We start from the raw sequence: 224,735 nt of genomic DNA on the forward strand, positions 1-224,735 counted from the left end.
TTCCTAGCAGTGATAGACAACTGCACTATGGCGCATTGCGACGCCGGGGGAGCAGGAGCTATCCACCCCATCCGCTTTACGAGAAAATATCGATGAGCTTTTGAACGCGATCAATGACTGCAATGGGCCGGTGTTTTCTCCGTATGTTGTCATCCTAGTCAGATAGGCCGCCACTAATGGGCGTGTGTTCGTCGAACGACAGATGACGAGTCTTTTCCGGATTGCGAACAACGTAAACAGCGGTAATCACGTCGTATTCGATCTCCAACGACATCGTTTGCAAAAGGCCGCTCGCTTCATGGCTGAGGATCGATGGCAGATTGTTCAGGCGGCAGAATTGCCATTGCTGGACAGGTTGATCGGAGTATTTACGCGCCAGCCCAGACAATAGCCGCATCACCTTGTCTCGTCCCAAAATCGGATTGAGTGTCGCCAGCACTTTGCCGCCGCCATCCGAAACAAATCTTACGTCTTGCGCAAGCAATTTGGTAAGAATGTTGGTATCGCCGCTTTTGGCGGCCATGAAAAATGCCTTGGCGATGGCTTCGCCTTGTTGCGGCTCAACCTGTGTTCGAGGTTTGTTGCGCTGCACATGTTTCCGGGCACGACTAACAAGCTGGCGGCAGGATTCAGGTGTGCGTTCTAGTGCCTGTGCCAGCTCGTCATATGACTGCTCGAACAAATCGTGGAGTAGAAAAGCTGCCCGCTCGAGAGGCGTTAGCCGCTCCAGCGCCAGTAGGAGTGCCACCGAGACGTCCCGATCCAATCGCTCCGTAGCATCATCTGTGATCAGTGGTTCGGGCAACCACTCACCGGGATATGCTTCGCGTCGAGTATGCGCGGCCCGCATGTGATCGAGACATAACCGCGTGACCGTCCGGATCAGAAACCCCGTCGCGTCCCGCACACTGGTATGATCAACCTTCTGCCAACGCAAAAATGCGTCCTGTACTACATCCTCTGCGTCACTAACGGTGCCCAGCATTCGATAGGCGACCGCGAACAAGCGCGGTCGCAGATCGACAAATGTCTGGTCGTTGACGCGTGAAGTCATATGACTCATGCAGCCGAGGCCTCCTTGGCGGCAGGATGTGGCGTTGCAAAGCCAATAGCAATGCGGTTCCAGGCGTTGATCGTTGTCACCACCAACGTCAGGGCGATCTTTTCCTGGTCTGAAAACTGAGCGGCCATCTCTTCATAAATGTGATCCGGTGCACCTTTCTGTTCGATACGAGTCAGCGTTTCGGCCCAAGCAAGAGCGGCGGATTCACGCTCGGAATAAAGAGACGACTCGCGCCAAGCATTCAGCAAGTGAAGCCTGTCTTCACTCTCCCCATGCGCACGTGCGTCATGGGTGTGCATGTGGATGCAGAAAGCGCAGCCGTTGATCTGTGACACGCGCAATTTTACCAGTTCGATTAGACCGTGCTCAAGGCCGGATGTTTTGAGGCATTCCTCCATGTCGAGCATTGGCTGCAGCAGTTGCGGGGCAACGGCGAAATAGTTGAGACGGGATTGCATATGGTGCTCCTGTTTTCGGTGAGTACAGAAACAGGACGCGGCAGGCGTGGAGTTTGTGACACGGGTGCGCAACAAATCAGTTTTTATTACGTAGTATGGGCAGTTGAGTTCCGATTGAGCTGCGAGATGTTCACTGGCATTTCGTGCAAGTTTTGCTCGGGTGCGGGTGCCCTGTTTCCAAGGTGCGCCATGTTCTGAAAGTGTGATGGTTTCTTGGGAAGCGCTTAATTTATCAGTGTTTATTTCGTATCTTCGTCAACCGCATCGCCCAGTGCCTTAAGCAATCCATTCAAGTTATCGCGTTGCTCGGGTGATAAACCGCTCATAAGCCGATGTTGTGTTTTAACGTGATCTGAGACGGCATTTTCGATTTTTGAGAACCCGTTACTCGTCAATCGGATCAAGAAGCCGCGTTTGTCTTCCGGATTTGGTACGCGCTCGACCAAGCCTGCCTTGACGAGCTGGTCAATCCGGTTGGTCATTGTCCCCGACGTCACCATGGTCAGGTCAAGCAATTCCCCGGGCGACAAGCCTTCTGGCTTTCCGGACCTGCGCAGAGTAGCCAGTACATCAAAGCTGGCGAGGTTGAGCCCGTAAAGCTTCCAGGTTTTGTCCATCTCTTTTCTGAGCTGAGCCGTCAGGCGGGAGAGACGCCCAATCGTTTCCATCGGTCCGACATCGAGGTCGGGGCGGGCTTTGTTCCATTGCGAAATGATACGATCGATGTGGTCCATGGAAGCATATTGCGAAGATTTATCTTGACGTCAAGAGAGTGCAATATATCTTGACGTCAAGATGTATGGAGATCCCTCATGAAACATCATGTCGACATCGCGCTTACTGCCATCGCGCCGCTGGTCTGGGGCAGCACGTATTACGTTACGACTGAATTCCTTCCTGCTGGGTATCCAATCACAATGGCTGCCCTGCGTGCGCTGCCTGCTGGCCTGCTATTGCTCGTTCTGGCCCGGCAACTGCCGCAGGGTATCTGGTGGATACGCGCTTTCGTTCTTGGTGCGCTCAATTTCACCGTGTTCTGGACATTGCTATTTGTGGCGGCGTACCGGCTGCCTGGTGGTGTAGCCGCAACAGTTGGGGCGGTTCAGCCTTTGATTGTCGTATTCCTGGCTGCGATGCTGATTGGTACGACGGTCAAGGTATCTGCGGTGATCGCGGCTCTGATCGGTATCTTTGGGGTTGGACTTCTTGTTCTTGGTTCGGGGGTTTCGCTTGATCCGATTGGGTTACTCGCAGGTATCGGCGGCGCAGTCTCCATGGGAGCTGGCACAGTTCTGACCCGGAAGTGGCAAGCCCCCGTGCCCCTTTTAACCTTGGCGGCCTGGCAGCTTTCGGCAGGGGGGCTGTTGCTTATGCCGCTGGCATATCTGTTTGAGCCTGCGCTTCCGCCGTTGAATTCGCAAAATATCACCGGAATCGCCTATCTCACTCTGATCGGGGCAGCGCTTACATACATCTTATGGTTCCGAGGTGTTTCCCGGATCGAGCCCGGCGCTGTTTCAGCCCTTGGTTTTCTTAGCCCGCTTTCCGCAGTCGTTATTGGTTGGATGCTTCTTGGCCAGGCTCTGACATTCACCCAGATCGCCGGAGCCGGAGTGGTGCTCACAGCAATCTGGCTTGGGCAACGTGCCGGGCGTATCAGCCCTCCCGTTCTTTCAGAAGCTGTCCATTCACATCTCAATCCAAAAGGAGAGTGCTCATGAAACTTGTCGTATTTGGTGCAACTGGTGACGTCGGTTCTCGCGTCGTGACCGAGGCGATCTCGCGTGGCCATGACGTTACCGCGTCTGTTCGAAACGAGGCAGGGATCAAAAACCTGCCCAAAGGCGCCAAGCCAGTAGTTGCGGATGTTGCGGACCCTGCGGCTTTGGCCGCGGCCATGGCCGGTCAGGATCTGGCCGTAAGCGCTGTGCGCACACCAGCCGGGCGTGAGGGCGAAGTCGTTGCTCTGACCCGTTCCATTCTGGACGCCGCATCGCTTTCTAATCTTCGGGTGATCATTGTCGGCGGTGCCGCGCGTCTGCATCTACCCGATGGTAGCCCTCACACCGTCTTGACAGATCCCGACTTTCTGCCCGAGAGCATTGTTCCAACCGCGCGTGCATCCATGGCACAGTGGGAACTCTGTTCATCCGATGCCTCGGCAAACTGGACCTATGCCAGCCCATCCGCATTATTGCAGCCCGGTGAGCGCCTGGGTATCTTCAGAACCGACACAGATAACCTGATTGTTGATGACGCCGGCAACTCAAAAATTTCCATGGAAGATTTTGCTGTGGCAATTGTTGATGAGGCTCAATCGGCCAAGTTTTTACGCGCCTCCTTTACCGTAGGCTATTGAAACACCATTACTGAGTCGTTTTGTTAATGCGCCCCGTCTGCAGTTTGCAAGCGGGGTGTTTTTTTGAATGCAGTCTCGTCACGCGACCTTACGAAAACGAACAACCCGAGCGACATTTTGTCGAATACGCTCTCCACTTTACAGCGTGCTTATCCCCGACGATTTGACCAAGTGAAAGGTTTGCCAGCGAGGCTCATCCTTGGCGGCGTAAGTTTCGCGCCACGTTGCCAACATTCATTCAAGCTGTCGCGGACGTATTGCACTGCCTACAAGCTTGACGTTCGTCTCATTCTGGCACCAAATTATGATCGAAGGCATTGGAGGTGTCCGTATGAAATGGCGCCGAGTTCTTCCAACGATCCGCTTTGGCACCGAACGCTATACAGAGAAGGTCGCGCGGAGGCTCCGTGTGGTGAACGCGACCGCATTTGCGCTCGTGGCGATTTCTTTGGGATTTGTCGTCGCCCATTTGATCAACCCCAATCCCGACCTGTGGTCGCCGTCGCTCGTCCATCTCGGCGCCGCGCTCGGTTTTAGCGCCGTCCCGTTTATGCATCGGTGGGGGCCGACGCTGGGAGCGTCCCTGCTTATCGCGGTCGGCTTGGCCGATATTTCAGGACTATGTCTGATCTTTGGAACCGGGTCGGGTTTGCACTTCTGGGCCCTGCTGGTTCCGGCGCTTCTCATTCCGTTATACGGAGAGATACGCCTGCCAGTTGCAGTCGCGCTGGTCGTGTTGGCCGCTACGGTCACGATCATTCTGGAGGCCGTAGCTCCGGTGAACACAGGACTGCGGTCACCGCACCTGGTTTTCGTGGCGAATTTCATTCCGTCTGTCGTACTGAGCTTCACGATCCTGTTTTCGATCGTACTCTATGCGATGCGTCAGATCGCGCACGCCGAGGCGGCGGCTGAGCATGAGTTCGAGCGTTCCGAGGCATTGATCGCGAACATCCTACCTGTCAGTGTGGCTGCACGTCTCAAGGAGAGTGTCGGCGAAGTAGTTGCCGACCGATACGATAAGGCCTCTGTCCTTTTTGCCGACATGGAAGGGTTCACCGCACGGGCAAGCGACACGGAGCCGGAGGATCTCGTTCGATTCCTCAACGACGTCTTCAGTGATCTTGACACGCTCGTCGAAAAGCATGGCCTAGAGAAGATCAAAACCACCGGCGATGCTTACATGGTTGTGAGTGGCGTGCCCGAGCCGCGGCCAGACCAAGTTGAGGCGCTCTCAGATCTCGCACTGGAGATGCGCGACGCGCTTGCTGACCTAGTTGATCCGAAAGGACGTGCGGTACCGTTTCGCATCGGTATCGCCAGCGGTCCGGTCGTCGCTGGAGTCGTAGGCAGGCAAAAGTTCTTCTACGACGTTTGGGGCGACGCGGTTAACATGGCGGCGCGAATGGAGCAAACCGGCGAGCCTGGTCAAATCCAGGTGACATCGGACGTTCATGAACGCCTCAAGAACCGATTCATCTTCGTCGAACGCGGTTTGATAGAAGTTCGAGGCAAAGGCATGATGCGCACCTGGTTGCTGAACGGGAGGATGATTGGATGAAAGGACAGGATGAGCGAGCTATTCCAGCATCGTTCTTTGTCTAAAGACCAAACTGTCATTGTGTCCGCTCCTAGTATGAGGCCAAGTTAGCCCCAAAGGCGACAATAGGGCTGGACCTGACCTTCGGGATATTATGCTAACGGCGGGCTTGTCCGCGATCTGTGAAGTCGTATGATGGTTCGTTTTGCTCGTGCAGCGAATGGCCGGTTTGACGGGCCGCGTTGCAGCATCCTCAAAGTCCGTCGAAGGTCTGGATTGGGCCGCGAGTTACAACACACTCTGGAGCTGGCGATGTACCAGAAATCGGACAATGCTGTCACTCTGTCGCAAGTTGAAATTTGAGGAAGGTCGCCCCGTCATAGTCGACTTCGCCAACCCGCCAAGCACCAAGTCTGTCGAGTGCCCGCAGGTTCGTGCGTGACGGTGGTAAAAGGAAGGTCACATACGGGATGCGTTCATCGGAAATTGCAAAGTCGATCGCCTTTCGCGAGATGCGCGGCCCGAGGCCAAACGTGTCGGGCCGCAAGACCAGTCCGAAATCCCACTCGGCTCCTTCTTTTTGAAATCCACCCCAGCCGACATATCGGTCATCGGACAAGAATGCCCAATGTCCAAGTCCGTCACGGTGCCAACACTCTTCCTTTTTGGCGACAAACCGCGCCACTGTCTCGGCATTCCAAGTAAATCTCAGAAGCGGCATATGCTCGGCGACACGAGGGTCGGACATGTGCGCTAAGATTTCGGTTGGGTCGATTTCCGACAATCGGACGAATTTTATTTCAGATCTCATTGCGGCGTCTTTCGATGTGCTCGTCTCTCATTGTCCGCTGGACGCGATATTTCAACAGCCAACTCTTTGCCTGCTGTCACGCTGGGACATACGCATTCAGTTTGTTGCCATCCAGATCCCGGAAATACCCTCCGTAGAAACCATGATCTCCGCGTGTGCCGGGGGGTCCCTCATCTGTTCCGCCAAGTTCGAGGCACTTGGCGTGAAGCGTATCGGCGGCTTTTCTGTTGGTCATTTTCAAAGCGACCATCACCCCGTTTCCAACGCTTGCCGGTGCCCCATTGAATGGACAAGCAAGGCATAACGCAGGCTCGGCCCTTGAGCGGCCCCATGCGGCCATATCGCCGTGTTTCCAAAGACGGTTTGCGCCCACGCTCGAAAACAAGGCGTCGTAGAATTTCAGCGCGGCCTCGAAGTTGTTGGTTCCGAGGGTAACATATCCGATCATGCTTGATCTCCGTAGTTCTGTGGTCGTCATTTTCAACTTTAAGCCCGGCTACAAAGACCCCTGGGTTGCTGCGCCAGACCGCCTAGCAAGTAAGGTCGAGGCCGGACCATGGCTCGGAATTGCCCGCACTTCAAAATTTTCGAAACGCTCGATTGCCTGCATCAATCGGGAGCGGGACATAAATCGGCCGGTCCCGCGAAACAAAAGCGCCTGGCGCATGAGGCTGCCGGCAAGACCACGGGCAGGCTCATCCGCGCAAAACGCGAGACAAAGCGCGCCGCCGGCTCGAACAACCCTGCAAAGCTCACTCAAAGCCAGGTGGGGATCGGGGACGGTTTCCAAAGCCCAAGCACACGTCACAAGATCGAACGTGCCATCTTCAAACGGCAGGGACTCCAACCGTCCTTGTATCTTCGGCACAGGAATGTCGGCGCAGCGTGCAAGCATCGCTGCGGACGGGTCGAGAAGGGTCATCAAATTCGGCGGCATGCCCTCGGCGATCAGTCTACGTGCCAGGTTGCCGGTGCCGCAGCCAGCATCCAAAAGCCTCGAATTCGGCGTCGCAAGTGCACGCACCAGACCTTCCAGGGCGGCCTGCGCCTCGCCGCCTGCATGACGCAGCCATCGATGATGAAGTTTGTCGTAGCGAGGTGCGAGCTTGTCATAAAGATCAAACGCATCGTCTAAAGGCGTTTCTTCCAACATCTATTTGGTCCTATTATTCATTCATCGTGTCCGCGGTGCGCGCACGTTTTTTACGGAGAACTTGCGTCGGATTGCGGCGCGGTGTGTTCGTTCTCGGGCCACGTCCATGCGGTCCAGAGAATTGCGATTAGAGCCACGATCTCGATGACGAGGTGGAAGGTGTCATCCATGTCGGTGGGGGCCGAGGAAAGGAGCGTACCGGTTGTGACGATCGCTGCAAGAAAGGTGACAGGGCGACCAATCCTGCGGGTTAGCAGGAGCGAAAAGAGCACCATCGCAATCGGCACTTGGACGAGGAAACCGCCCAAAAGCATCAGCCCTTCGGTGATCTCGATGCCGTTGTAATGGCCTGTCAGCAGCATCTCGATATGGGACGCGAGGACAAACTGGTGAATATCGCGAAAGATGATGTTGAGCAGTATGAACAGCCACAGGGCCGACAGAAGAATACGGGGATCGAGCCGTCTCATTTTGGTGTCTTCTTTCTGTGTTTCTGGAGTTTGCCGGTATCAGGTCGAGAGCACGACCGGGTTCAGATCACCGCGCCGGATGTACGCGTCGCAAAGGCGCGGCGGATAAGGAGTTCCGCAATCGCAAGGTTGATGGCCCACGCCCCAACAATCAGGAGGTCTCGCGAAAACCCCTGCAGTTCGGTGTCAAAGAGGGCCATTGCGACCAGAAAGAGCGCGGTTTGCGTTGAGGCCCCTTGGCCGATGGCATAGGCGCGCAGCATCGCGGCGCGGTGCGCGGCGACGTTTCGCGACCGGATCGCGACGATGGCCCATGCGATGAGGGTGACCATCGCGAGGCCGAGCGTGACCCTTGCCCCGTAAAGTACTGGTCCCTGCAGGGCATCGGGAAATGCGTAGAACACGGTCATCCAGAGCCCGGTTAGTGCGCTGATGCATCCCGCTGCCGCCACAATCCGCCCGAGGGTCCTGTGCAGGGCCGAGCGGTAGCGCCTCAGGCTCGGCAGGAATTGCACAGCCCCCACAAGGCAGAAAACTGAACTGCCGAGGATATGCAATGTGATCGGGAGGGGATCGAACACCGCACGCGGGTTCGGCGGGATGATCGCCCGAGCGCCGAGAAGTTCCGGAAGCCGGACCAGCCCTACGACTGCCGGAATGAAAGAGTAGAGGAACACGAGGGCAAGGAACGCCCATTCGCGACGGCTGATAAAGTGCATGCTTCGGTCTCTCAGAATAAGGCGTCGGTCTGCCTCAGGCGGGCTTGCGCGCGACGATAAAGGGGCTCAGTCGGTTCTTTCCGAAGTACTGCGTCTGCTCGATTTCGAACCCGGCGCGGATCAGGTGTCGGGTCAATTCAGCGCGACTCAAGATGATCACATTAGGCGCGATCCGCACGGCCATGAGCACGCGAACCATGGCTCGCATCCAGCGCGGCGCGTCCTTCAGACAAACCGTCTTTGATATGAAGTGACCGCCGGGTTTCATTTGGTGGAATGCTGCATCCAGTACGGTGGGTATGTCGTCCACCAGGTGAAGCAAGCTGAACGCGCAAATGGCGTCGAACGGTTGGCTAGGAATGTGTTGCGCCGCCTCCGCCTGAAGAAATTCTGGTGTTCCCGCGGCATCGCCACCTGATCGTGACCGGGCGATCCGGATCATCTCGGCAGAGAGGTCGGTTGCGGTCACATGAGCGACGACAGGCGCGATCTTCCTGGCTGTGCCGCCTGTGCCGCAGCCGATTTCAAGAACGCGATCGGTCGATCGAAGAAGCGCAGTAACGCATTCCAGCTTTTCTTCGTAGGCGGTGACATCGGCAATAGGTTTCTTGGCGTACTTGGGCGCATGCCGGTCCCAGAAGGCTTGGGCAGTCATGTCGGTTTCCTTTGCGCGTTGCACTTCAGGTTTGAAGCGGCGCGGATGCGCCAGTCGTAAGAAACTGCGGAATGCATTGTGTCGCTTTCGATTGCAGAGACCGGGCCGATCTCGTTTCGCATCCGGTATCATCCATGCGCTCATAAAAGGTCGATTGCTTAAATTCGTCCACCTGCTATACGCTCATGAATGAACTGGCAGGCCGTTTCCTTCGATTGGAACCAGGTACGCGCCTTCCTCGCGACAGCGGAGGAAGGCTCGTTCAGCGGTGCGGCGCGCGTGCTGAAGACAACGCAGCCGACGATAGGGCGGCAGATCGGTGCGTTGGAGGAGGCACTTGGCGTCACGTTGGTAGAACGCAGCGTCCGTGGTCTTACCTTGACGGAAGCAGGGCGCGACCTGATTGATCACATGCGCACGATGGGCGAGGCTGCGACGCTCATCTCGATGGTGGCCGACGGTAAATCTCAGGATGTCACCGGAGAGGTCACGGTCACGGGAACGGACCTCTTGTCAGCAGCGATTCTGCCGGGCGTGCTCAAGCCGTTGAGACAGATGGCGCCGGGCATCCGCGTCCGCATTCTCGCGTCGAGTGAGATGCAGAATTTGACGCAGCGCGAGGCAGACATCGCGATACGCCACGTCCGCCCAGATCAGCCGGACCTGATCGCACGGCACTTGGGCGACTTTCGCGCCACCCTCTATGCCGCGACCGACTATCTCGATCGTGCAAGCCGCCCACGGACACCGCGCGATGTGGCTGCACTCGATTTCGTCGGCAATGCCGACCCCGAGAGGCTAATGGCCCCACTGCACAACATGGGCGTGCCCGTTCGCGCAGAGAGCTTCGTGATGTCGAGCGAGAGCGGTGTCGTCGCATGGGAATTGGTGAAAGCGGGCTACGGCGTCTCTATGCAGCCCGAAACGTTGGGCGAGGCTGAATCTGGCATAGAGAAGGTCTTGCCGGATTTCCCTTCGCTTGAGTTTCCAATCTGGCTGGTCACCCATCGGGAGTTACAGACCAGCCGTCGTATCCGGATCGTATTCGACCTGCTGGCCCGGGGTCTGTCAGACGTTGCGAAGCGCCGAAGTGGTGGCGATTAACAGGTGCAAAAGCGCCGAACCCGGAGCAAGTAAGGTCGCGTGGCAATAGTTGAAGCTGCGCTTGCACGAGTTCGTTTTGTCCGATGAGTGTACGTTAATGTTGGAAATGCTGCGCAATCGATCAACTTCCGCTTTGGGGAAGCTGCAATGCGGCAACTTATCTCGCGGTGAAAGGCCGGTATGGGCCGCCCGTGAAGGCGACCCTACTGCACTAGATTTCAATTGCTTCCGCAATGGCCAAAGCATCCTCAAGTTCGACGCCGAGGTATCTGACCGTACTGTCCATCTTGGTGTGACCTAGAAGGAGCTGGACAGCACGAAGGTTGCCCGTCTTCTTGTAGATCTGAGTAACCTTTGTACGGCGCATTGAATGGGTGCCATAGGCGCTTGCTTCCAGTCCTATTGACGTAACCCAATCGCGTACGATCCTCGCGTACTGGCGGGTCGATATGTGCAGGCGCTCGTGAAATCGACCTGGCCAAAGATACTCCGAGCCGACCATGAGCCCGTCCTCCATCCATTTCTCGACAGAAGCACGCGTACCCTCGGAAATCTCAAAGCGAACAGGTTTCTGCGTTTTGCTTTGAAGGACTGAGGCACGCTCTTTAATCTGACCAGAGGCAATCACATCCACGACTTTCATCTTCACCAGGTCACAGCCGCGCAGCTTACTGTCAATCGCCATGTTGAAGAGTGCAAGGTCGCGATGGTTTCCTGCCAATTCAAGTCGTACGCGGATTGCCCAGACATGCTTTGGCTTCAGCGGCCGTTTCTGACCGACGATGCGGCCTTTGTTCCATGCAGGGCGAAGTGCTCGAATGGCTGGTAAGTTTGGTGTTTCCATGACTGATCCTCCGATCCTCCATGCCCTCCCACAACGACAACCCGACGTTGACGAGGAACCATATCACGGGATTGCTGCGCTGCCTCCGAGGTCGGAAGTGAGCCCAACCTGTACCCTGGATTTTATTGCTGCATGCGCTTGTAGCAGTAACAACATTGCAACTGCCGAATACCTTGTGCGGCCAAGCAGCGGAAAAACTGTCATTTATGCAAATAGCAGCGATGCTCGCGGCGGCAGCTCACAGTTCGCTCAACAAAACCGTCCTTCACTTCATCCGCAACAGCTATCGCCTAGCTGAATTGGTGGACACGGGACCGTGGCATATGAACAGTATACACAACAGTCGCCGTCCAACGGCTTCAAAACTGTTTTGCACGACTTGCATTCATAGAACCACTGGCAAGCATCCGTTGGCATTTGCTCGGTTTCGCTGTGGCCGCACTTCGGGCAAATCAGGGTGCTTTCTAGGACTACAGTTTGTTTTGTCATAGTCTCACATCTGCATGATCAGGTAATCGTTAATCCGTGCCTCGTTAAACACAACGACCCAAGCCACGCCGGTGATTAGAGTCGTTCCTGCAAGCCACCATTTCAACGTCGGCAAGGAACCGCGCCGATAAGATACCATCCATGATATCACGACGAGCGCCGTTGACATCGTCAGCACATAGTAACTCGCTGCGGCAACCTTCCCAAAGATTGCCAACCAACTACCACCCAGCCCCAGTAACATCATCGTCATGGGCAAAACGCAGCAAGTCGCGACGCCAAGCGCTGATAGCGATCCCAAATAGCTGAGGCTAAGGTACTTCTGCATTCTGTTTCCCTGATGGACTACGTTGCGCGGAGTTGTAGAGACAACAACCTCTCGTTTAACTTCTGTAGCCACTACAGGATCAAGACAGGAAATCTCACATGTTTGCGATTGGGGAGGCATCCCGGCAAAGCGGTGTCGGAATTGAAACTATCCGCTACTACGAACGCGAAGGGATCGTGCCGAAACCAGAAAGGGCATCGAATAATCGACGCATGTACTCTGCGTACGATGTGGGACGGCTTCGTTTTCTAAGGAAGTGCCGAGACTTGGGTTTTTCGCTTGCCGATGCAAAGGTGCTTCTCAACCTGTCCGAAGGTGATAGCGAGGATTGCCAATCCGTTAAGGAAATGGCCGAGCTTCATATCTCCAATGTGCGTTTGAAGATAAACGAACTTAAGCGATTGGAGACCGCCCTGAATGAACTTACGGCCAACTGTAACATCGGGAACGTTTCTTGCCCGATGCTTGCGCAGATACGGACCTACTAATGGTACTTTGAGGCTCGCAGTCGCCCTATGCAACGCAGCATGACCCAAGATTCGGGCCGCGTAAAATCTGCCGTTCGTAAGAGAGGCCAACTCGTTGATTTAGCACTGTTTCCATCAGTCAACGAACATTCGTGCGTCGCCGCGGTGTTCTTGTAGCGCGCAGTGAATTCGGACAGTCAGCCCAACCTGCCGTGTCTGAGAAATCAATTTGCTACATACGCACTCGGCAGGTTTGTCAGAAGCCGACCTCTGATTTCCGAACTACAGAACAATGGTTCTGCTTATCCTTGTCCTAACTTGGGCTAGGCGGATTCAGATATTCTGTGGTCCTCCATTGTATCAAGGCTTGTATCGTGCGTACCCGAAGTCCATATATTCAAGGCTTACGTTTTTCTTTTTCGACCTGCTGTCTCCCCAATTCGGCGTTCAGTCTTTCGATTCAGACCGACCACGCCGAGTCGCCGCAATGATGCGGGCGGCAAGTATTTGGAGACTTCCACCATGGCAAATGGCACAGTAAAATGGTTCAACTCGACCAAAGGTTTTGGCTTTATCGAACCTGAAGATGGCAAGCGCGACGTGTTCGTGCATATTTCAGCACTTGAACGTTCCGGCATTAGCGAATTGAAGGACGGCCAGAAGGTTACCTTCGACGTCGAAGCTGGCCGTGACGGACGCGACAGCGCCGCCAATCTGGCACTGGCCTGACCTTTTACGGGCACCCTTATGGGGTGCTCGTTTGCACAACGGGCTGCTAAAAGCCCTTGGAGAACAAGTCAGTTGCAACAGCAGGAATTGACCCGGGCGCTCGCGCAATACCGTGTGCCCGATACGAAGCGTAGCGTTTTTGAACTGACAATCACTGTCATCCCCTTTTTCGCGCTATGGGGCGCAGCGTGGTTTGCGCTATCCCTTAGTATCTGGTTCACTGTTCTACTGGCCATCCTGAACGCCGCATTTCTGGTGCGTATCTTCATCATCATGCATGATTGTGGTCACGGATCTTTCTTTAGAAGCCGCAATGTTTGCAATTGGACTGGCCGGGTTCTGGGTGTTCTCGCCCTGACACCCTATGACGTCTGGCGGCAAAGCCATGCGATTCACCATGCCTCAACCGGTAACCTTGATCGGCGTGGTATGGGTGACATTCCTACATTGACCATTGAGGAATACCTGAAACGGAATTGGTTCGGGCGTGCCGCTTACAGGTTAATCCGGAACCCCTTCATCCTGTTCTGTATCGTACCGGTCTACACGTTCGTTTTTCAAAATCGCTTGCCCTTTGGTTTCATGCGGTCAGGCTGGCTTTATTGGGCAAGTGCAATGGGAACAAATGCCGCGATTGCGGTGGTCCTGGCTCTGATTTTTTGGACCGGAGGCCTGGATGTACTGGTTTTTGTATTCCTTCCAACCATGATCGTCGCCGCGTCGATTGGTATTTGGCTATTCTATATTCAACACCAGTTTGAACACACGACTTGGGAGCGGGAAGAAGTGTGGAATCTTCAGAACGCCGCATTCTATGGAAGTTCTCACTATGCCCTGCCAGGCATCCTGCGGTGGTTCTCTGCCAATATCGGTGTGCACCATGTTCACCACCTTGCCAGCCGCATACCGTATTATCGGCTAAACGAGGTATTGCGTGACCATTCCGAGTTGGAAGATTGCCAGCGTATTACTTTATTTGAGAGCCTTCATTGCGCACGATTGCATCTTTGGGACGAAGAAAGACAGCGCTTACTGACATTTTCCGAGGCTTTGTCAAAGGCCAATCCCAACAAAAGTTTAGTGTAGTCTGGCGCGGACCAAATAGGCTTCGACAGTATCACCTCCGAGGGCGCGGATGGCTTCTAGTCGGTGAAGGCCTTCAATCAGCACGAACCTCTTGTTGTCCGGGCGTATCTGGATCGGGGTCTTCTGGCCGTTCTTCAGGATATCTTCGGCCAGCGTCAGAACTTTTTGTTGATCAAGCGTTTTCGCCCGTTTCACAGGTACATAGATCAGGTCGAGCGGATATGGTCTTTTCTCCAACATAAGCTACGTGAGCAACCTTTCGTGCATTTGTTCCGGTTCGAAGTTCGCTACAAGAGCTGGGGCTGGAACGTACGTCATAGACCCGAACGAACAGCGTCGCGCAGTTCCTGATGCATAATCCAAGTTGCTGGCTCATCGTCACTTTCGATGTGAGAAAATGCCAGGACCTGCGCGGCTCCATCATTCTGTGCCGAACCAGCTTCGGGAAGTTCGAGCTCCAGATATTCTGCGATCAATAGTCCGATTTTCTTGAAAACCTTGATGGACGCCTCGCGCGATTTGTGACCGGCTGCCTGAGACAAGTGACCAATGGTCAGACCGTCCTTGCCTGCGATTGTAAGTGCTTTGAGCATTGTGACCTGCGCAGGGGTGAGCCTGATCTGGCGCAATGCCTCGGCATATTCTCTTTCACTGGGAACGAAGGTGCCGGAGTTTCCCTCCAAACGGCGTTGACCGCTACGCTTCCTGTCTCGTTCTTCAAGAATTTCTTTTAAGGCCTCAATGGCCAATGCTGGTGTTTCGCCGACTGCGTCGGCAATCATTGCTTGCGTTTTAGCCGGTGGCTTGGGGAATGCGCGCGCAACGCTGTTACCGCTCAGAATGCCAGCCTTAATCAAGTACTTTCCAAATTCTACTTCAATCACTCCAGATACGTCAGCGTTCCGCGTCTTACGGACACTGCGGTCCTGAAATGCTCTTTGTTCCAGACCATGAGCTGACATCTTTGAACCGGGAAGGGTTACTTGAGGGGCATTTTTACGCATCAGAGAAACACCACCACAATTATGGCCGCAACAAGCACCGCCGACGCCACAGATATTTTAATCCCGTAGGACCGGCGACGCGCCTTTTCAGCTTTGAGGCTTTTACCCAAGTTTTCGTCAATCGAGTTATGGTTCACGGCTTGGTCCTTCCGGATATGTCAGGCGATATTGATTTCCAGCAACCTATTTTCGCGGCATATTTTCAGCGCACTTATCGTTCTGTCTTGTGAACGGCCGATTACATTCCCAACCATCACTTCTTCGATTCAAATGAGCGTTGGAAGGGACAAGGATCGCAACGCACCTGTCCTGGTTTGCGCGAAAGCCACGTTCACATTTCCATCCAGAGTAGGTTTCAGGTGCAAGGTATGCATGCTGTGGAATTGCCACCGGTTCGCAACCGCTCTCCGTTGCTCTGAAACCTCTGAGGCACACCCAACCATCCGCGCTGTTTTTGTCAGTCAGGCGGCCGTTGCTTGGGACACTAATAGCAACACAATCCTGGTCTTCCTTACGAAATCCCCAGTCACAGTGTACTTCCTGTGCGCCAAACCGGGTTTCGACGTACCCATTTTGAGGTGAAATCACCTCTTCACACTCGTCCCCGATACGCTGGAACAACCGGTTGCATTCCCACCGATCTCCGGTTGAGACAAGATAGGCATTTTCTGGAACTCTTATTTCCTCACAGAGTTCTCCAACGTTTTGAAAACCATGATTGCATTCCCAGCCGCTGCCATAGGAGCTACCCGTCAAATATGCGTTTTTTGGTACCTCTGTTCTTTGACACGATCCGTTCTTGTTTTCGAATCCTTCGTCACAGACCGATCCATCGGCATTGCCTGCGACTTGGGCAGGAAGCTGCGTTCCTGAGAGCAACACCAAGAGTGTCGGGATTAAACAAAGAATGCAGCGCGTAAACACGATGAATGACTGATTGAAACGGAGCCTGAGACCTGATCTATCGGGCATCAAGCACGCAATTTTTAAGCCATGTGCTGTTCATACGGCGCCTTCTTTCATGGGTCACGCGATAACTGGTGCATGGCGGGTGACAGTTGCGAATGCTTGCGAGGAACGAGCTCATAGCGAAGACCCCAGCGAAACCCGTTCCTATGCTGGGGCACATGCTACAGTTAATCTGAAGGCTATTGGATTATCGTAACCGGCAGCATCGCGGCGACGAGTAAATTTCACCAATACACTTTTGTGGTTCTTAGCCAGCATAGAGTCAAGGAAGTTTCCCTCGTCGCAATGGGAGCACCGCTACGGCTAGTAGTATTTGAAACTGCCGGTGACCAAGGTTCCTGGTGAACTACCGAAAGAAATTGTCTGGTATTAGTTTTTCGTTGTGTCGATTTGGGGCCAGGCTATCAGCGGGTGGCAGTTTAAGTCGGCGTTTCAGTTGCCGGGCCTGAGTGCGGCGAAAGAGGAGTATGTGATCAAGGCTTCCTCGTAACTAGGAATGACTGGCCGGACGACATTGGCTGCCAGGCGGGGATGTTCGCGCCGCTTCTGCACAAGTACCCGCGGCGCGATCAAATGGCCGCTCGGTCCCGTACCCTGTAAATTGCGCCTGTGCCGAGAAATCTGTGCTGCGAGCGCACGCAACAAGATTTTGACACTTCCGCTCAGGGCTCGCTACGTCCCCCCCTGCGTAAAAGAACTAGAACCGCTATGGATTGGCGACCGACAGCACCGATCGCCAAACTGTCTCAGATGTCTATGCGCTCTGCAATGCTTAGCGCGTCTTCCAATTCAACGCCCAAGTATCGCACGGTGCTATCGACTTTTGTGTGCCCGAGCAGAAGTTGGACCGCGCGGAGATTTCCTGTCTTGCGGTAGATCTCAGCTACTTTGGTTCGGCGAAGCGAATGCGTGCCATATCCGCTCGGTTCCAATCCGATTGCGGTCACCCAACCTCGAACCAGCCTGCCATACTGGCGCGTCGAGATGTGTGGTCGATCATGGAATCGGCTTGGAAACATGAACCGGCTAGCAAACATTTCCGGCGATTTTACCCATAACAATACAGTTTCTCGCGTGTTTTCCGTCAGTTCGAATTGAACAGATCGCTTAGTTTTGCTCTGGATCACCGAAACACGCTCACGGACGCGATCGTCTTTGACAAGATCGGTCACAGCGAGTTTGACCAGATCGCAGCCGCGTAGCTTGCTATCAATCGCGACGTTGAACATTGTGAGATCACGCAGATTTCCAGCAAGTTCGAGCCGTGCACGGATCGCCCAGACCTGTTTTGGGAGTAGCGGTCGTTTCTGACCGATGATCCGCCCCTTGTTCCAAGCTCTGGGTTTTGGGGTGACTGCAGGTAGTTGGACTCTTGGCATATTTTGCACTCCGATCCACCCTCCGCACCCAAGCAACAGCACCGCGCTGACCACCGAATAGTACAAGCGGCGTGAATGCCTGCTGTCCGATTATGAATACTGGCATGGTTTAAGTGTGTGCATTCGGCAGCTTGAGCCCGTATCGCCACACAGAAAAACGGTTCGAATCCAAACCGCGCATGCGCTTCGTCTTCAGCACCGATTACCGATCGGGTTCCAGGTTAAAAGGCCCGGGTCAGCGGGCTGGGTCAGCACCAATAAGATAAAATGAGATTTGATCAGAAAAGCTGGTAAGACCGTCGTCAGGTTATCAGCGACGCCGAGCTAGCCCGGGGCTTACCGATACGCCATTTCGCCACGCGTTCAACCCCTTGCAGCGTCGACAAATCCGCTCTCCAAACCCTTCGCTCCAGAATGGAGTTCTGCAACGAAGACATGGGCGTTCTTGCGGCACGTCATTGTGGGCGCGAGCCATGATCGTATCTGCTTCGTTGTCGGGGTCTTCCATCAGTTCTTAGCCTCGATTTCTGTTTTGGTTTATACAGCGGCTGGAAAAGAAAGTTTCGAGCCCTAAGCCTTGAGATTGAAGGAGCTGCCTGGTTCAGACTGTCCGATGGGACGGCCTGTAATCCGAGGGGTTTTATTAGGACGAACCGGCATTCCTTCGTTCTCAGCAGCTTGGACAGCGAAAGCATACCGAGAACCGCTTCCGCATCCTCGCGGTATGGCTCGTTGATCTGATGATCCGTCGTCTGCCTCAGAAATGAGCGACTCCGAGTAGAGGTGCCGAAGTTGAGTCTCAGACACACCATCTGCTTCCATGATCAATTGCACCATCGGATCGGCCAAAAGCTGGTCGAGCAAGAACTGCGACAACTGCTTTGAAGACAGTTTATCCTTTGCGCGGGCTCTCTCCAAATCAGTAAGAGAAACGGTCAAGGTACGCGCCAGACCGGGGTGAGATTTCCGTGGATGCAGACAGATTAACACCGATGCTTTCCAGGCTTCTGGGTCCGAATAATCTGGTGGTGCGGAAAGCTCAGTTTCTATGTCGTATTCGCCTGCCGGGAGTAATTCGTCGAAGCCAGGGAAAGAAAACGGCCTGGAAAAGACTGCGATTGTCTTGCTGATTATCTGGTTCATTTGGGTAGTTCTCCTTTGCTGATACTGCTCGCTCGGAGATGCAGACAAGAACAAGCCACCCACTCCCGGCAGGGTATTATCAGTTTTGAGGTTTAGGCTTTGATTTTTCGGGGACGACGTCAGGCGCTTCAGACGTAACTTCTTTTTTCGGTACGCTCGCATCGTTTTCCTTTAGCGCGGCAGCCGCTCTGGTCGTCAGGTCTTTGAAAGACATCATTTTGATCCTTTGATTGTCCGCAACACCCACGAGCCCAGATGGGGTGTGAAAAGTGAATGCGGCTACGTCCAATATAGGGATTGGGTGCCTCATTTACTACGTAGAGCCGTAGAATATGACGGATGGCTGAAGCAGAACCGAGGCGGCGGCACCTTGGCGCGCTACCTTCGATTCGAGTATGGGCGATCAGTGTTCGCTGCGTTGCAGTCAACCAAAGCGCTATCACCATGGAAGACCTTTGCTACATCGGGCGCAGCCATGCAGCGCGAGAGCGCGCAATAGTTCAATTTCAGCTTCACCTCGCCACCAGGGCGAAGCAGAAAATTGGTGTTTTCAACAACGATATGATCACTGGTGGCTCCGACGAACGTGACGCCAGCAGGGAATATTAGACCCGCCGCATCAGTGTCCTGGAGTCCGATCGCAAGGATCGACCGAGTATTCGAAGGACTGTCTAAAGTCACACACTGCATTGAAGGTATAGGATAATTCAATTGCAAGGGATTTGGATTTGATTTGGTCTTCGTTTCGATCACTTCCGCCCAAAGCGTGAAAACATCTGTGTAAAGCCCGTCGATCGCGTACCCCGAAACGGGATCGGTACCCAGCAGGATGGCCTCACCCAGACGCAGGTTGTTGATTTTTCCAGTCGCCCCCTTGCCAAGCGCCCATGGCAAACTGGCTGAGCCGCCGCCTGACACTGTTTCCAGAGCGGGTCCATTTGCAAGTTCGGTGCCGACGGCAAGCGACGAAAGCAATTCCATTGCTCCTGCAGAGGGTGCCACATGACCCAGACAGGCAAAATTTGCACCAATCCCCTTCAGAGAAATCCCTTCCATTCTAAGAATTTGAGACACAGTGCTTTCAATGTGTTCAGGCAAGATGCCTTCCCGCATATCCCCCATTTCCACCATCAGGATAATATTGTGAATAATGTTCTTTCCCAGCGCACTCATGGCCAGGCTTGCGATAATGTCCATCTCAGTGTTGAAGCTGACATCGCAGTTATCAAGGACTTGCGCGACCTGGCTCAGCATGGGCGTTCGGATCAAGGATATAGAGCACGAGATTCCAGCATCGCGCATACGCATGATATTGCTGATCCGCGCGTCCGCCAGCCCTGTCGCGCCACCTTCAAGCATAGCATTCGCAATCTCAGGATGACCGCACACGGCTTTTGTCACACCTGTCACCGTAATGCCGCGGGGTCTAAGGTGGTCGACCAGGAACCGTGTGTTGTACCGAATTTTGTCCAGATCAACGTCGATACGCAGCTTACTCATTCAATCGTCGTAGCACGTACGGGTTGCAAGCGCGGAAAGGCAGATAGAACCATAGTCACCAAGTTTTTTGGAGGACGGTTCAATGCGTCAGTGACCGGGAGATACAATTTGCAGTTGTAGTCTGTGATGGCCTTTGAAATCTCGACTTCATTCATTCCTTCATGGTTGATCGTCATGCCAATCACTTCTGTGTCTGCAAAAGACTCGATCAGGGTGATTTCATCGCAAGGGTCGGGCATAGTCATGTTGGGGAAATCACATCGACGTTTTCGTTTAGGCGCGTGTTGAAGAATAACTGCATGTGGCTGACTGCCTCGCAGAATGAAGGCTGATGTGCAAAAGGCCGGATGGCTTAGCGCGCCCTGGCCCTCGATCACTATGACATCCGGGTGTTCATCTTCAGATGCTGCAACAACAGCGCGCTCAAGCTCGCCACAGCAAAATTGCGGCGGCACCGAATCCATCGCGACACCATACTTGGCGCCCTGCATCAATCCTGTCTGGCCGGTACCGACCAAAACTGTTTTGATCCCATGCGCGTTAAGGGCACTTGTCAGGATTGTCGCGGTTGTACGCTTTCCAATTGCACAATCGGTGCCGAACACCGCGATGCGGATCGCCTGGACGTCTCCAACACTGCCATCTAACAGGCGCAGGTCGCGATTAGGCCGCGGCTTGCGAATGTCGCGTATCGTGACATCGTGAATTTTGGCAAATCCAGCGAGCTCTTTGTCATCGCAAAGAAATTCATGCAGCCCACTGACGATGTTCATTCCGAGCGTTATCGCATCCACAACAGCTTCGCGATCTTCAAGGGACATTCTGCCGCTGGCCGGCGCCATTCCGTAAATAAACGTGTCGGGGATCGTAGCTTCATTAGCGACGGCGGCATCAAGATCATCGAAGATGGGAACCTGATTTGCGACATTATCAAGCACTTTGCCACTGTCACAACCGCCATACGTGCTGTCGATCACCGAAAGAACGCGATAGGCCTGTGAATGTCGAACGAGACCATTAGCCGTCTTGCCATCGATCTTTGCGAAGTTTCCTTCGCAATACACAATTGCAGTCGGTGTATCTGTCACAAGTGTCTTGCGGTGAAGCTCTGGAAAAACTGCTTGTTCAGGCGGCAGCTTTTGCTCATTGCTGGCAATGAACTTCCTGTCATCCGACGCAATGGGTAGGGGTTTCATATCTGTTCCTTTTGGGAGTGTGAAACGCGCCGTCCTTGGTAAGAACGGGCACAAATTGTGAAGTTTGGAAAAATGGACTCTCTGCCTGAAACCTCACTTGTTCAGAACACACTGACCTTCTGACTGATGATAATTTCTGTGGCATTCCCACCTATTACCGGATCGGTCGATATGGGCATTTTCTGGTAACTCGATTGCATTGCAGCGATCACCGGACGCCTCGTAACCACGTTCGCATTTCCATCCAACTCCATGGATCGCGTCATCGTAGAAAGCACTTTCAGGCACAAAAACGGTATCGCACCTTCCGTCGCGCTCAAAATATCCACGCTCGCACGTCCACGGACGCCCGCTGGTTGATGCGTTCAGAAAAGCATTTTCCGGAACTGCTACTGCCACGCATGCTTCTCCGTCGATTTCGTAGCCACGGTTGCAACGCCATGTAGATCCATAAGTGCTGTTCGTCAGATAAGCATTTTCCGGCACCACGATTTTTTGGCAGCTATCGTCTACTTTTGTGTACCCCCGCAGGCACCGCCACCTCTCACCTGATGGATCGAGATATCCACCCTCAGGCACAATCACTTCAGTGCATGAGGTGCCGCCAACTTCAACAAAGCCATGCATACATGCCCACCCTGAGCCATAGGTTCTGTTTGTAGGGTAGGCATTTCCCGGCACGACAATGGCCACGCATTCTTCGCCTTTCAACCGATAGGACAAATCGCATTCCCAACCGTCGCCATACTTTTTGGGATGCGCGTTATCCGGGATCGAATTTGTTTCGGCCGAGGCGGGACTTGATGAGATAAAGGAGCCCGTCAAGCAACTGAAAACGCCAACAAACAGCGCCGTCATAAAGTGAGAGTAAAACCAGTGCTGATTTTTTCGATTTGTCCTGGTGCAAACGGCGTTGTCCGAATGTTGAGTGATTGAGTTACGATCCATCCAGGTTCAGCCCCTCAATGCAGGCCTGTGCCAGATCTTTATTGGGGGTTTGGGATCCCGGTACCGTTGCCCAGCCTGCCTCCATGACGGCATCCTTCCGCTTGAAAGAAGAAGCCTCTTTGATTGTCGTTATTTTTTCGGCGCGTTGGGCGTCAGTTCTCGCCATGTCGACGCAGACCGGAACCAACGCAGCGATTACATTGTCGCGGGACATGGCGTTGGCCATTTTGTCCGCACTACCGCCGGTCATCCATCCACCCCAAGAAAATCCAACGACGCCTACGAAAACCCCTCCGATCAGGGCGCCGTAGATTCCGGGTTTAAGCCATTCGGGCGTGTTCATAATCTATTCCTCCTGCGGGGAAAGCGCCGCATCGCTGTCATTGTTAGATGTGGCCAAGGTCTGGTCTTGCTTGAGCGCCCGTTCAAAATCTTCTGGGTCAATTGGGCGCATTTCCGTGCGGCCTGGCTTGCTGCCTTTGCCCTGAACTGTCAGGTAGGTTCCGGTTCTTCGATATGCTTCGAAACTCAGGCCCTGTAGTAGTTCTTCTTCAACAACTACTTCATACTCGCCTGCAGGAAGTTCATCTGGATAGCCGGACAAAGAGAACGGATTTGAAAACGTCACCAAAGAACTGGACGATCTCGTGCTCACCTTAGTCCTCCATATAGTTTGTTGGATCTTCCCCGCGCAATCTGCCGCGGATTACGCTCGTAAGCGCCACGGTAGTACCGGCGTTGTAATTTAGAATAATGTGCAAATGGCAGACGCGCGCTGATCGATGTTAGTCTGCGGCCAATGACCTGAGATTTTATTGGAATCTCAAATGCATTTGGTGCCCGAGGATCAGGTACCGCCAAAAATTGACTAACCTGCGTCAGTGCAACGATGTTTGGATTCCGGCAACGTGATGTGTGTTGGCGGGATATTTGCTGGCGTGTTCTTAACGAGTAATTAAGAAGCGCAGGAAATCCAGTACCATAATCGGACTGCATTTATCTTGCGCTTCTTTTTGAGTGAAACGCCAAATCTGCCGAAGCGACTTCCGTCTCTAACCAGGCAACTATCGTCAAAATCCCGGCATCGCCGAAGGGGTGAACCTATTGCTTCAACAGTGGCCCGACCTGATTCAGATAAGCGGGGTCAAAACCGGCCAACGTCACCAATCCGTCATAATCATCAAATGCCACTTGCCCGGATTGAAAAGTAACCAGCCCCTTCTCCCGCAGTTGCCGTAGGACACGATTAACATGTACAGCACTCAGTCCCAGCGCATCGGCAAGATGGTATTGTGTCAGTGGGCAGGCATATCCCAACTTGGTTGCCATCCCGACCTGAGTCAGCCTCACACCAAGTTCCAGAAGAAAATGCGCCATGCGCTCACCCGCATCTCGCCGTCCGATGTTGACCAAGTGCTCAACCACCATCGCTTCATCTCGAGAGACCGCCCAAAGAACTGCTGTCGCCAGCCGGGGCGTTTGCGCAAATGCTTCCAGAAGATCATCCACTGCCACCTCAATGGCTTGGATTTCCATGATTGGTTCTATGCTGTGATCCGAGGTGTGCAGCAGAACGCTTCGCAAGCCCAGAAAGTCACCCGGTATTTGGAAATCGACTATCTGACGCGACCCGTCTGTCTGGGTTTTGTAGGAGCAAACCCAGCCCGAGGCCAGAATGTAGGCCGCCTGCTCTGATTGCCCTTGATGCACAAGGTCACGTCCGGCTTCAAAGGTTCTGCGACGCTTGTGCAGGCGTGCCAATACCGCAAGTTCAACCTCAGTCAGAGCGACGAAGTTTGAAAGCTTTCGGGTGAGTGGACTATTTTTGATAGTGCGCAAGTGTTCTTCCTTCATCGATGAGCAGCCCGCGAAACTATCCGACGCCAAGACTGCTTTCGATCAGTTAAGTATACAGCAATCTATGCCAGTATGGTGCAATTCATCGTGGCGCTTCCATGCTTGGACGCCTGTTAGAAAAGGACGTCTACCATGGCTGACCGGCAAGACCATTCAGGAATGGCCGCACTCTCAATTTGTGAAGCGCTTTTGCTTGCAATTAAAGATCGTGAGCTTCTGCCCGAACATGAAATTGTGGGAGTTCTGCATGACGCAGCTGCTGTCCACGAAACAGCGGTCGGCAATAACGATGAAAAGGACATGCACCAGGCCGCCGCTGTTCTGATAAACAAGATCATTGCTTCCGGCTATCGCGTTCGGCAGTAACGTTAATTTCCTGTCAGAAAAACAAGATTACGCTCGTCAAAAAAGCATAACAACAAATAGAAGCACGATTGGTGCTTCATTCCCGATCAATTCAAACACGAAGCAAGAACCAAAGATCCAATCTCTGCAATATCTCATCTTAATGAAAAATTCCACGACCGCGAATTACTCCCTCTTCCCCGCCACCTGCATGAGCCACAACGAGAATTTGCTTACTGGCTGAAGGCCCGCATGGCCTGTCCTGCTGCACTGCCTGCGACAACGCAAACGTTGGCTTTGTTCGGCGTCTAAGTTGCTGATGCTATGTGCCTCGAAACTACAGTTTGATAGTATCGCATCATCATAGCTTTGAATGACCGGTCTGGCGACACAGCTGCAACGCAGCGATGAATGTGCTGCGACAGCAAATCAATGCTGCGTCAGCAATTGCCGCAATCGCACAAGTCCGGTTTGTCCGCAGACTGTGAGTTCGACCTTCACGCGGCTTTGCGGGTGCAGCGAATGGCGGCAATGCGGGCTGCGAACGCAGCATTGCGATACCTTCGCGGACGGCAGCTCAGGGCCGTCCTCGCCGGTCCTTCCTGCCTAGCCCTCGCAGATGCTGCGCCGCCTCCGAGGTCCGGAACGAGCCCAAATTACTGGATGCTGCGGAGTGCACCAATGTCCGCTCTTGGAGCTGCGGCCAAAACCGTGACAAAATCAAATCGAGTTTTGCCAAGGGTTTGTGGCAAAAATTTTTCAATGCTTGCGGGTGCGTAGCAGCCACTGACAAAAACAACCGTGTTTGGCGAAGAAGCCTTATCTTGGGTGTTCGCGTTTGGAGATTGTGTTGGGACGTGCAATAGTTGGCAAGGACCGCTCGTCCTTACTCAGAGTGATGCCCTTGAGTGAGATGCAGCTCGCTCAAGGGCGCTACTTAAATGATCAACCCTGCAGCTATGCCGATGAGCATTATCAAAAGCACAAGGTAACGGTACGTCTGCTCGTCCAAGTCTATCACCTCCTTCGCGTTTTCAAGCCTTTTGACCAGGTCCAACACTGGCACAGCTCGTGAATGAGACCTGTCAAACTGACGGATAGAAAAACCTGACAGATTGGCTATGAGTGAAGCATGGCGATCCCATTAGACACCGATGTTTTTCGAGAAATTCTCCGCCGTCGCGGCCAGTCGATATCGGCCTTTGCTGACGAATGGGAAGGTGGCCGCTCACGTCAAACGGTGCAGAGCTGGTTGAAAAACGGTGTTCCTGAGGTCCCAGAGAACGTATATTCGCTTTGCCGCGAACTCGATGTTGATCCATACGCGTTGCTTAATCTGAATGACCGAGAATATGTGTTGCAACAGTTTTCTGTTGAGCGGTTTCGTCATCTTAGGGGTATTTCACGCGATAGCTCATTGCGTGCCTTGTGGGATCTAACTGCTGCTAAGGAAGATTGGCCTCTGCACGCGGAAGCTAAGAAGGCATTCGGCAGAGATTGGACAATCCTCGATTTGGATCATCGGCCTCAAGAGTATGCCCTACCCTCTCCCGAAGGTGGCTATGCAAGACTTCACATCGTTGCGGATGGAAAATGCTATCCACAGGTGTTCCATTTTGCATGGAAGCGCGAAGGAGCTCCTGATGTGGCTTGGTGGCCTTACGGGCACATCATAAGACGCGAGCGAGAAGCAATTCGGGTGGACAATAGTGATGTGCAATTCTCTGAGACCAAGCCGATTGGTTCCACTACGTATGTCGAGACATGGTTTGGTGGTGGTGGCGCAGATTTCAGGATTGCAAGCCTACATCCATTTCATCTCACCGAGTGGGAGTGGGCTGAGGAAGATGCCGGGCATCTCCGCTTTCCGCTACATTAAGGAATTGTCCTGACACGTCTGCCAAGCTGTCGTTTGCCAAAACCCATGAGTTTTGTCACTGTCCCGAACGACCGTTTTTGACGGCTTCACTTTCCGGAAGCGGCCATTGGCGGACCTGCAGCAAAAGGCGGCTGTGTCCCGCGACCTGTGAGTTCGACCCTTTCGCGATTTTGCGATTGCAGCGAATGACCGGAAAGCGGGCTGCAGCCGCAGAAACTTGATGGCACGGTGAAAGGCAGCAATGGGCCGTCCTAACGTGAACAACGTGGGCCTGAAGGAAAGGTGTTGACCTGATCAAAGCTCACTGTGATGTTCGCCGCTCCATCGAATGAAGTCTGCCAGCTCGCGTGTGAGCTGCCCATCGACGTTCGACCCCACTGTACATTCCCAGGATCTTGGAAAATGACCAAATGTCAAGCTAAGGATGGTGCTGAACCATCTAGACGGCAGAAGGAGCTTAGAGCGGCGTAGGGAAAAGGTGGAAGTATACGGGCCATCGGTCGGGAGCACTCCTCCCGACGATCTCTGTTCACACATCTCTGGAAATCACCAAGCCTTTTAGGGCGCCCCTGCATTCTTGCCTCCTCACGGGAAAGCCTAAGCCGTCGAGAATATTCTTTTTTCCCGGCACGATTTTTTACTTCTTGAGTGTTCGCAGGTTTCTCATCTCGGAACGTCAAAAGGTCTACTTGGCTTGTTCGGGCGCGTAAGCTCTCTATATGGCTCGTGCTGAGCCTAGCTGTACGCTGGCCAGAGTTGAATAAGTGTTATTCTCTATGTCAGGTGTGACCCAACATGTGTTTCGTCGCTCAGAGAGCTTTTTTAGCTTGCGTTCGGTTGCGTTTTTTCCAGAGAGTCATGTTTTATTGTGTTTGTGCGCTTAATAGGTTTACATTTTGGTCTGAAAAACCTGATTTCGGGCCGGATCTGTCAACTTAATGTAAACTTAGTGTAAACCTTTTGGCCTGAAATCGGCTGTTTTGAGAGGTATAAGGTTTACATTCCGTCGATCCCGGGAAGGCGAATGTAAACCTTTGTCAACCTTGTGCAACCTCAATTCAATCAGCGAGGGACCCGGCGAGGCAGGGTTCACCAGCCATTCCTCGCCGCAATCTCGAAAACCCATTCCATTTTTCTTTGTGAGATCGACAAAGGCGCCTCAATAGTTGCACTCTCCGTAAGGTAGGCTCAGGATCACTTCCGTTGCTCACGTCACGCAGAAACCGCAACCAGGCGCGCTCATTCAATGTCAGGACGTCGTTCTGGTCACACATGGCTCCTACCTCCCAAAGATAGTCTTGATCGCCGTTTCTGACCGGCTGGTCAGCCGAGGATCGGTGTTGTTGGAGGCCTTGCGAATTGCTTTTAGCCAGCCAAGTTCATTCGACGTGACAGGTTCTCCGAATACCTCGACAACTGCCTCAGCTGCAGTCAGGCCGATCGATTGCTCAATTGCGAGGCGCATAAGGTAGGCGGCGTCGCATTCCAAAGCTTTCGCCAAAGCCGGGACACGATCTAACGCCACCTTGGAACTACCCTGCTTGATCATCGTGATCATGTTCGGGTTGACGTATCCCACCTGCGCTGCGATCTCGGCCTGGTTCTTGGTCGGTTTCAGTTCGAGCACCCTCCGTTCGACATACTTCGCCATCCGGGAATCTTCATACGGTTTTTTGGTCATCGCTATCCTCTCAGAAGTGATGCAGCACACGCTACATGTCTTCGATATAGCGACGGTGAGAATGGGAATGCGTCGCAGGATTTGCTCGCAATGAAACCGCAACGCTATTGCAGCGCTATCTGCCACTTAAGTGCAATGACTGGCTTCCAATGCCTTTGTTTTGTTGACTTGCACCCAGGCAACTCGCCTTCGGGAGGCAGGGGTCGGAGGTTCGAATCCTCTCACTCCGACCAATAAATCAAGGCGCCCATGGGCGCCTTTGTTGTTTTCAGGACAGTGATCCGAGGTTCGTTGAACCTGAGCATTAGGCTCTAGACTCATTGATTTACAACCAGAACAAGACGGTAGCTGCGAGTGCGATGGCCGAGAGGAAGACCTTGGGGCATCGAGTGGCGACACGGCGCCAGTCCTTCAGGTGTCCGAATATGATCTCTATCCTGTTGCGGCGTTTGTAGCGGCGCTTGTCGTAGCGGACAGGTTTGTCGCGCGATTTTCGACCTGGAATGCAGGGCTTTATTCCCTTGTCTGTCAGGGCTTCGCGGAACCAATCCGCGTCGTAGCCGCGATCACCCAGTAACCACTCAGCTGATGGAAGGCTGTTCACCAGGGCCCCGGCACCCGTGTAATCGCTAACCTGCCCAGCGGATAGGAAGAAGCGTATCGGGCGTCCGAGACTATCGGTAACGGCATGCAACTTCGTGTTCATGCCGCCCTTGGTTCGCCCGATCAGCCTGCCGCGCCCCCCTTTTTTCAACCGCAGGCTGGAGGCCGTGCGGTGCGCTTTGAGATAGGTTGCGTCAATCATGATGGTTTGTGATCGGTCCCCCCCGCAGCCAGCCCGGCCATAATCCGAGCGAACACACCCATTTCGCTCCACCGCTTCCACCGGTTGTAGAGTGTCTTCGGCGGCCCATACTCTCGAGTTGCATCAGACCACCGCAACCCATTACGGTTAATGAAAATAATGCCGCTCAACACACGCCGATCATCAACCTGCGGCTTGCCATGGCTCTTCGGAAAGCAAGGCTGAAGACGCTCCATCTGTTCGTCCGTCAGCCAGAAAATATTGCTCATCATCGCCCCCTGAAACTAAGGGGCTTGAAGCACGCAGCCGAGATGGTGGCAATCAAATTAATGGGTCCAGAGCCTAAGGGGTAAACCCTTTCGGCACACCGAATATCGGAGAGTCTACGCTGCGACCTGTCAACGAATGCAGAAACGCAATCAGGTTTTCTATTTCCAGTTCCGCAAGCTGGATCGGATCAATATCGATTTTCTTGCGTTGACGTTCCATTTCATAGTGGTCCTGCCAAACCAGGAAATCCGTTTCTTGCAACCATGGCACCTGGGGTAAAGCAGCCATTTGTGGGGTCCATTTGTCCAGGCTTGCCTGCGGGTCCAAATGATGGCGAATGACGCTTTCAAGATCGGGGAACGCGCCATTGTGCCCGTAAGGCGCGGTCAGGGCAACGTTGCGCAGCATCGGGGTGCGGAATCTGTAAGCATCCTCAAGGCGGTTGCTTTCACCCATGCGGCCCACATCCCGGACGAAGGGGTCCCATTGTCGTGTGCGACCCGGCCCAAAGGGCGGCAAACCCAACGCATGGAACTTCTGATCTGACATGAGCGGCCCAGTGTGGCAGGTCGAGCAGCGGGCTTTGCCGTAGAAAAGCTTCATCCCCTCGATTTGTACTGTTGAAAGGGCATTCGAGTCGCCCGCAAGATAGTGGTCAAACGGGCTGTCGGTGCTGCGCCACTCGATCGCCATGAAAGCGGCCAGAGCGTTGGCGACTTGCGTGATCGTGATGTCCTCGGTCGTCTCGACCTCATCAAAGGCGGCGACGATGGCCGGACCATAGCGCGGATCGGTGCGGACGCGTTTCGCCAGAATGGGCCAGCCCTTGTCGATACGATCATGCACCGCGCCCGTGACCTCATTTTCGGCCACATTGCCCGCCATCTCGAATTGGGAGGTCAGGGGAAACAGAGCCTGTGCCGCAAGCAGAGAATTCAGGCCCTCGGGCAGCCACTCCTGCGCAGGGGAATTGAAGCCGTTGCCGTAGACGTCGGAAATGCTCAGCCTGCCGTCATGAAAGACGGTATGTATGTCCTTGGCCCCAAGGTTCCATAGGCCCGGTGAGTTGCGGGGGATGCGTTTGCGTATTCTGTCGGCCCCGGTGCCGGGTGTGCGGTCCGGTCCCAGCCCCTGCCCGCCTTCTCCTATGCCAAGTGACAACCCGTCCGAGGTGCCGAAATCCGGGTGGTGACACTGGGCGCAGGCGATGTTGCGGTTGCCTGAAAGGATCGGGTCGTAAAACAGTTGATGACCGATGGCGGCCTGTTCCATATCAAAGGGGATAAAGTCATCATCGGTCAGCGGGCGCGGCAAATCCTGTGCCGCAGCGGCCCCGACCCAGAAGAAAGCAACGATCCCATGCGCCAGCTTGTTTTTGCCCTTTGCGTATTTGCTTCTCCGGCTCTGGCTGAACTGGAGCAAGCGCGCGATATGATGGAAGCCGGACAGTTTGCAGCCGCACGCAAGGAACTTCTTCCAGCCGCGCGCTCGGGCAACGCCGAGGCCGAGGAGTTGATCGGCGTGATGTACGGGCTGGGTCTCGGGGTCGAGCAGGATTACGAACGGGCCTTTGAATGGTATCTGCGCGCCTCGATGAAGGGGCATCCGGGGGCGCAGTCGGGCGTTGGCTGGTATTATGAATTGGGTCTGGGCATGCCCGCGCCCGATCTGGTGCGTGCGTATATGTGGTACACGCTCAGCGCCATTGGCGGCGACCCCGACGCGGCGATCAGCCTTGAGGAAGTGGTCAAGAAAATGTCGCCGGAGCAAATCGAAAAGGCGCATGTTCTGGTCAACGACTACAAAGGGTGGATGTACCCGTTTCGGTGAGGGCCAGGCCGCAAAGCCCGGCCCAACCGTTCACTTCAGATCTGCATCGCGAGCGGCGTTGACGTCCGCTTCAGCCGCCGCGACCGCTTCGGTCAGTGCAGCAAAGATTTCATCGCCACGCGCAACGTTGGACTGGAACCAATCATACACTGGCGTTGCGGCCTCTTTGAACGCAGCCTTCTGGTCGGGTGTCAGCACATAGAGGTCTCCGCCGCCGGCGACGAAATCCTCATAGGCTTGGATCGACTTGCGCTTGGGGGATGCAAAAGTGGCCTGTTGCAACGCATAGAACCCGTCGACCACGACGCGGCGCATATCCTCGGGCATCTCTTGGAACTTGGCGTTGTTCATCCACCACAGTGCGCCCATATAGGCATGGCCGTCCAGCGTTACATATTGCAGACCCGCATCCGGGAATTTCATACCCATGATGTCGGTGATGCCGTTCTTGGATCCTTCAACGACACCGGTCTGGAAGCTGGTGAACAGTTCCGGCCATGGGATCGGGGTGGGCGACGCACCCAGCGCCTTGACCAGTTCCTGCGGCAGGTCGGCGACGACGGTGCGGATTTTCAGACCTTCCATATCCGCAGGCTCGGCAATGCGGCGCTGGGTGTTGGCAAAGTTGCGCCAGCCGCCGGTGTTGCCGATGGTCATCAGACGGATCGCGCCGCCCGAGTCCTCAAGCGCCATGTCACGCATGGTACGGGTGAAGTCGCCCGACAGGACATGCTCGGCAATGCGGTCATCGGCCATCAGATAGGGCAGGTCCAGAACCTGCACGTAGGGAAAGATGCCTGAGGCACCGCCCGAGGTCGAGATGTAGATGTCGATGGTGCCGTCTGCCACGCCCTGCAAACATTCGGCCCCGTTCGAGCAGAGCTGTGTGCCGATGAAAAGCTCGACCTCGATCGCGCCGTTCGAGGCAGATTCGACATAGTTCTTGAAGACGATCAGCCCATCATAATCCTCATCGTTTTCGTTCGAATTTGCGGTTGCGCGCAGCGTATAATCGGCGGCTGTCGCAGCCATGGCGGACGCCGCCACCAGCGATGTGGCCACCGCTGCGGTTTTGATGAATTCTCTGAGCATGCGTTTCCTCCCTGTGAAACTCAGTTAGTTGGCAAATCCCGTTATCCTCGGGATCGTCATGGATAGTGCGGGGATGTATGTGATCAGGAAGATCACGATGATTTCGACCGCCAGGAACGGCAGGATCGCCTTGGCGATGGTTTCAACCCGTTCGCGCGATACGGCGGCAGCCACGAATAGCACCAAACCCATCGGTGGTGTGGCGAGGCCGACCGTCAGGTTGACGCTCATGATGATGGCGAAATGGATCGGGTCGACACCGAGGCTGGTGAAGATCGGGCCAAGGATTGGTCCAAGGATGATGATCGCGGGGCCTGCGTCCAGGAACATGCCGACGATGAACAGCAGCAGGTTGATCAGGAACAGAAGGATCAGCGGGTTTTCTGACAGGCTGAGGATCAGCGAGGCCAGTTGTTCCGGCGCATGGCTGAGGCTGACAACCGTCTTGAACGCCATTGCCGCGCCGACCAGCAGAAGAACAACGGCTGAGGTCATGCCTGCATTGCTGAGCACCTCGGGAACTTCTTTCCATGTCAGTGTGCGCAGGACGAAGAAACCGATGATGAAGGCATAGCCCACAGCGACTGCCGCAGCCTCGGTCGGCGTAAAGATACCACCCAGAATACCGCCCAGAATGATGACCGGTGTCAAAAGTGGGAAGAAGGCCTTCAAACTGGCCTGACGCCTCTCGGACCATGTGTATTTGCGGCTGGCGACGGGGAAGTCGTAGCGGTCGGCCATCAGTTTGATCATCAGCATCAGACCGACACCGACCATCACGCCCGGAACGATACCCGCAAGGAACAACGCGGCCACGCTTTCGCCCATCACATAGGCATAGATGATCATGATGCCTGAGGGCGGAATGATCGGCCCGATCACCGAACTCGCCGCCGTGATCGCGGCGGCGAATTTGCGGGTATAGCCCTGTTTCTCCATCGCCGGGATCAGCATCGACCCTAGCGCCGAGGTGTCCGCCACGGCGGACCCGGACAGGCCTGCGAACAGAATCGAACTGAGGACGTTCACATGCGCCAGACCACCGCGCAGATGGCCCATCAGAGCTTGGGAAAACTCGACAAGGCGGATGGTTATGCCGCCGCGGTTCATGAGCTCTCCGGCCAGCATGAAGAAGGGGATCGCCATCAGAGGGAAGCTGTCCATGCCGTTATAGACATTGCGATAGAGCAGCGTGATGTCGTTTGTCTGGCCGTTCAGCCACAGCAGGATTCCGGGCGCCGCGAGCAAAGCGAAAAAGACCGGCAGGCCGATCAGCAGGAAAATCAGGAAGGTGGGCAGGAACCAGATCAGCATTTATTCGGCCCCCACTGCCGCATCGGGAATTTCGGGCAACAGGTGGCCGCCGCCCAGCAGAATAATGAAGGATCTCAGGATCAGCTCGATATTCACCGAGATCAGCAGGATGATCCCCACCAGCAGCGATGCCATCATCCAACTGCGCGGAATGCGATACCATTCGTCGAACCCGAAAGAGGTGGGCAGATACAGCGCGGCGGTGGCGAATCTGCCGCCAAAGCCGGTAACCTCGGACCAGCCGATGTTGACCGCGACCAGCAGGACGACGAGCGCGATCAAAAGCAGGAACAGATTCAGCGTTTGACCGATGATACGGGGAAGGAAGCGTTCCAGCATGTCTATGGCCACAAAGCCGCCGCGCCGAAAGGCGGTGGGCGCCATAAGACCGGTCATCCACAACATGCAGAACCGCGCGGCCTCATCCGGCCACGGCAGCGCATTGCCCAGAACGTATCGGAAAAACACCTGGATCAGGATTGCGATCACCATGAGCGCAATCGCAACAACACCAACCGCGCGGCCCAGACGCAGCACGGTTTCGTTCACGAATGCAATCGGCGCAAGCACCGATGCCAGTCCGCCCATGCGGATCCTCCCTTGTTCAGCCGCGGGTGTCCCCCACGGTCATCAAATCGCGCTTAGGTTTTCGCGAATTGGCCGAGTTTCCCGGCATAAAAGGTCAGCGCGTCTCCATCCGACATGCTGGCCCTGAGAACCTTTCCAACTACAATAACGTGATCGCCTGCATCGTGATACGCGTGCTGTTCGCATTCGAATCGCGCCAGGCAGTCCGCCAACACCGGTGTCCCGTTCTCACAGCGCTCGTGGCGGATGTCCCGCAGTGCAAAGGCGTCTTTCGAGCAGCCGAAACACAGCTCGGCCTGTTCCGCGGACAGCACGTGGACGCTGAAATGGCGCGCCTTGTGGAAATAGGGGAAGCGGCGCGAGTTGCGGTCTCCGGCCCACATGATCAGCGGTGGGTCGAGCGACAGGGACGAAAAGCTGTTGGCGGTGATGCAGACCGGCCCGTCCGCGCTGTCGCAAGTCACGATCGTGACGCCGGTGGCAAAGCGGCCGAAGGCGTCGCGCAGGGTGCGTGTGTCGTCCTTATGCGGAATGAAGGTGCGGGTCATGTCCTTTGAGATTGCGTTCATCATGGTACCTCATGCCCCAGTGCCGCCTCGTACAGGCGGAACCAGCTTTCGCGATCCAGTTTGACTTTCAATGCGTCCGAGGCGCGTTTGATCCGGTCCAGATTGTTGGTGCCCAGAACCGGCAGGATGTTGGCCGGGTGGGCCAGCAGGAACGCCACTGCGACGGCGGCGCGATCCACGCCGAACCTGGCTGCGATTTCGTCGGCGACGACCCCAACCGGTGGGTTTCCGGCCATCAACAGGCCTCCACCCAGCGGCGACCATGCCATCACCGGATGGCCATGCTGTTGGTGAAACGCCAGGTCCCCGTTGGTGAAGGGGCTGATCTCACCCAGAGAAATTTCGATCTGGTTGGTGACCAACTGCGTTTTCATCGCCGATTGCAGCAACGACCAATCCCACGGGCGGAAGTTGGATACGCCCACCGCGCCGACCTTGCCGCTGGCGACAACCTCATCCAGGGCGGCTCCGGTTTCATGGTGGTCCATCATCGGATCTGGACGGTGGATCAACAGCAGATCGATGTGGTCAATCGCCATTTCCGACAGCGACGTTTCGACCGATTTCAGTATGTGGGCGCGCGAGGTGTCGTAGTATTTTACCTTCGCATCCGCGTAACGGCCAACCGGCGCGACGATGTCGCACTTGGTGACGATCTCCATCTTCTGACGCAGGCTTGGATTGGCGCGCAGGGCCGCGCCCAGCACGGCCTCGGCCTGATAGCCGCCATAGATGTCGGCCTGATCGAAGGTGGTGATACCCTGATCCAGACAGGCCTGAATCTTGGCCTCGACATGGCCCGCGGACGTGTCACTGTCATCGCCCAACCGCCACATGCCATAGACAAGGCGGCTCATTTCCAGCGAGTCAGATAGTTTCACACGTTGCATCAGCGGCGTTCTCCTTTGCCCAGCGGTGTGGCCGGGGTCGTATCTGGAACCCTTCCGTAAGCTTCGGGAAGGGAGCAGGTTTTCAGGTTTGGCAACACGCGGGCGCCGAAATGGCGGGCTTCGTCCAGATGCGGGTAGCCCGAGAAGATGAAAGCGCGGATGCCCATCTTCTGGTATTCCTCGATCTTCGACATAACCTGATCGGTTGATCCGACCAGAGCGGCACCGCAGCCAGACCGCGCCCGGCCAACACCGGTCCAGAGACCGGGTTCGACATAGCCGTACTGATCCGCCAGATCGCGGTTCCTGGCCTGGTGCGCCACGCCCAGCGAGGTCGAATCCAGCGCCCGTTCGCGGATGGCACGACCGTATTCGTCGTCCAGCTTCGAGACGATGTAATCCGCGTATTCCTGTGCCTCAGCCTCGGTATCGCGAACGATCATATGGACACGCAACCCGTAATCCAGCGTGCGGTCGTAGTTTTCAGCGACGGCGTGAACAGCCTTCATCCGTTCAGCCAGTTGGTCCTTGGTTTCAGGCCACATCAGATAGACATCGCAGTGCTCGCCACACAGGTTCAAAGCGGAAGGAGAATAGCCGCCGAAATAAAGCAGCGGGCCGCCGGTCTGGTATGGCTTGGCCGGGTCAGTAGTCAGGCCCGAGAAGTTATAGACCTCGCCTGCATGATTGATCTCATCCTGCGTCCAGGCCTGTTTCAGAATCTCCACCACTTCGCGCGAGCGCTGATAGCGGAACGCGCTGTCGGCCTTCTCACCGGGAAAGTCGGATGAGATGATGTTGACCGTCAACCGCCCCTTCAGCATGTGATCTAGCGTTGCGATGGTGCGGGCCAGCATGATCGGTTGCATCTCACCACAGCGCACGGCGGCCAGCAGGTTGATCCGGTCGGTGATCGAGGCGCAGCCGGCGACAAAGCTCAACGTGTCTTGACCGACCTGATAGGAGGACGGGCAGAGGATGTTGCGGAATCCCTGCGCTTCGGCCTCTTTCACAATGCTCGAGCAATGCTCCCAACTCGACCGCAGGTCGCCATCAGGGACGCCAAGGAACTGGTAATCATCTGAACACAGCGCGGCAAACCACGAAACTTCGGCCGCATCCAGATCGGGGGATGTGATGGGGACGATGCTCATTTGATTCACGCTCCGTACATCTTTGACTTTCCTCTTGCGTAGCAATCGCTTTGATGTAGATCAATAGTGTATCAATTTTTCCTGCGACCGAGTGAAGCGTCTGCCGTGCCTGCATCCAACCGAAACCCTAATGCCCTGCCGGTTTTTATTCAGATCGCGGAACTTCTGATCCGTGACATCGCGGCTGGTCGCCTTATTGAAGGTGAGCGCTTGCCACCCGAGCGCGAAATGGCCGCAGAGCTGAATGTCTCGGTTGGAACTCTGCGAAAATCGCTCTCTGAGCTAGAAAAAAAGGGAATGTTGGAGCGTATCCAAGGCTCGGGCAACTACATCCGCGAGACCGGCACACAAAACAGCGTCTATGCAATGTTCAGGCTGGAACTGCCTGAAGGGGGTGGCCTGCCACGTGCTGATATCCTGTCGGTTGACCATCTGAATAAGCCGGTCGACCTGCCGAAATTCGGTGCTTCTGACGCCGGTTCGCGTGTCCGGCGGATGCGCTACCTGAATGATACAATCATCGCTGTCGAAGAAATCTGGCTGGACGAATCAGCGGGCCTGATCGACCAGAGCCTGCTGTCCGACTCGCTCTATCGCTATTATCAGCGCCAGTTGGGCTTTTGGATCGCAAGAGCCGAAGACAGGGTTTCGGTCCGGCCCCTACCGGACTGGACGCCTTCTGACTTCACCAAGCCAGCAGGCCAAGCAGTCGGTTATATCGAGCGGTTCAGCTGGTCGGAAAACGCCGAACCCGTTGAATTCTCAAAAACATGGTTCGACCCGGATCGGGCCAACTACGTCCAACGTCTGAAGTAAAAGGAATCGCACATGACCCGGACCATCAATTACGGGCTGATTGGATGCGGAATGATGGGGCAAGAGCACCTGCACAACATCGGGTTGCTGGAAGGTACCAGTGTGGCTGCGATCTATGAACCCGATCTGGAAATGGCAAAAGCCGCCAAGGCAATTGCGCCAACTGCAACCATGGCAGGTTCCGTCCAAGATCTTCTGGCGGTAGAAGAACTGGACTGCGTCGTCATTGTCAGCCCAAACCATCTTCATGTGGACCAGATCTGCGAAATCGCTGAAACACGCCCTCTGCCGCTTCTGGTAGAAAAACCATTATTCACCGACCCGCAAGACGCGCCCCGACTCGAACAGTTGCAGCGCGACTACCCCTGCCCGATTTGGGTTGCGATGGAATACCGGTACATGCCCCCTATTGCTGCTTTGATCGACAAAGCCGAGGCAACGGGTGGGGTAAAAATGCTGTCGATCCGAGAGCATCGTTTTCCATTCCTGGACAAGGTCGGCAACTGGAACCGGTTCAACCGAAATACTGGTGGCACTTTTGTCGAGAAATGCTGCCACTTCTTCGACCTGATGCGTCTGATATTGCAATCCGATCCGGTGCGTATCACGGCAAGCGGTGGGCAGGCGGTGAACCATCTGGACGAGCGTTACGACGGTCAAACCCCGGATATTCTGGATCACGGCTATGTTCTGGTCGACTTTGCTTCGGGTGCACGCGCGATGTTGGAGCTTTGCATGTTTGCCGAAGGCTCACGCTATCAGGAAGAAATATCGGCCGTCGGACCGGACGCCAAGATCGAGGCGTTTGTTCCCGGGCCCGGACGATTCTGGCCCGATCATTTGGGAACTCCGCCACTGCCGCAGGTGATCCTGAGCCCGCGCAGTCCCAAAGGTCCGGTATCAATGGACGTTCCGGTGGACCCCACCCTTTTGGCGGCAGGGGATCACAATGGGTCGACCTACTATCAGCACAAAGGATTCCTGGCCGTTCTTCGTGGCGAAAAGGCAAAACCGGATGTGAGTTTGAAGGACGGCCTCTGGGCTGTCAGGATGGGGCAAGCGGCGCAACAGGCAATTGAAACCGGTGAAACGGTTTACTTGGTCTGACATACACCCGCGGGTTCCTGGTCGGCTGGCCGGTCTGCCTTTCCCCTGCGCTCATGAACGAGTGCTGGTAACCGACCGTGAACGCAGCCCGCCGGAAATTGGCTGATTGTGCCTCGTGACCCAGCGCAACGGCAAAGTCTTCCATCGCTAACTGCGATTTGCCCGGTTCATCGTCCAGCAGGGTGTTGGTACCGGTTCTGTACGTGCCCAGGCGTGGGCCGGGCTGCAAGAGGGCTGGCGGGTTGGCGTAAGTCCAGTTTGCCGATGTTTCAGAGGCGCAGAGTTCCCATTGCGCCATCGATGCGCGGGCTGTTGGAACGATGTTGTCAGGCAAGAAGTACGGATCTGACATAACCGTATGTGGACTGCCGTTTGGCAGATGCAGACGCGCGGCGCCGCCAACGACGATCAGAGCCGTACCCACGCCATTTGTCGTGGAAGCGGTTGAACGAAAACACTTCGGACGCTGTGTCTTACCTTGGCACGCGTCCGTTCGCAGATGAAATCTACGGTCTGGGCGTTTGTCAGGGCGGTTCGATCATCGCGTCGGCTGCCGTGACCGATCACCGGATCAAGAAGATTGCCATGGTGTCCGGCATGATGGCAGCGGACGTGACCTGCCTCCGAAACTTCCCTCGATCTGATGTAGAGTTTGCTCAACCTCTTGAAGAAGCAAACGAATGCGAAAGAGCCGTTTCGCGGAAGCCCAGATTTTTGGGATGACCAAAGAACAGGAAGCCGGGATGCCGTCACCCCAATATGCGTGTTGAAGAACTCGACCATCGTTTCGGGGTGCTCGCCAAGAGAGTAAAAGCCGATGAAGCGACGCGTATCGCCGTCCTTGATCCAGTGTAGTTTCTTGTCATCACCCGGGTTCAGATCGTAGGTTGTCTGAACGTCTTTCCCAACGTTTTTGGCGTGGAACGCGACAAGAAACGAAGGCGGCAAGGTTGCGCCTTGCAGGGTCTTCGCAACAGCCAGGCCGATATCATCACCTCCAGTGTTTGAAGCCCATCCCACAATGCAAATAGTTGTCTTGTGCTCATGCGCGGCTGGCGAAATCACGCTTTGGGGCGGCTTGGCCTCGCGCAACACAGCCGCTGGACCAAACAACAAGCTTCCAAGTGCGTTTCACAAAGTGTCTGACGTCCTTATCTGTAAAACACACGACTTGATCTGACATTTCTGCTCTTTTGGAGCGCAAGTAAGGAGTGTCGATCAATGACAAGCATTCAGGAAAACATCATCAAACCGAAGCTGGGGCTGCTGGAACTGGCCAAACAGCTCGGCAGCGTTTCGCAAGCCTGCAAGGTAATGGGATACAGCCGGGACAGCTTCTACCGGTTCAAGGAATTGTATGAGCAGGGAGGCGAGCAGGCGCTGGTGGGGGCTGCGTTGGAAATCACTGACTGCATCGAGCACTTGTTGAGCCTTCGCCAAAACCGCAGTGTCGTCATGAGTGATCTGCAACCCGGTTGCTGTTTCGGTTGAACAAGGTAAGCCCCTTTTCTTCGGCAAGACGCTTGAATTGATGGCTGATGGCCGGCTGTGTCAGGTTCAACACCTCGGCTGCGCGTGAAACACTGCCTTCACGGGCCACCGTCACGAAGATCAGGATGGTGATAAGGATCGAAAACCGGTCTATGTAGGACTTACTCATATGGCATTATGCAAATTGTCATTAGCTTTTTGCCTGCCGCTCCCGCAGAGATCGGTAGAACCAGCGTTGTGTGGTGGTGGGTGAACCGCCCCACCCTCGGAGGTGAATCAAAAGGGCCTCGTACCAGTAAACAGGAATCCGTTTCCTTTCCGGTGCGCAAATGGCGAAGCAACGACAGAACAGGTGGAAGACAAAGATGTCTGACGGCGCAAACAGGTTCGACTATATCGTGATTGGCGGCGGCTCGGCCGGGTGCCTGCTGGCCAACAGGCTGAGCGCCGATCCCGGGAACCGGGTTTTGCTGCTTGAGGCGGGCAAGCCCGACACCTATCCTTGGATACACATTCCGGTTGGCTATCTCTATTGCATCGGCAACCCGCGCGCAGACTGGATGTACACAACCGAACCCGCCAAGGGGCTGAACGGGCGAAGCCTGCTTTACCCGCGCGGGAAGGCGCTCGGCGGGTGCTCCTCGATCAACGGGATGATCTATATGCGGGGCCAAGCCCGCGACTATGACAACTGGGCCAAGCTCACCGGTGAAGAGGCATGGAACTGGGAAAACGCGCTGGCCGACTTCAAGGCTCATGAGAACCACTACCGGTTGGATGACGGTGCCGACCCACGCACCGGCGACAACAGCCGGTTTTCCGATCTGCACGGGCATGGCGGCGAATGGCGGGTGGAAAAACAGCGACTGCGCTGGGATGTTCTGGACAGTTTTGCCGAAGCCGCTGTCGAAAACGGCATCCCCAAGACCGATGATTTCAACACCGGCGACAATGCCGGGGTTGGCTACTTCGACGTCAACCAGCGTTCTGGCTGGCGTTGGAATACCTCCAAGGCGTTTCTGCGCCCCGCCAAGTCGCGCCCGAACCTGTCGATCTGGACACAGGCGCAGGTCGAGAAGTTGACCTTCGAAACAGGCGAGACTGGTCGGTTGCATTGTACCGGCGCAGTTGTCCATCACAAAGGACAGCCCATTGCGGTCGAGGCCACAAAGGAGGTGGTTTTGTCTGCTGGCGCCGTGAACTCGCCGCAAATCCTGCAACTGTCGGGGATCGGCCCGGCGGCGCTTCTGAAAAAGCACGGAATTGATGTCGTCATGGATGCGCCCTATGTGGGTGAAAACCTACAGGATCACCTGCAAATTCGTGCGGTCTACAAGGTCAAGGGCACCAAGACGCTGAACACCTTGGCCAATTCGTTGATAGGCAAGGCCAAGATCGGACTGGAATATGTGCTGAAGCGCTCTGGCCCGATGAGCATGTCGCCCAGCCAATTGGGGGCTTTCACCCGGTCTGATCCGGCAAGACCGCACGCCAACCTCGAATACCACGTTCAGCCGTTGAGCCTTGAGGCGTTTGGCGAAGACCTGCATGATTTCCCCGCCATCACCGTCAGTGTTTGCAACCTGAATCCGACCAGCCGCGGGCATGTCCGCATCGCGTCTTCGGATTTCCGTCACCCGCCCCGGATTAAGCCCAATTATCTCGATACAGACGAAGATCGCAGGGTTGCCGCTCTAAGCTTGCGGCAGGTGCGCGAAATCATGGCTCAGCCGGCGATGGAAGCCTATGAGCCGGAAGAGTTCAAGCCGGGCATTCAGTATCAATCCGACGAGGAACTGGCCCGTTTGGCAGGCGATATCGCCAGCACGATCTTTCACCCAGTTGGTACGATCAAAATGGGCCGAGAGGATGATGAAACCGCCGTTCTCGATCCGCATTTGCGCATGAAGGGAGTGATTGGGCTGCGCGTGGTCGATGCTTCGATCATGCCAGAGATCACCAGTGGCAACACCAATTCACCCACGATCATGATCGCGGAAAAGGCCGCGGGCTGGATGCTGGCGGGTCAATAAGTCCTGTAGGCATCCGGGTGAAAGAACTTCCCGGAGGATCCATGTGCAAGCCATTCTCCGATCTTCCGGTGACCGGCGTGAAAGTCGCCGGCCTTGGCAGGTGTATCGCCGGTCCTGCTGTCGCAATGTTGCTTGGCGATCCGGGCGCGGCATCAACGGCGTTCCAATCGCGTCGCAGACCTTCTCTCCGGCGCCCGGGCAGCGGGCGATCTCCGTTGCCGAGTTTACATACGTTGCCCGCAAGGTCGCGGTTCAGCTGCCCCGGACCGAGGGCGTCAGCCTGACCCACCTGGTGGGCGCCGCGGACGAGGCCCTGCGCGATACGCCCGTTTCGGAACATCCGACGCCGTACGGCATCAGGCATCAGCAGCTTGCGGCCAGGGCAGCGCGCCTATTCGACCGCACCAGCCGGTCTTATCTGCCACGGCGGTGCGCAGATCCCACTGACGAACGGTGACTCCTTGTCGACTCCCGCCGAAATCGCCAATCTCAAGCTGACCGCCCGCGACGGTCGCGCGATCTATATGCGCGATGTGACCTTTGTATCGGATCTGGACAAACGGCATGTCGCCACGCTGCGGCGCGACATCCACATCCCGCTGTCTTTGTCCGATCAACCGGCATTTGGTGCGGCACGCATGACCTTGCTGTGCGCAAAAAAATTCAGGCCCGGGGGAATAAACCCGATCGCCTGCGTGTAAGTGTCATGTCTGCGATGGTGCAGACGCCCGACACGGAGGAACACCCGAATGACCCGTACTTCTTTTGCGCTGACCACATCCACCCTGATGGCATGCGCCCTTGCAACCGCCGCCGCCGCTGGCAATGCCCCGGTCCTGACCGGGAAACTGGGTGATCAGACCATTTTGATGGATGCCAACAAGATGACCCTTTACACGTTCGACAAGGACGAAACGGGCAAATCCAACTGCTATGATCAATGCGCGGTGAACTGGCCGCCCCTGACCGCAGCCGCAGGAACCGACCTGCCCAAGAATTATTCGTTGATCCAGCGCGACGATGGCACGATGCAGGTCGCCTACAAGGGACAACCGCTGTACCTGTGGATCAAGGACAAACAACCCGGAGACATGACCGGCGACGGCATCAAGGGCGTGTGGCATACCGCGCGGCCCTGATTGCGGCGCAAGGGGGCGGTCCGACCGGGCCGCCTTTGACTTAGACGATGACACGGACGTTCGACCAGCAACTGGAAGACGCCCTGCCCGATCTGTGGCGATTTGCGTTTTCACTGACCCGGAATCGCGACCAGGCCGACGATCTGGTGCAGGATGCGGTTTTGCGCGCGATCCGGAAAAAGGGGCTCAGATGGCCGGGCCACCCGGTCAAGCCCTGGGCGATGAAAATCCTGCTCAATTGCCATCGCAATGACCGGAGGCGCGCCGCGACCCGTCCCGAAACCGATCCTCGGGCGTTGGATCAACTGGTCTCGCCCGAGGCCACCTCCGAAGAGCGATTGGAACTGCGCTGGCTTTGGCGCCGGATCGACGCCTTGCCGGAGGATCAGAAGCTTGTTCTGCTGGCTGTCACCATCGCGGGGCTGACCTATGCCGAGACCGCCCGATTGCTGGGTGTCCCGCAGGGCACCGTCATGTCTCGGTTGTCCCGGGCCAGGACAAGGCTGCAAGCCCCGGAAGAACAGGCGGGCAAATCACGATTGCGGAGCGTGAAATGACGACCGAACCGACCATTGAAACCCTGATGCAGGCCGCTGTCGACGGCCAGTTGACGCCATCTCAGCAGGACCGCCTGGACCGGCACCTGGTCGCGCATCCCGCCGACCGCGCGCGGCTGGCGGAGATGATCCGGCAGGCGGAGATGGTGCGCGCCTCGGTGCCGCAGCCCGATCCCGCGCAACTGGACCGGCTGATGCGCGGGGCGCGCGGGGGCACCAGTCACGCGGGGTTCGGACGGCTGGCCGCAGCGGTGGCGATCTTTGCCTTGGGTCTGGGCAGTGGCCTGTTCCTGTCGCGGGATTCTGCCACGCCCATGACATTGATGGCGCAAGCACCGGTTCAGGCGGCGGCGGCACACGCTCTGTATTCACCCGAGGTTCTGCACCCGGTCGAGGTGTTCGCCGATCAGCGCGATCATCTGCAAACCTGGCTCAGCAACCGGCTGGGCGCGCCGGTGATCGCACCGGAACTGGGGGACACCGGTTACCGGCTGATCGGCGGGCGGCTGCTGCCGCTGGGCCACGGCCCGGCGGCGTTCTTCCTGTATGAAAACGAATCCGGCGACCGCCTCAGCCTGTTCGCCAATTTGACCACGGACCCGGCTCAAACCTCGTTTCAATACCGGCGCGACGGCGATTTGGGCATCGTGTTCTGGCAGGACGGGCGATGGGAATACTCCATGGTGGGCCGCTCCGGTCGCCAGGTCATCGAAACCATCGCACGGAAGGCCCATGAAGAACTGATCTGACAGGACTATTCCGCCACGCACACCCGTTCGTGTTCGGTCAGTGTTTTCCACGCGTCATATTGTGACAGGAAGACCTGTCCGTTCAGGTCGTCGAGGAAATGGGACTGTTTCAGCCGGTCCATGACCGGGCCTTTGACCTCGCTCAGATGCAGGCCGACGCCCATGTCGCGTAGGCGATGATTGATCGCCTCGAGGCTTTCGAGCGCCGAGAAGTCGACCTCGTTCACCGCCGAGAACATCAGCACCACGTTGCGGATCTCGCAGCCCTCGGTCACGCGCGACTGGATCAGGTCTTCGAGGAAGCGGGCGTTCACGAAATACAGGCTTTCATCCACCCGCAGCGTCACCAGCGTGGGGTCGGTCTCGACCTTGTGGCGCTTGATGTTGCGGAAGTGCTGGGTGCCCGGCACCAGCCCCACCTCGGCCACATGCGGGCGCGAGGTCTTGTACAGATGCAGCAGGATCGAGATCGCCACGCCGCTGGCCACGCCGGTCTCGACCCCGGCTAGCAGGGTCAGGGCGATGGTGGCGGCGACGGCGGTGAAATCCGCGCGCGAATAGCCCCAGGTCTTTTTCAGGATCGACAGGTCCACCAGGCTCAGCACCGCCACGATGATCGTCGCGGCCAGCGTCGCCTTGGGCAGGAAGTAAACCAGCGGGGTCAGGAACAGCGCCGCAATCGCCAACCCGATGGCAGTGAAGGCACCGGCCGCGGGGGTTTCGGCGCCTGCATCGAAATTGACTACCGATCGTGCGAAACCCCCCGTGACGGGGTATCCCCCGGTGAATGCGGCGCCCAGATTGGCCGCGCCCAGGCCAATCAGTTCCTGATCGGGGTCGATACGCTGGCGTTTCTTGGCGGCCAGCGTCTGCGCCACCGAGATGCTTTCGACGAAGCCGATGATCGAGATCAGTATGGCGGGAACCAACAGCGCGCCGATCAGGTCCGAGGACAGCCCCGGCAGGGTCAGCGGCGGCAGGCTCTGGGGCACCTCGCCCACGATCTTGACGCCGCGCGCGTCCAGCCCGAAGGCCCAGACGGACAAGGTGGTCGCCACCACCGCCGCCACCGGCCCGGCCTTCGTCAGCACATCCGCCAGCAGCGGCGGCACCCCCATGCGCCGCAGCGCCGGCTTGAGGTTCTTGCGCACCCAGAACAGGAACGCCGTAGCCAGCACGCCGATCACCACCGTGATCGGGTTGGTCTGATCCAGATGCGCCAGGATCGAACCCAGCATTTCCGGCAGGGTATGCCCATGCGCGCTGACCCCCAGAATGTGTTTCAGCTGGCTGGTCGCGATCAGGATGCCCGAGGCGGTGATGAAGCCCGCGATCACAGGATGGCTGAGAAAGTTGGCCAGAAAGCCCAGCCGGAACACGCCCAGCAGAACAAGAAAGCCGCCCGACAGGAAGGCCAGCGTCAGCGCCGCAACCGCATAGCCGGCGGTGCCCTGCTCGGCCACCTGCCCCACGGCCGATGCGGTCAGCAGCGACACCACCGCCACCGGACCCACCGCCAGCGCCCGGCTGGTGCCGAAGATCGCATAGAGGATGATCGGCACGATCGAGGCATAGATCCCCGCCTCGGGCGGCAGCCCCGCCAGCAGCGCATAGGCCAGCGATTGCGGGATCAGCATGATCGTCACGATCACCGCCGCGACCAGGTCATTCGACAGCGCATTGCGGTCGTATCGGCGACCCCAATCAAGAATCGGGAAGTAATTCAGTAGGCTCTGCATGGGTCCATGTCCTGAAAAGGCGGCGGTCAGAGCGAGGAGGCTCTGACCGCCAGATCATGGCCTGACATCCGGGAGAGACAGGCCAGAACTTGCGCCGGTGTCACCGGCGTCGGTTTCGAGGAGGTCAGGTTTCTTATTCGGCTGCCACCTTCAGTGCCTCGGGCTTGGCCATCCATTCCTTGCCCTTCAGCATCGCCGACCAATAGACCGGCGGCAGCAGCTTTTCTTTCAGGAACCAGGCCGCGCGGCTGGGTCTGGTGCCGTCGATCAGGAATTTCGGAAAACTGGGCTTCAGGACACCGCCATACCCGAATTCGGCCAGCACGATCTTGCCGCGTTCCACCGTCAAAGGGCACGAGCCATAGCCGTCATAAGCAGCGACCGGCGAGCGCCCTTCGATATCCGCCACGATGTTGTCGGCCACGGTCGGCGCCTGCTTGCGCGCGGCGGCCGCGGTTTTCGCGTTCGGGGCGTTCATCACATCGCCCAGCGACCAGATGTTGTCATAGCTCTTGTGCCGCAGCGTCGTCTGATCGACATCGACCCACCCCGCCGCATCCGCCAGCGGCGAGACCCGGACGAAGTCCGGCGCCACCTGCGGCGGGCAGACATGCATCATGTCGAACTCGACCGTCACCTGCTCGGGCTCGGCGTCGGGCTTGGTCACCCGGAACGTGGAAGTTTTCGCGGGCCCGTCCACCGAAACCAGATTGTGGAAGAAGTTCAACGTGGCGTCGTACTTCTTGACGTAGTCCATCAGCGCCGGGACATAGTCCTTGACCCCGAACAGCACGCCACCCGCGTTCATGAACTGGATGTCGACATCCTTCAGAACGCCCCGCCGAACCCACGCATCGCCCGACAGATACATCGCCTTCTGCGGCGCGCCGGCGCATTTGATCGGCATCGGCGGCTGGGTGAACAGCGCCCGGCCTTCCTTCAGGTCCTGGACAAGCTGCCAGGTATAAGGTGCCAGGTCATAGCGATAATTCGAGGTCACGCCGTTGCGGCCCAGCGTTTCCTCCAGCCCCTCGACCGCGCCCCAGTCCAGCTTGAGCCCCGGAGACACCACCAGACGGTCGTATTTGACCACCCGGCAGCCATCCAGGATCACCGCGTTGTTCTGCGGCTCGAACGCGGCCACGGCGGCCTTGATCCACTTTACCCCGCGCGGGATCAGCGAGCCCATCGTCTTGGCCGTCTGCTCGGGCGTGAACACGCCGCCGCCCACAAGGGTCCAGCCGGGCTGATAATAATGCACGTCGGACGGGTCGATGATGGCGATCGACAAGTCGGATTTGCGCGCATGGAGGCTGGCCGCAGTGGCGATGCCGCCGGCCCCGCCGCCCACGATCACCACGTCAAAGGACGCATCCCCCGTGTCGGTCGGGGTCTTGCCGCCATTGGCGATACGGCGGGCCACGCCGCTCATGTCATATCCGGCGGCCTTGGTCGCGGCCAGGATCTCGGGCAGAGGGCGGCCCTGCGCCGCCTCGTGCAGCGACCACAACGTGGCCGACCGCGTCCCCGTACGGCAATAGGCCAAAACCGGGCCCGGCAACTCGGTCAGGGCACCGCCAAAGGCCTGCGCGTCATCATCCTTGACCATCCCACTCTGCACCGGGACATAGCGTGCCTCAAGGCCATGTTTTCGGGCCGCTGCTTCGATCTCGTCAAAGCTGGGCTGGTCGGCCCCTTCGCCATCGGGCCGGTTGCAGATGATGGCCCAGAACCCCGCCGCCTTGATGGCGGCAAGGTCGTCCAGCGTGATCTGCGGCGAGACCGACAGTGCGTCTGATATCTTCCTGATTTCCATTGTCGCCTCCCGCGATCAGAGCTTGTTGACCGGAACCTTCAGCATCTGGTTGCCGTCCTGATCCGTCGGGATGTCTCCGGCGCGGATGTTGACCTGGATCGACGGGATGATCAGCGTCGGCATCGCCAGCGTCGCATCACGCTCCGTGCGCATCTTGATGAACTCGTCCCGCGACTTGCCGCCGCCCACGTGGATGTTGTGTGCCTTCTCCTCGGCCACGGTGGTTTCCCAGCGGATGTCGCGACCGTTGGGGCCATAGTCGTGGCACATGAACAGGCGGGTTTCGTCCGGCAGGCTCAGCACCTTCTGGATCGAGTCATAAAGTGTCCCCGCATCCCCGCCCGGAAAGTCGGCCCGGGCCGAACCGCCATCGGGCATGAACAGCGTGTCACCCACGAAAGCCGCATTGCCCATCACATGCACCATGCAGGCCGGCGTATGGCCCGGCGTGTGCATGGCAAAGGCGGTCATGTTGCCGATCTTGTAGGTCATGCCGTCGGTGAACAGCGCATCGAACTGGCTGCCGTCGCGCTGGAACTCGGTGCCTTCGTTGAAGATCTTGCCGAACACCTCCTGCACGATCTTGATGTTCTCGCCGATGCCGATCTTGCCGCCCAGCTTTTGCTGGATGTAGGGCGCCGCCGACAAATGATCCGCATGCGCATGGGTTTCGATGATCCATTCCAGCTTCAGACCCTGCTTTTCGATCTCGGCGATCAGCAGGTCGGCATGGTCGAACGTGATCCGGCCGGCCGCATAGTCGATGTCCATCACGCTGTCGATGATCGCGCAGGCGTTCGACGTCGGGTCCTTGACGATATAGCTGATCGTCGCCGTCGCCTCGTCATAGAACCCCTGAACCTCGGGCTTGACGCTCTGGTCAACAGGATAGTTCGCTATCGGCGTCGCAATCGCGTCCGCCATCTTCTGGTTGTGCGTGTCAATGGTCTTCTGATCGTTCATATTCGTGCCTCCTCTTGGGCGCGGGTCCAGCCTTTGTCAGCCGCGCGTCATCATCATTTCGTGAACGGCCTCCATGACCCGAGGATCAGATGACCGCGTGACGGTACAGATGCCGTCCGACAGGTTTCCGACCTTCCGCGTGATGGAATCGAAGTTGCGGTCCCTCGCCGCCGGTTCGGCGCTTTCCTCGGGCGTCGCATACCGGCCGCGCAATCCCGGCTTGTTCACGTCGTCATGGCCTTTCTCATCCGCTCCGTGGCGACGCTGCGTCGACGCGCCGGCCTTTCCAGGCTTGTGGCCGTATGCATGGGGCCACAGGAAACAGGCGCCGAGCGTACCGACCGCCGCAACGGCAACACCGCCGAGCTTCGGGACGTTTTTGCGGTCATCCATTTCACTCTCCTGGGTTTTGGTCCGTCCGCAACCGAGCTTCTGTTCAGGGCTTCGGCGCCTCGGGCGCGAATCTAAAGTTGAAGAGCAGATATAACTTTCATGACAATAGTTCAGTGACAAAGTCACGAAACCCGCAACCCTTTGGAAATTTTCAGGCGCTCTGCGCCTGTTTTTCCAATGCAGACTTGTCGGTCAAAGTGATCCGTCCGCGCGATTGGGTGATCATCTCGCGCTTCTGGAAATCCTGCAAAACCCGCGTGATGACTTCGCGCGCGGTACCCAGTTCGCTGGCAAGCTGTTGGTGGGTGGCCTGGATTTCATCGCCCCCCTCGGCCAAATCAAGAAGACGCTCGGCCAGGCGCACGTCCAGATGCCCGAAGGCCACATCATCCACCACCCGCAACAGATCGATCAATCGGCGCGAATAGGCCTCGAAGACAAACTGGCGAAAGGCATCCTCTTCCGAGGCCAGACGATCAAACGAGAGCTTCGGCAGAACCACGGCAACGACATCGGTCTCGGCGATACCTTCTGCATTGTAAGCTTCTTCGGCCAAAATGCAGGCCGTGGTCAGCACACAGCTTTCACCGGCCTCGACCCGATACAGCACAATCTCGCGCCCGGAATCCGACCTTTGAGAGACCCGGACCCGGCCGTCATACAGAAAAAGCAGGCTGTCGGGCACATTGTCGGGCCCGAATACCTGGGTGCCCTTGGGGAAACGCAGGATTCGGGCGGCTGCCCGCAACCTTTCCCGTACCGGTTTGGGAAGACGGCTGGTGCCGTGGAAACGCTCGGTCCAGTCGGTGATCGTCATCTTGCCTTGCGCATGGGTGCCACGATGCCCTCCTCGATCGGCGCGATGCGGTTCAGCAACTCAGACCGGTTTGCGGCGATGTCAGCCAACGTCAGATCATCGAGCACCGCCATGAACGCCCGGGTCGCTTTTTGAATCGCTTGGGACAGCTTGCATATTCCGATCAGCGGGCACGTGTTTTTTTCTGGATTGAAACACTCGACCACGTCCAGTGGCCCTTCGGTCAGGCGAATGACATCGCCGATGACGATGTCCTCGGCCGGTTTGGCCAGCCGGAACCCACCACCCCGACCCCGCGTGGTTTCCAGATAACCGGCACGGCCCAGTTCGTGCACGATCTTCACGATATGTGGTCGGGCCAGCCCGTGCACGCGCACGACATCGTCTACGCGGATGCGATTCGGCGCCTTGAGCGCCGCCAACTGCAACGAACGCAGGGCAAAATTGGAATAGGATGTGAGTTTCATGCACGTCTCTTTCGAAAAACTCTATTCAAGATGTAAGTTTTTTGCAAGTTCGGTGGTTTTATCACTGACCGGGATGCGGCGCGGAACGACCTGAGCCGATGAAACAGAACCCGAAAGACCGAAAGGAAGACCAATGACCCTGCTTCTTGGAGACGTTGTTCCCGATTTCCAAGCCGACACCACGACCGGCCCAATTTCCTTCCATCACTGGATCGGCGAGGACTGGGCGTTCTTTTTCAGCCATCCTGCCGACTTTACCCCGGTCTGCACCACCGAAATGGGCCGCACTGTGCAGCTGGCCGACGAGTTTGCCGAACGTGGCGTGAAACCCATCGGTCTGAGCACCGACACCGTCACCGAACACCCGCGCTGGATCGAAGACGTCAACGACACGCAGCACACGAACCTGACCTTTCCCATCGTGGCCGACCCTGATCTGAAGATCGCCAAACTGTCCGAGATGATCCACCCAGCGGAATCCGAAACCGCCGCGGTACGGTCGGCGTTCATCATCGACCCCGACAAGAAGCTGCGCCTGACCAAGACCTATCCCATGAGCGTTGGCCGCAGCCCAGCCTGCACGGTGATGTATTGGCCCGGCTCGGTGATATCTTCCATGAACCCGGCATAGCGCCATGTTCTGAAAAAGATGTCCCGCTGTTCACGATCAAACCAGCCCTGACGGGTGTAAGCTTCGGCCGGCAACAGATGGAGCATGTTTGCCATTGGGTGCATTCCTCCTCAGGGAAGTTAGGCCAACGATGGAAAGAAGTCGCCCAGCAGCAGGAAAAAACCCAACACAATCCAGGTGACCTGGATACACCAGAACAGGACCGGCTCAGTCGCCCGGTAGACATCGGTCAACAAGAAAGCTTGTCCAGACGAAATGCCAATGACGGTCCAGTACAGAAACAACAGACCCCAGAGAAATTGATAGCCCAGCAGAATTGAAATCATCAGCAAGGCGAACATGGTGTAGTTTGCGATTTGGATGCGTTTCATGCTGGGTCTGCCAGATTTTCACATAGTGAAACTGCCATCGCCTTCGACCGGTTCACCCACTCTGTCGGCATTTCCAAAGCAGCAAGCGATGCCGTGTTGAAGTAAAGCGCCACTATGCCATGCGCTGCCTGTTGGGTGTCCATCTGTGGGGCCTCGGGATAGTTCCGCTGCAAAACCTCAGCAACCTGCGCTTCAAATCCAAGGATCGAAGCCCGGCAGTTTGCCCTGAGCTCGCCATCCTCACTGGCTCGAGCCGTGAGGGCCGCAAACGCCAGGACCAGATCAGGTGACGAGTCTGACTGATCGGAGAATAGGTGGTTCACCAAGACATGCGCGGGATCTGAGTCCGGCAAGGCTGCAACCAATTCGTTCGCGGCACTGTTGAACTGGTCCAACACGTAATCCTGCAAGGCCACGATCATCTCATCCCGGTTGCCAAGATGGTGACGGATCAGTGGGCGGGTCAGCCCCGCCTCTTTTGCAATCGCACTCAAGGTGGCACCATCCAGGCCCATCCGTGCGACACAGCGCACAAACGCCTCCATGACCTGACCATAGCGCTTATCGCGGTTTGAAGGGCGTCCCATTGTCCTAGTCCCAATACTTCAGCCGCAATGACGACTGAGCGGTGCCACCGGCTGAGACAGCAGCATCCTTGAATTCCGGAGGTCGGCCGTCGCGGCCCATGGCCGCAAAGGCATAGCCCTCGGTCGGGACCTGGCCTTTCATGTCCAGGTCACCATCCATGTCCTTATCGTAAACAGCGGCAAAAGCGTCGTCTCCCGGTGGCAAATCATGAAACGTGACGGCGGCCTGTGAGCTGGATGCCGGTATCTGAGCCATCGCTGCCGCATTGGTTGCGCCCATTGCCTCAAATGCGTCAGCTTTACTGAAGCCGGCCACAATGACCGCTCCGTTTTCGTTTCGCAGGCCTTCAACGGCAACGTGAAATGGAGCGTTATCCGAGGATTGGGCAAAAGAGCTGTTTGCAATAGCAAAACAAGCTGTCATCGACGTGTACTTCAACAACCGCATCCGATCACCATGAGCTGTGATGTTTATGGAGATGTAAGCGGACGGAGTTTTATTGTCAATAATGACAATAATAAGTTGATCTCTGCCAAACCAAATGCGAAGCCCGCGGAATGACACTTTGAGCGCTTCTCGCCTGTGCCGCCATACAAAGAGCGTCATCCAGTGTTCAACTTGCGCTCTCAGCTACCTCATTGAAGTTTCTGTTCCATCCGGTCTTCGTTGACCCTCAATTCAGACAACATCCGCTTTGCCCATGACAAAGCGCCGGACGACAACAAAAACACCTCCGGGACGACAAGCCATTCGCCAACCCAGACACCGCCAGAGCGCTCATGTTGATGCAAGGTCAGTTCTCCGATCTGCTCCGATCTTTGGCGCCCAAGCCTTGCGACGGCTTCGGCAAATTCACTGGCCCGCTGGTTACGCTTGTGATGCATTGAAGATGACGCACCCTTGCCGTTTTCATGGCATTCGTACACCTCACCGATGTCGCTGGACGAAAGCAGATTGATGTTGTGGGCTATTTTGCAGATCGTCGCACACAGCGCGCCAAGTGCAGCAACGATATCGGCCACGCCGTCACGCGCGTTTTGCCAATGTGGTTCTGCAATACCCAGATCAAGCGCCTCTGCCATACGCATCTTGACCTCTGCTTCCGTTCCAACATCGTAGTTGGACAGATCGCCCAGAGGTCCTCCTACCTGTACCAAAAGTCCACGCTGTCCTGCTTCGCTTATCAGATCGTGGCTCTGCTTGGTTCCGGTCATGCGCCACGTTTGATCCTCTGGATCAAACGCTTAACGCTTTGACCTATCTCATCTTATGGAATGGACGCCCCTTGCACCCAAGCCGATGGTCTTGGGCGGATGTAGCAAGCAGAAGGAGTTCACAGATTGCAGTTACTTGCGATTGATTTAGGCAAACGTCTGATCTTTTTTGGTTAAGTGACGCCCAGATGCCGCGTCATCTGCGCATCGGTCAGCCAAAACAAATCACTCATGTCACCGCTCCCTTTTGGGCGGCAGTGATTCAGAACTTCAATCCTAAATCAATGGGTCCTGACCCTAGAGCTTATCTTTTGGCCAATGATCTTGCAGCAGTTTTATAGCAGTGCGTCCTGCCTCCAGCGCTCGGTCCGCCTCCTTTTCGTTTTCCGTCAAACGGGCCAGGATAATCGTACCCATCAAGAGCGCCATTGCGGCTATGCCTTGATCCGAGCCGGTTTCCGGCGTGTCCTGCAAAAGGGCTGCCATGCGATCAGACGCCTGCGCACCCGCGTGCCGGGCAGCGCCCTTGGTACGGGCAAGCTCGGTTCCCATTGCCGCAAGCGGGCATCCATGTCGACTGTCCTGCACATGAGATTGGGATAGGTACTTGGCTATGTAGTCCTGACGTTCCTTCCCTCGCCCTTCGCTGGATTCCTCGCGTTCCATTCCCGAAACGACATCATCGACTGCGTGCCGGAAGGATGCCGCGATCAAATCCTCTTTCGACTCGAAGTGCCGGTAGAAACCGCCATGTGTCATTCCGGCTGCCTTCATGACGTCAGCGACGCTTGTCGCTTCGACCCCGCGTTCGCGGAACAACTGTGCAGCAGCATCCAGTATCCTGTTGTGACTGCGCCTTTTTTCCGCTTCCGACATTCTCGGCATTTTCGCGCTCCCAGACAGGGTTGACAATTAAGATTATATGTATCATCTAATTTATAGATTGCAAGCATCATCTAAAGGAGTATGCCCGTGCCTGCCAAGCCCAAGATCCTCGTCACCAGCGCAAGCGGCAAGACAGGGCTGCAAGTCGCGCTTCAGCTCAGAGCCAAAGCCTATCCTGTCCGTGCGTTCATACGGCAGAGGGATCATCGCTCTGAAATTCTCGAACGCGCGGGCGCTGAACTATTCGTGGGCGACCAGTATTCCCTGAGCGACATGCGCTCGGCGATGAAAGGCGTGCAGCGGGCCTATCAATGCGCTCCGACGGCACCCAATGGGCTCCACTTCAACGCGGTCTTCACAGCTGCAGCTTACGAAGCAAAGGTCGAGCACGTCGTTACGCTAAGCCAATGGCTTTCGAGTGCAGATCACCCATCACTGTTTACACGCGAAGTCTACCTGGGCGACATCCTGATCGGCATGCGCCCGGAGATGTCGGTGACAACGGTCAATGTCGGCTGGTTTGCTGAAAACTACCTGATGATGCTGGGCATGGCGGCCCATCTTGGGCAGTTCTCAATGCCGCTTGGCGACGGCGGTCTGAAGAAGAATGCTGCCCCCTCGAACGAAGACATTGCCCGTGTGGCGGTCGGTGCCTTGACGGACCCGGCACACCATGCAGGCAAAACCTACCGTCCCACGGGTCCAACGCTGCTGTCGCCCAACGAAATCGCCGAAGCAATGGGCCGCGCGCTGGGGCGGCGGGTACGCTATGTCGATATTTCCGAACGAATGATGGTCAAAGCCCTGAAGGCCCTGCGCCCAGCAAACTATTCGGAAGCGGCAGTCACCCAACTTGCAATCTATTCAGAGGAGTACAGGCGAGGCGCCTTCGCGGTAAACGCCCCGACCGAGGACGTGTTTCAAGTCTGCGGGCACGAGCCTGAAGCTTTTGAAAGCATCGTACGGCGCAAGATAGCAGATCAACCGGGCCTGGCACGCAGCCTGTCCGGCAGCATTGGTGCGATCGGCAGCTTTCTGAAGATCCTCACGACACGCGCCTTCGATCTTGATCACGCTCAGAAGCAGCGAGACTACGTGCAGCTCTCATCCGCTTCGTACTGCCAGGACGATGCGGACTGGACGGAAAAACACCAACCCAAGGACGTACAAGCCGCGCCGATGCGCGTTGCCTAACGCAGCATAAGACGAAGGTTTACCCTCCAAGACGAAAGGACCTTTTTATGAACGTTCAAGACGAACTCATCACTCGAAACAAAGAATTCTCTGCGGGCTTTGACAGTGCCGGCCTGCCGATCCTGCCAAAACTGCGAACAGTTGTTCTAACCTGCGGCGATGCCCGAGTCGATCCCGCGCACATCCTCGGACTGGAGCTTGGCGACGCGGTTGTGATCCGAAACAATGGCGGACGGGTTACACGCGCCGCAATCGAAGAAATCGCCACCCTCGCCTTTCTGGTGAGCGCTATGACGGAGGGCCGCGAACAGGGGTTCAACGTCATCCTGATGCAGCACACACAATGTGGAGCCGAGCGGCTGTCCAATCCGGACCTTCAGGACGCGCTGCAAAAAAAGCTTGGGATCGACGTATCCGAAAACGCAATCACGAACCACGAAAGCGACCTTTCGGCAGACATCAAGCGCCTGGCGGCAGCACCGGAGGTGCCTGACGCAATCACAGTCTCGGCCTTGCTTTATGATGTCGCCACTGGAACAGCCCACGAGATTGCTCCGGCCGTTTCGCTAGGGGCAATGCGGGCTGAGGCGAGCGTAAAACGAATTGCTGGTCGAGGGTGAACGTCTGCCCCCGAATTCACGTCAACAGACATATGTCGAAAGGACCGATCAGATGACCCCCACAGTGATATTCCTTCTTCAGTTCGCGATGAGTCTCTTTGTCGTTGCCCTCATTGCGGCGTGGTACGTTGCACCCTGGCTTGCACGGCTGCCGGCGGCGGCGGCGCTCTCAATCCTGCTGCTGCCGCATGCTTTCCGACACATCGGAATGAGCTTCATGGTACCAAATCTCAACAACGGAGGGTTGCCCGAGGCGTTTGCAACCAGCGCCAGCTACGGCGATTTGCTCTCGGCGTTTCTGGCAATCGCGGCGCTTATCGCTTTGCGATGGAGATCAATGGCCACCCTTCCGTTGGTGTGGGGTTTCAACATCCTTGGAACTGTCGATCTGGTGAACGCCTTGCGCCAAGCCGAGGCAATTGACCACTTTGGCCCCACTTGGTTCATTCCCACATTCTTTGTGCCCGTACTTTTGGTCACGCATGTGATGATCTTTGCACGGCTGTTGAAGGCCGAATGGCCCAATACGGCGTCGGCATGACAGAACAAATGTGCTTCTCACAAACGGCCCAAAGGCTTATTACACAAGGCTCCGCCTTAACAGGGTTCGCAGCCTGCTTGCAGAGCAAGGTAATGAAATGTCAATTTCTGACGCTGCAAACCGACATGGCTTATGGCATATCGGGCAGTTCTCACAAGATTACAGAAAGTGTTTCGGCGAATTGCCATCGGCCACTGTCGATTGAAAACCATAGGCTTTGTGCTGTTTGTAACCTTGGTCTTTCATGGAAGAAAACCCGAAACGGCGCAAAAGCTCAGCTGGCCAGGTTCGGGCCGTATGCCTTTTCAGGCACATGCGACGTCATGATCCACAATGTCTTGCTCAACTCTCGCGACTTTGCCGCGGTTCAAAACCCGCTGACGCGTTCAATCAGCCAGTACATTGACACTGACCCGATCCCATACGCGGTCAAGACCGTGGCATTTCTACCTGCTGGAAGTGCAACCAGCCGCCAGGTCGCCAGAAGCAAAGTCAAAGCAGCAATAAAGCTCAACTGCCCGGCTTCAACACCGAGGTTGAAGGCCAGCAATGCCGCGGGAATGTCGTCAGATGGCAATCCAATGTCAGCCAAAGCCCCAGCAAATCCAAGGCCATGCAAAAGCCCGAACCCGAAACAGACGATCCAGGGTTTCTGCCTTGAAAGCCGGAACCGTCCTTCACCGCCTTTGACAATCTCCATCGCCAGAAACACGATGGACAGTGCGATAACGGCCTCGACCGGTGGTCCGGGAACATTCAAAACGCCAATCGTTGCCAGCGCCAGTGTTATTGAATGCGCAAGTGTAAACGCTGTTACGGCTCCGACAAGTTTCCACGGATCACGGACCAGAACAAACAGCGCAAAGACAAACAGAAGGTGATCCCAGCCTTCCAGTATGTGCTCGAAACCCAACTGGGAATACGCGGCAAACACTGACCATGTCGACTGTTCAGAAGGTAAGATTTGGACACTGGCGTCCGGGGTAAAACGAAGCGTTGCAGGTTGGGCATCGAGGGGATGCACACGCGCCAGCACGTCATTTCTCTGAGTCTCAAGGCCTTCAATGGCAATGGGTTGACCCGTGATATCCGCGTCGCACTCGACGATCCAAGACGAAACCCACCCTCGACCGTCGGAAACGGCATCAGGGCCACGCGCAGGTGTGCAGCCATCTGGCAATATGGCGTCAATCGCCATCGGTTGGCCATTCACATCCGGCTTTCGCCAATGAACGCTCCAGGTGTCAGAGGCGATTTGACGAATTTCCAGATATCCCGGATCAAGCGCGTGCGCAGTGGCGAAATTTGCAGGCCACAGGAACAGCAGCGCAAACAGGAAGCAGACCAAAACTCTCATTTGGCAGGGCCTGAAAGATCGGGGGCCACAATCTCGTAGTTTTCGGCAAGCGTGTCGTATTGCGCTTGCGCCAGAGCTTCACTCATTTCCCGACGCCAATCCCGCAGCACCGCGTCGTGGATTTCAGCCAAAGGAGGTGTTCGACTGGGCTCGATAGCGACGACCTGAACAAGGTGGATACCGTAACCCGACTGGATCGGCCCCGTCCACCGACCTGTTTCGACCTCTGTGATGCCTTTAGAAAACCCTCCTCCGAAGACCGACTCGATAACCCGCGTCGCGGACAAGGGCATTGACGCCGGCAGCAAGGTTGAACCGCCCAGATCGGAAACGTCTTGCTTGGCGCGCAGGGTGGCCAGCGCATTCTCGATTTCGGCCTCTCCGGGCTTTTCTCCAAGAAAGACCTGATGGAAGGCCACCATGACAGGCGTTGCATAGCGTTCCGCGTTTTCCTGAAGAAATGCCTCCAGGTCTTCGTCCTCCGGAACGATGGAAGTGGCAATGGCTTCGGTCAGAAAGTCCATTTTTTGGCTCAGCCGGGTCCTTATCAAGGGATCTCCGCGATCCAGACCAAGCTTTCTTGCCTCCCTGACCAGAACCTCTTCACGAATGGATGCATCGACCAACGCCTTCAGTTCCGCGTCGCTTGGCGGGCGTTTCCACTGTGTTTCGAACCGAGCAGACAATAATGCGACGTCATTTTCGTCGATTGTTATCACCTCAAGATCTTCAACGGTCTCGTTGCCCGGCGCAACAATATGGAACCAAATAAAAATAGCCGCTCCAATCAAGAAAAAATGGAACAGAGGTTCTTTCAGTATTCGCATGGAGTCTCCTGCGTAAAACGTGCTCAGGTTCTACATACAGATGCTGTCATCAACCGGTTGGGTTTTGCAAGAAAACGAGCAGTCCGGGTGTTCCGGAAACGTGGTGAATTCGCCGAGGTGGAAATCACCGCCCCGGCGCTCAATTCGTGGGTCGAGCGGATCACTCTGCCGGGGTGTACCAGATCGGGGACGAATAGGCGCGTTCCTGATGCGTAAGCACTGCATCCTCGGGCAATTCGATACCATACCTCAGCTTGTCGTACAGGATCCAACGCGGCGTTGGGATCTCGATGGCGCGGACGTAGTAAAACGCGCGTGCATTCGGATCGAAATCCGGGTCTGACCATACGGTGACAAGTTCGGCCGTTCCGATTGTGTTGGTCCAGCTGGCGGTGTCCACGTCCACAGTGTTCCCGACCGCAGGGACCTTGCCGTTTTGATCGACCTCACGGTTATCCGACCATGCCACGTCGTAGACCTTTTCCTGCAATTCACCTTCTGGGTCGAGCCATCCCTTTATCACTTGAACGCGGTCCAGATTGGCACCAACCGGGTCGCGCAGAGCGGCGATCAGGAAACTTGGCGCAGCCTCACCCTCGCGCGGGCGCAGGTCCGAACCCATTGGCACCCCTTTGGTATAGCCAACATTGGCCAGAAAACGGGTTTCAACATCGGCGTCACTGAAATCCCATCCGCCAAAGAACCGCAGACCAATCCTTGGCCCGGTCGTTGCATAGGTTTCGCGGCGCTTGAACGCATCAAAGATCGCCGCGCGCGTATTCTCGGTGGCCCAGACCGCCGTGTATCCGGAGGCGACAAGCAAATCGCCGGGAATTTCACCAAGGTCATTTGCGATGAACGGATGCTTGATACGCGAGGCAGAGGGTTCGACGCTGACAGATTTTCCAAAGAAATTGTCTTCTTCGGCGGTGGTCAAAGACGTATGGCTGTCCGTCGCACCCCCCATGCCGAATTTATAGGGGTTCACGCCAAACTTTTCTTCCAGCATCAATCCGCGTTTCAATGCCTCTCGGGCGTATTCTCCGGCCAGCATGTCATCGGTTTTCAACTCGGTAATATCCAGATTGCCGACGTCCCAGTTCTCATAGTCCGCAAATTCGTCATTCGGGCTCAGGAAAGGGTGCGCTTCGCCGTCACCCTTGATCTGCGTGACCTCATAGTGGGGCTCCCATTTCGCGCGGGCAGCGACATATTCCTCGTCAACCTTGCCGCCGTGATACGTGTCTTCGGTTGGGAACATCCACCCATTTGACAGGTTTCCGTTATGGGCAAAGGCAACTGCTCGCCCCCCCGTTTTTTCCTGATATTCTTCAAGCCAGGCGTATAGCGCCTTTGGATCCGTATCACCGTAGGGCGGCTGCGTGACCGGCGGCACCATCTGAAGCGCCCTGATTGGCCCATCGCGCAGCATGACATTGCGGTGCAAGTTGAACCCTTTCGGCACCGAGGTCCATTCAAAGCCGATGAAAGCGGTAAAGGTGCCGGGATCATTGTGCTGCTCGGCCGCCAGAACAATGCTTTCCCAGGTGAAGGCAAAAGCATCGGCACCGGGGCTGTACGACTCCAACAGGACTTCTGGCAGAGTCATTTGCGAAAAATTGGTAATGATGTCGAAAGCTGCTTTACCGGCTTCTTCCCCGCCGGCTTTGTACCCCTCGTACCACTCCAGCCCTTTCGGATCGGAAAGAACGCCCGGCTTGCCGGCCTGCAAATCCGGAGCAAACCCCATCAGGTCCGTGTGATCCGTGAGAACCATCCAATCCAACGGTCGTGACAGTCTTACTGGTTGACCCGTCGAAGAAATGACCTGCTCACCCTTTGCGAATCGCCACGCTTCGTCCGGTAGCAAGGTGTTGCCAAAAGCGCCCGCGTCCAACGAAAGTCCAGTGTGGAGGTGAGTGTCACCCCAAAGCGGACGCTCAGGAAATGTGCGTTGGGCATAAGGGGAATACGGTTGATCAGAAAACAATCCCTCGGCAGCTTCTTCGCTGGGTACGGCGTCGGCGACAGCAGCAGCAGGGACCAATACGAGTGAAATCAAACAAGAAGATATCCGAAACAAAGTGACCTCCCAAATCAGGTATACTCAGAGGTGTCGGCGGTTTCATCGCGCCAACATAATATTCACTTTTTCTTATATCACATTCTTTCGACCAAAGAGTTTTTTTTTATGAAAGCTGCAAACCCGCGCAATCCGGAAACTCGGCGAAAGCCTCTGGGGCGATCGCAAATCGTGTCCTACAGGCAAGACCCGTCGGATCATCTTATCTGATAGTAGAAGGAAAGCTTCCGGCTGACGCCCCCCGGCGGGCGCGGGAAAGGTGCGGCGGTTCGAACCTGTTCCTTAGCTGCGCGCTCTATTTCCGGCGAGCCGGAGCTTTCGACGACATCAACCCAGGCCAACGAACCATCCGGGTCAATCTGAAAAAACACACGCGCATAGCCACGACCGGCAACGTAAACGACCGGCGCCCGGTTCAGATGAACAAGAACCTGACCTGCATAGTTCGTGCTGTCCGAATTTCCCGGCCCCCGCCCGCCTGAACGGGTGCCGCCCCGGTTTTGCCGGAAGGCGTCGACACCCTCTCTTTGATACGTCGTCAGAGGTGATTCAATCGTCTGTTCCGGAAATCTCAGAGCGTCAAAGTTGCTTGACGGATCCAACGCACCCCGCAGGGTGGGTTGTGGACGTCGGTCTGGAAGGCGAGGCCGCAATGACGTGGCTACGGCCTGTTCGGATCCGTCCACGTTTGCATCGGGTACGGTCAGTTCGGTTTCTTCATCCAGGGGTTCCGACGCTTCTTCCGGTATCACAGGTTCAAGTGGCGGCGTGACTTCCGGAACAACCGGAGCCACCTCGACTGGTAACGCCGCAACCTGTTGCTGTTCCTCGGACGCCGGTTCCGCGGCAGAAGAAGGCTCAACCGGAGCAACCGGCTCTTGCTTCGGCAACTCAGGTGTTTCGGCCAACGCTTCGGGCCTTGCAGACGCAGCGCCTTCAGCTTCGGCGGCTTCGCCTTCGTCCTCCAGGTTCCGGTCGACAGGGTCCACGACAACCTCCTCCGGCGCCCTCGGTTGGATAATCGTTGAATCCCCGGTGTCGGGCGTGAACGTCTCTTGCGGGTTCGGCGAGGCAACGCGGGCATCACTTGTCGGAACCTCTGCCTCCTGCGGCTGGGTTGGCGGCTCCACCGGAGGGGTTGGCGGTTCATCCGGCGTGGGCGGTACGGGTTCAATCCTGGTATCGGCCAACTCTTCAAACGCGTTGCTGAGTTCGATTGTGTCGGTACCGGTTTCCCCGGAAGCCGGATCCGACAACTCTGGCACCGTGACAATCAGGCCGATCAAATGCACCAGTACGGAAATCGAAATTGCAATGATTGCAACAAAAACGGACCGCCTGATCATTCGAGGGCCTGTTCGGTCACCAGAAAAACGGTTGGCGCACCCAACCGGCGCAGACTGCTGGTGACTTCCATCAATCGAGAGGCCGACGCATCCCTGTCAGGTACGATCCGCACGGGCCCCGAGTCATGCGCGGCCATGAAAGCTTCGGCCTCGATCGGATTGCCCCGAAAACTCAGCGTTCCGTCCCGATGAAGAACAAGCGCATCCGGCGGCTCGCGGCCTTCAAGATCCGCAGTATTCACCAAATCCAGATCGGGATCCAACCGCGGTGCAATCGTACCCGCAATCAGAAAAAAGATCAGGATCAGAAAGACGACGTTGATCAGCGGAATGGTGGAATCACGATTTCGACCGGGCCGGATATAGCGGATCATTGCCTCACTCTAACACCCTGACCGTCAAACCTTCGCGCCCGCGCAACGGGACAAGCAGGTCCACAAGACGTTGCGCAGTTGTCCCGGGATCAAGGCTTACCAGCACCTGACCGGCTTTGACCTGGTTGAACAATTCCTCAAGCGACAGGGGTTGGCCATTCAGGGCAACACGTGAGGGGCCAAGTTGCACGAAAAGGCGCTCGGGCGGCGTAGCATCAGCATTCCCGCCTGTGGCGGCGCTGCTCAACTCGATCTCGCTGAATCGCGAAAACGTTGAGGACAGCATGAAAAACAGCAAAAGCAGAAAGATCACGTCGATCAGGGGCGTCATCGACATGCGCCGCCGCACAAAAGGCGCAGTGTTACGCATGTTCTGGGGCGACCGGGACCTGTGCGGCCGCCTCTGTGCTTTGGATGGAATGACCGGGAACCAGAACCGTACGCAAAGCCTTGTCTGCAAAAACACGCTCGCGCGCGGTTCGACTTTCAAGCCAGGACAAAACCATCGATGTTGGCATTGCAACAGCCAGACCCACAGCGGTGGTGATCAGGGCCACCCAGATACCGCCGGCCAAAAGTGACGGATCAACCGATGATCCAGCGGTTTGCAAGCTTTGGAAAGCGCTGATCATTCCCAGAACCGTACCGAAAAGACCCAGCAACGGCGCCAGCTGCGCCACGGTGTCCAGCAAGCGAAAACCACGTTCCAGCCCGGCGAGTGCCAGACCCGCTTCGGCATCCAGCCGGTCATCGGCCCCGGGAACACCAGATGCGTTCATCGCCGCGCCCACAATAGGGGCAAGATAGCTGCTGCTGTCCGCCAGCCTGGCGCGTGCCGTACTGTGATCTCCTGCGTCCCAGGCTGCCAGAGCTTCAGACAGCACCCTGTGCCGCCCGACGCCGCAGGCGGCAAATTGCCAGAGCTTGTAGAGAGTGACAGCCAGCGTCAAAACCGACATGGCGATCAATATCGCCACCACCGGCCCGCCGAGTTCAAATATTTCACGTAGTGCGGCTAGAGGATTCATCCCAACAACCCCATTTCCACCCTGCTGCTCAGCGTCAGGGTGCTGTCGCATATGTCACTTTCGGAACCATCCACGACGCAGGAGTTCGCGCCGTTGATCAAGGCTTGCCCAACTGTGTCACATGTTCTGTTGGGAAGGTCGAACTGGCGCACCCGGGGCCGGTCGGCGGGCAAATCGCGAAAATCGAACAGAGAAAGGTTCAACACACCCCCTTCGGTGTCGAAAATGACGGTTTCGAACACGGCGCCGTCGATCGGCTGCCCGGTTTCATTCTTGACCAGAAACGTCAACCTGCACGCGCTGGCAACATCCTCGGCCGAGTTCAGTTCCACGAAGAGCCGGGCAGAGGATTCGGCCTGGGATTGTGCAGACGCTGTGGACAGCAAACAGCCAGAAAACATGGCCGCGACCATAATGCGACGAAACAGCATGAACAGACTCCGTGTTGCAGCGCTGGAACAATCGGGCAGCGACCGTCAGCTTGCCCAACTGCGTTTCTACCCGAGGGACATGTCACATTAAAGAGCCGCGTAGGGTGGCAAAGCAAAACGGCCTTCAGCGCGGATTGATATACGTACGTTCATGGCAAGACATACGTTGCGCAATTGGAATTTCAACTGCGCCCAAGGTTGCACTGCGCATCAGGACAACCAGCAAGTTGATGTCGGTTCAGTTTTGAAAAGTCGCTCTTTTTCCAAACAGATGCTTAACCCGCAGTAAACGTGCGAAACTGCGCCCGATCAAGCCTTCACAGAAGCGCGCCCAAAGCGACTTTTGAACGTCGTTTTCACATAATTCTTGCTAAGAGCGCGAAAAGTAAGCATATTTGTCTACGTTTTTAATGCATATAAAAGATAATAATACGTTTTTTGAGAGGCAAGCGTCGAGCACAGCGCGGTTTCCGCGCGTCAAAACCCATTGGGGGAAGGGGTTCGAGTTTGTCGTTGTTAAAGATTGTAATGGTTCTTTGCGTTGCCGTGGCCATACCGTCGCAGACCATCGCCGACATTGGAAAAATCATCAGCGTCCAACAAGGCGCCCAAGTCGTTCGCGCGGGAAAAGCACAACCTGTTTATTCAGGAATGGAGGTTGCGTCCGGCGACGCGCTCAGCACGGATCGGACCGGCGTAATTCAAATCGTTTTTGTGGATGACACCAAGATTGCCATCGGCCCCAACGCACGCATGGTGCTGGATGTGTCCATGCTGCGAAACAACCGCAAAGCCAAGAGCTTTGCCGTTCAGGCCTTGGGTGGCAGTTTTCGGTTTATTTCCGGGAAAAGCCGAAAGAGAGCTTACTCGATCAGGACTCCGTCGGCGACAATGGCCGTGCGCGGCACCACCTTCGACATGTGGATCGTGTCGGAAAAACAAAGCGCGATGCTTGTCCTGCAAGGTACGGTCCGCATGTGTGGCAGTCAGGGCGCGTGCAGATCCTCGGGACGTCAATGCAGCATGTTCGCAACAAGCGGAGACGGAGGTGTCGGACGGCCTGCCGATCAGGCCCAATACGATCAAGCGCTGAAAAGCGGGTTTCCATTCGTTCAGTCCCAGGACGGGCTGCTGCCCCCTTTGCAGGTACGGGTTGAAGGGTGTTCAGGTGATGGAGCGCCCATACGGCGTGTCGAGGTGGACCGGTCGGAAGCCGGTAGAGCGCCTCCTCAGCAACGCGAAGCGCAGAATACGGTCACTGAACCTTCGCCTTCGGCGAACAATGACCCGGAAAGAGAAGAGCCGGACCATGCAGAACCCGAACGGGAAGAACCAGAGCAGGAGGAGCCCGACAGAGAAGAACCAGAGCAGGAAGAACCTGAACGGGAAGAACCCGAACAAGAGGAACCCGAACGGGAAGAACCGGAACCTGAGGAACCCGAACGGGACGAACCAGAGCGGGAAGAAACTGATCCGTAATTGCTCGGGAATTGCTGCTGAACACGCAGTTCCAGTTCCATTTGTCTGGAGGATGGTGTGAGCGACAAGCTGCGGAAATCCAGGAACGGGCGATGGGCCTTCCGCCTCGTGGGGCTGGGTCTGATCCTTTTGGGTTGCTTCATCCGGGCGTGGGATCCGTACCCCGTTCGAATGACGCGTCTGATCTATTTCGACGTTTTGCAAAGACTGTCTCCGCGGGAGTTCAATCCCGAACTCCCCGTGCGTGTCGTGGATATCGATGAGGCTTCGCTTGCCAGCTTTGGACAATGGCCATGGCCCCGCACTTTGGTTGCGCAGTTGGTTCAAAATCTGGGTGGCCATGGCGCCGCGACGATTGCGTTCGACATGCTGTTTGCCGAACCCGACCGGTATTCGCCATCTCGCCTTCTGAACGATCCATCGCTGGCGGGCGTACTGACTGTGGAACGCCACGCCGAAAAGCTGGACAACGATGTCGTGCTTGGGATGGAAATGGCCAACTGGCCCGTGGTTCTGGGCGTGGCCGCGCGATTGTCAGCTGAAGGGGAACCCGTTACGGCCAAGGCCGGGCTCATTGAATTCGGGGAAAGCCCCGCCGAGGGGCTGATCTCGGTCCCGCATTGGACGCCAATCGCGCCACCGTTGGATCTGGTGGCGGCAGGTGTCGGCGGGGTCAATGTCTCGCCCATCGGTGGGACCGGCATCGTAAGACGTGCGCCGGTTCTATGGAACGGTCCGGACGGTCCGCTGCCAAGCCTTGCAGTTGAAGCCCTCAGAGTCGCCCTGGGTGAGACCAGTATTTTCGTGGAAGGCGCGCCTGACGAGGCTGGCATCATGCTGGCGGTCGAAATCGCCGGATACCGTTTGCCGACAACCGAGAATGGCGAGCTTTGGCTGAAATACCGACGGGACAGCCCCGACCTTTACATTTCAGCCAGGGATGTTCTGGAAGATTCCGAAAACCCCGGGCTGCGATCCGAAATCGAAGGCAGAATAATCCTGATCGGAACCTCCGCTGCCGGTTTGTTCGATATTCATCAGACGGCACTGGGCGAAAGCGTCCCCGGTGTTTCAATTCATGCCCAGATGATCGAACAGATTCTGACCGGTGATATGCTCAGCCGGTCTGACGTGACTGCGGCGCAGGAACTGCTTGCCTTTGCGTTTCTGGGGCTTGTGGTGATTGCCGTCATGTCCAGCTTTGGTGCCATCGCATCCTTCATCGCCGGTGGCATTGCCGCCGCAGCCGTTCTGGCCATCAGCTGGCTGGTTTTTCAGAACCAATCCATCCTGTTCGACGCCACTTTTCCCCTGATTGGAGGCATCGCAAATTTCGGTCTGCTGGCGGGGTATCTTTTCGTATCGACCGAGCGCGAAAAGCGCCAAATTCGAAAAGTCTTTTCGCATTACGTGGCCCCGGAAATCCTTGATGAAATGGAGAATTCGGGTCACCAGCTTCAATTGGGCGGTGAAAGTCAGGAAATCACCGTGATGTTTTCGGATATCCGGGGATTTACCGCTCTGTCCGAGTCCGCGTCGGCAACGGAACTTGTATCCTTGCTGAATGCGCTGTTTTCCAAGCTTGGGGATCAGATCCTGCATGAGCGTGGTACGATCGACAAGTTCATAGGTGACGCCATCATGGCCTTCTGGAACGCACCTTTGCCCGTTGCCGACCATCCATGCCGCGCAGCGCTTGCCGCGCTCAGGATGCGAGGTGCTTTGGCACAATTCAACGCATCCGACATCATGCGGAACCGAAAGCCGATAGCGCTGGCAACCGGAATCGCCACGGGGCAGGCCTGCGTCGGCAACATAGGATCGCAAAAACGGTTCAACTATACGGTTATCGGAGATGTCGTGAATGTTTCGGCTCGGATCGAACAATGCTGTCGAACGGTCGAGTATGACATTGTCGTCTCAGACGGGGTGTATCAAGCCGGTCGAGATGACCTGGCATTTTTGCAGGCCGGCCATGTTGACCTGAAAGGCAAAACCAACCCAGAGCCCGTTTTTGTTCTGGTGGGAGATTCCACTTTGCGGAAGACCGACGCGTTCCAGGAGCTCGTTGCACGGCATGGTGAGTTGATCGCAGCGTTGAGAACCCGAAAACCTCAGGGCGACATCGTGCGCATGTGTCAGCATTGCGAAAAACTTGCCGCAGATATCGAACCGGGATTGCGCCAGTTCTATCGCGCTTTGGCGGGTCGCGCGGCCGATTTCCGCGCGGTCTCGTCATCCGGGCCGGTCATGTTCACCCGAAACACAAGAATAGCCGGTGGTGTTTAGGCGGCACTGCATGGAAAAGTCGGCTGACTTAGGCCCCCAAAGCCCTGCGTCAGTGAGTGTCACGCGAGACGCGCACCCTGGGCGTCGAAGCGATAGACCCTGCCTGGAGAATATCCAAATCGGATGCTCTGACCGGCTTCAACCTGATGCTGCCCGAACAGGCGCGCGGTGATCTGGTGATCCTGCATCATGGCAATTACGTTGGTGTCACCGCCCAAATGTTCGACATGGGTGACGTTTGCGACAACCGGACCGTCGTCAGACAAAAACAGGTCTTCCGGCCGGATTCCCGTTGTAATGTCTGCGCTTTCGCCGATCATGCTGGCGGGAAAGAAATTCATCGACGGCGCCCCAAGGAAACCGGCCACGAACTGGTTGGCGGGATTGTTGTAAAGCTCCATCGGGCTGCCGACCTGTTCCACACGCCCGTCGCGCAGGACGACGATCTTGTCGGCAAGAGTCATTGCCTCGGTCTGGTCGTGGGTCACGTAGATCATCGAAGCGTCAAGCTGCCGGTGCAGGTTCGCGATTTCCAACCGTGTATTCATACGCAGGGCCGCATCGAGATTGGACAGAGGCTCGTCGAACAGGAACAGCTTCGGCTCCCGCACGATGGCACGACCGATGGCGACGCGCTGGCGCTGACCACCGGACAATTCGGAAGGATACCGGTCAAGGTAAGGTTCGAGGTTCAGCATCTTGCTGGCCCTGGCAACACGCTCTTCGATGACCTGCCTGCTCTGGCCTTCCTGTTTCAGCGCCAATGACATGTTCTTGCGCACGTTCAGGTGGGGGTAGAGAGCATAGCTCTGGAACACCATTGCGATACCGCGTTTTGAGGGCGGTGTGAGGTTCATGAGCTCACCGCCGATGCGTACCTCGCCCGACGTCACATCCTCGAGCCCCGCGATGACACGCAGAAGGGTGGATTTACCGCACCCCGAAGGGCCGACGAAGACGACGAATTCGCCCTCGTCAACGTCGATGTTGATATCCCTGAGGACCTCGACGGTGCCGAAGGACTTGTTCACGTTTTGCAGCGTCAGGGCGGTCATGTGCGTGCCTCTTTCAGCGAAATGGGTTGGCCGGTACGGATGCCTTCATCAGCGGCCAGGCAGATGGCCAGCGATTGCACCGCGTCGTTCATGTGGCGGGACAGATCGATATCTTCGGCGATGGCGCGCAGCATATAGGCTTGCTCGGCGTCGCAGAGTTGCTGATGGCCGGGTTCATCGGGCAGGTCGATCGTCTGATCACCTTCGGGGCGGTGAACCAGAAGACCGCCAACCTTAGTGTGACCGTCGATATCGGCCGATGCGCCCTTGTTCCCATCAGTGATCGAGACCGAGCCGTTGGGTGAGATGATATCTTTCACGAAGAACGCGGTTTCGGACATCATCGGGCCCCAGCCGGCTTCGTACCAACCGATCGAGCCGTCTTCGAAGATCACCTGGAACTGGCCGTAGTTATACATGTCTTCGGCAATCTCATCACTCAGGCGCAGGCCCATGCCATGCACGCGGACGGGATCGGAATCGGTGATCTGGCACATCACATCGACGTAATGCACACCGCAATCGACGATAGGGGACGTCGTCTGCATCAAGGCCTTGTGCGTTTCCCATTCGGCCCCGCTGCTTTGCTGGTTCAGGTTCAGACGGAAGACATACGGCCCGCCGAGTTCGCGCGCCTCCGCGATCAGGCGCATCCATGACGGGTGGTGCCGCAGAATATATCCGATCACCAGTTTCCGGCCGGTTTCCACTGCTTTTGCGACCACGCGTCTGGCGTCCGCAACCGTCGTGGCCAGTGGCTTTTCAACAAAGACATGCGCTCCTGCTTCCATTGCGGCGCAGGCGAAGTCTGCGTGGCTGTCGGAATAGGTTGCGACGACGACCAGATCGGGGTTTGTCTCGGCCAGTGCCGCCTGAAAATCCGTATAGGCCGGATAGCCTGACAGGTCGGGATGGTCCACTCGACCAGATCGGTTGACCAGTCCCACGATCCGTGCGTCGGGGTGACGATGATGGGCCAAGGCATGGCTCAGACCCATGTTGCCAAGACCAGCGATCAGAACCCGGGTCATTTGACAGCTCCTGAGGTGATACCGCGGATCAGCTGGCGCGAGAAGATCACGTAGAGCACCAGAACCGGCAGGATCGCCATGCTGAGCGCGGAAAGAACCGCGTTCCAATCGGTCACAAACTGGCCGATGAAGACCTGGCTGCCCAGCGTCAGGGTTTTGGTCTCTTCCGCGGGCGCCAGGATCAGCGGGAACCAGAGATCGTTCCAGATCGGGATCATGTTGAAAACAGCGACGGTCGCCATGGCGGGCCGGACCAGAGGCAGCACCAACCGAAAAAAGATCGTGTATTCCGAAAGCCCATCGATGCGCCCGGCATTCTTCAGGTCATCACTGACCTGGCGCATGAACTCGGACAGGATGAACACGGCCAACGGCAAGCCCTGTGCCGTGTAGACGAAGATCAGGGCCCAAAGCGTGTTCACAAGCCCCGTTGCGACCATCATCTCCAGGATCGCCACTGTGCCGATGCGGATCGGGATCATGATCCCAAGTGCCAGATAGAGCCCCATCAACATGTTGCCCTTGAACCGGTATTCGCTGAGGGCAAAAGCCGCCATGGCACCGAACAGCAGGATAAAGGTCAGTGAAACCACAGTGACGATCAGTGAGTTCTGAAAGTAGAGAAAGAAATCCCCCTGCTTCATCACCGTCTGGTAGCCGATCAGGGAAAAGCTTTCGGCATCAGGCAAGGCAAGCGGTTCGCGAAAGATGGCACGGCGCGTTTTGAAGCTGTTGATGATGATCACGAAAACCGGGAACAGGGCGATCAGAGTGTAAAGGATCAACGCTCCATGCATTGCGGCGGTATTCAGCGGATTCGTGCGCGCTTTGTTCATTGTAGAGCCCTCACAGCTGATACCGGCGCATCCGGGTCTGGATGCCGAAAAGGTAAATGCAAACACCTACAAGGATGATGGCGAACATGGCACCGGCAATGGCGGACCCCATGTACGGATCACCCAATTGCAGTTGGAAGCCGAAGAATGTGCGGTACATGAAAGTGCCCAGGATGTCGGTCGAAAAATCCGGTCCCGCCAGCGCGCCCTGAGAGACATAGATCAGATCGAATGCGTTGAAATTGCCCACGAATGTGAGGATCGAGATGATCCCGATCGAGGGCAGGATCAGCGGCAGTTTTATTTTCCAGAAAGCCGAAGCTCCTGTGATCCCGTCAATCTCGCCGGCTTCAAGAATTTCTTCAGGGATCGACAGCAGGGCCGCATAGATCAGCATCATCGGGATGCCGACGAATTGCCAGACCGAGACAAGCGCCAGAGTCGTCAGCGCGTATTCCTCCTTGCCCAGCCACGGAGCAAACAGGGATTTCAGGCCAACAGCGTCCAGCATCGAGGGCGCAATACCCCAAAGCGGAGACAGGATCAGTTTCCAGGCAAAACCCACAATCACGAAGCTCAGGATCGTCGGAATGAAAATGGCCGACCGGTACAGTGCGGCAAAGCGCAGCCTCGGGTGTGACAGGATCGCGGCCAGGGCGATTCCGATGGGGTTCTGCACCAGCATGTGGATCAGGAAGAACCAGAAGTTGTTGCCCAGCGCATTCCAGAATTGCTCGGACCACAGCGGATCAAAGAACAAGGTTCGGAAATTCTCCAACCCCACATACACACGCGCCTGATCGACTTCGGTGAACAGCGCAAGGCGGAGCGTGTTGAACAAGGGCAGGATCATCACCGCCGTGTAGACCAGCACCGCAGGTGCAAGGAAAACAGCGATGTGCCAGCGTATGCGGCGCGTCTGCATGGGATTCTCCGGGGAAAAGTGCCGGGCGCGGCGCGATGGGCCGCACCCGGAGTGAGTGGTTCAGGTGTTACTGATGCGGTGCGTACCAGTTGGCCAAACCATCTTGCAGTTTCTTGCCCAAAGCCTCGGGGCTTTCGGTGCCCTTGATGGCTGCAACGGATGCACCCCAGGTCTCGTTTTCAAGATTGGGTGTGCCGCGTGACAGGATCTGATAGGTCGAACGGATGGTGCTCTCGCACTCATCCCGCCACCCGACGATTTCCTTGGCAAGGGGATCTTCCAATTCAACCGGAGTGTTGGAAAGAGGGAAGAAACCGGGAACAGCATTGCCGAAGATGCTGGCGAATTCCGGGCTTGCGACCCAGGCCAGGAACGTACGGGCAGCCTCCTGGTTTTCGCTGGCAGCGTTCAAGCCGATGCCGATATCGGTATGGTCCGAGATATAGCAGGTGTCACCGGCATTCTGGACCGGCGGCTTGAAGGCGCCCATCTCAAAATCAGCCTGCGTGTTGAAACCTGCAATCTCCCAGCTGCCCGCCGGGTAAATTGCAGCGCGGCCCAATGTGAACAGGTTCTGGCTGTCGGGATAGGTCTGCGCCTCGTATCCGTCACCCAGATAATCGGCCCATTTCGCCAAAGTGGCAAAGGGCGCGACCCACTGAGGGTCGGTCAGTTTCTGTTCGCCTTTGATCAGAGCCAGGCGGCCTTCTTCACCTTTCCAGTAGTTCGGGCCGATGTTGTTGTAACCCATCGTTGCGGCTTCCCACTGGTCATTGGTGCCCATCGCCATCGGTATATAGGTGCCGTCTTCCTTGATCTTGTCCAACACTTCAAAGAATTCCGCCTCGGTGGTCGGAACCTCCAGACCCAATTCGTTGAACGCATCCTTGTTGTAGATGAAACCGTGGATCACCGATGCCATCGGAACACAAAAGCTGGCCGACCCGTCGTCTGTCTGCCACGCGGATTTGGCAACGTCCGAGAAGTTGTTCATCGCATCCAGATCGGACAGGTCGGTCAGATGGCCCGCTTCGTAAAGCGCCAGAGAAGCATCAAACGGGCGGCAGGTGATCAGATCACCGGCGGATCCGGCTTCCAGCTTCGAGTTCAGAACCGCGTTGTACTCCGCCGGGGCTGAAGGCGAGAAAACAACTTTGATACCTGGATTGGCAGCCTCGAATGCAGGGATGATCTTTTCCTGCCAGAGAGCGAGGTCATCGTTGCGCCAGCTTTCGATTGTCAGCGTAGCATCTTGCGCATAGGCACTTGTGACCAGCGCCGTGCTCATCAGAGCCAGGCTCAGAACTTTGCGTTTCATTTGGTTTCTCCCAGGTTGCTATGTTCGTTTTCTTCATTCAGCCGGTTCATCGCATGACGCAGACGGCCATTCGTTTCAGCCAGTCGCTTTTGTGCATCCTCTGCCGATACGGCACCTGCGGCGACAAGTGCCGCGCATTTCAGGTTCCCATCCGCGGCCCTCAGGGCATCATCGGCACGTTCAGGTGATACGCCGGTTAGCTGGCAAACGATTCCGTTGGCGCGCGCGCGCAATTTGTCATTGTCCGCCCGCAGATTGATCATCATACCGTCCTGAATATGCCCAAGTTCGATGGCCATCAGCGTCGACAACGTATTGAGGGCTATTTTCTGCGCAGTGCCGGCCCCCATCCGGGTGGAGCCCGAGATCAACTCCGGAGGGGTCGCAAGCAGAACGGCATGGTCCGCCAGTTGCAACAATTGCGAGCCCGCGTTGTTTGCAATCCCGATCACGGGCGTCCCCCTGTCGCGCGCCAGTTTTGCGGCGGCAACGGTATATGGCGTGGTGCCGCTGGCCGAGACCGCGATGAGCGTATCGTTGGCAACCATATCCGACACCTCTTGCGCCAGCCCATCAACAGCGTCCTCTACATCCCCCGGCATGTCTGCCGTGGTCGGCATTCCACCTGCCATGTGAATGCGGATCTGCTGCGACGGAATTGAGAACGTTCCGCCAAGCTCCAGCGCGTCCGAGGCCGCCATGAGGCCGGAAGACCCCGCCGCAAGATACCGAAGCGTGCCGCCCGACCGGATCGTTTGGGCCATGGCCGTCGCCCCGCTGCAAATCGGGCCAAGCGCATCAAACACTGCCGTCGCCGCTGATACCTGCGACCGCGCCAGCAGGCCGGCCACCTCTGCCAGCGGACGGGTATCAAGCCCATGCGCATCCTGATGCAATTGTTCTGTCGCCGGCGTAATCAAGTGATTCTCCCCCAAGAACTCTCGATATCATACCTTTTAAATACCATTAGTCTACCATTTATTTTTTCTCATAATTTTGGCTATTATAGCATAATATTCGCCACTTTGGTCACAATTAGGACTTCAAAACGCATGAAAGGTATTATAAAGGTCTTTATATGGTAAAGTCATCAAAACCCATGTTTCTGGCCGCCGACGGGGGTGGAACGCGCTGCCGCGTCGCCGCATTTGTTGATGGCGAAACACACCGGGTCGAAGTCGGCGCGGCAAACGTGTCCACGGATTTCGAGGCCGCCTGCATCGAGTTGCGGCACGGCCTGGAAGCTCTGGCTGTTCAGACGGGCCGTTCGCCCGAGGAGCTTGTGCAAGCGCCCGCCTATCTGGGCCTGGCCGGGATAACAGGTGGTGCGATTGCCCGGAAGCTTGCGGCGGCATTGCCATTTCGGCACGTCCGGATCGAAGATGATCGCGCAGCAGCTTTGCGCGGCGCATTGGGGGGCAATGACGGGTTTGTCGCACATTGCGGCACCGGTTCTTTTGTCGCAATGCAAAGGGTTGGCACGATGAAGTTTGCCGGCGGATGGGGCCCTGTTCTGGGCGATCAGGCTTCCGCGCAATGGGTTGGCAAACGGGCGCTGGCCAAGACGCTGGAACACACGGATGGTATGACCGGCCCTTCAGCATTGGCGCAGGATCTGCTGTCTCGATTCGGCGATGCCGCAGGAATTGTACGGGCCGCCGCTGACATGACGCCATCTGACTTTGGCGCCCTCGCCCCGCTTGTGACCGAGCTTTCCAATCGCGGGGACGACTTGGCCAGTTCCATCCTTCGGGACGGTGCGGACTATCTGATCGACGTGATGAAGAAAATGGGCTGGCACGTTGACCTGCCCGTTTGTCTGACCGGGGGCATCGGCCCTCTTTATGCGCCATACCTGCCTGCGGACATGCAACCCGCTCTGGTCCAGCCTGCGGGCGATCCACTGTCCGGCGCACTTGCATTGGCACAGGCCTATCTGGAGGAAATCGAACATGAACATAGCTGATTTCCTGCGGCCCGAAGGATGGTTGGGGCAAAGCTCGGGCCCGCGCTATGTACAGCTCCGTCAGCGCCTCGAACAAGGGATCAAGGACGGTATCCTGCCCCCCAACAGTTCGCTGCCCCCTGAAAGAGAAATCGCCGAGATCACCGACCTGTCGCGTGTGACCGTGCGCAAGGCCATTCATGAATTGGTGCGCAAAGGTGCAATCGAACAACGGCAGGGATCTGGTTCTTTTGTTCGCGAACCCGTGGCGAAGGTTGAACAGTCGCTGTCCCATCTGACGTCTTTCACCGAAGACATGGAGCGGCGCGGGCTCAAGACGACCTCGACATGGCTGGAACGGGGGGTTTTCCTGCCATCTCCGGAAGAAATGATGGCATTGGGCTTGTCGGCTAATGAACAGGTCGCACGTATCTACCGCCTGCGAGAGGCAGGAGGACGCCCGATGGCGTTGGAAAAAGCGGCCCTTCCGCTGGATATCCTGCCGAACCCCACCGAAGTGACGGGGTCGCTTTACTCTGTTCTTGAACAATCTGGCCTGCGACCGGTGCGCGCGATCCAGAAAATCTCGGCCATCAACCTAGAACCACCCGAGGCAGAGCTTCTGGATGTTGCGGAAGGTACGGCCGGGCTTCGGATTCAACGCACTTCGTATCTGCAAAGCGGGCGGGTCGCTGAATTGACCCGCTCGATCTACCGCGGTGATGCCTATGACTTCGTGGCCGAGCTGCGCCTGTCAAATTGAAAGCCTGGGAAAATGTCTGACACAACCACTCAAATGCGGCGCGAGATCGACGAGATTCCCGACGCCGTCGACCGCCTTCTGACCGAGGGCGCGGAATTGATCATGCAAACCGCCACCGAGATCCGGGCCCGTGACCCGCGGTTCCTGATTTCGGTTGCGCGCGGATCCTCGGATCATGCATGCAGCTTCTTGAAATACGCCTCGGAACTGCTGCTTGGTTTGCCGATGGCCTCGGTCGGACCTTCGGTCAAGTCTATCTACGGTATCGACATGCGCTGCGAGGATGCCATCTGCATCTCTGTCTCACAATCCGGTCAGAGCCCCGATATCGTGCAACTCACGCAGTCGCTCACATCCGGCGGAGCTTACTCGGTTGCGATCACGAACAACCCTGCCTCTGCCCTGGCCGAGGCGGCTGCGGCAACACTGCCCATTCACGCAGGCCCCGAGCTGAGCGTGGCGGCGACAAAGACATTCGTGACGTCTCTGGTCGCCGGGTTGTGGCTGATTGCGCAGGTGAAGCGCGATGATCACCTGCTACGCGCAATCCATGGTCTGCCCGAAAGCTTGTCGACCGCAATCGCCTGCGACTGGAGCGCCGTGGCAGACGCGGTTGATGGTCGCTCTTTGTTTACTTTGGGGCGCGGCCTGTCTTTGGCCATTTCCAACGAGGCCGCGTTGAAATTCAAGGAAACCTGCCAGATCCACGCAGAAAGCTATTCGGCGGCCGAGGTTCTGCACGGCCCGGTTTCCATCGTGGATCAGGGCTTTCCCGTGCTTGCTTTGTCGTCCGGGGATGCAGCAGAGGACAATCTGGCCGAAGTTGCAGACGCACTTGCGTCCAAAGGCGCTGTGGTTTTCGCCACAACTGTCCGCGTGAAACACGCGACAGAACTGCCGCATGTCCGGACGTCCCATTGGATGACGGACCCGATACCGACAATCGCCGCGTTTTACGGAATGGTGGAGAAGGTGGCCACACAACGCGGGATCGACCCGGACACACCACGCCATCTGAAAAAAGTGACGGAAACGGTATGACCAGTTCTACCATCACCTTTGCCGGCGGCCCGATCTTCGATGGCACTGAATTGCGTGACGGATATGCCGCACGGTTCAGAAACGGTGTGCTGGACGCGTTGGCCCCCTTGGATCAGATCGCGCAGGACGACCAGATCGAGGACCTGCATGGCGACATCCTCAGCCCCGGCTACGCTGATTTGCAGGTGAACGGCGGCGGGGGCGTGATGTTCAACGATGATCCATCGGTTCACACGCTGACCGAAATCGCCCGTGCTCATCGCGCGCTGGGTGCCACTCGCATCCTACCAACCCTGATCACGGACACGGCCGAGAAAACCCGGGCCGCGATTGATGCCGCCATCAAGGCCGTTCAGACGGGTGTTTCCGGTATTGCGGGCCTGCATCTGGAAGGTCCGCACCTGTCTGAGCGGCGCAAGGGCGCACATGATGCTGCGTTGATCCGCCCGATGCAGCAAACCGATCTGGAAATTCTGATCGACGCTGCAAAACACCTGCCTGCTTTGATGGTCACGCTGGCCCCCGAAAGCACAACCCTGCAACAGGTTGAAGCACTGAAGCGCGCGGGGGTGATTGTTTCTCTGGGGCATACGGACGCGCCTTTTGAGACCTGCCTCGCATTCTCAAAGGCCGGGGCGCAGTGCGCAACGCATTTGTTCAATGCGATGAGCCAGCTTGGCAGCCGTGAACCGGGACTGGTCGGCGCGGCGCTATCCTGCGGATCGCTATCGGCGGGTTTGATCGCGGATGGTATCCACGTTCATCCCGATACGATGCGGATTGCCTGGGCTGCCAAGCGCGGACCAGGGCGGATTTTCCTTGTCAGCGATGCGATGGCGGTCGCCGGCACGTCACTGACGGAATTTCAGTTGGAAGGACGCCGCATCCGGCGGGAAAACGGCAGGCTGACGTTAGAGGATGGCACTCTGGCCGGGGCCGACTTGTGCCTGACAAACGCGGTGCGGGTTCTGACGGAACAAGCGGAAATCCCCTTTCAGGATGCACTCGCCGCAGCAACAAGCGTTCCGCTCGGGATGATTTCCGGGAAAAGCAAAGGACTGAAACCAGACCTGTCGCAGATGATACGGATTGCCCCGGATCTGTCCCGGGTCAGACCGGTGCAACCCTGACCCAAACGTCGTTGATCCGACTGGCTGCGCAGCGCGCGCGATGACAACGCTGCGTGCGTTTTCTGGCGGCCAAATTCTGATTTTTCAAATCTTCGCGAATAGAGCTGTCACCTTTTTGCGGGTGGTCCGCACCGATCCTTCGGCGCATATTTCAGGCATATGACATTTTTCAGGAGCATGCATGACCGCCAAGTATTATTCGCCACACGGTGGGCATCCTGGTCAGGAGCAATTGCTGACTGACCGCGCCGTATTTACTGACGCTTATGCAGTGATCCCAAAGGGAACGATGCGGGATATCGTGACCAGTTTTCTGCCGTTTTGGGACGACACCCGCTTATGGGTGATATCACGCCCGCTAAGCGGCTTTGCAGAAACCTTTTCGCAATACATCATGGAAGTTCAGCCCGGCGGTGGCTCTGACCGGCCCGAGACCGATCCCGAAGCCGAAGGCGTTTTGTTCGTGGTCGAAGGCACAGCGACCTTGACGGCCGACGGCACGACCTATGAGCTGACGCCCGGCGGCTATGCCTACCTGCCCGCTGAATGCAACTGGACCTTACGAAACCGAGGCGGCGAAATCCTGCGGTTCCATTGGATTCGAAAGGCTTATGAAGCGGTGGAAGGGCTTGACCGCCCGGACGTTCTGGTTCTCAACGAAAATGAGATCACGCCGACGCCGATGCCCGGAACGGACGGCAAATGGGCCACGACCCGATTTGTCGATCCAAGTGACTTGCGGCACGATATGCACGTGACCGTGGTGACTTTCGAGCCCGGCGCCGTCATTCCTTTCCTTGAAACACATGTGATGGAACATGGTCTGTATGTTCTTGAGGGAAAGGCCGTCTACAGGCTGAACAATGATTGGGTAGAGGTCGAGGCCGGCGATTACATGTGGTTGCGCGCATTCTGCCCGCAGGCCTGCTATGCAGGCGGGCCGGGTAAGTTCCGTTACCTGCTGTACAAAGACGTGAACCGACATATGGCATTGCGGCCGGGGCCAGCGGCTTATCCGCAGCACCGGCGCCTCAGGACAGCGGCGCAGAAATAGTCCCGCCGATGGCCAGAGTTAACTGATGCGCCGCCTCGATGACGGGGCGGCTTAGGCGCACGATTTCGGCTTCGCTGACGCGGCTTGTCGGTCCGGATACTGAAATCCCGGCAACCGCCTCTCGGTTGGTATCGAAAACCGGCGCAGCGATACAGCGCATTCCCGCATTCTTTTCTTCATTGTCTATCGAGAAGCCCTGTGCCCTGACCTTGGCAAGATCTTCTTTCAGCGCGGTCGGGCTTGTAATCGACCGGTCCGTGAAGGCCCGCAGTTCCGTCTTGGCCAACAGCCGGTCCAGCCGATCTTCATCCATATATGCCAGCAGAGCTTTCCCGATGCCCGATGCGTGCATCGGAGACAGCGTGCCCGGAGGGAAAAACGCCCGGATGCTGGCATGGGTTTCCACCTGGCTCAGGAACAATACCATTCCTTCTTTCTCGACCCCCAGGTTTGCGGTCTCGCCGGTGGCCTCCATCAGCTTTCGCATCACGGGTCGGGCCCGGTCCACAAGGCTGGTGCGACGCAGGAAGCGCGAGCCGATCACGAACGCACGAGGACCGATGTGCCAGACCTGCTCGTCATGATCGAACTCGACAAGGCCCCTGCCCTCTAGTGTAACGAGAATTCGGTAAACTGTGGCGGGCGACTGGCCCATTTCGTCGGACAGCGCGGTCAACGCCTTGCCCTGCGCTTCACTCAGATACTCAAAAACTTCCATCGCACGGTCGAGAGATTTGATCGTGTTTTGCGCTGTCTTGTCGTCCCATCCCCGTGGTCTTCCACGGGCTCTTCTGCGGACTTCGCGAGTATTGTCTTGAGAATCCATAAAAACCCTTTGATCATTCGTGAAAGCCTAATTCATCATATGAAAAATTTAAGGCACTGACAATTATAAATTAAATCCAAATTACCGAATTTTGAAAAGCATTTTCAAAAATGTATCGGGCTGAGCGAGGGACGCTTATTGTGTGGTCAACGACGGAAGGAGACCATCCATGAGCTTTCAAAACCCCGTTTTCATCCCGGGCCCGACCAACATCCCGGAAAGCCTGCGCAAGGCTTGCGACATGCCCACCATCGACCATCGCTCGCCGCTGTTCGGGCAAATCCTGCACCCCGCGCGCGCGGGTGTTCAGAAAGTCCTGAAAAGCAACAGCGCCGAAGTCTTCATCTTTCCGTCGACCGGAACAGGAGGCTGGGAGACCGCGCTGACCAACACCCTGTCGGCTGGTGACAAGGTTCTGGCGGCGCGCAACGGCATGTTCAGCCATCGCTGGATCGATATGTGCCAGCGTCACGGTCTGAATGTCGAGATCGTCGAAACCCCTTGGGGCGACGGGCTGCCAGCCGATCGTTTCGAAGAGATTCTGACCGCCGACACAAGCCACGAAATCAAGGCTGTTCTTGCCACGCATAACGAGACGGCAACCGGTGTGAAATCGGATATTGCCGCTATACGCAAGGCGCTGAATGCCGCCCGTCACCCTGCCATGCTGTTCGTCGATGGTGTTTCATCGATCGGGTCCATGGATTTCCGTTTTGACGAATGGGGTGTTGATGTGGCCGTCACGGGCTCGCAGAAAGGATTCATGTTGCCTGCGGGCCTTGCCATCGTCGGGTTCAGCCAGCGGGCAATGGGTGCGACCAGCACAGGCACCCTGCCCCGCACCTTCTTTGACGTGCACGACATGGCGAAGGGTTATGCCAACAACGCCTATCCTTATACCCCTGCTGTTGGCTTGATGAATGGCCTCAACCAGGCCTGTGATATGTTGCTGAGTGAAGGTTTGGAAAACGTCTTTGCCCGGCATCACCGTATTGCCGAAGGAGTACGTGCCGCGGTGGGCGCGTGGGGGCTGGAGCTTTGCGCAGCGAACCCGTCGGTATATTCTGACACCGTCAGCGCGATCCGCACGCCAAACGATTTCAACGCCACCGACATTGTAACACACGCGGCCGAAAAATACGGCGTTGCCTTCGGTGTCGGCCTTGGCGAAGTCGCGGGCAAGGTATTCCGCATCGGACATCTGGGAAGCCTGACGGATGTCATGGCCCTGTCCGGGATTGCCACCGCTGAAATGTGCATGGTCGACCTGGGCCTGAACATCCAGCTGGGCTCCGGCGTGGCGGCTGCGCAGGAATACTATCGCGGTCATCCAGGTGCAGTTCAGAAGGACGCTGCATGATGAAGGACTTCAACATGTACATCCCGACCTACGAGGACATGCTGGCGGCACATGATCGGATCGAGCCCTTTATCCGCCGCACCCCGGTCCGCACATCAGACTATCTGAACGAGCTGAGCGGTGCACAGCTGTTCTTCAAATGTGAAAACTTCCAGGAACCGGGTGCCTTCAAGGTGCGCGGGGCAGCAAACGCCGTGTTTGGCCTTGACGACGAACAGGCCAGGAAAGGCGTTGCAACCCATTCTTCGGGCAACCACGCCTCGTGCCTGTCCTATGCGGCGATGAAGCGGGGCATACCGTGCAACGTCGTCATGCCGCGCACAGCGCCGCAGGCCAAGAAAGACACAGTGCGGCGCTATGGTGGGAAGATCACGGAATGTGAGCCCTCCACCTCGTCGCGCGAAGCGACCTTTGCCGAGGTTCAGGCCTCCACGGGCGGGGATTTTGTCCACCCCTACAATGATCCGCGCGTGATAGCCGGACAAGGCACCTGCTCGCGCGAGTTCATCGAGCAGACCGACGGTCTGGACGCGGTGGTCGCCCCCATCGGCGGCGGCGGCATGGTGTCCGGCACCTGTCTGACCCTGTCGACGCTCGCCCCGGAAACCGCGATCATCGCGGCGGAACCGGAACAGGCCGACGATGCCTATCGCAGCTTCAAGGCCGGCCACATCATAGCGGATGACGCACCCAAGACGATTGCCGACGGGCTGCTGGTTCCGCTGAAGGAGCTGACCTGGCATTTCGTGTCGAACCATGTCTCCGCGATCTACACGGCTTCCGAGCAAGAGATCATCGACGCGATGAAACTGACGTGGAAACACCTTCGGATCGTGATGGAACCATCTTCGGCCGTCCCGCTGGCTACGATCCTGAAAAACCCGGACGCTTTCAAAGGCAAGCGGGTCGGCGTGATCATAACCGGGGGCAATGTCGATCTGGACAGGCTGCCCTGGCTGAACGCGTAACATCAATCCCGACATAGGAATACGGAAATGAAAGATATGACCAATCTCGACAATTTCGAAGTAGGCTTTGACATTCCGGCCAAGCCCGGAATGGATGAAGCAGATATCCAGACCCCCTCTCTTGTGCTCGATCTCGACGCGCTTGAACGCAACATCAAGAAGATGGGCGACTATGCCAAGGCGCACGGCATGCGCCACCGCGTGCATGGAAAAATGCACAAATCTGTAGACGTGGCCAAGTTGCAGGAGAAAATCGGAGGCGCCGTTGGCGTTTGCTGCCAGAAAGTTTCAGAGGCCGAAGTGTTCGTGCGCGGCGGTATCAAGGACGTTCTGGTGTCGAACCAGGTGCGCGACCCCGCCAAGATCGACCGTCTTGCCAGCCTGCCAAAGCTGGGCAGCCGCATCATCGTTTGCGTTGACGATCTGGACAATGTCGCGGATCTTTCCGGCGCGGCGGTGGATCATGGGACACAGCTGGAAGTCTTCATCGAGATCGACTGCGGCGCTGGCCGTTGCGGCGTGACAACGACCCCGGAAGTGATCGAGATTGCCAAAGCGGTCAAAGCGGCTGACAACCTGAAATTCACCGGCATACAGGCCTATCAGGGGGCCATGCAGCACCTCGACAGCTATGAAGCGCGCAAGGAAAAGCTCGATACCGCCATTGCCATGGTAAAAGACGCCGTCGAGGGCCTCAAAGCCGAAGGCATCGAGTGCGAATTGGTCTCGGGCGGTGGCACCGGTTCATACTACTTCGAGTCCAACTCGGGCGTGTACAACGAACTGCAATGCGGGTCCTACGCGTTCATGGATGCCGATTACGGCCGGATCCTGGACAAGGACGGCAACCGGATCGATCAGGGCGAGTGGGAAAACGCCTTCTTCATCCTGACCAGCGTCATGAGCCACGCCAAGGTGGACAAGGCGATTGTCGATGCGGGCCTCAAGGCGCAGTCGGTGGACAGCGGCCTGCCGGTAGTCTTTGGCCGCGACGATGTCGAATACATCAAGTGTTCGGACGAACACGGCGTCGTCATGGATACGAAAGGTGTGCTGAAGGTCAACGACAAGCTCAGGCTGGTTCCGGGACACTGCGACCCAACCGCAAATGTACACGATTGGTATGTCGGTGTTCGCAACGGCAAGGTCGAGACCGTCTGGCCCGTATCCGCCCGCGGACGCGCTTATTGATCTGAACTTGCTCTGTTTGGGAGGGCTGGCTCGGAAGCAGCCAGACAGCCGCCCGCGTGTATGCTCTCCTTCCGGCGGTGGCACGCGGGCGCACGAATTTTTGATTGGAGAATGAAATGCTGATCGTACCCGAGCGTGAGATCGCTGACCTTATGACCCGACAAGCGGCTTTTGACGCGGTCGAACAGGTCTTTGCTGCAATGGCGTCCGGTGACGCCTACAACTTCCCTGTCGTGCGTGAAGCCATCGGGCATGAAGATGCACTTTATGGGTTCAAGGGCGGATTTGACCGCGCCGGCCTGACGCTTGGACTGAAGGCGGGCGGCTATTGGCCAAACAATCTGGAAAAACGCGGGCTGATCAACCACCAGTCCACCGTTTTTCTTTTTGACCCCGACACTGGCAAGCCATCTGCGATGGTCGGTGGCAACCTTCTGACGGCCCTTCGAACGGCGGCAGCATCTTCGGTATCGATCAAGCATCTCGCACGCAGGGACGCCAGGGTCATAGGCATGATAGGCGCTGGCCACCAGGCAGCTTTTCAGCTTCGCGCGGCATTGGAGCAACGCGATTTTGAAAAGGTCATAGGCTGGAACTATCACCCGGAAATGCTGCCGAATATCGAAAAAGTCGCCAATGAAGCCGGCGTTCCGTTCCAGGCGGTCGAGCTTGACGAAATGACTGAAGCGGATGTGATTATTTCGATCACGTCGGCCTTTGCGCCCTCGCTGATGGCGAACCATGTCAGCCCCGGAACTCATATCGCCTGCATGGGCACGGACACAAAAGGTAAACAGGAAGTTGAAGCGTCCCTTCTGGCCAAGGCGAGCGTGTTCACGGACGAAGTCGCGCAATCCGTCAGCATCGGCGAAGCGCAGCACGCGGTGGCCGAAGGCCTGATCCAAGAAAGCGACGTGGCGCAGCTTGGCGCGGTCATCAACGGCACCGATCCGGGCCGGATATCGGACAACCAGATCACGCTGTTCGATGGCACGGGGGTGGGCCTGCAAGATCTTGCGGTCGCCGCGTCCGTGGTTGACCTCGCCGTTCGGAACGGGGTCGCGATCGAGGTCGATTTCTGAAAACAGACGGCAATACCCCTGGGCGTTGTCGTCGGTGGTTCTTTTGGGCGGAGAGCTTTTGACAGCAGATCTCCATTTGAATAGTGAGAAAACAATGAAAAGCGGCGCGCCAAGGCACGCCGCTTTCGTTTTTCCCAGGACGATCAGTCTATCTGGTCGAACGCATCAGACGTGGTCGTCTTGCTCGATGGAGCCAAGGCCATGACCGGCCATGCCGCCCGAGACCTCTTCCGTCGCTTCGTCCGAAAGCTCTTCGGGAAGCACCAGATTCAATACGATGGCGATGACGGCGGCAGGCAGGATTCCCGATGTCGCCAGAACCTTCAATGTGCCGGGCAAGTATTGCAACGCGTTGGGTTCCAGCTGCAAACCCAGCCCAAGACTCAGGGCGATTGCAAAAATCACCATGTTGCGCCGGTTCCAGTTCACGTCCGACAGCATCGAGACCCCTGCCGCAACAACCATGCCGAACATCACGATCACGCCGCCGCCAAGAACCTCAATCGGAATGGACGAGATTATCGCCCCGATCTTGGGAATAAGCCCGCAAACGATCAGGAAAACCGCGCCGATGGTCACGACCATGCGGCTCATGACGCCGGTCATGGCAATCAATCCGACATTCTGGCTGAATGACGTGTTCGGCAACGCTCCAAACAGGCCAGAGATCGCAGTACCAAGACCATCGGCAAAGGTCGCCCCCTGTATTTCCCTGTCGGTTGCTTCTCGCCCAGCGCCGCCTTTGGTGATACCGGATACGTCCCCAACGGTTTCAACAGCGGAAACAAAGGACATTGCACAGAAACCGATGATGGCCGCGACCGAGAATTCAAGGCCAAAATGCAGGGGGTTCGGCAGCGCGAAGGAGGCCGCGTTGCCGACATTGCCCAGGTTCACCTGGCCAAGCAGAAAGGCCACGGCGTATCCGACCAGCAGACCGATGAGAACAGCCGACACGGACAGCATGCCCCGTGCAAAGAATTTCAGGCCAAGCGTGACCACGATAACGGTTCCCGCCATGAACCAGTTCAGACCCGAGCCATATTCCTCGGTGCCTATGGCGGGCACACCGCCGGCGGCATATTGAATGCCGACTTTGACAAGGGCCAGGCCGATCATGGTTACCACAAGGCCCGTAACCAGTGGCGGAAGAGCAAAGCGAATGCGCCCAATGAACAACCCGAGGCAGGCGTGGAACAAGCCACCGACAACAACACCGCCCATCAGGACGGCAATGGCGTCAACGCCCTTTCCAACTACCAGCGGAATCATGATCGGGATGAAGGCAAACGATGTTCCCTGCACGATGGGCAACCGGGCACCAACAGGCCCCACACCAATAGACTGAAACAACGTGGCGACGCCCGCAAAGAACATCGACATCTGGATCATATAGATCATCTGCGGGAAATCGGGGCTGTTCGAGCCAAAGCCGAAACCAGCCGCGCCGCAAACGATAATGGCTGGCGTGACGTTGGACACGAACATCGCCAGCACATGCTGAATTCCCAGCGGCACCGCCTTCAGCAGCGGCGGAGTGTAATTCGGATCGCGGAGTTGCTCCGGCGTTCCGATGGATGCATCTGACATTTTGTTTTTCCTCCCTTGAGGTTCGCAGCCGGCTCCTCTTCCGGCAACGCGCCTCATTCTGTGATTTCAAAAGCCTCCTCGAACCAATGCTCTTCGAGGTTGGGCCCGGCTCCAATTCGGTCGACCACCGCAAAAAGCCCGGGCGCATGAAGCGGGGTCAGAACGCCATGCCAGGTGTTGCGATGGTAATTCACACCCTGTCCGGGCGCTGTTTTGAAGGCGATGGGCTGTCCCGGCGTGCCGTTCTCATCCGGGGCCACAACCACGACAAATGGTTTGTCCGACAAAGGCAAAAAGGCCTGGCTGCCATCAGGATGGCGTTCAACCATTTCCAATTTGATCGGCAGGCTGAAGGCTTCGGACTGAAACACGCTGATACCCGCGCGCCCATCGTGGAAATCCAACACGGCCCGGTCGTGATAGCGCGCGCATTTACCCTGATTGATAAGCTTGTCCACCTGGCCCGTCGCCTCGATGACATCGCCGAAAGGTGCAAATGCCTCTGACGTCAAGGGGCGGAGCTTCAAGGCAGCCGTCATTGTGCGAACTTCTCGATCAGGCGCAATTCGGCAATACGCTCAACCTGACGGCAGGCTTCGGCAAACTCGCTGTCGCGGTCATTGTCGATGCGACGGCGAAAGGCTTCCAGAATGCTGGCCTTGGTGTTGTCTTTGACGGCAATGATGAAAGGAAAGCCGAACTTGGTCGTGTAGGCTTCGTTCAACGCCGTGAACGTTGCGCGTTCTTCATCGGTCAGCATGTCCAGACCCGCACCGGCCTGTTCCGCAGTGCTTTCCTTGGTCAGGCGGCCGGCGGCGGCCAGCTTGCCCGCCAGGTCCGGGTGGGCTGTCAGAACGCCGAGGCGCTGCTCGGGCGAGGCGGAACGGAATACACGCGCCAGCGCGTTGTGGACGCCAGCGGCATTGTCATGCGTCGGGCCCAGTTCCAGTTCATACGCACCTTCGGCAATCCACGGGCTGTGCTCGAACACGCCACCGAATTCCGACACAAAGGTTGGTCGATCCATTTCGGACGGGGTCAGACCTTGCACCGGCGGGTGTTCCCTGGCCCAGTGATCGGCAATCTGCTCGCGCGTTGCGAACCAGACACCGTCGTGTTTCCTAAAGTAATCAAGGGCGCGTTTCAGCGCCATGGCACGACCCGGGCGACCGATCAGACGGCAGTGCAGCCCGATCGAGAGCATCTTGGGCGCGCCCGCCTCACCCTCGGCATAGAGCATGTCAAAGCTGTCTTTCAGATAGCTTTCGAATTGTTCCCCATTGGTGAACCCAGCCTGGATTGCAAAGCGCATATCGTTGCAATCAAGTGTATAGGGCATGATCAGCTGATCCTTGCCCCCTGCCTTGGTCCAGTATGGCAGATCGTCGGCATAACTGTCGGCGATATAGGCAAAGTCGCCTTCCTTGGCGGCCAGTTCGACCGTATTCATCGAACAGCGGCCCGTATACCAACCCCGAGGCGGCTGACCCGTAACCTCTGTGTGCAGGCGGATTGCTTCGCGGATCTGGGCGCGCTCTTCTTCTGCGCCCATGTCCTTGTGTTCAATCCACTTCAAACCGTGGCTGGCGATCTCCCATCCGGCATGCTTCATCGCCGCGACCTGTGCAGGTGCACGGGCCAAGGCGGTTGCAACGCCATAGACTGTAACAGGCAGATCTTGCAGAAGATGATGCACGCGCCAGAACCCCGCGCGGCTGCCGTATTCATAGATCGATTCCATGTTCCAGTGCCGTTGCCCCGGCCAAGGGGCGGCTCCGGTGATCTCGGACAGAAACGCTTCGGATGCGGCATCGCCGTGCAGAACGTTGTTTTCACCGCCCTCTTCGTAATTTAGCACGATCTGAATTGCGATTTTGGCGTCGTTCGGCCAGTTTGCTTTGGGAACTTGCCCACCGTAACCGGTCATGTCTCGTGGATAAGGCTTCACATCGGTTTCCTTCTTCTTGAATTGATCAATACCCCAGATAATCAAAGATGTTTTTCAAAAAATGCAGAAAGCAGCTTCCCACAGACTGCCTTTGCCCCTGGATGCGAAAACAGACTAGTAACTGTATAACTTGAGGAGTAGCGCAAATGACCGGTTACCTTACAACACATGTTCTGGATACGGCGCGGGGGTGTCCCGCCGAAGGATTGAAGATCGAACTGTTCCGCATTGAAGGTGCAGACCGCCAGTTGCTGAAAACTCTGGTCACCAATGACGACGGCCGGACCAACGAACAAATTCTGCCCGAAGCAGAGTTTTCAACAGGCGACTACGAACTGATCTTCCACGCCGGAGATTACCTTGATGCCTCCGGCACACCACCTGAAAACCCACGCTTTCTGAACGTCATCCCGATCCGCTTTGGAATGTCCGAGCATTCGCATTACCACGTGCCTCTGCTGCTTTCACCCTTCGGGTACTCGACCTATCGCGGCAGCTGAGCGACCTACCGGGCCGTATTCGCCGCCGCAATCGACGACCCGATGCGTTCGATTATGAATTCCATGAAAAGCCGCGTTTTGGGGTCCTGCATGCGGCGGTGCGTAAACAGACATGCCATCTGAATCGGTTCTGGCGGCGTCTTTTCTGCCACCGGAACCAGAGTTCCGGCCTTGAGATGCTGAGCAATCTCAAAAATAGGTTTCAACGCGATGCCATGTCCGCCAAGGGCCCAGTCTGTCAGCACGTCGCCATCGTCTGACTCGTAGCGCCCGGAAACCCGGAACCGTTTTGGCCCCGTATCGGTCCTCAAAAGCCATTGAAACTCGGTCGCGCCCGGGAACCGCAAATTGAGACATTCGTGCTCATCAGCGATCAACGCGTCGCCGCTTTCGGGCATCCCACGTTTTTTGATGTATGTCGGAGACGCACAAAGGACTCTTTCGACATCAGCGATCTTGCGTATACGCAGGTTGCTGTCTTCTGGCTGACCAAGAAAAAAGGCCAGGTCCAGACCTTCGGTTGTCAGATCAACCTTTCGGTCCGTCAGCCTCAGCCTGACGTTCACCTCGGGGTACTCGGCAAGAAACTTCGGGACCTGCGGCGCTATCAACCGACGCCCAACCCCCAAGGGTGCAGCGACATAGAGTGACCCTTTCAGGTTCTCGGTAAGATTGACGATCTGAGCTTCGGCACTTTCGACTGCTTCAAGGATCTCTGCCGCACCACGATAGAAAGACTTTCCCTGCTCGGTGGGCGTCAGGCTGCGTGTCGTGCGTTGGAACAAGCGCACGCCAAGATGCTCTTCCAATTGCGATATACGCGCCGACGTAACAGCTGGCGAAACCCTCAGATCACGGCCCGCAGCAGACATGCTGCCCAGTTCGTAGACCCGGACAAAGGTTCTGATGTTATCAAGGTAGGACATTTTTTTGCATTTTTTGATACTGCTTGGTCTTTACCAGCAATACCAGAACAAAACACACTCGCATAGAGTAACCGGAAGCAAAGAATCTTAGGAGCAAAGCCATGTATGACTTGGCCGTAATGTGGGAGTGGATTGCCTTTTCCGTCCGCTGGCTGCATGTGATCACCGCGATGGCGTGGATTGGGGCGTCATTCTACTTTATCGCGCTGGATCTCATGTTAAAGCCAAACCCTGCCTTGCCGGACGGGGCCTACGGCGAAGAATGGGAAGTACACGGAGGCGGTTTCTACCACACCGTCAAATACCTGGTTGCGCCCTCGCGCATGCCCGAGCACCTGACCTGGCACAAATGGCAAAGTTATGCGACCTGGCTGTCGGGCGCGGCGTTGCTCATGATCATATACTGGGTCGGGGGCGAATTGTTCCTGCTTGATCCGACCAAAGTGGACCTGGCGCTGTGGCAGGGGATTCTGATTTCCGGCGGGTCGCTGACCATCGGTTGGCTGCTCTACGACCAGATGTGCAAATCGAAGCTGAGCGATCACCCGACCGTTCTGATGCTGCTGTTGTTTGTAATCCTCGTGATCATGTCCTGGGGTTACAACCAGATCTTCACCGGTCGTGCCGCGCTTTTGCATCTTGGCGCCTTCACTGCGACGATCATGACGGCCAACGTGTTCTTCCAGATCATGCCGAACCAACGGATCGTGGTCGAAGACCTCAAGGCCGGTCGGACGCCCGATGCCAAATACGGCAAGATTGCCAAGGTACGATCCACGCATAACAACTATCTGACTTTGCCGGTCGTGTTCCTGATGTTGTCGAACCACTATCCGCTTGCTTTCGGCACCCAGTATTCCTGGATCATCGCCAGCCTGATCTTTCTGACCGGTGTCACCATCCGCCACTACTTCAACACGATGCATGCAACTGGGAAAGGCCCGCACTGGACATGGGGCGTGACGGTTCTGCTAATGGTCGTGATCGCCTGGTTGTCTTCGGTGAGAAACACCGAGACATGGGAGGACGCCGAAGCGCGCGACCTGACGCCATACGAGCAGAAATATGCCTCAGCCGCGGGCTTCGAAGACGCCTATGACACGGTCCTGGGCAATTGCTCGATGTGCCACGCCCGCGAGCCGGTGTACGGCACCATGAAATGGGCCCCGAAAAAGGTTTATCTTGAGACACCCGGCGATGTCGCCCGCAACGCCGACCAGATCTATCTGCAAGCCGGCATCAGCCACGCTATGCCACCACCATCAGCAGTGCAAATGGATGAAGAAGCACGCCAAACCATCATCGCGTGGGTGCGTGAAGTCAGAGACCAATAGACGCCTGCGCGCAAAACGAAGATAGTTAACCGGGTCGTGATGCCCGGTTTTTCTTTATGCGAAAAAGCGTTTGCTGTGCTGCGCGACGTGTTCGACAAACAGTCGCACCTTGGGGTCTTGCAGCTTTTTGTGCGGATAAAGACACCCGAAAATCGTTGGCAACGGGGGCGTCTCGGGCAGGACCTCGACCAGTCGTCTATCCTCGAGAAACTCCCGCACGTCAAAGCGCGGCTTGTTGACGATCCCACGACCGGCCAAGGCCCAGTCCGTCAGCACATCACCATCATCCGCGTCGTATTTGCCGCCAACTTCAAACTTTCGCGGCCCCATGTCAGTGCGGAGCGTCCAGTAGTATTCCGGAGACCTTGGATAACGCAGCAACAGGCAGTTATGGGGCATGTGCAACAAATCATCCGGTGTTTTGGGCGTCCCAAACCGCGACAGGTAATCAGGTGAGGCGCATAGAACACGATCACAATCCGCGAACTTCCGCAGTTTCATTGTTGAATCGCCGGGTTCACCAATGAAAAAGGCGATATCCAGACCGTCGGCCAGAATGTCCACCTTGCGATCGGACAGACGCATGCGAATCTCTATTTCCGGGTAGCGATCAGAAAACTCCGGCACCAGCGGCGCAACGATTCTGCGCCCGACACCCAAAGGCGCGGTGATGCGGATCGCCCCCCGAGGCGCGTCGGAAAAGCTGGCGACACGCGCTTCGGCGTGATCAAGCGCCAGCAGGACCGCCTTGGCTTCATCGTAGAAGACCGTCCCCACTTCGGTTGGTGTCATCGACCGGGTGGTTCGGTTGAACAGCCGTACACCCAGATGGTTTTCAAGCTCTTTCAACCGTTTGCTGGCCACCGCCGGGGTCAGCCGAAGATCACGCCCACCAGAGGTGATGCTGCCCAGCTCCATCACTCGGACAAAAACACGCAGACTTTCGATGTAAGACATGGATCCTCCCGGTAGCGAAAGAATGCGACATGGCCTCAACTTTTTCAACGATCTGTTGAAAGTATTTGCCGTTTGCGGCGATTTTCCGACTCAATCTTTACACCTATGGTTCCACTGACCACCCTCCGGAAGGCAGGGCAGAGGGAGAATTCCATGACGCATCGCACCCACATCCAATTTGTCCTCAATGGCAAGGATGTCTCCGTCCCAGACGTGTCGGCAAGCCAGACACTTCTTGATTTCCTGCGCCTGGAACGTCGACTGACAGGAACGAAGGAAGGCTGCGCCGAAGGCGACTGCGGCGCGTGCACCGTGCTTGTCGGACGGCTTGGGCGCACGGGCCTGCGCTATGCTCCGGTCAATGCCTGCATCCGGTTTCTTGCCTCTGTCGACGGCTGTCATGTCGTGACGGTTGAACATTTGTCCGGACCTCAAGGCCGGCTGCACCCGGTGCAACAAGCCATGGTCGATCACCATGGCAGCCAGTGCGGGTTCTGCACACCCGGCTTCGTCATGGCCCTCTATGCGCTTTGGATGCAAACTCCGGAACCGACCGAGGTTCAGGTTGAAACCGCATTGCAGGGGAATCTGTGCCGCTGCACAGGGTATGAGCCAATCATCCGAGCGGCCATTGCCGTCAGCCGCTACGGCACCCCGGCATCTGATCATCTGAACACCGAACGCGAAACCATGACCGCGCGCCTGGCGGCCCTGAAGGACGGGCGGCGCGTGGTGTCCGGACCCGACAACAACCTGAGCATTCTCCCGTCCAGCGTCGATGATCTTGCCGAATGCCTGCAAGCTTATCCAAACGCAACGATCGTGGCGGGGGCCACCGATGTTGGCCTTTGGGTCACCAAGTTCCTGCGCGACATTGGCCCCGCCATCTTCACCGGTCATCTCGAAGACCTGAAAACAGTAGAAAGACAGGGGTCTCTCCTCCTGATCGGTGCCGGCGCCAGCTACACCGATTGCCAGGACCTCCTGTCTGAACACCTGCCACACCTGTCCTCCTACTGGGATCGCATCGCAGGGTGGCAGGTGCGGAATATGGGAACCGTCGGTGGGAACATCGCCAATGGCTCTCCCATCGGGGACACGCCACCGGTTCTTATTGCGCTTGGCGCGGAAATCACTCTGCGGCGCGGTTCCGAACGCCGAACGCTGCCTCTGGCTGACTTCTTCATCGGTTATGGTAAGCAGGACCGGCGGCCAGACGAATTCGTCGAAAGCATCCGCGTGCCGCTGACCGGACCCAATGATCTGGACGCGGCCTACAAGATTTCCAAGCGCCGTGACGAGGATATCTCTTCCGTGGCCGCCGGACTGCACATGAGCGTCACAGACGGGATCATCAGCAATGTGCGCATCGCATTCGGGGGCATGGCCGCCACGCCTAAACGCGCATCGACGGCCGAGGCGGCGCTGAACGGTCAGCCATGGGCACGCGAAAGTTTCGAAGCCGCTGCTGAAGCGCTGGCCGAAGACTTCTCGCCTCTCACAGATTGGCGCGCATCGTCGGACTATCGAATGCTGACCGCCCAAAACCTGCTGCGCCGGTTCTTCCTTGAAAACGACCGCGAAACCGACAACCCCGTTCAACTGGCTTGTGCCTGATCAGGAGACGACAACATGAAAGACAACGTTTCCATCATTGGATCGGCCCATACCAACGTAAACCACGACAGCGCGGTCAAGCACGTCACCGGGCAGGCCGACTACACCGACGACATTGCGTTACCGGAAGGCGCGCTGCACGCGTATCTCGGCGTGTCAGACGTCGCACACGCCAAGCTTCTGGGTATCGATTTCAGCGAAGTTCTGGCAATGCCCGGCGTGGTCGGCGTGCTGACCGCTGATGACGTGCCTGGCGCTAATGATATCAGCCCGACCCACCTGAACGATGAACCTGTTTTCCCGACCGACGCCATTCAATTCCACGGCCAGCCGTTGTTTGCCGTGATCGCCGAGACCCGCGACATCGCGCGCCGCGCTGCGGAACGGGCAAAGATCGACTACGAAACCCTGCCCCATGCGCTGGATCCGATTGCCGCGCAGAAAGCAGGATACCCGCATGTCACAGCGCCCCTCAAGCTGGAGCGCGGAGATGTCGCCCCAACGCAGGCGGCCGCGCCCAACCGGATCAAAGGCCGCATGAGCGTTGGCGGTCAAGATCACATGTACCTTGAAGGTCACATCGCCTTTGCGTTTCCGGGCGAAGACGACGATGTGGTGGTGCATTGCTCGACCCAGCACCCGTCCGAGGCGCAGCACATGGTGGCGCATGTCCTTGGGGTGCCGTCCAATGCCGTCGTGGTCAACGTCCGTCGCATGGGTGGGGGGTTTGGCGGCAAGGAAAGCCAGATGAACCTGTTCTGCGCAGTCGCGGCCATGGCTGCCAAAAAGTGGAACCGCGCCGTCAAAATCCGCCCCGACCGGGATCAGGACATGACGGCAACCGGCAAACGCCATGACTTCGTGATCGACTATGATGTCGCATTTGACGACGAGGGCCGCATTCAGGCGGTGGAAGGCAGCTTTGCCGCGCGCTGTGGCTTTTCGGCAGACCTGTCGGGCCCTGTCACCGACCGGGCGCTATTTCACGCCGACAACGCTTATTTCTATCCGAATGTGCGCCTGAACAGCCACCCGATGAAAACCAACACCGTGTCGAATACCGCGTTTCGCGGGTTCGGCGGCCCGCAGGGCGTGATCGCGGCGGAACGGATGATCGAAGAGATCGCCTATGCCACGGGGCAGGACCCGTTGGATGTGCGCAAGGCGAATTTCTACGGCACCACGGACCGCAACGTGACCCCGTACCACCAGGAAGTCGAAGACAGCATTCTCGACCGGCTGGTCGGAGAGCTGGAAGAGACCTCGGAATACCGCCAGCGCCGACAGGACATCATCGCGTTCAACAAGACATCACCGATCCTGAAAAAAGGCATTGCGCTGACGCCGGTCAAGTTCGGCATTTCCTTCACCGCGACCTGGTACAATCAGGCCGGCGCGCTGGTGCATGTCTACAATGACGGGTCGATCCACCTGAACCACGGTGGCACTGAAATGGGCCAGGGCCTGAATACCAAGGTTGCTCAGGTCGTGGCCGAGGCCTTCCAGGTCGATTTCAACCGGATCAAGATCACCAGGACGACGACTGAAAAAGTTCCCAACACCTCGGCCACTGCTGCGTCCAGCGGGACCGACCTGAATGGCATGGCGGCCTTGAACGCGGTCGATCAGATCAAGGAACGTCTGGTGAAGTTCGCAGCCGAGACCTGGAGCGTCTCGCCAGAGGAAGTGACCTTCCACGCCAATCAGGTTCATATCGGCCAAGACGTTCTGGCCTTCGATGCATTCATCAAACAGGCCTATCTGGCGCGCGTACAGCTTTCGGCGGCCGGGTTCTACAAGACACCAAAAATCCACTGGGACCGGGCCAAGGGGCAAGGCCGCCCGTTCTATTACTTCGCCTATGGCGCGTCCTGTTCAGAAGTCACGATTGACACACTGACCGGTGAATACCGCGTGGATCGCACGGATGTTCTGCATGACGTCGGGCGTTCGTTGAACCCAATGTTGGACAAAGGTCAGGTCGAAGGCGCCTTTATTCAGGGCATGGGATGGCTGACCACTGAAGAGCTTTGGTGGGACGATACCGGCCGCCTGCGTACCCATGCCCCATCAACATACAAAATCCCACTCGCGTCAGACCGCCCGCGCATCTTCAATGTGAACCTTGCCGATTGGTCGGAAAACCGGGAACTGACCATCAAACGCTCCAAGGCTGTTGGCGAGCCGCCGTTCATGCTGGGAATTTCGGTGTTCGAGGCCCTGTCGATGGCCGTGGCCTCGGTCGCGGATTACCGGGAATGCCCGCGCCTCGACGCACCGGCCACGCCCGAACGTGTCCTGATGGCGGTCGCGCGGCTGCAAGCCGGGCCCTGAGCCATGGTTGCCCCGGGTTCCCTGAACGAATTTCTGTCCGCGCAGCATTGCGTTATCCGCGTTGCGTTGACGCGTGTCCGCGGGTCTTCGCCGCGCAATGAGGGAACAGAGATGTTCGTGGCACCCGGATCATTGTGGGGAACCATTGGCGGTGGACAGTTGGAATTCCTCGCCATCAACGCCGCGCGGGACATGCTGCGTGATGGAGCGTTGCATCAGGACATGGATGTGCCTCTGGGCCCGGAAATCGGGCAATGCTGCGGCGGCAGGGTCGAACTGAACCTGACCCGCATGCGTGCGTCAGACAAATGGGCAGCAAAAGAGCGCGCCGCCCAGCGCGAAGACGTTCTGCCCCATGTCTATGTCATGGGCGCGGGACACGTGGGGCGTGCCTTGGCCAATCTGTTTCAGCATCTGCCGGTGCGCTGCATCCTCGTCGACACCCGGCCGGAAGAGATCGCGCTTTGCGCCGCAAATGTCGAAACAAGGGTCAGCGCGATTCCCGAAGCCGAAATCTGGAGCGCACCCGAAGGCAGCGCCTTTATCGTTTTGACCCATGATCACGGGTTGGATTTCCTGCTGACATCCGCAGCGCTGGAACGTCAGGACGCGGCTTACGTAGGGATGATCGGATCCGCTACCAAGCGGGTTAAACTCAGAAACTGGGCGCACAAATACTGTGACGGACAGTCTATCGAACACTTGAAATGCCCCATTGGGGCCAGCGGTAGCCGCGACAAGCGGCCCAGCGTCATCGCCGCCTTCGTGGCGGCCGAAGTGATGGCTGAATTGACCTCTGAAACTGCCGCGACCGCCCTGACCGGGGCAAACCAGGCGCCCCTGCGGGCCCACCATCACGACCGGAAAGGGAGATCGGCCTGACACCCGTCGGGCCAGCCCGGTCACATCAGAGGAGGAGACCGTCATGGACGGGAGGACCTATGAATACAAGCTGTTTACCCGCAGCGATTTCAGCGCTTTCTGGGCGCTGTTCACGGACAACCTTGTAAACCTGCTGATCCTGTCCGGGGTTTGCCAGTTCGTGTTCCAAATGCCAGCGGAAATCGTCTTTGGCCGCATCGTACCCGGTGCCGCCATTGCGATTTTGGCCGGTGTCGCTGTCTACACATACCTCGCCAAATGGGCGGCAAACGCTCAGGGCAAAGACGTTACAGCGTTGCCCTACGGCATCTCGACCCCGGTTATGTTCGTCTACCTGTTCGGTGTGATCGGTCCCATCTATTGGGCGACCAACGACCCGATGCTGGCTTGGCAAGTCGGAATCGGAGCCGGATTCATGGGCGGCATTGTTGCGGCGTTGGGCGCAATCGTGGGGCCATACCTCAAGAAGATCACGCCCCGCGCAGGAATGCTGGGAACGCTTTGCGGGATAGCTCTGGTTTTCATCGGCTCCGTCCCTCTGGCCGAAGTGTTCGAGAACCCCGTCATCGGCTTTACGTCGCTGCTGTTTATCCTTTGGGGCCTGATCGGGCGCTTCCGTCTTCCCGGCAACGTTCCGGCCGGTCTGGTTGCAATTGCCGCTGGTACGGTGATTGCCATCATCCTTGGTGAGTCAAGGATTGATGTCAGCGGCATCGGGTTCTATCCGCCAATCCCTTACATCGGGGACCTTATTGCCGGCGTGCAGTACCTTTTTGCCAACCCCGAGCTGTTCCTGGTGCTGATCCCCGTGCAGATCTACAACTTCATCGAAACCATGAACAACGTGGAATCGGCCGAGGCCGCGGGGGATCACTACCCGGTTGGGCTGTGCCAGGTCACGGACGGCGCGGGCACGATGCTGGGCGCACTTTTTGGTTCGCCATTCCCGACAACCGTGTACATCGGCCATCCGGCCTATAAACGGCTTGATGCGCATGCGGGGTATATTGTCGGTGTGGCCGTTGTAATTGCTGCCGCCGCCTTCCTTGGGTTCCTGTCATTCCTTGCTGGCCTGATCCCGATCGCCGCAGCCGCACCGGTACTGGTCTTTGTCTCGGTCAGCCTGATCACCAACACGGCATGGGCTGTCAAACCGATGCACATGGCTGCGGTATCCTTCGCGATCCTGCCCCATATCTCGGCCTTCCTGATGGTCAAATGGGGATCGTTGATGAACGCGCTGCGCAGCAGCGGTGTCGAAGGACTGCCATCCTTGGGAGATCCCAATCTGACCTCGGCCCTTCTCATGGAGGGGGCCCATTACGAGGGGCACCTTGCCCTGAGCCAGGGGGCGATCATCACCGGACTGGTCTGGGGCGCCATCGTGGCCGATGTGATTGACGGACGCTTCCGGATGGCCGGCGCGTTTGCCGTCGCAGGTGGGCTGATGTCTTCGATCGGCATCATCCATTCCTACACGCTACAGATGCCTCAGTTCGACGGGATAACCATCGGCTATCTGATCATCGGCGCGTTCCTCTATGTCTACCCGATGTTCGCCCCGAAAGAGGATCTCGAACATCGTATCATCGTACCGGACGAACCCGATCTCATCGATGACGATTCACCCGCCCAACAGGCCTGATCGACAGCGGGGCAGTCGCATGGCTGCCCCGAAAACCTTCCCTTCCCGTTCAGTCGTGTTCGTTCATGAGGCAAAGTTTGCTCTGCGACCGCTTGCTGATCTTTCTCTCGCCTATCTCCCGGTGACGGCATGTGGTTCGCAAGGGTCTTGCAGCGGATCACCCTTGCGAACCACAGGGCTGCGCCGCCTGGGCATCCTCCATCACGAATACGGTCGCAGCATCGGCTGGGGTTACACTAAATAGACGACCACAGGTGATGTGCGCGGGGTCAAGACCCTCACCCGCAAGCCCCGCAATCGGCCGTCAACCGATCAGGCGTGACGTATTTTGTCGTTTGCAGGCATTTTTGTCGCTTTCCGGCTTGTTGCGGCATGCTGGTGTGAACAAGAATACCTGCTTATGAAGAGTTGTTTTCCAAATCCTATGGACCGCCGTGCCACCGGCTGTGACCTTGTGATCCCAGCCTGATCTCAGGGCCCCTGGCCCATGTGCTTTACGCTGTGACTACGGATATTCGGACAACCTCATGACAACTCAAGCGCTGCGCCTGGCCATCGATATTGGCGGCACGTTCACGGATACGGTTCTTGTCTCTGGGGAAGAGACGATTCTTGCCTCGACCAAAACCCTGACCACGCATCACAACCCCGCCGACGGCGCCATGCAAGGCGCAGCGCGCGTAATGCAGCAGACAGGTCACCATCTGAGCGAAGTCACCGGTTTCATTCACGGCACCACGCTGGCCACCAACGCGCTGATCGAAAAACGCGGTGCGGTCGTGGCAACCGTGACCACCGAAGGGTTCAGGGACATTCTGGAAATCGCCTACGAGCGGCGCTACTCGCAATACGACATCAATCTGGAAAAACCTGATCTGCTGGTGCCGCGTGAGCGCGCGCTGACGGTCCGTGAACGCGTTTCGGTTGATGGCAAGGTATTGATTTCGCTGGAAGACGCAGCCGTCAACGCGCTGCTGAAGGACATCGACGCCAGCGGAGCGGAAGCCGTCGCCATCTGCCTGATGCACGCATATGCAAACCCGGCGCACGAGCGCAGGCTGCGCGATACGCTGGCGGACAGGCGCCCCGATCTGACCGTCTCGATTTCGTCGGACGTCAGCCCCGAGGCGCGCGAATTCGACCGGCTGTGCACGACAGTCGCCAACGCCTATATCCAGCCTCTGATTGCAACGTATCTGGCCCGGTTTGTCGAACAATTCGAGGCCCGGGGCGTCACCTGTCCGATCCTGATGATGACAGCGGGTGGTGGAATGTGCACCATGCGAACCGCCGCACGGTTTCCGATCCGGCTGGTGGAATCCGGCCCTGCCGGCGGTGCCATTCTGGCCGCCCGCGTCGCCGCCCGCGCCGGTCTGGATCAGGTACTGTCCTTTGACGTCGGCGGCACCACCGCCAAACTGTGCCTGATCGACAACGCCCGTCCGCAGACCTCACGCCAGTTCGAGATTGCCCGCGCCGCCCGGTTTATCAAAGGATCCGGCATGCCGGTGCGTATACCGGTCATCGAAATGATCGAGATCGGCGCCGGAGGCGGTTCGATTGCCGGGGTTGACCGGTTAGGACGGCTGACCGTGGGGCCAAAATCAGCGGGATCCGAGCCCGGCCCCGTCGCCTTCATGCGCGGCGGAACCGAACCCACGGTAACGGACAGTGATATTGCACTGGGATATATCGTACCGGACACGTTTGCCGAGGGGCATATTCAGCTTGATCCCGAAGGCTCGAAACAGGCGCTGAGCCGGTTGATCGGGTCAAAGCTGGATCTGGATGCCGTAGGCGCCGCCGATGGCGTCAGCCGCATCGTCGACGAAAGCATGGCCAGCGCGGGTCGGATGCATGCGGTGGAATCCGGCAAGGACTTAGGCCCACGAACAATGATTGCGTTTGGGGGCAACGGGCCATTGCACGCCAGCCGGGTGGCGCGGTCCGCCGGGGTCAGCCGCATCGTGATCCCGCCCGATCCCGGTGTCGGATCGGCTGTCGGTTTCCTGTTCGCTCCGGTGTCTTTCGAGATCGTCCGCTCGCGCTATTCGTTGCTGGGCAGCATGGAGCTGAACGGGATCAACACGCTGTTCGAAGCCATGATTTCCGAGGCAAGAGAGGTCGTCTTGCAAGGGGCCGGCGATGTCCCGACCCAGACGCTGCGCACTGCCTTCATGCGCTACCACGGACAGGGACACGAGATCGAGATCTCCCTTCCTGACCGCCCCCTGACCGCCGAAGATATCGTGCCGCTGACCGCTGCATTCGAACAGGAATACCGCAAGCAATTCTCGCGCCCGGTGCCGGGAATGCAGATCGAGATTCTCAACTGGGCAGTACGTGTCGCGACCTGTGACAGCGTCGTGCCCGCGGTTCCTGAAACGCCCCGGTTGAAGACAATCTCGGTGCCGGAAACCCGTCCGATCACGTGTGACGTGGACGGAGTATCAAAGCCAGCGGCCTTCGTTGCCCGGTCGGATCTGAAGCCCGGCGACCACCTTCACGGCCCCGCATTGATCACCGAGCCGCAGACAACCACGCTCGTGTCCGCCGACTTCTCGGCACATGTGGATGCCCTTGGAAACCTCGTCCTCGTTCAGGACCAGAAAGGAGGCGCATGATGTCGTCCGATCTTTCGCCCGCCCGAATGCAGGTGATGTGGAATCGTCTGCTGGCCGTGGTCGAAGAACAGGGCCAAACCCTGATCCGCGCCGCCTTCAGCCCGATTGTCCGCGAATGTGGTGACATCTCTGCCGGGATTTTTGATGCCGATGGCCGGATGCTGGCGCAGGCCGTGACCGGCACGCCGGGGCACATCAACACCATGGCCGAGGCGGTGCAGCACCTGCGCCGGGCTTTCCCGGTTCAGACCATGAAGCCGGGCGACATCTACATGACGAATGACCCATGGCTGGCCTCGGGGCACCTGAACGATTTTCTGCTGATGATGCCCGCGTTCAAGGATGGCAAGGTGGTGGGCTTCACCTCCTGCACCTCGCATCTCGTTGATCTGGGTGGGTTGGGCATGGGTCCCGAAGGATCCGACATTTATGACGAGGGCCTGCTGATCCCACCCTGCAAGATGGTTGAAGAGGGCACTCCCAACGCTTTGCTGCTGGACATCATCCGCGCCAACAGCCGCGAACCCATCGCCAATGATGGCGACATCTATGCACTGATCGCCTGCTGCGAAGCCGGGGTTGCAAGGCTGCTGTCGATGATGGAGGAATTTGGCCTCGACGATCTGGACACGCTCGGCGCCTACATCATCGACACGTCGCGCCGCGGTACACTGGAGGCCATCGCCGACGTGCCCGAAGGTGTCTACAAGAATGTTCTGAAGATGGACGGTTATGAGAATGAGCTGGAATTGCACGCCACCCTGACCGTCAGGAAGGATGGCATGCATGTGGATTTCTCGGGCACCTCGGGCTGTTCACGCAAGGGCATCAACGTGCCGCTGAACTATGCCACCGCCTACACGGTGTTTGCTTTGCGCTGCATTGTCGGCGCGGACATTCCCAACAATGCCGGATCACTGGAGCCATTTACCGTTGACGGGCCCAAAGGCTGCATCCTGAATGCGCAGCGCCCGGTGCCAGTTGCGATGCGGCACACGCTGGGTCAGGTCACGCCCGATCTGGTTCTGGGCTGCCTGCATCAGGCCCTGCCCAATGCGGTCCCGGCCGAAGGCGCAAGCTGCATGTTCGACCTGCCCATGCGCCATGCCCCTGAAGTCGCACGAGAAGGCGGTCGCGAATTCGCTGTGGAACCCGTGCACAATGGCGGAACCGGTGCGCGGCCTCATGCCGACGGCCTGTCGGCCACGGCCTACCCGTCCGGCGTGTTCGGCAGTCAGGTCGAAATCACCGAAAGCGTCGCACCAGTGACGATCTGGCGCCGCGAACTGCGCCCCGATTCCGGCGGCGCGGGCAAGTATCGCGGCGGTCTGGGGCAAAGGATCGAGATGACCTCGTCCAACGGTGCACCCTTTATCGTCTTCCTGTCGGTCGAACGGCTGAAATACCCTGCGCTTGGTCGTATGGGCGGCAAACCCGGCGCGCCCGGTCGCATCCGGTTCAGGGACGGTGCAAGCGATATTCCGGGCAAGGGCGAATTGCGGGTTGAACCAGGTGATTACCTGATCTTCGATACGCCGGGTGGTGGCGGCTTTGGCGACCCCACCGAACGCGACCCGGATGCGCTGGCGCTGGACATCAAACGCGGGTTGGTAAGTGCGCAAGGCGCCAGGATTTACAGAGGTGACGCATGATCCGACCGGTTCCTTACGTTCACGCCATGGGCGCTTATGCGCTGGCTGATCCGAGCAGCGCAGGCACGATTTCACTGGCTCAGAACGAAAGCGCCTTTCCCGCAAGCCCCGCCGCCGTTGCGGTTGGGCAGGCGGCACTGGCGGATCTGGCCCTTTATCCCGATCCGGAATGGTCCGAAATGCGCTCGGCCATTGCCGAGGTGCACAAGCTTGACCCGGCGCGCATATTATGTGGCGCAGGCTCTATGGAACTGATTGGCTGTTTGATCCGCGCCTTTGCCGGGCCGGGCGATCAGGTGCTGGGCACACAATATGGCTATGCCTTTGTTGCCTCGGCTACAGCACAGGCGCAGGCCGAATATGTGATGGCGCCCGAGGTCGATTTGACCGTATCGGTCGACGCGCTTCTGGCTGCTGTCACACCTGCCACCCGCATCATGTTCGTCTGCAATCCGGGCAACCCCACCGGCACGCTGATCCCGAATGACGAAATTGTTCGCCTCCGATCGGATCTGCCCGGCGAGACACTGCTGGTGGTGGACCAGGCCTATGCGGAATTTGCCGATGCCACGAACGATCCCGCGCAAATCTTTGCGATGGTGGATCGGGGCGACACGGTGATCACGCGTACATTTTCCAAAGCCTACGGGCTGGCTGGGGCGCGGGCCGGCTGGGGCTGTTTCCCAAGCGAAATCTCGGGCGAGGTCCGCAAGCTTTTGAATCCCAACAATATCTCGATTGCCTCGCAGGCAGCGGCGGCGGCGGCGATGCGCGATCAGGCCCATATGCGCAACGTGGTCGCACGGACAGCCGAAATTCGGGACCGGTTTGCGCAGGAATGCCGCGAACTGGGCCTGAGCGTGCCGGAAAGCCACACCAATTTCGTGCTGATCCGCTTTGCCTCGACCGCGCAGGCACAACGCGCCGACACGGCCCTGCGGGCGGAAGGTCTGATGATGCGCGGCATGGGCGGCTATGGTTTGTCGGACTGTTTGCGCGCCACGATCTGTGCGCCCGAGGTGATGGACAAGGCCCGCGACGTCTTGAAAGGAACGCTGACATGACCGAGACCCGCACAGCCGCAAAGATCGGTGTTCTGGTGCCCTTCACCAACACCAATCTGGAACCGGATATGGAGATGCTGCGACCACCAAACACCACCATCCATTTCCAGCGCATCGGCGGTTATGACGTGGATGAAATTCCCGGCTCGGATCAAATGGCAGGTTTGGGCGCTTCGGATATCTCCCACGATCTGCGGATGATCTCGGGGGTGCGGCCCGATGTGGTGCTGTACGGCTGCACCTCGGCCACCCTGACCCATGGGCCGTCTTTCGACGCTGAGCTGGCGCAACAGATCAAATCGGAATCCGGTGCGCTATCGCTGACCGCGGCCGGATCATTGATCGCCGCAATCAAAACGCTGGAGGCCACAAAGGTCGGCTTTTCCTCGCCCTATCTGGGCGAAATAAACGTACAGGCGATGGATTTCATGGCCCAGAACGGAATCGAGACCGTTCGATACGCCGATGTGGGCCGCAAGCTGGGCAATTACGGTCAGGGCGAGCTGACACCGGACGACGTCTGTGATCTGGCCTGTCAGGCCGATCACCCGCAGGCGCAGGCCATAGTTCTCAGCTGTACCGACATGCGCGCGGTCGAGGCGATCGACCGGATAGAAGCAACGTTGGGCAAGCCGGTGGTCACCTCGAATCAAGCGATGATGTTTTGCCTTATGCGGGCGCTGAGCCTGCCGCGTCACGACGCGCTGCCGGGGCGATTGTTCGACCTGCTCTGACCGGATCAGGGCGCAAGGCGACAATGTAAAAAAGAAAGGTCACCTCGAACGGGTCTTGGATCACCCAGACTTGTTCGCAGCTCCAATTCAACCTGTGCAGCGGGCAGCAAGACCGGCGTCATCGCCGCCAACAGGATCAAGGGTGTCGACGCGCTGGTCGGAATGCGTTTCAACGGCATCTTCAGCAGGTTTTACGGCTGGTCGGCGGGGGCGTAGGTCAACGCGCCAAGGTCTGAGAATTTCGAGCCTGGCGCGCCCAGCCCCAGAACCGCATCACGAATGGCGGCAGCACGGGATGCACCCAGTGATGGCGTCGCAAATTCCATGAATTTGTCGATCACTTCTAACTCATCCATTGGTGCCTCGGGTCCGCCGCGTGCGTGTACGTCGCCCGACTCAAGTATCCGCCCATCGGCCAGGGTGATGCTGACATCGGCAAACCGGCTTTCCGGGAACCGGTCGGAATGGCGTGCGGCCTCTGCAACCGAGATACGTTCGACGATCGAGGCGACCAGCGGGTCGGCCAGGCCCGCACCGGTGATGTTCTCGACCCCGATCCGGCCATGCGCAACCATTGTTGCGACGGCAAATGGCAGCGAATACTGCGCCTTGGACGTATCATCCGGCATGCCCTGGAAAAGGCAGGCGCTTTCCCGAAACGTGTTTACCTGGATCGCCGCAATTTCCTGGTGCGTCAGGTCGTTTTCACGCATCAGCGCCCGGGTGGCATCAATTGCCGCATGAGCCCAGCGGCAAATCGGATAGGGTTTCACATATTGATGTTCCATCTGCCAGAAATGGCCCAGATCTTGCCAATGCGGGGCAACGTCTGCCGCTTCGATGGTGATGGCCGGTGCCCCGGTAAAGCCTTTCTCGGCCAAAACCGCTGAAGAAATGCCAACCAACGCGCCCCAGCCCGAACCATCATGCAGCATGGTGGGATTGGCGATCTCGCGCATCATCTGGCTGCGCGGGCCGTGATATTCGGCAATCCCCATGGCCTGCCGCATCTGTTCAGCCGTCAAACCGCGCAAGCGCGCCGCCACGGCCACCACGCCAAGCGCGTTCCAAGCTCCGGATGTGTGATAATCGCTGACAGTGTCATGCAAAGAAATTCCCGCGCGTCCCGCGACCTCGTATCCAACGATCACCGCCGCCAGCGCTTCGGGGCCTGAAAAATCTTGAACGGTTTCAGCCAGTGCCGCCAGTGCAGGAACAACGACAACCCCGATGTGGCCTTTGGTCGGATTGTATCCATCATGGCCGTCCAGATTGTCGGTCTGCGTGGCTGCTGCATAGGCCGCGCCCGCGACGCTGACGCGACGGCCGTCGAAAAGCATACGCGCGCTCAGCCCCGGGTCACCCGCGCCAAACAGCGCTGCCGCACTCTCGCGCGCAATCCGTCCGGCCTGCATCGGCCCCGATCCTATGGTGATCCCCAGCGTATCCAGCAGCATCAACGCCGCTGCCTTGCGCGCGGTGTCGGGAAAATCCTGCGCGGCACGCTTCAACGCAAAATCTGCAACGGTCTGAAAGGTATCTGTCACGGTGTCCAGTCGAGGTTTTTCTTTCGGGTTCCGGTTACAGGAAAAAGCCTATGTGAGTTTGCGCAAAGCGGCACGAAAACAATCATGGGGCAATGGCCCCGGATTATTTGTGACTATGACCAGATCACATTTCGAGTCAGAACCATTCTTGTGAGTCGCTCATGGGCAAGACAGCAAGCCCTGGGCTTTTTAGTTCTTTGCGATGTGTCCTGCCTGAGAAACCTCCGTCATGATGAATCTTCCACACCTGACCTTTCTGCGTTCGTTCGAAGCGGCGGCACGGCACCTGAGCTTCACCGCTGCGGCCGAAGAGTTGAACTGCACCCAATCTGCCGTCAGCAATCATGTCCGCTCGTTGGAAGAGTTTTTGCAGCGCCCCCTGTTCGTGCGCCATCCCCGGTCCCTTTCGCTGACAGATGTAGGAGAGGCCTATCTGCCGTCAGTGCGCCATGCCCTACAGGAAATCAACGCCGCCACCCAATCGGTCATCGTGCGGTCGCATACCCGCAAGGTGGTGGTATCCTGCCCGGTCAGTCTGGCCGAGAACTGGTTGCCGGATGTGATCCGTGGTTTCAACGCGGTGCATCCCGACATAGATCTGACGGTTCATGGCACTGTCTGGGCTGATGTCGAACCAAATGTTTCGGACATCTCGCTGACGATCAACCATGTCGACGATGTTTCGCCAGACGCCCAACGTTTGTGGGTCGAAAAGCTGGCCTTGGTCTGTGCGCCCGGTTTTCTGGTCGAAGGCGCGCCGCTGACCGACCCCAAGCAATTGCAGAATGCACCGCTGATCCATATCCTGGGCCGCCCCTCCTATTGGGAGCACGCGGCGCGGCATTTCGGGTTGTCCGACCTGAGCCAGAAGGGCGGGTTGCGGACGAATGTCTCGAATCTGGCAATGGAAATGGCAGCCAAGTCACTGGGATGCGTCGCCCTGCCCCGGTCGCTGGCCCGGTCCTATGTCGAGCGGGGGCTGCTGATCGAGCCGTTCCGGTTTGATCTGAACTGCCCCTGGACCTATTTCATGCGTCTCAAGGAAAAACCCGTTTCGCCACCGGTCCGGCTGTTTCAGAACTGGCTGTTGCAAGCCGCCGCTGAAATGGACGGCTGATCGACCGGTGATTTGCCGGGCCATGTCACGCAGCCCCTTTTATCCCTTACGCCAGCATGTCGGTGGCGAGAACACGCGATCATCCCGCGCCTCCTCAGTACTAAAAAATGAAAGCGGCGGCAGGGGCTGTTCCAGCCATCAACGGCACCCTCTGTTCAATCGAATTTCGACACCAACCGGTTCTTCGTGGTCCTCGGTTCCACTGAACAAAGCGGACATGATCGCGATTTCGAAGGGCTTAACACCGTCTGCGTTCTTATTGCCTCAAAATCCGCAAGAATCTATGGGATGCATCACGCAAATGCTGGCAGCCATTGAAACCGGCGTCAGTTTCTTTGATTGTGCCCACGCCGTCCGTGGTAATTGGTAAGAAGGATTTTTGGATGCGTATTGCAATGATCGGCACCGGTTATGTCGGCTTGGTGTCCGGTGTGTGCTTTTCGGACTTCGGTCATGACGTGATTTGCGTCGACAAGGCTGAGCAAAAGATCGACATGCTCAAGGCCGGGGACGTGCCGATCTATGAACCGGGCCTGGATGTGCTGATGGCAAAAAACGTTGCTGCCGGTCGCCTGAGTTTTTCAACCGATCTGAAGACGGCAGTTGATGGTGCCGATGCGGTTTTCATCGCGGTCGGAACCCCGACCCGGCGAGGGGACGGCCACGCGGATTTGACCTATGTGATGGCGGCGGCAGAGGAAATCGCCCAGGCCATAACCGGATACACGGTCATCGTCACCAAATCGACCGTGCCGGTGGGAACAAACAGAAAAGTTCAGGAGGTCGTTGCGGCAGCCAACCCCACAGCCGAATTCGACGTCGCCTCGAACCCTGAATTTCTGCGCGAAGGCGCTGCGATCGATGACTTCATGCGTCCGGATCGCGTCGTGGTCGGTGTGGAAAACGATCGCGCCGCCGAAGTGATGGCCGAGATTTACCGACCGCTTTATCTGCGTGACTTCCCGATCCTGACCACCGATCTGGAAAGCGCCGAGATGATCAAATACGCCGCCAACGCGTTTCTGGCGACCAAGATCACCTTCATCAATGAAATCGCAGGCCTGTGTGAAAAGGTCGGCGCGGATGTCAAGGAAGTTTCACGCGGCATCGGTCTGGACGGGCGAATTGGCAACAAATTCCTGCACGCGGGGCCGGGCTATGGTGGCTCTTGTTTTCCCAAGGATACCGCCGCGCTGGCGCGGATCGGGCAGGATCATGCCTATCCGATGCAGATCACGGAAACCGTCATTCGGGTGAATGACGAGGTCAAGAAGCGGATGATCGAGAAAATCCGCGACGCCTGCGACGACCGCCTCAATGGCAAGACGGTGGCGGTTCTGGGTGTCACCTTCAAACCCAACACGGACGACATGCGCGACGCGCCATCACTGTCCATCATTCCCGCCTTGATCGGCGGAGGAGCCAAAGTGCGCGTCGTCGATCCGCAGGGCAGAGCGGAAGGCGATGCACTGTTGCCCGGAGTCGAATGGTGCGACGACCCCTATGCAGCGGTTCAAGGGGCTGACGTTGTGGTGTTGCTGACAGAGTGGAACGAGTTCCGCGCATTGAACCTGACCGAGCTGGCCGGTTCCATGAACTCTGCCCGAATGGTGGATCTGCGCAATATCTATTCAAAGTCACAGGCGCTGAAATCCGGCTTTGAAACCTATGTCGGTGTTGGACGCTGAACGCACACCACCTGTTGGATCAGACGCGCCCACCGGACCCGCTTGGGTCCGGCAGGGATCTGCCTTCACGGGCTATTCGGTGGCCCAGATCTTGCGGCGGCGTTCCTTGACCATGTCATTGCCTTCATCGGTGCCGTCGTGGAACGTGTTGAACCATTCATCCCAAGGGGTTTCCCAAGTGCCGTAGTTGCAGTCGAAAAACCGATGATGCAGCTGATGAAAGAAATCCCCGACCTGAAACTTGGCCTTGTTGCCGAACTTCACGTGCTCGAACCCGGCATGAGAAGTCGGAGCGCCGATGCCGTGATGGAACAGCAGGAAAACGGCGTGGATCGGATGCGACGGCAGCAGAAAAAAGATCATCGTATCGAACATCAAGAAAAAGCTCTCGACCGGATGCATCGCAAGCCCCGACCAAGGGCCGGTGTTGATGTTGCGGTGATGCCAAGCGTGGACTTTTGTATAAAGCACACCTACGTGCAGCAGCCTGTGCAGCCAGTAGAAATGGAACCCGGCCCAGATCGGCACAAAGACGGTCATGGCGATGAACCAGATCGGGTTGCCGTCAAATGTGATCATCGTGATCCAGCCATTGGCATAGGAATACAAGATCAGACATTCCCAGAACGTCCAGAACGTCAACGCCGGGCCCAAGGTCCAGAACATGTTGTCCCAGACCTGATTTTTGAAGGTGAACACCTTGGCGCCCTTCATCATCGGGCGCATGTCATAGCGGTATTCGTCTTGCTGCGTGCGGATCCTCCAAAGGGCCAGGTGCAAGCCGCCTGCAACCACCATCAGGATACAGAAATTGCGGAACCAGATTTCCGCAACCCAATCCCAGCCGAAGGTCTCGATCCTGCTCAGTGAAGGCGTCAGGCAGGGCCAGGTGATGACCGCAAAGACCAGCAGCAGCGCCCGCAATGCAAGTGGGTTCCAGCTTTGCAACAGGTATTTCAACGCGGCCAGAGGTTTCATCGGCCAATCCCAGTAGGGCGCGGTCTGAATCGGCAGCTGGGGCGTGTAGTTCCAGATCTTGCGCTTGGTTCGTGGCGGCAGGGCGGGGTCTGACATAGTGGTCTCATTTCATCTGTTCACTGACCACAAGCCTAAGGCCGGGGATCAAAAGCTCAGACCCAATTGTCTTGCCGGTGAGGCTAAGTTCTGCTTAGCCTGCTGGAATGAACACCCGTGTTCCTTCCCTCAACTGGCTGCGCGTATTCGAGGCTGCGGCCCGAACCGAAAGCTTTGCCCGTGCCGCGACCCAGTTGAACATGACGCCTGCCGCCGTCAGCCAGCAGGTCAAAGCGTTGGAAACACGGCTGGGCACACCCTTGTTCCACCGCCACGCGCACGCGGTCACTTTGACCGAGACCGGGCGCGCCTATCTGCCGTCGGTACAGCAATCCTTGCTCATGCTGGAAACGGCAACCGCGGGTCTGTTTGGTGAAACCCGCGAGCAAAGGCTTTACGTGCAGTCGGTGCTGCTGTTTGCACATGGCATTCTGGCCGGGGGTGTTCCCGGATTTCAGGAAGCGCATCCTCAGATCAACCTTTCGCTTGCGACCGGCAATGTCGTGTCGGATTTTGCCAATCGGTTCACTGACCTTCAGATCGTTTTCGGAAACCCCGCGCTGTTTGGCTCGGAAAGTGACGAGTTGATGCGCGAACATCTCTATCCCATCGCCCCACCCGCGATTGCTGCCCGGGTCGAGACGGCAAAAGACTTGTTCGACTTCACCTTGATCGAAGTTTCGACCCATCGGGCAAGCTGGCCGCATTGGTTCGAACACCAGCGGCTGCCAGCGGGCCGGGCACGGTACTTTTTTGCCGACAATTCGGTGATGGCGGCCGAGCTCTGCGCCAGCGGATGCGGCATTGCCTTGGCGCGCGCGCCCGCGTCAGATCGGATTATGAAGCTGTCGGGTTTGGTTCCCTGCCTGCCAGACATCTCATGTCCGGGGCAGGAAGCCTATCATCTGGTCTACCCTTCCCGAACGGCGCTGCGCCCGGCCGCGCGTACGTTTCGCGATTGGCTGATGGATTACAGCGCCGCCGTCCAGACGCGGTAACGCCCCTGCCCGGTGACCTCGCGAACCAGGCCCCGCTGCGCGAACAGGTCGAAATTGCGCTGTACCGCCGCGCGGGAAGCCTTGGTCAGGTCTTCGGCCAAGGGTGCGGATACCATGGGCCAGGCCGTCAATGCATTGATCAGCCGCGGCGGGGTGCGGCCGCTCAGATCCTGCGTGACGTCTTTGGCTTTCGCCTCCCACGCGCTGATCCGATCCAGATGCAGCAACGCCGCAAGGGCAGCCTGCCCTGCGCCGCCGATCCATGCGCTCAGTTTCTCCGACGGGTCCCCCGAGCCGCGCAGCGCGCGCGGCCCGGACAAGGCCAAGGGCATGAACAGCGCACCGCCACGCCCCATGGAGGCCGCATGACGCGCGGCCATGACGGCGGCTTCCGTGTCCTGTCCGATACCTTGTGACACCGCCCGCCACGCATGAAACGCAATTGCCGACTGCGTGACAGGATGCAACCCTTCGGCATTTTGCATGACCTCGGCCAGATCAATGATGGATTCCGGGGTCGCGTCGGCCCCCTGAGCCAACCGGTCAAGAAACGCGGTCAGACCCCGTTCCCAACCGCCGGCGGCAGGCGGCGCGCCCGAACTCAGGCGTCGCACCGCCCATCCGGCCCGAAACAGGGCCTGCACGTCATCATGAGTCGCGCCGATGCGCAAGCCGGTCCACAAAGCCAATCGATCCACGCTGATCCGGTCTCCGGTCCACCACCCCAGATCGGACGTCTCCATCAATGCCAAGCGGTGCGTCCAGCCCTCGGGGCCCGCTCGCAACCGTTCGTCCAGCGCACCAAAAGTCAGGGCCAGATCCGCAAGTTCCGCAGAAAGGTCGGACTGCGCAGCCCGCCAATCGCGCGGATCGAACAGCAGGCGCTGCTCGCGTCGCGGCCCGGGCATGAAAAAACCCTCGTCTTCCTCGACTTCATCCGGCGGCAAGAACCACAGGTCGTCCTCTTCGGACGGATCGCCGTCATAGATGCTGGCGGGGCCAAGATCTTCGGCCTCGTCTTCAGGAAGGGGCAAGGGTTTCTTCGACGTCATACCCCGCATTCTTCGGACATTCCCGTTGGTTCACAAGGGGTATTCCGTCAGCCCGCAAAGGTTCGGGTCAGAACATCCAGTTCGCTGCTCAAATCGGTCTGCGGAGAGCTGCCCAGCAGCATGTAACCATAACCATCCTGCGCCCAGGTCGCTGTTGCCAAACCACTCAGAACGGCCCGCTTGACCTCTGCCTTCGGGGCGTTCGGCCCCTGGCGGATAACACAGAAGGCAAAGGGTTGACCCTGCTCATCGGCGAAAACGACCTGAACCAAGGGCTTTCCTTTGAACGACAGAACCTGTGCTCGCTTCAACTCCAGCCCTGGCAAGGAGTCCAGCGTTTCACGGTTCAGAGACCTGCCAAGTGCTGCCTCGGCCATCGCGAATTGTTTGTCCAGCGATGCCTCGGAACTGTCCAGCGAGACTATCGTCTCGGGCACATAAAGCGACTGATAGATCGCTGCCTGCTGCGCCCAGCCCAGTTCTGCCGGGCGCGTTGCCCAGAACGTCAGCGCGACGGCTGCGACCCCGACGCCCGCGGCCACGGCCAGAAGGCGCAGAAATCCGCCATTGGCGTGATGCGCCACGGGTTCCGGCAAATTGACCTTCGGCGCCTCGGTGGGCAGTTTCTCAAAAACGTCCTGAACGACAGGCGCGAACGGATCCAGCGCCATCAGGCGGCGTTCAAGCTCGGCATCATCCTCAACCGCGGCCTCGATGGCGCGGCTCTGAACCTCATCCAGCGTGCCTTCCAGATACGCCAACAGCGTCTCGTCGGAAAACGTCATTTGCCACTCCGTCGCGCGGCGTCCGCCGCATCAAACTGCATCACGGTTTTCAGTTTCTGCCGGGCATTCGATAGCCGGCTCATGATTGTGCCGATGGGAACGTCCAGCAATGCAGCGGCTTCGCGGTAGCTGTACCCTTCGACGAATACAAGCATGACCGTTTCCCGCTGCGCTTCTGGCAGCTGCATCACTTGAGTAAACACTTCAGCCGCAAAAATATTCGTTTCTGAATCCGGCCCGATTGCGACCAGTTCCGCTTCCGGGGTCACCGACAGCGCCTGTGCCCGCCGGACGGAACGAGACCGCACCTCGTTCAACCAGATAGACCGGCAGATCGTCATCAGCCAACTGTCCAGACGATCATGCGACGTCACTTGATGATGCCGCTCGAGCGCACGCAGGCATGTGGCCTGCACCAGATCGTCCGCCACATCCGATGCCCCCGACAATGCCAGAGCAAACCGCCAGACGCGTCTTGAGTGCATCTGTACGGCGTCACGAACGGCCTGTTCGGAAGTCATCTCGGCACTCATCGAATAAAACGCGACCTGTGTGTGTTTGTCAGTAACGGACCCGGCCCGCAGGGCCAAAACTGACATACACCGCGGAGGAAAGAAATGAAACTTCTGTTGAAGGCAGTCACGTTTGCGTCGGCAATTGTTGCAACACCCATTTGGGCCGCAGGGTGATGCGACGGCCGGTAAAAAGGTGTTTCGCAAATGCAGCGCCTGCCACAAATTGAAAGAAGGCAGCCATGGTGTTGGCCCGTCCCTGCACGGCATTCTCGGCACAAGGGCCGGTCAGGCAGAGGGATTCAAATACTCGACGGCGCTGAAAGGTTCCGGCATCGTCTGGACGCATGAGACCCTGAGCGCGTTCCTGACGAATCCCAAAGGGTTTCTTCAGGGCAATCGAATGCAGTTTCGCGGCCTGAAAAAGAGCGAGGATATTGTTAACCTTCTCGCGTATTTGCAGGAAGAGGGGTAACGGCACCACCCAAGAGACTTGGCCGCTGTGCTGAATTTCGATTTCACGCAAACGGGCCGCCGGACAGGATCGGATACGACGCTTGTGCCCGTCCCCTGTCTGGTTTCGGATAAACACCTGTTCACAGTCAGGAAATACTGCCCTCTGTCGGCGGGTTCATGCCGGACATACGACTCGTCTGTGGCCAGGCAGCCCGAATTTTGCGGCGTTTTTTTATTGATCCTGCCACGCCATCAACCCTGCCTGCACCTGTACAAAGGGGCAGATCGCGGTTGTCCGTGCGCTTTCCAACTCTTGTCCGATCGTAAACGAGCCATTATTTAGCGGGCGTACAGCTCAGACGGTCGGGATGGGCCGCTCTGCCGCAGCTTGGCATCTGTCCTTTAGGCCCGACAAAATATAGGTTAACTGAGCGTGCGCACAGTTTCACGATTTGGAGAACGCAATGATAAAGCGCGCCTGGAACAAGTGGCGATCAGGCTATATGGGCCGCCTTGTAGGTGAAAGCTTTTACGCGCAAGGCAAGCTGTATGGTATTGCGGTTCTGGCAATGATTGCCGTGGCCGTCACTACGGCCGGCTCCGCATATATGATGGAATACATCGTCGATGCCATGACCAGCCCCGAGTTGCAGGGTTGGGCACATGTCATTGCGCTGGGGGTTGTCCTTCTGTTTCTGGTCAAGGCGGTCGCATCCTATATTCAGGCAATCTACCTTGCCCGCGCAGGCAATCGGATCGTGGCGGAACAGCAGGACAAGGTTTACCGAAAACTGCTCAGACATGGGGTCGCGTTCTTTTCGAACAATGAATCATCGGACCTTCTGATGCGCACCACCCATGGCGCGCAGGCGGCCAGAACCCTGATCGATGTGCTGGTCACCGGGTTTGTGCGCGACTCCCTGACTCTGGTCGGGCTGGTTGCGGTCATGGTGTATCAACAACCCGTTTTGTCCGTCTTGTTCTTTGTCGTAGGTCCGATTGCCCTGTTGGGTGTTCGCTATCTATTGAAGAGCGTGCGCACGATCATGCAGGCCGAGTTCAAGTCGCTGGCGGAAATCATTCGGGTGCTGCAAGAGACCTCGGCAGGGATCAAGGTCATCAAGGTGTTCTCGCTCGAAGACCGGATGATCAACCGTATGGACACGGCCATCCGAAAAGTTGAACAGCGGTCGAATGACATCGCCAAGTTGCAGTCCATTGCCAGCCCTCTCATGGAGTTTCTGGCCGGGCTCGCCGTGGCAGGTGTGCTTGTGGTCAGCACGTTGGGCATCGCAGGCACCGAACAACCCAGCGCAGGCCAATTGATGTCCTTTATCACGGCGTTGCTGATGGCCTATGAACCGGCCAAGCGGCTGTCGAAAATGCGTGTTCAGATCGAAACCTGCATGGTTGGTGTCGGCATGTTGTTTGGCCTGCTGGATCAGGACGACACGATGGTGGAAAGCCCCGAAGCCCATGACCTGATCGAAGGCCCCGGCCAGATCACGCTGCGCGATTTGACTTTCGGCTATCAGGGTGCCGTACCTGTGATCGAAAACATGAATGTCACGTTCGAGGCCGGCAAGACCACGGCGCTCGTCGGTCAGTCCGGCGGTGGCAAGTCTACGTTGTTCGGGCTGATCATGCGGTTCTACGATCCAGATGGGGGCAGCGTCGAGATCGATGGCCAGGATCTGCGCGAGGTCAGCTTTGCGTCCCTGCGAAAAAAAATCTCTTATGTCGGTCAGGATACGTTCCTGTTTTCGACGTCGATCATGGACAACCTGCGCTGCTCGGCCCCTGACGCAACCGAGGAAGAGGTCATTGCTGCCGCCAAAGCCGCACATGCGCACGAGTTCATCATGGAACTGCCGGAAGGGTACGAAACGCAAGTCGGTGAAAACGGAACCTTCCTGTCAGGTGGTCAGAAACAGCGAATTGCGATTGCGCGCGCTATTCTGAGAAAGTCCGAGATCCTGCTTTTGGATGAGGCCACAAGCGCGCTGGACGCTGAATCGGAATCGCTGGTCAAAAAGGCGCTGGACACCCTGACGAAGGATGTGACCGTCGTTGTCATTGCGCACCGGCTGTCAACTGTTCTGGAAGCGGACAAGATTATCGTGGTTCAGGATGGCTCGATCGTGGAACAGGGAAATCTGGACGAGCTGATGAAAAAGAACGGAAGCTTCCGCAACCTGTTCGATCAGCAATTCAAAAAACACGAACCCTCGGCGGAAGTGGCCGAGTAACCCCTGCATTCGGTCTGGCACGCACCTCCCTTCCATGGGGGGAAACCTGATCGAAAGAGGGGTGGTTTGTCTTGGTTTCGCGCGCCCGCGCAACGAAACCGTCAGGCCCAAGCCGCCCAAGGGATACGGGCCGCTTGGGCCGCATCTGGGAAAATGAACGGTGCTGTCTTGCGCGCGGATTCGCAGATGGCGATCTTGGTCGGTAGCCACTCAAACATGTGGCTTGGTCGCCCACAAGAAGTTACCGTCGCTTTTGTCGAGACCGCCCTGCTTGCCACCGCCTCAAACCAACACGGAATCCCCCTGCTTTACAAAGGGTACAGACACGCGACCTGATGCGTTTCTCCGGCCAGTTCAGGCATTGTTGCCCTGCACTTTTCGGTTGCCAGCCAGCATCGTTGCGCAAAGGCGCAACCTTTTGGAATATTCATTGGCGACGGCAGTTCGCCCTCAAGCTTGATCCGTTCTTTTCGGGCCGTGGGGTCGGCCCGGGGCGTCGTGGACAGCAACGCCTTGGAATAGGGGTGACGCGGCGCGGCGAACAGCTGTTCTTTGGGCGCCTTTTCAACAGCGCGCCCCAGATACATGACGATCACGTCGTCGGCAAAATGCCGAACCACCGAAAGATCGTGCGAAATGAACAGATAGGCGAGGTCAAGCCGTTCCTGCAAATCCACAAGCAGGTTCAGGATCTGCGACTGGATCGAGACGTCCAGTGCCGAAACCGGCTCATCCAGAACCAGGACCCTGGGATTCAACATAAGCGCGCGTGCAATGGCGATCCGCTGACGTTGCCCGCCAGAGAACATATGTGGATAGCGGTCATAATGCTCGGGGCGCAAGCCGACCATCTCGATCATGTCGCGCGCTTGTGTTTCGCGGTCTGCGGCGGACATGTCCGGACGATTGATGATCAGCGGCTCCTGCAAGATCTGGCCGATGCGCTGACGTGGATTCAGCGATCCATACGGATCCTGGAACACGATTTGCACCGTTTCCCGCATCTTGCTCCATTGCGACGGGGTAATGTCGACACCGTCAATCGTCAGCCTTCCCGACGTCGGCTCTTCAATCATCGTGACCAATCGCGCCAGTGTTGACTTGCCACAGCCGGACTCTCCGACGATGGCCAGAGTCTTTCCCGGTTTCAGTTCGAAATCCACCCCCGAAAGGGCTTTTACCGTCGCTGACTTGGACAGCAACCCGCCCTTCACCGTGTAAAACCTGGTCAGATCTTTCGCCTGAACGATGGGGTCGGTCATGCCAATTCTCCGGCCGCGATTTTTTCTACGTGGTGGCAACGTGCCTTGCCGAAGGCTTCGGCATGGGGGGTCGGTGGTATTTCAGCGCAAGTTGCATCAGCAAACCGGCATCGCGGGCTGAACAGGCACCCTGCGGGGCGATCGAATTGGCCCGGCACAACGCCGGGAATCGTCGGGAGGATCTTGGAGGTCGCGCGCTCGGGCAAGGCGCTCAGCAGGGCCGATGTATAGGGATGACGCGGCGTGCGGAACAAATCACGCACGGGCTGCTCTTCGACTTTTTGTCCGGCGTATTGCACCTGAACCCGTTCGGCGGTTTCGGCCACCACCCCCATGTCATGGGTGATCAGCACAAGGCCCATATCGTGTTCGTCCCGCAATCGAACCAGCAGGTCGAGTATCTGCGCCTGAATGGTGACGTCCAGCGCAGTGGTAGGTTCGTCTGCAATCAGCAGCTTGGGCTTGCAGGCGATGGCCATCGCGATCATGACGCGCTGATTCATGCCCCCTGACATCTGGTGTGGAAAGGTGCTCAGGCGGCTTTCCGGGGCCGGGATGCCAACCTGGTCGAACAGCTCAATCGCGCGCTGGTGGCGGTCCTTGCGGTTCAATCCCAGATGGATGCGCAGGGCCTCTTTGATCTGGAATCCCACCGTGAAACAGGGGTTCAGCGACGACATCGGCTCCTGAAAGATCATCGCCATATCCTTACCGATGATCCTGCGGCGTTCACGGGCCGAAAGGCCGGCAAGATCGAGCCCCTCAAATCGCATCTCGTCAGCGGTGATCGTCGCGGTCCAGGGCAACAACCCCATCAGCGCCAACATCGACACCGATTTACCCGAGCCGCTTTCACCCACGATGGCCAGCAACTCCCCCTTGTCCACCGACAGATCTACGCCATCCACGGCGCGGAACCTGCCCGAGGCTGTGGCGAATTCAACAGTCAGGTTGCGGATCTGCAAAAGGCTCATGCGATCAGCTCCGTTTCAGTTTCGGGTCCAGCGCATCGCGCAGGCCGTCGCCCATCAGGTTGATGGCAAGTACGGTGACAAGGATTGCCAGACCAGGGAAGGTAACCACCCACCAGGCGCGCAGTATGAATTCGCGCGCTTCGGCCAGCATGGTGCCCCATTCCGGCGTGGGCGGCTGCGCGCCCATGCCCAGAAAGCCCAAGGCGGCTGCGTCCAGAATCGCTGTCGAGAAGGACAGCGCCGCTTGTACGATGATGGGTGCCAGGCAATTGGGCAGCACGGTGATGAACATCAGTCGTGACCGGCCAGCACCGGCCACGCGCGCCGAAGTGACATAGTCTTTCTGGCGTTCCGCCAGAACCGATGCGCGGGTCAGCCGCACGTAGTGGGGCTGGAAAACGATGGCGATGGCAATCATCGCGTTGGTCAGCGACGGGCCAAGGATGGCCACCAGCACCAGTGCCAACAGCAGCGACGGAAAGGCCAGAACGATATCCATCACCCGCATGATCAGCGTATCGACCCATTTGGGGGCAAAGCCCGACAGCAGGCCAATCATCACGCCGCCCGACACGGCCACACAGACGACGACGATTCCGACAAAGAAGGAATAGCGCGAGCCCATGATCAGGCGCGACAGCATGTCCCGACCCAGCGGATCGGTACCCAACGGGAAAGCCCAGCTTCCGCCCTCCTGCCATGCAGGCGGTTGCAGGATATGGTCGCGGAATTGTTCCGTCGGGTCGTAAGGGGCCAGAAGGGGCGCAAAAGTGGCGCAGAATACAAAGGCGGCAAAAACCCACAGCCCGATGACAGCACCGCGGTTTTCGCTGAAGTAGTACCAGAACTCGCGCAGGGCGCTGGGGCGGTCTTCCGTTTTGGGCGGGGTTGCGGATAGTTCGGCCATTACCGCCTCCGAATTTTGGGGTTGATGATGCCGTAAAGGACATCGACCAGCAGGTTCACCAGCATCACGATCACCGCGATCATCAGCAATCCGCCCTGAACAACCGGGTAATCTCGGCGGAAAATGCTGTCGACCATCCACTTGCCTATGCCCGGCCAGCTGAAGATGGTTTCGGTCAGGATGGCTCCTGCCAGCAACGTGCCCACCGACAGGCCGATCACCGTGACAACCGGAATCAGCGCGTTACGCAGCGCGTGCACCCCGTTGATCCGCGTTGGCGACAAACCCTTGGCACGCGCGGTGCGGATGTAGTCTTCGCCCAGAACTTCCAGCATCGCCGACCGGGTCTGGCGTGCGATGACCGCCAGCGGAATCGTTCCCAGCACAATCGTCGGCAGGATCAGATGGCGCACGGCTGATCCGAATGCTCCTTCCTGACCCGACAACAGGCTGTCGATCAGCATGAAGCCGGTGACGCTGGGAAAGTAATACAACAGGTCGATCCGTCCAGAGACCGGCGTCCAGCCCAGATTGCCTGAGAATATGATGATCAACAGCAGCGCCCACCAGAAGATGGGCATCGAGTACCCGACCAGCGCCGAGGACATCAGCGCCCGGTCAAAGAACTTCCCTCGGTTCACCGCCGCGATCACACCTGCGGGCAGACCCAGCGCAATGGCAAAGATCATGGCGCACAGGGACAACTCCAGCGTTGCGGGGAACAGCGAAAAGAACTCGTCCCACACAGGTTTCCTGGTGACAAAGCTTTCGCCCAGATCACCTTGAAGCACTCCGGTGAGGTAATCCCAATACTGCTGCAACACCGGTTTGTCGAAACCCAGCTTTTCGACCATTTCCTGATAACGTTCTTCCGTCATGCCGCGTTCACCGGCCATCACGATGATCGGATCGCCGGGCAGCACCCGGATGAACATGAACGAAATCAGCGTCACGCCCAGGAATGTCGGAACAAACAGGCCAAGACGGGTGAGGAAATAGCCAAGCATCAGCGACCTATGATCGTAAGTTCTTTGGGAAAGCGGGTCAGCGACCGACAGCCATCCCCGGTGACAAGAACGTCATCTTCGATGCGAACGCCGAACTTGTCCAATTCATACAGACCGGGTTCGTTGGTCCAGACCATGCCCGGCAGGATTATCTGACTGTTACCACGCATGATATACGGTGCCTCATGCACATCCCGACCCAGACCGTGACCTGTCTTGGTCCGGATACGATCGGCAAAAGGCGAGGCCTCAAGCACGCTTGTCACCGCGTCGTCGATGTCATGTGCCGTCACGCCGGGGCGGCAGGCTTCGAACCCGGCTTTGTTGGCGCGCAAAACCGTGTCGTAGACATCCCTGCCTTCGTCCGGGACGTCCTGAACGAAAAAAGTTCGCGTGATGTCGGCCGCAAAGCCATGTTTTCGAGCGCCAAAGTCGAACAACAGCGCGTCGCCTGCTCTGATCCGGTAGTCGGCGCGCGCCTTTCCGTGCGGTCGCGCTGAATTGTCGCCCGCAGCCACGATGGGGGAAAAGGCCAGCGACTCCGCTCCTTCTGCGAAGAGGGCCTGTATCAGCGCCTGCTCGACCTGTTTTTCGGTCTGACCTGCACGTACATCAGCAATCACACGCTCCAACGCGCGTTCCGAGATATCGATGGCCGCTTGCAACGCGGCGATATCGTCGTCAGTTTTGATGGCACGAAGGCCCGAGATTTCGCGTTCACCGTCCACAATCCGCAGATCCGGAATTGCGCGGGTAAACGCCGCAGACACGAAAACCCGCATCACCTGACCTTCGACAGCCAGCGATTTGATCGGAATATGTTCTGCCAGCGCGGAAAAGGCGCCGTCATAGCCGGTCTGATCGCGCCAGTCGAACACGGCACCCTCAAATCCGACCAGATCCCATGAGGCGAGCTCCAGGTTGGGCACGATCGCCGCCGGGTCCCCTTGGGCCGGAATTACCACGACAAAAGGGCGTTCGTGGCTCATGAAGGTTTTGCCCAATGCGCGGGTGAAATTCGGACCGGGCACCAGGGCCACTGCGTCCACTGACATATCCATTGCCAATTGGCGGTATTCGGACAAATCCGGCATTCAGCCCGACCTCCTCAATAAGAAAGCCGGAGCCACCAATCTGGCGGCTCCGGTTTGTGAGTGGTGGTTTATTCGACGCTCACACCATAGAAGATGTGACCGCCCAGTGGGTGCACTTTGTAGCCTTGCACCTTCTTGCTCATCGGCATGTAAACGACCGAATGCGCGATGGTCGCCCACGGAGCCTGCTCTTTGAACACGACCTGCGCTTCTTCATACAGTTTGGTCCGCTCGGCCTGATCCGTGCTTTGCTTGGCCTTCAGGATCAGGTCTTCGAAGGGCTGATGACACCATTGTGCGCGGTTCGATGCTTCGACCCCGTCACAGCCCAGCAAAACCGCCAGGAAGTTGTCCGGGTCACCGTTATCCCCGGTCCAGCCCAGCAGAACGGCACCGTCCCGGTTCAACTCTTTCGAGCGAGACAGGTATTCACCCCATTCGTAAGAGACGATTTCGACGCCCACACCGATCTTGGCGAAATCCGCCTGGATCAACTCGGCCATACGGCGGGCATTGGGGTTGTAGGGGCGCTGGACGGGCATGGCCCAGATTTTCATCGACAGGTCCGAAACACCTTCGGCCTCGAGCATCGCCTTGGCCGCTTCGGGATCATAGGGATCGTCCACGATGGCGTCATTGTAACCCCACATGGTAGGCGGGATCGGGTTCTTGGCCACCTGACCCGAGCCTTGGAAGACCACGTCGATGATCGCCTGCTTGTCGATCGCCATGTTCAGCGCTTTGCGCACCTTCGGATTGTCGAATGGCGCCATGGTGGTGTTGTAGGCCAGATAACCAACGTTCAGGCCCTCTTGTTCCAGCATATTGATGTCCGGATCATCCTTCATGGCCTGAATGTCGGCAGGGTTCGGATAGGGCATCACGTGACATTCGCCGGCTTTCAGCTTTTGGTAGCGCACAGACGCATCCGGTGTGATGGCAAAGATCAGGTTTTCGACCTGCGCCGGGTCTTTCCAATACGCATCATTGGCCGCGTAACGGATCACCGCGTCTTTTTGATAGGCCACGAACGAGAAAGGCCCGGTGCCGATGGGGGCCGTATTCAGTTTTTCCGGCGTTCCGGCCTCCATCATTGCCTCGGCATATTCCGCCGATACGATCGAGGCAAAGTCCATCGCCATATTGGCGACAAACGGCGCTTCGGGCTTGGACAGGGTAAATTTCACCGTGTAGTCGTCGATCTTTTCGATGGACTCGACCAGATCAGGCATCCCCATACCCTGGAAATATTCCCAGGTTCCGCCTGACACTTGATGATAAGGGTGGTTTTCGTCTTTCTGACGCATGAACGAAAAAATCACGTCATCCGCGTTGAAGTCGCGGGTCGGCGTGAACGCGTCGTTCGAGTGGAACTTGACACCCTGGCGCAACTTGAAAGTGTATTCCAGACCATCATCGCTGGCCTCGACACTTTCGGCCAGGCCGGGGACCACATTGGTCGTGCCCGTTTCAAATTCAAGCAACCGATTGTAGATCGGATGTGAAGAGGCATCAAAGGTCGTCCCTGCGGTGTACAGCGCAGGATCGAAGCCTTCAGGCGACCCTTCGGAACAATATACAAGTGTATTTGCCTGCGCCACGGCACCCGTCAGGGCGATCGCAGTGGTTGCGGCCAGAAGTTTGAGTTTCATGATTTTCTCCCAGAAAAGGACTTTAAAAGACAATCGCATGGCTCTTTGTCGTCAGAGCATTCAGTGACAGCACAGGTCGTCGCGATCCCTCTGCTCAATGTATCCAAAATACAAAATCTAAAGTCAACAGTGTCTTTCTGCGGATGTCTCTGACGACCGTTTCTGCCTTTGCACCCTGATTTCAGGGTCTCATTCTCATCTTCGCCGCGAAAACGATACGACGCCCCGAAACGCTCTGCCGCGCACTCAGACCTTTCTGTTCATGGGTGCGGATCGCATGCTCTCATGGCCTGTACCCTCACGTCTTGTCCGTATGCGTAACCGCACGCCAATCCCGTGCGGGAGGGTTGGTCAAAAGCTTCGTTGCGCGCAACTTCATAACCACGGACACAGGATCCCCGCCCCGCATTTTGTCCGCGGCTTCAAACGCAGCTATCGCCTGCTCGAACCGGCCGGAACGATAATGCGCAAGACCTTGTTCGTATGTCTTGATCCAATCAAATGATCCCTCAAAACTGTCGACCATCGCAATCAGCTCATAGACCACCAGTTCCTCGATCCGGCCAAAGACCGCAAGCGTGTCCAGCTCTCGGACGACAATTGCGTCGGCGGCTTCGCGCCGGGTCTCGGGGCCGATCAGAATGCGCGTGCCATACTCCTTGTTGGCCCCTTCCAATCGGCTGGCCACATTCACGACGTCGCCGATTGCCGTATAGTTCAACCGCTGCTCTGACCCAATGTTGCCAACCAGAGCTTCCCCACTGTTCAACCCGATCCTGACACGCAGGGAATTTCCGGCCTCGTCCTCGATGCCCGCATCTTCCACGGTCGCGACAAGATCCAGTGCCGCGCGGCAGGCATTCTCGGCATGGAGCGCATCCTTGCGCGGAGCCCCCCAGATCGCCATGACCGCATCACCCATGAATTTGTCGATCGTCCCGTCATGGCGCGCGACGGCTGCTGCGGCCGCAGAGAAAAAAGGCTCCATCAACTGGATGATCTTGGGGCCCAGTTTTTCCGACAACCCGGTGAATCCGGTCACATCGCAAAACAACACGGAGACCTGTTTTATGTCGCCGCCCGGCTGTGTCTTGATACCCTCAGCGAGCAGCATCTTCACAAGATCGGTCGGCACGTATTTTCGGAACGCGGACAACCCTGCGGCCATGCTGGCAGTGGCTGCTGACAGATTGGCCAGCTCGGACAGGTTGGAAGGCCTGCGTGAAATGTGTTCGACATCAAAGCGTTCGATTTTGCTCAGGTCTTCTGCGATGCGCGCCAATGGGTTGGCCACAATTCTACGGATCAACCAGATCGCCAGAGCGGTCGAGACGATCACGACCCCGATCAGGATATAGATCAGGTCTATCAAGGTTGCATTGATACCCGACAAGAAGGCCGATTCCGGAATGACGGTAGCGACGCGCCACCCGTAAAAACCTAAAGGCGTCAGGGCCACCGCATAAGGAACGCCATCGATCACCACGCGTTTCGTCGAGTTGCCAGAAGTTTTGCCATCCGGGTCGCCCAACAGTTTTTCCCCCGAGATCTTGGCAACCTCGTACAGCTCACCTTCGCCCATGCGCGCCGGTGTAACTTCATCCGCTTTTGCGTCGGGAACAGCAATTACTTTGCCATCGGCATCCAGAATGAAGGCGGCTCCGAATTCACCGGGCTCGAGCGTCGCCAGAAAGCGTGACAAACGGTCGGTTTCGATTGCGACCGCAAGAACACCCTGCCGTGCCCGGTTGACATCGATCGGCCCCGCAAATGCGTATACGGTCTTGTCACTGCCCGGAAGATCGCGTGCTTCGATCCATCCCATCGAGTTCAGAGACATAAAATTGTTGAACCAGGCATGATCGCGAGGATCATAGGAGGTCGGAACAAAGTTCCTTTCTTCGAACTGAATATCGCCGGGAATAAAAATGTATCGATCGGTCCGCAGGTTTCGGTCGCGGATGTCCTTGTCGATCTCCATCATCTCAAGCCCGCTGTCGCCCAAACGGTGCGACGCGAAAAAATTGCCGTCCGGCCAACCGAAGAAAATCCAGGAAATATTCGGCTGCGCCTGCAACTGGGACAGAAAAACGAACTCTCGCTTATCGGCCTGCCGTGTTGCGATGACATTCTGTACAAAGATCGTGCGCACCGCCGACCATGCGGCTTCGGCGGATCTGAGAGTTGCCCCGACTTCGATGCGGACCGCGTTTGCAATCTGGCTGTTGATCTCAGCGGCAAGCATGCGGCTGTTGTCACGCGCGGTCGTCCACCACAGCGAATGAACAACAAAGGTCGACACGCCGATGGATACGGCGACCAGCATGGATACAGCAATGCCGACACTGAACCGCATGAAAACCCCGAAAAGAATGTCCTGTACCACAGTATTCGGTTGAGATCGCAAGAAGAGCAAAGCTTAGTTTGCTTCAACCCCGAAAAATCACGCAACTGTTAAGCACATGTGTATGCCGCGACAGAAATCCCCAGCACCTGGTCACTTGCCAATGCCCAGCGGACAGACCTTGCCCGTGGCGGAAATCAACTGACCTTGGGTCCGGGTTTGCGACGTTTGGGGACTGCGTTGCCACCTTTGGCGGACTTTGTGGCCGCAGCGCGTGCACGGTTTTTCTTGCTGCTAGGCTTGCCCTTCGGCGGCGGTGGGCCTTTCGGCGCATCACCGTCTGGCTTGGAGCGACCACTTTTTTGCTCTACGCTCCCGGCCTTGCGCTTTTTCGGTTTTGCGCCCGAAGCCTTGAACTTGCTTTTTGTCTCGTCGTCCGACGTTCCGAGGGATTCTGTTGTGCGCACGGTCTTTGCCGACTGGGCCTCGGGCTTGGGCTGGCGGCGAGGGGCTTTCCGCTCAGCCGGAGCGGCATCCCTTTTCTGGCCCGAAGGCCTGCCTTTGAACTTGCGATCAAGACCGGGCCGACCGGTTGACGACAGGTCTGGTGCCTTGTCCAACCGCACAAGGTCCTTGGTTTCTTCTATTTTCATCTCTGGGCCAATGGAGGTCAGAAAGCGGTCGACACTGGCTTTACTGATTTCGAAATAAGTTACGTCCTCTGCAATCCGGATGGCACCGATGTCGTCTTTCGTGAGATTGCCCGCCTTGCAGATCATCGGCAGCATATGACGTGGGGATGCATTCTGATTGCGCCCTTCGGACACAGAAAACCAGACGCTGGGCCCAAAAGATGCGCGGGGTTTTGGGGCAGTCTGATCGACCGCCGACAGCTCTTCCGGGGCGGAATGGCGCAGTTTGTATTGCCTGAGATACGCGGCTGCGATTTGTTCGGGCGTAAAACTCTCTATCAGTTTCTCAACCGACGGGCGTTCGCTTTCCGTGATCTCGACCTGCCAGTCTTCTGACGCCAGCATCCGCGCCTGATCACGCTCGTTCACCTCGTCGGCGGACGGGGCCGATCCCCAATCCGCTGTCAGCTTGGCAAATTTCAGAATGCGCTCTGCCTTTTTTCGCGATGATGGCGCGACGATCAGGGCACTGACGCCCTTGCGCCCGGCGCGACCTGTGCGGCCAGACCGGTGCAGCAGCGTTTCATGGCTGTTGGGCAGCTCGGCATGGACAACCAGATCAAGGTTGGGCAGATCGATTCCGCGGGCCGCAACATCGGTTGCCACGCAGACGCGGGCCCGTCCATCGCGCATGGCCTGCAACGCGTTGGATCGTTCGCTCTGGGTCAGCTCACCGGACAGGGCCACGACTGAAAAGCCCCGGTTTGACAGGCGCGCGGTCAGGCGTGAAACCATCGCGCGGGTGTTGCAGAAAACGATGGCATTGGGGGCCTCGTAATATCGCAGCACATTGATAATCGCGTTTTCACCATCGCGCGGGGCCACCGTCATGGAGCGATACTCGATATCCGCGTGCTGTGTCTGTTCGCCGACCGTGCTCACACGCACCGCGTCGCGCTGATACCGCTTGGCCAAATTGGCAATTGCGCGTGGCACGGTGGCGGAAAACAACAAGGTCTGACGATCTGCGGGAGTTTCATCAAGAATGAACTCAAGATCCTCGCGGAACCCCAGATCCAGCATTTCATCCGCTTCGTCCAGGACAACCGCGCGGATAGCTGTCAGATCGATTGAACCCCGATTGATATGGTCGCGAAGCCGCCCAGGAGTGGCCACAACGATATGGGCGCCTCTGGCCAGCGCGCGACGCTCATCCCGAATGTCCATACCCCCGACGCACGAGGCCAGAAACGCACTTGCCCCGGAATACAACCAGCCAAGTTCCCGCTTCACCTGAAGTGCCAGTTCCCGGGTCGGCGCGACAACCAGCGCCAACGGCGCTTCGGGCTTGCCAAGCGTTTCTTCGTCGCCCAGCACCTTGTGCGCAATCGCAAGACCAAACCCAATGGTCTTCCCTGACCCGGTCTGGGCCGATACCAGCATGTCGCGCCCTTCCAGCTCGGGTTGGGTGACGGCTCGCTGAACTTGGGTCAAAGTATCATAGCCCTTGCGCGCTAGAGCATCTGCAATGGTTTGTTTCACGGTGGTGGTTCTTTGTATCGGCCAGGTGATAGGCGCTGTGCGGAATTGCGATCAGCGGATCATCCAAGGGTAAAGACAGCCCCATACCGGTTGCCATCCCCGTTGTATAGACGGGAAAACGGGCATTTTCGCCGAAAAGCTTCCCGCAACGGAACACCCTGACAGGTCAGACCCTGACGGCAACCTCCAGGGCCGGGCCGCATCAAACCTGGGTCGGCGCGGGAACAAAATTCACCATTTTGCCGGCAGATACCTGCCTTTGAACGTCGGAGACCCGCCCCGGACACGCACAATCGCGCCGATCATTTCGATGACGTGGCCGTCGTTGATGCGACAAGGGTCAAACCAGCGCCCGAACGGGTTCGCTTCTGATCTTGTTGACCCAATCTCAAGCCCCTGCTGCCCGAAGAAGAACTCTGCCCCGGGTCAAGCCATTCACCTTTTCGACGATGGCATCGGCATCGATACAGTGGTGGCGATAGAGATCACCGATCGTTCCTGTCTGGCCAAAATGTTCGACGCCCATCGGAATGGTCTGATGTCCACGTACAGCGCCCAGCCACGACAATGTTGCAGGATGCCCGTCAATCACGGTGACCAGATTGCAATGCCGCGGCAGGCCAGACATCAGGGTTTCGATGTGGGAAAGTGCGGCCGGGTTGCCGCGCGACCGCGCGCGTTGTGCAGCCGTCCAACCGGCATTCAGCCGATCCGCGGACGTCACGGCCAATACGCCGACATCGCGACGGCCTTCACCAATCATGCCAGCGGCCTTGATTGCCTCGGGCGCGACGGCGCCCTGATAGGCGATTACAACTTCGCAATTCGGCCCCGGTTTCCGCAACCAATAAGCGCCGTCTATGGCACCCTGGCGAAACTCGTCATCCACGCGTTTGCCGGGCTGCTCAATCGGGTTGGTCGTCAGACGCATATAGACGGAACCGCCGGTTTCATCGCGCAGCCATGTGCGCTCGTCCGGTTGTCCTTCACCGTCGCGTTGCAGGTAGTCGAAGGCCCATTCCGTGATCACCGCCAGTTCATCAGCAAAGGCGGGCTCAAAGGCGGCCAGCCCGTCCTGGCTCATCCCGATCAGGGGGGTACCAACGGATTGATGCGCGCCGCCTTCAGGCGCCAGCGTGACGCCCGACGGCGTTCCAACCAGAAGAAAGCGTGCATCCTGATAGCAGGCATAGTTCAGCGCATCGAGGCCGCGACTGACAAAGGGATCATAGACGGTGCCAATCGGGATCAATCGCTTGCCAAACAGGGAATGCGACAGACCCGCCGCACCCAGAAGCAGCATCAGGTTCATTTCGGCGATCCCAAGCTCGATATGCTGCCCTTCCGGCGTGAATTCCCATTTCGCCGTCGAAGGGATACGATGTTCGATGAAGGCGTCGGCTTGCGTGGATCGGGCAAACAGCTTGCGCCTGTTCACCCAAGGCCCCAGGTTCGTCGTGCCGGTGACATCCGGAGAGGTTGTCACGATCCGTTCGGCCAACGGGCCATCACCTTTTGACAGATCGTCAAGGATCTTGCCAAACGCCATCTGGGTCGAGATTTCGCGGCTGGTTTCGACCTCGATCCGTGGCACATCCAGCTTGTCATCGAAATAGCGGCGCGGACCCTTGGCAAAGAACGGTGCCCTGGCCAGAAAATCCTTGAATGTGTCTTGGTCCTGCACTGTCGCAAGCGGCTCCCATTCTTCGCCTTCAGGCACGCCCATATGCGACTGCCACGCGGCGAACTGGCTGTTGTTCATCAGCCCGCCGTGATTGTCCTTGTGGCCCGCGATGGGGGTGCCCCATCCTTTGATGGTGTAGGCCAGGAAACAGGTCGGGCGATCGTGATCGATGGCGGCAAATGTTCGGGCCATGGTCTCGACGCAGTTGCCGCCAAGGTTTTCCATCAGCGCAGCCAGCTCTGCATCCGTCCGCCGTTCGATCAGGGCGGTCACATCCCCCTGATCCCCCAGATCGTCCATGAGACGCTGTCGCCAGACCGCCCCACCCATGAAAGTCAACGCCGAGTAGTCCTGGTTGGGGCACGCATCGATCCAGTCGCGCAGGCGATCGCCACCCGGTTCTTCAAAGGCCGCGCGTTGCAGAACTCCATATTTCACGCGCACGACATCCCAACCGAACGCATCGAAGATTTTCTCGATCCGTTCGAACAGCCCTTCACGGACGATGCCGTCCAGAGATTGCCGGTTGTAGTCTATGATCCACCACGTGTTGCGCAGGTCGTTCTTCCAGCCTTCCTGCAAAGCCTCGTACACATTGCCTTCGTCCAGTTCGGCGTCGCCAACAAGGGCCACCATCCGCCCCATCGGAGCATCCGAGCCCCAGCTTTTGGCCTTGATGTAATCCTGAATGATCGAGGCAAACGAGGTGATCGCGACACCCAATCCCACCGAGCCGGTGGAGAAATCAACGTCGTCGATATCCTTGGTCCGGCTGGGATAGCTCTGCACACCGCCAAAACCACGGAAATTCTCCATCTTCTCGCGCGTTTGATTGCCCATGAGATACTGCATCGCATGAAAAACCGGCGAGGCATGGGGTTTGACTGCTACGCGGTCTTCAGGGCGCAGGGCTGAAAAATAGAGCGCCGTCATGATCGACACCATCGAAGCAGACGATGCCTGATGGCCACCAACCTTGATCCCATCCACCTTTGGCCGGACGTGGTTGGCATGGTGGATCATCCAATGCGACAACCATAGCAGACGTTGTTCAACGATCTTCAACTGGGTGGGATCAATGTGCATGGCGGTCTCCGGATTCAGGCGGCGCTGCGGGCAGGATAGGGCAGAGCTTGCTCCAGATCGGCGAGGATATCTTCGACGTCCTCCAACCCAACAGACAGACGGATCAAACCATCGCTGATCCCATGCTCGGCCCGTTCCTCCGGAGTATAGGTCGAATGAGTCATGGATGCGGGGTGCTGGATCAGCGTTTCGGCATCGCCCAAGGACACCGCGCGCTGGATCATGTTGAGGCGGTTCATGAATTCAATCCCACCGGACAGGCCGGACTTGACTTCAAACGCTATCATGGCGCCGGGTTGGGACATCTGGCGCTGCGCGACGTCATGCTGGGCGAAACTCTCAAGCCCAGGGAAATAAACCTCGCCGACGGCCGGATGGGCTTCGAGGAAATCTGCAACGACCCTGGCGGAGGCACAGTGACGATCCAGACGCAGGTTCAGTGTTTTCAGTCCGCGCAGTATCAGCATCGCGTTGAAAGGGGCCATGACCGCACCGGTCATATCCTTCATTCCGACCAGGCGGATTTCGGCAATCTGTTCAGCGGTGCCAACAACCAGACCGGCGACCACATCGCCATGTCCGCCAAGATATTTGGTGGCGGAATGCAGAACGATATCCGCCCCGTGCTCGATCGGGCGGGTCAGATAGGGGCTGGCGTAGGTGTTGTCGACGACAACCGTTGCACCGACCGAATGCGCGATCTCGGCGCTGGCGGCGATGTCCACCAAGCGCATGTTCGGGTTGGCCGGAGTTTCGAAATAGACAACGCGGGTTTTGTCAGAAAGCGCCGCTTTCAGGTTCTCGGGGTCCGTCATGTCGACATGGGTGATCGTGACCCCCCATTTCGCCAGACCGTGGCGCATGAAGGCGAAGGTGCAGCCATAGAGTGTTTTGTCCACGATGACTTCGTCCCCTGGCGACAGCAGAGTCCAAAGCACTGCCGTTATCGCCCCCATGCCGCTGGACAGGGCCAGTCCGGCCTCGGCCCCTTCAAGCACCGCAATGCGTTGTTCCAGAAGGTCACATGTGGGGTTCGAAATTCGGCTGTAGATATGACCTGCGCGTTCACCGGCGAACATCTCTCCACCAGCCTCTGCGGATTCGAAGGCAAACGTGGACGTCAAATGCAGCGGTGGCGTAAGGGCGCCGTCATTTTCCAAAGGGTTGTAAGCGTGGTGAATGGCGCGGGTGGCAAATCCGGTTGAACGAGTCATTGCAAGCTCCTGTTTCAAGCTGACGCCAGTTTACGCCTTTACTTTGGGCTTTTACTTGCAAATAGTACCAAGAGCGCGATCCATATTGGCAGATTCTGCCAAGGTTGAGGTTGAAATGGACGATAAAGACAGACAGATCATTCGGGCGCTGCAAAAGGACGGGCGCATGACGAACCAGGATCTTGCCGACGAGGTGAACCTGTCTCCGTCGCCGTGTCTGCGCCGGGTCAAGAACCTCGAAGCGCGCGGGGTCATAAAGGGTTACAGCGCAGATGTGGACGCTGCGGCATACGGCATAGGCATTACCGTTTTTGTGCGGATCCGGTTGGAGCGGCACAATGAAACGGACGTTCAGAATTTCGAAAAACGCGTTCGGATGATCGACGAAGTTCTTGAATGCCACGTGCTGACCGGGGCAATGGACTACCAGTTGCGGGTGCTGGTATCGGATCTCGAGGCATATGAGGAGTTCATTCGAAACAGAATTCACCCGATCGGTGGGATTGCATCGATCGACACAAGCTTTGTTTATGGAACGGTAAAGAAGACCGCAGTTTTTCCGCCCTGATGGAACGCGCCCGGCCAATCTGCGAGCTCAGGTTGAGGTGCATGTTCAACGGGCGCTGGGATCAGGGTTCACAGATCGTTTTTCGGCCCGTGAACACGCTGACCTGCCGAGTTCAATAGGCACCAAGCCTAGTAGGCGACCATCGTCAACAGCTCGTATTCCGCAACCATTTCATCATCCTGCTGGGTCAGGGTGACATGCCAGCGGACTTCGCCGTATTCTTCGTTCCGCTTGGTCTTGGCCTTGACCGTCAACCGCACCTTGATGGTGTCACCCGCCTCGACGGGCTTCATGAATCGCAACCCGTCAAGACCCGTGTTTGCCAGAACCGGGCCTTCGTTGGGTTCAACAAACAATCCGGCTGCAAATGACAAAAGCAAGTACCCATGGGCCACACGGCCCGGGAAGAACGGGTTCCGTTCCGCCGCTGCCTGATCCATATGCGCGTAGAACGTATCGCCGGTGAAATTGGCAAAGTGTTCGATGTCTTCCATCGTGATTGTACGGGGCGCCGTGTGGAGGGTCTCGCCAATCACCAACTCGTGGAACCGGCGCGTGAACGGATGGGCCGGCCCTTCGACCTCGGTCGCGCCGGGAACCCATTTGTTCCCTATTGCGGTCAGCAGATCAGGCGATCCCTGAATGGCTGTTCTCTGCATGTAATGCTTGACGCCACGCACGCCGCCCATCTCTTCGCCGCCACCAGCGCGTCCCGGTCCGCCGTGAACCATATGCGGCAGCGGAGAGCCGTGGCCGGTGGATTCCTTCATCGAGTCGCGATTGTTGAAGTACAGGCGCCCATGATACGCCCCTGCCCCCAGGGCAACGTGCCGTGCCACATCGGCGTCATGGGTTATGACCGATGCCACCAGCGACCCCTGTCCGCGATTTGCCAGTTCGATCGCATGGTCGAGATCGCGATAGCCCATCACAGTGCTGACAGGGCCAAAAGCCTCGGTGTCGTGGACACGCCGGGCCGCATCCGGATTGGCACAATGGTACAACATCGGCGGCAGGAACGCGCCTTTCTCGGCATCCGCCCCATCAACCACAAAATCGTCAGGGTTGCCGAAAACGCGTTCAGCTTCCTGCCCGATGATTGCCGCCTTTTCCAGAACATCGCGTTTCTGACCGTTCGAAACCAACGCGCCCATGCGTGTGGTTTCCAACCGTGGGTCGCCGATGACCGTTTTGGCCAGTCTCGCGGACAGGGCTTCGATCACCGCCTGCACCAGAGGCTCTGGGGCCATGATCCGGCGGATTGCGGTACATTTCTGCCCAGCCTTCGTGGTCATCTCGCGCTGGACTTCCTTGACGAAAAGGTCGAATTCCGGCGTTCCGGGCTCGGCATCAGGGCCCAGTATCGAGCAGTTCAGACTGTCCTGCTCGGCCACGAAACGAACTGAATTCTCCAGGATCACCGGGTTGGAACGCAGTTTTGACGCCGTGTCAGCAGATCCGGTGAAGCTGACCACGTCCTGCATGGTCAGACGGTCCAGCATATCACCCAGACCACCCGAAACCAGTTGCAACGCGCCCGCAGGCAAAATGCCGGAGTCAAGCATCAGCCGGACGCATAGTTCGGTGACGTAGCACGAGTTCGTTGCCGGCTTTACGATGGCCGGAACGCCCGCCAGAAGGGTTGGAGCCAGCTTTTCCAGCATCCCCCAGACAGGAAAGTTGAACGCATTGATGTGAACCGCCACACCGTGCAACGGGGTGCAGATGTGCTGCCCCAGGAAGGTGCCGTTGCGGGACAGCTGCTCGACTTCACCGTCCAGGTAGACATGTCCGTCCGGCATCTCGCGCCGACCTTTCGAAGCGAAGACGAACATCGTGCCGATGCCGCCGTCAATGTCGATCAAGTGGTCGGACTGGGTGGCACCCGTGCTGAAAGACAGGTCATACATTGCCTGTTTGTGCTGACCCAAATGAATGGACAACGCCTTGAGCATCTTGGCCCGCTCATGAAACGTCATCTTCCGCAGCGCCGGCCCACCGACATCGCGCGCATAGTCCAGCATCCCCTGCACATCCAACGCGCTATTGCCGGCCGAGGCGATCACCTCGCCTGTGACCGCGCTTGCAATATTGCGGGCACCCGCACCGGGCGAAACCCATTCACCGGCCGCGAAGCTGGAAATCTGTTGGATTGTCATGAGCGTCTCCTCATCTGTTGTGTGATCTTCGCGCAGCCGTATGCCCGTCTCACGAAACCATAATATAAACCGTACGGTCGGTCAATAAATTGGCGAATTGGCAACTCGAACCGTACATCTCAGACTTGCGCTGGCAGTCGCGCGAAACCCCGAAACCGAATGCGTCCGCCCCGTTCAGCACCGTCGGTGATGCGATAGGTCGGGAATCGCGCCAGAAACCGTCCGACGGCCACGCGACCCTCCATACGCGCCAGGGTTAGGCCAACGCAGGTGTGGGGGCCTCCGGCAAACGCATGATGCTTGTTGGGACGTCGATCCAATACAACCTCATCAGGTTGTTCAAACTGCCGCGGATCGCGATTCGCCGCGCCGATGCACAGGTGAACGTCTGTACCTGCCGGAATGGTCTGACCATGGAACGTCACATCTTCGGTGGTCAGACGATTGCCAAACTGATTTGGGCTTTCCAGCCGCAGAAACTCGTCCACTGCCGTGTTGATCAGATCCGGATTGGCCAGCAGTTCGGCCCGTTTGTCGCGGTGCCGTTCCAACAGTTCCAATGCGTTGCCGATCAGGTTGGTGGTGGTCTCGTGCCCCGCATTCAGGATGAAGATGCAGTTCTGGTACAGCTCGACTTCGGTCAGGCCACCATCGGTGTCATCCTGCATCAACCGCGTCAAGACATCCGTCGCAGGATCTCCGGGGTTGGCCCGGCGATCTTCGATGACATGCCGAAGATAGTCCTTGAAATCAGAAACCGAACGGTTGCCCCACTCTTCCTGCTCGGGCGTCAACTGAGGCTCCAATGCGCCCAGTATGGCCAGAGACCAATCCCGCAAAGGCCCGCGCTCTGATCGGGGAATGCCAAGCAGGTTGCCGATGATCTCGATCGGGATGGCCCCGGCGAAATCCTCGATCAACTCTACCGAGCCCTTGGCCTGCATCTCGTCCAGCAGCCCATCGACAAGTTGAATCAGGCCCGGTTCCATCTGCGCCAGCGCCCGTGGGTTCATCGCGCCAACCATGACCTTGCGGACGCGGGTATGCAGGGGCGGATCGTTGAACACAAGACTGGTGGTATGGTGTTCGTAAAGCGGGCTGTCGACACCGTATTTGGGGCCGAAAACCGCCTTTTTGTCCGATATGAAACGCTCCGTATCCCGGTACACCAGGTCCAGGTCGTCGTACCGCGACAGGATCACCGACCCGTCGGGCTGCCAGCAGACGGGCGTGTCTTCGCGCAACACGGCGTAGGTTGGATAGGGATCCGCATGAAACCCGTCCGGAAGCGCAGTCAGAGAGAACATCAGTGACCCATCGCTCCCATTTGTTCGGGAAGGACCAGAACCAGCCACGGCACCAGAACGATCAAGGCCAGACGGAAGATGTCTGCCACCCAGAACGGTGTGACCCCCTTGAAGATTGTTCCGGTCGATACGTCCCCGACCACGCCTTTCAGAATGAATACGTTCAGACCCACGGGCGGCGTGATCAAACTGATCTCGGTCACGACGACGACGACGATGCCGAACCAGATCGGATCATATCCCAATGACGTGACCAACGGGAAAAAGATCGGAACCGTCAGCAACAGCATCGACAGCGATTCAAAGACGCATCCCAGAATGATGTAGATCCCGAGGATCATCAGGATCACGACGAAGGGCTCCACCTCATATGCGGTGACCAGGGCGATCAACGCTTCGGGCAGGCCGGCCAGGTTGATGAAATTCGAAAAGATCTGCGCGCCGATCAGAACCGAGAACAGCGCCGCTGCGGTGAAGCTGGTTTCCTTCAGCACTTCAAAGGTCGACCCAAGGGTCAGCCCGCCGCGCGACAATGCGATCAGGAATGCCCCCATCGCGCCCATACCGGCGGCTTCGGTCGGGCTGAAGGTCAGGTTCAGGGGGTAGAAATCGAACACTCCGTACAAGCCGCCGATCACCAGGAAGAACAACAGCAACACCGCCCAGACCGAACGCAGGGCCGACAGGCGTTCGCCCCAGCCGTGGCGTTCACCGGCGGGGCCGGCCTCGGGCCTGCGCCAAACGGTCCAGCGCACCGCGAACAGATAGAAGAGGATGCCAAGTACACCGGGGATGATGCCCGCAACGAAGAGTTTGCCGATCGATGTTTCGGTCAGCAGGCCGTAGATCACCAAAATGACCGACGGTGGGATCAGGATACCCAGCGTGCCACCGGCGGCAATCGACGCGGTCGACAGCTCATCCGAGTAGCGGTACCGGCGCATCTCGGGCATCGCGACTTTGGACATGGTCGCAGCCGTTGCCAGCGAGGAACCGCAAATGGCCGAAAAGCCGCCGCACGCGGCTACCGTCGCCATGGCGATACCACCTCGGAAGTGGCCCAGGAAGGCGTTTGAAACCGCGTATAATTCGCGCGCGAGCCCGCCCTTGTTCACGAACAGGCCCATGAGGATGAACAGTGGCACGACCGAAAGGCCGTAGTCCTGTGCCGTGTCCGTAATCTGGCGCCCCACCATTGACATGGCGGCCTTCAGTCCGCGCTCGGACAGGATGCTGCCACCGCGCTCATATGCGAACCCAAGCGTCCCCACGAGGCCCATCGCAAACACGATGGGCAAGCGTACCAACACAAGAACCAGGACAAGGGCGAAACCGATCAGTGCGGCAGTCATCAGGCGTGCTCCGACAAGGTTTGGGGGGCAAAAATGTACAAAAGACCGGTGATGAACATCGCAACGGCCGTGATCGCAGTGAAGGCGGCGATGAACCAACCCACATAGAAGACAGGGATCGACAGGTATTCAGTGACGTCGCCGTAATCCCGTGCACGTTCAGCCAGAACCCAGACGCGCTGAATCGGCCAGATCAGCATGATGCCGGACACCAGATAGACAATCGCATCGCGCGCCCTGCTCAGCCGCAGGCGGGAAAAAATTCCATCGGTCAGGTCAACCGCGATTTGCCCCTTCCCTGCCGAGATCATCGGCAGGACCGAGAACACAAGGATCGCCATCAGAATCCGCGTCAGTTCGGTTGCCGCCTCGATCGGAGCATTGAAGACTGAGCGCAGGATGACGTCAAAAAAGGTCATCACCATCAGGATGAACAGCGCCACACAGGCCAGCACCGTCGGAATGATACTGACGCGACGCGCGAAGGTCACGATAGATTGCATGATTGGCCCCCAACGGGTGTAGATGGCTGGCGGTTCAACCCCGCCAGCCGGGCTGCGTTACTGAGCAGCCATTTCGTTTACGATCATGTCATAAGCGGCCTGCGCATCGACACCGGTGCCATTGACCTCTTCGATGACCTTGGTGCGCACATCGGCAGCGATCGCATTGAACTTTTCCAGATCTTCAGCAGAGGCTGCATTGATCGCGTTGCCTTCGGTCTGTACGGTCGCCTCACGGCCGATCGCGTCGATCTCATCCCAGATTTTACCGATTTCGCGGCTCAGCGGTTCACCGAACACCTTTTCTTCCAAAGCGGCCTGCACATCGGCGGGAAGATCCGCAAACGAGTCTTCGTTCATGATGAACGCAAATGATCCGCGATACAGGCCACCCGGAACTTCATACACGTTTTGCGCCACTTCGGTCAGCTTGAAACCCTTGCGGGATTCAAACGGCATGACGACACCATCAGCAGCTTTCGACGCGAGTGTCTCGTATACTTTCGGCGCAGGCACCTGGATTCCGGTTGCGCCCAGCGCCGTGCCGACGTCGCCGCCGACACCACCCGGGATACGGACCTTGAGGCCCGATACCTCGTCAAGCTTGGTCACGGGGCTGCTGGAGTGAAGCTGCGCCGGGCCATGGGTGTGCAGGGCGATCACCTTCACACCGCGATGTTCGTCCGCCGCCTTGAGATACTTGTCGTATGTACGCCAATACGCGACCGAGGCCGCTTCGGCCGAGCCCTCATATCCGGGCAGCTCGATCATCTTGGTGGTGACGAAACGACCGGGCTGGTATCCATGAAAGATGATCGACGCATCGGCTGCGCCATCCATGATCAGGTCCATCTGCGCCGGCGGCGGGGCAATTCCCAGCTTCAGTTCAGCAGTGACTTTGCCGTCGGTGGCCTCTTCGACCATTTCCACGAATTTCGGCCACATCTTCGCGTTGATGCCGTGGGTCGGCGGTGCCCAGCTGGAAATCGTCAGCGTATAATCCGCCGCCAGCGCCACTGTGCCCGAAACGGCCAGCGCGGCCGAGGCCAAAAGAGTGCTCAACTTGGTGAACTTCATGGTTTTGTCTCCTCCCTGTGAAACATGACTCGAGAATGCGTTAATGGTCACTTTTGTAACCATCAACATGTTAATAGTTTTCGGATCGGTCCGCGACACGCCACGAACCGGGGCTTTCTTTCGCTACGGTTAGCATATTTGCGGCGCACCGGCTGACGCCGATTTCGTTGCAATAGTTCATCGGACCTCCTCTCCAGCGGGGAAAGCCGTATCCATGGATTTGAACCATATCGACGGCTTCTGCGTTTTCCGCGATCCCTTCTTCAATAATCAAAGCGCCCTCGTTGGCCAGAACCGCCAGCAGTCTTGAAGAGATATCCTCGTCCGAAAAAGCCCGCCGGGTGATGCCCTGCTGGTCAGAATAGGCTTCGATCAATGCCTCAACTTCGGAATCCCGAACCGGGGCGCGACTGCCTTCTTCGTAGCGATACCACCCTTTGCCGGTACGCTGGCCGAAACGCTCCATCTCACACAGCTGGTCTGCGATGGTGACATAGCGTTCGTTCGGGTCGCGGTTTGCTGCATTGCGTTTGCGGTTCGCCCAGGCAATTTGAAGACCGGTCAGGTCCTGAAGCTCATAAGGCCCCATGGGCATCCCGAACGCCCGCATCGCATGGTCCACCTGATAGGGAAGCGCCCCATCTGCCAGCAGATAATCGGCCGCGCGCCGATAGGCTGCCAACATGCGGTTGCCAATGAACCCATCGCAGATACCCGACAGCACCGAAACCTTGCGAAGCTTTTTGCCAAGCGCGAAGCCGGTTGCGACAACCTCGGGAGACGTTTGCGGAGTACGCACGACCTCGAGCAGCTTCATGACATGTGCCGGACTAAAGAAATGCAAGCCGATGCATCGGGCCTGATTGCCGATGCCCGCGAAAATCTCGCGCGGATCCAGATAGGACGTATTGGTGGCCAAAATCGCGTCGCTGCTCATATGCCTGGCCAGCTCGTCAAAGACCTGCTGCTTGACGGACAGGTCTTCAAAAACGGCCTCGATCGCCAGTTCAGCATCCGCAGCGTCAGCATAGCTGTTCACCGCACGAAACGCGGCAAGGCGATCCCGAAGCTGCGCCTCGGACATCTTGCCCCTGGTGACTGCGCCTTGCAGCAGACCCTCGACCCGAGTGTGTGCTGCGGCCGCGGCGTCCGCGTCTCGCTCGATCAACGTCACGGACAGCCCGCCGTTCAGGGCCGCAGTTGCGATCCCCGCCCCCATCAATCCCCCTCCGACAACGGCTATCCGTTTTACGTCACGGGCGGCCACGCCTTTGATCAACGAAGGTTTGGACACGGTACGTTCAGCAAAAAACGCGTAACGCAAAGCGCGGCTTTCCGGGCTTTGGCGCAACTCCAGATGGCGCGCGCGCTCTTTCGGTTGTGCGGTGGCAAATGGCTCAACCGACCAACCAAGCGCCGTCAGGTTTTCCAGCGGCGATTTCTGCCCCCTGGCGCGTTTCTTCAAAGCCTGGCGGCTCGCCTCCAACAGATCCGGCGCAAATTCCGGCACAGCACGCTGGCTGACAGGTATTGGGCGTTCGGGCAGATCCGTTACCAAGTCCAGAACAGCAGCCTTGGGGTCTTCGGCGACAAGGTCGACACCGCCAAGCTCGGCCAGTGTCTCTGCCCTGATAATTTTGCCCGAACAGGCCATGTCAATTGCAGCCTGCATCCCGACCAGACGCGGCAATCGTTGAGTGCCCCCTGCCCCGGGGATCAAGCCCACATTGACTTCCGGCAGGCCAAAACCCGTTCCCGGCGCTGCGATCCGCCACGCACAGGCCATGGCGATCTCGAACCCGCCACCCAGCACGTTGCCATGCATGCAGGCTATGAACGGAACCTCGCTGTCTTCGATTTTCTGAACCACGTCAGGCAAATGTGGCTCGACCGGCGGTGCATCGAATTCGGACATGTCGCCGCCCGCAACAAAGGTCTTTCCAGCACAACACAACACCGCCACGCGCGCGCCCTTGACCGCATCAACCGCGTCAGACAGCCCTTGCCGAACACCTGTCGACGTCGCGTTTACCGGCGGGTTGTCAATTGTGACCCACGCCACGTCGCCTTTTAATTCAACGCTCACCAGCGACGACTGCGACATTTGCAATCCCTTTGATCGGTTCAGATTCGGTTCGGGTTTATATATTGACCAACCGTTCGGTTAATGCAATGATTAAGTTGAAACGAGACCAGATGAGACAGTCATGAGCGATACGATTCTTGTACAAGACAACGGGAACTGGGTCGAAATCACCCTGAACCGCCCGGACAAGCTGAACTCGTTCAACGAAGAAATGCACCTGGCGCTACAGAATGCGCTGAAAGCCGCGCGCGACGACGGGGCCCGCGCGATATTGCTGACTGGTGCCGGGCGTGGCTTTTGTGCCGGTCAGGACCTCGGTGATCGCGACCCGTCGAAGATGGATGGCCCACCGGATTTAAGCAAGACGGTACGCACGTTCTATGCCCCTCTTGTCCGTTTGATCCGGTCCACGAATATCCCGGTGATCTGCGCCGTGAACGGAGTAGCCGCCGGGGCAGGTGCAAATCTGGCGCTGGCCTGTGATATGGTTCTGGCCGCGGAACGTGCGAAATTCATTCAGAGCTTTTCCAAGGTGGGCCTGATTCCCGACACGGGCGGCAGCTGGCACTTGCCGCGCCTGTTGGGCGAGGCGCGCGCCAAGGGGCTGGCCCTGACAGCCCAACCCCTTCCGGCCAAACAAGCCGAAGATTGGGGGCTGATCTGGAAGGCAGTGGCCGACGATCAATTGATGACCGAAGCGCGCGCTCTTGCCGCGCAATTGGCAAACGGCCCCACCCTCGGGCTCGGGCTGACCAAACAGTGCATTCAAACTGCTGCCACCACGTCCCTCTCGGATCAGCTCGAGATCGAAGCGGACGCAATGAAGACCTGCGGGGAAAGCGCGGATTACGCCGAAGGCGTATCCAGTTTTCTTGAAAAGCGGGCACCGAATTTCCAGGGACGCTGATGATGACACCCAAGGAACGTGCCACGAGATCCGCTGAAGCGATGTGGGCGAATGACCAAGCCAGCAAATGGTTCGGGATGGATCTGGTCGACGTCGACGAAGGCCGTGCAGTCCTGACCCTGACAGTCGGGGACCATCACTGCAACGGGCACGGCATTTGCCACGGGGGCGTCACTCATGCCCTGGCCGACAGCGCCTTTGCCTTCGCCTGCAACAGTCGCAACGTGGCAACCGTCGGCCAGCATACGATGATGAGCTATCTCGCGCCCGGAAAAAAGGGGGACCTTCTGACCGCAACCGCGACAGAGGTTGCCGTCACCGGCCGCAGTGGCATCTATGACGTCCGCGTCACCAATCAAGACAACACCCTGATCGCCGAGTTTCGCGGAATGTCCCGCGCGGTCGGCGGGCAGAATTTTCAGGAATAGCTTCGCGACTGGAGGAGTGACGCGATGGAAGACCTTTCCCCAAACAAAGCGGATCTGGACCCGATCGAGATCGCCTCGATCGACGAAATCCGTGCGACGCAGCTTGAACGGCTCAGATGGTCCGTTCGCCACGCCTATGAGAACGTGCCGATGTACAAGCAACGGTTCGACGAATCCGGTGTGCATCCTGACGATCTTCAGCAGCTCTCGGATCTGGCGAAGTTTCCGTTCACGTACAAAAATGATCTGCGTGACAACTATCCGTTCGGCCTGTTCGCCGTTCCACGCAGCCAGATCATTCGTCTGCACGCCTCGTCCGGTACGACGGGCAAGCCGACGGTGGTGGGCTATACGAAAAACGACATCGACAATTGGGCGGATCTGGGCGCAAGGTCCCTGCGTGCATCGGGGTTGCGCAAGGGAGACATGGTGCACAATGCCTATGGTTACGGGTTGTTCACCGGCGGTCTTGGCGCACATTACGGGATCGAGCGGCTTGGCGCGACCGTCGTCCCCATGTCCGGCGGGCAGACCGAAAAGCAAGTCAACCTGATCAACGACTTCCGGCCCGACGGGATCATGGTGACGCCGTCCTATATGCTCAATATCCTTGAACAGTTCCACAAGGCCGGGCTCGACCCGCGTGAAAGCTCGCTGAAGGTTGGCGTGTTCGGCGCTGAGCCCTGGACTGACGCCATGCGCGCCGAAGTCGAAGAAGCGTTTGATATGCACGCGGTCGACATCTACGGCCTGTCCGAAATCATGGGGCCCGGGGTGGCCAATGAATGCGTTGAAACCAAGGACGGCCCGGTGATCTGGGAAGATCACTTCCTGCCTGAAATCATTGATCCCTCAACCGGAGAGGTCCTGCCCGATGGCGAAACCGGCGAGTTGGTGTTCACGACCCTGACCAAGGAAGGGTTGCCGATGATCCGTTATCGCACCCGCGACCTGACCTGCCTGCTGCCGGGAACTGCACGGTCCATGCGCCGGATGGCCAAGATCACCGGTCGCAGCGACGACATGATGATCCTGCGCGGCGTCAACGTCTTTCCCAGCCAGATCGAAGAACAGGTCATGGCGACGGGGGGCCTTGCCCCTTATTATCAGATCGAGCTGTACAAATCCGGCCGCATGGACGCCATGCGGGTTTATGTTGAATCGTCCCCGGATTCCACCGACGAACTGTCCAAGACAGCCGCGGCACGGATGCTGACCAAGCGGATCAAGGACGTCGTTGGCGTCTCAACGGAAATTGTTGTAGGTGACCCCGGCGACGTCGAACGCTCTCAGGGCAAGGCGAAGCGCGTCGTCGACAATCGCGATAAGGAATAAACCGTGGCCCGTACAATCGCCAAAGATCACGACCAGAAGCGGAAGCAGATCCTGAAGACGGCAGCCAAAGTGTTCGCCGACCAAGGGTTCGATCGCGCCTCGATGACCCTGTTGGCAAAAGAGTGCGGGATTTCCAAGGCAAACATCTACCACTATTACGACAGCAAGGATGCCATCTTGTATGACATCCTTGAAACCTACCTGCGCGAGCTGCGCGACCGTATCTGCAATGTGGATCTGAACGGTCTCACGTCTGAACAGAAGCTGCGGAAAGCGGTACGCGAAATCCTGTTTGCCTACCAAGGCGCAGATGACGAACACCGGGTGCAGATCAGCGGCATGAGCGCATTGACCGAGGAACAGCAGAGACTTCTGCGCGGGTATCAGCTGGAATTGGTGAATTTTGTGCGCGACATCCTGAAAGAGCTGGCCCCGACAGCCTTCAACGATGACAAGGACAAGCTGCGCGGCGCCACGATGTCAGTTTTTGGGATGCTGAACTGGTATTACATGTGGAACAGCGGAGCAGGGCCCAAGGCCCGCGAAGACTATGCTGATCTGGTCAGCACTCTGACCGTCCATGGTATCCACAAGCTCTAGCTGAGGCCTTTCGGGCAAAACCGTTCGAAATCCAACGCAGGTATGCCTGCCTTTGTCCCGTTGCCACAGAGCCATCTTCAGGGCCGCAACGCGTTTTCCTCATCCTGACCAGTCAATGCGGAACGCTTCCCGAAACGCAAAACGCGCCAGATGAGCCTCGATGACCTGTTGCCATCGGGCCAGATCACCGCGCGCCCGGGTGGCGGCGGTTACGGTCAGGCTGGTGTCGCTTGCCGAAAGGGTGACGCGGTTCCCGTCCGGAAAGCTCACGCTGCCCCGCGTGTCATCGAATGTTACCTGCGCCTTGTGGGACCAGTGTTTGCAAAGCTGTTGCAGGTATTTCGACGCCGCGCCTGTCTGCGCGTTTCCCGAAGCCACCTGATCGGGCAGCAGGCTGAGCCCATTAGCGGCAGCGGCCCGGATTGCCTTGGCGAACAGGGTCACATCGATGTCCGTGGCCACGAATGTTGCCCCCAGATCCAGGCATTTTCGCTGCATGACCGGGTCCAGCGACAGTATCCCTGCCGGCTTGCCTGCCGCAACGATGCGCTGGATCGCATCAAGCACGGCCTCGATCACGTCCGGATGCCCGGCATCGCCGATATGGCCCATATCTGCGGCCAAATCCGACGGGCCGACGAAAACCCCATCGACTTCGGTCGCCAGTATGTCGTCCAGCGCCTCCAGCCCAAGCCTGTTTTCGACCTGCACCAAAAGACAGATCTGCTCGTCCGCCGTTTTCAGATAATCCGGGATAGCCGCAAAACGCGAGGCCCGCGCCAAAGCGGAACCTACGCCCCGAACGCCACGAGGCGGATACTGCACGGCCCGCACCAGTTCGCGCGCCTGATCGCCGCTTTCCACCATCGGCACCAGTATGTTCTGCACACCCGCATCGAGATATTGCTTGATCATCCAGGTTTCGCCAATCGGCAGGCGTGCGACGGGGGTACTGCCAGATCCTTCAATCACCCTCACCTGCTCGAGGATCGAGCGCAGATCGTTTGGTGCATGCTCTCCGTCAACCAGCAGCCAGTCAAACTGCGCCGTTGCGGCGATCTCGGCCGTATAGGCATTGGCCAGCCCAACCCAACACCCGATCAAAGGGGTTCCCGCCCTCAGCGCGGCCTTGAACGTATTGCTTGGCGCGGGCATTGGCGTTCCTTTCAGGCGAAACTGATATCGACCGAGCCGAACGGCCCGAAATCCGCTTGGATTTCCGTTCCCGAGGGGCATTCGACCGGGCGGATAAAGCTGCCGGATAGAATGACCTGTCCGGGTTCGATGCTCTGGCCGTATTGCGCCATGCGACGCGCCAGCCAGACGACGCTTTCGACCGGATCGTTCAGCACCCCCGCGCCCAGACCGGTTTCCTCGATCTCGCCATTGCGGAAGGTGAGTGCCCCGACCCAGCGCAGATCAAAGGCATCCACCCTGTGGCGGTCGTTGCCCAAAACGATACCGGCATTGGCGGCATTGTCACTGATCGTGTCAAAGACCGTGCGGGCCTTGCCGGTTTCGGGATCCACGCGTTCAATCCGGGTATCCAGAATCTCGATGGACGGCGCGACGCATTCCGTCGCCGCGATGATATCTGCGCGGGACACGTTTTCCCCGCCTATGGCCGATTTCATGACAAAGGCAATTTCGGCCTCGATCCGGGGCTGAATGAATCGCCCGGCCGGAACGGTGGCTCCGTGTTCAAACATCATGTCGTCGAACAGAATTCCACTGTCGGGAATGTCGATGTTCAACGCGTATTGCATGGCCTTCGAAGTCAGTCCGATCTTCCACCCAATCACCTTGCGCCCTTCGGCCAGTTTCTGGCGACAGATGGCGTTCTGTACTTCATAGGCATCATCCATGCCCATCTCGGGATGGCGCAGGGTCAGCAATCCGATCTGTTCGCTAGAGCTTTCAGCCTGCAACAGATCCGCAGCGGCGCGCGCGTGATCTTCGGGCGTCATGCTTGCTCGTCCTCGATGGTATTGCGCAGGGTCCCGATACCTTCGACGGAAACTTCGACCACGTCGCCCGGCACCAGGTACTTTGGCGGATCGAACCGCGCGCCCGCCCCGGTCGGTGTACCGGTCACAATGATATCGCCGGGCTGAAGCGTCATGAAAGTCGAGATATATTCAATCTCGCGCCGGATCGGGAACATCATGCGGTTCAGCGTATCATCCTGCCGCAGCTCGCCATTCACATGTGTCTGAATACGAGCGTCATCCAACTGGGCCGCATCCGTGAAGGGAACCAGCCACGGGCCGATGGCCCCAGAGCGGTCCCAGTTCTTGCCTTGGGTGACATTGAACTTGGCGTGCCGAACCCAGTCGCGAATGGTTCCTTCATTGCACAGCGTCAGCGCGGCGATGTGATCATACGCGTCCTGCTGCGGAATGCGGCGGCCAGCCTTGCCAATCACGATGGCCACTTCGCCTTCGTAATCCAGCGTGTGGTTTTCCGGCGGGCGGATCAAAGGCCGGTCATGGCCGGTAAATCCACTGGCGAAACGCGGGAACAGAGACATGTATTTCGGCTGCGCGCTGCCATCCTTGTATTCCGCGTTCCGGTCAGGAAAGTTCACCCCGACACAAAGGATACGTCGGGCATCCGGCATCACCATGTCATAGGTAAACTCGGAATGGGTGACCGGTTTGCCCTCGGCGGCTTCCGCCAGTTGATCAAATGCACCGGCCGCGATCACCTCGTAGAGGCTGGCGTGTTCGGGGAATTCCGGATTCAAAGCAATTGCACCACCGTCGGTGATTGCCCCGAAGAAACGTTCTTCGCCCGAAACGAAAGTTGCAAACTTCATTTCATGGCCTCCCACACGTCCCGGATCACGTCCGCAGCCATCAACACGTCGTCGCGGGTGGTATCGAACTGCCCGACCTGAAAGCGGATGATCTTGCGGCCGTCGAACATGCCCTGCGTCAGGTAAATCCGGCCATCGTCATTCAGCGCGTCCACCAGACGCTGCTGCTGTGCATCGTCCCCGGGACAGCGGAAGGAAAACAGGCTGAGGATTGGGCCGGTTGTGATCTCGAACCCCTCGATCGCACCAATCTTTTCCGCCAGTTCGCCGGCCCATGTCACGTGATTGCGGATCCGTTCGCGCAATCCTTCCAACCCGTAGGAACGCAACAGGAACCAGATTTTCAACGCCCGGAACCTGCGGCCCAGAGGGATGGTCCACTCAGAGTAATTCGTCACTTCCGCTCCGGTCGTCTTGAGGTATTCCGGTTCGATTTTCAGCGTATCAAGCTGGGGCGTGGCGTCCTTCAGGAACTGGATGGCACAATCGAATTGCGCGCCCATCCATTTATGCGGGTTGAAGACTATGCTGTCATAGCGACCGGCCCCCTGCCACAAAGCCTTGCGAAATTCCGGGCAGATCATGGCCGATCCTGCCCAGGCGGCGTCGAGATGGGTGTAGAGGTCGTGTTTTTGCGCAATGTCAGCCACGGCCATAAGGTCGTCGCAGGCCCCCACTCCTGTGCCGCCGGTAATGGCAACGATCCCGGCCGGAATATGCCCGGCGGCACTGTCATTCTGAATGGCGGCCTCGAGCGCCGAGGGAACAATCCCGAAATTCGGCCCCTGCGTGGGCAACTTGACCAGATTGTCCTGACCGATCCCGGCAACCCAGCAGGCCCGGTCGATCGACGAATGCACCTGGTCCGAACAATAGATCCGCAATGCCCCCTTGGCGTTCAGGCCTTCACGGTTGCCGGTAAAGCCGGTGGCTCGTTCCCGCATGGTCAGCACCGCTGATAAAGTCGCTGAAGAGGCGCTGTCCTGAATGACGCCGGTCATGCCCTCGGGCAATCCAAGAGCCTGCCGCAGCCAGTCGACCATGACGCCCTCGACCTCGGTCGCGGCAGGCGAGGTCTGCCACAACATGCATTGGGCCGCGATTGTCGTCACAAGCATCTCGGCCAACATGGACGGGGGCGCGGCATTGGCCGGGAAATAGGCGAAAAAGCGTGGATGCTGCCAATGGGTGATGCCCGGCATCACGATCCGTTCGAAATCGGCCATGATGGCGTCCATCGGCTCGCCTGTCTCGGGTGGCACCGGCACAAGCTGGGCCGCGATTTCCCCCGGCGCGGTCTGCGCCCGCACGGGACGTTCAGCAAGTGTCTTGTGATAATCCGCCGCCCATTTCGAGATGTGCTGACCCCAATACGAAAACGTGTCCCAGTTCATCTACTGATTTTCCTTTGTGACGGGATCACCGCCAAATCCTTTTGTTCCGTTGCGTGCGTCACACCGAAAAGCTGACATTTGCCTGACCGGTGCCAGAGCTGCCGAAATACGGGGTATAGATGTCAATCCCGCCCTTGTAACTTCCCCAACCCAATGCACCAAACAGCAAGGCAGTGTCATTCATGGCGCATTCGCCAGTGCATTTCTTTGCATAGTCCGGCAGCATCTCAAGAAACTCTTCAAATCGGCCCTGCTGCCACAGCTCCAGAACGCGCATGTCCATCTGGCGGTTGAACTCGCCATTCACGGCATTCAGCCCGTCGACCGAGCGTTCATTCGGTGTGAAGTCGTGACTGAGCGAGCCGGACGCCAGAATGGATACATTGCGGTCCGAACGTCGGATGCCTTCGGCAATGGCCTCGCCCCAGGCCCGGTTTTCCGCAATCGACGAGAATTGATTGACCGCCACCGGCAATACCCGGGCATTCACACCGTCGTTGATGAAATGCATCGGCAGCAGGGTGCCGTATTCCATGCCCATGTCGGGGTGCGAATGGCCCAGCGCCCGCTCTCCCCGCTCGCGCAGAACGTCTAGGATGGTTTCCCCAAGTTCATGATCGCCGCGATAGTCGAATTCCATATCCGCCAACATATGCGGCAGTTCGTGACTGATGAACCGGCCCTTGTGATGTTCCTTCGTGTTCAGGTGAAACCCTTGATTGGTGATCCAATGGGTGTCGAACACAATGAACGTCTCGACCCCGCGGTCAATCGCGTCCTGACGCAGGCGCCCGTACCCATCAATGGCGGATTGCCGGATGCCCTTGTATTTTGGCATCGTGTGGGACATCCAGATGCTGGGCACATGCGTAATCTTTGCGGCCTGTACTATCTTTCCCATGGCAATTCCTCCTCGTGAAATGGGCTTGCCCCAGCCGGGGTCGGCCTATGGGATCTACTTACCCAACTGCATGATCTTGTGCTGACCGGTGGCAAAGCCGATGTGTTTCTGTTCCATATAGAATTCAAAGCTCCAGTCGCCGCCATCCCGGCCGATGCCGGACGCCTTGACCCCACCGAACGGCGTTGGCAAGTGACGCACGTTCTCGGAATTCACCCAGATCATTCCAGCCTCCAGCCTGTCTGTAAACCGAAGCGCGCGGGTCAGATCATTGGTCCAGACATAACCGGTCAGGCCATAGGGCGTGTCGTTGGCGATCTCCAGCGCCTCATCCTCGGTCGAGAACGGGATAGAGGTCAGGACAGGGCCAAAAATCTCTTCCCGGGCGATGCGCATCTGGTTGGTGGCATTGGTGAACAGCGTCGGCCGGACGAAATAGCCCACATCCCCCACCTTGACGCCACCAGCGGCGACAGTTGCGCCATCTTCCTTGGCGATGTCGAAATAGCTCGTGACCTTGTTGTAGTGCTCTTCGGTCACCAACGGCCCGATCTCGGTCTCGGGGTCCAAGGGGTGACCTACCTTGATGTTGTTGACGCGTTCAATCAGCCTGGCTTCGAAGTCTTCCTTGATCGTGTCCTGCACCAAAAGCCGCGAAGACGAGGTGCAGCGCTCGCCATTGATCGAATAGATCATGAAGATCACGGCATCCAACGCGCGGTCCAGATCCGCATCATCAAACACGACAACCGGGTTTTTTCCACCCAGTTCCAGATGGTTTCGCTTGTGGGTATCTGCGCCTTGCTTGACGATCAGACTGCCGGTACGGCTTTCGCCCACAAAGGCAATGGCCTTGATCAGTTCATGCTCGCACAAAGCCTTGCCAGCGTCGGGGCCAAATCCGTTGACCGTGTTCAGCACACCTTTGGGCAGCCCTGCCTGTTCGGCGATTTCCACCAGAAGGCGGGCCGTCAGAGGGGAATCCTCGGCGGGTTTGTGAACCACCGTGCAACCCGCAGCCAGGGCCGGCGCGATCTTCCAGGTCGACAGCATGAACGGCGTGTTCCACGGGGTGATCACGCCGACCGGGCCAATTGGCACACGGGTCGTCACATTCATCAGCGTCGGAGACTTCAGGTGCTGCCCATCCCGCGCCTGTATCACCTGATCCGCGAAATACCGGAAGTTCTCTGCCCCGCGCAAAGCTGCCTTTGACATGAAACGCAGGGTCTGCCCCGTGTCCCAGCACTCGCACAGTGCAATTTCCTCGGCGCGCGCTTCAATGGCATCAGCCACATTCAACAAGATGCGACGGCGTTGGGTGGCGGGCATGTCTCGCCATTCGGCAAAGGCTGCGTCGGCGGCCTGGGCCGCCGCGTCGATGTCAACTGCCGTGCCATGGGCAACATCACAGATCACGGATTTATCGACGGGCGAGACCGACTGAAACACCCCGGCAGATCCGTCCCGGTCTTCTCCCGCGATACGGTTGCGGATGCCCGTTTCCCGGAACCGGTCCAGAAAGCCGTTCAGCTTTTCGATGTTTGTGTCCAGTGCGCTCATGCGTCAGGTCTCCTGCGTGGTCGCCGACAGGTGGTCGCGGATCGTACCGGCCTTGGGCGACAGCTTGGGGTCGATGTCACGCATCTCAAGCGAGAGCGCGATGGAATGCCGTGAAAAAACCGGTGCCAGATATGCTTTGACCGCCTCGAATATGCGCTGGGTGGCGTCTTGTTTGACATCCGCGGATCGGCCTGCCCGCAGGCGGATCGAGATATCAATGAACCCATGCGCCGGGTTGCCGTCCGCTATGGCGTAATGATCGACCCGCGCCGCCCGCACACGAATGCCCGGCATCGGAAAGGTCTCGATCCCGGCCGCCGTCGCCCGAATGCACTCGCACAGGCCACCCATGTCGATCGTTTCTTCCAGATTTCCGGAATATTCGACGTGGAAGTGAGGCATGATCTCTCCTTTATTAGTTAACATGTTTAGTTTTTAATGCGCCCCCTGTCAAGAGATTGCTTTGTTAATCTTTGCAATTCCCGGAACGGCGTTCTAGAAGGCCGCATGAACACTCAAAGCCATTCCAAAAGCACCGCCCGGTCCCTTCCGATCGCGCTGCTACGAGCCCGCGAAACCGTCATGGCTCCGATCCGGGACATGCTGCAAGGGATCCAACTGACCGAGCAGAAATGGCGCATCCTGCGTGTTCTGGACGAGCTGGGCGAAGTGGAGCAAAGCACCATCGCGCACGAGGCATGCCTGCTGCTGCCCAGCGTGACCCGCATTTTGCGCACGATGGAGGCCGACGGCCAGATCACCCGCCGTCAGGACAGCGACGACAAGCGCCGCACCATGGTCAAGATCACCGAAGCAGGCCGCACCATCCTCAGGGAAAACCTGGCCACTTCACTCGCCATCTCCAGCAATATCGAAGCGCAGTTGGGCAAGGAGAAACTGGATCAGCTGCTGGACCTGCTCGAGGAGCTGCAAGCCATCAAAGTCTGACCCCGCCAGGTTCCGACGGGGTCGGTTGGCCGCCTACAAAGTGGCAAGACCGGTATCCAGCGCCGACAGAATTTTTGCCACATCTTCCGAAGTGACGATCAGCGGCGGCGACAGAATGATGTTGTTGCCAGACACACGCACCATCACGCCATCATCGTATGCGGCTTTCTGAACCTGAAGCGGCAGGTGTTTTGCGACAGGCGCCTTGGTCGCCCGGTCCGAAACCAGTTCCAATGCACACATCAGCCCCTCGCCGCCCCGCACGTCCCCGATCGCGTCATGCTTGTCGGCCAGCTTTTGCAAGCCGGCAAACAACTCGTCCCCGCGCGCGGCAGCATTTTCCCAGATCCGCAGGCGGTTGATCTCGGACAGGGCGGCCAAAGCTGCGGCCGCCCCGACCGGATGGCCGGAATAGGTATACCCCTGATCAACGGATGCCAGACCCGTGGTGTCACTTTCAAAAACCTCTGCGACCGCACCGGAAATCATGGCCGCGCCAAAAGGGAAATACCCGTTGGTGATCGCCTTGGCCGTCGTCATGATATCCGGCTGGACGCCCCAGTGCCGCGCACCGCTCTCGCTGCCGGTGCGACCAAAAGCGGTGATGATCTCGTCCGAGATCAGCAGGATGCCGTGCCTAGAACAGACCTCGCGCACCATGGGCATGAAGCTCTTGTGTGGCGGGATCACACCCCCGGCCCCCAGCACCGGCTCCATGATGAAGGCCGCCACAGTGTTTGCACCCTGAAAAGCGATCTCGGCCTCAAGCGCCTTGACGCAAAGCTGCGCCAGACGCTCGGGGTCGGTTTCGTCAAACGGGTTGCGATAAGTCCACGGTGCGGGCACGTGGAAACAGCCGGGCATCATCGGCTCATACACCGCGCGGAATTTCTGGTTGCCGTTGACCGAGGCGGCAGCAAAATGGGTGCCGTGATAACCCTGCTTCAGGCTGATGAACTTGGTGCGCCCTGCTTCACCCCGGACCTTGTGATATTGACGCGCAAGTTTCAGCGCTATTTCGACCGAATCCGACCCCCCCGACGTAAAGAATGAACGGGTCAGCCCGTCAGCCTCGAAGAACTGGGCCAGCTCATAGGACAGCTCGATCGCCTTGTCGTTGCTGGTGCCGCGAAAGGTCGAGTAATAGGGCAGCGCGTTCAGCTGATCCGCTATGGCCTGTTTCACCGGTTCACAGGAATAGCCCAGATTGACGTTCCACAACCCCCCTACGGCGTCCAGCGCCGTGTGACCATCGACATCAGTGATGTTGACCCCCTCGCCACCGCTGAGAATGGTCGGCGGGTTCTTCCGGCTGTCGGCGGGATGCGCCATCGGGTGCCAGAAGTACCGGGCGTTGTTTTCCTTCAGAAAGTTGGAGTCTTTCATGTCGCGGGTCTCCGAATGTTGAATCCACCCCGGGTCACGGGTGGAATCCGGTTGGAAAGGTGTCGGGCAACTGGCCGCCAAACCCGGCAGTCAGATCAGCCGAAAGTGAATGCAAAGTTGACAGTATTGCCGGAAGGCGGTCGCTGGTTGCCCGGGTTTCCGGGACAGCTATCGCGATGGTTCCCAACGCGATTTGATCGATGCCGAAGATCGGCGCGGCATATCCAAAAACGCCATCTTCGTAACTGCCACGGCTGTCGGCCCAGCCTGAAACTCTGATCTTTGCGACCCGTTCCTTGATGAGCTTCGGATCAGTAAGCGTGGCTTGTGTAAACCGTGCCTGCACGTCCTGATCCAACTGCTCCAAAAGGTGAGCCGGCCCGAAACTGAGCATGCACAGACCGGAAGCCGTCGCATTGAGCGGAAGCATCTCGCTGGGATCAAGACTGACACGAACACTGTGCAGCGTTGTTTCCACCACAAGCGCCGTCTGCAACCCCGTTTTCTCAAGCAAAGACAGATGCAGGGATTCACCGACCACCTGCATAGCGGCCTGCATTTTTTGACGCGCGTCCTCAATGCCGGGTCTGGCGATCTCTCGCAGCGCGGCCAAACGCAAAGCCGCCGGCCCGATCGCATAGGATTTCGTCATCGGGTTCTGTTCGATCAACCCGAACTCCTCAAGCGCGCGCAGGTGCCGCAACGCCGTTGCTTTGTTCAGCCCGGACAACCGCGCCAGGTGACTCAGCCCGATCTCAGGGCGGGCATTGGAAAAGTAGTCCAGCATTTTTAGGGCGTTAAGGGCTGTACCCATGTGCGTGTGGTCCTCTTGTCCAGGTAATACTTGACAGAACTAACTTAACAAAGCAACATTATTATTGTTAACGAGGTTCAAATATTGAACCACTAACGGGAGGTGTCAATGAAGAAATTTCTAACAGCCGCCGCTTTTGCGGCTTCGGCCACTGCCGCACTGGCAGAGTACCCTGAAAAGCCGGTAAGTTTTGTCGTCCCCTGGCCTCCGGGTGATCTGGAAGATGTCCTTACCCGGATGATCGCCGACGAATTCCAGGCCATGTACGGTGTGCCTGCCGCTGTCGTGAACAAACCCGGCGGCGGAGGCGGCCCATTCCCCGGCGCGGTCGAGGTGGCAACCGCCCCTGCGGATGGCTACACCATCGGCTCATTCGTCATCGGCGTACCTGTCATCGGCCCTGAGATCGGAATTCCCGAACTCAACCCGAATCCTTTTGATCCAATTGGCATCTTCCTGACCTATCCCTTCGTCATCGCAGCCAGCAAAGACGCGCCGTTTTCAAGCTGGGAAGAACTGGCCGAACACGGCAAGGAAAACGACGTTGCGCTTGGCCATTTCGGATCGGTTCTGCCCCCCACACAGGTCACCTTTGCAGCTGCGGTCAGCAGCGGGTTCGACTTTGCCAGCGAAGCGGCCTTCGACGCACTGGATTGCAACACGCTGGCCTCAGGCGACGTGGATGTCATCAATACGACGCTACAGCTTATCCTTCCCTGCCTTGATCAGGTGAACGTCCTTGCCAGCATCGGCGGCGAGCGGATTTCACTGGTTCCGGATACGCCGACGATCGTGGAGCTCAATCCGGACCTGCCGTTGGCTCTCTGGAACGGGCTGTTCGTGCACAAGGACACGCCCGCCGACGCGCGTGAAAAGATCACGGCTGCCGCGCAGAAAGCGTTGTCCTCGGACAAAGCCAAGACGCTGGCTGAGGAAACCGGCGCCCTGATCTACTGGCAGGACCCGGACGCGTCCAAAGCTCAGATCGAGCAGGACAAAGCCTCTTTCGCCAAGATCGAAGAGATTCTGGGCGAATAATCCGAAAGAGGCCCGGCAAGGCCAAACAACCCCGGGCCTTTTTCATTCAAACAGGAGGCCAAAATGATCGCAAAGACGCTGCAAGACATGTTCCGACGGTATCGACGTCCGGGCGATATCGTCTTTGCCTTCCTTTTCTTCGGTTTCTCCCTGATCCTCCTCAGCCAGATCGGCACTGAGACTCAGATCGTCAAACGAACCAAGTGGTTTGCGCAGCCCGCCCTTTGGCCCAAGATCGCGATCTGGGGCATGGTTTTGTTCAGCGGCCTCCACTTGCTGGGCTCTTTCCTGTCCCCACGCATTCCCGGACGTTTGCGAGAGGTGACGTTCTGGTTGATGTCCCTCGAATATGTTGCCTACTTCCTGATCTATGTCGTGGCGGTTCCGTGGCTTGGGTATCTGCCCTCCACCATGCTTTTTGCAGCCCTGCTGACGATACGATTGGGATTTCGATTGCCTGGGGCTTTTTGCGTTGCACTTGCCTTCGGCGCGGTCGTGGCCGTCGTTTTCCGCGCGTTGCTTCAGGTGAACATTCCGGCCGGTCGGATATACGAATACCTGCCCGACGGGCTGCGCGCCTTTGCGCTGACCTACCTGTGAGGCCAAGATGGACAATCTGATTTCCGGCTTTGCAATTCTGGCGCAGTGGCAGGTCGTCGTCGCACTGATCATCGGATCGGTGGGCGGAGTCATCATCGGTGCGTTGCCCGGCGTCGGCGCTGCTGTGGCAATTGCCATCCTGTTGCCCGCCACCTTCGCGTTCGAGCCCATCGTCGGCCTGACCCTTCTGTTGGGCATCTACGGGTCGTCCATGTATGGCGGCGCAATCCCCGCCATCCTGATCAACACGCCCGGCACGGCCGTCAACGCACTGACCACCTATGACGGCTATCCCATGACCAAGCGCGGCGAGGGCCACCGGGCCCTGTCGCTGGCCTATTCGGCGTCGTTTTTCGGCGGCATCTTCTCGATTCTCTGTCTGATCATCCTGTCACCCGTGTTGGCCTGGGTTGCCCCGCATTTCGGCAGCCGCGAGATATTTCTGGCCGCACTCATGGGCATCCTTCTGGTGATCCTGGCCCATCGCGGACAGACCTTTTCGGCCGCGATGCTGGCGTTCTTTGGCATCTTCCTCAGCACCGTTGGTCTGGAACCCGTCAAATACACCAAACGTTTCACCTTTGACCAAACCTGGCTTTCGTCAGGTGTCGATCTGATCGTGGTGGTTCTTGGGCTGTTCGCCATCAGTCAGGCGCTGCTGTTGCTGGTCGACAAGGAACACGCGCCGGGCGAAGCCCATGTGCGCGGCAGCATCTTCGCGGGCCTCAAAGAGCTGCTGGGCCTGAAACGCATCGCAACGGTGTCGTCATCGCTGGGTGTGCTCATGGGCATGGTACCGGGCACAGGCGAATTCACATCACAGTTCCTGTCATACACATACGCCCAGAAAACCTCTGAAGACCCCGACAAGTTCGGCGATGGGTCACCAGAAGGTCTGGTGGCGTCCGAGGCGGCCAACAATGCCGTTCCCGGGGCTGCGATGATTCCGCTGCTGGCGCTGGGTATTCCGGGCGAGGCGCTGACCGCGATGATGCTGTCCGTCTTCTATGTTCACAACGTGATCCCCGGGCCGCAGCTTTTCGCCGACCAGATGGATTTTGTCATGGCCCTGTACATGTCGCTGATCCTGCTCAATGTGATCGTTCTGGTCTTTCTTTTGTTCTCGACCAACCTGTTGCTGAAGATCATTCAGATCCCGACGCGCTTTCTGGGGATCATGATCCTGACGCTGTCCTTTGTCGGTGTATTCAGCCTGCGCAACTCAGTCACGGACTGTGCCATTGCCGCCGGGTTCGGTGTGTTCGGGCTGATCCTGAAGCGCCTGAACCTGCCCATAGTTCCGATCATTCTGGGCATGGTTCTGGGCGGGATCATGGAAGTCAAACTGCGCAGCGCCATGGCGCGGGTGAAGACGCCACTTGATTTCATCGACCGGCCGATTGCCGCAATACTATTCATCATGATCCTTGGGATCATTCTGCTCCACGTTCGCTCGCTGATCAAGGAACACAAGGAACGCATCACACCGCAGCCGGTTCTCGACGAAGACACAACTCAGCAAGGATAACCCCCATGGACCAATCCTCGATTGATGCGCTGCGTGCGCAGGACATTGCTCCGCGCGGGCATTTCATAAACGGCCGCGTTCAGGATGGCGAAACCGGGGCCCGGCATCAGGTTCTGTCTCCGATCAACGGCCAACCTCTGGCGCTGATTGCCGAGGGCACGCCGGCCGATGTCGACATGGCCGTGCGTGCGGCGCGCCTCGCGTTCGAGGATGGGCGATGGTCGCGCATGGCCCCTGCCGGCCGCAAGAAAGTGCTGCTGAAACTGGCTGACCTGATCGAAGCCCGCGCGCTTGAACTGGCCGTGCTGGGCGTGCGCGACAACGGAACCGAGATCACCATGGCTTACAAGGCCGAGGCACTCTCGGCGGCGGCCACTTTCCGGTATTATGCCGAGGCGATCGACAAGATTTACGGAAAAATCGCCCCGACAAGCGATGACGTTCTGGGTCTTGTGCATCACGCTCCGGTCGGGGTTGTCGGGGCCATCGTGCCCTGGAACTTTCCACTGATGATCGGCAGCTGGAAAATTGCACCGGCACTGGCCGCAGGCAATTCCGTCGTGCTGAAACCTGCCGAAAGCGCCTCACTCAGCCTCCTGAAGATTGCCGAGCTTGCCGCGGAAGCCGGAGTGCCCGATGGGGTGTTCAACGTCGTGACCGGGCGTGGCTCGGTCGTGGGAGAGGCGCTGGCCCTGTCGATGGATGTCGACATCATGGTGTTTACCGGGTCGGGCACAACCGGGCGGCGGCTGCTGGAGTATTCGGCGCGGTCGAACCTGAAACGCTGCTATCTGGAACTGGGGGGCAAGTCCCCGAACATCGTTTTTGCCGACGCCCCTGATCTGGCCGAAGCGGCCAAGGTTTCCGCCGCTGGCATCTTCCGCAACTCTGGTCAGGTCTGTGTCGCCGGTTCGCGCCTGCTGGTCCAGCACGAGATTTACGAAGACTTCGTGACCGAGATCAGCCGCCACGCCGAAGGCTTTCGCGTCGGCGACCCGCTGGATCTGAACAGCCAGATCGGTGCGGTCCACAGCCTGCCGGAACTTCAGGCCAATCTGGAATTCGTCACCAAGGCCGAAGCAGAAGGTGCCGAGCGCCGCACCGGCGGCACCCGCATCCTGGCAGAGACCGGCGGCTATTACATGGCGCCGACCGTCATGGCCAACGTGAAAGAGACCGACACCCTGTTCCAGAACGAAGTCTTCGGCCCTGTTCTGGCCGTCACGCCCTTTGCGGACGAAGACGAAGCGATCCGCCTTGCCAATGCCACCGTTTATGGGCTGGCCGGTGGTGTCTGGACCTCGAACCTCGGCCGCGCGCATCGCATGGTCGCCGGCATTCGCGCCGGCGTTGTGCATGTCAATACATATGGCGGTGCCGACCTGACCGTTCCGCTGGGCGGGGTTCGCCAATCCGGCAACGGGCACGACAAATCGCTGCACGCGATCGAGAAATACTTCGATCTGAAAACCGCATGGATAAAACTCTGAGAAAAGGCCGCCCTCATGACTCTTCCAGCGAAATCAGTTGAACTCATTGAGCGCCGGGCCAAGCTATTGGGCCCTAACGTGTCGACGTTCTACGACGAGCCGATTCATTTCGTGAAAGGTGAAGGCGTCTGGCTGTGGGATGCAGACGGGCGCAAGTATCTGGACTGCTACAACAACGTGCCACATGTAGGGCATTGCAACCCGCGCGTGGTCGAGGCGATCTGCCGTCAGGCGCGCACGCTCAACACGCACACCCGGTATCTGCACGACGGGATTCTGGACTATGTCGAAAAACTGACCGGGACGATGGATGCAGCGCTGGATACGGCCATCCTCACCTGCACCGGTTCCGAGGCAAATGACATTGCTTTGCGAATGGCCGAGGCGATGACCGGAAAACGAGGGATCATTGCCACAGACGCCACCTATCACGGAAATACCGCGCTGGTCAGCCAGTTGAGCAGATCGAACATCCCGACAGTCGGCTTCGGGCTGAGCCAGTATTGCCGCTTTGTCAGCGCGCCCGACAGCTATCGCGATCCCGACCCGGACGGGTCAAAATTCGCCGATGCCGTGGCGGAACAGATTGCCGAGCACGAAAAGGCCGGCACCGGTTTTGCCGCATTGATCCTCTGCCCTTATTTTCTGAACGAGGGGTTTCCCGACAATCCGGACGGTTGGCTGGCACCCACGGCCAAGGTCGTACGCCAGGCCGGCGGCCTGTTGATCTGCGACGAGGTGCAATCAGGCTTTGGCCGAACCGGGACCCATATGTGGGCACATCAGAAGATGGGCGTTGTACCGGATGTCATGACCTTGGGCAAACCCATGGCCAACGGCCATCCGGTGGGCGGCGTGGTCACACGTTCCGAGATCATTTCGGCGTTCCGCAGGGGATATCGGTACTTCAACACGTTTGGCGGAAACCCTGTTTCCTGTGCTGCCACAATGGCGGTTTTGCAAGAGATCGAAGACCACAGCCTGGTCGCACATGCCAGATCCGTAGGCAACCACGCGCGGAAACGACTGAAGCTTTTGAAAGAAAAGTATACCGTCATCGGAGACATACGCGGCTCGGGGCTGATATTCGGGGCCGAAATGGTCCTAGATCGCGACAGCAAAGAACCCGCCAGTGAATTCACCGACCGTATCATCAACACCATGCGCCAGCGCGGGATCATTCACTCCAAGCTTGGACGCCATAAGAATACTCTGAAAATTCGCCCTCCCATGCCATTCTCTGTCGAAAACGCGGATCTTCTTTTCGACACGCTGGACGACGTGTTGGCGGAAACGCCACTGGTCGCATGAAGCAGATCGTGGAACAGGCGCTGACCCTTTGGGAACTGGTCGATAGCGAATGGTCTCTCGTGGCTGCTCGGGAAAACCGCGTCTATCGCGTTCAGGCCGGCCAGACCGCCTATGCTCTGCGACTGCATCGCAAAGGCTTGCGAACCGATGCCGAACTCCGTTCAGAGCTACAATGGATGGCCGTTCTCGGCAAAAACGGGGTCCGGGTTCCAACGCCTGTCCCGGCCGCAGATGGACGCTATCTGCATCTGGTGGACGGCATTCAGGTCGACATGCTCAACTGGTTGCCGGGCCGGCCGTTGGGTGCGACCGGATCAGCCTTGGAGCAGCGCGACAGGACCGGCGTCTTCCACACAATTGGCCGGGAAATGGCGCGACTGCATGACATCAGTGACCAATGGACTCCTCCGCACGACTTCGCGCGTTGGTCATGGGACCGGGGCGGGCTGCTTGGAGACACCCCTCTCTGGGGGCGTTTCTGGGAAAACCCAACGCTTCGAGAAACGGACCGGGTCCTTTTCCTGGCGTTCCGGGATATCGCAGATCGTGACCTGCTGCGCGCGGAAAATCAGTTGGATTACGGGCTGATCCACGCCGATCTTGTCCGCGAAAACGTCATGGTTGATGGTGACAAACTGTGGCTGATCGACTTCGACGATGCCGGGTTCGGTTTTCGCCTGTTTGATATCGCAACGACGCTTCTCAAGAACCTGCACGAACCGGATTTCAACCGGCTGCGCGGTGCTTTGCTGGCGGGGTACCGATCGGAACGACCGATCTGCACCACGCAACTCGACCTGTTCATGGCACTGCGCGCCGTAACCTATGTGGGATGGGTTGCATCCCGCCTGAACGAAGATGGATCGGACATACGCAACGTGCGGTTCATTGAAACCGCCCGAGGGTTGATGACCAAATACCTTCAACAGCACACTTAGACAGGAGGCACCAATGGCCAAAAAGACAATCCTGCTGATTGGTACTTATGACACCAAAGAGCCCGAAATGCGGTTCATCGAAAAGGCAGTCAAAGCGCAGGGCGCTGACGTGCTGACCATGGATGTCTCGGTTCTGGGTGATGCGTCCGATCCAACTGATATCTCAAAGCACGACGTGGCCGCAGCCGGTGGCATGACCATTGAAGAAGTCATCGCGCAAGGAGACGAGAACAAGGCCTTTCGCATAATGTCGGCAGGTGCCGCAAAAACCGTTGCAAAGGCTTATTCAGACGGTCGGTTTGACGGGATGCTTGCCACGGGCGGGACCATGGGCACGGACCTTGCGCTGGATTGTGCGCAGGCGCTGCCGATGGGCGTTCCCAAATACATCGTGTCAACGGTCAGCTTCTCGCCTCTGATCCCTCCGCACCGGTTGGCGCCGGATGTTCAGATGATCCTCTGGGCCGGCGGCCTGTATGGCATGAATTCGATCTGCAAATCGTCGCTCAGCCAGGCTGCCGGGGCCGTCGTGGGCGCAGCCAGGGCAGCGACCGCCCCCGATCGCAGCAAACCTCTGATCGGGATGACCAGCCTTGGTTCGTCCTGCCTGCGTTACATGAAAATTCTGAAACCGGCACTGGAAGACCGCGGGTTTGAAGTGGCCGTGTTCCACTCTACCGGCATGGGCGGCATGGCTTATGAAAAACTGGCAGGCGAAGGCGCGTTTGCCTGCGTGATGGACTTCTGCATGCAGGAATTCGGCAACCTGATGGCGGGCTCTGTTGTGTCCAGCGGCGATGACCGGGTCACCAATGCCGGGCGCGTTGGAACGCCCCAGATGGTGGCCCCCGGTGCGCTGGATCTATTGGATTTTGCGGGCTGGCAGGACATCCCCGAGCAATATGCCGATCGCCCGTTCCACGAACACAACCGCCTGATCAAAAGCTCGGTCTTCAACGGGGCTGAACGGCGCGCGTGGATTCGGGAACTCGCCAACCGTCTGGAAGCCGCAACCGGGCCCGTGCATTTCTTTTTGCCCGTTCAGGGTGTCGAAGCCTGGGACAGGGAAGGCGAAGAGGCGCATGATCCAGAGGCTCTGGCCGAAATGGTGGACGAGGCGCGCAAAGTCATGCCCGGCCGGGTGCCGATGGCCGAGCTGGATGTTCACATCAACGACGCGGCTTTCTGTCAGGCTGTTCTGTCACGATTTGACACGTGGGTGGAAACCGGCGTCATCAGAACAGACTGAACGCCATTGGAAGGAGTGGGAAAGGGCAAAACAACCCTGCGCGTTGTCTGACAGCGAATTGTGGCACCTGGCCGGATTTGTGCGGGTCGGTTCCGTAAACCTCGGGCACCCAGTCTTCAGACGGACGGTTCCAGAACGTGTTGGTGTTGTCTTCGTCCATCCCGGCCCGGTGCAGGCTGCAACACGCGGACCGGGTCAGAATGACCGGTTCTTCTTGGGATGTTGCACAAAAAGCGTTTCCCCTACGTTTTGATGATCGGCCTGCCCCCACCCCCAAGACGATCAATCAGCTAAGGGCGTTTCTTGAACATTTGATCCATCCGGAAGCCGGATACGGGCGCGTGTCGGTTGCCGATGGCAAATTTATGTGGATGTTGTATCCAATATCCGTTATTCGTGACCGCATCTTTTGATTCAGGGAGGATCACATGCTCAAGAAACTCGTCGCTTTGGCGGCCCTCACCACGTTCACAACAGGTCCTGCGATGGCGGACACGCTCGACGATGTCGTGGATCGCGGCACTCTTCGCTGTGGCGTTGTTCTGGACTTTCCGCCGATCGGGTATCGCGACGCCAACAACGAACCGGCGGGATTTGACGTGGAATACTGCAATGATCTGGCTGCGGCGCTTGAAGTTGAGGCGGAAATCCTGCCTTTGACCTGGGCCGAGCGCCTGCCGGTCATCGTAACCGGGCGCGCAGATGTCGTGTTCGGCGCGACCTCGGACAGCCTTGAACGGGCGCGGACCGTGGGCTTTACCATTCCTTATGCGATCTACTATGCGCAGGGCGTCGTGAACGCGGACAGCGGGATCGAAACCTTCGAAGACATCCGCGGCAAACGCGTCGCCGCCGCGATTGGCACCGTGCCGGAACAGGAATGGCTGAAGATTGCCGCCGAATGGGGTGAGGAAGGCAATTATCAGGGCTATCAGTCGGAAAACGAGGTGTTTCTGGCGGTCGCGCAGGGCAAGGCCGATATCGGCATCACCACCAACACCGCCGTTCTGCCGATCACCCAGCAATATGAAACCGTGCTGGCCGGTCCGCGTATGCCCTGGACCACCGACTACACCTCGGTCGTGGGCAAACGACAGGACGTCACCTGGCTGAACTTCCTGAACCTGTTTGTCACGCATCAGGTGCGTTCGGGCCGGTATCAGGAACTGTGGGGCAAATATGTCGGAGGCGAAGCACCCGAGCTGCGCATCCCCGGCGTGATGTACTGATTTCACCCCCCAGTGCTCTTTCGTCGGGTTTCGGCCTGGCGAAAGAGCCGGTCAATTCGGAAAAAACCTGTGTTCGATTACAACTTCCACTGGCGACCGGTCATGAAAAGCCTGCCGGACTTGCTTGAGGCATCGCTGCTGACCTTGCAAGTCGCGGTTCTGGCGATGATCCTGGGCATCATCATCGGCCTGTGTCTTGCGCTGACGCGGCTGCACCTGAAGGGGCCGCTGTACTGGTTCGCCTCAGCCTGGGTTGAACTGGCCCGAAACACGCCCGCCCTGTTTCAGCTGTTCTTTTTCGGCTTCGGGCTTGGCGCGTTCGGCCTGCACCTGTCGCCTTACTTCATCGTGCTGGCGGGTTTGACCTTCAATTGCGCCGGTTATCTGGCCGAAAACTTTCGCGGAGGTTTTCAGGCCGTCCCCGAGACGCAGTTGCGGGCCTCTCGTTCCCTGGGCATGACCGCGTGGCAGGCTTACACACGCGTGGTGATCCCGCAGGTGTTTCGCATCGTCTATCACCCGATCACCAATCAGATGGTCTGGGCCGTGCTCATGTCCTCGCTGGGCATGCTGGTCGGCTTCCGGGAACTGTCAGGTGAAACGCAGTTCTTTGCCTCGCGCACCTTCCGCATCTTCGAATACTTCGCCGTCACAGCGATCATCTACTACGTGATCGTCAAAATCATTCTCGGAGCCTCACGCCTGCTGGCGACCCGGCTCTTTCGCTACTGAAGGACGCTCGGATGGAACCCACTGTCAGCTTTTTCAGCGGCTTCACCATCAATGATCTGTGGTTTCTGGGCGAAGCGGCCCTGCGGACACTCTGGATTTCGGTTCTGTCGATATCCATCGGAACACTTCTTGGCGTGGTATGCGGGTGGATCCTGTACGAGGGCAAGCTGGCCGCCGCCCTGACAGTGGCCCCGTTTCTGGATATTTTTCGTTCGGTTCCGCTGATCATCCAACTGGTGCTGTTCTACAACTTTGCGCCCATTGTCGGGCTCAATCTGGACCCGTTCGCCTCGGGCGTGGTGATCCTGTCGATCTACACGGCCGCTTTGGTTGCGAATGTCGCGCGCGGCGGGATCGAGGCCGTCGGCGCGCCGATGCGCCGTGCGGCACGCAGCCTGGGCATGACCTATTGGCAGGACCTGCGCTATGTCGTCTTCCCAATCGGCGGACGCGCGGTGTTCCCCGCCTGGGTCGGTGTCGCACTGGGAGTGATGAAGGACAGCGCGTTGGTTTCGGTGCTGGGCTATGTCGAACTGCTCAAGGCCAGCCAGATCCTGATCACCCGCACGCAGGAACCTTTCCTGATCCTGACAATCGCGGGCGCGTTCTATTTCGCGCTCAGCTATCCGATTTCGCGCTATTCCGCGTCTCTTGAAAAAAGGTGGGCCCAATGATCGAAATTCGCGACCTGCACAAGTATTTCGGCGCCCTGCATGTGCTGAAAGGCATCGATCTGGATGTGCAGAAAGGAGAGGTCCTGTCGGTGATCGGCGCATCGGGCTCCGGCAAATCGACCCTGCTGTATTGCATCAACGGGCTGGAGCCGATTCAGCAAGGCTCGGTCAGGGTCGATGGCACCGATGTTCATGCCAAAGGCACCGACATCAACAAGCTGCGCACGAAGCTGGGAATGGTGTTTCAGCAATGGAACAGCTTTCCCCATCTGACAGCGCTGGAAAACGTCGCACTCGCCCCCAAGATCGTCAAGGGACTGTCAAAATCAGAAGCCCGCGATATCGCCGCCCGCCAACTGACCCATGTTGGCCTGGGCGAAAAGCTGGGCGTCTACCCCTCGGCCCTTTCGGGTGGCCAGCAACAGCGTCTGGCCATCGCCCGCGCGCTGGCGATGGAACCGGAATACATGCTGTTTGATGAGGCGACGTCAGCGCTGGACCCCGAACTGGTGGGCGAGGTTCTCGACACGATGCGCCTTTTGGCCGAAGAAGGGATGACCATGATCTGTGTCACGCACGAGATGGGTTTCGCACGCGATGTGTCGGACCGGGTTGCTTATTTCCATCAGGGCATGATGGAAGAGATCGGCCCGCCCGGGCAGATATTCGGTGATGCGCAATCCGAAAACACCCGTAAATTCCTGGCCAACGTGCGCTGAGTGCGCCGGCCCCCTGAAACAACGAGGAAGATCACCTTCATGTCCAAGAATATCTTCACCGGCACCATGCCAGCCCTGATGACCCCCTGCAAAACCGACCGGACACCGGATTTCGATGCTCTGGTCAAAAAGGGCAAGGAAATGATCCAGGCAGGCATGTCGGCCGTGGTGTATTGCGGTTCGATGGGCGACTGGCCGTTGCTGTCGGATGCCGAACGCATGCAAGGTGTCGAACGCCTGATCGAGGCAGGCCTGCCCGTCGTCGTCGGCACCGGTGCGATAAACTCGAAATCTGCCGTGGCGCTGGCTGCACATGCGCAAAAGGTCGGCGCGGCAGGGCTTATGGTCATCCCACGTGTGCTGTCGCGCGGATCGTCCATCCCGGCACAGCGCAACCACTTCAAGGCAATCCTGTCAGCCGCGCCGGATATCCCGGCCATCATTTACAACAGCCCCGTTTACGGCTTCGCCACCCGCGCCGATTTGTTCCTGGAATTGCGTGCAGATCATCCGAACCTGGTTGGGTTCAAGGAATTCGGCGGCAAAAGCGACCTGCGCTACGCCGCGGAACACATCACCTCGAAAGATGATCAGGTGACACTGATGGTTGGTGTGGATACCGAGGTTTACCATGGCTTCGTCAACTGCGGCGCTACCGGATCGATTACCGGTATTGGTACTGCCTTGCCCAAAGAGGCACTGCTGCTGGCCGCCCTGTGCCAGAAAGCGGCGGCGGGCCATGCCGAAGCGCGCCTGCGCGCGCGCGAGCTTGAAGAAGCCTTTGGCGTGCTGGCCAGCTTTGACGAAGGCACCGATCTGGTGCTGTATTACAAGCACCTTCTGGTCCTGAACGGTGAAGAGGAATACCGCTTGCACTTCAACGAAACCGACGAACTGACGGATGCCCAGCGCAACTATTGCGAACAGCAATACAGACTGTTCCGCACATGGTTTGCCGACTGGTCCAGCCAGGGCGGAGTCATCGCTGAATGCATGTGATCGACAGCCATACCGGAGGCATGCCCACGCGGGTCATCCTGAACGGCGGCCCCGATCTGGGGTCGGGCACGCTGGCCGAGCGCGCACAACGTCTGGCCACCGAGCACAAGGCTTTCTACAAATCGGTCCTTCTGGAGCCGCGCGGCCAACCCGGCATGGTCGGGGCGCTTCTGGTCGCCCCGGAAACATCTGGCTGCGAAATCGGCGTGATCTATTTCGATGCCGACGCCGTTCTGGGCATGTGCGGTCACGGCACCATCGGCCTTGGGGTCACTCTGGCGCATCTGGGCCGGATCGGTCCGGGAACGCACGGGGTCGAAACGCCGGCCGGCGTCATCTCGGTTGAGCTGTTGGACGCCAATACGGTGCGCGTCACCAATATCGAAAGCCGCCGGGTCAGGGCTTCTGTGTCTGTTGAAGTCGAAGGCCATGGAAAAGTGACCGGCGATCTGGCCTATGGTGGTAACTGGTTCTTCATTGTCGATCCCAGTCCGATGGACGTGACGCCCGGCAACATCCGTGCCCTCACCGATCTGACCATTGCAATTCGCAAAGCCTGCACCGACCAGAATGTGCGTGGTGAAAACGGGGAACCGGTGGACCACGTGATCTTGCAGGGCAAATCCCCGGACAAAGACGTTCACAGCCGGAATTTCGTCCTGTGCCCGGACGATCAATATGACCGATCCCCGTGCGGGACAGGCAGTTCGGCGCGTCTGGCCTGTCTGGCGGCGGATGGGGTTCTGGCTCCGGGGGTTGAGATCGTGCAGGAAAGCGTGATCGGCAGTTCCTACCGGCTGAGCTATCAGCCCGGCCCCAATGGCGGCGTCATTCCAACCCTGACCGGGCAGGCGCATATCATGGCCGAGGGCACATTGATTTTCGCGCAAAACGATCCGTTCCGCGGCGGGATCCTTCTTTGACAAAACCATCGGGGACTGGCGCAATCCGGCCCCCGGTACCGAACCACAGTTTGAAAAGATCTGGCCATGCTGCAAGACAACCCGACGGATATTGTTGTGATCGGTGCCGGTATCATTGGGATCAGCACGGCACTGGAATTGCAAAAGCGCGGCAAACAGGTTCTGGTGCTGGATCGCGAAGGCGTAGGAGCCGGTGCCTCGAAAGGGAATGCCGGAGCTTTTGCCTTTACCGATATCGTGCCGTTGGCCACCCCCGGGATCATGCGCAAAGCTCCGAAATGGCTGTTTGATCCATTGGGTCCGCTTTCAATCCCCCCCTCTTACGCTTTGAACATCGCACCGTGGATGCTGCGGTTCTGGCGGGCCAGTTGGCAGGATCGCTATGCTGCGGCCTTGTCTGCACAGGCTGCTTTGATGGATCACAGCCGCTCGGCGCTGGAACGCCAGATCGCGGATGTCGACGGCGAAGCGCTGATGCAACGCGAAGGCCAGTTGCAGTTGTTCGAAAGTGAAGGCGAATTCCGCGCCAGTCTTCCCACATGGGATATGCGCAAGGATCATGGCATCCCCTTTGATCTGCTGGACAGCCCCGACGCGATTGCGGACATCCAGCCCGGGCTTGACCGACGATTTACCCATGCGGGTTTTACGCCCACCTGGATGAACACGGTCGATCCGGCCAGCTGGGCAAGACATTTGGCCACCCGGTTCACCGCCCGCGGCGGCCAGGTTGAAATCGCGGCAATCAATGCGCTCATACCGATGGATTCGGGCGTTCGCCTGACGACTTCGATCGGTGAAATCGAAGCAAGACAGGTGATCGTGGCCGCCGGGGCCTGGTCTCACCAACTCGCGAAAACTCTGGGTGATCGCATCCCTCTGGAAACCGAGCGCGGATACAACACTACCCTGCCCGAAGGGGCCTTTGACCTGCGCACCCATCTGACATTCGGTGGACATGGGTTCGTGGTGACTCGGATCAACGGCGGTGTGCGCATCGGAGGCGCGGTCGAGTTGGGCGGGCTGGAACTGCCACCCAATTACAAACGCGCCGACACGTTGCTGGCAAAGGCCGGTCGCTTCATGCCTGGCCTGAATTTGGAAGGCGGCACGCAATGGATGGGCTTCCGGCCATCGCTTCCCGACAGTTTGCCGGTGATCGACCGCTCGGCCCGTGCGTCACAGGTGTTCTACGCCTTCGGACATGGCCATCTGGGCTTGACGCAATCCGCAGGCACGGCGGAACTGGTCGCGGATCTGGTCACGAACGCCAAGCCCGCGCTCGACATGAAGCCTTACGCATCCACACGCTTCTGATCAGGAGAACACCTCATGAAAATCACCGCACTGAACGTATATCAGGTGGATCTTCCGCTGAAGGAAGGCCGCTACAGCTGGTCCAATGGCAACTATGTCGAAGTCTTCGACAGCACCGTTCTCGAGATCATCACGGATGAAGGTCTGAAGGGGTATGCCGAATGCTGCCCGCTGGGATCGGCTTATCTTCCGTCCTTCGCACTTGGCGTCAGGGCCGGGCTGGCCGAATTGTCGCCACATCTGATCGGGCAGGATCCGCTGAATATCGGCCAGATCAATCGCACCATGGATGCTGCCCTGCGTGGCCACCCCTATGCCAAGGCGCCTGTCGATATCGCCTGCTGGGATCTGCTGGGCAAGGCGACCGGGCAACCGCTTTACACCCTGTTGGGCGGCGCGGCACAAAAGGACGTGGTGCTGTATCGCGCGATCAGCCAGGAAGCGCCGGACATCATGGCGCAAAAGATCGAAGGCTATGCGGCCGAAGGCTACACGAAGTTCCAACTCAAGGTGGGCGGTGAAGCCAATGACGACATCGACCGCATTCATGCCACCCGCGCGGTTCTGAAAAAGACCGACCTGCTGGTGGCAGATGCCAACACCGGCTGGACCCGGCACGAGGCCGCCCGTGTCGTGGGCGCGGTCTCGGGTCTGGATGTCTATGTGGAACAACCCTGTTTGACCTATGAGGAATGCGTGTCGATCCGCCGCCGCACCGCGCTGCCCTTCGTGATGGATGAGGTCATCGACACGCCCAACACATTGGTCCGCGGCATCGCCGATGACGCCATGGACGTGATCAATCTGAAAATCTCCAAGGTAGGAGGTCTGACCAAGGCAAAACTGATGCGGGATCTGTGCGTGGCGCACGGTATTCCCATGACCATCGAGGACACATGGGGCGGCGACATCACCACCGCCACCATCGCCCATCTGGCACGGTCAACACCGTCCGAGTTCACGTTCTCGGCCACCGATTTCAATTCCTATGGTACCGTGGACATCGCCGAAGGCGCACCGAAGCGTATCAATGGCCGGATGACCGCAGCAGATCGTCCCGGTCTGGGCGTGACACCGATCTTCGACGCGCTGGGTGCTCCTGTCGCGCAGTACGGCTGAGGTAAACATGCGCAGCAGCAAAACCATACATGTGATCTCGGCCCATGCCGAAGGTGAGGTTGGAGATGTCATCGTCGGAGGCGTCGCCCCACCGCCGGGCGACACTCTCTGGGATCAGCGAAGCTTCATTGCGCAGGACCAGACACTGCGCAACTTTGTCCTCAATGAGCCGCGCGGCGGTGTGTTCCGGCATGTCAACCTTCTGGTTCCGCCAAAACACCCCGAGGCGGACGCCGCCTGGATCATCATGGAACCCGAAGACACGCCGCCCATGTCGGGGTCCAACTCGATCTGTGTCTCAACCGTGTTGCTGGATGGCGGGATCATTCCGATGAAAGAGCCGGAAACTCATATGGTGCTCGAGGCACCGGGCGGGCTGGTCCGGGTGCGTGCGGAATGCCGCGATGGCAAGGCGCGGCGCATCTTCGTCCAGAACCTGCCCAGCTTTGCCGACAAGCTGTCGGTCCCGCTCGAGGTATCCGGACTGGGCACGATCACGGTAGATACCGCTTATGGCGGCGACAGCTTCGTGGTCGTCGATGCGCAGACGCTTGGGTTTGCAATCGTCGATAATGAGGCCCGCGACATAGCCCGGTTGGGGGTAAAGATCACAAACGCCGCCAATGAACAGCTTGGGTTCTCTCATCCCGAGAACCCGGACTGGGGTCATATATCGTTCTGCGCCTTTTGCGGCCCGCTGAGCGAGACGGAAACCGGTCTAAGCGGCAAGTCCGCCGTGGCGATCCAGCCGGGTAAGGTTGACCGTTCACCAACGGGTACCGCGGTGTCTGCCCGCATGGCGCTGATGGCGGCCAAGGGGGTGATGAAACCCGGCCAGACCTTCGACGCGGTTTCGATCATCGGATCACGATTTATCGGTCGGATCATTCGCACTGTGCAGATAGGTGGCCGCCCGGCAATCGTTCCTGAAATCAGCGGTCGCGGTTGGATCACCGGAATACATCAGCACATGCTGGACCCTGACGACCCGTGGCCCGGTGGGTATCGCCTGTCTGACACCTGGGGTGTTTGATGTCGGGAAACACATTATTCAGAGACGGAAAAGTCTGAAGATACGCGGGCTGGTTACGGATTCATAAGCAGATTCAGGCTTTTCCAGATCTCGGGCATGGGTCGAACATTGGTCGAAATCCAAGTTCGGCTTGGAAAAGTCGATGATTACGGGTAATTGTATCCAAAAAACCGTAGCGGGATATTGGACATGGCAGGGAAACGCGCGATCACGAAACAAAGCCTACCGGACGTTATCGCAAATGATCTGCGTGAACGTATCCTGAGCGGCGAACTTGCCGAAGGTGAGACGATCCGGCAGGAAGCTCTGGCCGAGGAATATGATGTCTCGCGCATGCCGATCCGCGAGGCGCTGAAGCGCCTGAATGCCGAAGGTCTGGTGCAATGGGCCAACAATCGCGGCGGCTCGGTGACCAAGCACTCCCTCGACGAAATCGGTGAAATTTTCGATCTTCGCATCCTGATCGAAGTGGATCTGTTTCGCCGGGCCATCCCGAATATGGGCCCGAGGGAATTTGCGCGTTGCGACGAAATTCTCAGGCAGATGGAAGCGTCATATGACGAAAATGACGTCGGCAAGTGGGGGATATTGAACTATCAATATCACTCGGCGCTTTATGCGGCGTCACAGCGGAAGCTGACCAATGAATTGCTGGACCGCGTCAACCTGCAATCGGATCGTTATGTAAGGATGCACCTGAGCGTGATGAAACAGCGCGAACCCGCAAAAAAGGAACATCGTGATCTGTTGCGGCTGGCGCAGGAAGGCAATGTGGACAAAGCCTGCGAGGTCTTGACGCAGCATATTCGCCGGACCAAGGAACAGCTTCTGGAAATGATCGCCTCGAAGCGCGGGACAGACGAACCCTAGGGCGGTCTTGCATGTCCCGTTATTTTGGATACATTATCCATAAATCTGGACATCCCGAAATACGAGGCCCAAATGACCTTTACTCCGCATGGCAAGCACCTGATCGCCGGCAACTGGCTTGCTGGTGACGATTTCTTTGCGTCACAACCCGCACATGGGCCATCGCATGACTTTTCGAAAGGTCGGATTTCAGACGTCGAGGCCGCTGCGCAGGCCGCAGAAGAGGCGTTTTGGAGTTATGGTTATTCCACTCGGGAAGAACGCGCAGCCTTTCTGAACGCCATTGCCGACGAGATCGAAGCGCGCGCCGAAGCAATCACCGAGATTGGCACTCAGGAAACCGGCCTGCCCGAGGCTCGGCTGCAAGGTGAGCGGGGCCGCACGTCGGAGCAGCTGAGGCTTTTCGCAACGCATATCCTCAGCGGCGATTATCTGGACCGGCGCCACGACAGCGCGCTGCCGAACCGTGCGCCCCTGCCCCGGCCCGATCTGAAGATGATCCAGCGCCCGATCGGCCCGGTCGCGGTGTTCGGCGCATCAAATTTCCCGCTGGCATTTTCCACCGCCGGGGGGGACACCGCCGCCGCATTGGCTGCCGGCTGCCCGGTTGTCGTCAAAGGCCACGGCGCCCACCCGGGCACCGGCGAAATCATCGCCGAAGCAATCCTCGCAGCCACCCGCCGGTGCAACATTCATCCCGGTGTTTTCAGCCTGATCCAGGACGGCGGCCCGGCTGTGGGTTCAGCCTTGGTGCAACACCCTCTGATCAAGGCGGTCGGGTTCACCGGATCGCTTGCGGGCGGTCGCGCCCTGTTCGATCTGTGCGCCGCACGCCCCGAACCGATTCCGTTTTTTGGTGAGCTTGGATCGGTCAACCCCATGTTCATTCTGGATGCGGCACTGGCAAACCGGGGTGAAGACATCGCCAAAGGCTGGGCCGGCTCGCTGACGATGGGCGCAGGTCAGTTCTGCACCAACCCGGGCGTCGTCGTGATGGCGGCAGGTGAAGCAACGGACCGTTTCGCCGAGATCGCACAGGCCGCATTGACCGAAGTACCGGCGCAGACCATGCTGACCGACGGCATCGCCGACGCCTACCGCAACGGTCAGGCCCGTGTTGCTGAAACCGCTGGCGTTCACGAGGTTCTGGCTTCGACATGCGATCAGCGCAACGCAACCCCCTTCCTTTACCAAACAAGCGCCGCGACATGGCTGGCCAACGAAACCCTCGCGGAAGAGGTGTTTGGCCCGCTGGGCATTATCGTTACCGCCGAGACACCCGACGAAATGCGCGACGTCGCGCGCGGATTGCACGGGCAGCTGACCTGCACCCTGCATATGGACGAGGAAGACATGGGCATGGCGCGGTCCCTGCTGCCGATCCTTGAACGCAAAGCCGGACGCGTATTGGCCAACGGCTTCCCCACGGGGGTCGAGGTATGTGACAGCATGGTCCATGGCGGCCCCTACCCGGCTTCGACCAATTTCGGCGCCACATCCGTGGGCACATTGTCGATCCGACGTTTCCTGCGTCCTGTCTGCTATCAGAACCTGCCGGATGCCTTGCTGCCGGAACACTTCTCATAGGGAAATCAGTCGACACCCGCCGATACTCTGAAAGCACGATGCGCAGCAGGGTGTCGGCGGTTGTAACTGCCAAGCGACAGGGGACGGAGGCACATGCCCCCGGATCCAATTGCACAGTTTCATTTGGGTAACAGTGCTTTTGATCAATCGGTTCATGGCAACGCAATCACGGCCCGATCCGTTGGCACCATGGTCAACTACCTGTATGAATTGACCCGTGTTGCCCAATACCACGAACAATTCGCCAATACCCATGAGATGATCGCCTCATTCGAGATCCATTTCCTCGCTGCATCCACCTCTCTCTCCATACTTCAAGAAAGGTAAACCTGATGGCCAACCCCCTCTATGACGGCCTGTTCGGCATTCATGCCGGCAAAGGCACACCTTTTTTGCGGCTGCTGGACGGGACAACGATTTCACATCAGGACTTTCTCGGCAAAGCGGCGCAGATTGCACATGTGGCCAAGCATCTGGGCCTGACCCCCGGTGATCGCGTTGCGGCGCAGGTTGAGAAGTCACCCGAGGCGCTGGCGCTTTATGCTGCCTGCGCCCAGGCCGGTCTGGTGTTCCTGCCCCTGAATACCGCCTACACGGTCGATGAATTGACCTATTTCATCGAAAACAGCGGGGCCGCGCTGATTATCTGCGACACCGAAAGTGAGGAAAAACTCACCCCTGTCGGCGCGCAGCTGGGGGCGCAAATAGAAACCCTGAACGCGGATGGAAGCGGGTCTCTGACAGATCTGGCCGCGACCATGCCGACACGTTTCGAAACTGTCCCCCGCGATGGCGAGGACCTGGCTGCGTTCCTCTATACATCGGGAACCACAGGCCGGTCCAAGGGGGCCATGCTGACCCAGAACAATCTGCTGTCGAATGCCCGGACACTGGTCAGGGAATGGCGCTTCACCTCGCAGGATGTGCTGCTGCATGCCCTGCCGATCTTCCACACCCACGGGCTGTTCGTCGCGACCAATATCATGCTGGCCGCGGGTGGATGCATGATCTGGCTGCCCAAGTTCGATCTGGACCAGATCATCGACAATTTGCCCTGTGCCACATCGATGATGGGCGTCCCAACCTTCTATACGCGCCTGTTGGACGACCCGCGTTTTACCAGGGAACTGGCCACCCATATGCGCCTGTTCGTATCGGGATCGGCACCGCTGCGGGCGGAAACCCATGTGCAGTTCGAAAAACGAACGGGGCATCGCATCCTTGAACGCTATGGCATGACTGAAACCAACATGAACACGTCAAACCCGTATGACGGCGAGCGGCGCGCCGGAACGGTCGGGCACCCGCTGCCCGGGGTCGAACTGAAGATCTGTGATTCAGATGGCAATACCCTGCCTGCGGGCGAGATCGGCACAATTGAAGTGCGCGGGCCCAACGTCTTCAAAGGGTATTGGCAGATGCCTGAAAAAACCGCTGCCGAACTGCGCGACAACGGCTTTTTCATCACCGGTGATCTGGGCCGCATCGACGAGGATGGCTACGTCCATATCGTTGGTCGCAACAAGGATCTGATCATTTCGGGCGGTTACAACATCTACCCAAAAGAGATCGAGCTGGTTCTCGATGATCAACCCGGTGTTCTGGAAAGCGCCGTGATCGGCGTGCCGCATCCCGATTTCGGTGAAACGGTTGTTGGTGTCATCGTGGCAGAGCCCGGCCAGACCCCTGATCCGGATGCGATAACGGGCGCGGTCCACGAAAGTCTGGCCCGGTTCAAGCATCCGCGCAAGCTGATCGTTCTGGATGAGCTGCCCCGCAACACGATGGGCAAGGTTCAAAAGAACATTCTGCGTGACCGATACAAAGACCTCTTCATGACCGTATGAGTGGGTCTCGGCACAGCGGGGATCAGCGGATGCAGCCCCTGAAAAGAAAACCAGGCGAGGGTGTCCTCGCCTGATTTATTCATGAGTCAGGCAACCAGATCGAACCGGTCGTTGTTCATGATCTTGGTCCATGCCGCCACAAAGTCGCGCACGAACTTCTCGGCATTGTCGTCCTGAGCGTAGACCTCAGCATAGCTGCGCAGGATCGAGTTCGAACCAAAGACCAGATCTGCGCTGGTTGCGGTGAACTTGACCTCACCCGAGGCGCGGTCGCGCAGCTCATAGGTGCCTCCGTCAACCGGATGCCAGCTCAGCGACATATCCGTCAGGTTGACGAAAAAGTCGGTTGTCAGCTGGCCCACCCGGTCAGTGAAGACACCATGCGGCGATCCGCCATGGTTGGCACCCAGCACACGCAGACCACCGACCAGAACGGTCATCTCGGCCGCGGTCAGACCCAGCAGTTGCGCACGATCCAGCATCATCGCCTCTGGCGAGACCGCGTATTCCTTCAGCTGCCAGTTGCGGAACCCGTCCGCCAGCGGCTCAAGTACCGAGAAACTGTCCACATCGGTCTGCTCGTCCGACGCGTCGCCGCGACCGGCCGAGAACGGAACCGCCACGTCAAAGCCTGCGGCCTTGATCGCCTGCTCCAGCCCGACATTGCCCGCCAGAACGATCACGTCGGCAATCGAGGCACCGGTTTCAGCCGCGATCGGCTCCAGCACACCCAGCACTTTTGCCAGACGCTCTGGCTCGTTGCCTGCCCAGTCCTTTTGCGGCGCCAGTCGGATGCGCGCGCCATTTGCGCCACCGCGCTTGTCCGAGCCGCGGAAGGTGCGGGCACTGTCCCAGGCGGTGGTGATCATCTCGACCGCGGTCAAGCCGCTGTCTGCGATCTTGGCCTTGACGGCATCAATGTCATAATCTGTCGAACCCGCCGGGATCGGATCCTGCCAGATCAGGTCTTCTGACGGCACATCCGGGCCATAATAGTTGACGCGCGGACCCATGTCGCGGTGAGTCAACTTGAACCAGGCACGTGCGAATGTATCGGCAAAATAATCCGGATCCGCCATGAATTTCTGACAGATCGCGTTGTAGGTCGGGTCGACCTTCATCGCCATGTCCGCATCGGTCATCATCGGCATGCGACGAACAGTGGGGTCGGTCGGGTCGACGGGCTTTTCGTCTTCGGGCATGTTGACGGGCTGCCACTGATGGGCACCGGCGGGTGATTTGCCCAGCTCCCATTCATAGCCGAACAGATAGTCGAAATAGCCCATGTCAAATTTCAGGGGCTCTTTCGTCCACGCCCCTTCGATCCCCGAGGTAAAGGCATTGGCCGCTTTACCGTTCTGATCAGGGTTCTCCCATCCCAGACCCTGGCTGGACACGGGGCAGGCTTCGGGCTCGGCGCCGATATTGTCGCCTGGCATCGCACCATGGGCCTTGCCGACCGTATGACCCCCGCAGGTCAACGCCGCGGTCTCTTCGTCATCCATCGCCATACGGGCAAAGGTTTCACGGATATGCAGCGCGGTTTTGGCCGGATCCGGATTGCCGTTCACGCCTTCGGGGTTCACATAGATCAGGCCCATATGCACCGCACCCAGAGGGTTTTCCAGCGTGCCGGGGGTTTCCAGATCGCCATAGCGATTCTCGGACGGGGCCAGCCACTGGTTTTCCGACCCCCAGTAAACATCTTTCTCGGGCCCCCAGATATCTTCGCGACCAAAACCGAAGCCAAAGGTCTTCAGCCCCATGGCTTCATAGGCCACCGTGCCCGACAGAACGATCAGGTCAGCCCAGGACAGCGCGTTGCCGTATTTCTTTTTCACCGGCCACAACAGACGCCGGGCTTTGTCCAAGCTTGCATTGTCCGGCCATGAGTTCAGCGGCGCGAACCGGATGTTGCCCGAACCGGCGCCACCTCGACCATCCCCCAGACGGTAAGACCCGGCCGAGTGCCACGCCAGACGGATCATCAGCCCACCGTAGTGACCCCAGTCTGCCGGCCACCAGTCCTGACTGTCGGTCAGCAGCGCCTCGACATCGGCACGAACCGCCTTGAAATCCAGCCCCTTGACCGCTTCTCGGTGATTGTAATCCGCATCCATCGGGTTGGTGCGCGTGTCGTGCTGGCTCAGAATGTCCAGGTTCAGCGAGTCCGGCCACCACTTGGTGACGGAATTGCCCGTTCCAGTATTGCCGCCATGCATGACGGGGCAGCCGCCGGATTGATGATTGTGGGGGGTACCGTCCATTGTAAATCTCCTGAGTATTTACCTAGGGGTTCAGATATCTTGACTCGTACCGCACAGCTTCGATAATTGGAAATTTGTAATTACTATCGTTGCGATTAGTTTTTCATATGAAAACACTGACCCTCAAACACCTGCGCTATTTCGAGGCGCTCGCCACGCATGGCCACTTTGGCAAAGCGGCTGCGGCCAGTGCGATATCGCAGCCCGCGCTTTCCATACAAATCAAAGAGCTGGAAGCAATCATGGGTGGGCCGCTGGTCGAACGCGCGGCCCGGCAAACCCGCCTGACAGCGCTTGGTGAAGACGTGCTAAAACATGGCCGCGAAATCCTGACCCGGGTCGAGGATTTGGGGAAATTGGTGCAATCTCCCTCAGGCCCCCTGTCGGGCCGCATCAGAATCGGGGTCATTCCCACGGTTGCACCTTATCTGCTGCCCTCGATCATCAAAGCGTTGTCGCAGCGATTCCCACAGCTGACCATTGAACCCAAGGAAACGATAACCAAGACGTTGATCGGTGAAATTCTGGATTCGAAACTGGATTTCGGCGTCGTTGCCCTGCCCGTCTCGGAACCCAACCTCCGAGAGTTCTCGCTGTTCAACGAAGATTTTCTGCTGGTTCGCCCGGCGCAGGATGCCAACCTGCCGATGCCAAGTTCGTCGCAGCTCAGAACCATGCGCCTGCTGTTGCTGGAAGAGGGGCATTGTTTCAGGGATCAGGCCCTGTCCTTCTGTTCGATCCGCAATATCGAACCGCAGCACATCATGGAGGGTAGTTCGCTTTCCACACTGGTTCAGATGGTCGGCGCCGGCATCGGTGTGACCCTGATACCGGAAATGGCGGTCGGGCTGGAAACCCGATCCGCGGATGTGTCCATTGCCCGGTTTCAGGACGCGCCGCCGACACGGACGATTGGTCTGATCTGGCGAAAGACCAACCCGCTCAGCGAAAACCTGTTGAAGATCGGCGCGATCATCCGCAAAACGGCCGAAGAAAACACGTGGGGCGTGAAGCCGCCACAGCCCGAAAAAACCGGCTGACCCGCCTGAAACGATGTTCCACGGCACGGGGGCCAGACCCGGCGCAACCCGTCAGGCGTCACCGGTGTAATAGCCGATCACATCATTCTCGGTCGTTGCCCCCAACCCGTTCAGCAACCGGTTTGAATAATTGAAATAGGCGCAGACCTGATTGACCTCCAGGATCTCGCCATCCTCACAGCCTGCAATCTTGAGCGCTTCGAAGTCGGACTTGACCATTTTGCCGACATCCGTCGTCAGCTTGGCGGCATAGCGCAGCAGCGCCAGTTCCCTGCCTTCGAATTCGTCCTCGGGCCGATGCGCCTTGAGCGCGACGAAAATCCGGTCGCTGCGCGGCTGGTCCTTCAGCAGGTTGCGCACGTTCATGAAGTGATGGGTCAGGGAATAGGTGCAATCGTTCAGGATCGAGGTATAGCTGGCGACAACCTCGAGAAACCAGAACGGCAACTGGTTGTCATCGGAATGCAGGACCGAACGGTACAGCGTCACATGCCCGTTCATCGTTTCGGGGCGCAATGAATGCACACGCATGACCGTGTCTACGGTGCCATGAGGGGTGCGGGCCTTGTCCAGCAGCTCTTTCAGGCGGCCGTCGGCCTTGTCGTCCGAGATCATCTCGATCCAAGCACTCATTGCTGTGTCTCCTGTCCTGTTCGGGCTCAGCTTATGAACAAAGCCCACAGGCGTGTCAGTTAATTTTTTTCTTAAGGTGAAATTTTTTCTGGATCACGGAAACGTGAAAGATGTAAAATGCCAACGCGGGGGATTTGTTGAGGATCAGCGGAAATGCACAGTCCAGAGCTCATGGCGGGCGCTGAAAACCTGTTGTTCAGATGTGGTGGTCTGACGGCGGGCGACCAGTTGCTTGTGGTCTGCGAAGAAGCGCCCAACGGTTATTACGATGCCGAGATCACAGGGGCTATCGTCGACTGTGCCCGACAGAACCGGATCAAAACCGCAGTTCGAACTCTCCCATTCGATCCTATGGGTCCCTTGGTACCTGAAGAGCTGAAATCGGCGATGAAGTCGGCGGACTGCACCCTGTTTCTGTCCCGCACCGGCGATCAGATACGGTTCGACGCAGGAATGAGGGACGTTCGGCCCATCATGTCGTATGCGCTGGACGCCGGAATGCTGGCCTCGGGTTTCGGGCGCGCCAACTACACCGGGTTCGTTGAACTGAAAAACGCGGTCAACCGGCTGCTGGCCAATGCCGGGCGCATCCACGTAACCTGCCCGCTTGGCACCGACTTCAGTGGACCGGGCGCCGCCTTCCCCCCATCAGGTGCCACGGATGTCAGCATCACGCGTTTTCCGATGTCGGTCTTTGCCCCGGTTCCCGCGCAGGGATTTTCCGGAGTGCTGGTTCAGGACGGGTTTCTGGTCGGCACCGGATCGAAGTTCTACGAACCATACGGCTGTGATCTGCGCGAACCGCTGACCATCCGGTTCGAAAACAACCGCCTGACCGGCTTTGACGGCCATCCCATGGATGTGCATTGCGCGCAGATGCATTACGAAAAGGTCGGTCGGATGTTCGGTCTTGATCCCCTGACCATGCATTCCTGGCACGCAGGCATCCATCCGGGCTGCGCCTACACCACCCCGGCCCGAAGCAACTTCGAACGTTGGAGCGGATCTGCCTTTGGCAATCCGCGCCTGCTGCACTTTCACACTTGCGGGCATTATGCGCCGGGTGAGATTTCGCTGAACGTGCTGGATCCCACGATCCGGGTGGATGATGTTGCGATCTGGGATGCCGGTGTGCTCCGGGCCGATCTGTTGCCCGGTGGAGCTGAAATTCTCGACCGGTACCCCTGCATCAAAGCGGTGTTCGACGCCCCGGCCCGACACGTGGGCCAGGGCGCGAACGGGCGCTTGTCGGCCTGATGATCAGCCGGCCTGCTGCGCGATCAGCTTTGCAACCCGCGCGCGGAACCGCATCGCGCCCGCGTCCAGCCCGAGGTTGATATAGCCGGTCTTGCGCCGCGCCATGCCGGTTTGAACGTGTTCCAGAACCTCTTTGTCCTCGTTGAAAGCCATGACCGCGCCTTCGAACATGCGCTGCGACATGGCTGCGTCATCCGCGTGCATGTTGCGGTGCTGGAACCAGAAATACCGAGAGGTTTCCGCATCGACCGGTGTGATGAAGTTGTACGAAATATTGACAAAGGCATTGGGTGACATCGGCCGATCCGCCCCGCCTTCTCCGGCCGGAGTGTAAACGGACATGTTGATCGCAGTGGATGGCAGACGGCATTCGTAATGTTGCTTGCGGTCGCAACTTGGCCCAAACGGCAGGATCGGCGCATAGTAGGGCGGCGCGGGTTCGTCCGCGATCCAGCGCGAAACAATGACGCCTGTTTCTGTTTCTTCAATATCCAACGGGCGGTTGTCGGTCCCTGCCCCGGCAAACGAGGTCAGATGCACCCAGGCCACATGGCTTGGATCCAGCAGGTTGTCGATAATGTAAAGGTAGTGGCACGCCATCTCCATCGCGCCGGTCCGGGTCTTGCCCCAGGACGGGTTGTCGAAATTGGGGATGTCGATGATATCGTCCGTGCTGGCTTTGACCGGGTCCCCCATCCACAGCCACAGAAACCCCCAGCGGTCTTCGGCCGGGTACGCATGCACGGCGGCGCGGCGCGGAGGATTGTCCAGCTGCGTCGGGGCGCTGACACATTCACCGCCGCAGCCGAATGTCAGACCGTGATAGCCGCAAACCACATGGTCCCCTTCAATGGTGCCCCGAGACAGCGGCAGCTTTCTATGCGGGCAAGCGTCCTCCAACGCGATCGCTTTGCCCGCTGTGTCACGATAGACCACGATGTCCTCGCCCAGCATTTGCACGGCGTTCAGGCTGCGGCCAAAATCCTCGGACCGTCCGGCGACGTACCAGCTGTTGCGAATGAACCCCTCTGCTCCGGCCAGATCAGGACGCATGTTTCTTACTCCGAAAACTCGTCAAATGCCTTGAGCGCCTTGGCGCTATAGGCATAGGACGGCCCGCCGCCCATATAGGTGGCCATGGCCAACGCCTCGCACATCTGAGCGCGGGTGGCGCCCAGCCGAACCAGCGAACGCACGTGGAATCCGATGCAGCTGTCGCAGCGGGTCGCGATCGCAATGCCGAGCGCCATGAACTCCTTGGTCTTCTCGCTCAGCGCCCCATCAGTCTTGGCCGCCTTGCCCATGATGCCAAAGCCGCGCACGGTTTCCGGCACCTCCTTTGAAAAGGCCCCGATATTGGCCTCGGTCTCGGCCATGAAATCTTTCCAGTTCATTTTTTCACTCCTTATCCGCGCTCGTCCGCGCCCATGCGACGCTCCAGCCAGCGCACCCCGGCTGAGATGATCAAAACCAGGATCAGGTATTCGAAAATCAGCAGGGTATAGATTTCCAGTGGGCGGTATTCCGTCACCACCAGTTCATTCGCGCGGCGGGTCAGTTCCTGCATCCCGATGACGCTGGCAAAGGCGCTCATCTTGACGATGTAGATGAACTGGTTTGCCAGCGGCGGCAGAATGCGCCGGATCGCCTGCGGCAGGATCACATAGCGCATGGTCTGCACATAGTTCAGCCCGATGGTTTGCGCCGCCTCGCGCTGGCCTCGGGCAATGGACTGAATCCCCGCGCGGTAGATCTCGGCAGTAAAGGCACTGTCAGAAATCGCCAGCGTAAGGATCGCACCCCAGAAGGGATCAATGGGGATATTCAGGCCCATGGACTGAAACACGATCGGCAAGCCGTAAAACACCCAAAACAACATCGGCAGCAGAGGGATGGCGCGGATGAACTCCACGTAAATCCGGTTAAGCATCCGCCAGCCGCGTTTCTCGGACAACCCCGGCAAGGCGACCAGCAGCCCGATGGCGATCGAAATAACGGCGGCTATCAACGAAATCTGGATCGTCGCGCCCATGCCCGAGATCAGGAATTTCACATTGGTCCAACCCGTGGCCGTGGTCGGATCGATAACGTACCAGCCCCAGGTCTGCGACGACGAACAACCTGCCAGCAGAAGAAGAGGCAATATGAGAAGAAGTTTTTTCATCGGCTCCGCTCAGTGCTGCAAAATCTGGCTGAGGAATTGGCGGCACCGTTCGGATTGAGGTGCGGTGAAGAAATGTTCGGGGTGGCCTTCCTCGACAATTTCGCCTGCATCCATGAAGATCATCTTGTCCGCCACCTTGCGGGCAAATCCCATCTCGTGCGTGACGACCACCATGGTCATGCCCTCATTCGCCAGTTCGACCATCACGTCCAACACTTCCGAAATCATCTCGGGGTCCAGTGCCGAAGTGGGTTCGTCAAACAGCAGAACGCGCGGCTCCATGCACAGGGATCGCGCTATGGCGACGCGTTGCTGCTGACCGCCCGACAACTGAATGGGCTTTTTGTCGGCCTGATCGGGAATGTGCACCCGATCCAGATAGTGACGCGCTTTTTCCTCTGCCTCTTTGCGACCGAGACCGCGGGCCTTGACCGGGCCCAAAGTCAGGTTCTCCAACACGGTCAGATGCGGGAACAGGTTGAACTGCTGAAACACCATGCCGACCTCGGATCGGATCCTGGCCACGGATTTTGCGTCATCCGTCAACTCGATCCCATCTACGCGGATGGTGCCTTTCTGGTGCTTCTCCAACTGGTTGATACATCGCACAACGGTGGATTTTCCAGACCCGGAAGGCCCGCAAATCACCACCTTTTCGCCGCTGTCGACCGTCAGATTGATGTCCTTGAGAACGTGAAACGTGTCGAACCACTTGTTCACGCCCACAAGTTCGATTGCGGCGTCTGGCATAAGATGAACTGCCCCTGTTTTAGTCCCAGTATAATATTTTCTTGAGGTTATCTTTCCCTTTGGGCTTAAATCAATGAAGAATACCGCCACAAGGTCGAAACGCCACCAACGGGAGAAACCTATGAACACTTTTTGGAAAGCTGCGGCAGCCGCTGCGCTTGGGCTTGTATTGTCAGGTGCAGCGCAGGCGCAATCTGCACTGAACGAGGTGCTGGATTCCGGCGTGCTCAAGGTTGGCACCACGGGCGATTGGAATCCCATGTCGCTCCGCGACCCAGCGACCAACAGCTACAAAGGGTATGATATCGACATCATGAACGAGCTGGCCGCCGATCTGGGGGTCGAGGTCGAATATGTCCCCACCGACTGGAAAACACTGGTCAACGGTGTGGTGGCAGGCAAGTATTACCTGACCGGATCGGCATCGATTTCACCGCCGCGCATGAAGGTCGCGGGCTTTTCCGACAGCTATATTTCGGTGGAGCTCTTCCCCTATACCACCAAGGACAAGGCCGACAAATTCGACGGTTATGACTCGATCAACCAGCCCGGAGTAAAAGTCGCGACCACCTTGGGCACAACGTTCGAAAAACGCGTCCGCGAATGGTTCCCGAACGCAGATATCAAGGTGGTCGAGGCCCCGGCCCGCGGTTTTCAGGAAGTAATCGCAGGACGCGCGGATGTCTTCATCACGTCGAACATTGAAGGCTCGACCCTCGAGGCGAAGTTTCCGGTGGTACGCGTAAAGAACGCAGGCCCGCGTTCGCCGTCACCTATCGCGATGATCCTGCCACAGGCCGATCAGGTTTGGATCAACTACGTGAACAACTGGATCGAAGTCAAAAAGGCGCAAGGGTTCTTCGAGGAAAACCGCAAGAAATGGGGTCTCTGACTCGTCTCGGATCACCTTGATTCCCAAACGCCCGGCCCGGTCGCCGGGCGTTTTCAATTGTCGCCCGAAACGGCTTTGGCAACCACAGTGACAAAGGTGACCGTGTCAGTTTTCAACTCCAACGGCCCATGAGTGGCGTTTGAATCAAAACTCAGACTGTCGCCCGGCCGCATGTGATAAGCGGCTTCACCGCAGCCATAGACCATCTCGCCGGCGGTGACGTGGATGAATTCGACACCCTGATGTTGGTAAAGCGGGCGTTCGTCCAACGGACCTTCCAAAGTAACGCTGAAACTCTCGAAACTGACATGTTTCGCTTCCGCCCGACCGATCAGCTTGTAACTGTGCCCGAAACCGGTGCCCAACCGTTGCACGGTTACGCCTTCGCCTGCGGCCACAAATGACACATCCGTGCGTTCGACCGTACCCGCGAAAAAGTTGATCAGCGGAACGCCGATTCCGCTGGCCAGGGCCTCCAGCGTCGCCAGTGAAGCAGACACCTGACCGCGCTCGATCTTGGAAATCATCGCCGTGGATACGCCGGACCGCTGAGACAGTTCGGCCAGAGTCAACCCGGCCAGCGCGCGATGCGTTTTCACCGCGGACCCGACCAGGTGATCCAGCGGCGGTTTTTCGGTGGAAAGCACAGATGAATCTTCCATTTGCGAAGCCTATCGACACGTATGAAAAAGGCAAAAGAAATGTCACCGAACCACTTTCACCAGTTCGGCGGCAAACTCTCAGCCTCCGTTCAGAATGTCGCCTGTAAGATCATTCAACTTTGCCAACCCTGCCCGCAAATGATCTTCGGGCAGGGCCGAGCTGAACCGAAAATGGTTCTCGACCCCGAACCGCGACCCCGGAATGACCAGCACGTCTTTTTCGCGCAAAAGGCGCATGCTGAACTCCTCGGATGCGATCGGTAGATTGAACCGCACGAACGACATGGCCGACGCCTGAGGTGGTACAACGGAAAACACCCCCTGATGCCGCGCCAGTTCTTCCGTCAGAACGTCAAACCCCGTGCGGATCAGACGGCGCGCGCGGGCTTTCAACTTGGACCGTGCCGGTTCGGCAAGCGCCTTGTCCGCCAGTTCCATCGACAACATGGATGCCGCGATCGAGGCATATTCGTGCCGCCGCCAGCATTGTTGAATGATTTGTTCCGGCCCCACAAGCCACCCCAGCCTCAGCCCCGGAAGCCCATAGGCCTTGGACATGGAGTTCACCACAAGAACCCTGTCCGTCCTTCCCCAGAACGAAGGCGTTTCGGTATCACCTTCGCGTTCGGTTCCGGCATAAACTTCGTCCGAAACGATCCAGGCACCAACGCGCTCGGCAGCCGACACGATACGCGCGCGGTCCGCTTCGGCCAGAATACGGCCCGTTGGATTGTTCGGATTGACCACATGGATGATGCGGGTCCTGTCATCGACGGCCCGCTCCAGCGCCTCTGCGTCAATGCCCCACCCTGCGGATTCGATCAGATCGACCCAGCGCACCTCGTTGCCGAAATTGGCGGCGTTTCCTGAAATCTGCTCATAGGTCGGTCGGAAACACACAACATTGTCGCCGGGCGCCAACAAGGTGTTGGCCACCAGCGTGTTCGCTTCGGTTGCCCCGACCGTGACCAATACCCCATCCGCCGAGGCCCCCGGGTACAAGCCTGCGATGGTTTCGCGCAGGGATTGCTTTCCATTGACTTGCGGATAATCAATCATCGTTGTCAGCAGAGCGTCGAGATCAATCCGGGCAAGATCCATCAATCCCTGCAACGACATGGGATGAACACCGCTTTCCGAGAAATTGAAGACCACCCCGTGTTCCGTTTCGGACAGGAACTGTTCGACCCGAAATGGTTGGAAATCTCGGTTGATCATGACGCATCCTTTGCTCGGCCGTGCTGCGCACGTCGCAGCCTCAATCGGCTGCGTTTACTTGAACCGTTCTTATACTGGGATCGACGCGGCTGTAGGCGGCCAGCAACCGTGCCGTCCATTTCTGTGCAATGTAATCAGCCATGAACCGCGAGGGTGCAACCAGTATGACGCGCCCCCCTGCCCTTTCCGACTCGGACAGATGCTGGAACCAACTCGCCCACAACTCGGGATCGCGCCCGTGAAGAATTGACTGTACCTGCGACCAGATATCCTCGGGCTTGGCTTCGGGGGTGTTGATTTCAGGCCCCGGGGGTTTTGCCGCGAAAGGCACGACATTTGTAACGGGCTCGGAATCCTCGCTCATCCGGGCCTGGAAATCGGAACCTATGATCGGCCAGACCTCCTGCGTATCGATCATGATCTGTTTGAGGTCGATTTCATAGACCGCGACCCGGCCCCGTGCAGCAGGCCGTTTGACCGTTACCCAACCTAATGCGCGAAATCTGGCCATTTCGCGCTTTACAGTCCTTTCATTCACCGCCCAAAGGCGCGAAATTTCTTCGCGCCCAATCGATAATTCGTTGTTTTGCCAGTTATACCGTGTCGTAATCAATGCGATGATACGCAGTACGCTGCGCTGTCGATGCTTGTCACCCGACAACGCATAAATGGTGAGCGCAGATAGTATATCATATTTTAAGGCCGCCGCATTTCGCCCGACCGGTTTAGCCAGCTGCATACCCGTTCTCACCGCTCTGTCTGCCTCAGACGGGTGTGTCCCGCCGATCTTGCGCTGTTTGCCAACGCTTTTCGTCATCTTGGCCTAATTAGCGTCCAAAGCTTCGATTCTGTCAAGAAGAGTCTGGAACCGGTCAGAAAACTGCGCCAATCCAGATCAAAAAATAAAAGAAATCTGGTGAAGTATTGGTGATGGGGGACATTCAGGGTGACCCCTTATCAGCCTGTTATGTCCCCCCATATATCGTCGATCCAGGAAGATTGACCCCCTAAATACGGTTGAGGGCCTGTTGCGAATCGTCACCCTTCATCCTGTGCGCCGCCGAATCGGCGATGGCCTTGCTGGGCCTTGTTTTCTTACCCGTGGGTAAGATTTGAGTTTCATCATATTTTCTTTTGCGTAAAGCGCAAATCGGGCGTAAATAAGAAACGAACAGAAATTTACGTTCCAAACAAAGAGACATGAGGCATGTACACGCACGAAGACCTGAATGCATTGCGCAATCAATCTCTCAAACTCCAGGGGTGGATTCGTCAGCAGACCTTTAGCCCCGAGATGGAGAAGACACTCCGCCGGTTTTCGAGCTGGGAGGTGTCCGAGCTGATCTTCCGGGTCAACCAGTCAACCTTTCGCGGAAAGCTGGCCGCTGATCCGTCGCTGCCCGGTGGTGAGGTTGAGCCCGAGGGGCGGCAGCGCTGGTTCAGCCTTGAGGAAGTGAATGAGTTGCGTCGGAGGCTCAAGGTAAATCGCAAATCCCTCATGCCGCCGCGTCCCGAGGGCAAGCGGGCCATTCGCGCAGCCGTGGCGAACTTCAAGGGCGGTGCGGGCAAGTCAACGGTGGCGTTGCATCTTGCGCATGCTGCGGCGCTTGATGGGTACCGTGTTCTTGTCGTTGACTTCGACCCGCAGGCCACGCTGAGCCATTCCATGGGCCTGACCGATGTCGCAGAGGATTATACTGTCTGGGGGATCATGGCGCGTGACCTGATCCGCGAGACCGAGCGCATGAACAATCGGCCCGCCGCGGCCGAGTCCGGCACCGCCCTGCCCCACCGGGAACTGCCCCCGGCGATCACCGATATGGGGCTTGGAGATCTGCGGATCAGCGATTTCATCAGACGGACGTCATGGTCGACCATCGATGCGATCCCATCCTGTGCGAACGCGGCCTTCGTCGAATTTGCCTCGGCACAGTATCGCCACCTGAACCCTGAGTGGTCTTTCTTTGCAGCGGTGTCCCGGTATCTGGATCAAATTCCTGACGACGCCTATGACCTGATCCTGTTCGATTGCCCGCCGGCCATTGGGTATCAGTCCATGAACGCGGTGTTCGCGGCGGACATGTTGTACATCCCGTCTGGCCCGGGATACTGGGAATATGACTCGACCACGTCCTTTATCGGTCAGCTGGCAGAAGCTTTGGAGGACCTGGCTTACGGGTTCGACAAAACCTTACCCACGGGTAAGATCGGTCTTCCCAAAACCTTCTGCGAACTGCGGTTCCTGCTTACACGGTACGAGCCGGGCAACGCCTTGCATCTGGCAATGTTCGATGCCTTTCAGAAGGTTTTCGGGGACCACGTCGCCCAGCACCCGGTTGAAATGACCCGCGCGGTCGAGCAATCCGGCCGCTTTCTGAGCTCGGTTTATGAGATGGACTATCGCGAGATGACCCGCGAAACCTGGCGTCGGGCCCGCTCGACCTTTGACAATGTTTACGAGGAATTCCGGGGTGTGATGCTTTCTGCCTGGGACAAGCTGGAGGATGACGCATGAGCCGTAAGCGCAGAATGTTTGATATCGACCTGCCTGCAATGGATGACATTCCTGTCGGCAAGGTTCCGGACAAGGTTCTTGAAAAGCGGCGCGGCCCGATGGCTGCGGCCATTTCTGAAAATGCCGATGCGCTGCGCGACCAGCAATCGACGGAAGAGTCAATCCGCGCAGAAAACGATCGTCTTGCGCATGAGCTTGTGCGGCTGCGTTCCGAAGGCCTGGTGACGGAACGCGTGGCATTGGGTGACATTCTGTTTGAAAAGTTGACGCGGGATCGCAAACCAGGGCCGGATCCGGAGCTGGACGAGTTGAAGGCGTCAATTCAGGAAATTGGATTGTCCAACCCCATCCGACTTGAGCGCCGCTCAGATGGACGATTTGAACTGATCCAGGGGATGCGGCGCCTGTCTGCCTATCGGGCCTTGTACGAGGAAACGGGAGACGAGTCCTATGCCAGAATTCCAGCGGGTATTTCAGAGGCGGGCGATCTCGACAGCAGCTACCGGCGCATGGTGGATGAGAACCTGATCCGCAAGGATATCTCGTTTGCTGAAATGGGTGCTTTGGCACGCGCGTATGCCGAAGACCCGGCAAATGATTGCCCGGATGTAGACAAGGCGGTTTCCACGCTGTTCAAATCCGCCAGTTACACAAAGCGGAGCTATATTAGATCGTTTGCCAGTTTGCTGATGATGTTGGACAAGGTTCTGAAACATCCGAACGACATTCCACGCAACGTAGGCGTAGAGCTGAAGCGCAAGCTGGACGCAACACCGGGTCTGGTGCGCCAGGTGAGCGCCGCAGTCATGAGCGAGCCGGACCGTGACGGAGCGCGGGAAGTTGCTATCCTCAGGTCTTTTCTGGGCGCACAGGAAACAAGCGTGGCAAAGAAGGCTCCCGTTGAAAGCGCCGGTAAACCACGGCGTGCGAAGACCACGTTTCAGGTATCTGGGCGGGCAGGGATCGCCAAGTGCTCGGCATCCAGTGGTCGGATTGAGTTGAGATATGATTTGGACTTTACACGTGTTGATCGCAGCAAACTTGAGGCGGCAATAGCTGCTTTCATCGATGCTCTTCCCGAGGAAGATGATCTTACCCACGGGTAAGGTTTGGTTTGAAGCTCCGAGAAAGGGCGCCGGTCGAATCCGGCGCCTTTGTCTTGTCGCAAAAGCCTGGGCGTTCTCAGCAAGGGATACCTGCCCCTGAGTCCCCCTGAGTCTTCTTGCCTGAAGCTAGTGTCCTGTCACCGGCGCGGCAGGGGCTTGAGAACGGCACGTGTGGCCTCTGTCATTGACGTTGGTTCAGAAACGTCCCGTTACGAGGAATGTTGTCGGGGCCACGCATCACGGCGTTTTGTCCCGGTTCGTGCCTTCAGGTCAGGGTAGGGGACTCGAAGCCGGCTCGGGATTGCAGCTTGCAATATGTGATGTGGGAACACGGGTGACATGACAGTTGTTCAGCGCGCGCAGTCTCGTCACAAGAATTACATGTGATAAGAAAAATTATCATGGATTATAAGATTCGAGTCGCCTTCGAAAGTAGTGAGCAAAATTATCATTTTTTGCACACAAAGCCGGGAAGGGGATTTGCATCTTCGCGATTTCGGGGCACCTAATTCAACCGAACAACGCAAAACCGGGGTGTGATGTGAAATCCTGAACGCACCAAATCGGTTCGGCGCACGGGTTTGGCTTGGGCGCAGGGTCCACAACCAATAATGGACGATCGCAATGCGAGTGACGCAGGCGCATATTCCCTGGTCATGCAGTGCAGTCCGGAATCAGCGTGCACCATGGCCACGATCCCCGAGCAGCCATCTGCACGGCGGCCAACCAAATCAAGTTGTTCATAACGCCAACCTTGGTCCAGGTGCATCGATGCCAGGCTGTCTGCCATGACGGGAATGGACCTGGTCGACGTGGCAGGCAAAGTTCAATTCACGCCGGGCCGCGCTGCCCGGTTCCGCAGGTTTCTCGACCGGCGGGCTTGGCGGATCGCCATTCCCATCCAGGCGGATTTCAAAGAATTTTGCGAGAGACCCGTATCCCGGATACAATGCGCGTCACTTTGAGAGGGGCAGAATGCGCTATCTGTTATTGCAAGTATTGGCGATCGTCGCTTTTGCAGGCGCGCTTTGTGCAGAAAAGAACGATTACATCGAACTTGCACAAAGAGGATGGGGGTATGAGCTGCGGTCCACGATGCTGGGCCGTGATATGGCGATACCCGTTCACATCAATGGCCGCGATCAGGCCGGTGCAGCCTTGTGCCTGGTCGGTGAAAAACCGCATCCGCAAACGCTTGTCGTTCTTGATACCTTTCGGGCTTTGCTGAAACACAGCTTCGGCCACCCGACACCCATGCGGTACGCTGGCCCATCTGCGCGGGATTGTGGAACCGGTCGAACCGTGGTTTTGCGATTGTATTCCGGGTACCCTCCCAACCGGGACCTTTCCGCAGATATCGACTGGCTCAGTGAGCTCCACCAGCTTGGACTGCCTGCGGGTCGGACCTATGTGGTGACATCACCGGCGATGGCACAGACCTTTTTTGGTCATCGGGGGCAGGGGACCCATATCGTGGTGAAACAACCGGCGCATGATCGACCCAGCAAGCTGGAAAGAGATTTTCACAAATCGATTCTGCTGGAAGAGCTGTTTCAGTCCTTCACCTTCGGCATGGACATCCTGCTGTATGACAAATCGTCAGGGTTTTTGTCCAAATTGCAGGAAACGCCGGTAAACTTGCAGCGCCTGCCTTGGAGTTCGCACGACTTCATGCGCGCATTGCTGGATTCGAACCCAAGCGGTCTTTGTGCGTTTGACGTCTTCATGATGCATGCTGTCGCGCAATCCCCGGTGGATCAAACCATTGACCCCGGCTTTATCGATTACATTGACGCCCAATATGACCGCCTATGGGCGCAGACGGATGAAACCCTGGCCAATCCCAGATTTGCAGCCCTTTTTGATGAAGGCTGCACCAATTCGGTTCGTGTGGCCAGGTAATACCATCTGACGTGTTTTGTCGGGCGGGTGACTCCGGGTAGCCTGAGCGCAGGCAACGCGCCCTCAGAGGCTATGGGAGGACATATGGATACGAGGCCTGAAAACCCGCCACGCGCCATTGCGGGATTGTCCGCGTATCTGTCGCAGGGGCTTATCGGTCACGCGCATCTGGTGGACTCTCTTTTGATCGCGCTGCTGGAAGGTGGCCATCTTCTTGTAGAAGGTCCGCCCGGTCTGGCGAAGACTCGAGCGGTCAAATGGCTGTCTAACGCTGTCGAGGGCGGCTTTGCCCGCATTCAATGCACACCTGACCTGATGCCGTCCGATCTGACCGGAACACCGGTTTACCAGCCTCAGGAAGGCCGCTTTGAATTTGTTCCGGGGCCGGTGTTTCACACGCTGGTGCTGGTTGACGAGATCAACCGCGCGCCGCCAAAGGTGCAGTCCGCCTTGCTGGAGGCCATGGCAGAACATCAGGTTACGGTTGGAAATGAAACCTATGCCCTGCCGGATCCCTTTCTGGTCGTGGCGACCCAGAACCCCATTGAACACGACGGAACCTTTCCCTTGCCCGAGGCGCAGTTGGACAGGTTTCTGCTGCATGTCGTACTGACATTGCCGGATCTGGAAACGGAACGCGAAATCCTCGATCTGGTCATCGCCGAAACACGGAATGGGCCGCCGGTCGCGCAGCAGATGACGCTTGAAGAGCTGAAGACTGCCCGTGCCGAGGCGCAGTCGGTTCACATCGCGCCAGAGCTGCGGGACTATATCGTCCGGCTTGTGCTTGCGACCCGTGAAGGCCCGTTTGCGGATTTTGTCGAGCACGCAGTCTCGCCGCGTGGGTCATTGGCCCTGGCCTCGGCATCGCGCGCGCGCGCCTATCTGCGCGGTCGGGATTTCGCCCTGCCTGAAGATGTCGCCGCCGTCGCGCCCGATGCGCTGGCCCACCGCATGGTGCTGACCTGGAGAGCCGTTGCAGATGGCAAAAAGCCGCGCGAGTTGGTGGCGGACATTCTGAATGCGGTCGAGCCGCTGTGACGGGGGTACTGGCACATGCGGGGGTTCGCCTGACGACCGAGGCTTTGATTGCATTGCGGCATATCGCGTTGACCGACCACGGCAACCCGACAATGACGGCCCTGCCCGGAGGATTTTTGACCCGAAAACGCGGGCAGGGCGTCGAGGTTGCAGATGTACGCGAATACGTGGACGGGGATGACATTCGTCATTTGGATCGCGGTACAACCGCCCGCACGGGGCGTTTGCATATCCGGCAGTTTCAGGAGGAACAGGATCGCGTCGCCCTGTTGGTTGCGGATTTTCGTGCGCCGATGTTCTGGGGCCTCCGACGGGCGTTTCTGTCAGTCGCTGCCGCCGAAGCCCTGACCCTGATCGGGTGGTTCATGGTTGAAAGCGGCGGCCGTGTTGGTCTGTTGGCGCTCACCACCGGCGCACCCGTCATCGTACCCTTGCGCGGAAAAACGCGCGGGATGCTGGATGTGATCGGTGGCATGGTTCAGGCCCACGCGCACAGTCTGACCGGGCTGCAAAAGGGTGAGGATGAAAGCTGGACACTGGAACAGGCACTTGTCGGCGTTGAGCGCCTGACGCCGACTGGCGCCGAGATTATCATCGCGTCTGGCTTCGATCAGCAGGGAGACGGCTTTTCGGACGTGCTGGACCGGCTCAATCATCGCCGCAACCCCAGACTGCTGCTTGTGACCGAAAGCAAAGCGCACGAGATGCCCAAAGGCTGGTATCCGTTCCGCCTTTCTGATGGGCGGCAAAAGCGGGTCTATCTGGCCCAGGCAGAGCCTTCCGGTGAACTTGCGTTTCAGAAGGTCGCAACACATCCTGCGCTTGTCCTGAATGCCAGTGACCCGGTCGAACAAACCTCTCGTCGCATTTCGTCGGTTTTCGCGGCAAGATATGTGGCATGAGTGAGAAAGCACTCTCTGAAGCCACGATGTTGGCCAGCCTGCGGGATATCCATTTGCCCGCCGAGGCCGCAGGCGGGGCGGTCGCGGAATACGCGGCTGTTCTTGGTATCGCGGCGCTGGCCTCGGTCGGCTGTGTCGCCATCCTGCGGTTGCTGAGCATCAGGGCCGCAGCAAACATACAGCTGGGCCCATCTGATCAGTCTGCCGAACAACCGGGGTGGTCCGTGGATCGCCGCAGGGTGGCTCTTTTGCACAAACTGCGCGCTCAGAATCCGAAGCGTTATGCAGAGTTGACGGGTGATCTTTACCAACCCGGCGGTGAACCGGATCTGGCGACCCTGCAAGAGGAGGTCGCGGGTCGTGTTTGAACTTGCTGATCCCTGGGTCTTGCTGGCGCTGCCATTGCCTCTTGTCATCATGCGTTTGGTCAAACCGCGGCCGGTTTTCGAGCGGGGGTTCCCAGTCCCGGACCGCATAGGCGGAATGCTTATGGCGGCCAGCCCACAGGTTAAGGCCAGGACCCGGGTTTTGGCGGACCTCCTGATTTTGTGGATCATTTGGGCGCTCACGATTTTTGCCCTGTCCGGTCCGCGCGAACTGCAACCCGTCAGCGCCTTGAAAGTGTCCGGACGGGACCTTGCGATTGTTCTGGATCTTTCGGGATCGATGGTGCGGGATGATTTTCATCTCGACGGGCGCCAGATCACCCGTTTGGAGGCGGTGACCCGCGTTGGATCCGAGTTCGCCCGACGCCGCGCCGGCGACCGGGTGGCCTTGATTGTTTTCGGGTCCGAAGCCTATTTCGCCACGCCTTTCACTTTCGATACCGAGGCTGTCGCGCGACGGATCCAAGAGGCCACGATCGGTATCTCGGGCCGTGCGACGAACATCTCCGATGGTCTGGGCCTTGCTTTGAAGCGCCTGGCCAACAGCCAGGCGGCGTCGCGGGTCGTCATTCTGTTGTCGGATGGGGTGAACAACGCGGGCGCCACGAACCCCGGTGGCGTGGCCGAACTGGCGGCCGAGATGGGGGTGCGGGTCCATACGATTGCTCTGGGCCCAAAAGACCTGCAAAGCGCCGAACCTGGTGAGCGCGGCGTCGTCGATGCGACAACCCTGCGCGCCATTGCCGAAATTTCCGGCGGCGAAGCGTTTCGCGTCAAGACCACCGATGATCTTATTGAAGTGACACAGGCACTGGATCGGTTGGAGGCGACGGACAGCGCGGGCCTTACGGCCGAGGTCTACCGATCATTTTGGACCTGGCCCGCAGCAATGGCGGCCGCACTTGCCCTGTTGGCGGCGTGGAGGCAAGCGTGATGATTGAGCTGGATGTCACCCTGCTCAGACCGGTCTGGGGGCTTTTGCTGCCTGTCGTCTGTGGGGCAGGGTGGTGGTTGCTTTCCCGCGCCGGAGGGTTCGGAGCCTGGGACAAGATTACCGAACCGCAGCTTGTCCAGGCGATGGCCGAGATTGGCCGGATCGAAGGCGGCTCCTTTCCGCTCAAACCGGCCGCGTTGCTGCTGACCACCGGGATCATTGGAATTGCTCTGACCGGCCCGGCAATCGAACGGCGCGACGCGCAGACCTATCGCAATCTGGATGGCGTTTTGTTCCTTGTGGATGCATCTGACAGCGTGGCGGAAGGCGACCGCTGGCCGCAAGTGCTGAGCATGGGGCGTTTGGGTGTCAGTGCGCTTGGGTCCCGCCCCGGCGGCATCATCCTATACGCGGGCGACGCCTATGTCGCCACGGATATGACAACCGATCACCGCCAATTGGGTCAAACGCTCTCGCTCATCGATGGGCAGACCGTTCCGGACAAGGGATCGCGACCCGAACGCGCACTGGCTTTGGCGTTGCAGCAGATGGAAGAGGCGGGCATCCTGGCCGGGGACGTGGTCCTATTTACTGACGGGGACGGACTTGGAGCACCTTCTTTGCAGCAGGTCGCATCGCTTGCCTCACGAGGGGCACGTGTGTCTTTGGTTTCAGTTCACCCTCCGACTGCGCAAAGTCAAACCCATGCCGCGCTCGGCGGTGGTGCCGTCTTCACTTTGGACCAGTCAGATGATCTGGTCATCTGGTTGGCAGATGATGCCGCCACCCGCTTGAAACGGGCGGACTATCCGGTGCTGTTCTGGCACGATCTGGGACGGTACCTGTTGTTCTTCGCTCTGCTCCCCCTGCTGTTTTTGTTCTGGAGGGAAGAGGCATGAGGTGGTTCGCGATTGCAGGTGCCGCATGTATTGCTTTTGCCTTTGCGCTGGGTGGCGCTGCCCCCTTTGGCCGCGTCGCATTGGCAATCGGTCTGTATCCAATGGCTGCAAAGCTGTTTTCCGACCCTGACTGGCAAGGTGTTGCCTTCTACCGTGCCGGGGTTTTTGACAAAGCAGCCAGTGCTTTCGAGCACGCCGGGAACCAGTACAACCTTGGCAATGCTTACGCCCGGACCGGCCAATTGGCCGCCGCGCTGGAAGCCTATGATCGGGCCATGGCCAAAGGAAACCTGGATGCTCAGGCGAATTTCGATCTGCTGGCCGCTTTTTACGCGGGGCAGCAGATCGACCCCGAGGCTTTGGGCCTTTTCCCCGAACGCAATTCCGGGCCCAAGGCCGACAGTTTTGTCGCGCGCGGGAATGCGCGGGCGGCGGGAACCGGCAGTGAGGTCACGAACGCGAACACGATGCTGGGACTGGCGGAATTGGACAGCCGCGGGCAACTGGGCGTGCGCCGTATCTTTGATGACAAGTTCATGGTTGCCGATCTGCGCTGGCTCAATCAGCTGTCCGACGTTCCGGGTGAATTCATGGCGGCCCGGATCGCACACGAACACAAGCGCCGGGAAAAGCTTGGTCTTTCGCCGCCAGAAGCGGAGAACCCGGAATGAAGTGGCTGGTCCTGATTCTTGTTGCACTTCCGATGCAGGTTTTGGCGCAGTCCAAAACAGTGCTGCCGTCCGAGGCGTCGATAGAGGTTACCATTGCAGACGATGCCCCCGTTCCGTTCACCCGCGAGATGGTGCTGTTGACGATCCGGGGTGTCTATCGTCGGCACATTACGCGCGAAGAACTGATCCAGCCCCGCTTGGATGGGTTCAGCTGGGCGCAGCTGGGGCCGGACAGCTGGTCGGAAGAAAGGATCAATGGTCGGAAATACAAGGTGTTTACCCGACGTATGGCGATCTATCCTGTCGAGGCAGGCCAGCTTTCAATTGGTCCGTTTGTGCACAGGTTGACCCTGACAGACGAAAACGACGACTGGTTCGAACATGAGATTCAGTCAGAGCCGCTGACCATTCAGGTGGCGCAAGCCCCGGCCACGCAGGATTGGTGGTTTCCGGTTCGCAAGTTGCAGATTTCGGATCAGTGGTCGAATGCGCCGGATCAACTTGCACCGGGTGAGGGGGTCTTGCGCGTCATTCGACTGGAAGCCCTGGGCGCGACGCCCGAGATGATGCCGCCCATGCCTGAGTTGACCTCGCCTTCGGCCCTGATCTTCGCGCATCCTGAGAAAAGGCTTGTCGAACTGACCCCGGAAGGGCCGGTCACCTATGCGTTCTGGCGCTGGACCATACGCCCTTCGAACGACACGTCCGGCATCGTTGAACCCCTTCAATTCAGTTACTTTGACACTGTGACCCGCGAAACCCGAGAGGTCATCATCTCGCCGCAGCGCATTGCCTACGGCACGGTTGTCCAAGAGGCAGGCCCCGACAGATCGGAGGAAAAAGCCCCACCAGCAAAGCTGTTGGGTTGGCAAGGTGCCGCAATCGCCAGTGTTGTTTTTCTGGCCGGTTTGGTATTGGGCATGTCCGGTCACAAACTGGCCGCTTCAAGAGCACTGCAACGCTTTGGTATTTTCGATCCGTTGGCCCGAGAATTGCGGCGCAGTGCCGGGGCTGGTCGCGCAGACAGGCTGCGGCAAGCGGCTTCTGCCATCCTGCATCGCGACGGCAATTCATCCAGTCGACTCAAACACGTGCAAGATTTTGACAGGCAGTATTTCGATCCCAAGGCCGCAAAGCCTGATTTGAAGGAGTTTGCCAGAAGTTTCCTCAAGAATTAGGTCATCTGAGTCATCAAGCTTTTGTTATCTATGGTATCTTTCGCTAGTATCAAAACGAAACAGTTGAACTGATCTGGAAATGCTGTACTTTTCCTTTTGGAGGAGAAGCAATGCACATTGCGGGATGTCCTAAACCGGTGGACCAGGTGTCCAGCGTGCTTATCGTGGATGATCATCCGCTGTTCAGCGATGCGTTGGCCGCGGCGTTGCAGTTGAGCTTCGAGAACTGCCGAATTGAAAAAGCCAACACGCTGAAGCAGACAATCGAGATTCTTGGCGCAGGCTTCAAGCCCGATCTGATCATGTTCGATCTGAAATTGCCGGACGTGACGGGTATATCAGGTTTTCAGCAGCTGCGGCAGCGCTGTCCAAATGCCCCGGTTCTGGTGATATCGTCCCTGGCATCCGGAGAGCTGGTAAGATCTTTGCTGGACCACGGTGCGATGGGATTTCTGCCGAAAGACACGCCGGCGCAAACCCTGAAACACGCCATTCAGGAGATCACCTCTGGGCGGAGATACGTACCCACCGAATACAGCCGGGTCGAAGAGCTGAAGCCCTCCGAAAGCACCGTCTACCAGTCCAGCCCCGAGCTTTCATCATTGACGCCGCAGCAGGTCAAGATTCTCAAGCTTATCTGCGTGGGCCAATCCAACAAGCAGATTGCCTATGAGCTGTCTTTGGCAGAAGCGACGGTCAAGGCGCATATCACCGCTTTGCTGCGCCGCCTTGGGGTGCGCAACCGGACCCAGGCCGCTGTTCTGGTCGACTCGGTTGTCGCCAGACAGTCGCGACACGAACCGGAGGTCAAATCCTTTCTTCAACACTAGGGGGGGCACATGCGGGATCTGGAGCATGAACCGAATTTCATTGCGATTGGCCGTTCCGATGATTTGGACCCGACGACCGCCGTTGAAGAAGCTTGCGCTGAAATCGATAGTCTGTCGTCCTGCTTTGTCCTGGCCTTCGTTCCCAGCACTCTTGATCCAGTGGAAGTGTCGCGTTGCCTGAACGAAAGACTTGCGGGTGTTCCTGTCTTCGGCTGCACCACCGCAGGACAAATCACGCGTTCGGGTTATGAATCGCATGCGCTTTTGCTGCTGGCCTTTCCGAAGTCCAACTTTCGATGCTCGTCCGTTTTGTTCGAATCGCTCAGACCGCTCAATTCAACGGAAATCGCTGCCGCAGCCCAGCGACTGGCCGAAAGATTCCGCCACACGGCGGGGTGGAACAGGCTGGCACTGGTGTTTACGGATGGATTGTCCAAGCAGGAAGACTTGCTGGTCTCAACGCTGGAAACCGTTCTGGATGGATTGCCGATATTCGGCGGCTCTGCCGGGGATGGCCTTCAATATGAAGAGACGTTCGTTTTTCACGGTGGCAAGGCGCACAACAATGCTGCCGTCCTGTTGTTGATTGAAACCAACCTTGGTTTTCAGGGTATCGGCTTTGATCATTTCCTGCCCATCGGGTCCGAGATCATCATCACCGACGCCAACCCGGAAGAACGCGTGGTCTATGAGATCAACGGGGCGCCGGCGGCGCAGGAATATGCCCGACTGGTCGGGTGCGCGGCCGAAGATCTGTCGCCGCTGGTATTTGCGGAAAACCCTCTGCTTCTCAGGCAGAACCTCAATTACTACGTACGTGCCATTCGTGAACCGATGGAGGGGGGATCCCTGTCTTTTCTCGCGGCGATCGATGACGGCCTGATCATGACACTGGGGCGCGGGAAGGAGATCATTGAAACGCTCGAAGCCGGGCTGAATGTGCGCGACAACACCGGAACCGCCCCGGATTTCATTCTTGGGTTCGACTGTATTCTGCGGAAACTCGAAATCGAACAGAAACAGTTGAGCAAACAGGTTTCGGATGTTCTGCAATCTCACCGGGTGGTTGGCTTCAACACCTACGGAGAACAGCAATCCGGCGTACATATGAACCAGACCTTTGTGGGGGTCGCTTTCTTTGAGCCCGAGAAGCGGGACCTGAGCTGACCATGCTGAATCCAGACGACCCGCCAGAGATCCAGATATCCAAACAGGCCAAGATCATCGACGCGCTGATGCGGCGCGCCAACCGCCAGAAAGATGTGGGTCCGTCCGCCTTCCTGGCGTTTCAGTCGGCGATAGAGTTGCAGCAGCAGGTGATGGAGCAGAGTCGCGATCTGGAACGCGCGACCACCGAACTTGAAAGCGCCAGGTACGAACGCGAACAAACCCGCAAGAGCCTCGTCAGGGCCTTGTCTTCCATGGAAGAAGGGTTCGCGCTGTTCACGGATGGCGAATTGAACCTGTGCAACGAGCTGTTTCAGGCGATATTCCCGGATATGTCTGACGTTGTCGGGCCCGGCCTCAGCCTGGGTCGGTTTTTTCTGTTGGTACAGAACAGTCCCGAATTCGTATCGTCCGACCACGGAATATCGAAAATGTTGGATACGCTTGAGCGCAATTGTCATACCGGGATGGTGTCCAGCGACGTGATCGAACTGCGTGGGGATCGTTGGTATCAACTCAGCGCACAATACACGTCGCCTCAGAATGTGGTCATTCTGCTGACCGACATCACATCCGTTGTTCGCAGGAACCGCGATGAGAAAGAAACCCTGATTGACCGTCAGGAAGACTACCTTCAGGCGGTTTTCCAAAACATGAGCTCAGGCGTTTGCACGTTTTCATCAGATACCAAGATCATGATGCACAACGCGCGGTTCCGGGAAATACTGAACCTGCCGCTATCCGTCTTGCAGGCAAACATGCCAGTGCAAACGCTTTTGGATCTGATGCGGACGCGTGGGCTGATCAAGGCCGATGATGAACTCAGGATCGGCAAGTGGCAACACGAGCTGAAAAGCCGCGGCTGGTTGCGCAAACGTGTGCGCGACGGATCAGACCGCGTATTGGACATTCAGGTCAACCAACTGCCGGATGGTGGTTTTCTGGTCGAACTGAAAGACGTGACGTTTGAAGCACGCGCGACCGAAACCCTGGAAAACCGGGTTATGGAACGCACGGCAGAGTTGACCCATGCCAACGCCAAGCTGGTTCAGGAATACGAAGAAAAAGCGCGGGTGGAAGAGGCGCTGCGGATCGCAAAGGAACGCGCCGAAGCTGCGGTTTCTTCCAAGACACGATTTCTTGCGGCAGCCAGCCACGACCTGCTTCAGCCGATCAATGCCGCAAAACTCATGATCTCAACCCTGCTGGAGATCACGCGTGAGACCGAGCTTCATGAGATGATGGAGCGGTTGGACGGTGCCTTTGGATCTGCTGAACAACTGCTGCACTCATTGCTGGATATTTCGCGGCTCGAAACTACCGATCCGGACACGGTCTCACCCACGGAAGTTAGCCTCGCTACGATGATTGCAGGGATACAGGGCGATCAAACGCTGGTGGCCGAGAACAAGAACGTGAGGCTTGATGTGGTTCCGTGTTCGGAAATCGTGAAATCCGATCCGATCTATCTGTTGCGCTCGATCCAGAATCTGGTCGTGAATGCCATCCAGTATACCGAACCGGGCGGTCGGGTTCTGGTGGGGTGTCGCAGGCGCGGCGATAAGGTCATTTTGCAAGTCTGGGATACGGGTATCGGGATCGCACGCAAAGATCAGCAACGCGTGTTCGAGGAATTCACGCGGGCCGAAAACGTGCCACTGGGTTCCGGCATGGGCCTGGGTTTGTCCGTCGTGGACCGCGCCTGCCGGCTGTTGGGTCACAAGCTTTCGCTGCGGTCCAAACCTGGCGTTGGTTCAGTGTTCAGCATAGAAATGGACAGGGTCGAAACCGGGCCAAGCACCATCGAACCCTTGGATCTTCTGGCCAACACGGGCGACGTGCCGCTGGATTTCATCATTCTGGTGATCGAAAACGACCGTGATGTTCTGTTTGGGACAACGCAGTGGTTGGAACAGAACGGTGCCAGTGTTCTGCCGGCCCGGTCGCCGAAGGAAGCGATGCAATTCATAAAAGACATTGGTATGCCGCCGGATATCATTCTGGCCGACTATCAATTGGATGATGGGGAAACCGGTGTTAATGCAATTCACCGGATCCGAGAGATGACGCAGACCCAAGTTCCGGCAATCCTGATCACCGCTGATCGCAGTGAAGCCCTGCGCAAAGACGGATTGCGGCATGAGATTTCGGTTATGGCGAAACCAGTCAAACTGCCGCGGCTCCGGTCTTTGATCATCTGGAAAATTCAGAACGCTTTGCACACGCAAACGCTCAACACCGACAAAAGTCGGCGATGACATGGGGCGATTTGCCCATACTCTCATCCTTGGGAGGGCCAGGTTATGAGAAGGCTTTTTTGCGGTATCGCCGTTTTGTTTCTGAGTTTGAATTCGGTTTCCGCGGCATCGGTCGATGCCGACCAAGCCTATGATTTGCTGTTCCAAAATGGCGTTCTGGACACAATCGAACGTGACAAGGAATTGATTTATCAGCGTACCGTCACAAACCGGATAAGGCCCGACACGGCGGAACGTGATACCGGTCTTATCTCTCTGAGTTTTTCGGATGACGGGAACGAGATGGCCCATCTGGAATTCCGCCAAGACGACAAACACCGCGCCATGGGTGTTTTTCCGGCCAGCGTCGGCAATCCGATGATCATGGTTTTCTATGAAAGCGCCATCCGGGATATGGCCGAGTCCGCGGGAGGTAGCCCGTTTTACATCCGAAACCGTATCAAAGATGCGCTGGTTCAACCTGCCGAGATCGTCGAGGGCGAGGCGGCGATCGATGGCAGAACCATTCCCGTTCAGACCATTGTCCTGCGCCCATTCGCCGAGGATCCGAACCGCGACCGGATGCAAGGGTTCGCAGACCTGGTTCTTCGCGTCACGGTGTCGGAAGAGGTCCCCGGCTGGTATCTGAGCCTCGTGGCGGAAGCTGTTTCCGAACGTGACGGCGCGGCTGTTTATCGATCGGAAATGCGGTTTGAAGGAATGCAGGAGGGGCGCGAATGAAAACGCCATGCCAATTTCGGGAACGCGGCCGCATGACCTTTGCAGCCCTGATCGCAGGCAGTCTGGTTGCGCCCATTGCAGCGTCTGCACAAAGCGTCGCGGATCGACTTAATGACTACCCGACCGCGGCACGCGCGGATTACGTGTTTGCATGCATGGTCACCAACGGTCAAACCCGCGAGATGCTGGACAGGTGTTCATGCTCGATCGATTTGATCGCCTCGATCCTGCCGTATGAGCAATATGAACAGGCGGAAACTGTTCTGTCGATGCGTCGGGTCGGGGGAGAGCGCATGGCGTTTTTCAAAAGTGCGGTGCTGGCTGAAAACATGGTGGCCGACCTGCGCCGGGCGCAGGCTGAAGCCGAGGTTGTCTGTTTTCGATAAACGCAGTCTGGTCCGTCAGCTGGCCGCGGCTTTGGGCAGGTCTTTCTCGAACGTGTTGCCCTCGGTATCCGTTGCCTTGACCGTCAACATGGTCGAGCCGTTGTCGTTATAGGCAAAACGGAAGGCCGGGTTTTCCGAGATCGAAATGCCGCCATCCATCGTGAACAGCAACTCTTCCCCCTGCCAGACTTCGATATGGTCGATGAAATGCGCGGGGATGAACAGTTGTGTGACCTGATCGCGTTGCAGGCCGGAATAGTTCGGGTGACGGATCATGATCTGAGCTTCTCGACGCGGCGTGGAAATCTGCGCCTCTTGCCCAAAGCTGCGCAGCTTCATCTTGCCCATGGACGCCAATGCGACCTCAGGGTCTTTGCTGGCCGGTGCCGAACAGCCGCCCGATGCTTTGACAAACCGGCCGGTCATATGAAGCCCGTCAGGCGTTTCAGCGATCACGCGGACATTTGAATACTGGTTCACGCGGACTCGCATCTCGAAATCCAACTGACCCATAGCTGGTGAAAAGCTGAAGACGCCTGCGACCGGGGCCGGGTTTTCGTCGATCACGACAGTGGCAGCGGAAATCCGGGCATCGGGATCAAGCTGTTTCAAAACGATGGGCACCGTTGCGGCATCATGCGCCCGGTACGGAGCGTCGAGCGAAAGCAGCGTGTCCGCATTTCCGATCTGGGCCTCGCCCACGACATCGTATTGCAGGTCCTTCCAGGTTTCGCTGTCGACCAGCGGATTTTTGATTGGCTGCTCTGCCCATGCAGGCAGGGCTAGTGCAAGTGAAAGGATTGCTACGGGTGCTAGTGCTCTGGCCATGTTGTCTCCTCCGGCAACCGGTGGCCAAGAATGTGCCACAAAACGCAAGGAAAATATATGCCGACGAAAGGCGCGGTGGTTCTGGCAGAGATCTGTGCCAATGTTCCGGTCGGAGGGCTGCTATGTTTGAAGCCGTGATTTTGCTATGCGCTCAGGTTGCGACAGAGCCTTGCAGAGAACAGCTTTTGCCGGGTTATGAGGCCCGATCACAGGCTGAATGCGAGCAGAAGCTGAAAACAACTCCTCCGCTGCTTTCCGATTGGCGCAGCGGCGAGCCCTATTGCCAACACATTGGTCAGGCACTGGAATTTGAAGAAGCTGCGCCGGGTCTGTTCGTGCATCGCGGTTTGATAGCGGAACCCGACGCGGACAATCTGGGCGATGTGTCCAATATCGGATTTGTCATCGGCCAGGACAGTGTCGCGGTGATTGATACGGGAACGGCACCCTGGATAGGAGAGGCCGTCTGGCGTGCCATTCGGGCCGAGACGGACAAGCCAGTCAGTCACGTAATTGTGACCCACATGCATCCCGATCACACATTGGGAACAGAGCCTTTGGCCCTTTCAGGTGCACAGGTTGTCGGCCATGTGGGGCTGGAGAGAGCATTGCTGGACCGGTTGGGCAACTATGTCGAAAGCCTGAGCGCCGCGATCGGCGACAGTGCCTATGTGGGTGTCGGGCCGATTTCCGTCGACATCGCTGTTGAAACCACGGACGAGATCGACCTGGGTGGGCGCAAACTGATCCTGCGGGCCTGGCCCCGGGCACATACCGGGAATGACTTGACCGTCATGGATGCAAACACCGGCGTCATGTTCACCGGCGATCTGGTGTTTCACCGGCATACCCCGGCATTGGATGGTCAACTGATCGGCTGGCAACGCGTACTGAAACAGATGACCGGGCTTGACGTCACCCAAATCGTACCGGGCCATGGTGGGCCGATCCTGGCGTGGCCTGAAGGTGCCGAGGATATGATGCGCTATTTGAACGTGCTGGAAACAGACACGCGCGAAGCAATCGGCAGTGGTCAGCGACTGGGCGATGCGGTTGAAACGATCGCTCAGGAAGAAGCGGTGCACTGGGAATTGTTTGACGCCTACAACCCGCGCAATGCGACGGTCGCATTCACCGAACTTGAATGGGAATAGCCCTGTCAGCGAATAGCCCGATCCAGGTTTTTCGCGGCGCCCAGATTGGCCTGATCTGCGCCCCGAACGTCAATCAGCCGCGTTGCCGTCAAATCGGCATTCGTAAAATCGGCACCGGACAATGTAGCCCCTGTCAGGTCGGCCCCGCCCAATGTGGCCATCGACAAATCGGCATTTGTGAAATCTGCGTTGGGCAATTTGGCGAATTCCAGATCGGCGCGGGACATTTTCGCGTCAGTGAAGTCCACGTCCGATCCACGAGCCGAGGACAGGACGCCGCGCATAAGCCCCATGGATTGGTTGCGCATGTCGGCCGAAAAATCCGCCCCTTTGAATACAGCCCGGTTCAGGTTGGCCTTGGTAAAATCGGCGGCTGTTCGGGCATTTGTGAAATCCGTATCGCTCAGATCCGCCTGGCTGAGCTGGGTCTGGAACAGCTCGGCCCCGACAAGCGATGCACCTGAAAGATTGGCACCGATCATCCAGGACTGGCTGAGAATCGCGCCGTCCAGAGTGGATCCCGACAAATTGGCGCCGTTCAATGACGTCGCTCGCAGGATCGCATTGCTGAAATCCAACCCGGACAAGTCGAGATTGTTCAGCCAGACCCGGGTGAAATCTGCGGGGGCGTCGGCCGTAGCAGCCGCAAGCCGGGCAACAACGTCGGCGCGGGTCATTTGCGCCTGGGTCATCTTGGGCAGAGTCATGTCAACGCCGCTGAGCGGGGACTGGCCAAGGGCCGAGAGGGGCGACAGCGTCAGAAAGACGATCAGTAGGTGTTTCATGTTTCCCTCCTTGCCAAGAGGCCGCTGCATTAACCTTGATCTGAGGTCAACTGTTGCAGCATTTGCGAAATCGCAAACAGGCGTCGCTCGATGATTTGCGGTGTTTCGCACAGATAGGTGATCGAGCGTTGACGGTCAGAGTAGATCAGCTGATCCCAATCCAGCTGCTCCTCAAGGGCGTCGATGCGGTCATAATCAGGCGGGTCGGATGACAGGGCCTGCTCCATTTCCACCCGGGCCAGATCAATCTTTTCCGCCATATCGATCTGCTTCAGCGAAAACTCTCCGATCCCCGCGATGATGTGCTTGCGTCTTTTGGACAAGGTGTCAAAGACGCGCTGGAACACCTGACCCAGAATATCCGGATCGCCGTTGTGACGCGCGGCAAACTCTGCAACCTGGGGCCGCAGGTCTTCCAGGTCGATCCGCCTCAGCGCCAACAGGCCAGCAATTTCATCGATGTCGGCACTGTCTTCGGTGGTTTCGCTGTCAGGGACCTGGTACGGCCACATGAGGCCCAGCGACAGGTCCTCGACCTTGCGTTGGATGCACGGCCAGGTTGGGTCGGAAAAATCCGCTGCCAGGCCCGGGCCAGCCGCGCTGAGCCAGGCCAGAGCCATAAGTGTTAGCTTGCCGTTAGACATCGCAGCTCTCCTCCACGCGGACATCATGCATGGAATCTGCGCGCGAAGTCCATTCAACCCAATACACACCATTGTCTTAATTGTTTGAACATGGCGCTCGCCCTCATACTCGACCCAAGTTGCCGGACTACGGTTGATTCCGGTGCCATGGGAGGAAAGACAGAGATGAGAACACGCGCGGCGGTTGCTGTGGCGGCAGGCCAACCCTTGGAAATCATGGAGGTTGAACTGGATGGCCCGAAAGCAGGTGAAGTCCTGATCGAGGTCAAGGCGACCGGTCTTTGTCATACGGATGAGTTCACTCGTTCAGGTGATGACCCTGAAGGGATTTTTCCGGCAATTCTGGGTCATGAAGGCGCCGGAGTGGTTCTGGAAGTAGGGGAAGGTGTTACCAGCCTTGAGGTTGGAGACCACGTGATCCCTCTTTACACCCCCGAATGCCGTGAATGCGAATATTGTCTGAATCCCAAGACAAACCTGTGTCAGAAAGTACGTGCCACGCAGGGTGCGGGCTTGCTGCCGGATGGGACGACCCGGTTCAGCATGCTGGACGGGACACCCATCCATCACTACATGGGCTGTTCGACGTTTGCCAATCACACCGTTGTGCCCGAGATTGCGTTGGCCAAGGTGCGCAAGGACGCGCCGTTTGACAAGATTTGCTACATCGGCTGTGGCGTCACCACCGGCATCGGGGCCGTTATCAACACGGCCAAGGTCGAAATTGGTTCACGCTGCGTGGTCTTTGGTCTGGGCGGAATTGGCCTGAATGTCATTCAAGGCTGTCGCATGGCGGGCTGTGACCAGATCGTTGGTGTCGACCTGAATGACGGCAAGGCCGAAATGGCGACTCATTTCGGAATGACCGATTTCGTGAATCCCTCGAAAGTCAGCGGCGATATCGTGGCACATCTGGTCGAACTGACCGGCGGTGGCGCGGATTATACCTTTGACGCGACCGGCAATGTCGGCGTGATGCGAACCGCTTTGGAATGCGCGCACAAAGGTTGGGGAGAAAGCATCATCATCGGTGTGGCACCTGCTGGTGCCGAGATTTCAACGCGCCCGTTCCAGCTGGTCACCGGCCGGTCATGGCGCGGAACCGCGTTCGGCGGTGCCAAGGGCCGGACGGATGTTCCCAAGATCGTTGATTGGTACATGGCCGGGAAGATCGAGATCGACCCCATGATCACGCACAAGCTGACACTTGATGAAATCAACCACGGCTTTGACCTGATGCACCAGGGTAAATCGATCCGCGCGGTCGTGGAGTACTGACATGGGTCTGAAAACCATCTCGCAAAATCGCAGTTTCGGAGGGGAGCAGACCGTGTACTCCCACCCGTCCGAGACCTGTGATTGCGAGATGACCTTTGCCATCTACCTGCCGCCTCAGGCCAAATCCGGGCCGGTGCCGGTGTTGTGGTACTTGTCCGGCCTGACCTGCACCCATGAAAACGCGATGACCAAGGGCGGATTTCAGGAGGCGGCGGCGGATTACGGTGTCGCGGTTGTGTTTCCCGATACATCCCCGCGTGGCGAGAATGTTGCCGACGATGACGCCTATGATCTGGGGCAGGGGGCCGGATTCTACGTGAACGCCACACGGGACCCATGGCGGGCCCATTTCAGAATGTATGACTATATCGTCGACGAGCTGCGCGGAATTGTTCTGAAGAACTTCCCGGTGCAGGATCGTCACGGGATCACGGGCCATTCCATGGGTGGACATGGTGCGATTACGATCGCGATACGCAACGCCGACAAATTCGGGTCTCTTTCGGCATTTGCGCCGATTGCACACCCGACGCGGTCGGATTGGGGCCGTAAACAGCTTAGCAGCTATCTGGGTGACGACGAAAACACCTGGGTCGAACATGACGCCACCCTGCTGCTGGAAGAACACGGCTGGAAAGGTGACCTGCTGATCGATCAGGGCGCGGATGATCAGTTTCTTGATCTGCTCAAACCCGAAGCACTGGCCAACATGATGGCCAAGCGCCGCCAGCCCGGACAGATCAGAATCCAGGAAGGGTATGACCACTCGTACTTCTTCGTGAACAGTTTTGCCCGCGACCATGTCGAATGGCACGCGGAACGTCTCAGCCAATGAAAACAGCAAGGAAAGATTGATAGTGATCAGAACGGTATTCGCAGCAACCTGCCTCATGCTTTTCCCGGCCTTTGCAAGCGCCGAAGGCGATCCCGAAGCGGGCGAAAAAGTCTTTCGCAAGTGCAAGGCCTGCCATGCGGTGGGCGAAGGGGCTGAAAACAAGGTGGGGCCGGTGCTGAACGGTATTGTTGGACGTCAGGCCGCAAGCGTCGAAGGATTTGGCTATTCACCGGTGTTGATTTCGCTGTCCGAAGAAGGGCTGGTCTGGACACCCGAAGAACTGGACGCGTTTCTGACGAAACCGCGCGACTATGCGAAGGGGATCAAGATGACCTTCGCCGGGCTGAGAAAAGAGGACGATCGAGCGAACATCATCGCATATCTTGCGACCTTTGAGGACAACGGGTCGTAGGAGATCGCATTGCTCTCCCACCTAAGCGACCGGAAAACCGTCGGTCGGGGCGAGCATCAACAGACACCGTAATCCGACCTGGGTGAGGTGTTGCAATGCAGAGAGAGAGATCGCTGCACGAAAGGGAGGAGATTGAATGAAAAATCTATCGCTTTGGACCTCCGGGATTGCCATTGCACTGGCCACCGCGGCCTATGCAAATGACGACCTGGTTGCCCAGATGGAGAACGCGAAACAATGGGCGATCCAGACGGGTGACTACAAAAATCAGCGCTATTCCGAACTGGATCAGATCAACGCAGACAATGTAGGTGATCTGCAAGTGGCGTGGACCTTCTCGACCGGTGTTCTGCGCGGGCACGAGGGTTCGCCGCTGGTGATTGGCGACATGATGTATGTCCACACGCCGTTCCCGAACATTGTCTATGCTCTGGATCTGGCAAACGAAGGCAAAATCGTCTGGAAATATGAGCCCAAGCAGGACCCGGACGTGATTCCGGTCATGTGCTGTGACACGGTGAACCGCGGTGTGGCTTATGCGGATGGCAAGATCTTCCTGCATCAGGCCGACACCAAGGTTGTGGCGCTTGATGCCAAGTCCGGGGATGTCGTCTGGGAAGTTCAGAATGGTGACCCGGCGATTGGCGAAACCAACACAGCCACGGTGTTGCCTATCAAGGACAAGGTCATTGTCGGTATCTCGGGTGGCGAATTCGGTGTGCGCGGGTCGGTTACGGCTTATGACATGAACTCGGGCGAGCTGGTCTGGCGGGCCTATTCCATGGGGCCGGATTCGGACATTCTTGTTGATCCGGAAAAGACCACCCATCTGGGTAAGCCGGTTGGCGCGGACTCGGGTACAAACACCTGGGAAGGCGATCAGTGGAAGATCGGCGGCGGCACCACATGGGGCTGGTATTCCGCGGATCTGGACGAGAACCTGATGTACTATGGCACCGGGAACCCGTCGACCTGGAACCCGGCGCAGCGCCCGGGCGACAACCGCTGGTCCATGACCATCATGGCGCGTGATATCGACACCGGCGTGGCAAGATGGTTCTACCAGATGACGCCGCATGATGAATGGGACTATGACGGCATCAATGAAATGATCCTTACGGAACAGGAAATTGATGGCGAGCAGCGCAAACTGCTGACCCATTTCGACCGCAACGGTCTTGGTTACACCATGGACCGCGTGACGGGCGAGCTGCTGGTGGCCGAAAAATTCGACCCGGTTGTGAACTGGACAACTGGCGTCGACATGGATCCCAACAGCGAAACCTATGGCCGCCCGGCCGTGGTTGCGCAGTATTCGACGGAACAGAACGGCGAGGACGTGAACTCGACCGGTATCTGCCCGGCGGCTTTGGGCACCAAGGACCAACAGCCTGCGGCCTATTCGCCGAAGACTCAGTTGATGTATGTGCCAACCAACCATGTCTGCATGGATTATGAGCCGTTCCGCGTGTCCTATACCGCCGGTCAGCCCTATGTGGGTGCAACTCTGGCGATGTATCCGGCACCCGACAGCCATGGTGGCATGGGCAACTTCATTGCCTGGGACAACACTGATGGAAGCATCAAGTGGTCACTGCCCGAGCAGTTCTCGGTCTGGTCCGGTGCGCTGGCGACAGCGGGTGACGTTGTCTTCTATGGAACGCTCGAAGGGTATCTGAAGGCGGTTCATGCTGAAACAGGGGAAGAACTGTACAAGTTCAAAACGCCCTCTGGCATCATCGGCAACGTGATGACGTACGAGCAAGGTGGCAAGCAGTATATCGGCATTCTGTCCGGTGTCGGTGGTTGGGCCGGTATCGGTCTGGCGGCTGGTTTGACCAACCCGAATGACGGTCTGGGCGCCGTGGGTGGCTATGCCGCACTCAGCGACTATACCGCGCTGGGCGGTCAGCTGACCGTGTTCGCATTGCCGAACTAAGCCAAAGATCCGGCCGGCGCGGTTCAATCGGACTGCGCCGGTTTTCACTTGAAAAGAAACGAGCGTTCCATGAACCATTCTGTACGTCTTCTGGCATCAATTCTTGCATCTTGCCTTCCTGTTGCCGCGATTGCCGACAATCTGGCAGCCGCGTATTCCGAAGATGGACGGTATTACACCGAAGACGATATCCCGACATTCAACGTGGCCGAGGATGGAACCGTAGACTGGATGACATTTTCGGGCTTCCGGCGCTATCACGCGGAATGCCATGTCTGTCACGGCCCGGATGGCGAGGGCTCGACCTATGCGCCGGCTCTGAAAGAGTCTGCGCTGGAAATGGATTATTACGACTTCGTTGATGTCGTCACCAATGGCCGCCAGGTGGTGAACGCCGCTGAAAACTCGGTAATGCCGGGATTTGGCGACAACCCGAATGTGATGTGCTTTCTGGATGACATCTATGTATACTTGAAGGCTCATGGGTCGGGTGCGATCCCGCGTGGCCGCCCGCCCAAGAAAGAGGCGAAATCTGACGTTATCCGCGAGGATGAAGATGCGTGTATGGGCTAAGGCCTGCCTGCCGGTTTTCGGACTTTGCGTCTGGCTTTGTCAGGCAGTGCCCGTGTCGGCGCAGACTTCTGACCTGGTTTCAAGAACGGCTTTTCGCGTCTGTGCGGATCCGGCCAACAATCCCATGTCATCCGAGGACGGATCGGGATTTGAAAACAAACTGGCCGAATTGATTGCCGCAAAGCTGGAACTGCCCGTGCAATATGTCTGGTTTCCGCAGGCGACGGGCTTCATACGGAACACGCTGGCCGCCAAACGATGCGATGTGGTGATCGGCTATGCGCAAGGTCATGAGCTGGTGCAGAACACCAACCACTACTATACGTCCGCCTACGCGCTGATCGTGCCGATGGGCAGTGATCTGGCCCGGGTGGACATGTTGAACGATCCGATGCTCAAGGGGAAACGGATCGGGATCGTGGCGGGTACACCGCCTGCGGCTCATATGGCGCGGAACGGGCTGATCGGGCAAGCCAAGCCTTATAACCTGTTCGTTGACCGACGTGTGGAAAGCCCGGCCATCGACATGCTGGATGATCTGCAATCGGGTGAGATCGATGCGGCCATTCTTTGGGGCCCGCTGGGCGGACCATTGGTCACGGCAGACTATCCTGATTTCAAGGTGATCCCGCTGGTCAAGGAAGAGCTGCCGCCGCGTCTGTTTTACCGCATCACCATGGGCGTGCGTAAGGGTGAGAAGGTTTGGCAGCGGCAGTTGAACTCGCTGATCCGCCGCAATCAGGATGAGATCAATGCTGTGTTGGCCGAGGCCGGTGTTCCACTTGTGAATGATCTGGGGACCGAGGTTCTGGACCTATCGCAATGATGCGGGCAGCGGTGGCAATTGCGTTGATTTCGACCGCCGCAACAGCGCAGACAGTACCCGAACCAAGTGATTATCGCATGGATCACTACCGCGCGCCGGTGCCGGATCAGATAACCGGCGGGACGGTCATCGGCCCGGAAGAGGCATACGGCCTGTGGCAGGAACAAAGCGTCGCGTTCATCGACGTTTTGCCGCAGCCGCCCAAACCCGCCAATCTGCCTGAAGGCACGATCTGGCGCGACAAGCCGCGTGACAGTATTCCGGGATCACTCTGGTTGCCAAATGTCGGCTATGGCGCAATTGCCGATGTTACGGCAGACTATTTTCGAACCGGTCTAGAGGCCAGCACCAATGGCGATATCAACCACGGTGTCGTGTTCTTTTGCCTGGAAGACTGCTGGATGAGCTGGAACGCCGCCCGACGCGCAATCGAATGGGGATACACCAAAGTCTACTGGTTTCCGGAAGGCACCGACGGCTGGGCCTTGTGGGGCTATCCACTGGAACGGGTAAAGCCAGCACCGGGCCAACCCGTTGCCGGAGGCGGGTGATCTAAAAACCCGCCAGTTTTTTGTGTAAATGACTGACCGTACCGTCCGTATCCGTCATGGTCACATCGACCGCTTGCGCCCTGCTTGGAACGGAAATGCCAACCCTTGGATTTTCGGACAGAGAAATCGAGCCCGTCATCTGGACATACCCGGCGCCATCAAGATCGATATCCACGGTCTCTACATATCGCATCGGGATGAACAGCAGGGAAATCTGATCCATCTGCATTCCGGAATGCGACGGATGATCAATGTTCAGATCCATCTTATTGGCCCGGCCCGCACCCAGGTTTGACAATCGTGTCCGCGTGTTCAGCGCAGGGACTCGGCCGACCAGTTCGGCCTCCATCGTGCCAAGGTTTGCCAGGGCCAGTTCCGGATCGGTCCCGGGAGGCGCCGCGCAGGCACCAAGGCCCGAGGTTTTGACGAAAGTTTCTGACACCCAAAGGCGTCCATCGGTGGTTTCGGCGATGACATGCATCGGGGTCGGGCCGTTCACGCGCATGGTCACGTCGAAGTAGAAACTCGGCAGTGGCTCGTCCAGCTCGAACACGGCAGAAACCGGCATCGGGTTTTCATCCAGCACCAATGTCACCTTGGCCACTTTTGCCCCCCGAGGGGCTAGGACCTGAGCCGCCAGTTGAGCCCGCGCGTCATCGGGTGTGCGGTAAGGTGCATCAATCGCGATCAACGCATCTCCGTTCTGCATCGGTCTGTCGCCATAAAGCAGCGCTCGGACATTTTCCCATGCCTCGTTGGATGCCCAAACCGGGGCTGCCAACATGCTGAACAGGGCCGCAATCAGGTGAGATGCTTTCATTGTTGTCCTCCTTGCAGGAACCTGCCAAAGGCACGTGGTCCATCACAGGTTTCTAGTGTTTCTACCACCGACAGGGCCTGTGGGTCCACGATGCTGACGGTGTTGTCGAACCAGTTTGCGATGACCAGAAGATCTTCGCCCGCCGTCGCATCAATGCCTTCGGGGTATTCTCCAACATCTATCACGCCCTCATGTTCGAGCGTCTCCAGAGATATGACGCTGAGCGTATTGGCATATTGGTTCGTGACGAACGCCAGACCTTGGGCGAAGCTGATGCCATAAGGGCGTTCCCCGACCGGGACCGTTGCGGTGATGGCGCCGGTTTCCGCATCGACCACGCTGACATCATTGCTGCCGACATTGCCGATGAACAGACGCCCATCGGGGGCAAAACGCAGCCCGAAGGGGCGTGATCCAACCGGGCTGCGGTGCAGAGGCTGAAGAGTGTCGGCATCGAAAACCGACACCTGGTCCGCGTCCTTGTCGGCCGACGCCAGAAAGCGCCCGTCTATTGATATCGCAATACCCGCCGGGGCGGCTCCGGTGGGCAACTCGGATTGAACTTTCAGAGTTTCACTGTCCAGCACCCAAAGTCGGGCATTGTACCAATCCGAGACAAAAACCCGCCCGCGATCCTGATCCAGAGCGATACCAATCGGCCCCCCTTCTAGCGTGACTTGCGCGACCGTTTCACCGGTCTCGGCAGACAAACGCCTTACCATTTTGCTGTCCGGGGACACGGTGAACAGCGTTTCATCCAGACCAACCGCCACACCCGCAGGCTTGCCAGGTAGGGGCCAGCGGGCCGTTTCCTGCATCCGTGCAAGATCTATCCGGCTCAGTTCTTCACCGTTCTGACAGGTGATGAATGCTGTCTGTGCCAGTGCCGGGCTGCCAGAGAGCGCCAAGAACAACATCAGCAGGTGGCTAACTTGCCGCACCGAACCGCTCGATCAACGCGTCGAGACCCGCCTGATAGACGCCGGTCACGGCGGCAATGGCGGCTTCGTCATTCAACTCGGCCGGAGGATCGTTGTTTGGATACCCGCGATAGAAGGCACCGCGCCATTCGATGATCGAACCACCTCCGTCGCGCGGTTTTACCGTCAGATGCGACGAATAGTTGGTGACAGGCAGCACCTCTACCGCGACCTCGGTGATCCGGTAGGAGTAGCTCATTTTCTCCGCGCTGTACTTGTACAGAATTTCATTGATCGTCGGCCCGCCTTCCTGACCAAGTGTCAGCAATCGGGTCGCATCAATCGCGTTGCCGCCGTTTCCTTCGGTCGCAAACACAGCAGGATGCCACGACATGTCATCGAAGTTTCCGACAACGGCCCAGACTTCCTCTGGTGAGGCTGCGACCTCGGCAGTCAGCGTGACTTTCTGCCGGGTGGGTCCGTGGGCCCAAACCGGACCCGGCACCAGCAGAGCGGTGGTTGCGGCAAGAAGAAATCGTCGATTCATTCCATGTCCTCCCTGAATGCGCAGAGCGTTGGCACACGCCGCGCGCTTGCGGCGTTTCTTTTGTCAGACCTGACGTGCGAGCGCACGTTGACGGTCACCCGTCACACCCCCTGAAAAATCGGCGGGTGTCGCGGGAAACCGCAGCAAGATCAACAATATACGCGCATTCTTATAAAATAAGAATCGAGCTTAATGATGAAGCTGATAGGCTTTGTTTTACAACACGGCCAAAAGTATCGGTTCCGTTTTTCGGGGCGTTATGCCTCGAATGTTTCAACCTGAACTCTGACTTTCAGGCAACGGGAGGACATCTTGAGCATTCGCCTGCTGCCGCTGCTTGCGGCGCTTCTTTGGTGTGCATCCGCAATGACCGCGGCGGCGCTCGATGTAAAGGCTGCGGTGCTGCGGATCGACTATCCGTCGCTTCTGCCGATCTCGCGATATGATTTGAAACCGGACGATCTGGGGTTTGCCGGTGCGGCGCTTGGGGATGAGGATAACGGAACCACGGGCGGATTTCTGGGACATACCTACGAGACCATAACGATGGCCGCTCCGCCGGAAGAGGCTGACGCCGCAATGGACCAGATCCTTGCCGGAGGCGTGCGCCTGATCGTCCTTTTGGCCAAGGCACCGGACATGTTGCGCCTGACGGACAAGGCGGCAGAGTCCGGGGCGCTTGTTTTCAACGTGTCCGCGCCTGATGTCGATCTTCGCGACGCAAACTGCCGGGGCAACCTGCTTCATATCGCCCCGTCCCGCGCCATGAACGCCGATGCCGTTGCTCAGTTTGCCGTCTGGAAGAAATGGGGCGACTGGTTCCTGTTGGCCGGATCCAACCCCGAGGATGTCAAGCTCGCCGACGCGTATCGCCGTGCAGCGAACAAGTTCGGCGCGAAGATTGCCGAAGATCGGACCTTTGCGGATACCGGGGGATCTCGTAGAACGGATTCCGGTCATGTTCTTGTTCAGCGCCAATTGCCATTGGACACGCAAGATGCGCGAGACCATGACGTCGTGATTGCCGCGGACGAAACCGACTATTTTGCGCGGTATCTGTCCTATCACCTTTGGACCCCACGCCCCGTGATGGGTTCAGGCGGCTTGCGTCCGACGACGTTTCACGGCGCACATGAGGCATGGGGCGCGACCCAGTTCCAGACCCGTTTCGAGGATCTGACAGGCCGCTATGTCCGCCCCGAGGACTACAACGCCTGGCTTGCACTGCGCGTAATCGGCGAGGCCGTGACCCGCGCCAGCACCGCCGAACCGGAAGGTGTGCGCGATTATGCCCTTTCGGACCAGTTCGAACTTGCCGCATTCAAAGGGCAGAAAGTGACATTCCGCGATTGGAACGGGCAGTTGCGTCAGCCGATCCTTCTGTATGACGGGTCGATCACTGTCAGCGTCAGCCCGCAAGAGGGGTTTCTGCACCAGGTCTCGCCGCTCGATACGATGGGATTGGATCGGGTGGAATCCAGCTGTCGCGCATTTGAGTAACCGGAGGTATTGATGAAACGACTATTGCTGACCGTTGCCTGTGCTGCGCTGACCGCCGGTCCCGTGTTCGCGGGCAAGGCTTTTGTCTCGAACGAGCGGGGCAACACCATTACCGTGGTTGATACCGAAACCTGGGAGGTGATCACCGAATTTCCAGGCGGCAATCGACCGCGTGGGATCACCGTCAGCCCGGATGGCGGCACGCTGTATGTCTGTGCCTCGGATGACAATATCATCCGGGTGTTTGATACACAGACCTATGAGGAACTTCCCAGTTTGCCCTCTGGTCCGGACCCCGAGCTTTTCATTCTCGAACCCTCGGGCAAGCGGCTCTATATCGCCAATGAAGACGACAATCTGGTGACGGTCACAGACACCGAAACCCGCACCGTTCTGGCCGAAATTCCGGTCGGCGTCGAGCCCGAGGGCATGGGAATGAGTCCCGACGCCAAATTCGTGGTCAACACGTCCGAGACCACCAACATGGCGCATTTCATTTCCACCGAGGACTATTCCATCAAGCATAATGTCCTGGTGGACCAGCGCCCGCGCTATGCCCAGTATACAGCGGATGGAAAGCGCCTGTTCGTGACATCGGAAATCGGTGGAACCGTCACTGTCATGGACATTGCAGAAGACGGAACGCCGACGGTTGTCGGCAAAATCAGCTTTGAAGTGGCGGGCGTGCAGCCGGAATGGTTGCAGCCCGTTGGTGCCAAGGTGACTTCGGACGGCAAACGCCTGTTCGTTGCTTTGGGGCCTGCAAACCGGGTCGCCGTTGTTGACGCGCAAAGCCTTGAAGTTCTGGACTATATACTGGTGGGGCAGCGGGTCTGGCAGTTGGATTTCACGCCGGACGAAAAATACCTGCTGACCACAAATGGTAATTCAAACGACATCACAATCATTGATGTGGCCGCAGAGAAAGCCATCAAGTCAGTACAGGTCGGTCAACAGCCCTGGGGCGTGGTGACCATTGACTGAAGTTCTGGGAGGGACGGGAATGAAGAAACTAGTGATTGCAGCGATGGTTGCGGCGTTGGGTGGGCCAGTATCGGCGGCGCCGCTGTGTGACGATCTGGGATTTGCCGGGCTTCTGGCGAAATGCAACCGTGGGGAAACCATCAAGCTGGCGCTTGCTTCGGGGCAACCGCTGGGTGAAGACGTGGTTCTGCAATCCGGCGCGTATTACAAGCTTGAGATCACCGCTGATGGGTCAGCGGAACTGGCCATCGAGGGGCCATCGTTCTTTCGCGCGATCTGGATGAACGAGATCGTGATCAACAAGATCGAGATCCGTCCGATGGCGGTGGACAGCATCGAGTTTGACAAGGCCGGCGTGGCTGAATTGTCGTTCATCGCAATCAAACCCGGCAGTCATGAAATTCGCATCCCCGGGTCCACCGGCGAAACGCAACGCATCACGGTTAGTATTCAATAGAGAAGGGATAGGTACATGAAAAATATGGGAATTTTGATAACCGTCGGGCTTCTCGCGGCCCCGGCTTTCGCCGACGACATTGACGCGGAAACGGTGGAAAAGATCGAAGCCTATCTTGCCTCTGTCGAGTGCCAGATGGACCCGGATGATATCGAGGTTGAAGACGATGGCTATGATCTGGATGACGTCATCTGCAAGGGCGGCAACCAGTTCGATATCAAGCTGGACAAGGATTTGAATGAAGTCAGCCGAAAGGCGGAATAGCGAATAAAAGGGATCGGGTCATGTCCAAACTTCTTGCCGCCTGCCTTGCACTTGCACTCAGTTCGGGGGCTTTGGCCGCCGAGACCCTGCCGACCATTCGCGCGGCCGTACTCAAGATCGGAACGGTGAATTGGGAACTGGAGACCATTCGCCGGAACGGCTTGGATCGGAAACATGGCTTTGTCCTTGATGTTCAACCATTTGCCGACAATGGCGCAACGCGTATCGCGGTCGAGGGGGATGAGGCTGATTTGGCGGTTGCCGACTGGATTTGGGTTGCTCGTCAAAGGGCTGCCGGCAAGGACTATGTGTTCATCCCTTATTCCAAAGCCGTGGGCGGCGTGGTTGTGCCCGCTGACAGCCCGGCAACCAGTTTGAAGGATTTGGCGGGCGGCAAGATCGGCATCGCGGGTGGTCCGCTGGATAAATCCTGGCTGATTTTACGCGCCTATGCAGCACGGGAATATGGTATGGACCTGAAAGCCGACACCGAACAGGTGTTTGGTGCGCCCCCGCTGATCTTCAAATCTGCTTTGAACGGTGACTATGCCGGCGCGATCAATTTCTGGCATTTTCTGGCCAAGATGAAAGCGTCCGGCATGAAAGAGCTGATCTCGGTTGAGGATGCTGGGCAGGCTTTGGGGCTCGACACAAATACGCCCTTACTGGGCTATTACCTGAAAGAGAGTTTTCTGAACGAACACCCCGACCTTGCGCAAAGCCTGTTTGCCGCCAGCCGCGACGCCAAGGACCTGCTGGCCAATTCGCCCGAGGCATGGGAGGCGATCAGACCGCGGATGAACATCAAGTCTGATGCGCAGTTTGAACAACTCAGGCTCGATTGGATCGCCGGTATTCCCGATCGTCGCCCGGTCGATGCGGTCGCGGCCAACAAGATGCTGGAACTTATGGCCGAATTGGGCGGGGCTGAGCTGGTGGGCGCTGCGACGACAGTGCCACAGGGTCTTTTTGCTGACGTGGAATAGGATCAGATGCAAAACGCGCGCCTCACGCCGCTTTTGTCCATCGCAGGCCTTGTGGCGCTGTGGATTGTTGCGGCGTCGCTGACCGCAGACCCTCAGATTCTGCCGCAACCCTGGGACCTGATTCCCCGGTTTCAGCAAGAACTTGCGTCAGGCGAATTGCTGCGCAGCCTTGGTGCGACACTGTTACGTGTGATCTGGGCCTTCGTGTTGGCGATGACATTGGGAACGATCATTGGACTGGCCATGGGGCGATCGGATGCGCTGAACCGCTGGCTTGATCCATGGCTGGTTATCTTCCTGAACCTGCCCGCGTTGGTTCTGATCGTGCTGTGCTATCTCTGGATCGGGCTGACCGAGGCTGCGGCGATCACCGCGGTGACGCTGAACAAAATTCCCAATGTCGCGACGATCCTCCGAGAGGGCGGCAGGGCGCTGAGCCCGGATCTGGATGCGTTGGCACGGGTCTACCGGATGCCGTGGCAAAGGCGACAGCGCCATGTGATCCTGCCGCAGCTTGCGCCGTTTATCGCTGCTGCTGCACGGTCCGGGCTTTCTTTGATCTGGAAGATCGTGCTCGTGGTCGAGTTTCTTGGGCGCTCATCCGGTGTCGGGTTTCAAATCCACTTGTATTTTCAGCTGTTTGATGTGGCAATGGTGCTGGTCTATGCGTTTTCGTTCATTGCCGTCATGCTGGTTGTCGAATGGCTGGTTCTTCAACCCTTGGAGCGGAACGCTCGACGGTGGAGAACTGCATGATCCGAATTGACATCCGGAAGAAGCGCTTTGAACACCACGCCGTCCTGGGCCCCATTGCATTTGACATCGCCGCCGGGGAAACGGTCGCGCTGACCGGTCCATCGGGCATTGGAAAGACGACGCTGCTGCGATTGGTGGCAGGCATTGACCCGGATTTCGAAGGCCAGATCGTGCGGCCGGATCGACTGGCCATTGTGTTTCAGGAACCCACTTTGCTGCCATGGCGTTCGGCTATCGACAATCTGACCCTGATTCATGGCGACCTGTCGCAGGCTGAGGCCGACGCCGCGCTAACTGACGTGGGTTTGGACGGAAAGGGAAATTTGTTTCCCGGCCAGTTGTCACTGGGTCAGCAGCGCCGGCTTTCTCTGGCGCGCGCCTTTGCCGGGAAGCCCGAGTTTCTGATTATGGACGAGCCCTTTGTATCACTGGATTCCGAAACGGCCGAGACGATGCTGACCCTGACCGAGGACCTCATCGCGCGGCATCGCCCGGCGACCCTGTTCGTGACGCATTCCAAACCCGAAGCACAGCGTCTTTCCGACCGGATCCTGAACCTGGTAGCCGGGCCAGACGGGGCCGTTCTGGGTTAGGGTCATTCCGCAGGCTCTCTCGCGGCACCGGGTGCGGTTCGATATATGAAGGGCGCATCCGCTTTGGCGGCATGTTCGTTTGCCTGGTTTTGCAGGGTCTGATGATGGGGTGATTTGATGCAAACCGGATCGGTGGCGCCTGCGTCTCCGATAACGGCCATGGCCTGACAGCGGCAGCCGCCAAAATCAATGGTTTTGCGTTCGCAGGTTTTGCACGGGTCCGACATCCAATCCGTGCCGCGATAGGCATTGAACGCGCTGCCATGGAACCAGATATCCGCAAGCGGTGTGTCCTGTACCCGGTCAAATGTCAGATGCGGGATGGACTGTGCCGCATGGCAAGGCAGAACCTGACCGTCTGGCGCCACGTTCAGCCCGGTTGTGCCCCAACCGCCCATGCATCGCTTGGGATAGTCATCATGATAGTCCGCCGGGACGTAATCAATGACCAGTTGCCCCTTGAGGTCTTTCCTGGCCTCGGCCACCTGTCGCGTCACCTGTTGCGCCTGTTCCCGCGTCGGCATCAAGGCATCCCTGTTCCGCAAGGCCCAGCCGTGGAACTGTACCGTTGCAACCTCGATCCGTCGTGCTCCCATTTCGCGCGCCAGTTCCAGCGCCCGCGGCAGTTGGTGGGCATTGCGACGGTGCAGCACGAAGTTCAGGGTCAGCGGAAACCCGATCTTCTTGATCCATTCGACCGTTTTCATCTTGCGGTCAAACCCACCCCGATAGCCGCCTACCTTATCCGCCATCGCGGCGTCAGTGCCCTGAAGAGAAAGCTGGATATGGTCCAGGCCGACGTCGTCCAGTTCATGCAGGCGTCGCTCGGATAGGCCGATCGCCGACGTGATCAGGTTGGTATACAACCCGGCCTCACGCGCGGCATTGACCAGCGCAACCAGATCGCGGCGGGATGCGGGCTCTCCACCTGACAGATGCAATTGCAAGACACCAAGCGCCGCCGCCTCCTTGAAAATACGTGCCCATGTTTCAGTATCCATTTCACTGTCGAGTTTGGCCATTTCGACTGGGTTGGAGCAATAAGGGCAGGACAATGGGCATCGATGCGTCAGCTCGGCCAGCATGGCAATTGGGGGAGGGGGTTTTACCTGCATCAGACGACATCCAGAAAACGACGCACCCGAAGGGCATCCAGAAACCCCGAGCTGTCTTCGACAATCTGTTCTTCCGGGGCGTTGTATTTCCTGGACAGGCTTGCGGTGATCTGACCAAAGCTGCGTTGGCCGTCTACTTCGCTCAGAATTGCATGTCCGATCTGATCCAACGTCACCGCCCGTTCAGGTGCCAGCAGTACCCATTGTTCCCGCACGGAATCGTACTGGATGCGGACACCACGTGGAAGCAAGGGGACCTGCTGCGCCAACATCACGATGCCTGCCGCATCCGTAAACCGGTGTCCGGCTTCCACGCCCCCGGCGGAATTCGGGCAGGTTCGACATAGGCGCCCCACAGGGCATCCAGCTGCGACCAGAGGACATCGGTCTTGAATATCAGTGCCTTGGCTGCCGCGTCCTGTTTTTCTGCGGTGTCGGCATGATCCAATACCCATGCCAGACCAAAGGCCACATCCTTGGGGGCTTCTTTCAGGCGGTTGCGGAAATAGGCAAGTGAGCTGTCATCCGCAAAATCGTAATGCCGAAGCAGGCCTTCGATCCTGTTGGCGTGAATCTTGGGAGCAAACAGTTCAGTGAGTGAGGCCGCAACCGCTTCCAGCAACGACTTTTCGCGGACGTATCGCACGTAAGCATCCACCGCAAATCTGGTGGCAGGCAATACGCCGTCACATGAGGCGACATAGTCCGGATCCAGGCCGACCGCTTCGGCCAGCCGCAACCAGCGCCGGATACCACCTTCGTTTTCTTCCGTGCCGTCATGATCTTCGATCCGGGACCGCCAGGCTCGGCGCAGCGCAGGATCTTCTACACGCGACATGAAGGCGGCGTCCTTCATCGGGATGGAATGCTGATAATAGTAGCGGTTGATCACCCAGGCCCGCACTTCGTCAGGCGTGCATTGACCACCGTGCAGGCGATGATGAAACGGATGCAGGTCGTGGTAACGCTCGGCTCCGATCTGACGAAGCCGGGCCTCGAACTCTTTGCGGCTTTGGGTCATAGCGTTATCTCCATGCCATCCTGGCCTATCGTCCAGCCTTTGGCCCGTGCCCGAGCGTTCTCGGCGCTGTCGGGGCGCAGAACCGGATTGGTGTTGTTCATGTGGATGAACACTTTCCGGCCGATTTTCATATCGGCGAAACCTGCGATCGATCCATCGGGGCCGTCCATCGACATATGGCCCATGCGCTTGCCCGTTTTCTGACCCAGCCCGGCCTGCACCATTTCCGTGTCGTGCCAAAGCGTGCCGTCGAAAAACAAAAGATCGGCCTCGTCAAGGCGGGCGCGCAACTCGGGCGTCAATGCGGCACAGCCCGGTATGTAATATGCCGTCTTCCCCTGCGCGCTCAGTGCCACCCCGACGGTTTGTTCGCCAACCAATTCGGTTTCGACATGTTCCCCTTCAAGATACAGAGGCACTTTGCCGGGCACCGGGAACAAAGTTGCCCGCAAGCCGGGAACCAGATCGAACGTCTGATTCAACGAGATCGGCGCACGTGTCACGACCGAGGCGTTCAAGGCGTCGAATATCGGGTTCTGCGCAAGAACATCCTGAATGCTTTGGGTTGCAAACAGCGTAAATGGCTGCATCTCGCGCAGCGTCAGCAAGCCAGCCACGTGGTCTATGTCGCCATTCGTCACCAGCACCGATTGAATCGGTACCTCTCGTAACCCGGTCGGATACAGGACGGGCGTTTTGCCAAGCTGCGTTCGAATATCCGGAGACGCGTTCAGGATAGCCCAGTTGTGGCCATCGGGTGACACCGCGAGTGATGATTGCGTCTGCGCCGGAATATGTCCGCTTCGGGCCAGATTGCAGTTTTCACATCCGCAATTCCATTGCGGAAGGCCGCCGCCAGCAGCGGCCCCAAGTATTATTGCGCGCAACGTCATCTTTTGTTGGCGCCTGCGGCTGATCAGATCAGGCCGCCACCGCGCTCATCGTCATGATCGGGGCCGTACATGTTGATTTCCATGCCGCATTCGATTTCGCGAATAACAGGTCTGTTCCAAGCCATATCAGGGTCCTCCTCCTGGGGTGTGCTGATATTCAATGTGGCAGGACTTGCCGGTTGGCGCGACTCTTAATTAATAAGTATGAATTAGACTTTGGTCGGTACTCAGGTGTCATCCGACAACGGGGCGACCCCCTGTATGCAAAACCCCTGGTTGCGTATGGTTTTGATTTCAAACCCAAAATCATCCAATCCCAATTTCTTTCTCAGATATCCGATGTAGACGTCCACCACGTTTTCGTTACTGGACCCGTCCTGTGACCAGAGCGTGTCAAACAGCTCTCCTCGGGATATTGGCGATCCGGCCTTGCTGTTGAGCAGCGTGAGCAGTTCGAATTCACGTTCGGTGAGCGCAATGCTTGTCTCGCGGATTGAAAGTGTTCTGTCCCGCGACGACAGGCGCGCGGGGTCCGGGCGCTGAGAGAGCACGCGTTGTTCCTGTACTTGCAACCGGGCGACAAGCTCATCAAAGCTGAAAGGCTTCACGACATAATCATCGGCCCCGGCTTCCAGCCCGGCGGCGCGGTGATCGACATCAGAGAGGGCCGACAACATCAGGATCGGGATTCCGACCCCGGCACGGCGCGCGGCCCGGACCAGTTCGACACCGCTATCCGTTCCCAGCATCACATCTACAATCGCACCTGAGAATGCACCGCTTTTCAACCGCTCCAACCCTTGGTCGGCGCGGTTTTCAGCCTCGGCTGAGTAGCCGTGCAGCGAAAGGCCCCGGACAAGGGCCGACGTGATTCTGGGGTCGTCATCTATGATCAGCAGTCTGGAGACCATTTTCTATGCCTCTGCCAGCGGTAATCGAATGCAGACATTTGTACCGGCATTTGACCCCAGGGCGTTTTCACGTGGAACCGGGCTTGCAACCGAAATGGTTCCTTCATGGGCCTCGACGACCCACCTGGCCAGCGCCAGCCCGACACCGAAACCCTGACTGTTTGCCGTCCCTCCCTGAACAAACCGCTCGAAGATCCGGGTTTGGGCGCCGTGGGGAATTCCGGGGCCGTTATCCGTCAGCTGTATTTGAACGTCACCGTCAACCGATTGACCCGACAGCAGCAACGCCTTCCCGTCCCGCGCATGTCGGATCGCGTTGCGTATCAGACTGAGCAGGACCTGACGTATCCAGTTCAGGTCACAGTGTAACGCACAATCCGGGAAGTCGCCCGTTTCAAGCTGCATGTCGGCGCCGTCGATTTCAGGTTGAATGTCGCTCACAACTGTTTGCATCAGATCGCATAGTGCAACTTTGGTTGGTTCCAGAGCCAGCTCACCGGTTTCGGATCGGGCGACGCGCAGCAAATCATCGATTCTCTGGTTCAGTTTTGCGGCGCTGCTTTCGATCGTTGCCAACGTCTCTGGTGCGGTCTGAATATCCCTCTGGCCTATCTGAGCTTCCATCATGATGACGGTCAGCGGTGTGCGCAGTTCGTGGCTGACATCAGCAAAAAAGCGGCGCCGGTTTTCGTCGATCTTGGACAGGGATTCATTTGCAGCGCTCAGTTCCCGGGTTCGCTGGGCAATGGTCTCGTTCAACCGGGTCCATTCTGCG

The 224,735-nt window shown here is 57.9% G+C and carries 226 protein-coding genes and 1 pseudogene (1 of these 227 running past the window's edge); 110 read left to right on the forward strand and 117 right to left on the reverse strand.

The window, feature by feature from the left end:
- Positions 1-154 precede the first annotated feature (154 nt).
- The 3 genes from AC2FF8_RS06955 to AC2FF8_RS06965 all read right to left on the reverse strand — a co-directional run bounded on the left by AC2FF8_RS06955 (position 155) and on the right by AC2FF8_RS06965 (position 2,255).
- Complete coding sequence (locus AC2FF8_RS06955; protein ID WP_496879276.1) at positions 155-1,063, reverse strand: sigma-70 family RNA polymerase sigma factor; 909 nt, start codon at positions 1,061-1,063, stop codon at positions 155-157.
- Positions 1,060-1,521 carry a carboxymuconolactone decarboxylase family protein gene (locus AC2FF8_RS06960; RefSeq protein ID WP_496879277.1) on the reverse strand — a complete coding sequence of 154 codons (462 nt, stop codon included), beginning with the start codon at positions 1,519-1,521 and terminating at the stop codon, positions 1,060-1,062. The genes AC2FF8_RS06955 and AC2FF8_RS06960 overlap by 4 nt, the downstream gene beginning before the upstream one ends.
- Positions 1,522-1,760: 239 nt before the next feature.
- A complete protein-coding gene (locus AC2FF8_RS06965) occupies positions 1,761-2,255 on the reverse strand; it encodes a MarR family winged helix-turn-helix transcriptional regulator (RefSeq protein ID WP_496879278.1) in 495 nt (164 codons plus the stop codon).
- A 78-nt stretch (positions 2,256-2,333) separates the two neighbouring features.
- On the opposite strand from AC2FF8_RS06965, the gene AC2FF8_RS06970 reads away from it, so the two are divergent.
- From AC2FF8_RS06970 to AC2FF8_RS06980, 3 genes are all read left to right on the forward strand, one after another.
- Positions 2,334-3,242, forward strand: a complete 909-nt coding sequence (locus tag AC2FF8_RS06970; protein WP_496879279.1) for an EamA family transporter — start codon at positions 2,334-2,336, stop codon at positions 3,240-3,242.
- A complete protein-coding gene (locus AC2FF8_RS06975) occupies positions 3,239-3,880 on the forward strand; it encodes an NAD(P)-dependent oxidoreductase (protein ID WP_496879280.1) in 642 nt (213 codons plus the stop codon). The genes AC2FF8_RS06970 and AC2FF8_RS06975 overlap by 4 nt, the downstream gene beginning before the upstream one ends.
- A 331-nt stretch (positions 3,881-4,211) precedes the next feature.
- The gene (locus AC2FF8_RS06980; RefSeq protein WP_496879281.1) at positions 4,212-5,441 is read left to right on the forward strand and encodes an adenylate/guanylate cyclase domain-containing protein; all 1,230 of its coding nucleotides are present in this window, start codon (positions 4,212-4,214) and stop codon (positions 5,439-5,441) included.
- 316 nt (positions 5,442-5,757) lie between these two features.
- Here the strand turns inward: AC2FF8_RS06980 and AC2FF8_RS06985 are convergent, their stop codons facing one another.
- The 6 genes from AC2FF8_RS06985 to AC2FF8_RS07010 form a co-directional block, all read right to left on the reverse strand.
- Positions 5,758-6,231 (reverse strand): GNAT family N-acetyltransferase, encoded by a 474-nt coding sequence (locus tag AC2FF8_RS06985; RefSeq protein ID WP_010443838.1) that lies wholly within the window; start codon positions 6,229-6,231, stop codon positions 5,758-5,760.
- A 76-nt stretch (positions 6,232-6,307) separates the two neighbouring features.
- Entirely contained in the window at positions 6,308-6,679 is a 372-nt protein-coding gene (locus AC2FF8_RS06990; protein WP_010443837.1) for a VOC family protein, read from the reverse strand.
- A gap of 48 nt (positions 6,680-6,727) precedes the next feature.
- Positions 6,728-7,384 (reverse strand): methyltransferase domain-containing protein, encoded by a 657-nt coding sequence (locus AC2FF8_RS06995; protein ID WP_171329870.1) that lies wholly within the window; start codon positions 7,382-7,384, stop codon positions 6,728-6,730.
- Between the two features lie 50 nt (positions 7,385-7,434).
- Positions 7,435-7,854, reverse strand: a complete 420-nt coding sequence (locus AC2FF8_RS07000) for a DUF6326 family protein (RefSeq protein WP_010443833.1) — start codon at positions 7,852-7,854, stop codon at positions 7,435-7,437.
- Between the two features lie 62 nt (positions 7,855-7,916).
- Positions 7,917-8,573, reverse strand: coding sequence for a DUF2306 domain-containing protein (locus tag AC2FF8_RS07005; protein ID WP_496879282.1), 657 nt, complete (start codon positions 8,571-8,573; stop codon positions 7,917-7,919).
- A gap of 34 nt (positions 8,574-8,607) precedes the next feature.
- The gene (locus AC2FF8_RS07010; protein ID WP_496879283.1) at positions 8,608-9,228 is read right to left on the reverse strand and encodes a class I SAM-dependent DNA methyltransferase; all 621 of its coding nucleotides are present in this window, start codon (positions 9,226-9,228) and stop codon (positions 8,608-8,610) included.
- 189 nt (positions 9,229-9,417) lie between these two features.
- On the opposite strand from AC2FF8_RS07010, the gene AC2FF8_RS07015 reads away from it, so the two are divergent.
- Entirely contained in the window at positions 9,418-10,332 is a 915-nt protein-coding gene (locus AC2FF8_RS07015) for a LysR family transcriptional regulator (RefSeq protein WP_171329874.1), read from the forward strand.
- A gap of 211 nt (positions 10,333-10,543) precedes the next feature.
- Here AC2FF8_RS07015 and AC2FF8_RS07020 read toward each other — a convergent pair whose 3' ends face one another.
- From AC2FF8_RS07020 to AC2FF8_RS07030, 3 genes are all read right to left on the reverse strand, one after another.
- Positions 10,544-11,176 (reverse strand): tyrosine-type recombinase/integrase, encoded by a 633-nt coding sequence (locus AC2FF8_RS07020; protein ID WP_496879284.1) that lies wholly within the window; start codon positions 11,174-11,176, stop codon positions 10,544-10,546.
- 270 nt (positions 11,177-11,446) lie between these two features.
- Entirely contained in the window at positions 11,447-11,665 is a 219-nt protein-coding gene (locus tag AC2FF8_RS07025) for a GDCCVxC domain-containing (seleno)protein (RefSeq protein WP_254441363.1), read from the reverse strand.
- A 4-nt stretch (positions 11,666-11,669) separates the two neighbouring features.
- Positions 11,670-11,993, reverse strand: a complete 324-nt coding sequence (locus AC2FF8_RS07030; RefSeq protein WP_170519995.1) for a hypothetical protein — start codon at positions 11,991-11,993, stop codon at positions 11,670-11,672.
- Positions 11,994-12,091: 98 nt separating this feature from the next.
- Between AC2FF8_RS07030 and AC2FF8_RS07035 the strand changes: the two genes are divergently transcribed.
- The 3 genes from AC2FF8_RS07035 (at position 12,092) to AC2FF8_RS07045 (ending at position 14,275) form a co-directional block, all read left to right on the forward strand.
- A complete protein-coding gene (locus AC2FF8_RS07035; protein ID WP_170519998.1) occupies positions 12,092-12,481 on the forward strand; it encodes a MerR family transcriptional regulator in 390 nt (129 codons plus the stop codon).
- Positions 12,482-12,982: 501 nt separating this feature from the next.
- Positions 12,983-13,189, forward strand: a complete 207-nt coding sequence (locus AC2FF8_RS07040; protein WP_170430361.1) for a cold-shock protein — start codon at positions 12,983-12,985, stop codon at positions 13,187-13,189.
- 72 nt (positions 13,190-13,261) lie between these two features.
- A complete protein-coding gene (locus AC2FF8_RS07045) occupies positions 13,262-14,275 on the forward strand; it encodes a fatty acid desaturase (RefSeq protein WP_496879285.1) in 1,014 nt (337 codons plus the stop codon).
- Here AC2FF8_RS07045 and AC2FF8_RS07050 read toward each other — a convergent pair.
- The 10 genes from AC2FF8_RS07050 to AC2FF8_RS07095 all read right to left on the reverse strand — a co-directional run bounded on the left by AC2FF8_RS07050 (position 14,267) and on the right by AC2FF8_RS07095 (position 24,268).
- Entirely contained in the window at positions 14,267-14,515 is a 249-nt protein-coding gene (locus AC2FF8_RS07050) for a ParB N-terminal domain-containing protein (RefSeq protein WP_170520004.1), read from the reverse strand. The genes AC2FF8_RS07045 and AC2FF8_RS07050 overlap by 9 nt on opposite strands.
- A 74-nt stretch (positions 14,516-14,589) precedes the next feature.
- Positions 14,590-15,279 carry a hypothetical protein gene (locus AC2FF8_RS07055; protein WP_170520007.1) on the reverse strand — a complete coding sequence of 230 codons (690 nt, stop codon included), beginning with the start codon at positions 15,277-15,279 and terminating at the stop codon, positions 14,590-14,592.
- 1,715 nt (positions 15,280-16,994) lie between these two features.
- Positions 16,995-17,627, reverse strand: coding sequence for a tyrosine-type recombinase/integrase (locus tag AC2FF8_RS07060; RefSeq protein ID WP_480535010.1), 633 nt, complete (start codon positions 17,625-17,627; stop codon positions 16,995-16,997).
- Positions 17,628-18,197: 570 nt separating this feature from the next.
- The gene (locus AC2FF8_RS07065; RefSeq protein ID WP_170520010.1) at positions 18,198-18,770 is read right to left on the reverse strand and encodes a hypothetical protein; all 573 of its coding nucleotides are present in this window, start codon (positions 18,768-18,770) and stop codon (positions 18,198-18,200) included.
- A gap of 378 nt (positions 18,771-19,148) precedes the next feature.
- Entirely contained in the window at positions 19,149-20,270 is a 1,122-nt protein-coding gene (locus AC2FF8_RS07070; RefSeq protein WP_496879286.1) for an alanine/ornithine racemase family PLP-dependent enzyme, read from the reverse strand.
- Entirely contained in the window at positions 20,267-21,466 is a 1,200-nt protein-coding gene (locus tag AC2FF8_RS07075; RefSeq protein ID WP_480855805.1) for an N-acetyltransferase DgcN family protein, read from the reverse strand. The genes AC2FF8_RS07070 and AC2FF8_RS07075 overlap by 4 nt, the downstream gene beginning before the upstream one ends.
- A gap of 93 nt (positions 21,467-21,559) precedes the next feature.
- Positions 21,560-22,414: a hypothetical protein gene (locus AC2FF8_RS07080; RefSeq protein WP_496879287.1), complete on the reverse strand. Its 855-nt coding sequence runs from the start codon at positions 22,412-22,414 to the stop codon at positions 21,560-21,562.
- Positions 22,404-22,757: a hypothetical protein gene (locus AC2FF8_RS07085; RefSeq protein ID WP_480617371.1), complete on the reverse strand. Its 354-nt coding sequence runs from the start codon at positions 22,755-22,757 to the stop codon at positions 22,404-22,406. The genes AC2FF8_RS07080 and AC2FF8_RS07085 overlap by 11 nt, the downstream gene beginning before the upstream one ends.
- A gap of 3 nt (positions 22,758-22,760) precedes the next feature.
- Positions 22,761-23,069 (reverse strand): hypothetical protein, encoded by a 309-nt coding sequence (locus AC2FF8_RS07090; RefSeq protein WP_170520028.1) that lies wholly within the window; start codon positions 23,067-23,069, stop codon positions 22,761-22,763.
- Between the two features lie 446 nt (positions 23,070-23,515).
- Complete coding sequence (locus AC2FF8_RS07095; protein WP_170520031.1) at positions 23,516-24,268, reverse strand: Crp/Fnr family transcriptional regulator; 753 nt, start codon at positions 24,266-24,268, stop codon at positions 23,516-23,518.
- Between the two features lie 135 nt (positions 24,269-24,403).
- Here AC2FF8_RS07095 and AC2FF8_RS07100 point away from each other — a divergent pair, with 135 nt between their 5' ends.
- Complete coding sequence (locus AC2FF8_RS07100; protein WP_010442296.1) at positions 24,404-24,637, forward strand: hypothetical protein; 234 nt, start codon at positions 24,404-24,406, stop codon at positions 24,635-24,637.
- 1,111 nt (positions 24,638-25,748) lie between these two features.
- Complete coding sequence (locus AC2FF8_RS07105) at positions 25,749-26,495, forward strand: helix-turn-helix domain-containing protein (protein ID WP_496879288.1); 747 nt, start codon at positions 25,749-25,751, stop codon at positions 26,493-26,495.
- A gap of 1,279 nt (positions 26,496-27,774) precedes the next feature.
- On the opposite strand, the gene AC2FF8_RS07110 is transcribed toward AC2FF8_RS07105, so the two are convergent.
- The 3 genes from AC2FF8_RS07110 to AC2FF8_RS07120 form a co-directional block, all read right to left on the reverse strand.
- Complete coding sequence (locus AC2FF8_RS07110; protein WP_425079288.1) at positions 27,775-28,176, reverse strand: helix-turn-helix domain-containing protein; 402 nt, start codon at positions 28,174-28,176, stop codon at positions 27,775-27,777.
- Positions 28,177-28,501: 325 nt separating this feature from the next.
- Positions 28,502-29,250 (reverse strand): IS5 family transposase gene (locus AC2FF8_RS07115; RefSeq protein ID WP_496879289.1). Its coding sequence is split into 2 segments (ribosomal slippage): positions 28,502-28,992 and positions 28,992-29,250, totalling 750 coding nucleotides; the frame shifts between segments, so codons are not numbered across the junction.
- A 73-nt stretch (positions 29,251-29,323) separates the two neighbouring features.
- The gene (locus tag AC2FF8_RS07120) at positions 29,324-30,673 is read right to left on the reverse strand and encodes a cytochrome-c peroxidase (protein WP_496879290.1); all 1,350 of its coding nucleotides are present in this window, start codon (positions 30,671-30,673) and stop codon (positions 29,324-29,326) included.
- Here AC2FF8_RS07120 and AC2FF8_RS07125 point away from each other — a divergent pair.
- Positions 30,611-31,081, forward strand: coding sequence for a tetratricopeptide repeat protein (locus tag AC2FF8_RS07125; RefSeq protein WP_170345269.1), 471 nt, complete (start codon positions 30,611-30,613; stop codon positions 31,079-31,081). The two genes, AC2FF8_RS07120 and AC2FF8_RS07125, sit on opposite strands and share 63 nt — an antisense overlap.
- A gap of 30 nt (positions 31,082-31,111) precedes the next feature.
- Here the strand turns inward: AC2FF8_RS07125 and AC2FF8_RS07130 are convergent, their stop codons facing one another.
- The 6 genes from AC2FF8_RS07130 to AC2FF8_RS07155 are packed head-to-tail and all read right to left on the reverse strand — an operon-like array spanning position 31,112 to position 36,688.
- On the reverse strand, positions 31,112-32,173 hold the full coding sequence (locus AC2FF8_RS07130) for a TRAP transporter substrate-binding protein (protein WP_257601053.1): 1,062 nt from the start codon (positions 32,171-32,173) through the stop codon (positions 31,112-31,114).
- A gap of 24 nt (positions 32,174-32,197) precedes the next feature.
- Positions 32,198-33,487, reverse strand: coding sequence for a TRAP transporter large permease (locus tag AC2FF8_RS07135; RefSeq protein ID WP_170345268.1), 1,290 nt, complete (start codon positions 33,485-33,487; stop codon positions 32,198-32,200).
- Complete coding sequence (locus AC2FF8_RS07140) at positions 33,488-34,075, reverse strand: TRAP transporter small permease (protein ID WP_171638850.1); 588 nt, start codon at positions 34,073-34,075, stop codon at positions 33,488-33,490.
- Positions 34,076-34,128: 53 nt separating this feature from the next.
- Entirely contained in the window at positions 34,129-34,644 is a 516-nt protein-coding gene (locus AC2FF8_RS07145; protein WP_371809256.1) for a flavin reductase family protein, read from the reverse strand.
- Entirely contained in the window at positions 34,644-35,534 is an 891-nt protein-coding gene (locus AC2FF8_RS07150) for an aldo/keto reductase (protein ID WP_496879291.1), read from the reverse strand. Before AC2FF8_RS07150 ends, AC2FF8_RS07145 begins: the two co-directional genes overlap by 1 nt.
- Positions 35,534-36,688 carry an LLM class flavin-dependent oxidoreductase gene (locus AC2FF8_RS07155; protein ID WP_496879292.1) on the reverse strand — a complete coding sequence of 385 codons (1,155 nt, stop codon included), beginning with the start codon at positions 36,686-36,688 and terminating at the stop codon, positions 35,534-35,536. The genes AC2FF8_RS07150 and AC2FF8_RS07155 overlap by 1 nt, the downstream gene beginning before the upstream one ends.
- 105 nt (positions 36,689-36,793) lie before the next feature.
- Between AC2FF8_RS07155 and AC2FF8_RS07160 the strand changes: the two genes are divergently transcribed.
- Positions 36,794-37,504 (forward strand): GntR family transcriptional regulator, encoded by a 711-nt coding sequence (locus AC2FF8_RS07160; protein WP_480684973.1) that lies wholly within the window; start codon positions 36,794-36,796, stop codon positions 37,502-37,504.
- Positions 37,505-37,516: 12 nt separating this feature from the next.
- Positions 37,517-38,611, forward strand: a complete 1,095-nt coding sequence (locus tag AC2FF8_RS07165) for a Gfo/Idh/MocA family protein (protein ID WP_496879293.1) — start codon at positions 37,517-37,519, stop codon at positions 38,609-38,611.
- Here the strand turns inward: AC2FF8_RS07165 and AC2FF8_RS07170 are convergent.
- The gene (locus AC2FF8_RS07170; RefSeq protein ID WP_496879294.1) at positions 38,550-39,035 is read right to left on the reverse strand and encodes an NAD(P)-dependent oxidoreductase; all 486 of its coding nucleotides are present in this window, start codon (positions 39,033-39,035) and stop codon (positions 38,550-38,552) included. The genes AC2FF8_RS07165 and AC2FF8_RS07170 overlap by 62 nt on opposite strands.
- Positions 39,020-39,724, reverse strand: a complete 705-nt coding sequence (locus AC2FF8_RS07175; RefSeq protein WP_496879476.1) for a hypothetical protein — start codon at positions 39,722-39,724, stop codon at positions 39,020-39,022. Before AC2FF8_RS07175 ends, AC2FF8_RS07170 begins: the two co-directional genes overlap by 16 nt.
- 108 nt (positions 39,725-39,832) lie before the next feature.
- On the opposite strand from AC2FF8_RS07175, the pseudogene AC2FF8_RS07180 reads away from it, so the two are divergent.
- Positions 39,833-39,994, forward strand: a pseudogene (locus AC2FF8_RS07180) (helix-turn-helix domain-containing protein); the annotation flags it as partial.
- Between the two features lie 70 nt (positions 39,995-40,064).
- Here the strand turns inward: AC2FF8_RS07180 and AC2FF8_RS07185 are convergent.
- Positions 40,065-40,271 (reverse strand): LysR family transcriptional regulator, encoded by a 207-nt coding sequence (locus AC2FF8_RS07185; protein ID WP_480684977.1) that lies wholly within the window; start codon positions 40,269-40,271, stop codon positions 40,065-40,067.
- 196 nt (positions 40,272-40,467) lie between these two features.
- On the opposite strand from AC2FF8_RS07185, the gene AC2FF8_RS07190 reads away from it, so the two are divergent.
- The 6 genes from AC2FF8_RS07190 to AC2FF8_RS07215 are packed head-to-tail and all read left to right on the forward strand — an operon-like array spanning position 40,468 to position 44,580.
- A complete protein-coding gene (locus AC2FF8_RS07190; RefSeq protein WP_170345260.1) occupies positions 40,468-42,135 on the forward strand; it encodes a GMC family oxidoreductase in 1,668 nt (555 codons plus the stop codon).
- A gap of 43 nt (positions 42,136-42,178) precedes the next feature.
- Positions 42,179-42,592, forward strand: coding sequence for a hypothetical protein (locus tag AC2FF8_RS07195; RefSeq protein ID WP_496879295.1), 414 nt, complete (start codon positions 42,179-42,181; stop codon positions 42,590-42,592).
- Between the two features lie 4 nt (positions 42,593-42,596).
- Positions 42,597-42,836: a hypothetical protein gene (locus AC2FF8_RS07200; RefSeq protein WP_496879296.1), complete on the forward strand. Its 240-nt coding sequence runs from the start codon at positions 42,597-42,599 to the stop codon at positions 42,834-42,836.
- 48 nt (positions 42,837-42,884) lie between these two features.
- On the forward strand, positions 42,885-43,274 hold the full coding sequence (locus tag AC2FF8_RS07205) for a COG4315 family predicted lipoprotein (RefSeq protein WP_496879297.1): 390 nt from the start codon (positions 42,885-42,887) through the stop codon (positions 43,272-43,274).
- 47 nt (positions 43,275-43,321) lie between these two features.
- Positions 43,322-43,831 carry an RNA polymerase sigma factor gene (locus AC2FF8_RS07210; protein ID WP_425079276.1) on the forward strand — a complete coding sequence of 170 codons (510 nt, stop codon included), beginning with the start codon at positions 43,322-43,324 and terminating at the stop codon, positions 43,829-43,831.
- Entirely contained in the window at positions 43,828-44,580 is a 753-nt protein-coding gene (locus AC2FF8_RS07215; RefSeq protein ID WP_496879298.1) for an anti-sigma factor family protein, read from the forward strand. The genes AC2FF8_RS07210 and AC2FF8_RS07215 overlap by 4 nt, the downstream gene beginning before the upstream one ends.
- A 5-nt stretch (positions 44,581-44,585) precedes the next feature.
- Here the strand turns inward: AC2FF8_RS07215 and AC2FF8_RS07220 are convergent, their stop codons facing one another.
- The 6 genes from AC2FF8_RS07220 to AC2FF8_RS07245 all read right to left on the reverse strand — a co-directional run bounded on the left by AC2FF8_RS07220 (position 44,586) and on the right by AC2FF8_RS07245 (position 50,775).
- Complete coding sequence (locus AC2FF8_RS07220) at positions 44,586-46,319, reverse strand: SulP family inorganic anion transporter (RefSeq protein WP_257601062.1); 1,734 nt, start codon at positions 46,317-46,319, stop codon at positions 44,586-44,588.
- A 133-nt stretch (positions 46,320-46,452) separates the two neighbouring features.
- Complete coding sequence (locus AC2FF8_RS07225) at positions 46,453-48,135, reverse strand: bifunctional protein tyrosine phosphatase family protein/NAD(P)/FAD-dependent oxidoreductase (RefSeq protein ID WP_496879299.1); 1,683 nt, start codon at positions 48,133-48,135, stop codon at positions 46,453-46,455.
- A gap of 15 nt (positions 48,136-48,150) precedes the next feature.
- Positions 48,151-49,035, reverse strand: coding sequence for an MBL fold metallo-hydrolase (locus AC2FF8_RS07230; protein ID WP_496879467.1), 885 nt, complete (start codon positions 49,033-49,035; stop codon positions 48,151-48,153).
- A 99-nt stretch (positions 49,036-49,134) separates the two neighbouring features.
- Positions 49,135-49,491, reverse strand: a complete 357-nt coding sequence (locus AC2FF8_RS07235; protein ID WP_496879300.1) for a hypothetical protein — start codon at positions 49,489-49,491, stop codon at positions 49,135-49,137.
- Positions 49,492-49,642: 151 nt separating this feature from the next.
- Positions 49,643-50,308: a Crp/Fnr family transcriptional regulator gene (locus tag AC2FF8_RS07240; protein WP_496879301.1), complete on the reverse strand. Its 666-nt coding sequence runs from the start codon at positions 50,306-50,308 to the stop codon at positions 49,643-49,645.
- Positions 50,305-50,775 (reverse strand): Rrf2 family transcriptional regulator, encoded by a 471-nt coding sequence (locus AC2FF8_RS07245; RefSeq protein WP_496759648.1) that lies wholly within the window; start codon positions 50,773-50,775, stop codon positions 50,305-50,307. The genes AC2FF8_RS07240 and AC2FF8_RS07245 overlap by 4 nt, the downstream gene beginning before the upstream one ends.
- Before the next feature lie 133 nt (positions 50,776-50,908).
- On the opposite strand from AC2FF8_RS07245, the gene AC2FF8_RS07250 reads away from it, so the two are divergent.
- Positions 50,909-51,406, forward strand: coding sequence for a redoxin domain-containing protein (locus AC2FF8_RS07250; RefSeq protein WP_496879302.1), 498 nt, complete (start codon positions 50,909-50,911; stop codon positions 51,404-51,406).
- 119 nt (positions 51,407-51,525) lie between these two features.
- On the opposite strand, the gene AC2FF8_RS07255 is transcribed toward AC2FF8_RS07250, so the two are convergent.
- The 5 genes from AC2FF8_RS07255 to AC2FF8_RS07275 form a co-directional block, all read right to left on the reverse strand.
- Positions 51,526-51,777: a hypothetical protein gene (locus AC2FF8_RS07255; protein ID WP_170345250.1), complete on the reverse strand. Its 252-nt coding sequence runs from the start codon at positions 51,775-51,777 to the stop codon at positions 51,526-51,528.
- Positions 51,774-52,364 carry a TetR/AcrR family transcriptional regulator gene (locus AC2FF8_RS07260; protein ID WP_496879303.1) on the reverse strand — a complete coding sequence of 197 codons (591 nt, stop codon included), beginning with the start codon at positions 52,362-52,364 and terminating at the stop codon, positions 51,774-51,776. Before AC2FF8_RS07260 ends, AC2FF8_RS07255 begins: the two co-directional genes overlap by 4 nt.
- Before the next feature lie 4 nt (positions 52,365-52,368).
- Positions 52,369-52,971, reverse strand: coding sequence for a DUF2141 domain-containing protein (locus AC2FF8_RS07265; protein WP_496879304.1), 603 nt, complete (start codon positions 52,969-52,971; stop codon positions 52,369-52,371).
- A gap of 29 nt (positions 52,972-53,000) precedes the next feature.
- Positions 53,001-53,579, reverse strand: a complete 579-nt coding sequence (locus tag AC2FF8_RS07270) for a lyase family protein (RefSeq protein ID WP_496872464.1) — start codon at positions 53,577-53,579, stop codon at positions 53,001-53,003.
- Between the two features lie 297 nt (positions 53,580-53,876).
- The gene (locus tag AC2FF8_RS07275) at positions 53,877-54,464 is read right to left on the reverse strand and encodes a TetR/AcrR family transcriptional regulator (protein WP_496872465.1); all 588 of its coding nucleotides are present in this window, start codon (positions 54,462-54,464) and stop codon (positions 53,877-53,879) included.
- Between the two features lie 87 nt (positions 54,465-54,551).
- Here AC2FF8_RS07275 and AC2FF8_RS07280 point away from each other — a divergent pair, with 87 nt between their 5' ends.
- Genes AC2FF8_RS07280 through AC2FF8_RS07295 form a run of 4 tightly spaced genes read left to right on the forward strand, consistent with a single transcriptional unit; the run spans position 54,552 to position 57,024 of the window.
- Positions 54,552-55,658 carry an NmrA family NAD(P)-binding protein gene (locus AC2FF8_RS07280; protein ID WP_170345245.1) on the forward strand — a complete coding sequence of 369 codons (1,107 nt, stop codon included), beginning with the start codon at positions 54,552-54,554 and terminating at the stop codon, positions 55,656-55,658.
- A gap of 47 nt (positions 55,659-55,705) precedes the next feature.
- A complete protein-coding gene (locus tag AC2FF8_RS07285) occupies positions 55,706-56,278 on the forward strand; it encodes a carbonic anhydrase (RefSeq protein ID WP_170345244.1) in 573 nt (190 codons plus the stop codon).
- Positions 56,279-56,330: 52 nt separating this feature from the next.
- Complete coding sequence (locus AC2FF8_RS07290) at positions 56,331-56,819, forward strand: DUF8737 domain-containing protein (protein ID WP_425079263.1); 489 nt, start codon at positions 56,331-56,333, stop codon at positions 56,817-56,819.
- A gap of 10 nt (positions 56,820-56,829) precedes the next feature.
- The gene (locus AC2FF8_RS07295) at positions 56,830-57,024 is read left to right on the forward strand and encodes a helix-turn-helix domain-containing protein (protein ID WP_496879305.1); all 195 of its coding nucleotides are present in this window, start codon (positions 56,830-56,832) and stop codon (positions 57,022-57,024) included.
- Positions 57,025-57,186: 162 nt separating this feature from the next.
- Here the strand turns inward: AC2FF8_RS07295 and AC2FF8_RS07300 are convergent, their stop codons facing one another.
- From AC2FF8_RS07300 to AC2FF8_RS07335, 8 genes are all read right to left on the reverse strand, one after another.
- Entirely contained in the window at positions 57,187-58,176 is a 990-nt protein-coding gene (locus tag AC2FF8_RS07300) for a HupE/UreJ family protein (RefSeq protein ID WP_496879306.1), read from the reverse strand.
- Positions 58,173-59,003 (reverse strand): peptidyl-prolyl cis-trans isomerase, encoded by an 831-nt coding sequence (locus AC2FF8_RS07305; protein ID WP_496879307.1) that lies wholly within the window; start codon positions 59,001-59,003, stop codon positions 58,173-58,175. Before AC2FF8_RS07305 ends, AC2FF8_RS07300 begins: the two co-directional genes overlap by 4 nt.
- 160 nt (positions 59,004-59,163) lie before the next feature.
- Positions 59,164-61,086: a DUF3604 domain-containing protein gene (locus tag AC2FF8_RS07310; RefSeq protein WP_496879308.1), complete on the reverse strand. Its 1,923-nt coding sequence runs from the start codon at positions 61,084-61,086 to the stop codon at positions 59,164-59,166.
- Between the two features lie 197 nt (positions 61,087-61,283).
- Positions 61,284-62,432, reverse strand: coding sequence for an energy transducer TonB family protein (locus tag AC2FF8_RS07315; RefSeq protein WP_496879309.1), 1,149 nt, complete (start codon positions 62,430-62,432; stop codon positions 61,284-61,286).
- Entirely contained in the window at positions 62,429-62,806 is a 378-nt protein-coding gene (locus AC2FF8_RS07320; RefSeq protein ID WP_170345237.1) for an ExbD/TolR family protein, read from the reverse strand. Before AC2FF8_RS07320 ends, AC2FF8_RS07315 begins: the two co-directional genes overlap by 4 nt.
- A gap of 4 nt (positions 62,807-62,810) precedes the next feature.
- Positions 62,811-63,143, reverse strand: coding sequence for an ExbD/TolR family protein (locus tag AC2FF8_RS07325; RefSeq protein ID WP_425079259.1), 333 nt, complete (start codon positions 63,141-63,143; stop codon positions 62,811-62,813).
- A gap of 25 nt (positions 63,144-63,168) precedes the next feature.
- Complete coding sequence (locus AC2FF8_RS07330) at positions 63,169-63,834, reverse strand: MotA/TolQ/ExbB proton channel family protein (protein ID WP_170345235.1); 666 nt, start codon at positions 63,832-63,834, stop codon at positions 63,169-63,171.
- Positions 63,831-64,265, reverse strand: a complete 435-nt coding sequence (locus AC2FF8_RS07335; protein WP_170345234.1) for a hypothetical protein — start codon at positions 64,263-64,265, stop codon at positions 63,831-63,833. The genes AC2FF8_RS07330 and AC2FF8_RS07335 overlap by 4 nt, the downstream gene beginning before the upstream one ends.
- A 513-nt stretch (positions 64,266-64,778) precedes the next feature.
- Between AC2FF8_RS07335 and AC2FF8_RS07340 the strand changes: the two genes are divergently transcribed.
- Both AC2FF8_RS07340 and AC2FF8_RS07345 read left to right on the forward strand, forming a co-directional pair.
- Complete coding sequence (locus tag AC2FF8_RS07340; RefSeq protein ID WP_496879310.1) at positions 64,779-65,744, forward strand: FecR family protein; 966 nt, start codon at positions 64,779-64,781, stop codon at positions 65,742-65,744.
- Positions 65,745-65,801: 57 nt separating this feature from the next.
- Entirely contained in the window at positions 65,802-68,033 is a 2,232-nt protein-coding gene (locus tag AC2FF8_RS07345) for a CHASE2 domain-containing protein (protein WP_496879311.1), read from the forward strand.
- Between the two features lie 59 nt (positions 68,034-68,092).
- Here AC2FF8_RS07345 and AC2FF8_RS07350 read toward each other — a convergent pair whose 3' ends face one another.
- The 6 genes from AC2FF8_RS07350 to AC2FF8_RS07375 all read right to left on the reverse strand — a co-directional run bounded on the left by AC2FF8_RS07350 (position 68,093) and on the right by AC2FF8_RS07375 (position 74,118).
- Positions 68,093-69,088 carry an ABC transporter ATP-binding protein gene (locus AC2FF8_RS07350; protein WP_257601083.1) on the reverse strand — a complete coding sequence of 332 codons (996 nt, stop codon included), beginning with the start codon at positions 69,086-69,088 and terminating at the stop codon, positions 68,093-68,095.
- The gene (locus AC2FF8_RS07355; protein ID WP_496879312.1) at positions 69,085-70,119 is read right to left on the reverse strand and encodes a Gfo/Idh/MocA family protein; all 1,035 of its coding nucleotides are present in this window, start codon (positions 70,117-70,119) and stop codon (positions 69,085-69,087) included. The genes AC2FF8_RS07350 and AC2FF8_RS07355 overlap by 4 nt, the downstream gene beginning before the upstream one ends.
- Complete coding sequence (locus tag AC2FF8_RS07360) at positions 70,116-70,955, reverse strand: carbohydrate ABC transporter permease (protein WP_170345231.1); 840 nt, start codon at positions 70,953-70,955, stop codon at positions 70,116-70,118. The genes AC2FF8_RS07355 and AC2FF8_RS07360 overlap by 4 nt, the downstream gene beginning before the upstream one ends.
- Positions 70,956-70,965: 10 nt before the next feature.
- Complete coding sequence (locus tag AC2FF8_RS07365; RefSeq protein WP_171640900.1) at positions 70,966-71,880, reverse strand: carbohydrate ABC transporter permease; 915 nt, start codon at positions 71,878-71,880, stop codon at positions 70,966-70,968.
- 67 nt (positions 71,881-71,947) lie between these two features.
- On the reverse strand, positions 71,948-73,198 hold the full coding sequence (locus AC2FF8_RS07370) for an ABC transporter substrate-binding protein (RefSeq protein WP_496879313.1): 1,251 nt from the start codon (positions 73,196-73,198) through the stop codon (positions 71,948-71,950).
- Positions 73,195-74,118, reverse strand: a complete 924-nt coding sequence (locus AC2FF8_RS07375; protein ID WP_496879314.1) for an N-acetylmuramic acid 6-phosphate etherase — start codon at positions 74,116-74,118, stop codon at positions 73,195-73,197. The genes AC2FF8_RS07370 and AC2FF8_RS07375 overlap by 4 nt, the downstream gene beginning before the upstream one ends.
- 158 nt (positions 74,119-74,276) lie before the next feature.
- Between AC2FF8_RS07375 and AC2FF8_RS07380 the strand changes: the two genes are divergently transcribed.
- The 5 genes from AC2FF8_RS07380 (at position 74,277) to AC2FF8_RS07400 (ending at position 79,131) form a co-directional block, all read left to right on the forward strand.
- Positions 74,277-75,164, forward strand: a complete 888-nt coding sequence (locus tag AC2FF8_RS07380; protein ID WP_496879315.1) for a glucosamine kinase nucleotide-binding domain-containing protein — start codon at positions 74,277-74,279, stop codon at positions 75,162-75,164.
- Positions 75,151-75,906, forward strand: coding sequence for a GntR family transcriptional regulator (locus AC2FF8_RS07385; RefSeq protein ID WP_170345226.1), 756 nt, complete (start codon positions 75,151-75,153; stop codon positions 75,904-75,906). The genes AC2FF8_RS07380 and AC2FF8_RS07385 overlap by 14 nt, the downstream gene beginning before the upstream one ends.
- A 12-nt stretch (positions 75,907-75,918) precedes the next feature.
- Positions 75,919-76,947 carry an SIS domain-containing protein gene (locus AC2FF8_RS07390; RefSeq protein WP_496879316.1) on the forward strand — a complete coding sequence of 343 codons (1,029 nt, stop codon included), beginning with the start codon at positions 75,919-75,921 and terminating at the stop codon, positions 76,945-76,947.
- Entirely contained in the window at positions 76,944-78,077 is a 1,134-nt protein-coding gene (nagA, locus tag AC2FF8_RS07395) for an N-acetylglucosamine-6-phosphate deacetylase (RefSeq protein WP_496879317.1), read from the forward strand. The genes AC2FF8_RS07390 and nagA overlap by 4 nt, the downstream gene beginning before the upstream one ends.
- Before the next feature lie 181 nt (positions 78,078-78,258).
- Complete coding sequence (locus tag AC2FF8_RS07400; RefSeq protein WP_496879318.1) at positions 78,259-79,131, forward strand: bifunctional allantoicase/(S)-ureidoglycine aminohydrolase; 873 nt, start codon at positions 78,259-78,261, stop codon at positions 79,129-79,131.
- Here AC2FF8_RS07400 and bhcR read toward each other — a convergent pair.
- Positions 79,109-79,957 (reverse strand): HTH-type transcriptional regulator BhcR, encoded by an 849-nt coding sequence (gene bhcR, locus AC2FF8_RS07405; protein ID WP_170345222.1) that lies wholly within the window; start codon positions 79,955-79,957, stop codon positions 79,109-79,111. The genes AC2FF8_RS07400 and bhcR overlap by 23 nt on opposite strands.
- 169 nt (positions 79,958-80,126) lie before the next feature.
- On the opposite strand from bhcR, the gene bhcA reads away from it, so the two are divergent.
- The 4 genes from bhcA (at position 80,127) to bhcD (ending at position 84,558) form a co-directional block, all read left to right on the forward strand.
- Entirely contained in the window at positions 80,127-81,317 is a 1,191-nt protein-coding gene (gene bhcA, locus AC2FF8_RS07410; protein WP_496879319.1) for an L-aspartate--glyoxylate aminotransferase BhcA, read from the forward strand.
- Positions 81,317-82,285, forward strand: a complete 969-nt coding sequence (gene bhcB, locus AC2FF8_RS07415) for a beta-hydroxyaspartate dehydratase BhcB (protein ID WP_496872747.1) — start codon at positions 81,317-81,319, stop codon at positions 82,283-82,285. The genes bhcA and bhcB overlap by 1 nt, the downstream gene beginning before the upstream one ends.
- A gap of 27 nt (positions 82,286-82,312) precedes the next feature.
- Positions 82,313-83,476, forward strand: coding sequence for a 3-hydroxy-D-aspartate aldolase BhcC (gene bhcC, locus AC2FF8_RS07420; RefSeq protein ID WP_496879320.1), 1,164 nt, complete (start codon positions 82,313-82,315; stop codon positions 83,474-83,476).
- A gap of 116 nt (positions 83,477-83,592) precedes the next feature.
- Positions 83,593-84,558 carry an iminosuccinate reductase BhcD gene (gene bhcD, locus AC2FF8_RS07425; protein ID WP_496879321.1) on the forward strand — a complete coding sequence of 322 codons (966 nt, stop codon included), beginning with the start codon at positions 83,593-83,595 and terminating at the stop codon, positions 84,556-84,558.
- Positions 84,559-84,723: 165 nt separating this feature from the next.
- Here bhcD and AC2FF8_RS07430 read toward each other — a convergent pair whose 3' ends face one another.
- Genes AC2FF8_RS07430 through puuE form a run of 3 tightly spaced genes read right to left on the reverse strand, consistent with a single transcriptional unit; the run spans position 84,724 to position 88,096 of the window.
- A complete protein-coding gene (locus AC2FF8_RS07430; protein WP_496879322.1) occupies positions 84,724-86,148 on the reverse strand; it encodes a uracil-xanthine permease family protein in 1,425 nt (474 codons plus the stop codon).
- A 53-nt stretch (positions 86,149-86,201) separates the two neighbouring features.
- A complete protein-coding gene (locus tag AC2FF8_RS07435; RefSeq protein ID WP_257601096.1) occupies positions 86,202-86,687 on the reverse strand; it encodes an ureidoglycolate lyase in 486 nt (161 codons plus the stop codon).
- Complete coding sequence (gene puuE / locus AC2FF8_RS07440; protein WP_480685012.1) at positions 86,684-88,096, reverse strand: allantoinase PuuE; 1,413 nt, start codon at positions 88,094-88,096, stop codon at positions 86,684-86,686. Before puuE ends, AC2FF8_RS07435 begins: the two co-directional genes overlap by 4 nt.
- 146 nt (positions 88,097-88,242) lie before the next feature.
- On the opposite strand from puuE, the gene uraH reads away from it, so the two are divergent.
- A complete protein-coding gene (gene uraH, locus AC2FF8_RS07445) occupies positions 88,243-88,596 on the forward strand; it encodes a hydroxyisourate hydrolase (RefSeq protein ID WP_496879323.1) in 354 nt (117 codons plus the stop codon).
- Positions 88,597-88,601: 5 nt separating this feature from the next.
- On the opposite strand, the gene AC2FF8_RS07450 is transcribed toward uraH, so the two are convergent.
- A complete protein-coding gene (locus AC2FF8_RS07450) occupies positions 88,602-89,522 on the reverse strand; it encodes a LysR family transcriptional regulator (RefSeq protein WP_170345215.1) in 921 nt (306 codons plus the stop codon).
- A 101-nt stretch (positions 89,523-89,623) separates the two neighbouring features.
- Here AC2FF8_RS07450 and AC2FF8_RS07455 point away from each other — a divergent pair, with 101 nt between their 5' ends.
- The gene (locus AC2FF8_RS07455) at positions 89,624-90,856 is read left to right on the forward strand and encodes a urate hydroxylase PuuD (protein WP_496879324.1); all 1,233 of its coding nucleotides are present in this window, start codon (positions 89,624-89,626) and stop codon (positions 90,854-90,856) included.
- A 54-nt stretch (positions 90,857-90,910) separates the two neighbouring features.
- Here the strand turns inward: AC2FF8_RS07455 and AC2FF8_RS07460 are convergent, their stop codons facing one another.
- On the reverse strand, positions 90,911-91,813 hold the full coding sequence (locus AC2FF8_RS07460; RefSeq protein ID WP_496879325.1) for a LysR family transcriptional regulator: 903 nt from the start codon (positions 91,811-91,813) through the stop codon (positions 90,911-90,913).
- A gap of 153 nt (positions 91,814-91,966) precedes the next feature.
- On the opposite strand from AC2FF8_RS07460, the gene xdhA reads away from it, so the two are divergent.
- The 8 genes from xdhA to AC2FF8_RS07500 all read left to right on the forward strand — a co-directional run bounded on the left by xdhA (position 91,967) and on the right by AC2FF8_RS07500 (position 104,365).
- Complete coding sequence (gene xdhA, locus AC2FF8_RS07465; protein ID WP_496879326.1) at positions 91,967-93,430, forward strand: xanthine dehydrogenase small subunit; 1,464 nt, start codon at positions 91,967-91,969, stop codon at positions 93,428-93,430.
- Positions 93,431-93,445: 15 nt separating this feature from the next.
- A complete protein-coding gene (xdhB, locus tag AC2FF8_RS07470; RefSeq protein ID WP_496879327.1) occupies positions 93,446-95,764 on the forward strand; it encodes a xanthine dehydrogenase molybdopterin binding subunit in 2,319 nt (772 codons plus the stop codon).
- Between the two features lie 3 nt (positions 95,765-95,767).
- A complete protein-coding gene (gene xdhC, locus AC2FF8_RS07475; protein ID WP_425079240.1) occupies positions 95,768-96,646 on the forward strand; it encodes a xanthine dehydrogenase accessory protein XdhC in 879 nt (292 codons plus the stop codon).
- Positions 96,647-96,689: 43 nt separating this feature from the next.
- Positions 96,690-98,291, forward strand: coding sequence for a xanthine/uracil/vitamin C permease (locus AC2FF8_RS07480; protein ID WP_170345209.1), 1,602 nt, complete (start codon positions 96,690-96,692; stop codon positions 98,289-98,291).
- A gap of 527 nt (positions 98,292-98,818) precedes the next feature.
- Positions 98,819-100,915 (forward strand): hydantoinase/oxoprolinase family protein, encoded by a 2,097-nt coding sequence (locus AC2FF8_RS07485; protein WP_496879328.1) that lies wholly within the window; start codon positions 98,819-98,821, stop codon positions 100,913-100,915.
- Positions 100,915-102,567 (forward strand): hydantoinase B/oxoprolinase family protein, encoded by a 1,653-nt coding sequence (locus tag AC2FF8_RS07490; protein ID WP_496872511.1) that lies wholly within the window; start codon positions 100,915-100,917, stop codon positions 102,565-102,567. The genes AC2FF8_RS07485 and AC2FF8_RS07490 overlap by 1 nt, the downstream gene beginning before the upstream one ends.
- A complete protein-coding gene (locus AC2FF8_RS07495) occupies positions 102,564-103,631 on the forward strand; it encodes a pyridoxal phosphate-dependent aminotransferase (protein WP_496879329.1) in 1,068 nt (355 codons plus the stop codon). The genes AC2FF8_RS07490 and AC2FF8_RS07495 overlap by 4 nt, the downstream gene beginning before the upstream one ends.
- Positions 103,628-104,365: a maleate cis-trans isomerase family protein gene (locus AC2FF8_RS07500; protein WP_496879330.1), complete on the forward strand. Its 738-nt coding sequence runs from the start codon at positions 103,628-103,630 to the stop codon at positions 104,363-104,365. The genes AC2FF8_RS07495 and AC2FF8_RS07500 overlap by 4 nt, the downstream gene beginning before the upstream one ends.
- A gap of 191 nt (positions 104,366-104,556) precedes the next feature.
- Here AC2FF8_RS07500 and AC2FF8_RS07505 read toward each other — a convergent pair whose 3' ends face one another.
- Entirely contained in the window at positions 104,557-105,912 is a 1,356-nt protein-coding gene (locus AC2FF8_RS07505; RefSeq protein ID WP_496879331.1) for an MmgE/PrpD family protein, read from the reverse strand.
- 229 nt (positions 105,913-106,141) lie between these two features.
- Here AC2FF8_RS07505 and AC2FF8_RS07510 point away from each other — a divergent pair, with 229 nt between their 5' ends.
- Complete coding sequence (locus tag AC2FF8_RS07510) at positions 106,142-107,029, forward strand: LysR substrate-binding domain-containing protein (RefSeq protein ID WP_171331511.1); 888 nt, start codon at positions 106,142-106,144, stop codon at positions 107,027-107,029.
- A gap of 383 nt (positions 107,030-107,412) precedes the next feature.
- Positions 107,413-108,717, forward strand: a complete 1,305-nt coding sequence (locus AC2FF8_RS07515; RefSeq protein WP_496879332.1) for a UDP-glucose dehydrogenase family protein — start codon at positions 107,413-107,415, stop codon at positions 108,715-108,717.
- Positions 108,718-108,789: 72 nt separating this feature from the next.
- On the opposite strand, the gene AC2FF8_RS07520 is transcribed toward AC2FF8_RS07515, so the two are convergent.
- On the reverse strand, positions 108,790-109,791 hold the full coding sequence (locus AC2FF8_RS07520) for a sterol desaturase family protein (protein ID WP_496879333.1): 1,002 nt from the start codon (positions 109,789-109,791) through the stop codon (positions 108,790-108,792).
- Between the two features lie 107 nt (positions 109,792-109,898).
- Between AC2FF8_RS07520 and AC2FF8_RS07525 the strand changes: the two genes are divergently transcribed.
- Positions 109,899-110,789: a LysR substrate-binding domain-containing protein gene (locus AC2FF8_RS07525; protein ID WP_425079231.1), complete on the forward strand. Its 891-nt coding sequence runs from the start codon at positions 109,899-109,901 to the stop codon at positions 110,787-110,789.
- Here the strand turns inward: AC2FF8_RS07525 and AC2FF8_RS07530 are convergent.
- The 3 genes from AC2FF8_RS07530 to AC2FF8_RS07540 are packed head-to-tail and all read right to left on the reverse strand — an operon-like array spanning position 110,762 to position 113,147.
- Positions 110,762-111,850, reverse strand: coding sequence for a helix-turn-helix domain-containing protein (locus AC2FF8_RS07530; RefSeq protein WP_496879334.1), 1,089 nt, complete (start codon positions 111,848-111,850; stop codon positions 110,762-110,764). The genes AC2FF8_RS07525 and AC2FF8_RS07530 overlap by 28 nt on opposite strands.
- 38 nt (positions 111,851-111,888) lie before the next feature.
- Positions 111,889-112,626, reverse strand: coding sequence for a hypothetical protein (locus AC2FF8_RS07535; protein ID WP_496879335.1), 738 nt, complete (start codon positions 112,624-112,626; stop codon positions 111,889-111,891).
- Positions 112,623-113,147, reverse strand: a complete 525-nt coding sequence (locus AC2FF8_RS07540; protein ID WP_254440007.1) for an RNA polymerase sigma factor — start codon at positions 113,145-113,147, stop codon at positions 112,623-112,625. Before AC2FF8_RS07540 ends, AC2FF8_RS07535 begins: the two co-directional genes overlap by 4 nt.
- 187 nt (positions 113,148-113,334) lie before the next feature.
- Here AC2FF8_RS07540 and AC2FF8_RS07545 point away from each other — a divergent pair, with 187 nt between their 5' ends.
- On the forward strand, positions 113,335-113,613 hold the full coding sequence (locus AC2FF8_RS07545) for a c-type cytochrome (protein WP_496879336.1): 279 nt from the start codon (positions 113,335-113,337) through the stop codon (positions 113,611-113,613).
- A gap of 445 nt (positions 113,614-114,058) precedes the next feature.
- Positions 114,059-115,843: an ABC transporter ATP-binding protein gene (locus tag AC2FF8_RS07550; protein WP_425079226.1), complete on the forward strand. Its 1,785-nt coding sequence runs from the start codon at positions 114,059-114,061 to the stop codon at positions 115,841-115,843.
- Between the two features lie 308 nt (positions 115,844-116,151).
- On the opposite strand, the gene AC2FF8_RS07555 is transcribed toward AC2FF8_RS07550, so the two are convergent.
- The 10 genes from AC2FF8_RS07555 to AC2FF8_RS07600 all read right to left on the reverse strand — a co-directional run bounded on the left by AC2FF8_RS07555 (position 116,152) and on the right by AC2FF8_RS07600 (position 131,241).
- Positions 116,152-117,105, reverse strand: a complete 954-nt coding sequence (locus AC2FF8_RS07555) for an ABC transporter ATP-binding protein (RefSeq protein WP_496879337.1) — start codon at positions 117,103-117,105, stop codon at positions 116,152-116,154.
- Positions 117,102-118,079, reverse strand: a complete 978-nt coding sequence (locus AC2FF8_RS07560) for an ABC transporter ATP-binding protein (RefSeq protein ID WP_257601119.1) — start codon at positions 118,077-118,079, stop codon at positions 117,102-117,104. The genes AC2FF8_RS07555 and AC2FF8_RS07560 overlap by 4 nt, the downstream gene beginning before the upstream one ends.
- 4 nt (positions 118,080-118,083) lie before the next feature.
- On the reverse strand, positions 118,084-118,986 hold the full coding sequence (locus tag AC2FF8_RS07565; RefSeq protein WP_257601120.1) for an ABC transporter permease subunit: 903 nt from the start codon (positions 118,984-118,986) through the stop codon (positions 118,084-118,086).
- Positions 118,986-119,993 carry an ABC transporter permease subunit gene (locus AC2FF8_RS07570; protein WP_170345192.1) on the reverse strand — a complete coding sequence of 336 codons (1,008 nt, stop codon included), beginning with the start codon at positions 119,991-119,993 and terminating at the stop codon, positions 118,986-118,988. Before AC2FF8_RS07570 ends, AC2FF8_RS07565 begins: the two co-directional genes overlap by 1 nt.
- Positions 119,993-121,087, reverse strand: coding sequence for a M24 family metallopeptidase (locus AC2FF8_RS07575; RefSeq protein WP_496879338.1), 1,095 nt, complete (start codon positions 121,085-121,087; stop codon positions 119,993-119,995). Before AC2FF8_RS07575 ends, AC2FF8_RS07570 begins: the two co-directional genes overlap by 1 nt.
- 68 nt (positions 121,088-121,155) lie before the next feature.
- Positions 121,156-122,739, reverse strand: a complete 1,584-nt coding sequence (locus AC2FF8_RS07580) for an ABC transporter substrate-binding protein (protein WP_496879339.1) — start codon at positions 122,737-122,739, stop codon at positions 121,156-121,158.
- A 298-nt stretch (positions 122,740-123,037) separates the two neighbouring features.
- Complete coding sequence (locus tag AC2FF8_RS07585) at positions 123,038-125,095, reverse strand: adenylate/guanylate cyclase domain-containing protein (RefSeq protein ID WP_496879340.1); 2,058 nt, start codon at positions 125,093-125,095, stop codon at positions 123,038-123,040.
- A 185-nt stretch (positions 125,096-125,280) separates the two neighbouring features.
- Positions 125,281-127,257: a DEAD/DEAH box helicase gene (locus AC2FF8_RS07590; RefSeq protein WP_496879341.1), complete on the reverse strand. Its 1,977-nt coding sequence runs from the start codon at positions 127,255-127,257 to the stop codon at positions 125,281-125,283.
- A gap of 388 nt (positions 127,258-127,645) precedes the next feature.
- A complete protein-coding gene (locus tag AC2FF8_RS07595) occupies positions 127,646-130,027 on the reverse strand; it encodes a thiamine pyrophosphate-binding protein (protein WP_496879342.1) in 2,382 nt (793 codons plus the stop codon).
- Between the two features lie 14 nt (positions 130,028-130,041).
- Positions 130,042-131,241 (reverse strand): methionine gamma-lyase, encoded by a 1,200-nt coding sequence (locus AC2FF8_RS07600; RefSeq protein ID WP_480685039.1) that lies wholly within the window; start codon positions 131,239-131,241, stop codon positions 130,042-130,044.
- Between the two features lie 115 nt (positions 131,242-131,356).
- On the opposite strand from AC2FF8_RS07600, the gene AC2FF8_RS07605 reads away from it, so the two are divergent.
- Positions 131,357-131,809: an Lrp/AsnC family transcriptional regulator gene (locus AC2FF8_RS07605; RefSeq protein ID WP_496879343.1), complete on the forward strand. Its 453-nt coding sequence runs from the start codon at positions 131,357-131,359 to the stop codon at positions 131,807-131,809.
- 128 nt (positions 131,810-131,937) lie between these two features.
- Here the strand turns inward: AC2FF8_RS07605 and paaZ are convergent, their stop codons facing one another.
- The 6 genes from paaZ to AC2FF8_RS07635 form a co-directional block, all read right to left on the reverse strand.
- The gene (paaZ, locus tag AC2FF8_RS07610; protein WP_496879344.1) at positions 131,938-133,968 is read right to left on the reverse strand and encodes a phenylacetic acid degradation bifunctional protein PaaZ; all 2,031 of its coding nucleotides are present in this window, start codon (positions 133,966-133,968) and stop codon (positions 131,938-131,940) included.
- Positions 133,969-134,087: 119 nt separating this feature from the next.
- Positions 134,088-135,275, reverse strand: coding sequence for a cytochrome P450 (locus AC2FF8_RS07615; protein WP_496879345.1), 1,188 nt, complete (start codon positions 135,273-135,275; stop codon positions 134,088-134,090).
- Positions 135,275-136,627: a TRAP transporter large permease gene (locus AC2FF8_RS07620; protein ID WP_152460570.1), complete on the reverse strand. Its 1,353-nt coding sequence runs from the start codon at positions 136,625-136,627 to the stop codon at positions 135,275-135,277. Before AC2FF8_RS07620 ends, AC2FF8_RS07615 begins: the two co-directional genes overlap by 1 nt.
- Positions 136,627-137,130, reverse strand: a complete 504-nt coding sequence (locus AC2FF8_RS07625) for a TRAP transporter small permease (RefSeq protein WP_170345182.1) — start codon at positions 137,128-137,130, stop codon at positions 136,627-136,629. Before AC2FF8_RS07625 ends, AC2FF8_RS07620 begins: the two co-directional genes overlap by 1 nt.
- 57 nt (positions 137,131-137,187) lie before the next feature.
- Complete coding sequence (locus AC2FF8_RS07630; protein WP_496879346.1) at positions 137,188-138,207, reverse strand: TRAP transporter substrate-binding protein; 1,020 nt, start codon at positions 138,205-138,207, stop codon at positions 137,188-137,190.
- Positions 138,208-138,277: 70 nt separating this feature from the next.
- Positions 138,278-140,311 (reverse strand): FAD-dependent oxidoreductase, encoded by a 2,034-nt coding sequence (locus tag AC2FF8_RS07635; protein ID WP_496879347.1) that lies wholly within the window; start codon positions 140,309-140,311, stop codon positions 138,278-138,280.
- 103 nt (positions 140,312-140,414) lie between these two features.
- On the opposite strand from AC2FF8_RS07635, the gene paaG reads away from it, so the two are divergent.
- The 4 genes from paaG to AC2FF8_RS07655 are packed head-to-tail and all read left to right on the forward strand — an operon-like array spanning position 140,415 to position 143,563.
- Positions 140,415-141,200 (forward strand): 2-(1,2-epoxy-1,2-dihydrophenyl)acetyl-CoA isomerase PaaG, encoded by a 786-nt coding sequence (gene paaG, locus AC2FF8_RS07640; protein ID WP_496879348.1) that lies wholly within the window; start codon positions 140,415-140,417, stop codon positions 141,198-141,200.
- Between the two features lie 2 nt (positions 141,201-141,202).
- A complete protein-coding gene (paaI, locus tag AC2FF8_RS07645) occupies positions 141,203-141,628 on the forward strand; it encodes a hydroxyphenylacetyl-CoA thioesterase PaaI (protein ID WP_170345375.1) in 426 nt (141 codons plus the stop codon).
- Between the two features lie 24 nt (positions 141,629-141,652).
- Positions 141,653-142,963 carry a phenylacetate--CoA ligase PaaK gene (paaK, locus tag AC2FF8_RS07650; protein WP_496879349.1) on the forward strand — a complete coding sequence of 437 codons (1,311 nt, stop codon included), beginning with the start codon at positions 141,653-141,655 and terminating at the stop codon, positions 142,961-142,963.
- A 3-nt stretch (positions 142,964-142,966) separates the two neighbouring features.
- A complete protein-coding gene (locus tag AC2FF8_RS07655; protein ID WP_170345177.1) occupies positions 142,967-143,563 on the forward strand; it encodes a TetR/AcrR family transcriptional regulator in 597 nt (198 codons plus the stop codon).
- A 99-nt stretch (positions 143,564-143,662) separates the two neighbouring features.
- Here AC2FF8_RS07655 and AC2FF8_RS07660 read toward each other — a convergent pair whose 3' ends face one another.
- Genes AC2FF8_RS07660 through AC2FF8_RS07690 form a run of 7 tightly spaced genes read right to left on the reverse strand, consistent with a single transcriptional unit; the run spans position 143,663 to position 150,641 of the window.
- On the reverse strand, positions 143,663-144,718 hold the full coding sequence (locus AC2FF8_RS07660) for an aldolase/citrate lyase family protein (RefSeq protein WP_496879350.1): 1,056 nt from the start codon (positions 144,716-144,718) through the stop codon (positions 143,663-143,665).
- A gap of 11 nt (positions 144,719-144,729) precedes the next feature.
- Positions 144,730-145,530: a 2-oxo-hept-4-ene-1,7-dioate hydratase gene (gene hpaH, locus AC2FF8_RS07665; protein ID WP_496879351.1), complete on the reverse strand. Its 801-nt coding sequence runs from the start codon at positions 145,528-145,530 to the stop codon at positions 144,730-144,732.
- Complete coding sequence (locus AC2FF8_RS07670; protein WP_425079208.1) at positions 145,527-146,381, reverse strand: fumarylacetoacetate hydrolase family protein; 855 nt, start codon at positions 146,379-146,381, stop codon at positions 145,527-145,529. The genes hpaH and AC2FF8_RS07670 overlap by 4 nt, the downstream gene beginning before the upstream one ends.
- A complete protein-coding gene (locus AC2FF8_RS07675; protein WP_496879352.1) occupies positions 146,378-147,775 on the reverse strand; it encodes a pyridoxal phosphate-dependent decarboxylase family protein in 1,398 nt (465 codons plus the stop codon). The genes AC2FF8_RS07670 and AC2FF8_RS07675 overlap by 4 nt, the downstream gene beginning before the upstream one ends.
- 58 nt (positions 147,776-147,833) lie before the next feature.
- Complete coding sequence (hpaD, locus tag AC2FF8_RS07680) at positions 147,834-148,676, reverse strand: 3,4-dihydroxyphenylacetate 2,3-dioxygenase (RefSeq protein WP_425079206.1); 843 nt, start codon at positions 148,674-148,676, stop codon at positions 147,834-147,836.
- Positions 148,677-148,730: 54 nt separating this feature from the next.
- The gene (gene hpaE / locus AC2FF8_RS07685) at positions 148,731-150,239 is read right to left on the reverse strand and encodes a 5-carboxymethyl-2-hydroxymuconate semialdehyde dehydrogenase (RefSeq protein WP_496879353.1); all 1,509 of its coding nucleotides are present in this window, start codon (positions 150,237-150,239) and stop codon (positions 148,731-148,733) included.
- A 3-nt stretch (positions 150,240-150,242) separates the two neighbouring features.
- Positions 150,243-150,641: a 5-carboxymethyl-2-hydroxymuconate Delta-isomerase gene (locus AC2FF8_RS07690; protein WP_496879354.1), complete on the reverse strand. Its 399-nt coding sequence runs from the start codon at positions 150,639-150,641 to the stop codon at positions 150,243-150,245.
- Positions 150,642-150,746: 105 nt separating this feature from the next.
- On the opposite strand from AC2FF8_RS07690, the gene hpaR reads away from it, so the two are divergent.
- The gene (hpaR, locus tag AC2FF8_RS07695) at positions 150,747-151,187 is read left to right on the forward strand and encodes a homoprotocatechuate degradation operon regulator HpaR (protein ID WP_496879355.1); all 441 of its coding nucleotides are present in this window, start codon (positions 150,747-150,749) and stop codon (positions 151,185-151,187) included.
- Between the two features lie 33 nt (positions 151,188-151,220).
- Here the strand turns inward: hpaR and AC2FF8_RS07700 are convergent, their stop codons facing one another.
- On the reverse strand, positions 151,221-152,573 hold the full coding sequence (locus AC2FF8_RS07700) for an aminotransferase class III-fold pyridoxal phosphate-dependent enzyme (RefSeq protein WP_496879356.1): 1,353 nt from the start codon (positions 152,571-152,573) through the stop codon (positions 151,221-151,223).
- A 34-nt stretch (positions 152,574-152,607) separates the two neighbouring features.
- Positions 152,608-153,387: an IclR family transcriptional regulator gene (locus AC2FF8_RS07705; protein ID WP_496879357.1), complete on the reverse strand. Its 780-nt coding sequence runs from the start codon at positions 153,385-153,387 to the stop codon at positions 152,608-152,610.
- A 108-nt stretch (positions 153,388-153,495) separates the two neighbouring features.
- Here AC2FF8_RS07705 and AC2FF8_RS07710 point away from each other — a divergent pair, with 108 nt between their 5' ends.
- The 21 genes from AC2FF8_RS07710 (at position 153,496) to AC2FF8_RS07810 (ending at position 174,590) form a co-directional block, all read left to right on the forward strand.
- Positions 153,496-154,425: a tripartite tricarboxylate transporter substrate binding protein gene (locus AC2FF8_RS07710; RefSeq protein ID WP_171118170.1), complete on the forward strand. Its 930-nt coding sequence runs from the start codon at positions 153,496-153,498 to the stop codon at positions 154,423-154,425.
- A gap of 63 nt (positions 154,426-154,488) precedes the next feature.
- Positions 154,489-155,025 (forward strand): tripartite tricarboxylate transporter TctB family protein, encoded by a 537-nt coding sequence (locus tag AC2FF8_RS07715; protein ID WP_496879358.1) that lies wholly within the window; start codon positions 154,489-154,491, stop codon positions 155,023-155,025.
- 7 nt (positions 155,026-155,032) lie between these two features.
- Entirely contained in the window at positions 155,033-156,553 is a 1,521-nt protein-coding gene (locus AC2FF8_RS07720) for a tripartite tricarboxylate transporter permease (RefSeq protein ID WP_496879359.1), read from the forward strand.
- 5 nt (positions 156,554-156,558) lie between these two features.
- Positions 156,559-158,043 (forward strand): aldehyde dehydrogenase, encoded by a 1,485-nt coding sequence (locus tag AC2FF8_RS07725; RefSeq protein WP_496879360.1) that lies wholly within the window; start codon positions 156,559-156,561, stop codon positions 158,041-158,043.
- Between the two features lie 15 nt (positions 158,044-158,058).
- Positions 158,059-159,354 carry an aspartate aminotransferase family protein gene (locus tag AC2FF8_RS07730; protein WP_496879361.1) on the forward strand — a complete coding sequence of 432 codons (1,296 nt, stop codon included), beginning with the start codon at positions 158,059-158,061 and terminating at the stop codon, positions 159,352-159,354.
- A complete protein-coding gene (locus tag AC2FF8_RS07735) occupies positions 159,351-160,292 on the forward strand; it encodes a homoserine kinase (protein WP_496879362.1) in 942 nt (313 codons plus the stop codon). The genes AC2FF8_RS07730 and AC2FF8_RS07735 overlap by 4 nt, the downstream gene beginning before the upstream one ends.
- Before the next feature lie 13 nt (positions 160,293-160,305).
- The gene (locus AC2FF8_RS07740; RefSeq protein WP_496879363.1) at positions 160,306-161,541 is read left to right on the forward strand and encodes a Tm-1-like ATP-binding domain-containing protein; all 1,236 of its coding nucleotides are present in this window, start codon (positions 160,306-160,308) and stop codon (positions 161,539-161,541) included.
- Between the two features lie 200 nt (positions 161,542-161,741).
- Complete coding sequence (locus AC2FF8_RS07745) at positions 161,742-161,954, forward strand: hypothetical protein (RefSeq protein WP_496879364.1); 213 nt, start codon at positions 161,742-161,744, stop codon at positions 161,952-161,954.
- A 15-nt stretch (positions 161,955-161,969) separates the two neighbouring features.
- Positions 161,970-162,770: a transporter substrate-binding domain-containing protein gene (locus AC2FF8_RS07750; protein ID WP_170345158.1), complete on the forward strand. Its 801-nt coding sequence runs from the start codon at positions 161,970-161,972 to the stop codon at positions 162,768-162,770.
- 69 nt (positions 162,771-162,839) lie between these two features.
- On the forward strand, positions 162,840-163,502 hold the full coding sequence (locus AC2FF8_RS07755) for an amino acid ABC transporter permease (RefSeq protein ID WP_496879365.1): 663 nt from the start codon (positions 162,840-162,842) through the stop codon (positions 163,500-163,502).
- Positions 163,503-163,513: 11 nt separating this feature from the next.
- Positions 163,514-164,176, forward strand: coding sequence for an amino acid ABC transporter permease (locus AC2FF8_RS07760; RefSeq protein ID WP_496879366.1), 663 nt, complete (start codon positions 163,514-163,516; stop codon positions 164,174-164,176).
- Positions 164,173-164,895, forward strand: coding sequence for an amino acid ABC transporter ATP-binding protein (locus AC2FF8_RS07765; protein WP_170345155.1), 723 nt, complete (start codon positions 164,173-164,175; stop codon positions 164,893-164,895). The genes AC2FF8_RS07760 and AC2FF8_RS07765 overlap by 4 nt, the downstream gene beginning before the upstream one ends.
- A 39-nt stretch (positions 164,896-164,934) precedes the next feature.
- Entirely contained in the window at positions 164,935-165,894 is a 960-nt protein-coding gene (locus AC2FF8_RS07770) for a dihydrodipicolinate synthase family protein (protein WP_170345154.1), read from the forward strand.
- Positions 165,885-166,817: a 4-hydroxyproline epimerase gene (locus AC2FF8_RS07775; protein WP_496879367.1), complete on the forward strand. Its 933-nt coding sequence runs from the start codon at positions 165,885-165,887 to the stop codon at positions 166,815-166,817. Before AC2FF8_RS07770 ends, AC2FF8_RS07775 begins: the two co-directional genes overlap by 10 nt.
- 66 nt (positions 166,818-166,883) lie before the next feature.
- Positions 166,884-168,134, forward strand: a complete 1,251-nt coding sequence (locus AC2FF8_RS07780; RefSeq protein WP_496879368.1) for an NAD(P)/FAD-dependent oxidoreductase — start codon at positions 166,884-166,886, stop codon at positions 168,132-168,134.
- A gap of 15 nt (positions 168,135-168,149) precedes the next feature.
- A complete protein-coding gene (locus AC2FF8_RS07785) occupies positions 168,150-169,253 on the forward strand; it encodes a cis-3-hydroxy-L-proline dehydratase (RefSeq protein ID WP_425079190.1) in 1,104 nt (367 codons plus the stop codon).
- 7 nt (positions 169,254-169,260) lie between these two features.
- A complete protein-coding gene (locus AC2FF8_RS07790; protein ID WP_496879369.1) occupies positions 169,261-170,286 on the forward strand; it encodes a trans-3-hydroxy-L-proline dehydratase in 1,026 nt (341 codons plus the stop codon).
- 189 nt (positions 170,287-170,475) lie between these two features.
- Positions 170,476-171,156, forward strand: a complete 681-nt coding sequence (locus tag AC2FF8_RS07795) for a GntR family transcriptional regulator (RefSeq protein WP_170345149.1) — start codon at positions 170,476-170,478, stop codon at positions 171,154-171,156.
- A gap of 72 nt (positions 171,157-171,228) precedes the next feature.
- The gene (locus AC2FF8_RS07800) at positions 171,229-172,743 is read left to right on the forward strand and encodes an aldehyde dehydrogenase (NADP(+)) (protein WP_496879370.1); all 1,515 of its coding nucleotides are present in this window, start codon (positions 171,229-171,231) and stop codon (positions 172,741-172,743) included.
- Positions 172,744-172,836: 93 nt separating this feature from the next.
- On the forward strand, positions 172,837-173,070 hold the full coding sequence (locus AC2FF8_RS07805; RefSeq protein ID WP_171118205.1) for a malonyl-CoA decarboxylase domain-containing protein: 234 nt from the start codon (positions 172,837-172,839) through the stop codon (positions 173,068-173,070).
- 5 nt (positions 173,071-173,075) lie between these two features.
- Positions 173,076-174,590, forward strand: a complete 1,515-nt coding sequence (locus tag AC2FF8_RS07810; protein WP_496879371.1) for a malonate--CoA ligase — start codon at positions 173,076-173,078, stop codon at positions 174,588-174,590.
- 86 nt (positions 174,591-174,676) lie between these two features.
- Here the strand turns inward: AC2FF8_RS07810 and katG are convergent, their stop codons facing one another.
- Positions 174,677-176,857, reverse strand: a complete 2,181-nt coding sequence (gene katG / locus AC2FF8_RS07815) for a catalase/peroxidase HPI (RefSeq protein WP_496879372.1) — start codon at positions 176,855-176,857, stop codon at positions 174,677-174,679.
- A gap of 107 nt (positions 176,858-176,964) precedes the next feature.
- Here katG and AC2FF8_RS07820 point away from each other — a divergent pair, with 107 nt between their 5' ends.
- Positions 176,965-177,897, forward strand: a complete 933-nt coding sequence (locus AC2FF8_RS07820) for a hydrogen peroxide-inducible genes activator (protein ID WP_496879373.1) — start codon at positions 176,965-176,967, stop codon at positions 177,895-177,897.
- A gap of 51 nt (positions 177,898-177,948) precedes the next feature.
- Here AC2FF8_RS07820 and AC2FF8_RS07825 read toward each other — a convergent pair whose 3' ends face one another.
- On the reverse strand, positions 177,949-178,530 hold the full coding sequence (locus AC2FF8_RS07825; protein WP_425079183.1) for a carboxymuconolactone decarboxylase family protein: 582 nt from the start codon (positions 178,528-178,530) through the stop codon (positions 177,949-177,951).
- Between the two features lie 153 nt (positions 178,531-178,683).
- Between AC2FF8_RS07825 and AC2FF8_RS07830 the strand changes: the two genes are divergently transcribed.
- Positions 178,684-179,787 (forward strand): hypothetical protein, encoded by a 1,104-nt coding sequence (locus AC2FF8_RS07830; protein ID WP_496879374.1) that lies wholly within the window; start codon positions 178,684-178,686, stop codon positions 179,785-179,787.
- Positions 179,788-179,790: 3 nt separating this feature from the next.
- Here AC2FF8_RS07830 and AC2FF8_RS07835 read toward each other — a convergent pair whose 3' ends face one another.
- Genes AC2FF8_RS07835 through AC2FF8_RS07850 form a run of 4 tightly spaced genes read right to left on the reverse strand, consistent with a single transcriptional unit; the run spans position 179,791 to position 182,701 of the window.
- Positions 179,791-180,840, reverse strand: coding sequence for an aromatic ring-hydroxylating dioxygenase subunit alpha (locus tag AC2FF8_RS07835; protein WP_496879375.1), 1,050 nt, complete (start codon positions 180,838-180,840; stop codon positions 179,791-179,793).
- Between the two features lie 5 nt (positions 180,841-180,845).
- Positions 180,846-181,181, reverse strand: a complete 336-nt coding sequence (locus AC2FF8_RS07840; RefSeq protein WP_496872581.1) for a carboxymuconolactone decarboxylase family protein — start codon at positions 181,179-181,181, stop codon at positions 180,846-180,848.
- Between the two features lie 11 nt (positions 181,182-181,192).
- On the reverse strand, positions 181,193-181,951 hold the full coding sequence (locus AC2FF8_RS07845; RefSeq protein WP_496879376.1) for an amino acid ABC transporter permease: 759 nt from the start codon (positions 181,949-181,951) through the stop codon (positions 181,193-181,195).
- Between the two features lie 9 nt (positions 181,952-181,960).
- Positions 181,961-182,701 carry an amino acid ABC transporter ATP-binding protein gene (locus AC2FF8_RS07850; protein ID WP_170345138.1) on the reverse strand — a complete coding sequence of 247 codons (741 nt, stop codon included), beginning with the start codon at positions 182,699-182,701 and terminating at the stop codon, positions 181,961-181,963.
- A gap of 121 nt (positions 182,702-182,822) precedes the next feature.
- Between AC2FF8_RS07850 and AC2FF8_RS07855 the strand changes: the two genes are divergently transcribed.
- Complete coding sequence (locus AC2FF8_RS07855) at positions 182,823-183,593, forward strand: transporter substrate-binding domain-containing protein (RefSeq protein WP_496879377.1); 771 nt, start codon at positions 182,823-182,825, stop codon at positions 183,591-183,593.
- A 53-nt stretch (positions 183,594-183,646) separates the two neighbouring features.
- Here AC2FF8_RS07855 and AC2FF8_RS07860 read toward each other — a convergent pair whose 3' ends face one another.
- From AC2FF8_RS07860 to AC2FF8_RS07870, 3 genes are all read right to left on the reverse strand, one after another.
- The gene (locus AC2FF8_RS07860; protein WP_496879378.1) at positions 183,647-184,255 is read right to left on the reverse strand and encodes a helix-turn-helix domain-containing protein; all 609 of its coding nucleotides are present in this window, start codon (positions 184,253-184,255) and stop codon (positions 183,647-183,649) included.
- A 78-nt stretch (positions 184,256-184,333) separates the two neighbouring features.
- Positions 184,334-185,473 carry an aminotransferase class I/II-fold pyridoxal phosphate-dependent enzyme gene (locus AC2FF8_RS07865; RefSeq protein ID WP_496879379.1) on the reverse strand — a complete coding sequence of 380 codons (1,140 nt, stop codon included), beginning with the start codon at positions 185,471-185,473 and terminating at the stop codon, positions 184,334-184,336.
- A 40-nt stretch (positions 185,474-185,513) separates the two neighbouring features.
- Positions 185,514-185,984 (reverse strand): DnaA N-terminal domain-containing protein, encoded by a 471-nt coding sequence (locus AC2FF8_RS07870; protein ID WP_480685084.1) that lies wholly within the window; start codon positions 185,982-185,984, stop codon positions 185,514-185,516.
- Positions 185,985-186,680: 696 nt separating this feature from the next.
- Here AC2FF8_RS07870 and AC2FF8_RS07875 point away from each other — a divergent pair.
- The 15 genes from AC2FF8_RS07875 to AC2FF8_RS07945 all read left to right on the forward strand — a co-directional run bounded on the left by AC2FF8_RS07875 (position 186,681) and on the right by AC2FF8_RS07945 (position 202,368).
- Positions 186,681-187,988 (forward strand): AAA family ATPase, encoded by a 1,308-nt coding sequence (locus AC2FF8_RS07875; RefSeq protein WP_170345133.1) that lies wholly within the window; start codon positions 186,681-186,683, stop codon positions 187,986-187,988.
- Positions 187,985-189,094, forward strand: coding sequence for a ParB/RepB/Spo0J family partition protein (locus AC2FF8_RS07880; protein ID WP_170345132.1), 1,110 nt, complete (start codon positions 187,985-187,987; stop codon positions 189,092-189,094). Before AC2FF8_RS07875 ends, AC2FF8_RS07880 begins: the two co-directional genes overlap by 4 nt.
- A gap of 975 nt (positions 189,095-190,069) precedes the next feature.
- Positions 190,070-190,996: a hypothetical protein gene (locus AC2FF8_RS07885; protein ID WP_170346802.1), complete on the forward strand. Its 927-nt coding sequence runs from the start codon at positions 190,070-190,072 to the stop codon at positions 190,994-190,996.
- A gap of 84 nt (positions 190,997-191,080) precedes the next feature.
- On the forward strand, positions 191,081-192,037 hold the full coding sequence (locus AC2FF8_RS07890; RefSeq protein ID WP_425079173.1) for an AAA family ATPase: 957 nt from the start codon (positions 191,081-191,083) through the stop codon (positions 192,035-192,037).
- Positions 192,034-192,939, forward strand: a complete 906-nt coding sequence (locus AC2FF8_RS07895) for a DUF58 domain-containing protein (RefSeq protein ID WP_496879380.1) — start codon at positions 192,034-192,036, stop codon at positions 192,937-192,939. The genes AC2FF8_RS07890 and AC2FF8_RS07895 overlap by 4 nt, the downstream gene beginning before the upstream one ends.
- A complete protein-coding gene (locus AC2FF8_RS07900) occupies positions 192,936-193,307 on the forward strand; it encodes a hypothetical protein (RefSeq protein WP_496879381.1) in 372 nt (123 codons plus the stop codon). Before AC2FF8_RS07895 ends, AC2FF8_RS07900 begins: the two co-directional genes overlap by 4 nt.
- Complete coding sequence (locus AC2FF8_RS07905; protein WP_257601172.1) at positions 193,300-194,259, forward strand: VWA domain-containing protein; 960 nt, start codon at positions 193,300-193,302, stop codon at positions 194,257-194,259. Before AC2FF8_RS07900 ends, AC2FF8_RS07905 begins: the two co-directional genes overlap by 8 nt.
- Positions 194,259-195,158, forward strand: coding sequence for a vWA domain-containing protein (locus tag AC2FF8_RS07910; RefSeq protein ID WP_496879382.1), 900 nt, complete (start codon positions 194,259-194,261; stop codon positions 195,156-195,158). Before AC2FF8_RS07905 ends, AC2FF8_RS07910 begins: the two co-directional genes overlap by 1 nt.
- A complete protein-coding gene (locus tag AC2FF8_RS07915) occupies positions 195,155-195,829 on the forward strand; it encodes a hypothetical protein (protein WP_496879383.1) in 675 nt (224 codons plus the stop codon). Before AC2FF8_RS07910 ends, AC2FF8_RS07915 begins: the two co-directional genes overlap by 4 nt.
- Positions 195,826-197,007, forward strand: a complete 1,182-nt coding sequence (locus AC2FF8_RS07920) for a hypothetical protein (protein WP_496879384.1) — start codon at positions 195,826-195,828, stop codon at positions 197,005-197,007. Before AC2FF8_RS07915 ends, AC2FF8_RS07920 begins: the two co-directional genes overlap by 4 nt.
- Positions 197,008-197,117: 110 nt before the next feature.
- Positions 197,118-197,837 carry a response regulator gene (locus tag AC2FF8_RS07925; RefSeq protein ID WP_257601176.1) on the forward strand — a complete coding sequence of 240 codons (720 nt, stop codon included), beginning with the start codon at positions 197,118-197,120 and terminating at the stop codon, positions 197,835-197,837.
- A 9-nt stretch (positions 197,838-197,846) separates the two neighbouring features.
- Positions 197,847-199,004, forward strand: a complete 1,158-nt coding sequence (locus AC2FF8_RS07930; protein ID WP_170346810.1) for an FIST N-terminal domain-containing protein — start codon at positions 197,847-197,849, stop codon at positions 199,002-199,004.
- A gap of 2 nt (positions 199,005-199,006) precedes the next feature.
- Entirely contained in the window at positions 199,007-201,262 is a 2,256-nt protein-coding gene (locus AC2FF8_RS07935; RefSeq protein WP_496879385.1) for a sensor histidine kinase, read from the forward strand.
- 45 nt (positions 201,263-201,307) lie between these two features.
- Positions 201,308-201,982: a hypothetical protein gene (locus AC2FF8_RS07940; protein ID WP_496879386.1), complete on the forward strand. Its 675-nt coding sequence runs from the start codon at positions 201,308-201,310 to the stop codon at positions 201,980-201,982.
- A gap of 32 nt (positions 201,983-202,014) precedes the next feature.
- Positions 202,015-202,368, forward strand: coding sequence for a hypothetical protein (locus tag AC2FF8_RS07945; protein ID WP_170346913.1), 354 nt, complete (start codon positions 202,015-202,017; stop codon positions 202,366-202,368).
- Between the two features lie 15 nt (positions 202,369-202,383).
- On the opposite strand, the gene AC2FF8_RS07950 is transcribed toward AC2FF8_RS07945, so the two are convergent.
- Positions 202,384-203,196, reverse strand: a complete 813-nt coding sequence (locus AC2FF8_RS07950) for a quinoprotein dehydrogenase-associated SoxYZ-like carrier (RefSeq protein WP_170346813.1) — start codon at positions 203,194-203,196, stop codon at positions 202,384-202,386.
- Between the two features lie 122 nt (positions 203,197-203,318).
- Between AC2FF8_RS07950 and AC2FF8_RS07955 the strand changes: the two genes are divergently transcribed.
- Positions 203,319-204,350 carry a quinoprotein relay system zinc metallohydrolase 2 gene (locus tag AC2FF8_RS07955; protein WP_496879387.1) on the forward strand — a complete coding sequence of 344 codons (1,032 nt, stop codon included), beginning with the start codon at positions 203,319-203,321 and terminating at the stop codon, positions 204,348-204,350.
- 5 nt (positions 204,351-204,355) lie between these two features.
- Here the strand turns inward: AC2FF8_RS07955 and AC2FF8_RS07960 are convergent, their stop codons facing one another.
- Both AC2FF8_RS07960 and AC2FF8_RS07965 read right to left on the reverse strand, forming a co-directional pair.
- Entirely contained in the window at positions 204,356-205,135 is a 780-nt protein-coding gene (locus tag AC2FF8_RS07960; protein WP_170346815.1) for a pentapeptide repeat-containing protein, read from the reverse strand.
- A 29-nt stretch (positions 205,136-205,164) separates the two neighbouring features.
- Positions 205,165-205,779 carry a hypothetical protein gene (locus AC2FF8_RS07965; protein WP_496872598.1) on the reverse strand — a complete coding sequence of 205 codons (615 nt, stop codon included), beginning with the start codon at positions 205,777-205,779 and terminating at the stop codon, positions 205,165-205,167.
- Positions 205,780-205,944: 165 nt separating this feature from the next.
- On the opposite strand from AC2FF8_RS07965, the gene AC2FF8_RS07970 reads away from it, so the two are divergent.
- The 7 genes from AC2FF8_RS07970 (at position 205,945) to AC2FF8_RS08000 (ending at position 212,193) form a co-directional block, all read left to right on the forward strand.
- Positions 205,945-207,057: an S-(hydroxymethyl)glutathione dehydrogenase/class III alcohol dehydrogenase gene (locus tag AC2FF8_RS07970; RefSeq protein ID WP_117873003.1), complete on the forward strand. Its 1,113-nt coding sequence runs from the start codon at positions 205,945-205,947 to the stop codon at positions 207,055-207,057.
- Position 207,058: 1 nt separating this feature from the next.
- Positions 207,059-207,892: an S-formylglutathione hydrolase gene (gene fghA, locus AC2FF8_RS07975; protein ID WP_217355958.1), complete on the forward strand. Its 834-nt coding sequence runs from the start codon at positions 207,059-207,061 to the stop codon at positions 207,890-207,892.
- A 22-nt stretch (positions 207,893-207,914) separates the two neighbouring features.
- On the forward strand, positions 207,915-208,304 hold the full coding sequence (locus tag AC2FF8_RS07980) for a c-type cytochrome (RefSeq protein WP_368040374.1): 390 nt from the start codon (positions 207,915-207,917) through the stop codon (positions 208,302-208,304).
- A gap of 136 nt (positions 208,305-208,440) precedes the next feature.
- Positions 208,441-210,243, forward strand: coding sequence for a lanthanide-dependent methanol dehydrogenase XoxF5 (gene xoxF5 / locus AC2FF8_RS07985; RefSeq protein ID WP_170346817.1), 1,803 nt, complete (start codon positions 208,441-208,443; stop codon positions 210,241-210,243).
- Between the two features lie 69 nt (positions 210,244-210,312).
- On the forward strand, positions 210,313-210,816 hold the full coding sequence (locus AC2FF8_RS07990; RefSeq protein WP_496879388.1) for a c-type cytochrome, methanol metabolism-related: 504 nt from the start codon (positions 210,313-210,315) through the stop codon (positions 210,814-210,816).
- Complete coding sequence (locus tag AC2FF8_RS07995; protein ID WP_496879389.1) at positions 210,800-211,642, forward strand: substrate-binding domain-containing protein; 843 nt, start codon at positions 210,800-210,802, stop codon at positions 211,640-211,642. Before AC2FF8_RS07990 ends, AC2FF8_RS07995 begins: the two co-directional genes overlap by 17 nt.
- Positions 211,639-212,193: a PQQ-dependent catabolism-associated CXXCW motif protein gene (locus AC2FF8_RS08000; RefSeq protein WP_171170163.1), complete on the forward strand. Its 555-nt coding sequence runs from the start codon at positions 211,639-211,641 to the stop codon at positions 212,191-212,193. Before AC2FF8_RS07995 ends, AC2FF8_RS08000 begins: the two co-directional genes overlap by 4 nt.
- 1 nt (position 212,194) lies before the next feature.
- On the opposite strand, the gene AC2FF8_RS08005 is transcribed toward AC2FF8_RS08000, so the two are convergent.
- Genes AC2FF8_RS08005 through AC2FF8_RS08015 form a run of 3 tightly spaced genes read right to left on the reverse strand, consistent with a single transcriptional unit; the run spans position 212,195 to position 214,480 of the window.
- A complete protein-coding gene (locus tag AC2FF8_RS08005) occupies positions 212,195-213,013 on the reverse strand; it encodes a quinoprotein dehydrogenase-associated SoxYZ-like carrier (protein ID WP_170346821.1) in 819 nt (272 codons plus the stop codon).
- A complete protein-coding gene (locus AC2FF8_RS08010) occupies positions 213,010-213,954 on the reverse strand; it encodes a YncE family protein (RefSeq protein ID WP_496879390.1) in 945 nt (314 codons plus the stop codon). Before AC2FF8_RS08010 ends, AC2FF8_RS08005 begins: the two co-directional genes overlap by 4 nt.
- Entirely contained in the window at positions 213,941-214,480 is a 540-nt protein-coding gene (locus AC2FF8_RS08015; RefSeq protein ID WP_171363241.1) for an SRPBCC family protein, read from the reverse strand. Before AC2FF8_RS08015 ends, AC2FF8_RS08010 begins: the two co-directional genes overlap by 14 nt.
- 366 nt (positions 214,481-214,846) lie before the next feature.
- On the opposite strand from AC2FF8_RS08015, the gene AC2FF8_RS08020 reads away from it, so the two are divergent.
- Genes AC2FF8_RS08020 through AC2FF8_RS08050 form a run of 7 tightly spaced genes read left to right on the forward strand, consistent with a single transcriptional unit; the run spans position 214,847 to position 220,020 of the window.
- The gene (locus tag AC2FF8_RS08020; protein WP_496879468.1) at positions 214,847-215,980 is read left to right on the forward strand and encodes an ABC transporter substrate-binding protein; all 1,134 of its coding nucleotides are present in this window, start codon (positions 214,847-214,849) and stop codon (positions 215,978-215,980) included.
- A gap of 12 nt (positions 215,981-215,992) precedes the next feature.
- Positions 215,993-216,964: a YVTN family beta-propeller repeat protein gene (locus AC2FF8_RS08025; protein ID WP_170346823.1), complete on the forward strand. Its 972-nt coding sequence runs from the start codon at positions 215,993-215,995 to the stop codon at positions 216,962-216,964.
- A 19-nt stretch (positions 216,965-216,983) separates the two neighbouring features.
- A complete protein-coding gene (locus AC2FF8_RS08030; protein WP_496879391.1) occupies positions 216,984-217,421 on the forward strand; it encodes a cupredoxin domain-containing protein in 438 nt (145 codons plus the stop codon).
- A gap of 15 nt (positions 217,422-217,436) precedes the next feature.
- Positions 217,437-217,685 carry a PepSY domain-containing protein gene (locus tag AC2FF8_RS08035; RefSeq protein ID WP_257601187.1) on the forward strand — a complete coding sequence of 83 codons (249 nt, stop codon included), beginning with the start codon at positions 217,437-217,439 and terminating at the stop codon, positions 217,683-217,685.
- Positions 217,686-217,705: 20 nt separating this feature from the next.
- Positions 217,706-218,671, forward strand: coding sequence for an ABC transporter substrate-binding protein (locus tag AC2FF8_RS08040; RefSeq protein WP_496879392.1), 966 nt, complete (start codon positions 217,706-217,708; stop codon positions 218,669-218,671).
- 6 nt (positions 218,672-218,677) lie between these two features.
- Positions 218,678-219,427 carry an ABC transporter permease gene (locus AC2FF8_RS08045; protein ID WP_425079155.1) on the forward strand — a complete coding sequence of 250 codons (750 nt, stop codon included), beginning with the start codon at positions 218,678-218,680 and terminating at the stop codon, positions 219,425-219,427.
- A complete protein-coding gene (locus AC2FF8_RS08050) occupies positions 219,424-220,020 on the forward strand; it encodes an ABC transporter ATP-binding protein (RefSeq protein ID WP_496879393.1) in 597 nt (198 codons plus the stop codon). Before AC2FF8_RS08045 ends, AC2FF8_RS08050 begins: the two co-directional genes overlap by 4 nt.
- Before the next feature lie 2 nt (positions 220,021-220,022).
- Here the strand turns inward: AC2FF8_RS08050 and pqqE are convergent, their stop codons facing one another.
- The 7 genes from pqqE to AC2FF8_RS08085 form a co-directional block, all read right to left on the reverse strand.
- On the reverse strand, positions 220,023-221,135 hold the full coding sequence (gene pqqE, locus AC2FF8_RS08055) for a pyrroloquinoline quinone biosynthesis protein PqqE (RefSeq protein WP_496879394.1): 1,113 nt from the start codon (positions 221,133-221,135) through the stop codon (positions 220,023-220,025).
- Complete coding sequence (pqqD, locus tag AC2FF8_RS08060) at positions 221,135-221,407, reverse strand: pyrroloquinoline quinone biosynthesis peptide chaperone PqqD (protein ID WP_170346830.1); 273 nt, start codon at positions 221,405-221,407, stop codon at positions 221,135-221,137. Before pqqD ends, pqqE begins: the two co-directional genes overlap by 1 nt.
- The gene (gene pqqC, locus AC2FF8_RS08065; RefSeq protein ID WP_496879395.1) at positions 221,407-222,156 is read right to left on the reverse strand and encodes a pyrroloquinoline-quinone synthase PqqC; all 750 of its coding nucleotides are present in this window, start codon (positions 222,154-222,156) and stop codon (positions 221,407-221,409) included. The genes pqqD and pqqC overlap by 1 nt, the downstream gene beginning before the upstream one ends.
- Positions 222,153-223,049 (reverse strand): pyrroloquinoline quinone biosynthesis protein PqqB, encoded by an 897-nt coding sequence (pqqB, locus tag AC2FF8_RS08070; protein ID WP_496879396.1) that lies wholly within the window; start codon positions 223,047-223,049, stop codon positions 222,153-222,155. Before pqqB ends, pqqC begins: the two co-directional genes overlap by 4 nt.
- 23 nt (positions 223,050-223,072) lie before the next feature.
- A complete protein-coding gene (pqqA, locus tag AC2FF8_RS08075; protein WP_117873022.1) occupies positions 223,073-223,174 on the reverse strand; it encodes a pyrroloquinoline quinone precursor peptide PqqA in 102 nt (33 codons plus the stop codon).
- Between the two features lie 102 nt (positions 223,175-223,276).
- Positions 223,277-223,960, reverse strand: a complete 684-nt coding sequence (locus tag AC2FF8_RS08080; protein ID WP_170346833.1) for a response regulator transcription factor — start codon at positions 223,958-223,960, stop codon at positions 223,277-223,279.
- 3 nt (positions 223,961-223,963) lie between these two features.
- On the reverse strand, positions 223,964-224,735 hold the final stretch of the coding sequence (locus AC2FF8_RS08085; RefSeq protein WP_170346834.1) for a sensor histidine kinase. 830 nt of this gene lie beyond the right edge of the window; 772 of the gene's 1,602 nt are visible here — the last part of the coding sequence; its start codon lies beyond the right edge, outside the window; its stop codon occupies positions 223,964-223,966.

The sequence above is a fragment of the Ruegeria sp. YTSA144 genome, assembly GCF_059610125.1.

Excerpts from the sequence above, each read along its gene's own strand:
- AC2FF8_RS07785 (WP_425079190.1), top strand. The coding sequence starts at position 168,150 with ATGAAAATCACCGCACTGAACGTATATCAGGTGGATCTTCCGCTGAAG.
- AC2FF8_RS07190 (WP_170345260.1), top strand. The coding sequence starts at position 40,468 with ATGTCTGACGGCGCAAACAGGTTCGACTATATCGTGATTGGCGGCGGC.
- AC2FF8_RS06955 (WP_496879276.1), bottom strand. The coding sequence starts at position 1,063 with ATGAGTCATATGACTTCACGCGTCAACGACCAGACATTTGTCGATCTG.
- AC2FF8_RS07845 (WP_496879376.1), bottom strand. The coding sequence starts at position 181,951 with ATGAAAAAACTTCTTCTCATATTGCCTCTTCTTCTGCTGGCAGGTTGT.
- AC2FF8_RS07065 (WP_170520010.1), bottom strand. The coding sequence starts at position 18,770 with ATGAACCAGATAATCAGCAAGACAATCGCAGTCTTTTCCAGGCCGTTT.
- AC2FF8_RS08005 (WP_170346821.1), bottom strand. The coding sequence starts at position 213,013 with ATGAAAGCATCTCACCTGATTGCGGCCCTGTTCAGCATGTTGGCAGCC.
- AC2FF8_RS07100 (WP_010442296.1), top strand. The coding sequence starts at position 24,404 with ATGGCTGACCGGCAAGACCATTCAGGAATGGCCGCACTCTCAATTTGT.
- AC2FF8_RS07745 (WP_496879364.1), top strand. The coding sequence starts at position 161,742 with ATGACCGGTTCTTCTTGGGATGTTGCACAAAAAGCGTTTCCCCTACGT.
- AC2FF8_RS07840 (WP_496872581.1), bottom strand. The coding sequence starts at position 181,181 with ATGAACTGGAAAGATTTCATGGCCGAGACCGAGGCCAATATCGGGGCC.
- AC2FF8_RS08040 (WP_496879392.1), top strand. The coding sequence starts at position 217,706 with ATGTCCAAACTTCTTGCCGCCTGCCTTGCACTTGCACTCAGTTCGGGG.
- AC2FF8_RS07540 (WP_254440007.1), bottom strand. The coding sequence starts at position 113,147 with ATGACTTCCGAACAGGCCGTTCGTGACGCCGTACAGATGCACTCAAGA.
- AC2FF8_RS07910 (WP_496879382.1), top strand. The coding sequence starts at position 194,259 with ATGATTGAGCTGGATGTCACCCTGCTCAGACCGGTCTGGGGGCTTTTG.
- AC2FF8_RS07635 (WP_496879347.1), bottom strand. The coding sequence starts at position 140,311 with ATGTCGCAGTCGTCGCTGGTGAGCGTTGAATTAAAAGGCGACGTGGCG.
- AC2FF8_RS07335 (WP_170345234.1), bottom strand. The coding sequence starts at position 64,265 with ATGCTGTTTCGTCGCATTATGGTCGCGGCCATGTTTTCTGGCTGTTTG.
- AC2FF8_RS07300 (WP_496879306.1), bottom strand. The coding sequence starts at position 58,176 with ATGAGAGTTTTGGTCTGCTTCCTGTTTGCGCTGCTGTTCCTGTGGCCT.
- AC2FF8_RS07880 (WP_170345132.1), top strand. The coding sequence starts at position 187,985 with ATGAGCCGTAAGCGCAGAATGTTTGATATCGACCTGCCTGCAATGGAT.
- AC2FF8_RS07530 (WP_496879334.1), bottom strand. The coding sequence starts at position 111,850 with ATGCGGGGTATGACGTCGAAGAAACCCTTGCCCCTTCCTGAAGACGAG.
- AC2FF8_RS07630 (WP_496879346.1), bottom strand. The coding sequence starts at position 138,207 with ATGAAGTTCACCAAGTTGAGCACTCTTTTGGCCTCGGCCGCGCTGGCC.
- AC2FF8_RS07240 (WP_496879301.1), bottom strand. The coding sequence starts at position 50,308 with ATGACGATCACCGACTGGACCGAGCGTTTCCACGGCACCAGCCGTCTT.
- katG (WP_496879372.1), bottom strand. The coding sequence starts at position 176,857 with ATGGACGGTACCCCCCACAATCATCAATCCGGCGGCTGCCCCGTCATG.
- AC2FF8_RS08025 (WP_170346823.1), top strand. The coding sequence starts at position 215,993 with ATGAAACGACTATTGCTGACCGTTGCCTGTGCTGCGCTGACCGCCGGT.
- AC2FF8_RS07255 (WP_170345250.1), bottom strand. The coding sequence starts at position 51,777 with ATGAAACGCATCCAAATCGCAAACTACACCATGTTCGCCTTGCTGATG.
- AC2FF8_RS07795 (WP_170345149.1), top strand. The coding sequence starts at position 170,476 with ATGGCAGGGAAACGCGCGATCACGAAACAAAGCCTACCGGACGTTATC.
- AC2FF8_RS07330 (WP_170345235.1), bottom strand. The coding sequence starts at position 63,834 with ATGAATCCTCTAGCCGCACTACGTGAAATATTTGAACTCGGCGGGCCG.
- AC2FF8_RS07835 (WP_496879375.1), bottom strand. The coding sequence starts at position 180,840 with ATGCGTCCTGATCTGGCCGGAGCAGAGGGGTTCATTCGCAACAGCTGG.
- AC2FF8_RS07125 (WP_170345269.1), top strand. The coding sequence starts at position 30,611 with ATGCGCCAGCTTGTTTTTGCCCTTTGCGTATTTGCTTCTCCGGCTCTG.
- AC2FF8_RS07380 (WP_496879315.1), top strand. The coding sequence starts at position 74,277 with ATGGTAAAGTCATCAAAACCCATGTTTCTGGCCGCCGACGGGGGTGGA.
- paaZ (WP_496879344.1), bottom strand. The coding sequence starts at position 133,968 with ATGACAATCCAACAGATTTCCAGCTTCGCGGCCGGTGAATGGGTTTCG.
- AC2FF8_RS07715 (WP_496879358.1), top strand. The coding sequence starts at position 154,489 with ATGATCGCAAAGACGCTGCAAGACATGTTCCGACGGTATCGACGTCCG.
- AC2FF8_RS07165 (WP_496879293.1), top strand. The coding sequence starts at position 37,517 with ATGACCCGGACCATCAATTACGGGCTGATTGGATGCGGAATGATGGGG.
- AC2FF8_RS08045 (WP_425079155.1), top strand. The coding sequence starts at position 218,678 with ATGCAAAACGCGCGCCTCACGCCGCTTTTGTCCATCGCAGGCCTTGTG.
- AC2FF8_RS07105 (WP_496879288.1), top strand. The coding sequence starts at position 25,749 with ATGGCGATCCCATTAGACACCGATGTTTTTCGAGAAATTCTCCGCCGT.
- AC2FF8_RS07870 (WP_480685084.1), bottom strand. The coding sequence starts at position 185,984 with ATGGCCAGATTTCGCGCATTAGGTTGGGTAACGGTCAAACGGCCTGCT.
- AC2FF8_RS07150 (WP_496879291.1), bottom strand. The coding sequence starts at position 35,534 with ATGCAACGTGTGAAACTATCTGACTCGCTGGAAATGAGCCGCCTTGTC.
- paaK (WP_496879349.1), top strand. The coding sequence starts at position 141,653 with ATGGAAGACCTTTCCCCAAACAAAGCGGATCTGGACCCGATCGAGATC.
- AC2FF8_RS07915 (WP_496879383.1), top strand. The coding sequence starts at position 195,155 with ATGAGGTGGTTCGCGATTGCAGGTGCCGCATGTATTGCTTTTGCCTTT.
- AC2FF8_RS06995 (WP_171329870.1), bottom strand. The coding sequence starts at position 7,384 with ATGTTGGAAGAAACGCCTTTAGACGATGCGTTTGATCTTTATGACAAG.
- AC2FF8_RS07535 (WP_496879335.1), bottom strand. The coding sequence starts at position 112,626 with ATGACGTTTTCCGACGAGACGCTGTTGGCGTATCTGGAAGGCACGCTG.
- AC2FF8_RS07625 (WP_170345182.1), bottom strand. The coding sequence starts at position 137,130 with ATGCAATCTATCGTGACCTTCGCGCGTCGCGTCAGTATCATTCCGACG.
- AC2FF8_RS07520 (WP_496879333.1), bottom strand. The coding sequence starts at position 109,791 with ATGTCAGACCCCGCCCTGCCGCCACGAACCAAGCGCAAGATCTGGAAC.
- AC2FF8_RS07095 (WP_170520031.1), bottom strand. The coding sequence starts at position 24,268 with ATGAAGGAAGAACACTTGCGCACTATCAAAAATAGTCCACTCACCCGA.
- AC2FF8_RS07315 (WP_496879309.1), bottom strand. The coding sequence starts at position 62,432 with ATGATCAGGCGGTCCGTTTTTGTTGCAATCATTGCAATTTCGATTTCC.
- xdhA (WP_496879326.1), top strand. The coding sequence starts at position 91,967 with ATGACGCATCGCACCCACATCCAATTTGTCCTCAATGGCAAGGATGTC.
- AC2FF8_RS07245 (WP_496759648.1), bottom strand. The coding sequence starts at position 50,775 with ATGAAACTCACATCCTATTCCAATTTTGCCCTGCGTTCGTTGCAGTTG.
- hpaR (WP_496879355.1), top strand. The coding sequence starts at position 150,747 with ATGAACACTCAAAGCCATTCCAAAAGCACCGCCCGGTCCCTTCCGATC.
- AC2FF8_RS07995 (WP_496879389.1), top strand. The coding sequence starts at position 210,800 with ATGCGTGTATGGGCTAAGGCCTGCCTGCCGGTTTTCGGACTTTGCGTC.
- AC2FF8_RS07865 (WP_496879379.1), bottom strand. The coding sequence starts at position 185,473 with ATGATCAACCGAGATTTCCAACCATTTCGGGTCGAACAGTTCCTGTCC.
- AC2FF8_RS07730 (WP_496879361.1), top strand. The coding sequence starts at position 158,059 with ATGACTCTTCCAGCGAAATCAGTTGAACTCATTGAGCGCCGGGCCAAG.
- AC2FF8_RS07930 (WP_170346810.1), top strand. The coding sequence starts at position 197,847 with ATGCGGGATCTGGAGCATGAACCGAATTTCATTGCGATTGGCCGTTCC.
- AC2FF8_RS07615 (WP_496879345.1), bottom strand. The coding sequence starts at position 135,275 with ATGTTCTCTCTGACTGCGCTTCCGGACGGGTTTCATGCGGATCCCTAT.
- AC2FF8_RS07775 (WP_496879367.1), top strand. The coding sequence starts at position 165,885 with ATGCATGTGATCGACAGCCATACCGGAGGCATGCCCACGCGGGTCATC.
- AC2FF8_RS07750 (WP_170345158.1), top strand. The coding sequence starts at position 161,970 with ATGCTCAAGAAACTCGTCGCTTTGGCGGCCCTCACCACGTTCACAACA.
- AC2FF8_RS07235 (WP_496879300.1), bottom strand. The coding sequence starts at position 49,491 with ATGGATGACCGCAAAAACGTCCCGAAGCTCGGCGGTGTTGCCGTTGCG.
- AC2FF8_RS07005 (WP_496879282.1), bottom strand. The coding sequence starts at position 8,573 with ATGCACTTTATCAGCCGTCGCGAATGGGCGTTCCTTGCCCTCGTGTTC.
- AC2FF8_RS07920 (WP_496879384.1), top strand. The coding sequence starts at position 195,826 with ATGAAGTGGCTGGTCCTGATTCTTGTTGCACTTCCGATGCAGGTTTTG.
- AC2FF8_RS07490 (WP_496872511.1), top strand. The coding sequence starts at position 100,915 with ATGTCGTCCGATCTTTCGCCCGCCCGAATGCAGGTGATGTGGAATCGT.
- AC2FF8_RS07720 (WP_496879359.1), top strand. The coding sequence starts at position 155,033 with ATGGACAATCTGATTTCCGGCTTTGCAATTCTGGCGCAGTGGCAGGTC.
- AC2FF8_RS07950 (WP_170346813.1), bottom strand. The coding sequence starts at position 203,196 with ATGGCCAGAGCACTAGCACCCGTAGCAATCCTTTCACTTGCACTAGCC.
- AC2FF8_RS08015 (WP_171363241.1), bottom strand. The coding sequence starts at position 214,480 with ATGAATCGACGATTTCTTCTTGCCGCAACCACCGCTCTGCTGGTGCCG.
- AC2FF8_RS07000 (WP_010443833.1), bottom strand. The coding sequence starts at position 7,854 with ATGAGACGGCTCGATCCCCGTATTCTTCTGTCGGCCCTGTGGCTGTTC.
- pqqE (WP_496879394.1), bottom strand. The coding sequence starts at position 221,135 with ATGCAGGTAAAACCCCCTCCCCCAATTGCCATGCTGGCCGAGCTGACG.
- bhcR (WP_170345222.1), bottom strand. The coding sequence starts at position 79,957 with ATGGATTCTCAAGACAATACTCGCGAAGTCCGCAGAAGAGCCCGTGGA.
- AC2FF8_RS07940 (WP_496879386.1), top strand. The coding sequence starts at position 201,308 with ATGAGAAGGCTTTTTTGCGGTATCGCCGTTTTGTTTCTGAGTTTGAAT.
- AC2FF8_RS07145 (WP_371809256.1), bottom strand. The coding sequence starts at position 34,644 with ATGAACGCAATCTCAAAGGACATGACCCGCACCTTCATTCCGCATAAG.
- bhcC (WP_496879320.1), top strand. The coding sequence starts at position 82,313 with ATGAAAGATATGACCAATCTCGACAATTTCGAAGTAGGCTTTGACATT.
- AC2FF8_RS07850 (WP_170345138.1), bottom strand. The coding sequence starts at position 182,701 with ATGCCAGACGCCGCAATCGAACTTGTGGGCGTGAACAAGTGGTTCGAC.
- AC2FF8_RS07085 (WP_480617371.1), bottom strand. The coding sequence starts at position 22,757 with ATGAACACGCCCGAATGGCTTAAACCCGGAATCTACGGCGCCCTGATC.
- AC2FF8_RS07040 (WP_170430361.1), top strand. The coding sequence starts at position 12,983 with ATGGCAAATGGCACAGTAAAATGGTTCAACTCGACCAAAGGTTTTGGC.
- AC2FF8_RS07135 (WP_170345268.1), bottom strand. The coding sequence starts at position 33,487 with ATGCTGATCTGGTTCCTGCCCACCTTCCTGATTTTCCTGCTGATCGGC.
- AC2FF8_RS07360 (WP_170345231.1), bottom strand. The coding sequence starts at position 70,955 with ATGAACAAAGCGCGCACGAATCCGCTGAATACCGCCGCAATGCATGGA.
- AC2FF8_RS07485 (WP_496879328.1), top strand. The coding sequence starts at position 98,819 with ATGACAACTCAAGCGCTGCGCCTGGCCATCGATATTGGCGGCACGTTC.
- AC2FF8_RS07185 (WP_480684977.1), bottom strand. The coding sequence starts at position 40,271 with ATGAGTAAGTCCTACATAGACCGGTTTTCGATCCTTATCACCATCCTG.
- AC2FF8_RS08035 (WP_257601187.1), top strand. The coding sequence starts at position 217,437 with ATGAAAAATATGGGAATTTTGATAACCGTCGGGCTTCTCGCGGCCCCG.
- AC2FF8_RS07215 (WP_496879298.1), top strand. The coding sequence starts at position 43,828 with ATGACGACCGAACCGACCATTGAAACCCTGATGCAGGCCGCTGTCGAC.
- AC2FF8_RS07080 (WP_496879287.1), bottom strand. The coding sequence starts at position 22,414 with ATGGATCGTAACTCAATCACTCAACATTCGGACAACGCCGTTTGCACC.
- AC2FF8_RS07770 (WP_170345154.1), top strand. The coding sequence starts at position 164,935 with ATGTCCAAGAATATCTTCACCGGCACCATGCCAGCCCTGATGACCCCC.
- AC2FF8_RS07355 (WP_496879312.1), bottom strand. The coding sequence starts at position 70,119 with ATGACCCGGGTTCTGATCGCTGGTCTTGGCAACATGGGTCTGAGCCAT.
- AC2FF8_RS07690 (WP_496879354.1), bottom strand. The coding sequence starts at position 150,641 with ATGCCTCACTTCCACGTCGAATATTCCGGAAATCTGGAAGAAACGATC.
- paaG (WP_496879348.1), top strand. The coding sequence starts at position 140,415 with ATGAGCGATACGATTCTTGTACAAGACAACGGGAACTGGGTCGAAATC.
- AC2FF8_RS06965 (WP_496879278.1), bottom strand. The coding sequence starts at position 2,255 with ATGGACCACATCGATCGTATCATTTCGCAATGGAACAAAGCCCGCCCC.
- nagA (WP_496879317.1), top strand. The coding sequence starts at position 76,944 with ATGACCAGTTCTACCATCACCTTTGCCGGCGGCCCGATCTTCGATGGC.
- AC2FF8_RS07285 (WP_170345244.1), top strand. The coding sequence starts at position 55,706 with ATGAACGTTCAAGACGAACTCATCACTCGAAACAAAGAATTCTCTGCG.
- AC2FF8_RS08000 (WP_171170163.1), top strand. The coding sequence starts at position 211,639 with ATGATGCGGGCAGCGGTGGCAATTGCGTTGATTTCGACCGCCGCAACA.
- AC2FF8_RS07265 (WP_496879304.1), bottom strand. The coding sequence starts at position 52,971 with ATGACGCTCTTTGTATGGCGGCACAGGCGAGAAGCGCTCAAAGTGTCA.
- AC2FF8_RS07565 (WP_257601120.1), bottom strand. The coding sequence starts at position 118,986 with ATGGCCGAACTATCCGCAACCCCGCCCAAAACGGAAGACCGCCCCAGC.
- AC2FF8_RS08020 (WP_496879468.1), top strand. The coding sequence starts at position 214,847 with ATGACCGCGGCGGCGCTCGATGTAAAGGCTGCGGTGCTGCGGATCGAC.
- AC2FF8_RS07970 (WP_117873003.1), top strand. The coding sequence starts at position 205,945 with ATGAGAACACGCGCGGCGGTTGCTGTGGCGGCAGGCCAACCCTTGGAA.
- AC2FF8_RS07805 (WP_171118205.1), top strand. The coding sequence starts at position 172,837 with ATGCCCCCGGATCCAATTGCACAGTTTCATTTGGGTAACAGTGCTTTT.
- AC2FF8_RS07765 (WP_170345155.1), top strand. The coding sequence starts at position 164,173 with ATGATCGAAATTCGCGACCTGCACAAGTATTTCGGCGCCCTGCATGTG.
- hpaH (WP_496879351.1), bottom strand. The coding sequence starts at position 145,530 with ATGACGCCCGAAGATCACGCGCGCGCCGCTGCGGATCTGTTGCAGGCT.
- xoxF5 (WP_170346817.1), top strand. The coding sequence starts at position 208,441 with ATGAAAAATCTATCGCTTTGGACCTCCGGGATTGCCATTGCACTGGCC.
- pqqB (WP_496879396.1), bottom strand. The coding sequence starts at position 223,049 with ATGACGTTGCGCGCAATAATACTTGGGGCCGCTGCTGGCGGCGGCCTT.
- AC2FF8_RS07455 (WP_496879324.1), top strand. The coding sequence starts at position 89,624 with ATGTATGACTTGGCCGTAATGTGGGAGTGGATTGCCTTTTCCGTCCGC.
- AC2FF8_RS07495 (WP_496879329.1), top strand. The coding sequence starts at position 102,564 with ATGATCCGACCGGTTCCTTACGTTCACGCCATGGGCGCTTATGCGCTG.
- AC2FF8_RS07855 (WP_496879377.1), top strand. The coding sequence starts at position 182,823 with ATGAACACTTTTTGGAAAGCTGCGGCAGCCGCTGCGCTTGGGCTTGTA.
- AC2FF8_RS07955 (WP_496879387.1), top strand. The coding sequence starts at position 203,319 with ATGTTTGAAGCCGTGATTTTGCTATGCGCTCAGGTTGCGACAGAGCCT.
- AC2FF8_RS07570 (WP_170345192.1), bottom strand. The coding sequence starts at position 119,993 with ATGCTTGGCTATTTCCTCACCCGTCTTGGCCTGTTTGTTCCGACATTC.
- AC2FF8_RS07925 (WP_257601176.1), top strand. The coding sequence starts at position 197,118 with ATGCACATTGCGGGATGTCCTAAACCGGTGGACCAGGTGTCCAGCGTG.
- AC2FF8_RS08050 (WP_496879393.1), top strand. The coding sequence starts at position 219,424 with ATGATCCGAATTGACATCCGGAAGAAGCGCTTTGAACACCACGCCGTC.
- AC2FF8_RS07945 (WP_170346913.1), top strand. The coding sequence starts at position 202,015 with ATGACCTTTGCAGCCCTGATCGCAGGCAGTCTGGTTGCGCCCATTGCA.
- AC2FF8_RS07365 (WP_171640900.1), bottom strand. The coding sequence starts at position 71,880 with ATGCAGACGCGCCGCATACGCTGGCACATCGCTGTTTTCCTTGCACCT.
- AC2FF8_RS07110 (WP_425079288.1), bottom strand. The coding sequence starts at position 28,176 with ATGACCAAAAAACCGTATGAAGATTCCCGGATGGCGAAGTATGTCGAA.
- AC2FF8_RS07075 (WP_480855805.1), bottom strand. The coding sequence starts at position 21,466 with ATGAAACCCCTACCCATTGCGTCGGATGACAGGAAGTTCATTGCCAGC.
- fghA (WP_217355958.1), top strand. The coding sequence starts at position 207,059 with ATGGGTCTGAAAACCATCTCGCAAAATCGCAGTTTCGGAGGGGAGCAG.
- AC2FF8_RS07525 (WP_425079231.1), top strand. The coding sequence starts at position 109,899 with ATGAACACCCGTGTTCCTTCCCTCAACTGGCTGCGCGTATTCGAGGCT.
- AC2FF8_RS07660 (WP_496879350.1), bottom strand. The coding sequence starts at position 144,718 with ATGCCCGCGCCAAGCAATACGTTCAAGGCCGCGCTGAGGGCGGGAACC.
- AC2FF8_RS07015 (WP_171329874.1), top strand. The coding sequence starts at position 9,418 with ATGAACTGGCAGGCCGTTTCCTTCGATTGGAACCAGGTACGCGCCTTC.
- AC2FF8_RS07710 (WP_171118170.1), top strand. The coding sequence starts at position 153,496 with ATGAAGAAATTTCTAACAGCCGCCGCTTTTGCGGCTTCGGCCACTGCC.
- bhcD (WP_496879321.1), top strand. The coding sequence starts at position 83,593 with ATGCTGATCGTACCCGAGCGTGAGATCGCTGACCTTATGACCCGACAA.
- AC2FF8_RS07580 (WP_496879339.1), bottom strand. The coding sequence starts at position 122,739 with ATGAAACTCAAACTTCTGGCCGCAACCACTGCGATCGCCCTGACGGGT.
- AC2FF8_RS07990 (WP_496879388.1), top strand. The coding sequence starts at position 210,313 with ATGAACCATTCTGTACGTCTTCTGGCATCAATTCTTGCATCTTGCCTT.
- AC2FF8_RS07400 (WP_496879318.1), top strand. The coding sequence starts at position 78,259 with ATGACCGCCAAGTATTATTCGCCACACGGTGGGCATCCTGGTCAGGAG.
- AC2FF8_RS07460 (WP_496879325.1), bottom strand. The coding sequence starts at position 91,813 with ATGTCTTACATCGAAAGTCTGCGTGTTTTTGTCCGAGTGATGGAGCTG.
- xdhC (WP_425079240.1), top strand. The coding sequence starts at position 95,768 with ATGGTTGCCCCGGGTTCCCTGAACGAATTTCTGTCCGCGCAGCATTGC.
- AC2FF8_RS07130 (WP_257601053.1), bottom strand. The coding sequence starts at position 32,173 with ATGCTCAGAGAATTCATCAAAACCGCAGCGGTGGCCACATCGCTGGTG.
- pqqD (WP_170346830.1), bottom strand. The coding sequence starts at position 221,407 with ATGTTGGCGCAGCAGGTCCCCTTGCTTCCACGTGGTGTCCGCATCCAG.
- AC2FF8_RS07890 (WP_425079173.1), top strand. The coding sequence starts at position 191,081 with ATGGATACGAGGCCTGAAAACCCGCCACGCGCCATTGCGGGATTGTCC.
- AC2FF8_RS07935 (WP_496879385.1), top strand. The coding sequence starts at position 199,007 with ATGCTGAATCCAGACGACCCGCCAGAGATCCAGATATCCAAACAGGCC.
- AC2FF8_RS07790 (WP_496879369.1), top strand. The coding sequence starts at position 169,261 with ATGCGCAGCAGCAAAACCATACATGTGATCTCGGCCCATGCCGAAGGT.
- AC2FF8_RS07390 (WP_496879316.1), top strand. The coding sequence starts at position 75,919 with ATGTCTGACACAACCACTCAAATGCGGCGCGAGATCGACGAGATTCCC.
- AC2FF8_RS07740 (WP_496879363.1), top strand. The coding sequence starts at position 160,306 with ATGGCCAAAAAGACAATCCTGCTGATTGGTACTTATGACACCAAAGAG.
- AC2FF8_RS07020 (WP_496879284.1), bottom strand. The coding sequence starts at position 11,176 with ATGGAAACACCAAACTTACCAGCCATTCGAGCACTTCGCCCTGCATGG.
- AC2FF8_RS07270 (WP_496872464.1), bottom strand. The coding sequence starts at position 53,579 with ATGACCGGAACCAAGCAGAGCCACGATCTGATAAGCGAAGCAGGACAG.
- AC2FF8_RS07885 (WP_170346802.1), top strand. The coding sequence starts at position 190,070 with ATGCGCTATCTGTTATTGCAAGTATTGGCGATCGTCGCTTTTGCAGGC.
- AC2FF8_RS07510 (WP_171331511.1), top strand. The coding sequence starts at position 106,142 with ATGATGAATCTTCCACACCTGACCTTTCTGCGTTCGTTCGAAGCGGCG.
- AC2FF8_RS07225 (WP_496879299.1), bottom strand. The coding sequence starts at position 48,135 with ATGGAAATCAGGAAGATATCAGACGCACTGTCGGTCTCGCCGCAGATC.
- pqqA (WP_117873022.1), bottom strand. The coding sequence starts at position 223,174 with ATGGCTTGGAACAGACCTGTTATTCGCGAAATCGAATGCGGCATGGAA.
- AC2FF8_RS07025 (WP_254441363.1), bottom strand. The coding sequence starts at position 11,665 with ATGACAAAACAAACTGTAGTCCTAGAAAGCACCCTGATTTGCCCGAAG.
- AC2FF8_RS07860 (WP_496879378.1), bottom strand. The coding sequence starts at position 184,255 with ATGGAAGATTCATCTGTGCTTTCCACCGAAAAACCGCCGCTGGATCAC.
- AC2FF8_RS07515 (WP_496879332.1), top strand. The coding sequence starts at position 107,413 with ATGCGTATTGCAATGATCGGCACCGGTTATGTCGGCTTGGTGTCCGGT.
- AC2FF8_RS07430 (WP_496879322.1), bottom strand. The coding sequence starts at position 86,148 with ATGTCAGATGCATCCATCGGAACGCCGGAGCAACTCCGCGATCCGAAT.
- AC2FF8_RS07055 (WP_170520007.1), bottom strand. The coding sequence starts at position 15,279 with ATGCGTAAAAATGCCCCTCAAGTAACCCTTCCCGGTTCAAAGATGTCA.
- AC2FF8_RS07325 (WP_425079259.1), bottom strand. The coding sequence starts at position 63,143 with ATGTCGATGACGCCCCTGATCGACGTGATCTTTCTGCTTTTGCTGTTT.
- AC2FF8_RS07205 (WP_496879297.1), top strand. The coding sequence starts at position 42,885 with ATGACCCGTACTTCTTTTGCGCTGACCACATCCACCCTGATGGCATGC.
- AC2FF8_RS07450 (WP_170345215.1), bottom strand. The coding sequence starts at position 89,522 with ATGTCCTACCTTGATAACATCAGAACCTTTGTCCGGGTCTACGAACTG.
- AC2FF8_RS07350 (WP_257601083.1), bottom strand. The coding sequence starts at position 69,088 with ATGACCGCCCTGACGCTGCAAAACGTGAACAAGTCCTTCGGCACCGTC.
- AC2FF8_RS08030 (WP_496879391.1), top strand. The coding sequence starts at position 216,984 with ATGAAGAAACTAGTGATTGCAGCGATGGTTGCGGCGTTGGGTGGGCCA.
- AC2FF8_RS07605 (WP_496879343.1), top strand. The coding sequence starts at position 131,357 with ATGGACGATAAAGACAGACAGATCATTCGGGCGCTGCAAAAGGACGGG.
- bhcA (WP_496879319.1), top strand. The coding sequence starts at position 80,127 with ATGAGCTTTCAAAACCCCGTTTTCATCCCGGGCCCGACCAACATCCCG.
- AC2FF8_RS07060 (WP_480535010.1), bottom strand. The coding sequence starts at position 17,627 with ATGCCAAGAGTCCAACTACCTGCAGTCACCCCAAAACCCAGAGCTTGG.
- uraH (WP_496879323.1), top strand. The coding sequence starts at position 88,243 with ATGACCGGTTACCTTACAACACATGTTCTGGATACGGCGCGGGGGTGT.
- AC2FF8_RS07700 (WP_496879356.1), bottom strand. The coding sequence starts at position 152,573 with ATGAAAGACTCCAACTTTCTGAAGGAAAACAACGCCCGGTACTTCTGG.
- AC2FF8_RS07210 (WP_425079276.1), top strand. The coding sequence starts at position 43,322 with ATGACACGGACGTTCGACCAGCAACTGGAAGACGCCCTGCCCGATCTG.
- AC2FF8_RS07820 (WP_496879373.1), top strand. The coding sequence starts at position 176,965 with ATGAAAACACTGACCCTCAAACACCTGCGCTATTTCGAGGCGCTCGCC.
- AC2FF8_RS07140 (WP_171638850.1), bottom strand. The coding sequence starts at position 34,075 with ATGGGCGGACTGGCATCGGTGCTTGCGCCGATTGCATTCGTGAACGAA.
- AC2FF8_RS07555 (WP_496879337.1), bottom strand. The coding sequence starts at position 117,105 with ATGACCGACCCCATCGTTCAGGCGAAAGATCTGACCAGGTTTTACACG.
- AC2FF8_RS07875 (WP_170345133.1), top strand. The coding sequence starts at position 186,681 with ATGTACACGCACGAAGACCTGAATGCATTGCGCAATCAATCTCTCAAA.
- AC2FF8_RS07260 (WP_496879303.1), bottom strand. The coding sequence starts at position 52,364 with ATGGGACGCCCTTCAAACCGCGATAAGCGCTATGGTCAGGTCATGGAG.
- AC2FF8_RS07305 (WP_496879307.1), bottom strand. The coding sequence starts at position 59,003 with ATGCGAATACTGAAAGAACCTCTGTTCCATTTTTTCTTGATTGGAGCG.
- AC2FF8_RS07500 (WP_496879330.1), top strand. The coding sequence starts at position 103,628 with ATGACCGAGACCCGCACAGCCGCAAAGATCGGTGTTCTGGTGCCCTTC.
- AC2FF8_RS06980 (WP_496879281.1), top strand. The coding sequence starts at position 4,212 with ATGAAATGGCGCCGAGTTCTTCCAACGATCCGCTTTGGCACCGAACGC.
- AC2FF8_RS07550 (WP_425079226.1), top strand. The coding sequence starts at position 114,059 with ATGATAAAGCGCGCCTGGAACAAGTGGCGATCAGGCTATATGGGCCGC.
- AC2FF8_RS07900 (WP_496879381.1), top strand. The coding sequence starts at position 192,936 with ATGAGTGAGAAAGCACTCTCTGAAGCCACGATGTTGGCCAGCCTGCGG.
- AC2FF8_RS07575 (WP_496879338.1), bottom strand. The coding sequence starts at position 121,087 with ATGCCGGATTTGTCCGAATACCGCCAATTGGCAATGGATATGTCAGTG.
- AC2FF8_RS07760 (WP_496879366.1), top strand. The coding sequence starts at position 163,514 with ATGGAACCCACTGTCAGCTTTTTCAGCGGCTTCACCATCAATGATCTG.
- AC2FF8_RS07585 (WP_496879340.1), bottom strand. The coding sequence starts at position 125,095 with ATGCGGTTCAGTGTCGGCATTGCTGTATCCATGCTGGTCGCCGTATCC.
- AC2FF8_RS07705 (WP_496879357.1), bottom strand. The coding sequence starts at position 153,387 with ATGGGTACAGCCCTTAACGCCCTAAAAATGCTGGACTACTTTTCCAAT.
- AC2FF8_RS07220 (WP_257601062.1), bottom strand. The coding sequence starts at position 46,319 with ATGCAGAGCCTACTGAATTACTTCCCGATTCTTGATTGGGGTCGCCGA.
- AC2FF8_RS07070 (WP_496879286.1), bottom strand. The coding sequence starts at position 20,270 with ATGAGTAAGCTGCGTATCGACGTTGATCTGGACAAAATTCGGTACAAC.
- AC2FF8_RS08080 (WP_170346833.1), bottom strand. The coding sequence starts at position 223,960 with ATGGTCTCCAGACTGCTGATCATAGATGACGACCCCAGAATCACGTCG.
- AC2FF8_RS07735 (WP_496879362.1), top strand. The coding sequence starts at position 159,351 with ATGAAGCAGATCGTGGAACAGGCGCTGACCCTTTGGGAACTGGTCGAT.
- AC2FF8_RS07825 (WP_425079183.1), bottom strand. The coding sequence starts at position 178,530 with ATGAGTGCTTGGATCGAGATGATCTCGGACGACAAGGCCGACGGCCGC.
- AC2FF8_RS07725 (WP_496879360.1), top strand. The coding sequence starts at position 156,559 with ATGGACCAATCCTCGATTGATGCGCTGCGTGCGCAGGACATTGCTCCG.
- AC2FF8_RS07290 (WP_425079263.1), top strand. The coding sequence starts at position 56,331 with ATGACCCCCACAGTGATATTCCTTCTTCAGTTCGCGATGAGTCTCTTT.
- AC2FF8_RS07050 (WP_170520004.1), bottom strand. The coding sequence starts at position 14,515 with ATGTTGGAGAAAAGACCATATCCGCTCGACCTGATCTATGTACCTGTG.
- AC2FF8_RS06960 (WP_496879277.1), bottom strand. The coding sequence starts at position 1,521 with ATGCAATCCCGTCTCAACTATTTCGCCGTTGCCCCGCAACTGCTGCAG.
- AC2FF8_RS07370 (WP_496879313.1), bottom strand. The coding sequence starts at position 73,198 with ATGAAACGCAAAGTTCTGAGCCTGGCTCTGATGAGCACGGCGCTGGTC.
- pqqC (WP_496879395.1), bottom strand. The coding sequence starts at position 222,156 with ATGACCCAAAGCCGCAAAGAGTTCGAGGCCCGGCTTCGTCAGATCGGA.
- AC2FF8_RS07035 (WP_170519998.1), top strand. The coding sequence starts at position 12,092 with ATGTTTGCGATTGGGGAGGCATCCCGGCAAAGCGGTGTCGGAATTGAA.
- AC2FF8_RS06990 (WP_010443837.1), bottom strand. The coding sequence starts at position 6,679 with ATGATCGGATATGTTACCCTCGGAACCAACAACTTCGAGGCCGCGCTG.
- AC2FF8_RS07620 (WP_152460570.1), bottom strand. The coding sequence starts at position 136,627 with ATGACTGCCGCACTGATCGGTTTCGCCCTTGTCCTGGTTCTTGTGTTG.
- AC2FF8_RS07810 (WP_496879371.1), top strand. The coding sequence starts at position 173,076 with ATGGCCAACCCCCTCTATGACGGCCTGTTCGGCATTCATGCCGGCAAA.
- xdhB (WP_496879327.1), top strand. The coding sequence starts at position 93,446 with ATGAAAGACAACGTTTCCATCATTGGATCGGCCCATACCAACGTAAAC.
- AC2FF8_RS07780 (WP_496879368.1), top strand. The coding sequence starts at position 166,884 with ATGCTGCAAGACAACCCGACGGATATTGTTGTGATCGGTGCCGGTATC.
- AC2FF8_RS07675 (WP_496879352.1), bottom strand. The coding sequence starts at position 147,775 with ATGAACTGGGACACGTTTTCGTATTGGGGTCAGCACATCTCGAAATGG.
- AC2FF8_RS07385 (WP_170345226.1), top strand. The coding sequence starts at position 75,151 with ATGAACATAGCTGATTTCCTGCGGCCCGAAGGATGGTTGGGGCAAAGC.
- hpaE (WP_496879353.1), bottom strand. The coding sequence starts at position 150,239 with ATGAGCGCACTGGACACAAACATCGAAAAGCTGAACGGCTTTCTGGAC.
- AC2FF8_RS07800 (WP_496879370.1), top strand. The coding sequence starts at position 171,229 with ATGACCTTTACTCCGCATGGCAAGCACCTGATCGCCGGCAACTGGCTT.
- AC2FF8_RS07320 (WP_170345237.1), bottom strand. The coding sequence starts at position 62,806 with ATGATCCGCTATATCCGGCCCGGTCGAAATCGTGATTCCACCATTCCG.
- hpaD (WP_425079206.1), bottom strand. The coding sequence starts at position 148,676 with ATGGGAAAGATAGTACAGGCCGCAAAGATTACGCATGTGCCCAGCATC.
- AC2FF8_RS06985 (WP_010443838.1), bottom strand. The coding sequence starts at position 6,231 with ATGAGATCTGAAATAAAATTCGTCCGATTGTCGGAAATCGACCCAACC.
- AC2FF8_RS07250 (WP_496879302.1), top strand. The coding sequence starts at position 50,909 with ATGACCCTGCTTCTTGGAGACGTTGTTCCCGATTTCCAAGCCGACACC.
- AC2FF8_RS07480 (WP_170345209.1), top strand. The coding sequence starts at position 96,690 with ATGGACGGGAGGACCTATGAATACAAGCTGTTTACCCGCAGCGATTTC.
- AC2FF8_RS07670 (WP_425079208.1), bottom strand. The coding sequence starts at position 146,381 with ATGAAGTTTGCAACTTTCGTTTCGGGCGAAGAACGTTTCTTCGGGGCA.
- AC2FF8_RS06970 (WP_496879279.1), top strand. The coding sequence starts at position 2,334 with ATGAAACATCATGTCGACATCGCGCTTACTGCCATCGCGCCGCTGGTC.
- AC2FF8_RS07030 (WP_170519995.1), bottom strand. The coding sequence starts at position 11,993 with ATGCAGAAGTACCTTAGCCTCAGCTATTTGGGATCGCTATCAGCGCTT.
- AC2FF8_RS07435 (WP_257601096.1), bottom strand. The coding sequence starts at position 86,687 with ATGACGGCTGCCTTGAAGCTCCGCCCCTTGACGTCAGAGGCATTTGCA.
- bhcB (WP_496872747.1), top strand. The coding sequence starts at position 81,317 with ATGAAGGACTTCAACATGTACATCCCGACCTACGAGGACATGCTGGCG.
- AC2FF8_RS07155 (WP_496879292.1), bottom strand. The coding sequence starts at position 36,688 with ATGAGCATCGTCCCCATCACATCCCCCGATCTGGATGCGGCCGAAGTT.
- AC2FF8_RS07275 (WP_496872465.1), bottom strand. The coding sequence starts at position 54,464 with ATGCCGAGAATGTCGGAAGCGGAAAAAAGGCGCAGTCACAACAGGATA.
- AC2FF8_RS07010 (WP_496879283.1), bottom strand. The coding sequence starts at position 9,228 with ATGACTGCCCAAGCCTTCTGGGACCGGCATGCGCCCAAGTACGCCAAG.
- AC2FF8_RS06975 (WP_496879280.1), top strand. The coding sequence starts at position 3,239 with ATGAAACTTGTCGTATTTGGTGCAACTGGTGACGTCGGTTCTCGCGTC.
- AC2FF8_RS07560 (WP_257601119.1), bottom strand. The coding sequence starts at position 118,079 with ATGAGCCTTTTGCAGATCCGCAACCTGACTGTTGAATTCGCCACAGCC.
- paaI (WP_170345375.1), top strand. The coding sequence starts at position 141,203 with ATGACACCCAAGGAACGTGCCACGAGATCCGCTGAAGCGATGTGGGCG.
- AC2FF8_RS07595 (WP_496879342.1), bottom strand. The coding sequence starts at position 130,027 with ATGCACATTGATCCCACCCAGTTGAAGATCGTTGAACAACGTCTGCTA.
- AC2FF8_RS07960 (WP_170346815.1), bottom strand. The coding sequence starts at position 205,135 with ATGAAACACCTACTGATCGTCTTTCTGACGCTGTCGCCCCTCTCGGCC.
- AC2FF8_RS07600 (WP_480685039.1), bottom strand. The coding sequence starts at position 131,241 with ATGACTCGTTCAACCGGATTTGCCACCCGCGCCATTCACCACGCTTAC.
- AC2FF8_RS07965 (WP_496872598.1), bottom strand. The coding sequence starts at position 205,779 with ATGTCTAACGGCAAGCTAACACTTATGGCTCTGGCCTGGCTCAGCGCG.
- AC2FF8_RS07830 (WP_496879374.1), top strand. The coding sequence starts at position 178,684 with ATGCACAGTCCAGAGCTCATGGCGGGCGCTGAAAACCTGTTGTTCAGA.